The 230,686-nt window shown below is 61.9% G+C and carries 208 protein-coding genes, 1 tRNA gene and 1 pseudogene (2 of these 210 running past the window's edge); 81 read left to right on the plus strand and 129 right to left on the minus strand.

Going from position 1 to position 230,686, the window contains the following annotated elements:
* Both GC425_RS02910 and GC425_RS02915 read right to left on the minus strand, forming a co-directional pair.
* A protein-coding gene (locus GC425_RS02910; protein WP_151843885.1) for a YhgE/Pip domain-containing protein crosses the window boundary here: on the minus strand, positions 1 to 73 show its 5' portion. It extends 1,976 nt beyond the left edge of the window; only the first 73 of its 2,049 coding nucleotides appear in the window; its start codon is at positions 71 to 73; its stop codon lies off the left edge, out of view.
* Complete coding sequence (locus GC425_RS02915; protein ID WP_151843884.1) at positions 70 to 2,619, minus strand: YhgE/Pip domain-containing protein; 2,550 nt, start codon at positions 2,617 to 2,619, stop codon at positions 70 to 72. The genes GC425_RS02910 and GC425_RS02915 overlap by 4 nt, the downstream gene beginning before the upstream one ends.
* Before the next feature lie 355 nt (positions 2,620 to 2,974).
* Here GC425_RS02915 and GC425_RS02920 point away from each other — a divergent pair, with 355 nt between their 5' ends.
* On the plus strand, positions 2,975 to 3,436 hold the full coding sequence (locus tag GC425_RS02920; RefSeq protein WP_151843883.1) for a hypothetical protein: 462 nt from the start codon (positions 2,975 to 2,977) through the stop codon (positions 3,434 to 3,436).
* Here the strand turns inward: GC425_RS02920 and GC425_RS02925 are convergent.
* Complete coding sequence (locus GC425_RS02925) at positions 3,433 to 4,140, minus strand: NADPH-dependent F420 reductase (protein WP_257821874.1); 708 nt, start codon at positions 4,138 to 4,140, stop codon at positions 3,433 to 3,435. The two genes, GC425_RS02920 and GC425_RS02925, sit on opposite strands and share 4 nt — an antisense overlap.
* Positions 4,141 to 4,927: 787 nt before the next feature.
* Between GC425_RS02925 and GC425_RS02930 the strand changes: the two genes are divergently transcribed.
* Genes GC425_RS02930 through GC425_RS09945 form a run of 3 tightly spaced genes read left to right on the plus strand, consistent with a single transcriptional unit; the run spans position 4,928 to position 5,325 of the window.
* Entirely contained in the window at positions 4,928 to 5,062 is a 135-nt protein-coding gene (locus GC425_RS02930; protein WP_257821876.1) for a DUF1648 domain-containing protein, read from the plus strand.
* Entirely contained in the window at positions 5,013 to 5,213 is a 201-nt protein-coding gene (locus GC425_RS02935; protein WP_151843881.1) for a hypothetical protein, read from the plus strand. Before GC425_RS02930 ends, GC425_RS02935 begins: the two co-directional genes overlap by 50 nt.
* Positions 5,206 to 5,325 carry a hypothetical protein gene (locus tag GC425_RS09945; protein ID WP_374707625.1) on the plus strand — a complete coding sequence of 40 codons (120 nt, stop codon included), beginning with the start codon at positions 5,206 to 5,208 and terminating at the stop codon, positions 5,323 to 5,325. Before GC425_RS02935 ends, GC425_RS09945 begins: the two co-directional genes overlap by 8 nt.
* Here GC425_RS09945 and GC425_RS02940 read toward each other — a convergent pair.
* From GC425_RS02940 to GC425_RS02960, 5 genes are all read right to left on the minus strand, one after another.
* Complete coding sequence (locus GC425_RS02940; protein ID WP_151843880.1) at positions 5,308 to 5,928, minus strand: TetR/AcrR family transcriptional regulator; 621 nt, start codon at positions 5,926 to 5,928, stop codon at positions 5,308 to 5,310. The genes GC425_RS09945 and GC425_RS02940 overlap by 18 nt on opposite strands.
* Positions 5,929 to 6,193: 265 nt before the next feature.
* Positions 6,194 to 7,972, minus strand: a complete 1,779-nt coding sequence (locus GC425_RS02945) for an ABC transporter ATP-binding protein (protein ID WP_151843879.1) — start codon at positions 7,970 to 7,972, stop codon at positions 6,194 to 6,196.
* Positions 7,965 to 11,525 (minus strand): energy-coupling factor transporter ATPase, encoded by a 3,561-nt coding sequence (locus GC425_RS02950; protein WP_231699678.1) that lies wholly within the window; start codon positions 11,523 to 11,525, stop codon positions 7,965 to 7,967. The genes GC425_RS02945 and GC425_RS02950 overlap by 8 nt, the downstream gene beginning before the upstream one ends.
* Positions 11,525 to 12,298, minus strand: coding sequence for an energy-coupling factor transporter transmembrane protein EcfT (locus GC425_RS02955; protein ID WP_231699677.1), 774 nt, complete (start codon positions 12,296 to 12,298; stop codon positions 11,525 to 11,527). The genes GC425_RS02950 and GC425_RS02955 overlap by 1 nt, the downstream gene beginning before the upstream one ends.
* Positions 12,295 to 12,897: an MptD family putative ECF transporter S component gene (locus tag GC425_RS02960; RefSeq protein ID WP_225723474.1), complete on the minus strand. Its 603-nt coding sequence runs from the start codon at positions 12,895 to 12,897 to the stop codon at positions 12,295 to 12,297. Before GC425_RS02960 ends, GC425_RS02955 begins: the two co-directional genes overlap by 4 nt.
* A 174-nt stretch (positions 12,898 to 13,071) precedes the next feature.
* Here GC425_RS02960 and GC425_RS02965 point away from each other — a divergent pair, with 174 nt between their 5' ends.
* Positions 13,072 to 13,254: a hypothetical protein gene (locus tag GC425_RS02965; RefSeq protein ID WP_151843876.1), complete on the plus strand. Its 183-nt coding sequence runs from the start codon at positions 13,072 to 13,074 to the stop codon at positions 13,252 to 13,254.
* 49 nt (positions 13,255 to 13,303) lie between these two features.
* Here the strand turns inward: GC425_RS02965 and GC425_RS02970 are convergent, their stop codons facing one another.
* Both GC425_RS02970 and GC425_RS02975 read right to left on the minus strand, forming a co-directional pair.
* Complete coding sequence (locus GC425_RS02970; protein WP_151843875.1) at positions 13,304 to 13,921, minus strand: RloB family protein; 618 nt, start codon at positions 13,919 to 13,921, stop codon at positions 13,304 to 13,306.
* A gap of 3 nt (positions 13,922 to 13,924) precedes the next feature.
* The gene (locus tag GC425_RS02975; protein WP_151843874.1) at positions 13,925 to 15,241 is read right to left on the minus strand and encodes an ATP/GTP-binding protein; all 1,317 of its coding nucleotides are present in this window, start codon (positions 15,239 to 15,241) and stop codon (positions 13,925 to 13,927) included.
* Positions 15,242 to 15,868: 627 nt separating this feature from the next.
* Between GC425_RS02975 and GC425_RS02980 the strand changes: the two are divergent.
* Positions 15,869 to 17,008, plus strand: a pseudogene (locus GC425_RS02980) (IS3 family transposase).
* A 31-nt stretch (positions 17,009 to 17,039) separates the two neighbouring features.
* On the opposite strand, the gene GC425_RS02985 reads toward GC425_RS02980, so the two are convergent.
* From GC425_RS02985 to GC425_RS03005, 5 genes are all read right to left on the minus strand, one after another.
* Positions 17,040 to 17,285: an AAA family ATPase gene (locus tag GC425_RS02985; protein ID WP_192930351.1), complete on the minus strand. Its 246-nt coding sequence runs from the start codon at positions 17,283 to 17,285 to the stop codon at positions 17,040 to 17,042.
* Complete coding sequence (locus GC425_RS02990) at positions 17,224 to 17,742, minus strand: hypothetical protein (RefSeq protein ID WP_192930350.1); 519 nt, start codon at positions 17,740 to 17,742, stop codon at positions 17,224 to 17,226. Before GC425_RS02990 ends, GC425_RS02985 begins: the two co-directional genes overlap by 62 nt.
* Before the next feature lie 20 nt (positions 17,743 to 17,762).
* Positions 17,763 to 17,897: a hypothetical protein gene (locus GC425_RS02995; protein ID WP_255441081.1), complete on the minus strand. Its 135-nt coding sequence runs from the start codon at positions 17,895 to 17,897 to the stop codon at positions 17,763 to 17,765.
* Between the two features lies 1 nt (position 17,898).
* Positions 17,899 to 18,885, minus strand: a complete 987-nt coding sequence (locus GC425_RS03000; protein ID WP_151843872.1) for a macro domain-containing protein — start codon at positions 18,883 to 18,885, stop codon at positions 17,899 to 17,901.
* Between the two features lie 188 nt (positions 18,886 to 19,073).
* Positions 19,074 to 24,035: a DEAD/DEAH box helicase gene (locus tag GC425_RS03005; RefSeq protein ID WP_257821892.1), complete on the minus strand. Its 4,962-nt coding sequence runs from the start codon at positions 24,033 to 24,035 to the stop codon at positions 19,074 to 19,076.
* 281 nt (positions 24,036 to 24,316) lie between these two features.
* Here GC425_RS03005 and pth (GC425_RS03010) point away from each other — a divergent pair, with 281 nt between their 5' ends.
* The 6 genes from pth (GC425_RS03010) to GC425_RS03035 all read left to right on the plus strand — a co-directional run bounded on the left by pth (GC425_RS03010) (position 24,317) and on the right by GC425_RS03035 (position 31,619).
* Positions 24,317 to 24,976, plus strand: a complete 660-nt coding sequence (gene pth, locus GC425_RS03010; protein WP_151843870.1) for an aminoacyl-tRNA hydrolase — start codon at positions 24,317 to 24,319, stop codon at positions 24,974 to 24,976.
* Between the two features lie 11 nt (positions 24,977 to 24,987).
* The gene (gene pth / locus GC425_RS03015) at positions 24,988 to 25,836 is read left to right on the plus strand and encodes an aminoacyl-tRNA hydrolase (RefSeq protein WP_374707626.1); all 849 of its coding nucleotides are present in this window, start codon (positions 24,988 to 24,990) and stop codon (positions 25,834 to 25,836) included.
* Positions 25,837 to 25,970: 134 nt separating this feature from the next.
* Positions 25,971 to 27,623, plus strand: coding sequence for a peptide chain release factor 3 (locus GC425_RS03020; RefSeq protein ID WP_257821903.1), 1,653 nt, complete (start codon positions 25,971 to 25,973; stop codon positions 27,621 to 27,623).
* Between the two features lie 124 nt (positions 27,624 to 27,747).
* Entirely contained in the window at positions 27,748 to 30,141 is a 2,394-nt protein-coding gene (locus tag GC425_RS03025; protein WP_257821905.1) for an MMPL family transporter, read from the plus strand.
* Between the two features lie 9 nt (positions 30,142 to 30,150).
* Entirely contained in the window at positions 30,151 to 30,819 is a 669-nt protein-coding gene (locus tag GC425_RS03030) for a TetR/AcrR family transcriptional regulator (protein WP_257821907.1), read from the plus strand.
* An 83-nt stretch (positions 30,820 to 30,902) separates the two neighbouring features.
* Positions 30,903 to 31,619 (plus strand): nicotinamide riboside transporter PnuC, encoded by a 717-nt coding sequence (locus tag GC425_RS03035; RefSeq protein WP_257821909.1) that lies wholly within the window; start codon positions 30,903 to 30,905, stop codon positions 31,617 to 31,619.
* Here the strand turns inward: GC425_RS03035 and GC425_RS03040 are convergent.
* Positions 31,608 to 32,645 (minus strand): 3-hydroxyisobutyryl-CoA hydrolase, encoded by a 1,038-nt coding sequence (locus GC425_RS03040; protein ID WP_257821911.1) that lies wholly within the window; start codon positions 32,643 to 32,645, stop codon positions 31,608 to 31,610. The two genes, GC425_RS03035 and GC425_RS03040, sit on opposite strands and share 12 nt — an antisense overlap.
* 46 nt (positions 32,646 to 32,691) lie before the next feature.
* On the minus strand, positions 32,692 to 33,570 hold the full coding sequence (gene ppk2 / locus GC425_RS03045) for a polyphosphate kinase 2 (RefSeq protein WP_151841952.1): 879 nt from the start codon (positions 33,568 to 33,570) through the stop codon (positions 32,692 to 32,694).
* A 210-nt stretch (positions 33,571 to 33,780) separates the two neighbouring features.
* On the opposite strand from ppk2, the gene GC425_RS03050 reads away from it, so the two are divergent.
* Positions 33,781 to 34,086, plus strand: a complete 306-nt coding sequence (locus tag GC425_RS03050; protein WP_257821914.1) for a hypothetical protein — start codon at positions 33,781 to 33,783, stop codon at positions 34,084 to 34,086.
* A gap of 38 nt (positions 34,087 to 34,124) precedes the next feature.
* Here the strand turns inward: GC425_RS03050 and GC425_RS03055 are convergent, their stop codons facing one another.
* The 7 genes from GC425_RS03055 to GC425_RS03090 all read right to left on the minus strand — a co-directional run bounded on the left by GC425_RS03055 (position 34,125) and on the right by GC425_RS03090 (position 42,618).
* Entirely contained in the window at positions 34,125 to 34,445 is a 321-nt protein-coding gene (locus tag GC425_RS03055) for a putative quinol monooxygenase (protein ID WP_257821916.1), read from the minus strand.
* Positions 34,446 to 34,519: 74 nt separating this feature from the next.
* The gene (locus tag GC425_RS03060) at positions 34,520 to 36,334 is read right to left on the minus strand and encodes an alpha/beta-hydrolase family protein (RefSeq protein ID WP_151841955.1); all 1,815 of its coding nucleotides are present in this window, start codon (positions 36,332 to 36,334) and stop codon (positions 34,520 to 34,522) included.
* A 2-nt stretch (positions 36,335 to 36,336) separates the two neighbouring features.
* Positions 36,337 to 38,244, minus strand: coding sequence for an ABC-F family ATP-binding cassette domain-containing protein (locus GC425_RS03065; protein WP_257821919.1), 1,908 nt, complete (start codon positions 38,242 to 38,244; stop codon positions 36,337 to 36,339).
* Positions 38,245 to 38,322: 78 nt separating this feature from the next.
* Positions 38,323 to 39,255, minus strand: a complete 933-nt coding sequence (locus GC425_RS03070; RefSeq protein ID WP_257821921.1) for a 4-(cytidine 5'-diphospho)-2-C-methyl-D-erythritol kinase — start codon at positions 39,253 to 39,255, stop codon at positions 38,323 to 38,325.
* Positions 39,252 to 40,238 carry a 16S rRNA (adenine(1518)-N(6)/adenine(1519)-N(6))-dimethyltransferase RsmA gene (gene rsmA, locus GC425_RS03075; RefSeq protein ID WP_257821923.1) on the minus strand — a complete coding sequence of 329 codons (987 nt, stop codon included), beginning with the start codon at positions 40,236 to 40,238 and terminating at the stop codon, positions 39,252 to 39,254. The genes GC425_RS03070 and rsmA overlap by 4 nt, the downstream gene beginning before the upstream one ends.
* Positions 40,239 to 40,275: 37 nt before the next feature.
* Complete coding sequence (locus tag GC425_RS03085; RefSeq protein WP_308240236.1) at positions 40,276 to 41,445, minus strand: transglycosylase family protein; 1,170 nt, start codon at positions 41,443 to 41,445, stop codon at positions 40,276 to 40,278.
* 282 nt (positions 41,446 to 41,727) lie between these two features.
* Positions 41,728 to 42,618: a TatD family hydrolase gene (locus GC425_RS03090; protein WP_257821925.1), complete on the minus strand. Its 891-nt coding sequence runs from the start codon at positions 42,616 to 42,618 to the stop codon at positions 41,728 to 41,730.
* 181 nt (positions 42,619 to 42,799) lie between these two features.
* Here GC425_RS03090 and GC425_RS03095 point away from each other — a divergent pair, with 181 nt between their 5' ends.
* Positions 42,800 to 43,087 (plus strand): FmdB family zinc ribbon protein, encoded by a 288-nt coding sequence (locus tag GC425_RS03095; RefSeq protein ID WP_151841961.1) that lies wholly within the window; start codon positions 42,800 to 42,802, stop codon positions 43,085 to 43,087.
* A 36-nt stretch (positions 43,088 to 43,123) separates the two neighbouring features.
* Positions 43,124 to 44,377 carry a formamidase gene (fmdA, locus tag GC425_RS03100; protein WP_257821928.1) on the plus strand — a complete coding sequence of 418 codons (1,254 nt, stop codon included), beginning with the start codon at positions 43,124 to 43,126 and terminating at the stop codon, positions 44,375 to 44,377.
* Between the two features lie 28 nt (positions 44,378 to 44,405).
* On the opposite strand, the gene metG is transcribed toward fmdA, so the two are convergent.
* From metG to rsmI, 3 genes are all read right to left on the minus strand, one after another.
* On the minus strand, positions 44,406 to 46,253 hold the full coding sequence (gene metG / locus GC425_RS03105; RefSeq protein ID WP_151841963.1) for a methionine--tRNA ligase: 1,848 nt from the start codon (positions 46,251 to 46,253) through the stop codon (positions 44,406 to 44,408).
* 101 nt (positions 46,254 to 46,354) lie between these two features.
* On the minus strand, positions 46,355 to 48,328 hold the full coding sequence (locus GC425_RS03110) for a BCCT family transporter (RefSeq protein WP_308240237.1): 1,974 nt from the start codon (positions 48,326 to 48,328) through the stop codon (positions 46,355 to 46,357).
* A 177-nt stretch (positions 48,329 to 48,505) separates the two neighbouring features.
* Positions 48,506 to 49,393: a 16S rRNA (cytidine(1402)-2'-O)-methyltransferase gene (gene rsmI, locus GC425_RS03115; protein WP_257821931.1), complete on the minus strand. Its 888-nt coding sequence runs from the start codon at positions 49,391 to 49,393 to the stop codon at positions 48,506 to 48,508.
* A gap of 44 nt (positions 49,394 to 49,437) precedes the next feature.
* On the opposite strand from rsmI, the gene GC425_RS03120 reads away from it, so the two are divergent.
* Complete coding sequence (locus GC425_RS03120; protein ID WP_308240238.1) at positions 49,438 to 50,940, plus strand: glycosyltransferase family 39 protein; 1,503 nt, start codon at positions 49,438 to 49,440, stop codon at positions 50,938 to 50,940.
* 7 nt (positions 50,941 to 50,947) lie between these two features.
* Here the strand turns inward: GC425_RS03120 and GC425_RS03125 are convergent, their stop codons facing one another.
* From GC425_RS03125 to GC425_RS03150, 6 genes are all read right to left on the minus strand, one after another.
* Positions 50,948 to 51,667 carry a zf-HC2 domain-containing protein gene (locus tag GC425_RS03125; protein WP_257821934.1) on the minus strand — a complete coding sequence of 240 codons (720 nt, stop codon included), beginning with the start codon at positions 51,665 to 51,667 and terminating at the stop codon, positions 50,948 to 50,950.
* 26 nt (positions 51,668 to 51,693) lie between these two features.
* On the minus strand, positions 51,694 to 52,113 hold the full coding sequence (locus GC425_RS03130) for a DoxX family protein (protein WP_257821936.1): 420 nt from the start codon (positions 52,111 to 52,113) through the stop codon (positions 51,694 to 51,696).
* A 42-nt stretch (positions 52,114 to 52,155) separates the two neighbouring features.
* Entirely contained in the window at positions 52,156 to 53,475 is a 1,320-nt protein-coding gene (gene glpR / locus GC425_RS03135) for a gephyrin-like molybdotransferase receptor GlpR (RefSeq protein ID WP_257821938.1), read from the minus strand.
* 114 nt (positions 53,476 to 53,589) lie between these two features.
* The gene (locus tag GC425_RS03140; RefSeq protein WP_257821941.1) at positions 53,590 to 54,273 is read right to left on the minus strand and encodes a GNAT family N-acetyltransferase; all 684 of its coding nucleotides are present in this window, start codon (positions 54,271 to 54,273) and stop codon (positions 53,590 to 53,592) included.
* A 5-nt stretch (positions 54,274 to 54,278) separates the two neighbouring features.
* Positions 54,279 to 55,562 (minus strand): gephyrin-like molybdotransferase Glp, encoded by a 1,284-nt coding sequence (gene glp, locus GC425_RS03145; protein WP_151841970.1) that lies wholly within the window; start codon positions 55,560 to 55,562, stop codon positions 54,279 to 54,281.
* 6 nt (positions 55,563 to 55,568) lie between these two features.
* Positions 55,569 to 56,468 carry a UTP--glucose-1-phosphate uridylyltransferase gene (locus tag GC425_RS03150; RefSeq protein WP_187767878.1) on the minus strand — a complete coding sequence of 300 codons (900 nt, stop codon included), beginning with the start codon at positions 56,466 to 56,468 and terminating at the stop codon, positions 55,569 to 55,571.
* A 143-nt stretch (positions 56,469 to 56,611) separates the two neighbouring features.
* On the opposite strand from GC425_RS03150, the gene GC425_RS03155 reads away from it, so the two are divergent.
* Positions 56,612 to 57,247 carry a 5-formyltetrahydrofolate cyclo-ligase gene (locus GC425_RS03155; protein WP_257821942.1) on the plus strand — a complete coding sequence of 212 codons (636 nt, stop codon included), beginning with the start codon at positions 56,612 to 56,614 and terminating at the stop codon, positions 57,245 to 57,247.
* A gap of 52 nt (positions 57,248 to 57,299) precedes the next feature.
* A complete protein-coding gene (gene mscL / locus GC425_RS03160) occupies positions 57,300 to 57,776 on the plus strand; it encodes a large conductance mechanosensitive channel protein MscL (RefSeq protein ID WP_257821944.1) in 477 nt (158 codons plus the stop codon).
* A 265-nt stretch (positions 57,777 to 58,041) separates the two neighbouring features.
* Here the strand turns inward: mscL and GC425_RS03165 are convergent, their stop codons facing one another.
* From GC425_RS03165 to GC425_RS03190, 6 genes are all read right to left on the minus strand, one after another.
* Positions 58,042 to 58,626, minus strand: a complete 585-nt coding sequence (locus GC425_RS03165) for a molybdenum cofactor biosynthesis protein B (RefSeq protein ID WP_151841974.1) — start codon at positions 58,624 to 58,626, stop codon at positions 58,042 to 58,044.
* A 180-nt stretch (positions 58,627 to 58,806) separates the two neighbouring features.
* Positions 58,807 to 60,054, minus strand: coding sequence for a S1C family serine protease (locus GC425_RS03170; RefSeq protein ID WP_257821947.1), 1,248 nt, complete (start codon positions 60,052 to 60,054; stop codon positions 58,807 to 58,809).
* Between the two features lie 172 nt (positions 60,055 to 60,226).
* Complete coding sequence (locus GC425_RS03175; RefSeq protein ID WP_257821949.1) at positions 60,227 to 61,828, minus strand: HAMP domain-containing sensor histidine kinase; 1,602 nt, start codon at positions 61,826 to 61,828, stop codon at positions 60,227 to 60,229.
* Positions 61,825 to 62,514, minus strand: a complete 690-nt coding sequence (locus GC425_RS03180; RefSeq protein WP_151841976.1) for a response regulator transcription factor — start codon at positions 62,512 to 62,514, stop codon at positions 61,825 to 61,827. The genes GC425_RS03175 and GC425_RS03180 overlap by 4 nt, the downstream gene beginning before the upstream one ends.
* Before the next feature lie 104 nt (positions 62,515 to 62,618).
* Complete coding sequence (rpmF, locus tag GC425_RS03185) at positions 62,619 to 62,786, minus strand: 50S ribosomal protein L32 (RefSeq protein WP_151841977.1); 168 nt, start codon at positions 62,784 to 62,786, stop codon at positions 62,619 to 62,621.
* 48 nt (positions 62,787 to 62,834) lie between these two features.
* Entirely contained in the window at positions 62,835 to 63,095 is a 261-nt protein-coding gene (locus tag GC425_RS03190; protein WP_151841978.1) for a type B 50S ribosomal protein L31, read from the minus strand.
* A gap of 431 nt (positions 63,096 to 63,526) precedes the next feature.
* Here GC425_RS03190 and rpmB point away from each other — a divergent pair, with 431 nt between their 5' ends.
* The 6 genes from rpmB (at position 63,527) to GC425_RS03220 (ending at position 66,362) form a co-directional block, all read left to right on the plus strand.
* A complete protein-coding gene (gene rpmB / locus GC425_RS03195; RefSeq protein ID WP_151841979.1) occupies positions 63,527 to 63,763 on the plus strand; it encodes a 50S ribosomal protein L28 in 237 nt (78 codons plus the stop codon).
* A gap of 3 nt (positions 63,764 to 63,766) precedes the next feature.
* Positions 63,767 to 63,931 (plus strand): 50S ribosomal protein L33, encoded by a 165-nt coding sequence (gene rpmG, locus GC425_RS03200; protein ID WP_027013145.1) that lies wholly within the window; start codon positions 63,767 to 63,769, stop codon positions 63,929 to 63,931.
* A gap of 3 nt (positions 63,932 to 63,934) precedes the next feature.
* A complete protein-coding gene (rpsN, locus tag GC425_RS03205; protein WP_035113257.1) occupies positions 63,935 to 64,240 on the plus strand; it encodes a 30S ribosomal protein S14 in 306 nt (101 codons plus the stop codon).
* A gap of 15 nt (positions 64,241 to 64,255) precedes the next feature.
* Positions 64,256 to 64,504 (plus strand): 30S ribosomal protein S18, encoded by a 249-nt coding sequence (rpsR, locus tag GC425_RS03210; protein ID WP_151841980.1) that lies wholly within the window; start codon positions 64,256 to 64,258, stop codon positions 64,502 to 64,504.
* Between the two features lie 162 nt (positions 64,505 to 64,666).
* On the plus strand, positions 64,667 to 65,365 hold the full coding sequence (locus GC425_RS03215) for an RDD family protein (RefSeq protein ID WP_151843850.1): 699 nt from the start codon (positions 64,667 to 64,669) through the stop codon (positions 65,363 to 65,365).
* Between the two features lie 37 nt (positions 65,366 to 65,402).
* Positions 65,403 to 66,362, plus strand: coding sequence for an AEC family transporter (locus tag GC425_RS03220; protein WP_151843849.1), 960 nt, complete (start codon positions 65,403 to 65,405; stop codon positions 66,360 to 66,362).
* A 227-nt stretch (positions 66,363 to 66,589) separates the two neighbouring features.
* On the opposite strand, the gene GC425_RS03225 is transcribed toward GC425_RS03220, so the two are convergent.
* From GC425_RS03225 to GC425_RS03235, 3 genes are all read right to left on the minus strand, one after another.
* Positions 66,590 to 67,792, minus strand: coding sequence for an acetyl-CoA C-acetyltransferase (locus GC425_RS03225; RefSeq protein WP_151841984.1), 1,203 nt, complete (start codon positions 67,790 to 67,792; stop codon positions 66,590 to 66,592).
* A 112-nt stretch (positions 67,793 to 67,904) separates the two neighbouring features.
* Positions 67,905 to 68,591: a CoA transferase subunit B gene (locus tag GC425_RS03230; RefSeq protein WP_187767880.1), complete on the minus strand. Its 687-nt coding sequence runs from the start codon at positions 68,589 to 68,591 to the stop codon at positions 67,905 to 67,907.
* Positions 68,588 to 69,337 carry a CoA transferase subunit A gene (locus GC425_RS03235; RefSeq protein ID WP_151843847.1) on the minus strand — a complete coding sequence of 250 codons (750 nt, stop codon included), beginning with the start codon at positions 69,335 to 69,337 and terminating at the stop codon, positions 68,588 to 68,590. The genes GC425_RS03230 and GC425_RS03235 overlap by 4 nt, the downstream gene beginning before the upstream one ends.
* A 656-nt stretch (positions 69,338 to 69,993) precedes the next feature.
* On the opposite strand from GC425_RS03235, the gene GC425_RS03240 reads away from it, so the two are divergent.
* The 5 genes from GC425_RS03240 (at position 69,994) to GC425_RS03260 (ending at position 77,997) form a co-directional block, all read left to right on the plus strand.
* Positions 69,994 to 71,904 carry a hydantoinase/oxoprolinase family protein gene (locus tag GC425_RS03240; RefSeq protein WP_151843846.1) on the plus strand — a complete coding sequence of 637 codons (1,911 nt, stop codon included), beginning with the start codon at positions 69,994 to 69,996 and terminating at the stop codon, positions 71,902 to 71,904.
* An 89-nt stretch (positions 71,905 to 71,993) separates the two neighbouring features.
* Positions 71,994 to 72,419 carry an acetone carboxylase subunit gamma gene (locus GC425_RS03245; RefSeq protein ID WP_151841987.1) on the plus strand — a complete coding sequence of 142 codons (426 nt, stop codon included), beginning with the start codon at positions 71,994 to 71,996 and terminating at the stop codon, positions 72,417 to 72,419.
* A gap of 1 nt (position 72,420) precedes the next feature.
* Positions 72,421 to 74,604, plus strand: a complete 2,184-nt coding sequence (locus tag GC425_RS03250; RefSeq protein WP_151841988.1) for a hydantoinase/oxoprolinase family protein — start codon at positions 72,421 to 72,423, stop codon at positions 74,602 to 74,604.
* A gap of 72 nt (positions 74,605 to 74,676) precedes the next feature.
* Positions 74,677 to 76,974 carry a hydantoinase B/oxoprolinase family protein gene (locus tag GC425_RS03255; RefSeq protein WP_257822421.1) on the plus strand — a complete coding sequence of 766 codons (2,298 nt, stop codon included), beginning with the start codon at positions 74,677 to 74,679 and terminating at the stop codon, positions 76,972 to 76,974.
* Positions 76,975 to 77,214: 240 nt separating this feature from the next.
* A complete protein-coding gene (locus GC425_RS03260) occupies positions 77,215 to 77,997 on the plus strand; it encodes a hypothetical protein (RefSeq protein ID WP_257821962.1) in 783 nt (260 codons plus the stop codon).
* Positions 77,998 to 78,091: 94 nt separating this feature from the next.
* Here GC425_RS03260 and GC425_RS03265 read toward each other — a convergent pair whose 3' ends face one another.
* The 6 genes from GC425_RS03265 to GC425_RS03290 form a co-directional block, all read right to left on the minus strand.
* Positions 78,092 to 79,801 carry an AMP-binding protein gene (locus GC425_RS03265; protein WP_257821964.1) on the minus strand — a complete coding sequence of 570 codons (1,710 nt, stop codon included), beginning with the start codon at positions 79,799 to 79,801 and terminating at the stop codon, positions 78,092 to 78,094.
* A 51-nt stretch (positions 79,802 to 79,852) separates the two neighbouring features.
* Positions 79,853 to 80,740 carry a CoA ester lyase gene (locus GC425_RS03270; RefSeq protein WP_257821966.1) on the minus strand — a complete coding sequence of 296 codons (888 nt, stop codon included), beginning with the start codon at positions 80,738 to 80,740 and terminating at the stop codon, positions 79,853 to 79,855.
* A 39-nt stretch (positions 80,741 to 80,779) separates the two neighbouring features.
* Positions 80,780 to 81,292, minus strand: coding sequence for a MaoC family dehydratase (locus GC425_RS03275; RefSeq protein WP_257821968.1), 513 nt, complete (start codon positions 81,290 to 81,292; stop codon positions 80,780 to 80,782).
* A gap of 114 nt (positions 81,293 to 81,406) precedes the next feature.
* Positions 81,407 to 82,552 carry an acyl-CoA dehydrogenase family protein gene (locus GC425_RS03280; RefSeq protein ID WP_257821970.1) on the minus strand — a complete coding sequence of 382 codons (1,146 nt, stop codon included), beginning with the start codon at positions 82,550 to 82,552 and terminating at the stop codon, positions 81,407 to 81,409.
* Positions 82,553 to 82,636: 84 nt separating this feature from the next.
* Positions 82,637 to 84,748, minus strand: coding sequence for an acetyl/propionyl/methylcrotonyl-CoA carboxylase subunit alpha (locus GC425_RS03285; RefSeq protein ID WP_257821972.1), 2,112 nt, complete (start codon positions 84,746 to 84,748; stop codon positions 82,637 to 82,639).
* Positions 84,749 to 84,797: 49 nt separating this feature from the next.
* Positions 84,798 to 86,369 (minus strand): carboxyl transferase domain-containing protein, encoded by a 1,572-nt coding sequence (locus GC425_RS03290; protein ID WP_308240239.1) that lies wholly within the window; start codon positions 86,367 to 86,369, stop codon positions 84,798 to 84,800.
* Positions 86,370 to 86,639: 270 nt separating this feature from the next.
* Here GC425_RS03290 and GC425_RS03295 point away from each other — a divergent pair, with 270 nt between their 5' ends.
* The gene (locus GC425_RS03295) at positions 86,640 to 87,503 is read left to right on the plus strand and encodes a uroporphyrinogen-III synthase (protein ID WP_257821974.1); all 864 of its coding nucleotides are present in this window, start codon (positions 86,640 to 86,642) and stop codon (positions 87,501 to 87,503) included.
* Between the two features lie 5 nt (positions 87,504 to 87,508).
* Here the strand turns inward: GC425_RS03295 and GC425_RS03300 are convergent, their stop codons facing one another.
* The 7 genes from GC425_RS03300 to GC425_RS03330 all read right to left on the minus strand — a co-directional run bounded on the left by GC425_RS03300 (position 87,509) and on the right by GC425_RS03330 (position 94,491).
* Positions 87,509 to 88,126 carry a TetR/AcrR family transcriptional regulator gene (locus GC425_RS03300; RefSeq protein ID WP_257821975.1) on the minus strand — a complete coding sequence of 206 codons (618 nt, stop codon included), beginning with the start codon at positions 88,124 to 88,126 and terminating at the stop codon, positions 87,509 to 87,511.
* Positions 88,127 to 88,144: 18 nt separating this feature from the next.
* Positions 88,145 to 89,041, minus strand: coding sequence for a hypothetical protein (locus tag GC425_RS03305; RefSeq protein ID WP_151841998.1), 897 nt, complete (start codon positions 89,039 to 89,041; stop codon positions 88,145 to 88,147).
* Positions 89,042 to 89,074: 33 nt separating this feature from the next.
* Complete coding sequence (locus GC425_RS03310) at positions 89,075 to 89,638, minus strand: hypothetical protein (protein WP_257821978.1); 564 nt, start codon at positions 89,636 to 89,638, stop codon at positions 89,075 to 89,077.
* Between the two features lie 24 nt (positions 89,639 to 89,662).
* A complete protein-coding gene (locus tag GC425_RS03315; protein WP_257821980.1) occupies positions 89,663 to 90,601 on the minus strand; it encodes a hypothetical protein in 939 nt (312 codons plus the stop codon).
* Between the two features lie 75 nt (positions 90,602 to 90,676).
* Positions 90,677 to 92,266 (minus strand): bifunctional phosphoribosylaminoimidazolecarboxamide formyltransferase/IMP cyclohydrolase, encoded by a 1,590-nt coding sequence (gene purH / locus GC425_RS03320; RefSeq protein WP_257821981.1) that lies wholly within the window; start codon positions 92,264 to 92,266, stop codon positions 90,677 to 90,679.
* Complete coding sequence (gene purN / locus GC425_RS03325) at positions 92,259 to 92,861, minus strand: phosphoribosylglycinamide formyltransferase (protein ID WP_151842001.1); 603 nt, start codon at positions 92,859 to 92,861, stop codon at positions 92,259 to 92,261. Before purN ends, purH begins: the two co-directional genes overlap by 8 nt.
* Positions 92,806 to 94,491, minus strand: a complete 1,686-nt coding sequence (locus tag GC425_RS03330) for a DUF6350 family protein (protein ID WP_257821982.1) — start codon at positions 94,489 to 94,491, stop codon at positions 92,806 to 92,808. Before GC425_RS03330 ends, purN begins: the two co-directional genes overlap by 56 nt.
* 404 nt (positions 94,492 to 94,895) lie before the next feature.
* On the opposite strand from GC425_RS03330, the gene GC425_RS03335 reads away from it, so the two are divergent.
* The gene (locus GC425_RS03335) at positions 94,896 to 95,696 is read left to right on the plus strand and encodes a M23 family metallopeptidase (protein ID WP_231699672.1); all 801 of its coding nucleotides are present in this window, start codon (positions 94,896 to 94,898) and stop codon (positions 95,694 to 95,696) included.
* A 98-nt stretch (positions 95,697 to 95,794) separates the two neighbouring features.
* On the opposite strand, the gene GC425_RS03340 is transcribed toward GC425_RS03335, so the two are convergent.
* Positions 95,795 to 98,389: an ATP-dependent helicase gene (locus GC425_RS03340; protein WP_151843835.1), complete on the minus strand. Its 2,595-nt coding sequence runs from the start codon at positions 98,387 to 98,389 to the stop codon at positions 95,795 to 95,797.
* A 103-nt stretch (positions 98,390 to 98,492) separates the two neighbouring features.
* Here GC425_RS03340 and GC425_RS03345 point away from each other — a divergent pair, with 103 nt between their 5' ends.
* Positions 98,493 to 98,792: a chorismate mutase gene (locus GC425_RS03345; protein ID WP_187767881.1), complete on the plus strand. Its 300-nt coding sequence runs from the start codon at positions 98,493 to 98,495 to the stop codon at positions 98,790 to 98,792.
* Positions 98,793 to 99,114: 322 nt separating this feature from the next.
* Here GC425_RS03345 and GC425_RS03350 read toward each other — a convergent pair whose 3' ends face one another.
* The 4 genes from GC425_RS03350 to GC425_RS03365 form a co-directional block, all read right to left on the minus strand.
* Entirely contained in the window at positions 99,115 to 99,918 is an 804-nt protein-coding gene (locus GC425_RS03350; protein ID WP_151843834.1) for a hypothetical protein, read from the minus strand.
* Between the two features lie 127 nt (positions 99,919 to 100,045).
* Positions 100,046 to 101,392 (minus strand): phosphatase PAP2 family protein, encoded by a 1,347-nt coding sequence (locus tag GC425_RS03355; RefSeq protein ID WP_151843833.1) that lies wholly within the window; start codon positions 101,390 to 101,392, stop codon positions 100,046 to 100,048.
* Between the two features lie 75 nt (positions 101,393 to 101,467).
* Positions 101,468 to 101,770, minus strand: a complete 303-nt coding sequence (locus GC425_RS03360; RefSeq protein ID WP_151843832.1) for a hypothetical protein — start codon at positions 101,768 to 101,770, stop codon at positions 101,468 to 101,470.
* A 51-nt stretch (positions 101,771 to 101,821) separates the two neighbouring features.
* On the minus strand, positions 101,822 to 103,066 hold the full coding sequence (locus tag GC425_RS03365) for an inorganic phosphate transporter (protein ID WP_151843831.1): 1,245 nt from the start codon (positions 103,064 to 103,066) through the stop codon (positions 101,822 to 101,824).
* A gap of 533 nt (positions 103,067 to 103,599) precedes the next feature.
* Between GC425_RS03365 and GC425_RS03370 the strand changes: the two genes are divergently transcribed.
* The 3 genes from GC425_RS03370 (at position 103,600) to GC425_RS03380 (ending at position 106,724) form a co-directional block, all read left to right on the plus strand.
* Positions 103,600 to 104,583 carry a bile acid:sodium symporter family protein gene (locus GC425_RS03370; protein ID WP_151843830.1) on the plus strand — a complete coding sequence of 328 codons (984 nt, stop codon included), beginning with the start codon at positions 103,600 to 103,602 and terminating at the stop codon, positions 104,581 to 104,583.
* A gap of 409 nt (positions 104,584 to 104,992) precedes the next feature.
* Positions 104,993 to 105,316 carry a ribbon-helix-helix protein, CopG family gene (locus GC425_RS03375; protein ID WP_151842008.1) on the plus strand — a complete coding sequence of 108 codons (324 nt, stop codon included), beginning with the start codon at positions 104,993 to 104,995 and terminating at the stop codon, positions 105,314 to 105,316.
* A 244-nt stretch (positions 105,317 to 105,560) separates the two neighbouring features.
* Positions 105,561 to 106,724, plus strand: coding sequence for an MFS transporter (locus GC425_RS03380; RefSeq protein ID WP_151843829.1), 1,164 nt, complete (start codon positions 105,561 to 105,563; stop codon positions 106,722 to 106,724).
* 97 nt (positions 106,725 to 106,821) lie between these two features.
* Here the strand turns inward: GC425_RS03380 and GC425_RS03385 are convergent.
* A tRNA-Met gene (locus tag GC425_RS03385) sits at positions 106,822 to 106,895 on the minus strand.
* Between the two features lie 116 nt (positions 106,896 to 107,011).
* The gene (locus tag GC425_RS03390) at positions 107,012 to 109,960 is read right to left on the minus strand and encodes a UPF0182 family protein (RefSeq protein WP_231699724.1); all 2,949 of its coding nucleotides are present in this window, start codon (positions 109,958 to 109,960) and stop codon (positions 107,012 to 107,014) included.
* 119 nt (positions 109,961 to 110,079) lie between these two features.
* Here GC425_RS03390 and GC425_RS03395 point away from each other — a divergent pair, with 119 nt between their 5' ends.
* Positions 110,080 to 110,658: a PPA1309 family protein gene (locus tag GC425_RS03395; RefSeq protein ID WP_151843827.1), complete on the plus strand. Its 579-nt coding sequence runs from the start codon at positions 110,080 to 110,082 to the stop codon at positions 110,656 to 110,658.
* Between the two features lie 32 nt (positions 110,659 to 110,690).
* On the opposite strand, the gene GC425_RS03400 is transcribed toward GC425_RS03395, so the two are convergent.
* Positions 110,691 to 111,752, minus strand: coding sequence for a PDZ domain-containing protein (locus GC425_RS03400; protein WP_151843826.1), 1,062 nt, complete (start codon positions 111,750 to 111,752; stop codon positions 110,691 to 110,693).
* A 109-nt stretch (positions 111,753 to 111,861) separates the two neighbouring features.
* Here GC425_RS03400 and GC425_RS03405 point away from each other — a divergent pair, with 109 nt between their 5' ends.
* Entirely contained in the window at positions 111,862 to 113,259 is a 1,398-nt protein-coding gene (locus tag GC425_RS03405) for a zinc-dependent metalloprotease (protein WP_151843825.1), read from the plus strand.
* 80 nt (positions 113,260 to 113,339) lie between these two features.
* Positions 113,340 to 114,224, plus strand: coding sequence for a hypothetical protein (locus GC425_RS03410; RefSeq protein WP_151843824.1), 885 nt, complete (start codon positions 113,340 to 113,342; stop codon positions 114,222 to 114,224).
* A gap of 28 nt (positions 114,225 to 114,252) precedes the next feature.
* On the opposite strand, the gene GC425_RS03415 is transcribed toward GC425_RS03410, so the two are convergent.
* From GC425_RS03415 to GC425_RS03445, 7 genes are all read right to left on the minus strand, one after another.
* The gene (locus GC425_RS03415; RefSeq protein WP_151843823.1) at positions 114,253 to 116,331 is read right to left on the minus strand and encodes an ATP-dependent DNA helicase UvrD2; all 2,079 of its coding nucleotides are present in this window, start codon (positions 116,329 to 116,331) and stop codon (positions 114,253 to 114,255) included.
* Positions 116,331 to 117,407: a TrkA family potassium uptake protein gene (locus tag GC425_RS03420; protein ID WP_151842016.1), complete on the minus strand. Its 1,077-nt coding sequence runs from the start codon at positions 117,405 to 117,407 to the stop codon at positions 116,331 to 116,333. Before GC425_RS03420 ends, GC425_RS03415 begins: the two co-directional genes overlap by 1 nt.
* Before the next feature lie 60 nt (positions 117,408 to 117,467).
* Positions 117,468 to 121,058, minus strand: a complete 3,591-nt coding sequence (locus GC425_RS03425; protein WP_151843822.1) for an ATP-dependent helicase — start codon at positions 121,056 to 121,058, stop codon at positions 117,468 to 117,470.
* On the minus strand, positions 121,059 to 124,292 hold the full coding sequence (locus GC425_RS03430) for an ATP-dependent DNA helicase (RefSeq protein ID WP_151843821.1): 3,234 nt from the start codon (positions 124,290 to 124,292) through the stop codon (positions 121,059 to 121,061).
* 95 nt (positions 124,293 to 124,387) lie between these two features.
* Positions 124,388 to 125,263, minus strand: coding sequence for a TIGR02569 family protein (locus GC425_RS03435; protein ID WP_151843820.1), 876 nt, complete (start codon positions 125,261 to 125,263; stop codon positions 124,388 to 124,390).
* Complete coding sequence (locus tag GC425_RS03440) at positions 125,263 to 126,189, minus strand: DUF3152 domain-containing protein (protein ID WP_151843819.1); 927 nt, start codon at positions 126,187 to 126,189, stop codon at positions 125,263 to 125,265. The genes GC425_RS03435 and GC425_RS03440 overlap by 1 nt, the downstream gene beginning before the upstream one ends.
* A gap of 8 nt (positions 126,190 to 126,197) precedes the next feature.
* A complete protein-coding gene (locus tag GC425_RS03445) occupies positions 126,198 to 126,425 on the minus strand; it encodes a DUF3107 domain-containing protein (RefSeq protein ID WP_151842021.1) in 228 nt (75 codons plus the stop codon).
* A 111-nt stretch (positions 126,426 to 126,536) separates the two neighbouring features.
* On the opposite strand from GC425_RS03445, the gene GC425_RS03450 reads away from it, so the two are divergent.
* Both GC425_RS03450 and GC425_RS03455 read left to right on the plus strand, forming a co-directional pair.
* Positions 126,537 to 127,772: a DEAD/DEAH box helicase gene (locus GC425_RS03450; protein ID WP_374707627.1), complete on the plus strand. Its 1,236-nt coding sequence runs from the start codon at positions 126,537 to 126,539 to the stop codon at positions 127,770 to 127,772.
* Complete coding sequence (locus GC425_RS03455; RefSeq protein WP_151843817.1) at positions 127,772 to 129,013, plus strand: hypothetical protein; 1,242 nt, start codon at positions 127,772 to 127,774, stop codon at positions 129,011 to 129,013. Before GC425_RS03450 ends, GC425_RS03455 begins: the two co-directional genes overlap by 1 nt.
* 19 nt (positions 129,014 to 129,032) lie before the next feature.
* Here GC425_RS03455 and GC425_RS03460 read toward each other — a convergent pair whose 3' ends face one another.
* Positions 129,033 to 129,452, minus strand: coding sequence for a hypothetical protein (locus GC425_RS03460; RefSeq protein WP_231699671.1), 420 nt, complete (start codon positions 129,450 to 129,452; stop codon positions 129,033 to 129,035).
* Between the two features lie 331 nt (positions 129,453 to 129,783).
* Here GC425_RS03460 and GC425_RS03465 point away from each other — a divergent pair, with 331 nt between their 5' ends.
* Complete coding sequence (locus GC425_RS03465) at positions 129,784 to 130,050, plus strand: WhiB family transcriptional regulator (protein WP_151842024.1); 267 nt, start codon at positions 129,784 to 129,786, stop codon at positions 130,048 to 130,050.
* A gap of 74 nt (positions 130,051 to 130,124) precedes the next feature.
* Entirely contained in the window at positions 130,125 to 130,199 is a 75-nt protein-coding gene (locus tag GC425_RS09950) for a 50S ribosomal protein bL37 (protein WP_106015642.1), read from the plus strand.
* Positions 130,200 to 130,261: 62 nt separating this feature from the next.
* On the opposite strand, the gene rsrA is transcribed toward GC425_RS09950, so the two are convergent.
* The 3 genes from rsrA to GC425_RS03480 are packed head-to-tail and all read right to left on the minus strand — an operon-like array spanning position 130,262 to position 131,849.
* Positions 130,262 to 130,513 (minus strand): mycothiol system anti-sigma-R factor, encoded by a 252-nt coding sequence (gene rsrA, locus GC425_RS03470; RefSeq protein WP_151842025.1) that lies wholly within the window; start codon positions 130,511 to 130,513, stop codon positions 130,262 to 130,264.
* Positions 130,506 to 131,180, minus strand: coding sequence for a sigma-70 family RNA polymerase sigma factor (locus GC425_RS03475; protein WP_151843816.1), 675 nt, complete (start codon positions 131,178 to 131,180; stop codon positions 130,506 to 130,508). The genes rsrA and GC425_RS03475 overlap by 8 nt, the downstream gene beginning before the upstream one ends.
* A 27-nt stretch (positions 131,181 to 131,207) precedes the next feature.
* Positions 131,208 to 131,849: an SOS response-associated peptidase gene (locus tag GC425_RS03480; protein WP_151843815.1), complete on the minus strand. Its 642-nt coding sequence runs from the start codon at positions 131,847 to 131,849 to the stop codon at positions 131,208 to 131,210.
* A gap of 39 nt (positions 131,850 to 131,888) precedes the next feature.
* Here GC425_RS03480 and aroA point away from each other — a divergent pair, with 39 nt between their 5' ends.
* Both aroA and rsgA read left to right on the plus strand, forming a co-directional pair.
* The gene (gene aroA / locus GC425_RS03485) at positions 131,889 to 133,184 is read left to right on the plus strand and encodes a 3-phosphoshikimate 1-carboxyvinyltransferase (RefSeq protein WP_151843814.1); all 1,296 of its coding nucleotides are present in this window, start codon (positions 131,889 to 131,891) and stop codon (positions 133,182 to 133,184) included.
* Positions 133,177 to 134,169, plus strand: a complete 993-nt coding sequence (gene rsgA, locus GC425_RS03490; protein ID WP_151843813.1) for a ribosome small subunit-dependent GTPase A — start codon at positions 133,177 to 133,179, stop codon at positions 134,167 to 134,169. The genes aroA and rsgA overlap by 8 nt, the downstream gene beginning before the upstream one ends.
* Positions 134,170 to 134,184: 15 nt before the next feature.
* Here rsgA and GC425_RS03495 read toward each other — a convergent pair whose 3' ends face one another.
* On the minus strand, positions 134,185 to 134,691 hold the full coding sequence (locus tag GC425_RS03495) for a hypothetical protein (RefSeq protein ID WP_151843812.1): 507 nt from the start codon (positions 134,689 to 134,691) through the stop codon (positions 134,185 to 134,187).
* A 3-nt stretch (positions 134,692 to 134,694) separates the two neighbouring features.
* Positions 134,695 to 135,105 (minus strand): HAD family hydrolase, encoded by a 411-nt coding sequence (locus GC425_RS03500; RefSeq protein WP_151842031.1) that lies wholly within the window; start codon positions 135,103 to 135,105, stop codon positions 134,695 to 134,697.
* A 113-nt stretch (positions 135,106 to 135,218) separates the two neighbouring features.
* Between GC425_RS03500 and GC425_RS03505 the strand changes: the two genes are divergently transcribed.
* Entirely contained in the window at positions 135,219 to 135,785 is a 567-nt protein-coding gene (locus GC425_RS03505; protein ID WP_151843811.1) for a hypothetical protein, read from the plus strand.
* A gap of 3 nt (positions 135,786 to 135,788) precedes the next feature.
* On the opposite strand, the gene secA is transcribed toward GC425_RS03505, so the two are convergent.
* The 9 genes from secA to GC425_RS03550 all read right to left on the minus strand — a co-directional run bounded on the left by secA (position 135,789) and on the right by GC425_RS03550 (position 146,790).
* Complete coding sequence (secA, locus tag GC425_RS03510) at positions 135,789 to 138,389, minus strand: preprotein translocase subunit SecA (RefSeq protein WP_151843810.1); 2,601 nt, start codon at positions 138,387 to 138,389, stop codon at positions 135,789 to 135,791.
* Positions 138,390 to 138,592: 203 nt separating this feature from the next.
* A complete protein-coding gene (gene hpf / locus GC425_RS03515; protein ID WP_151842034.1) occupies positions 138,593 to 139,246 on the minus strand; it encodes a ribosome hibernation-promoting factor, HPF/YfiA family in 654 nt (217 codons plus the stop codon).
* Between the two features lie 97 nt (positions 139,247 to 139,343).
* Positions 139,344 to 140,048 (minus strand): ComF family protein, encoded by a 705-nt coding sequence (locus tag GC425_RS03520; RefSeq protein ID WP_151843809.1) that lies wholly within the window; start codon positions 140,046 to 140,048, stop codon positions 139,344 to 139,346.
* 29 nt (positions 140,049 to 140,077) lie between these two features.
* Positions 140,078 to 141,817, minus strand: coding sequence for an LpqB family beta-propeller domain-containing protein (locus tag GC425_RS03525; protein ID WP_151843808.1), 1,740 nt, complete (start codon positions 141,815 to 141,817; stop codon positions 140,078 to 140,080).
* Positions 141,804 to 143,468, minus strand: a complete 1,665-nt coding sequence (gene mtrB, locus GC425_RS03530; protein ID WP_151842037.1) for an MtrAB system histidine kinase MtrB — start codon at positions 143,466 to 143,468, stop codon at positions 141,804 to 141,806. Before mtrB ends, GC425_RS03525 begins: the two co-directional genes overlap by 14 nt.
* A gap of 10 nt (positions 143,469 to 143,478) precedes the next feature.
* Positions 143,479 to 144,153: an MtrAB system response regulator MtrA gene (gene mtrA, locus GC425_RS03535; protein ID WP_151842038.1), complete on the minus strand. Its 675-nt coding sequence runs from the start codon at positions 144,151 to 144,153 to the stop codon at positions 143,479 to 143,481.
* Positions 144,154 to 144,156: 3 nt separating this feature from the next.
* Positions 144,157 to 144,843, minus strand: coding sequence for a dTMP kinase (locus tag GC425_RS03540; protein ID WP_151843807.1), 687 nt, complete (start codon positions 144,841 to 144,843; stop codon positions 144,157 to 144,159).
* A 4-nt stretch (positions 144,844 to 144,847) separates the two neighbouring features.
* Entirely contained in the window at positions 144,848 to 146,320 is a 1,473-nt protein-coding gene (ahcY, locus tag GC425_RS03545) for an adenosylhomocysteinase (RefSeq protein WP_151843806.1), read from the minus strand.
* 98 nt (positions 146,321 to 146,418) lie between these two features.
* Positions 146,419 to 146,790 carry a DUF4259 domain-containing protein gene (locus GC425_RS03550; RefSeq protein WP_151843805.1) on the minus strand — a complete coding sequence of 124 codons (372 nt, stop codon included), beginning with the start codon at positions 146,788 to 146,790 and terminating at the stop codon, positions 146,419 to 146,421.
* 138 nt (positions 146,791 to 146,928) lie between these two features.
* Between GC425_RS03550 and GC425_RS03555 the strand changes: the two genes are divergently transcribed.
* On the plus strand, positions 146,929 to 147,615 hold the full coding sequence (locus GC425_RS03555; RefSeq protein ID WP_151842042.1) for a hypothetical protein: 687 nt from the start codon (positions 146,929 to 146,931) through the stop codon (positions 147,613 to 147,615).
* A gap of 9 nt (positions 147,616 to 147,624) precedes the next feature.
* Here GC425_RS03555 and manA read toward each other — a convergent pair whose 3' ends face one another.
* From manA to GC425_RS03570, 3 genes are read right to left on the minus strand one after another with little or no spacing between them, the layout of a single operon-like run.
* Positions 147,625 to 148,755 carry a mannose-6-phosphate isomerase, class I gene (manA, locus tag GC425_RS03560; RefSeq protein ID WP_151843804.1) on the minus strand — a complete coding sequence of 377 codons (1,131 nt, stop codon included), beginning with the start codon at positions 148,753 to 148,755 and terminating at the stop codon, positions 147,625 to 147,627.
* Between the two features lie 26 nt (positions 148,756 to 148,781).
* On the minus strand, positions 148,782 to 150,158 hold the full coding sequence (locus GC425_RS03565) for a phosphomannomutase/phosphoglucomutase (protein WP_151843803.1): 1,377 nt from the start codon (positions 150,156 to 150,158) through the stop codon (positions 148,782 to 148,784).
* Positions 150,159 to 150,178: 20 nt separating this feature from the next.
* Positions 150,179 to 150,643 (minus strand): DUF3499 domain-containing protein, encoded by a 465-nt coding sequence (locus GC425_RS03570; protein ID WP_151843802.1) that lies wholly within the window; start codon positions 150,641 to 150,643, stop codon positions 150,179 to 150,181.
* A gap of 40 nt (positions 150,644 to 150,683) precedes the next feature.
* Between GC425_RS03570 and GC425_RS03575 the strand changes: the two genes are divergently transcribed.
* Positions 150,684 to 151,151, plus strand: a complete 468-nt coding sequence (locus GC425_RS03575) for a metallopeptidase family protein (protein WP_151843801.1) — start codon at positions 150,684 to 150,686, stop codon at positions 151,149 to 151,151.
* Positions 151,152 to 151,154: 3 nt separating this feature from the next.
* On the opposite strand, the gene GC425_RS03580 is transcribed toward GC425_RS03575, so the two are convergent.
* From GC425_RS03580 to rfbD, 4 genes are all read right to left on the minus strand, one after another.
* Positions 151,155 to 151,493 carry a WhiB family transcriptional regulator gene (locus tag GC425_RS03580; RefSeq protein WP_151842047.1) on the minus strand — a complete coding sequence of 113 codons (339 nt, stop codon included), beginning with the start codon at positions 151,491 to 151,493 and terminating at the stop codon, positions 151,155 to 151,157.
* 297 nt (positions 151,494 to 151,790) lie between these two features.
* Positions 151,791 to 152,879 (minus strand): sugar phosphate nucleotidyltransferase, encoded by a 1,089-nt coding sequence (locus GC425_RS03585; RefSeq protein ID WP_151842048.1) that lies wholly within the window; start codon positions 152,877 to 152,879, stop codon positions 151,791 to 151,793.
* 62 nt (positions 152,880 to 152,941) lie between these two features.
* Positions 152,942 to 153,817: a glycosyltransferase family 2 protein gene (locus tag GC425_RS03590; protein ID WP_151843800.1), complete on the minus strand. Its 876-nt coding sequence runs from the start codon at positions 153,815 to 153,817 to the stop codon at positions 152,942 to 152,944.
* A 10-nt stretch (positions 153,818 to 153,827) separates the two neighbouring features.
* The gene (gene rfbD / locus GC425_RS03595; protein ID WP_231699670.1) at positions 153,828 to 154,697 is read right to left on the minus strand and encodes a dTDP-4-dehydrorhamnose reductase; all 870 of its coding nucleotides are present in this window, start codon (positions 154,695 to 154,697) and stop codon (positions 153,828 to 153,830) included.
* Between the two features lie 47 nt (positions 154,698 to 154,744).
* Here rfbD and GC425_RS03600 point away from each other — a divergent pair, with 47 nt between their 5' ends.
* Both GC425_RS03600 and GC425_RS03605 read left to right on the plus strand, forming a co-directional pair.
* On the plus strand, positions 154,745 to 156,286 hold the full coding sequence (locus GC425_RS03600) for an LCP family protein (RefSeq protein ID WP_151843798.1): 1,542 nt from the start codon (positions 154,745 to 154,747) through the stop codon (positions 156,284 to 156,286).
* A gap of 11 nt (positions 156,287 to 156,297) precedes the next feature.
* Positions 156,298 to 156,939 (plus strand): TIGR03089 family protein, encoded by a 642-nt coding sequence (locus GC425_RS03605; protein ID WP_151843797.1) that lies wholly within the window; start codon positions 156,298 to 156,300, stop codon positions 156,937 to 156,939.
* On the opposite strand, the gene GC425_RS03610 is transcribed toward GC425_RS03605, so the two are convergent.
* Positions 156,936 to 157,688 (minus strand): ABC transporter permease, encoded by a 753-nt coding sequence (locus GC425_RS03610; RefSeq protein ID WP_151843796.1) that lies wholly within the window; start codon positions 157,686 to 157,688, stop codon positions 156,936 to 156,938. The two genes, GC425_RS03605 and GC425_RS03610, sit on opposite strands and share 4 nt — an antisense overlap.
* A complete protein-coding gene (locus tag GC425_RS03615) occupies positions 157,678 to 158,646 on the minus strand; it encodes an ATP-binding cassette domain-containing protein (protein ID WP_192930346.1) in 969 nt (322 codons plus the stop codon). The genes GC425_RS03610 and GC425_RS03615 overlap by 11 nt, the downstream gene beginning before the upstream one ends.
* Before the next feature lie 438 nt (positions 158,647 to 159,084).
* Here GC425_RS03615 and GC425_RS03620 point away from each other — a divergent pair, with 438 nt between their 5' ends.
* Positions 159,085 to 159,966 (plus strand): HNH endonuclease signature motif containing protein, encoded by an 882-nt coding sequence (locus tag GC425_RS03620; protein ID WP_151843795.1) that lies wholly within the window; start codon positions 159,085 to 159,087, stop codon positions 159,964 to 159,966.
* Here GC425_RS03620 and GC425_RS03625 read toward each other — a convergent pair.
* Positions 159,958 to 160,632 (minus strand): response regulator transcription factor, encoded by a 675-nt coding sequence (locus GC425_RS03625; RefSeq protein ID WP_151842055.1) that lies wholly within the window; start codon positions 160,630 to 160,632, stop codon positions 159,958 to 159,960. The genes GC425_RS03620 and GC425_RS03625 overlap by 9 nt on opposite strands.
* Entirely contained in the window at positions 160,633 to 161,859 is a 1,227-nt protein-coding gene (locus GC425_RS03630) for a sensor histidine kinase (protein ID WP_151843794.1), read from the minus strand.
* Positions 161,860 to 161,891: 32 nt separating this feature from the next.
* Here GC425_RS03630 and GC425_RS03635 point away from each other — a divergent pair, with 32 nt between their 5' ends.
* The 8 genes from GC425_RS03635 to GC425_RS03670 all read left to right on the plus strand — a co-directional run bounded on the left by GC425_RS03635 (position 161,892) and on the right by GC425_RS03670 (position 170,352).
* On the plus strand, positions 161,892 to 162,956 hold the full coding sequence (locus tag GC425_RS03635) for an ABC transporter ATP-binding protein (protein WP_151843793.1): 1,065 nt from the start codon (positions 161,892 to 161,894) through the stop codon (positions 162,954 to 162,956).
* Positions 162,957 to 163,024: 68 nt separating this feature from the next.
* Positions 163,025 to 164,266: an ABC transporter substrate-binding protein gene (locus GC425_RS03640; protein ID WP_151842058.1), complete on the plus strand. Its 1,242-nt coding sequence runs from the start codon at positions 163,025 to 163,027 to the stop codon at positions 164,264 to 164,266.
* Positions 164,267 to 164,313: 47 nt separating this feature from the next.
* Positions 164,314 to 165,270 (plus strand): carbohydrate ABC transporter permease, encoded by a 957-nt coding sequence (locus tag GC425_RS03645; RefSeq protein ID WP_151842434.1) that lies wholly within the window; start codon positions 164,314 to 164,316, stop codon positions 165,268 to 165,270.
* Positions 165,271 to 165,273: 3 nt separating this feature from the next.
* Positions 165,274 to 166,092: a carbohydrate ABC transporter permease gene (locus GC425_RS03650; RefSeq protein ID WP_151843792.1), complete on the plus strand. Its 819-nt coding sequence runs from the start codon at positions 165,274 to 165,276 to the stop codon at positions 166,090 to 166,092.
* Positions 166,093 to 166,287 carry a hypothetical protein gene (locus GC425_RS03655; protein ID WP_151843791.1) on the plus strand — a complete coding sequence of 65 codons (195 nt, stop codon included), beginning with the start codon at positions 166,093 to 166,095 and terminating at the stop codon, positions 166,285 to 166,287.
* 241 nt (positions 166,288 to 166,528) lie between these two features.
* Complete coding sequence (locus GC425_RS03660) at positions 166,529 to 168,892, plus strand: nitric-oxide reductase large subunit (protein WP_151844254.1); 2,364 nt, start codon at positions 166,529 to 166,531, stop codon at positions 168,890 to 168,892.
* A 15-nt stretch (positions 168,893 to 168,907) separates the two neighbouring features.
* A complete protein-coding gene (locus GC425_RS03665) occupies positions 168,908 to 169,531 on the plus strand; it encodes a hypothetical protein (protein WP_151842061.1) in 624 nt (207 codons plus the stop codon).
* Between the two features lie 5 nt (positions 169,532 to 169,536).
* Positions 169,537 to 170,352: a slipin family protein gene (locus GC425_RS03670; RefSeq protein ID WP_151842062.1), complete on the plus strand. Its 816-nt coding sequence runs from the start codon at positions 169,537 to 169,539 to the stop codon at positions 170,350 to 170,352.
* 6 nt (positions 170,353 to 170,358) lie between these two features.
* Here GC425_RS03670 and purE read toward each other — a convergent pair whose 3' ends face one another.
* Genes purE through GC425_RS03690 form a run of 4 tightly spaced genes read right to left on the minus strand, consistent with a single transcriptional unit; the run spans position 170,359 to position 173,398 of the window.
* On the minus strand, positions 170,359 to 170,883 hold the full coding sequence (gene purE, locus GC425_RS03675; protein ID WP_151842063.1) for a 5-(carboxyamino)imidazole ribonucleotide mutase: 525 nt from the start codon (positions 170,881 to 170,883) through the stop codon (positions 170,359 to 170,361).
* Complete coding sequence (locus GC425_RS03680; protein WP_257822016.1) at positions 170,880 to 172,070, minus strand: 5-(carboxyamino)imidazole ribonucleotide synthase; 1,191 nt, start codon at positions 172,068 to 172,070, stop codon at positions 170,880 to 170,882. The genes purE and GC425_RS03680 overlap by 4 nt, the downstream gene beginning before the upstream one ends.
* A gap of 6 nt (positions 172,071 to 172,076) precedes the next feature.
* Positions 172,077 to 172,613 (minus strand): hypothetical protein, encoded by a 537-nt coding sequence (locus tag GC425_RS03685; protein WP_151843790.1) that lies wholly within the window; start codon positions 172,611 to 172,613, stop codon positions 172,077 to 172,079.
* On the minus strand, positions 172,610 to 173,398 hold the full coding sequence (locus GC425_RS03690; RefSeq protein WP_151843789.1) for a biotin--[acetyl-CoA-carboxylase] ligase: 789 nt from the start codon (positions 173,396 to 173,398) through the stop codon (positions 172,610 to 172,612). Before GC425_RS03690 ends, GC425_RS03685 begins: the two co-directional genes overlap by 4 nt.
* Before the next feature lie 65 nt (positions 173,399 to 173,463).
* On the opposite strand from GC425_RS03690, the gene GC425_RS03695 reads away from it, so the two are divergent.
* The 3 genes from GC425_RS03695 to GC425_RS03705 are packed head-to-tail and all read left to right on the plus strand — an operon-like array spanning position 173,464 to position 175,717.
* Complete coding sequence (locus tag GC425_RS03695) at positions 173,464 to 174,855, plus strand: acyl-CoA carboxylase subunit beta (protein ID WP_151843788.1); 1,392 nt, start codon at positions 173,464 to 173,466, stop codon at positions 174,853 to 174,855.
* Between the two features lie 12 nt (positions 174,856 to 174,867).
* Positions 174,868 to 175,062: an acyl-CoA carboxylase epsilon subunit gene (locus tag GC425_RS03700; protein ID WP_151842067.1), complete on the plus strand. Its 195-nt coding sequence runs from the start codon at positions 174,868 to 174,870 to the stop codon at positions 175,060 to 175,062.
* Between the two features lie 16 nt (positions 175,063 to 175,078).
* Positions 175,079 to 175,717 carry a nucleoside triphosphate pyrophosphatase gene (locus tag GC425_RS03705; protein WP_151843787.1) on the plus strand — a complete coding sequence of 213 codons (639 nt, stop codon included), beginning with the start codon at positions 175,079 to 175,081 and terminating at the stop codon, positions 175,715 to 175,717.
* On the opposite strand, the gene GC425_RS03710 is transcribed toward GC425_RS03705, so the two are convergent.
* Positions 175,714 to 176,778 carry a Cj0069 family protein gene (locus tag GC425_RS03710; protein WP_151843786.1) on the minus strand — a complete coding sequence of 355 codons (1,065 nt, stop codon included), beginning with the start codon at positions 176,776 to 176,778 and terminating at the stop codon, positions 175,714 to 175,716. The genes GC425_RS03705 and GC425_RS03710 overlap by 4 nt on opposite strands.
* Before the next feature lie 145 nt (positions 176,779 to 176,923).
* On the opposite strand from GC425_RS03710, the gene GC425_RS03715 reads away from it, so the two are divergent.
* The 4 genes from GC425_RS03715 (at position 176,924) to GC425_RS03730 (ending at position 181,933) form a co-directional block, all read left to right on the plus strand.
* Positions 176,924 to 177,808 (plus strand): sulfurtransferase, encoded by an 885-nt coding sequence (locus GC425_RS03715; RefSeq protein WP_151843785.1) that lies wholly within the window; start codon positions 176,924 to 176,926, stop codon positions 177,806 to 177,808.
* A 130-nt stretch (positions 177,809 to 177,938) separates the two neighbouring features.
* The gene (locus GC425_RS03720; protein WP_151843784.1) at positions 177,939 to 179,717 is read left to right on the plus strand and encodes an acetyl/propionyl/methylcrotonyl-CoA carboxylase subunit alpha; all 1,779 of its coding nucleotides are present in this window, start codon (positions 177,939 to 177,941) and stop codon (positions 179,715 to 179,717) included.
* A 12-nt stretch (positions 179,718 to 179,729) separates the two neighbouring features.
* Positions 179,730 to 181,280, plus strand: coding sequence for a glycerol kinase GlpK (gene glpK, locus GC425_RS03725; protein WP_257822022.1), 1,551 nt, complete (start codon positions 179,730 to 179,732; stop codon positions 181,278 to 181,280).
* Positions 181,281 to 181,339: 59 nt separating this feature from the next.
* A complete protein-coding gene (locus GC425_RS03730; protein ID WP_151842073.1) occupies positions 181,340 to 181,933 on the plus strand; it encodes a DUF1707 domain-containing protein in 594 nt (197 codons plus the stop codon).
* Here the strand turns inward: GC425_RS03730 and GC425_RS03735 are convergent.
* Entirely contained in the window at positions 181,920 to 183,134 is a 1,215-nt protein-coding gene (locus GC425_RS03735; RefSeq protein ID WP_151843783.1) for an amidohydrolase, read from the minus strand. The genes GC425_RS03730 and GC425_RS03735 overlap by 14 nt on opposite strands.
* 59 nt (positions 183,135 to 183,193) lie before the next feature.
* On the opposite strand from GC425_RS03735, the gene GC425_RS03740 reads away from it, so the two are divergent.
* The gene (locus GC425_RS03740) at positions 183,194 to 184,003 is read left to right on the plus strand and encodes a purine-nucleoside phosphorylase (protein WP_151843782.1); all 810 of its coding nucleotides are present in this window, start codon (positions 183,194 to 183,196) and stop codon (positions 184,001 to 184,003) included.
* Positions 184,004 to 184,180: 177 nt separating this feature from the next.
* Positions 184,181 to 185,593: a phospho-sugar mutase gene (locus GC425_RS03745; protein ID WP_231699722.1), complete on the plus strand. Its 1,413-nt coding sequence runs from the start codon at positions 184,181 to 184,183 to the stop codon at positions 185,591 to 185,593.
* Here GC425_RS03745 and upp read toward each other — a convergent pair.
* Positions 185,586 to 186,236 carry a uracil phosphoribosyltransferase gene (gene upp / locus GC425_RS03750; protein ID WP_151843781.1) on the minus strand — a complete coding sequence of 217 codons (651 nt, stop codon included), beginning with the start codon at positions 186,234 to 186,236 and terminating at the stop codon, positions 185,586 to 185,588. The two genes, GC425_RS03745 and upp, sit on opposite strands and share 8 nt — an antisense overlap.
* Positions 186,237 to 186,370: 134 nt before the next feature.
* Between upp and GC425_RS03755 the strand changes: the two genes are divergently transcribed.
* From GC425_RS03755 to GC425_RS03770, 4 genes are read left to right on the plus strand one after another with little or no spacing between them, the layout of a single operon-like run.
* Complete coding sequence (locus GC425_RS03755) at positions 186,371 to 186,658, plus strand: hypothetical protein (RefSeq protein WP_151843780.1); 288 nt, start codon at positions 186,371 to 186,373, stop codon at positions 186,656 to 186,658.
* Positions 186,659 to 186,665: 7 nt separating this feature from the next.
* The gene (locus GC425_RS03760; RefSeq protein WP_151843779.1) at positions 186,666 to 187,610 is read left to right on the plus strand and encodes a C40 family peptidase; all 945 of its coding nucleotides are present in this window, start codon (positions 186,666 to 186,668) and stop codon (positions 187,608 to 187,610) included.
* Positions 187,611 to 187,661: 51 nt separating this feature from the next.
* On the plus strand, positions 187,662 to 187,838 hold the full coding sequence (locus GC425_RS03765; RefSeq protein ID WP_187767883.1) for a hypothetical protein: 177 nt from the start codon (positions 187,662 to 187,664) through the stop codon (positions 187,836 to 187,838).
* 24 nt (positions 187,839 to 187,862) lie between these two features.
* Positions 187,863 to 189,122, plus strand: a complete 1,260-nt coding sequence (locus GC425_RS03770; protein ID WP_151843778.1) for a hypothetical protein — start codon at positions 187,863 to 187,865, stop codon at positions 189,120 to 189,122.
* A 155-nt stretch (positions 189,123 to 189,277) separates the two neighbouring features.
* On the opposite strand, the gene GC425_RS03775 is transcribed toward GC425_RS03770, so the two are convergent.
* From GC425_RS03775 to GC425_RS03830, 12 genes are all read right to left on the minus strand, one after another.
* Positions 189,278 to 190,279: a hypothetical protein gene (locus GC425_RS03775; RefSeq protein ID WP_151842079.1), complete on the minus strand. Its 1,002-nt coding sequence runs from the start codon at positions 190,277 to 190,279 to the stop codon at positions 189,278 to 189,280.
* Positions 190,280 to 190,299: 20 nt separating this feature from the next.
* Positions 190,300 to 191,325 (minus strand): hypothetical protein, encoded by a 1,026-nt coding sequence (locus tag GC425_RS03780; RefSeq protein ID WP_187767884.1) that lies wholly within the window; start codon positions 191,323 to 191,325, stop codon positions 190,300 to 190,302.
* A gap of 141 nt (positions 191,326 to 191,466) precedes the next feature.
* Positions 191,467 to 192,408, minus strand: a complete 942-nt coding sequence (locus GC425_RS03785; protein ID WP_151843777.1) for a hypothetical protein — start codon at positions 192,406 to 192,408, stop codon at positions 191,467 to 191,469.
* 242 nt (positions 192,409 to 192,650) lie between these two features.
* A complete protein-coding gene (locus GC425_RS03790) occupies positions 192,651 to 193,466 on the minus strand; it encodes an ATP-binding cassette domain-containing protein (protein ID WP_151843776.1) in 816 nt (271 codons plus the stop codon).
* The gene (locus GC425_RS03795; RefSeq protein WP_231699669.1) at positions 193,463 to 194,467 is read right to left on the minus strand and encodes an ABC transporter permease; all 1,005 of its coding nucleotides are present in this window, start codon (positions 194,465 to 194,467) and stop codon (positions 193,463 to 193,465) included. Before GC425_RS03795 ends, GC425_RS03790 begins: the two co-directional genes overlap by 4 nt.
* A complete protein-coding gene (locus GC425_RS03800; protein ID WP_231699668.1) occupies positions 194,464 to 195,471 on the minus strand; it encodes a substrate-binding domain-containing protein in 1,008 nt (335 codons plus the stop codon). Before GC425_RS03800 ends, GC425_RS03795 begins: the two co-directional genes overlap by 4 nt.
* Positions 195,472 to 195,565: 94 nt before the next feature.
* Complete coding sequence (locus GC425_RS03805) at positions 195,566 to 196,852, minus strand: adenosine deaminase (protein WP_151843774.1); 1,287 nt, start codon at positions 196,850 to 196,852, stop codon at positions 195,566 to 195,568.
* Positions 196,853 to 196,885: 33 nt separating this feature from the next.
* On the minus strand, positions 196,886 to 197,986 hold the full coding sequence (locus GC425_RS03810) for a YhjD/YihY/BrkB family envelope integrity protein (protein WP_151843773.1): 1,101 nt from the start codon (positions 197,984 to 197,986) through the stop codon (positions 196,886 to 196,888).
* Between the two features lie 150 nt (positions 197,987 to 198,136).
* Complete coding sequence (gene trpS, locus GC425_RS03815; protein WP_151842085.1) at positions 198,137 to 199,186, minus strand: tryptophan--tRNA ligase; 1,050 nt, start codon at positions 199,184 to 199,186, stop codon at positions 198,137 to 198,139.
* A gap of 11 nt (positions 199,187 to 199,197) precedes the next feature.
* Positions 199,198 to 199,935 carry a trimeric intracellular cation channel family protein gene (locus GC425_RS03820; protein ID WP_202879019.1) on the minus strand — a complete coding sequence of 246 codons (738 nt, stop codon included), beginning with the start codon at positions 199,933 to 199,935 and terminating at the stop codon, positions 199,198 to 199,200.
* The gene (locus tag GC425_RS03825; protein WP_151843771.1) at positions 199,932 to 200,999 is read right to left on the minus strand and encodes an exodeoxyribonuclease III; all 1,068 of its coding nucleotides are present in this window, start codon (positions 200,997 to 200,999) and stop codon (positions 199,932 to 199,934) included. The genes GC425_RS03820 and GC425_RS03825 overlap by 4 nt, the downstream gene beginning before the upstream one ends.
* 24 nt (positions 201,000 to 201,023) lie before the next feature.
* Positions 201,024 to 202,298, minus strand: a complete 1,275-nt coding sequence (locus GC425_RS03830; RefSeq protein WP_151843770.1) for an MFS transporter — start codon at positions 202,296 to 202,298, stop codon at positions 201,024 to 201,026.
* A 177-nt stretch (positions 202,299 to 202,475) separates the two neighbouring features.
* Here GC425_RS03830 and GC425_RS03835 point away from each other — a divergent pair, with 177 nt between their 5' ends.
* From GC425_RS03835 to GC425_RS03845, 3 genes are all read left to right on the plus strand, one after another.
* Positions 202,476 to 204,692 carry an NADP-dependent isocitrate dehydrogenase gene (locus GC425_RS03835; protein ID WP_151843769.1) on the plus strand — a complete coding sequence of 739 codons (2,217 nt, stop codon included), beginning with the start codon at positions 202,476 to 202,478 and terminating at the stop codon, positions 204,690 to 204,692.
* Positions 204,693 to 204,832: 140 nt separating this feature from the next.
* Positions 204,833 to 206,158 carry an O-acetylhomoserine/O-acetylserine sulfhydrylase gene (locus GC425_RS03840; RefSeq protein ID WP_151843768.1) on the plus strand — a complete coding sequence of 442 codons (1,326 nt, stop codon included), beginning with the start codon at positions 204,833 to 204,835 and terminating at the stop codon, positions 206,156 to 206,158.
* A 21-nt stretch (positions 206,159 to 206,179) separates the two neighbouring features.
* Positions 206,180 to 207,346 carry a homoserine O-acetyltransferase gene (locus tag GC425_RS03845; RefSeq protein ID WP_151843767.1) on the plus strand — a complete coding sequence of 389 codons (1,167 nt, stop codon included), beginning with the start codon at positions 206,180 to 206,182 and terminating at the stop codon, positions 207,344 to 207,346.
* Between the two features lie 32 nt (positions 207,347 to 207,378).
* Here the strand turns inward: GC425_RS03845 and GC425_RS03850 are convergent, their stop codons facing one another.
* From GC425_RS03850 to GC425_RS03860, 3 genes are read right to left on the minus strand one after another with little or no spacing between them, the layout of a single operon-like run.
* Positions 207,379 to 207,744 (minus strand): DUF3017 domain-containing protein, encoded by a 366-nt coding sequence (locus GC425_RS03850; RefSeq protein WP_225723483.1) that lies wholly within the window; start codon positions 207,742 to 207,744, stop codon positions 207,379 to 207,381.
* A gap of 22 nt (positions 207,745 to 207,766) precedes the next feature.
* Positions 207,767 to 208,621 carry a bifunctional methylenetetrahydrofolate dehydrogenase/methenyltetrahydrofolate cyclohydrolase gene (locus GC425_RS03855; protein ID WP_151842092.1) on the minus strand — a complete coding sequence of 285 codons (855 nt, stop codon included), beginning with the start codon at positions 208,619 to 208,621 and terminating at the stop codon, positions 207,767 to 207,769.
* 27 nt (positions 208,622 to 208,648) lie between these two features.
* Positions 208,649 to 209,134, minus strand: coding sequence for a tRNA (cytidine(34)-2'-O)-methyltransferase (locus GC425_RS03860; protein ID WP_151843766.1), 486 nt, complete (start codon positions 209,132 to 209,134; stop codon positions 208,649 to 208,651).
* A gap of 108 nt (positions 209,135 to 209,242) precedes the next feature.
* On the opposite strand from GC425_RS03860, the gene GC425_RS03865 reads away from it, so the two are divergent.
* A complete protein-coding gene (locus GC425_RS03865) occupies positions 209,243 to 210,349 on the plus strand; it encodes a DUF4272 domain-containing protein (RefSeq protein WP_192930345.1) in 1,107 nt (368 codons plus the stop codon).
* A 6-nt stretch (positions 210,350 to 210,355) separates the two neighbouring features.
* Here the strand turns inward: GC425_RS03865 and GC425_RS03870 are convergent, their stop codons facing one another.
* Both GC425_RS03870 and GC425_RS03875 read right to left on the minus strand, forming a co-directional pair.
* Positions 210,356 to 211,564, minus strand: a complete 1,209-nt coding sequence (locus GC425_RS03870) for a PHB depolymerase family esterase (RefSeq protein ID WP_151843764.1) — start codon at positions 211,562 to 211,564, stop codon at positions 210,356 to 210,358.
* A 129-nt stretch (positions 211,565 to 211,693) separates the two neighbouring features.
* Positions 211,694 to 215,014, minus strand: coding sequence for an error-prone DNA polymerase (locus tag GC425_RS03875; RefSeq protein WP_151843763.1), 3,321 nt, complete (start codon positions 215,012 to 215,014; stop codon positions 211,694 to 211,696).
* 205 nt (positions 215,015 to 215,219) lie between these two features.
* On the opposite strand from GC425_RS03875, the gene GC425_RS03880 reads away from it, so the two are divergent.
* The 4 genes from GC425_RS03880 to GC425_RS03895 all read left to right on the plus strand — a co-directional run bounded on the left by GC425_RS03880 (position 215,220) and on the right by GC425_RS03895 (position 219,370).
* The gene (locus GC425_RS03880; protein WP_151843762.1) at positions 215,220 to 216,086 is read left to right on the plus strand and encodes a MetQ/NlpA family ABC transporter substrate-binding protein; all 867 of its coding nucleotides are present in this window, start codon (positions 215,220 to 215,222) and stop codon (positions 216,084 to 216,086) included.
* A gap of 150 nt (positions 216,087 to 216,236) precedes the next feature.
* Positions 216,237 to 217,304: a methionine ABC transporter ATP-binding protein gene (locus GC425_RS03885; protein WP_151843761.1), complete on the plus strand. Its 1,068-nt coding sequence runs from the start codon at positions 216,237 to 216,239 to the stop codon at positions 217,302 to 217,304.
* Positions 217,301 to 217,981: a methionine ABC transporter permease gene (locus GC425_RS03890; protein WP_151842099.1), complete on the plus strand. Its 681-nt coding sequence runs from the start codon at positions 217,301 to 217,303 to the stop codon at positions 217,979 to 217,981. The genes GC425_RS03885 and GC425_RS03890 overlap by 4 nt, the downstream gene beginning before the upstream one ends.
* A gap of 279 nt (positions 217,982 to 218,260) precedes the next feature.
* Positions 218,261 to 219,370, plus strand: a complete 1,110-nt coding sequence (locus GC425_RS03895) for a hypothetical protein (RefSeq protein WP_257822048.1) — start codon at positions 218,261 to 218,263, stop codon at positions 219,368 to 219,370.
* A gap of 60 nt (positions 219,371 to 219,430) precedes the next feature.
* Here GC425_RS03895 and GC425_RS03900 read toward each other — a convergent pair whose 3' ends face one another.
* Genes GC425_RS03900 through GC425_RS03910 form a run of 3 tightly spaced genes read right to left on the minus strand, consistent with a single transcriptional unit; the run spans position 219,431 to position 222,908 of the window.
* Positions 219,431 to 220,504, minus strand: coding sequence for a sucrase ferredoxin (locus tag GC425_RS03900; protein ID WP_151843759.1), 1,074 nt, complete (start codon positions 220,502 to 220,504; stop codon positions 219,431 to 219,433).
* 35 nt (positions 220,505 to 220,539) lie between these two features.
* The gene (locus tag GC425_RS03905) at positions 220,540 to 222,219 is read right to left on the minus strand and encodes a DNA polymerase Y family protein (RefSeq protein WP_151843758.1); all 1,680 of its coding nucleotides are present in this window, start codon (positions 222,217 to 222,219) and stop codon (positions 220,540 to 220,542) included.
* Positions 222,216 to 222,908 carry a hypothetical protein gene (locus GC425_RS03910; protein ID WP_151843757.1) on the minus strand — a complete coding sequence of 231 codons (693 nt, stop codon included), beginning with the start codon at positions 222,906 to 222,908 and terminating at the stop codon, positions 222,216 to 222,218. Before GC425_RS03910 ends, GC425_RS03905 begins: the two co-directional genes overlap by 4 nt.
* Before the next feature lie 267 nt (positions 222,909 to 223,175).
* Between GC425_RS03910 and GC425_RS03915 the strand changes: the two genes are divergently transcribed.
* On the plus strand, positions 223,176 to 223,577 hold the full coding sequence (locus GC425_RS03915) for a hypothetical protein (RefSeq protein WP_151843756.1): 402 nt from the start codon (positions 223,176 to 223,178) through the stop codon (positions 223,575 to 223,577).
* 74 nt (positions 223,578 to 223,651) lie between these two features.
* Here GC425_RS03915 and GC425_RS03920 read toward each other — a convergent pair whose 3' ends face one another.
* The 4 genes from GC425_RS03920 to guaB all read right to left on the minus strand — a co-directional run bounded on the left by GC425_RS03920 (position 223,652) and on the right by guaB (position 228,994).
* Positions 223,652 to 224,398, minus strand: a complete 747-nt coding sequence (locus GC425_RS03920; RefSeq protein WP_151843755.1) for a hypothetical protein — start codon at positions 224,396 to 224,398, stop codon at positions 223,652 to 223,654.
* A gap of 260 nt (positions 224,399 to 224,658) precedes the next feature.
* On the minus strand, positions 224,659 to 226,239 hold the full coding sequence (gene guaA / locus GC425_RS03925; RefSeq protein ID WP_151843754.1) for a glutamine-hydrolyzing GMP synthase: 1,581 nt from the start codon (positions 226,237 to 226,239) through the stop codon (positions 224,659 to 224,661).
* A gap of 46 nt (positions 226,240 to 226,285) precedes the next feature.
* On the minus strand, positions 226,286 to 227,440 hold the full coding sequence (locus tag GC425_RS03930) for a GuaB3 family IMP dehydrogenase-related protein (RefSeq protein ID WP_151842106.1): 1,155 nt from the start codon (positions 227,438 to 227,440) through the stop codon (positions 226,286 to 226,288).
* A gap of 21 nt (positions 227,441 to 227,461) precedes the next feature.
* Positions 227,462 to 228,994: an IMP dehydrogenase gene (guaB, locus tag GC425_RS03935; RefSeq protein WP_151843753.1), complete on the minus strand. Its 1,533-nt coding sequence runs from the start codon at positions 228,992 to 228,994 to the stop codon at positions 227,462 to 227,464.
* A gap of 137 nt (positions 228,995 to 229,131) precedes the next feature.
* On the opposite strand from guaB, the gene GC425_RS03940 reads away from it, so the two are divergent.
* Positions 229,132 to 229,533 carry a DUF5319 domain-containing protein gene (locus GC425_RS03940; protein ID WP_187767887.1) on the plus strand — a complete coding sequence of 134 codons (402 nt, stop codon included), beginning with the start codon at positions 229,132 to 229,134 and terminating at the stop codon, positions 229,531 to 229,533.
* A gap of 85 nt (positions 229,534 to 229,618) precedes the next feature.
* Here the strand turns inward: GC425_RS03940 and GC425_RS03945 are convergent, their stop codons facing one another.
* Positions 229,619 to 230,527: a hypothetical protein gene (locus GC425_RS03945; RefSeq protein WP_151843752.1), complete on the minus strand. Its 909-nt coding sequence runs from the start codon at positions 230,525 to 230,527 to the stop codon at positions 229,619 to 229,621.
* A 48-nt stretch (positions 230,528 to 230,575) separates the two neighbouring features.
* On the minus strand, positions 230,576 to 230,686 hold the final stretch of the coding sequence (shbA, locus tag GC425_RS03950) for an RNA polymerase sigma factor ShbA (protein WP_151843751.1). It continues 477 nt past the right edge of the window; the window shows 111 of its 588 coding nt (coding positions 478–588); its start codon lies off the right edge, out of view; it ends in the stop codon at positions 230,576 to 230,578.

The raw sequence follows: 230,686 nt of genomic DNA on the forward strand, positions 1-230,686 counted from the left end.
GAACGATGGAGGCCATCACGCTGTTGCGCGCGTGACGCAGGTCCGTGCGGAACACCTCTAGTGCGTGCTTCATGCGTTGGGTCCTTCCGTGTGAATACCTTCACCGCGCGCCATCACAGAGTGCTGCAGCGAATCCTGATCCCGATGCACCAGCTCCGTGGACTGCGCCACGGACTGGCGGATGTACTCCAACACCAAAGTCACGGCAATGAGCAGCATCGACCATGCGGTCCAGATGCCCAGCAGCAACGGCTTCTGAGTCGGCACCGCCCACGCCACAAACCCGAGCACCACCATGCCCGCGAGACCCAGCCACGCGATGTACCGGATCCAGCGCCGGTAGTTGTGGTGGCGCCGCTCCAGGTCGGCGGCCAGGGCCTCCGGCCCTTGGAGCGCGCGCAGGACGTCGGCGATGCGGTAGCCATCGCCGACGATTTGCACGCGCTCAGCGTTGATGAACTCGGTGCGCGCCAGATCCCGGTTGAACAGCAGGTTGAAGTGCGACAGTCCGCGCCGGCCCATCACACCCACCGCGAAGGCCGCCACGAACATCAGCGCCAGCACACCCAAGTACTGCATGTAATGGTAGCTGTAGAAGCCGCCGATGGTCTCGCGCATCGCATCAATGCCGTAGGAGAACGGCAGCAGCGGGTACAGCGCGCGGAAGAAGTCCGGCATCATCTCGATGGGATACAGACCTGACGCACCGGGGATCTGCAGGATCACCAGCATGATCGCCAGGCCGCGCCCCAGATGCCCCAGCGCAGACGACAGCGCATAAATAATGCTCAAATACGCCAGCCCCACGAGCACTCCAGTCAGCACAAACATCGGCGCGTTGACCGTATTCACCCCGATCACCAGCGAGCCGACCGTCACCACAACCGCCTGCGCGATCACAATCATCGCCAGCAGCAAAAAGCGCCCCAGGTACGCCTGCCCCACGCTGATGCGGTCGAAGCCCTCGCGGTCCACCTCCACGCGGAAAATCACCATGAGCATGAACGCCCCGATCCACAACGACAAGTTAATAAACAGCGCCGCCATCGCCGATCCGTACGACCCCACGGGGTACACCGCCTCGCTCTTCACCTCCACAGGATCCGCGAAGAAATGCCCGATCTCCTGCGAATTCAACCCCGTGATCGTGCTCAACGCATCCGGAGTGGTGCCCGCAGTCAAGGTCACCAGATCCCTCCGAGTCCCTTCGACGCCCGCGCGCAGCCCCTCAAGGTCCTCACCGAAGCTCGCCAACGTGCGATCCGCCGCATCCATCTGCGCGCCAATACCCTTGAGCAATTGCCTGCCCTCCTCCACCTGGGCCTTCCGGGTGTCCAGCGTGGCGGCGAAGGCGCCAGCCCGCGCACTCACGGCAGACATCGCGCGGTTCAGCTGAGGCACCGCGGAGCTGACCGTGCCCTGCAGTGTCTTCGCGAGGTCGTGAGTGTCCTGACCAGCAGTGGCGACGGCGTCCGCTGCGGAATCCAACTCCTTGGCCGCCTGCTGAGTATCGGCCGCCAGAGTATCCAACTGATTCACAAGACTGCGGCTGCGACCATTCGCCGCCTCCACACCGGCCAAAGCATCGCGCAGCGTGCCGGCAACACCAGGACTCAAACCATCGGAATTGAGCAGCCCGCGCAACTGACGCAGAGACTCCTCCCCGGCATCCACGGCCGCGGACGCGCGGCCGTGGAGCCGCTCGGCCTGGCCACCGGCAGCACCCAGGGCGGCGCTCAGCTCCGCGGCCGTGCCGCGGGCCTGAGCGGTGCCCTGGGCCAACGCCGCAGTGCCATCCACAATAGAACTAGCCGACGCCTCGCTATACTCCCCCGTCAACGCCTGCGCCTCCTCCGCAAGCTGTTGAACCTCGCTCAAGACAGCCTTGGCGTCATCCACAACGGCGGTAGCATCGAGAAGCCCGGCGTCGACACGATCGATAGAACCCCGCGACCCCGCCAACGCAGAACGAGCAGACTCCACCCGCGCACGTGACTCGGCCAGCGCATGAGCCGTATTACCCAGTGAACGCTCACTACGATCACGGGCGTGAGACAAGCGCGCATCAATTTCCTTGCCCTCCCCACGCACAGCAGACGTCGCGGCAGTGGCGACCTGCTCCTTAAACGACGCATCAATCTGCTCAGTCAGCTTATTCGCACCCGTATCCGTAATCTTCGGGCCAATAGCACTGATCTTCTCATTCACCCGGTACACCAGCTGGGGCTGCGAAAACCTACCATCCAGGATGCCCACAAGATCCGAACTAAAATCCTTCGGAATAGTGATACTGGCGAACACATCCCCACGCTCCAAGGCGCGCTCAGCCTGGCGAGAACTCACAAACTGCCAGCCCAGCTGATCATTATCCTGCAGCTGACGAACCACCTGTGCGCCCACATTCACCCGGCCCGTGACATCCGTCTGCGCGCCAGCATCCTCATTCACCACCGCCACGGCAATATTCGACGTAGCGCCGTACGGATCCCAAAAAGCCTTGATATTCACCCAGGAGTACAAAGCGGGTGTAATCAAGACGCCAATGATGATGATCCACGCCTTCGCAGTACGGCCAAGGCGAGCAATATCACGAGTAAATATTCTCCAACTGGTGCGCACCGCAATTACTATACTCCCGGGTGCTCAAGGGCGATAACCAGCGTGTTTCGAGGCGAATATGGTGAGGGTCACAAAGGTGTTTGGGGGTGTGTGAGGTTGTGGGTTTGTGCAGGCTTGGCGGGCTCGAGCTTTGTGCCCGCGCAAGCTTTGTGCGCAAGCTTTGTGCGCCCTCATTCGGAAACTTCACAAAACCGCAGGTCACAAGCTTGAGAGATAGGGGCGCAATATGAGCGCAACTGCTGCGACAGCATGTGCGGTGAAACAGCAGTGATTTCGGCGAAATCACTGCAGTTTGAGCGCACTTCCTGCCTCACGAAATGCGGTGCCCCGTTCAGAGAGGTGGTGGGCCGTCTAAATGGGCAGCGTAGAGCTACGCAGAGGAAGCTGGGAAGAAAGATGCGGCGTGGTGCTGGGCAAGAAGTGGAGTGCAGTACTAGGCAACGCGCTGCTGGGCAAGAAGTGGAGTGCAGTACTAGGCAACGCGCTGCTGGGCAAGAAGCGGAGTGCGGTGCTGGGCAACGCGCTGCTGGGCAAGAAGCGGAGTGCGGTGCTGGGCAACGCGCTGCTGGGCAAGAAGCGGAGTGCGGTGCTGGGCAACGCGCTGCTGGGCAAGAAGCGGAGTGCGGTGCTGGACAGCGTGGTGGTGGGGAGAAAGAGAAGTCCAGTGCTGGGGAGAAAGGGAAGCGCGGTGGCTACAAGCGCACGCGCGACCAGAATTGCCGCGCGGTTAGAACTGACGCGCTGCCGCGGAGAAAGAGAAGTCCAGTGCTGGGAAGAAAGCCATGCGCACGCACAGCTAGAACTGCAGCGCGGCTAGAACTGGCGCGCGGCCACATCGGCGCGCTGGGAAGTATCCAGCACGCCCTGCAACTCGTCCGCGGTAACTACCCGACCCGGATCTTCAAAAAAGTTCTCCGCGAAGCCTTCCTTATCCGCAGCATAAGTCTGGGTATATCCACCAGACTCCGGCTCGGTCTTCCAGGACTCCCCCAGACCTCCGCCGTTGACGGTGTCGAAGCCAAGAGCCTGGACAAGGTGGGAGGTTTTCTGATGCGCGGCGGCGTCGTCGGAAAAAAGGGGCAACGCGGTGCGCGGCGTGGAATGGGCGAGCGCAGGAATATGGTGCGCGAGGATGTTATTGAACGCCTTGACGATCGTCACACCTGGCAGCAACGATTTTTCATACTCGGCGGTGGTCTGCTCCAGGGAGTCGAGCGCGGCGATGCGCCCGTCGCGGTGCGGGTAGTAGTTACCCGTCGACACCACCAGCTTGCCCCGCAGCGCCTCCACCGGCAGGGCCGTGTACGCAGACAGCGGCACGGCGAGAACAACCAGGTCAGAGTAGCCGGCGGCGTCCTCGACGGTGCCGGCGTGCGCATTCTCGCCGAGCTCTTGAACCAGCTCCCGCAGAGACTCCGGGCCGCGCGAGTTGGCGATCGTCACAGACATGCCGGCCTGCACGGCCAGCCGCGCGACTGCCTCGCCGATTGCTCCGCTGCCAATGATTCCGATGTTCTGCATAGGTTCCTTTCCTGTGTGTTGTGTTGTTTCGCGTGCAGGGCTTCATGAATGTCTATCCGACGCCGGCCCGCGTTCAACTGCAGCCTTCTCACGATGGTCCGGCGCTGGGGTCTGGTGCTGGTCAAGCGCTGGTCAGGCGCTGTCCAGGCGTGAGCTATGCATTGACCAAGTACAGTCAAGCGCTAGTCAGGTACTAGTCAAGCGCCCACTCAGAGCAACGCACGTCAGCATGAACTATTCCACGTGTCAGCTTTACGAGCCCTCGCGCAGCACACTTCGACAATGCGAGAGCTTGCGTGCGCCAGCTTTCTGGGCTCTCGTGCAAGGCGCTGCGACAATGCAAAGGCGTGACGTGCCCTAGCTTTGTGCCCGCGCGAGCTTTGTGCACCCTCAATCAAATACTTCACAAAACCGCAGGTCAAAGGCTTGAGAGATGGGTGGTGCAATAGGAGCGCAACTCCTGTGGCAGCATGTGCGGTGAAACTGCAGTGATTTCGACGAAATCACTACAGTTTGAGCGCACTTCCTGCCTCACCAAATGCGGTGCCCCGTTTAGAGAGGTGATGGACCGTTTAGAGAGGTGATGGACCGTTCTATTGGAGTGGCTTGGCACTAGGCAAGAAAGCTAGACAAGAAAGCTAGGCAAAGAAGCTGGACAAGAAGCACCGCACATGTCGCTACCAGCACTGCAACGAAGGCCAGCACTCACCCGAACTTTGAGGGACTTCCCACCCCAAGCTTCCCGTGGATACCGCTGCTCGGCGGTCTGCTGGCGATCGCGGTGTCCGTGCTGATCGTCGCGCGCGATTGGGACACCATCCCGGACACCGTCCCCACGCACTGGGGCACGTCGATGAGGCCGGACTCGTGGGGTGCGAAGTCGGTCGGCCACGAATATCGCGTCGGGCTGGCTGGGCGTTAGGTTGATCGCCGCCGTGGCCGTCCTGCAGGTTGCGACCGTATTACCTGGATTCGACGCCTGGCTTCCCGCAGCCTTCACCTCCCTCATTGCGGTGAGCCTGGTGAGCGTGGTGGCGCTGATCGCCGCCGAACCCCGCGGTCTTTGTGGATAAGCGCTTTGGCGCTGGTGTGGATTTCAACTACGCCAGCAGGCAGGGCACGGTGTTCTTGGGACTGATTGTGCTGGTGGTGGCTGCCTCGATTGCACTACCGCTGCTGATCTAGCCCGGCCTTCAGGCCCGCGATGATGAACTGGAGTTTGCGGTCCAGCCAGCCGCGGTCCAACCAGGAGTCTTCCGGGGTGAAGAACTCGGTGTGCTCGCCGGCGGCAGCCTTCATGCTATCGAAGTTTCTGCGCACAGCCACCAGCTGGTAGTGCGTTGAGATGGTGGTGTCCAGGATGAAGTCCAGCGCGAACTCGATCCGGGAATGGTCGCCGGGGAAACCACCGTCGACCAGGCGTGATGCTTGCTTCTGGAAGAAGTCTTGGAAGTGCAGGGCCGCGCCGGGTGAGTTGATGAGCGTGTGGTCCAGCCCAGGGTACTGCTCCATCAGATCCCAGATGCTGTCCGACGCCTCGAGGAGCTGCCTGTCCCAGGCAGCGACCTCGGGGCTCCACTGCATATGGTCGATGATGTGCCGGAGGCACATCGTCACCAGATCCTCGCGGGAGGAAATCACCCGATACAACGAGGACGTGCCCACGTTCAGACGCCTCGCAACACTCGCCAACGTGAACGTGTCCAGGCCCAGCTCCAGTGCTGCGTGGACGGCGTCGCTTTCACCAAAGCGAGGCTTCGGGCCCGTGCGGTTTCCGGCTGGTGTCATAGGAGCCATGGTAGCGACTGCGCACGCGGGCGGTGCCTGGCAGCGCCCGCCAGCGATGACCGGCGCGCACCGTGAGCGCTATGCGCGCACGCGCGGCGGTGCCTGGCAGCGCCCGCCAGCGATGACCGGCGCGCACCGTGAGCGCTATGCGCGCACGCGCGGCGGTGCCTGGCAGCGCCCGCCCACGATGGCCGGCGCGCACCGTGAACGCTATGCGCGCACGCGCGGCGCGTGCTCGTGAGTGCGGTGCTCACACGAACGCCCGTCACTCACTGGCGCCCAGCGCCCAGCCGCGGGCGGCCTCGCGGCGCTTCCAGAAGTGCTGATACACGCCCGGCACGCCATAGAGCTCATCGTGGGTGCCGGCCTGGGTGACGTGACCTTCGGCGTCGAGGACAATAATTCGATCAGCGGTGCGGATGGTATCCAGCTTGTGCGCGATCACGATAAAGGTGGACTGCGCGCGCAGGGCCTCCATGGAGGCGAGCACGTTCGCTTCGTTTTCGGCGTCCAGTGCGGAGGTGGCTTCGTCGAACAGCACGATCGGCGCTTGCTTGAGCAGCGCGCGGGCGACGGAAACGCGCTGGCGCTCGCCGCCGGACAGCAAGCGGCCGCCTTCGCCGACGGGTGTATCCCACCCAAGCCGCTCGGCAATGGAGGTCACGCCGGCAAGGTCGGCGGCGCGGTAGACGTCTGCGTCCGAAGCGTCGGGTCGGCCAACGCGGATGTTGGCAATCAGGGAGTCGTCGAACAGGTACACATCCTGAAACACCATGGACAGCCGAGACATGAGCTGCTCGGTGCCGAGCTGGCGAATGTCCACCCCATCGACCAGCACCGCGCCCGAATCCACATCCCAGAACCGCGAGATCAGCCGCGCGATGGTGGTCTTACCGGACCCGGACGGCCCCACAATCGCGGTGACGGTGCCGGGGCGGGCGATAAAACTCACGTCGCGCAACACTGGCGTATCAGAGTAGCCAAACGTCACATCACGCAGCTCCACGCTGCCAGAGCCGTCGCCACGCACCGGCTCGGCCGGCTCCGGCAAGGACTCGGCGCCAGTGATCGCCGTGGTTTCCGCGATCACCACGCGCCCCACATCCAAGCCCACATAAGCCGAACCAACCTGCTCCAGCGAGCGAGTAAAGCGCAAGCTAATACCAATGATCGCCAGAGTCTCCAGCGGCGAAAGCGTCCCGTCGATGGCCAGCCCCGCCGCAGCCGTAATCAGCGCCACCACGAACGCCTGCACCACTACCCCATTGAGCAGCAGCGCGAACGTGGACTGCCACAGCTCACGCAGCCGGGCCTTATGGTCGGCGGCCAGCGCCTGCTGCAGCGGCTCGAAGCCCTCGGATCGCCCGGCGGCCCGAAGCGCCGGCTGGTGGCTAGCAAACTCGACAATCCGGTTGGACAGCTCCTTGGAGCTCGGCAACGCACGGTCGGAAGCCTCCTCGCGAATCCACCTCGCCAGGTGCATCACGCCCAGCGCCACGGGGGCAATAACCAGGAACACAAGACCCAGCCGCGGATTCCAGATCCACGCGCCGACCAGCAGCGTCAGCAGCGCAGCGCCATCGCGGAAGATGGTCCCCTGCATGTGGGACACCACCTCAGCCGCAGCCATAAACCGGTCCGAGACCAGCCGGGACAGCCCGCCGGTCTGCGTGGGCCCGAACCATCCCAGCGGCAACGTGGCCAGCTTGTCGCCCACCACGCGATGCGCCGTCCGGATGAAGTCCAGGGCCGTGTGATAGGACGCCATCGTCGCGAAAAACCGCAGCACGAACGCCGCCACGGCGATCCCTGCCAGCGCCCACAGCCACCCGGCGATGGGCTGGTGTTCTACCAACGCGCTGGTCAGCGGCACCAGGGTGAGCACAGCCAGGCCATCCAGCAGGCCGACCAGCAGCGATAGCGCCATGAAGCGCCTGCTCAGGCGATGGCCCGTAGAGCTCTGCAGCGTGGCCAGGCTGCGAATCAGGAAGGGGTCGCGTAGACGTGTTGTATTCGACGCCGAAGCGTGCGTTGCGTTAGACATTGGTGGACTCCTTTGGGGCGCGTGGGTTGGGAGCACTGGAGCTGCTAATGCCGGAGGTGGGGGCACTGGAGCTGTGAGCACCGGCGCTCACAGCGCCGGAGGTCACAGGCTCCAACTCGATGACCTGGTCTGCACCCTTGATGGACTCTGGTTTGTGGGCAATGACCAGCACCGTCTTACCGGCCACCAGTCTGGTCAGCGCGGCCTGGATCTCCGCTTCGCTATCGGGGTCCGTGGCGGCGGTGGCCTCGTCAAGAATCAGGATCGGAGTATCCGCCACAATCGCCCGCGCGATGGAGATGCGCTGCTGCTGTCCACCGGACAGGGACGTGCCCTCGCCCACCACGGTGTCCAGGCCGGCGGGGAGAGCGCGGATGTCGTCCGCGATGCGGGCGGCATCCGCGGCGGCCCAGACCTCGTCATCGGAGACATTCGGCCTGTTCAAGCGGATGTTGTCCCGGATGCTCATGCGCACCAGATGCGGGTCTTGCAGCACAAACGCCACGGTGCGGTACAGGCTGGCAAAAGACAGCTCGCGGATATCCACACCATCGATGGTGATGTGCCCCGAGTCCGGATTTTGGAAGCGCGCCAGCATCGTGGCGGCGGTAGACTTTCCGGAGCCGGACGGCCCAATCAACGCGGTGACGGTGCCGGGCTCCAGGGTCAGGGTGAAGTTGCGCAGGACGGGCGAGTTGGCGTCGTAGGAAAAGGAGACATCGTGGAAGGCAGCGGTGACATCGCGGTTGCGTGGGTCGAGCTCGCGGGTTCCCTCCACGACCGGGGTGAGGTTCATGACTTCGTCGAGGCGCAGGGCCGCGTTGCCGGCGAGTTGGTAGGACCACATCATCATGCCGATGGTCTGGATGGTTCCGGGGATGACCAGGGCAATCAGCGTGGTGGCGATGGCCTCTGCCACCGTGACCGTGCCCGAGGCCACCAGCAGGGAGCCTGCGCCGACGTTGATGAGCAGTAGGACGGGGACGGCGATGACGGACTCGGACAGGGCGCTGACGCGCAACAGTGGCTTGACCCACTCGTAGTAGAAGTCGGCGAAGCGGGCGGCGGCGTCCCGGTAGCGGCCATGGGCCTTGCCCACAGTGCCGAAGGCTTTGACCACGGAGATGCCCTCGGCGAACTCAACCGCCGTGGCCGAAACCTTGCCCAGGTAGTTGTCCATCTCCGCGGTCTTGGTGCCCATGTCCTTCATGGAATAGGCCTGAATGGCCAGGTAGATAGGCACAGTAGCGATGGCGAGCAGCCCCAGGCGCCAATCCAGGATGAAGGCGTAGGTCACCAGGGACAGCGGGGTGACAATCGCGGCGACCTGCTCCACGGGCGCGTGCGCGGTGAGGGTGTGTAGCGTGAGCGTGTCATCTTCCACGGCCTTGCGCACCCTGCCGGAGTTGGTCTGTCCAAACCAGGACAGCGGCGCCTGGGACAGCGCCGCCACAATGCGGCGGCGGTTGATCCCCACCAGCTTCACATCCGCAAGATGCGTGATGAGCAGCGCCAGGAAGTACAGGAACAGCTGGCCCAAGAACGCGGTGATGACCCATTGGGCGATGGTTCGGATGCGTTCGGTGTCCCCGTCGAATAGCGCGCTGCCCAGCGCAACCAGCGCGACGTAGGGTGCGACAGCCAGCACCGAGGACACCAGCGCCAGGAACTGCGCGCAATAGATGATCGGCTGCACGGGAGCGAGCAGCTTTTTCAGGGCGGCTTGTCCGGCTTTGAGCTTCGCGCGGGAGTCCGCGGCGCGTGCGGGTTCTCGCGGGGCTTGTGATTCTTCTAGTTCTTCTGTGCTGTGAGACAAGGTTTTCTCGATTCTCTTATGTCTGTGGGCTGGTTGCTCCGGTGCGGCTTGCTTCGATGCTGGTCCGGCGCTGCCGCCAGCTGGTGCGGCGCCAGCCGGTCCAGCGCCGGGTCCAGCGCCGCCAACTGCCTTATTCACCGCGGCCATGTCGACAATCCGGGTCGCCGCTTCCCTGATGAACTCGTGGTCGTGCGTGATGACGATGACCACCGCCCCGGTCTCCGCCAGCGTGCGCAGCAGCGCGGAGATGGATTGCATGTGCCGCCAGCCCACACCGGAGGTGGGTTCATCGAACACGTACACCTGCGCTTTCTCCGCCTGAGCCGTGGCGATGGCAAGCCGCTGCCGTTGCCCGCCGGACAGCGACTGCGGGTGGCGCGTCGCCACGTGGTCTAGTTCCACCGCGCGCAGGATTGCGGGCACATCGACCTGCTCGCGAGCCTGTGTGTCGAGCCCCAGCGTGACTTCCTCCGTGACCGTTGCTGCGAAGAGTTGGCGTCCGACGTCCTGCATGACCATGCAGGATGTCCGACGCCGCTCCCCCGCCGCCCTACCTCGCCCATCCAGGCGGATCTCACCGCCGCGCTGAGGTGAGGCGAGGCCGCAGATGAGCCGGGCCAGCGTGGTCTTTCCGGAGCCGTTGGGCCCGATGAGTGCGGTGACCTCGCCGCGGGGAAAGTGCGCGTGGTCGATGGTGATGACTTCGTGCGTGCCGTAGGCAAAGCGCACGTTGTGCAGCTCGAGGCCGCGGGCGGTGCTCAAGCTGTGAGGCTTTGCGCCCGGCTGCTCCTGCGCAGGAATCTCGGGGTGCGCGTGAGCTGGAGGGCCGGGAGGCTCGGGGTGAGCGTGAGCTAGAGGGCCGGGAGGCTCGGGGTGAGCGTGAGCTAGAGCCCCAGGAGACGCAGGGTGTGCTGGCGCGGGTAGTGCTGGGACCGGTTCGCGTTGCAGGCTGCGCAGGCCCAGCTGCTGGCGCTGTGGCTCGTCCAGAGCGAAGAACTCGGCTGCTGTGAAGCGGCGCGCAACTTTTCCGTTGTGCAAGTACAGGACATGGTCGGCGATGCCGTGCACAAAGAACAGGCGATGCTCGGCAATCACGATGGTCTTGCCCAATTGTTTCAGGCGCTTGATGACGTTGGCTAGCGTGTCGATGCTGTCTGCGGAGAGGTTGGAGGTGGGTTCGTCGAAGAGGATCAGACCACCGGGTGCTACCAGCGCGCAGGCGCAGGCCACTGTCTGCAACTGGCCGCCGGAGAGGTGTGCCAATCTGCGGCCGCGCAGATGCTCGATGCCGAGCACACGGACGGCTTCCTGGACCCTGCGCTCGATGTGCTCGGGATCCATGCCGAGGTTCTCGAGTCCGAAGGCGAGTTCCGCATCCACGCTCTCGGTGAAGAATTGAGTGCGTGGGTTCTGGAACACGGAGGCGCTGACTTCGATGGCCCGTGAGAGTGGCTGCTGCGACGGCGCGAAGCTCACACTGCCCTGGGTGATGGTGAGTTCCCCGGACAGCTCGCCGGGGTGAAAGTGCGGGATGAGACCGTTCAAGAGCTTCACCAGGGTGGATTTGCCTGAGCCGGAATCCCCCGTGACCAGCAGGCACTGGCCAGATTCCACGCTGAAGGTCAGGTCCTGGACTCCACAGTCGCCGCGGCGCGTGCCGAGTGAATAGGTATAGGTGAGGTCGCGGGCCTCGATGCTGGTCTGGGTCTCGCTGTGTGGGCCGTGCACTTCGGTCATCAGTGCCACACCCCCATGGGCACGCACACCGACAGGAGGATGAGGAGCAGGGCGAGGAGAGAGGCGGCGTCGGATAATTTAAAGGACAAGGGGACGGCAGTGGACGGGTGCGCAGGCCCGCCGAGGCCGCGGATGAGGGCGGAGGAGGCGAGCTCGTCGCCGGCGCGGACCACGGCCGCGAGCAGGGGGATGATGAGCATCGCCGAGGAGTGCGCGGGGCGCGTGACCCAGCGCAGGAGGCCGGGTTGCAGACCGCGCAGGCACATCGCGTCGCGGATGGCGCGGGCTTCGGTGGCGATGATGGGCAGAACGCGCAGGAAGACGACCGGCGGGATGGTTGCCCAGGCGGGCAGGCGCATGCGGCGCAGGGCGGAGTTCAGGGTGGACGGGGTGAGGGTGAGCAGGGCGAAGGCGCCGATGGACATGCTGATGGTGAAGCGGGCGAACCAGAGGAACATCGCGGCGGTGAAGGCGAAGAGTTGTGATGGGGGCAGGTGGAGCAGGGCCCAATAGCCCAGGTAGAAGAAGGAAAATGTGGTGAGGGCGAAAAGGCCGTAGCGGGGTGTGATGGTTGCGAGGGCGAAGGCGGTGAAGGCGATGCAGAGGACAAGGGTGGGTAGGTGGCCGTAGCTGAGAGCGGTGGCGTTGATGAGGAAGACGGCCAGGAGTGTGGTGCGGGGGTCTAGGTGGGTGCGGGCGGATGCGAGGGTTGGGGTGGGCTTGTGTGCAGGTGATTGGGTGCGCTGGTGCGTGCCCGCGTGGGTGGTCGTCACAGCAGGCCAGCGCTTTCGAAGTGCGTGCGGCTGACTTTGACGCCGATGATTCCGCCAATGAATCCGACGACCAGCGCGCCGATCGCGAGGGCGCCGATGGTCCATGGTTGGAAGATGTTCGACATGGCGTCTGCGTACTGCTGCCCCATCTGGTCTGCGATGTCTGTGTAGTAGGAGGTGGTGTCCAGGATCAGCGGGATGAAGGGCATGGCGACCCAGGTGCAGAACACGGCGTATGCGAGTGGGAATGCTTTGTTGATGGCGAGGGTGGTCTTGGTGATGATGAGGTCGGCGATGAGGCCGAGGAGGAGGCAGCCCAGGAACGTCCAAACGTAGTGGCCGGTGAGCATGAAGCCCAGGCCATTGATGCCGCCGACGAGGGCAAGCGCGCCGAACTTTGGTGTGCGTGCGACGTAGAGTGCCAGCACGATGCCGTTGGCGATGGCGCCGATGATCCAGCCCACGAACATGAACTGTGGGCCGGCGAAGCCTACCATGCCCGTGGCGAAGGTGACCACGAAATAGAGGGCGGAGAAGATGCCGGCGTTGATGAGGTCGCGGGTGGTGAGGCGGGAGTTGGCAGCTTGCTGATGAGACACGTGATTCCTCGGTGACATTGACGGTGACTAATGAACATGAGTTCAGCCTAGCCTAACTCCGAATCATGTTCGTTGTTAAGTGTGAGGGGTAAGTGGGGGTAGGTCAGGTAGGGTTAAGGCGTAGGTCATGAAGCGCCTGAGCCATAGGCGCCCGACGCAGAAGAAAGTGCACTAATGAAGGCTTTTTTTGACCCCAATGCCACGCCGGTAGAGAAGGCAGTTCAGTTCATTGAGTTGAAGTATGTTCACGGACTCAAGCGGACTCCCACGGACGAAGACATCGAAGAGGTGTTGACTGGCCTGAAGGCCAATACGAAAGAAAACAAGCAGCGCGTGAAGGAAGAGCTCGGACTTTAGTCCGCGGTACCCCAATCGCAGCTCAGCTGGGCCAAAAAATTAGAATAGCTCAGCGTCCAAGTAGCCCAAAAAGCTCATCTAATAGATGTGGAACAGCACTAGCTGTCGATTTACCAACCTGGTTAAACTCTATGACCTCAATGTTCTTTCGGGCTTTCTCATGTTCGGCAACTGGGAACTTCGGGTCGATATTCTTCCCCTTTGTCCCTCGAAGCACACCGAGCGTCTTGAGTTTTGCCGACACTGAACCCCTCGAGATCGTTCTCCCATGAAGATCCTCAAAGTGCGCGAGAAGCCACGCGTCAAAAGCCTCGTTAGAAACTACGAAGCTGCAAGCAGTTTCCCCAGTCGATGCCTGTCGCGCCTTCTTAAATCCTTGATTAAACTGAGCTTCTGAAGAGTCATCAACATCCACGACATAGAAGACTCGAGCAAACGGAGCGTTCTTATCATTTTGACGCACCCAGTCTGTCGCAGAAACAATCTTTTCCGGTGAAGAATCCGATTCACCGATAATGTGAATTGACCCCATGCGATAGTGACTTTTCAACTGGTTGAAATACTCTTTTTCAGTTACATTTTTGTGCCCCTGGCACACAATAAGGACAGTCGATTTCGTGCGACGAGACCCTTGAGGTCTTCTCCTCCGCGATCTTTTGCTGGCCATCTTCTATCGCCCCTGTGCTATTGATTTCCTGAGCTCGTCGATGGCATTCGCCATGGATATAGTCTGTGCAATTGGCACCGCACCGAATGCTCCTTGCAGATATTGCTTCTCCAAATTGTGGTTTGGCCGGGTGGGAAATTCATCGAGCGCGATCAGTTCGGACTCCGAATCTGTCTTTTCGATGATCCACAATTCACTACGCTCCATTGGCTCCTCCGGATGGCGGCCCAACAACGTCGAATCATGGGTACTAAACAGCAACTGTGCGCCATGAGGATTCAGCTCTGTATCGGCAAACAAACCGATAATTTCGCGGACCAAAAAGGGGTGCAGGGAACTATCAAGCTCATCCACGGATAGAATGCCGCCAATAGCAAGGGCAAACAACGCTGGTGTAGCCAGGTCTATCCACGCACGTGTTCCCGCCGACTCTTCCAATTCAGGAAGCTCGAAACTACCCTTACGGCCCGAATGGTGAAATACAAAGTACTTAAATAGCTCCTCAACGTCATCAGGATCAAGGCGCTCCACTAGTGCCACCTGTTCAGGTTCAACTCCAAAGTCCACAACGAACTTCGCCACAGCATCCGGCGCCTGCTCGTGAATGCTAAGCTGCTGGACACCCACGTCAGCTGCACGAATGGTCTGGCTTAGAGTTTTCAGCAGTGATGGAAATTTTTGCGAAAGCTCAATGGTCCACTGGTGCCTATGGGCCTGATCCATGTCGTTGCTCTCAATGAGTGGAAGAACCTTTGCCCACCACTCCAGCGCACCCGAGAGCTGACCCTTATCTTTGATAGTTGTCCACGCACTGAGAACCAGGGCGGTGGGTCGCATGAAAGCACGGATATTCTCTTTCGACGCACTCGGAATCTTCATGCTCTGACCAAACTCAACGTCGCTACCGTTCCTACGGAAAGCCTTTGACCAGCGAGAGTTGACCACGGCATCAAGTTCCTCTCGGAGAATGCCCGTGGCGTCCAATTCTAAGAACCACAGATAGCGAATGCCATCTTGGACGAACTCAACGTGAAAAGACGCCGGTTCTCCCATGTGTTGCTTGTGCGGATCATAGAGCGTCTTGAGAGTCTCGGGATTACTTAATGAATGCTGGACTGCACGCTTCAAGAGGTGAAGTGGTTTCAAAGCATTGGACTTGCCTGCTGCGTTGGGCCCCAGCAGTGCTGCTCGTCGTAGCGTCTGAGATTGCCATGACTCACCCTTGCTAGGACGAAGCGTCTTGAACTCACGCCTTTGCATGTCCAGGACGAATTCTTCTCCGAATGAGCGGTAGTTCTCCACCGCAAGTGAAAGCAACATAGGCCAATACTAGACAGGTAACGTTCGATTCTGCACATTTTGTGCAGAATTACCCCCGAGAGGCTCAACCTGGAGCGTCGAATGCCCGCAGCTTTGGAGTAGTGCGTGATCCGCAGGACACGGGTACCCAAGCCCAGACTGTCGCGCAGCATCTCCAGGGAATCTAGGCGGCTAAGGCTTTGATAGACGTCGTTACCTAACGAGACGATCACGGGATCATGCGCGCCCAACTGACTGACTTCATCAGCTAGACCGCGAATCTGCATGAGGCGGAACACCCCATCATTGAGCATCTTCTTGATTGGGGCTGACTTAGAGTTCCTCACTGCGGTGAGTTGGTCATCCACGAACTTCACTAGGTCTGTAAGGTATCCGCCCCACAGTGGAGTGCCACAGCAGGCATCGCGCAATCTCTGATCCGAGGTAGAAGATGTCTCCTCATGGAACGCATGAAATGGCACATCCGCTGTTGCTGATTGTGTGTGTTCGTCGCGTTCCGCAAAGTTCAATGCCACCAACACAACATTCGGATTGAGCTTCCACCCCAACGCATCAAGATCCGATTGTGAGGTTACCCTCGAGTAGTGGACACCCGATTAGTACGGATTTTTGTGTCCGTAGGAGAGGATGTTCATTGTGAGTAAGCAGCAGAGGAAGAAGTACACTCCGGAATACCGGAGAGAGGCGGCTCGACTTGTCATCGAGTCTGAAAGGCCGATAGCCCGTGTTGCTGAAGAACTCGGTGTTCCGGCCGGATTGCTTGGTAGGTGGGTCAAAGTCGAGCGAGAACACATAGGCTCGGATTTTTATCGAAAGCCACCACCTTCTTCGCTGCGAAGCAACGCGAGCAGAAAAGTTCGAACTAATGTGGCAGGAGAAGGCGACCTACAGCATCAAGCCAATGGCACGCCTTTTGGGCGTGTCCCGATCTGGGTACTACAAGCGGGCTACAGTGCACGCAGCCAAACGTGCAGGTAAAGATCGGCGTACCAGCTTCCTCACCGACCTTGACCAGCAGATCTATTCCATCTGGAAAGATTCCGATGACGTTTATGGGTCCCCACGAGTCACTGCTGAGCTGCATGATCGTGGTGTGGCGGCTAACCGTAAGACCGTGGCAAAGCGTATGCGTGCGATGGGGATTGAAGAGATTTCACCGAGGGCCTTTGTTCCGGTTACAACCATTGAGTCAGCTCGTAAATCTTCGTTGCCTGACCTGGTAAAACGTGAGTTTGATCCAGGGGAGCTCAATCGGGTGTGGATGTCGGATATCACCTATCTTCGCACCCATGAGGGTTGGTTGTAATTATGTGTTATTCGTGATGGCCATTCCCGCAGGGTCATCGGCTGGGCAATGGATTGTGTTCAAGATACTCATCTGGTCGAACGTGCCCTGCGTATGGCTTATACGCTGCGTGGAGAGGTGCCTGACGGATTGGTGTTCCATGCTGATCGTGGCACTTAAGTTCACCAGTGATCAGCTGTGGAAAGTGTGCCAGGAGTTTGAGATTGCCCAGTCGGTAGGCCGTACTGGGGTGTGTTTCGATAACGCGATGGCAGAGTCATTCTGGTCGACCCTAAAAACTTCAGTTCTATGACCGGAGAAAATGGGCCAGCCACGACGAAGCTTGTAAGGCTGTGGCCCGATGGATCGAGGTGGTCTACAACCGCAATAGACGGCACTCCAAGATCGGGATGATTACCCCCGTAGAATTCGAAAGCCGGATCAGCAACGAAAAGCAGCAGCTTAACCAACAAGCCGCTTAACAACGTGTCCACAATTTGCGGGCAACCCCAGTTAGTCGAAATCAACCTGAAGATTCTTGACAGATTCATCGAAGTGCACGTTGAGGGCGTCGCGACGTTCCTGGGTCAGACTATGGCCGCAGGACAGGCACTCATCTAGTTCTTCGTGAAGACGCATGCCCTCCTGCACCCATCTGGAGCGTTCAGTGCTTCCCATCAGCTGTTCGATCATCCGGTTAGTTACGACGCTTTCCGCGAGCAGCCGCCGTGCTTCGGGGAGAATATTCTCGACCAGCATCGATGGGCTGCATTGCCTCGCTGAGGGCACGCTTACGGTCCAAAACAGGTTCCTCTGAAGCGTCTTGCAGAACTGTCGAATCCGTTTCATGCTTCTCCAGGCGAGGCAATACGTTAGTTCGGTTATAGCCACGTAAAGGCATACCTGGAGCACCCTGGAGTTGCTTGAGTATGTCTGTCGCGAGATCCCTACCAAGACGATTGATATTTTCCTTCGCTACATCACGAGCCACTTCAGCCTTACTGAGCTTTTCTCGTACTCCACCGAGTTGAGACTCCAGTTCCGCAATCTTCTCCTCAGCATCGGCTAGCTTCTTGCCGACAGTCAGGAGCGCTTCGGACTTCAGACCATCAGCTTCCTCAAATCGGAGGCTCTGGCGGATTAAGTCCTTGTTGAAAACCTTGACGCGTGCCCAGAAGTCAGCATCTTCCAAACTGATCGACGAGCTTCCGGACATGGTTGTACCGGAGGTATCACTTACCTCGAGTTGCAGGCTTGGCCCAAGTCGCCATCGACTTCCTCGCAGACCCAACCCTTCGCGAGCAGGCCCATGCTGAGTTTGCGCGCGATGGACGGGTTACGGTGGAGGAGCTGCTTGAGCGGGCGGCTCACTTCAGTTCCTGAGGTGAGGGGGAATTGGCGGGGCGGGAAACAAGATGTCGCCCCCGATCTTGACTTTTCCATCTTCCTCGAAATATTCGGCGTGTGCGATCGGCACACGTTTTAACCCGGTGACTACAGCCAACAGCCCTTCAAACCAGACCACATATTCTCGGTCATCGAACTTTTTGGCGAGTAGTGGCAACTCTTGAAGGATGATATCTGCAGCTTCATCAGGAGTTGTTGCCGTGGTCACGTATCCATTCCCTACTCGAGCGCCAGCAACAGTGTTGTATCTCAGCGCAGGGGCTTCCCAGTCGGGAACAAATTCGTTTTCGCTGGAGTACCTAGGTTTAAAGTGCTCTCGAGGTTTAAAATACTCTTGAGACGTAATCAACAATTGCCAATTAAGACCAGTAGGTCTCATCCCCGGGTAAATGCGTACTCCTTCAAATCCCCGTTGATGGAGAACAGCGACACCTTGTAGTAAACGAAGCCATGTTAACCGACCAAGCTGGCGTTCCAGTTTCGAGTGGTTAAACTGATCCTGCGTGACGATCCTTATTTCTTTGACGTTGCTAGCGTTGGTGGACAGCACTTCTACTGCCACATTAAGCGCATCTTCCACCGGCCAGCCGTAAAGTCCGGGGCCAATCAAAGGAAAAGCGATGGACTCGACCCCGAGCTTATCTGCAAGAGCTAAACAACCCCGATAAACAGATTCAAGCAAAGTGCGGTCTGTTTGCCCAGCCTGATAGCTTGGCACTGAAGTATGTATCACGAAGCGGGCTGGAAGATTGTAACCTGAAGTCCAGCCAGCATTTCCAGAATCTTTCCCGTCAGGAAAGTGAATTTTGCACTCTTCGAGCGAACCAGGGCCTGCAACTTGATAAGTGGCCCCCACTCCGCCGTCATCGTGCATCCGATGATCCGATGCATTCACGATTGCATCTACATCTTGGGTGGTGATGTCCCCTAGAATCGCCTTCAGAACTGTCATGTAGCAATTATCCCACATTGTGACGACTCAGAAGTGCTGGTCGTCTTGACAGTACTACACCATCCATGGCGCGCCGCAGGAGTCGGAGGAGGTCCGGCAGTAAACAGCGGCGAGCTCTGCGGATGTTCAAGGCCGCAGGGCTCCATCCCGCCTAAGAATATGAACTGCCTTCGAGCCCATAGGCACTGCTACTCCACGCCGCTCTCCAACCCATCCACAATCGCCACGGTCTCCATAGCCACTCGCACGACCTTGCCCACCAGGTCCACGATGTAGCGCGGGTTGCCCACCTCATCGGCCCAATCGTTGGGGTCGTTGACAATCCCGGAGGCCTTATCGGTCTTGACCTGGTAGCGGTCAATCAGCCACGCCACCGCAGAGCGCGCACCCAGCATGTACCGGTCCGCCTCCTCCGGAATATCACTGATGGTCACCCGCTTGTTGTACTTCAACGTAGTCACATCATTGACAGATTTGCCGGTCTTAGGGTCTTTCTTCTTCGCCCAGGCCATCTTGGTCACGCGCCAGGTCTCCCGGTCGTCCTCATCACCGCGCACATCCACTGTCAACGGCCATGGCTCAGCATCTTCATATCCCACATGCAGGGCCAGGAGCTTGGCACCGGCAGCCGCGAACTTGTCGAACTCCTCACGCGTAGCCGGGGTCTCAATGTGCGGCAGCATCTTCTTCAAATCCGCCGCATACGCCTCACGATAAGCCGGGTCATGCAGCTTGCCGTAGACGAAATGAAAGATGTCATCGCCAGTAATATCGACGCCGAGCGCTTCCCAGTACAGCCCCTTAATCTCCTGAGTGATGTTGTCCACGCGCACGTAGCCGTCCACCACCTCACCAATCTCACCATAGGCACTGGCCTCACCTGCACCTAGCTTGCCGATGCCCTGCCCAAACAACGCACCATCATCCCCACCCTCGGCAGGGGCCCAGGTAAACCGCGGGAAGAACTGTGAGGTAGCCAAGGTGTGCAAGTCCGGGAGGAGCGTTGTGGCGAGCGTTGCTGTACCGGTACTCTCTCCGGGGCTCACTACGACAAACCCGATGTTGGCGTGCTGCGGGGTCGGGAACATCGACGGCAACTGATAAGTCATCGCGTTCAGATCTTTATGGAAATAAACCCACATCTTCCTAAAAGGACGGTAAAGTCCAGTTGTAATACCTTTTTCATCAATGCTAATCGTGTTCCGCTTTGCCAAACTTTGCTTCAAATTTCTATTCCACGAAATGTGTGTTAAATTCGCAAATTGAGGGAAATGTTTAAGAAATTCGTTGACTGTAGACTCGGTTGCCTTAGACTCTTGATGCCAATCTTCAAATTCCGACTTCGCAAGACTATACGTGGAGACAAGTTTTAGAATCTTCTCCTGTAACCTGCTCTTAGTCTCTGCGGTGACCCAAACGTCACGTCCAGTAGCAAGCCCAAGAGAATAGTTAACAAAGAATTTGGTTGAATTAGCTTTCTTCTCCCCGAGAACAGGCCAGGTGGAGAAATCGGCGGTGCGTTGGTTCAGCCAATCACCCTGCTCATTCGGGGTAATGGTCTGCCAGTCGATTGACTCAATGGTGGAGGTCTCCACGATGTTGAGCTTTTCCTCGGCGCTTAAGTAGTCGCCGATGTCGCGGTAGTGCAGCTCAAACCCGGTCTTCGCCGGGTCCTTAATACCGATGGTTACCGTGACGTTGGTACGAGTTCCAGCTCCGAAAACATTGCCAGCTTCCTTCTGGCGCTGCGTACCTGCGGTTCGTGCGTTTCCGCGGAGATTGAACACGTAGACATCAGTGAAGTCTTCTGCCATGGACAGGCGCACACCATCGCCGGTGTTGCCGCCAATCCATCCGCCGTTGGATACGAAGGCGACGATGCCTTGGTCTTGAATGCGGTCGGTGGCCCACCGGAACGCACGCAAATAGGAATCATACAAGGTGCGCTGCGAAGTCGCCGTGGACTTCGCGGCATACGTCTGCGCAATCCGCCCATCCAGGGTGGGGTACTTCATGTTCGCGTTGAGATCATTGGCGTTCTTCTGGCCAGCGGAGTATGGCGGGTTGCCGATGATGACGTTAATCGGCGCAGCCTTCTGCCGCTCGATACGCTCATTATTGTTCTTAAACACCGTCAGGTCCAGGATGTCACCGTCTTCATGAATCTGGAACGTATCCGCCAACGCAATGCCACCAAACGGTACATATTCTGGTTCGGGTTCACCGTTGCGCTGTGCTTCCTCCACCCGCAGAGCGTTATACGTCGTCTCAATGTTGACGGCTGAGACGTAGTAGGCCAGCAGCATAATCTCGGTGGCGAACAACTCCCCGGCATATTTGCGCGCAATATCCTCCGGCCGAATCAACCCCGACTGCAACAGGCGCACCATAAATGTGGAGGTCCCGGCAAAGGGGTCGAGGATACACACGCCTTCGTCCGTCAACCCCTTACCAAAGTGCTTGACCGACAAGTCGTTGGCCGCACGCAGGATGAAGTCCACGATTTCTACTGGGGTGTAGACAATGCCGAGGGCATCGGCCTGCTTTTTGAAAGCCTTTTGGAAGAACCGCTCGTACAGGTCCTTAATCACCTGCTGCTTACCCGCAGCACTGGTCACCGCCTGCGCACGCTTACGCACCGTGGCGTAAAACGCTTCTAGCGGTTCCGTTTCGGATTCCAGGTTGGCATCAGCTAGGGCATCGGCCATGCGTTGCATCACCTGAGCCACCGGGTTATGCGTGGCAAAGTCATTGTCACTAAACAGTGCGTTGAACACCGGGGCGGTAATCAGGTGCTGGGAGAGCATGCTGATGGCTTCATCATCAGTAATCGAGTCATTCAAATTTCCTCGAAGGCCCTTGACAAACGCATCAAACTCACGACGAAGCTTAGGGTTTGCGTTCTCCACCAAAGCTGTAATACGGGTGATTTGGGCCTGGGCGATAGAGGCTACATCATCAGCCCAATCCTCCCAGTACGTACGCGTTCCGACCTTGTCCACCAGCTTGGTGTAGATAGCCTCTTGCCACTTCTCCAAGGAGAATAGGGCGATCTGCTCGGCCATCTCCCGACGTTCGTCTGAATCGTTATCTGGTGTGTGGTCTAGCTTATCCAGGGCCTTGCGGTGGTCGGGGACATGCTCCACATCAATAGGCAAGCTCTCCCGGTTATTGTCGTTTAACGCCAGAGCGTTCACGGTGGCGTTGAAACGATCATCATGGGCGCGCAGGGCGTTGAGGATCTGCCAGACCACTTTAAACCGTGCATTATCTTGCAGTGCTTCTGATGGGGACACGTTCGGTGGCACAGCTACCGGCAGGATGATGTAGCCGTAGTCTTTGCCCTCAGACTTACGCATCACACGCCCGACAGACTGCACCACATCGACCATGGAATTACGCGGATTGAAGAAGATTACTGCATCTAGTGCTGGGACGTCTACGCCTTCAGAGAGGCAACGGGCGTTGGTGAGGATGCGGGTCTGTTCCGTGGTGATGTCCGATTCCAGCCAGGAGATTCTTCCATTGCGCTCCATGGCATTCATCCCACCATCCACATGCTGGCAGGCAGCCGCTAAGTTCGCATTGAGTAGGCTCACGTCCGACAGGGTTGCTGCTTTATGCAGGGAGTGCTGGTAGGCGCTAATGAGCTTCGGGTAGTTCTCCGCGATCTCCTTGGAGGTCTTGATGTCCTTGGCAAAGGCCACACTGCGCCGCATCGGCACCGCATCGACCTCAAAGCCGGACTTGGTGCCTTGTTCTTTACCGGAGCGTTTAGCCAGGCCATTCCACGCCCCAATCATGGCGGAGGCCAGTGAGAGGTTGAGGCTGTGGTCTTTCATGTCTGCCATGGCCCCGGCGGTGACGTCCTCATCCACCGTCATCACCAACACCTTGTAATCAGTCAGCAGGCCAGCCTCCACAGCCTCACCAAAACCGAGGCGGTGGAACTCCGGGCCATAGATGGCTTCATCATCCATCGACGCAATCTCTGCCGAATGCTGCTCCGCCTTCGACTTCACTGTCTCGTCGTACAACCGTGGCGTCGCAGTCATATACAGCCGGCGTGCTGCTCGGATGTAGTCAGCGTCGTGGATGCGCACGAAGTTGGAGGCATCCTCCCCGGCTAGGGTCACCCCGGTGGTGCGGTGGGCCTCATCGCAAATGACCAGGTCAAACTCATCCAGACCAGCAGCCTGGGCATCATGGACAGCTGGGAGAGACTGGTAGGTGGAAAACACCACATGCAGACCCTTAAAGCGCTTACCGCCTTGGTTCATCCGCCCGGCAATATCAGCACCCGTGGTCGACACCGGCACCTCCAGGTCGTAGGAGGCAATATCCTCAGCCTTCTTGCCCACCTTCGTATCCGAACACACCGCATACGCACGAAGGTCCACCTGAGCCTGGGCAGTCCACTCCTTGAGTGTTTGGGATAGCAGTGCGATAGACGGCACGAGGAACAGCACACGAGCACGGCCCTGATTCGACTGCGCGATCTTCTCCGCAAGACGCAGCGCAGTAAAGGTCTTGCCCGTACCGCAGGCCATAATCAGCTTGCCGCGATCATGAGTCTCAAAACCTTTCATCGCGGCATCAATCGCGGCCTGCTGATGCGGGCGAGGACTAAACGTCTCCCGCTTCGACAAATTGATCTGAATCTCCGAGCCGGGGAAGGCCACATCCCAGTCAATTGGGGACTCCGCAATCGAGGCCAAGCCAATACGGTTGGTCGGGATAATCTGATCGGCCAGCGCAGCCTCAGCGTTCGCCGACCAACGATCCGTCGTGGAAATCACCAGACGGTGTGCGAAGTGTTGCGTTCCTTCTTCGGTATCGAAGGAGTGGCCGGAGGCTTCAAAGAAGGAATCCAGGTGGGACTTCTGGATAGAAGTAGTCGGTTGGTAGAACTTGCACTGGATCGCCGTCCAGGACTGGTCCTCAGCCCGGCGGGCCACAAGGTCAATGCCGGTATCAGCACGGCCGCCGTTATACGGCCAATCCGTCCACCGGAACACCTGGTCATACTCGGACGCCAGTGTGGGGTCCGTTCTGAAGTAATTGACCATCAACTTTTCAAAGGCAATGCCGTACTTGCCTTGGGGCTGGTTGTCACGGAGCTGGTCAAGGACCTCAGAGAACTTAGACATAAGAAGTATTCTGCACTATCCGTATGCCGCTGGGAACGATTTGGGAACCACAATGCACACATACGTTGTCGGCCGGGACCGAAGTATCCCCTTTGAGGGGTGATGGTGTTCTAGATAGGGACAGGGGCTTCCCGGATCGAGGGCAAACTGCTGTGATTTGGCGGAAATCACTACACTTTGCCCTCGATCCGGGAAAGGGTTTGCGCGGATTGTGCTGAGAAGAGTTGTGAGCTGTGGGGCTGTGCAGGAGTTGCACCTCTCCCCCAGTAGGATCGTGTGACATGAGCCCTGCAGCACAGCAGAAAAAGAATCCCCGCCAAGGGAAGGCTGGGAGCACAGCGAACCACGGGAAGTCGGCCGGCCAAGCGAGCCCGGGAAGCACTTCCAGCTCCTCGGGCCCATGGCTGGTGATTGGCCTCGGGAACCCCGGCGACAAGTATGCGGGCACGCGCCACAACATTGGCCGGATGGCTCTGGACGAGATCGCAGATCGCCAGATCCCAGCGGCGAACTTCTCCACCAACAAGCGCGCTAACGCAGATGTCGCGCAGATCACCCAGCCTCCCCTGCCCACCCTGATCCTGGCGCGGCCCCGCACCTTCATGAACCTAAGCGGCGGCCCCACGAAAGCTCTGGCCAACTTCTACAAGGTTCCTGCCGAGCGCATCATCGTGGTTCACGACGAGCTGGAACTGGACTCCGGCCACGTCACCCTGCGCCAGGGCGGTGGCGATAAGGGACACAATGGCCTGAAGGACATCTCCAAGGCCTTGGGTACCAAGGACTATTGGCGCGTGAGCTGCGGCATCGGACGTCCTCCGGGCCGCATGGACCCCGCGGCCTACGTGCTCAAACCGTTCCCTCGTGGCGAGGCTGCGGATGTGGCCATCATGTGCGCGGACGCCGCCGATCATATTGAACGCCTGATTCGTGGCCTCTAAGGTTGAGTCTCGTGAGTTTTTTCTCTTCTCTTTTCCGCCGCCTTCGCCCATCGGGTGACTCTTCTGCTGAGTCATTGAGCAGTGGTGCGACCAGTGGTGCAGCCGGCACTGACCGCGCTGCCGCCTCGAAGCGTCCCAGCCAGCTGACGCTGGAGCAACTGAAGGACCTCAAGCCTGAGTGGGTCATCATCGGCCTGGGCAACCCCGGCTCCAAGTACGCCGGCACCCGCCACAATATCGGCTACTGGCCGGTCGACGAGCTGCTGCAGGAGCACGGCGCGCAGTGGATTCCGCTGCACGGCGTGCCCGCCCAGGTGGCTCCAGTGACGATGGCCTCTGGAAAAGCCAGCTCGAGGTTCAGCGAGACGCTCGGCGCGAAATCTGGCAACGCAGACGAGAAGAGCACTGAAAGAGCTGGTGAGAAGCCCGGCACCTCTGTGTTGCTGGTCCGCTCCACCACCTACATGAACGATTCCGGCAAGGCCGTGGGCCCCATCGCCAAGGCTCTGGAGCTACCTTCGGAGCGGGTGATCGTCCTGCACGATGAGCTGGACATCGCCGCTGGTCAAGTGCGCATCAAGGCAAAGGGCGGCGAGGGCGGACACAATGGTCTGCGCTCCATGACGGAGCACCTGGGCACTCAGCTCTACGTCCGCGTGCGCATCGGCATTGGCCGCCCGCCGAAGGGCACACCGGTCATTGACTATGTGCTGACCGCATTCGAGCCGCAGGACACCGACCCAGAGGATGGTTGGATGGACACCGCGCTGACAGATGCGGCGGATGCTGCGCGCTTGATCGTGGCTCATGGCCCCGACATCGCGCGCAACGATATTCACACGCGACACAAGAACACGTAGCCAGGATCACGGCACAAGCACGCGTGCGGCTTCGCGCCGAGGGCCGCTACACGGACGCGAAGCACACGCGCGCCGCAAGAACGCCTAAAGCGCCGCACGTGAAACCCCTCATGGCCTGTTAAGATAGCGGGGTTATGAATTCCCCCGCTGTTGCATCCGAGGCCAATCGCCGCCGCACTTTCGCTGTCATCGCCCACCCAGACGCCGGTAAGTCCACCCTCACCGAGGCGTTAGCTCTCCACGCGCACGTCATCAACGAGGCCGGCGCCGTGCACGGCAAGGGAAACCGCAAGTCCACGGTGTCCGACTGGATGGAGATGGAAAAGGACCGCGGTATTTCCATTGCGTCCTCGGCCCTGCAGTTCGAGTACGCCCCGGAGGGGCACACGGGCGAGCCGTACATGATCAACCTGGTGGATACCCCTGGTCACGCGGACTTTTCCGAGGACACGTACCGTGTGCTCTCCGCGGTGGATGCCGCCGTGATGCTCATCGACGGCGCGAAGGGCCTGGAGCCGCAGACTCTGAAGCTCTTCCGCGTGTGCAAGGCCCGCGGCCTCCCCATCGTGACCGTGGTGAACAAATGGGACCGCGTGGGCCGCACCCCACTGGAGCTGGTGGATGAGATCGTCAACGAGATCCAGCTGCAGCCCACTCCCCTGTTCTGGCCCGTCGGCGAGGCCGGGGACTTCCGCGGCCTCGCCCGCATCAACGACGATGGCGAGGCCGAAGAATACATCCACTTCCTGCGCACCGCGGGTGGCTCCACCATCGCACCCGAGGAGCACTACACCCCAGAGCAGGCAGAAGAGAAGGAAGAAGAGGCCTGGACCACCGCCGCCGAAGAGGTGGAGCTGCTGGCAATGGACGGGGCGCTGCACGACCAGGAGCTGTTCCTGAACTGCACCACCTCCCCCATGATCTTCGCCTCGGCGATGCTGAACTTCGGCGTGCACCAGATCCTGGACACCCTGTGCGCGCTGGCTCCGAAGCCCTCCGGCCGCGACTCAGACCCGGCCGTCGTAGAGGCCGCAGCCGGTGGCAACACCGCGGCCGTGGATGAGCACCGCGAGCCGGGCGACGAGTTCTCCGGCGTGGTGTTCAAGGTGCAGGCCGGCATGGACCGCAACCACCGCGACTCTCTGGCATTCATGCGCGTGGTCTCCGGCACCTTTGAGCGCGGCATGCAGGTCACGCACGCGCAGTCCGGCCGTTCCTTCTCCACGAAGTACGCCCTGACCGTGTTCGGCCGCACGCGCTCCACCGTGGACGCGGCCTACCCGGGCGACATCGTGGGACTGGTGAACGCGGGCTCCCTGGCTCCGGGTGACACCATCTACGCGGGCAAGAAAGTCCAGTTCCCACCGATGCCTCAGTTCGCCCCCGAGCACTTCCGCACCCTGCGCGCCAAGTCCCTGGGCAAGTACAAGCAGTTCCGCAAGGCCCTGGACCAATTGGCCAGCGAGGGCGTGGTCCAGATCCTGCGCAATGACGCCCGTGGCGACGCCGCCCCCGTCATGGCAGCCGTGGGCCCCATGCAGTTCGAGGTGATGATGGCTCGCATGGATGTGGAATACAACGTGGAGACCGTGGCTGAGCCCGTGCCGTACTCGGTGGCTCGCCGCACCACCCCGGAGACCGCCCCGGAGCTGGCCAAGCAACGCGGTGTGGAGATCTTCACACGCACCGATGGCGAACTGATCGCGCTGTTCGGCGATAAGTGGAAGCTAGCGTTCATCGAAAAGGAGCACCCCGAGTTCGAGCTGTTCACACTGGTCGCTGATTAGCGCGCGGCGGAGGAATGCGCGCTGGGCGTCGAAATAAAAAATATTGCAGAGGTTGCGCAAAATTGCATCGCGTCGGTAAACTTGCGCGGGTCAAGCATAAACATACGATCCCACAAGGACACTCATGGCTCAGTTCCTCTACCGCCTCGGCAGAAGCGCCTACGCACATAAATGGCGCTTCCTGGCCGCGTGGCTGATCCTCATCATTGGAGTCGGCACCGCAGCGGCCACACTCCAGAAACCCACCGACGACAACTTCACCATCCCCGGCCTAGAATCCGTGGATACCATGGAACGCCTGCAAGAGGAGTTCCCGAACGCCCAAGGGCAATCCCTAGACGCGCCCACCGGCACGCTGGTGGTCCGCGCCCCCGACGGGAAAACCCTGGCCGATGAGTCCGTGGCCACAACCGTGGACCACCTGCTGGAGCAGCTGAAAACCAAGGACTACCTGGCCAACACAGACGAGCTAGTCTCCCCCGTCATGGCCGCCCAAGGCATGACGCAGCAGCTGACCGAAGCCAAGAAGGCCCAAGGGATGCCGGAGGAGCAGATCGCGCAGGACATCGCAGCGCTATCCCCGCTGTCCGAGGACCAGCGCATCGGCACCATCTCCGTAACGTTCACCGCCGACAGCAGCGCAGACGTGCCACTGGCGGACAAGGAAGACTTCGCCGCCACCGTGGAGGCGAACCAGGGTAACCTCACCGCGGGCTGGTCCGGCAACGCCTTCCAGAACGCAGAGATGGACATGACCTCCGAGCTGATCGGCCTGGCTGTGGCGGCCATCGTGTTGATCGCCACGTTCGGCGCGTTCGTGGCCGCGGGGCTGCCGCTCGTCACTGCGGTGATCGGCGTGGCGATGGGCACGGGGCTGGTGTTCGCCTCCACCGCGTTCATCGACAGCGTGTCCTCCATGACCCCCACCCTGGCCTCCATGATCGGCCTGGCCGTGGGCATCGACTACGCCCTGTTCATCCTGGCACGCTTCCGCAACGAGCTGGTCGCGCACGTGGGCGGGCAGGACTTGAGCCCGAAGGAGCTGGCCGCCAAGCTGAAAACTATCCCGGCCGCCACCCGCGCACACCTGGCCGGCCTGGCCGTGGGCAAGGCAGGCTCCGCGGTGGTGTTCGCCGGACTAACCGTGCTGATTGCGCTGTCCGCGCTGTCCATCATCGGTATTCCGTTCCTGACCACCATGGCGCTGTCCGCCGCGGTGACCGTGGCGCTGGCCGTGATCATCTCCGTGTCCCTGCTGCCAGCCATCATGAGCCTGCTAGGCACGAAACTGTTCGCGGGACGCGCGCCGATCGTGAAGGCACCGGACCCGGAGAACGAAGCGCCCACCATGGGCCTGAAGTGGGTGCGCATGATCCGCGCGCGCCCCTGGATCTTCGCCATCGCCTCCGTGGCTCTGCTGGCCGTGCTGGCCATTCCCGCCACGAACCTGCGCCTGGCCATGCCCACCGACGGCACCATGGCCAAGGGCTCCCCGAACCGCGTGGCCTACGAGATGACCGAAGAGGGCTTCGGCGCCGGACGCAACGCGCCGATGATCGCGCTGGTGGAGTACGGGGACGCCAAGCAGGCCCAAGCCAAGCAAGCCGTCCTCACCAAGGCCCTGGAGACCTTCCAGTCCACCGACGGCATCGCCAACGCCCAACTGGCCGCCACTAACGGCGACCCCAAGAATCCCCAAGACCTGGGCACCGCCGCGCAGATCATGATCACCCCGAAGTACGGCGCCACCGACGAGCGCGCCGCCGACGTCCTGGACAACCTCCGCGCCCACGAGGCCTCCTTCGAAGCAGAAACCGGCGGCACCTTCGCCATCACCGGCATCACCCCGATGTTCGAGGACATCTCCCAGCAGCTGCAGGACGCCCTGATCCCGTACATCTCCATCGTGCTGGTCCTGGCCTTCCTGCTGCTCATGGTTGTGTTCCGCTCCATCTGGGTCCCACTCCTGGCCGCCCTGGGCTTCGGCCTGTCCGTCGCCGCCACCTTCGGTGTGACCGTGGGCCTGTGGCAGGAGGGCATGCTGGGGCTGATCGACGATCCTCAGCCGCTGGTCTCCTTCCTGCCCATCATGCTGATCGGCATTGTCTTCGGCCTGGCGATGGACTACCAGGTGTTCCTGGTGACCCGCATGCGCGAGGGCTGGGCGCACGGCAAGACCGCCCAAAACGCCACCGCCAACGGCTTCAAGCACGGAGCCCGCGTGGTCACCGCCGCGGCCCTCATCATGATCAGCGTGTTCGCCGCGTTCACCACCCTGGACCAGCCGTTCATCAAGGTGATGGGATTTGCCCTGGCCGTGGCCGTGTTCTTCGACGCCTTCATCGTCCGCATGGTCCTCATCCCCGCCACCATGTTCCTGCTGGGTGAACGCGCCTGGGCGATCCCCCGCTGGCTGGACAAAATCATTCCTTCCGTGGACGTGGAAGGTGAGTCCCTGCAGGGATTATCTGAGTCCGACGCCCAGCGTGCTGCCCACACAGCCCACCCTGAAAGCTAAGGTGTTGTGATGGATTCGCCCTCTCAGCCCCAGCCCACCGTGGGCCTTCGGGAACGCAAAAAGGCAGAGACGAAGGATCGGATCGCGCGCGCGGCCGTGGAGAAGTTCGTCACCCTCGGCGCCGAGGGTGCCACCATCGGAGCCATCGCGGAGGCGGCCACTGTCTCCCCGCGCACGTTCCACAACTATTTCCACCACCGCGAGGATGCCCTGATTCACTTCTGCGTGAACTACGTGGCCCAGGTGGCGGACGCGATCCGTGCCATGCCCGCGGACCACGATCCGATCACGGCCCTGGAGTCCTATATCGAGGAGTTCATGGCCCGGCCCGCCGATGACCTGCGCGGCTGGTCCACGCTCTCCCGGGTGGGAAACCATCTGGCCTCCTACTATCAGGGGTTGATGGAATCCCCCGCAGGGGCGTCGGGCTCCATGACGGAATCGGAGCACCCGCAGGGACTCGCCATGCTACGTCCCCTCGTGGCGGCGCTGCAGGAACGCAGCAACGGTACGCTGCCCGAGTTCCAGGGGTTCCTGCTGCTGACCTTCGCCATGAGCATCACGGACACCGTGCAGGGCATGCGCTACCTGGACCCCAGCCTTGACGCTGCCGCCACCGCGCGTTTCATTCACGACGGATTCAATAGCCTCCGCAAGGGCTTTCACTTTAGGAAATAGCCTCTCACGCCTGTGATGCACCTGTCCCCCGGGAGTTGCCCGATTTCCACAATCGGCAGCACCCGGGGGACAATGTGTGAGTTATGGAGACAGACTCACTCTTCCTCACGCTGCTCAACGCCACCGCCTACGTGGGCGACGTGCCCATCCTGTGGCGCGAGATCATCGGCAACGCCTTCGGCCTAGCCTCCGCGATCGGCGGCATGCGGCGCGTGGTGTGGGCCTGGCCCGTGGGCATCGTGGGCAACATCCTGCTGTTCACGGTCTTCATGGGTGGGCTGTTCCACACGCCCCAGGACCTTGACCTTTACGGGCAGGCCGGGCGGCAGGTGATGTTCCTGATCGTCTCCGCGTACGGATGGTGGCGCTGGTCCAGCGCGAAACGGCGCGGCATGCGGGAATCGCACACCACGGACCCCAGCCGCTCGATTGTCTCCGAACCCGCGGAATCCACCGCCGCCGTGCAGCCCCGGTGGGCCAGCACATCCCAGCGCATCGGCATGCTGATCTTCGCGGTGGTGTGCACATGCGTGTGCGCGGTGGTGTTTCAGGCGCTGGGCAGCTGGGGGCCGTGGGCCGACGCCTGGATTTTCACCGGCTCCATCCTCGCCACCTACGGCATGGCGCGCGGCTGGACGGAATTCTGGTTGGTGTGGATCGCGGTGGACATCGTGGGAGTGCCGCTGCTCTTGACAGCCGGCTACTACCCGTCCGCGGCGCTGTATGTGGTCTACGGGGCCTTCGTGGTGTGGGGGTTTGTGGTGTGGTTGCGGGTGCAGAAGCGCGGCTCAGTCCAGTAGCTCCCGCCACGCCGCCGCGTCCACCGCCGAGGACTCCGCCGGATCAAACGTCGCAGTCCGGTCCTTGTCCACTAGCACAGCCCGCACGCCCTCGGCGAAGTTCGGCTGATGCCGCAGCGCGGTCCCCACGGTCAGCTCGTTGCGCAGCGCCGTATCCACATCCACGGCCGCCGCGCGCTCAAACATCTCAAAGCCCGCCACCTGGCTGGTAGGGTTCGCCGAGTCCAGCTGGTCCTTCAGCGCGCTGCGGAACTCTTCATTCAGCTCGTCGTTGTTCACGCCGTCGCGCAGCGCGGCTTCCACCTCCGCCCACGAGTCATGCGACAACGCTTCCCGGATGAAGTCCGCGTGGCGCGCCAACTGGCTCTCGCCCGCGTCCTCCACCGGCAGGGTTCGGCGTTGCAGCACCTGCTCAATGTCGTCCTCGCGAAGCTCCTCCACAATCGACGCCGGGTTCTCCACCAAATGAGTTCCCAACCCCGTCCACAGCATGTCCGCTGGACTCAAACGCCATCCGGTCAGCCCGATGAACTCCCCGATTTCCTTGCCCACGGGCAGGTGCGTCAGCACGTGCGACATCCCGACGTCGGGCACGAATCCAATCGCTGCCTCCGGCATCGCACCCAGCGTGGTGCTGGTGACCAGGCGGTGGGATCCGTGCGCGGAGATGCCGAAGCCGCCGCCCATCACTACCCCATTGAGCAGGGCAACCAGGGGCTTCGGGAAGGACGCCATGCGGGAGTTCAGGCGGTACTCTTCCTCAAAGAAGGTATTGCCTGCCTCGAAGTCTCCATCCAGGTCCCGCTCCCGGACCCAACGGACGTCCCCTCCCGCGCAGAAGGCGCGCTCCGTGCTGGAGGCGATGACGATCACGTCGACGGAGCTGTCCTGTTCGAAATGATCCAACGCCTGATCGATACCACGGATCATGTCTACCGTCAGACTGTTGAGGGCCTTGCTCCTGGTGAGTTCAATAACGCCACACCGGCCCTGTGTGAATGCCCTGAAGTCATCGTGAGTAATCATGCCTTCCATGGTGGCACACTCACGATGTTCGGATGGCAAAAATAGACTATTTCTGCTCGGACTTCTTGGCCTTCTTGGACTTCTTAGAGCTCTTAGTCTTCTTAGACTTCTTCGGCTTCTTCTCTAGCGCCGCGGCGGCGTCCGGAACATAACGGAAGCTGGTACGTGCTGGACGCTCATACTTGTCGTCCTTGTTCTCCGGGCGCTCAGGGATCGACGGAACATTCTTCTCCACGTACTCCCACGGGATGGTGTTCAACAGGTGGTTGATCACGTTGATGCGAGAGCGCTTCTTGTCCTCGGACTCCACCGTGTACCACGGAGCGGACGGGATGTCCGTGTGCACGAACATCTCATCCTTCGCACGCGAGTAGTCCTCCCACCGGGTGATGGACTGCAGGTCCATGGGAGACAGCTTCCACTGGCGCAGCGGATCGGATTGGCGGGACTTGAAGCGCTTGATCTGCTCCTCGTCGGACACGGAGAACCAGTACTTCCGAAGGATGATGCCATCTTCCACCAGCAAACGCTCGAAAATGGGAGCCTGGTGAAGGAACCGGCGGTATTCCTGGGTGGTGCAGAAGCCCATCACGCGCTCCACACCAGCGCGGTTGTACCAAGAGCGATCGAAGATCACAATCTCACCCGCGGTCGGAAGCTTCTCAATGTAGCGCTGGAAGTACCACTGCCCCTGCTCCCGAGAGTTCGGGGCGGGCAGTGCTTCCACGCGGCAGGTTCGTGGGTTGAGGTATTGGGTGATGCGCTTGATGGCGGATCCCTTACCCGCAGCGTCGCGGCCCTCCATCACGATCACCACACGCGCTCCGGTCTTTACGACCCACTGCTGGAGTTCTACAAGCTCGGCTTGAAGGCGTTCAAGCTCTTTTTCATACTTGGCTTTGTCTAGTTTCGCAGGCTTGCTCATACTTCTCACTGTATTCCACCCGGGGATTCTCTCCAATCCGGTCCGCCTCGCGTATTCTCAATCCGGCTCACCTCGCGTATTCTTTTTAGCGATGAACCTTTCCCTCCTTGGTGCGGTAGCCCCCTTCGCACTCATCGATTCCCTCAACCTTCTGCTGTTTGCCTTCATATTCCTACTGAGGGTGACTCATGGGGACCAACGGAATAGCTTTTGGGATCCTTTTCACGCAATGTTGTCGCGCTTCTTGGCCTCGGGTTTCTTACCGGACTGATCCAATCCTTGACGTCCCTGCCCTTCTGGGGCGGCATCATGTATGCGCTGGGCAACGAGGAGGAGTTGCAGGCCCACTACTTCTCGCTGGCATATTCAAGCCTGGCGATCTCAACCCCACTCGTCCTATTTATTGCGGTGGCAGCGATGAAGCCGCTGCCTGAACGTGTGCTCCAGCGCCACGAGCGCACGTGCAATTGGGCCATCGCCATTCTTCTCACGCTCCTGGGCGTGATGCACCTGTAAGTCAGCGTTCGCCGGCTTACAGGTAAGGCAGACAGTGCTTAGACCTGGAACTCCGCCATGCGGTCCCACTCGGTCTTTCCTTCGATGGTGGTGTTGATGATCTCCGGGGTCTCCAGGAGCAGCTTCGGCAGATCCTCGCACGCCTTCTTGAAGTGATCCGATTCCACGTGGGCTACGTCGTGGCCGTCCTTGAAAGCCTCAGACAGCAGGTACTCGTTGGGGTTTTCCTCCGAGCGGTACCAGTTGAACCACAGGCAACCCTCTTCGGCGCGAGTTGCCTCGGTGAACTCGGTGACCTGCTGGCGGAAAGTGTCCACGAACTCGGGCTTGGGCAGGAACTTCACGTTAATCAAAATCATGCGTCCCAGCCTAACGATCCTCCAGCCCGGCTGCCAGCATGCGCGAGGCAACTCTGGTCACGGCTGCATGCTGGCTAAGGCTGCTTCACGCCCACTTCCTTTTCCGGACCCTGGTGAGCCATCGCAGCATTGAGCTCCGCCTCCAGGCGATCCCGGCGCGCTTCGGTGAATCCCTCTCCACCCACCAGAGCCATGAGCCCCGACAGCACCGAGTTTCCATAATTGTGCCCGTGCCCGTTCGGCACATTGGCCGCCACAGGCAAGTCCAGCGTGACCTGCCAGAAGGTCACGAACGGCATCCAATGCATGGACGCGGAACGGTCAAACCCAGGGGGCTCCTTCAGCCAATCCGGCTCCTCAAACAGTAGTCGCGGCGACCACCACACCACCGGATCCGAGGGGTGCTGGATAAACAGCACGCGCGGGAAGCGCCACCCATGGGGGCTCTCCAAGGCTGGGTCTTCCTTCGGCCACTGCCAGATCTCGTCCTCATTCTGGGCAAAGCGCACGCTCAAACCGCCGGCATATTCCGGGCTCACCTCCGGCGAGCCCGGATCCCTGCGGTCCACGAAATCCCGCCACAACGTATTGGAGTTTGGCGGACCCAGCCACAGCACTCCGTCCACGGAGGAGACGATGTCCCGCAAGCCCGAAAACGCGCCGGCCCCCGCCGAGGTTCCCAGAGACTCTCCATAGACATACAACTTCGGGCGGTCATTCTCTGGGAGCGTTTGCCACCAGTCCACCACGGCCGTGACCAGGGCAGCGCCGGCTTCCTCCACGCGCTCCCTGTCGGCGAGCAGCTGCACCACGCTGGGAAGGTAGGAGTACTGGGCAGAAGCGATGGCGGAGTCACCATCAAAGAGGAGCTCAAAGGCCTGTGCTGCTGTGGGGTTCACCCAGCCCGTTCCCGTGGCAGGGGCAACCATCAAGGCCTTGCGGTGTGCCGCCCCCGTGCGTTCCAGCTCCCGGACCACGGACTGGGCTCGTTCCTCATCGTCCTTCCCGGCCTTCAGGCCCGCGTACACCCGGATGGGTTCTTTCGAGGGCCGCCCGGTGAGCTCCTCCAGCTCATCCTTATACAGGCCCAGGGATGTAAACCGGGTGCCATAGCCGCCCAGGTCCTCCCACGCATTTTCCGACGCTGTGCTGCCCGAACGCTCCGGAACCGTCGGCCTCTCCAGATCCTCCCGGATCTGCTGGTCCTTGAGGGAAAACACGCGCTCGGCACCGCCCACAATCGCACCGGGCAGCACGGAATCCACCAGGACCAACACCAGCACGAACGCCACGATCCAGGCGTAGATCTGGCTTCCCTTCTCCCCCAGCTTGGAACCCACGCGGCTGCGCTGCAGGCGATCCACCAGTTTCAAGAATCCCTTGCCCACCAGCACCAGCAGAGCCCACAGGCCTAGTCCTACCGGCAGTATCAACAAAAACTGCCCGGCGCTATAGGCCTCGGCATCCGTCAGTGCCGCGACCTCCTGCTGCCAGTGCACGGCAAACAGCGACCACAAAATCAGGGCTACAACTACCAGTAGTACTAAAACCGCCTCGGCAATGGTCTTCAGTTTTGTGACAGCCTCGTCTGACGGGCGCTTCGGCGTCGAATATCGGGACAACCACGCAGCACCCGCATCAAATCCCCGCTCGGCCACACCCTTGAACTCCTCCAGGCGGGGTTCCATACGACGCTCCAGCCAGGAATTCCACACCCAGTGCACAAACACACCCACGGCATAGCCCGTCCCCGCGGACAAGCCCGCGCAGACCCCCTGGAACAACCAATCGCGCGGCAGAATAGACGGGGTCAGCGACAGGGCAAACATCAACGCGCCGACCAGCAGGCCCACAGAATCGACGTGCGCCTCCCACTTATCACGCGCCATCGCTAGCCCTCGAGCTTCTCGCCGAACTCAAGCCACTGCATCTCCAACTCCTCACGTTCGGCGGTGGCGGCCTGCAATTGCGCATCGAGGAAGCTCAGCAGCTCAGTATCGACGGCGCCGCCGGTGGACACGTCGGCGGCCTCGGCCATCTGGGCATGGATGTCCTCGATCTTCTGCTCCGTCTTGGCGAGCTTGCGCTCCAGCGCCTTCATGTCCTTATGCAGCTGGCGTTCCTCTTGGCTGCTCAGGCCGTTGTTGGACTGGCTGGTGGCGGAGGTCGAAGAGCTGGAGGAGCTGGTGGCGGACGTCGACGAGGTAGCCGCGGTCGCGGAGCCCTGGCGCTCCGCGCCGATGTCCAGCACGTTATCGTTGCGCCCCGCCGCAGTCTGCAACTCGGCACGGCGCTGCAGATACTGCTCAATACCGCCGGGGAGATTGGTGAGCGCTCCATCACCAAACAGAGCCCACGTGCTATCGCACACGCGTTCAATCAGGTAACGGTCGTGGGAAATCACCACCATGGTTCCGGGCCAACCATCCAGGAGGGACTCCAGCTCCTGGAGGGTATCGATGTCCAGGTCATTGGTGGGCTCGTCCAGCAGCAACACGTTCGGCTCGGCCATGAGCACGCGCGTGAGCTGCAGGCGGCGGCGCTCACCACCGGACAGGTCCCCCACCGGGGTGCGCTGGCGCTTCGCGGAGAAGCCCAGCCGCTCCGCCAGCTGGGAGGCGGACAGTTCCTTATCGCCGAACATCACATAGCTCGCCACGTCCTGCACCGCGTCCAGCAGGCGCCGGGTGGGATCCAGATCATCCAACTCCTGCCGCAGCCAGCCCAGGCGCACGGTCCGACCCTCGATGCGCTTACCGGAGTCCAAAGCTGCTTCCCCGGCCAGGGCGCGCAGTAGCGTGGTCTTGCCGGAGCCGTTCACACCCACCAGGCCGATGCGCTCGCCGGGTCCTAGGCGCCACGTGACGTCCTGGATCAGCACGCGGCCGTCCGGCGTGGACAGCGTGGCGTCCTCCAGCTCGATAACCTTCTTGCCCTGGCGGCGCGCCGAAAAAGCCATGAGCTCCACCGAGTCACGCACCGGCGGCACGTCCGAGATCAAGGCCTCGGCAGCCTCGATGCGGTAGCGCGGCTTGGAGGTGCGCGCCGGCGCCCCGCGGCGCAGCCACGCCAGCTCCTTGCGCGCCAAGTTCTGCCGGCGTTGCTCCGCCGCATCGGCCTGCCGGGCGCGCTCGGCACGGGCGAACGTCCAATCGTTATACCCGCCCTCGTAAATGTCCACCGTGCCGTCGTGCACTTCCCACGTGGTGGTGGCGACGGTATCCAGGAACCAACGATCGTGCGTGACCACCACCAGCGCGGTGTTCCGCCCCAACAGATGATCAGCGAGCCACTGCACACCCTCCACGTCCAGGTGGTTGGTGGGCTCGTCCAGGATCAGCAGGTCCAGGTCCTGCACTAGCGCGGCCGCCAGGCCCGTCCTGCGCCGCTCGCCACCAGACAGATCCCGCACTCGCGTGTCCAGCCCCAGCTCCGGAATGCCCAGCCCATTCAACACGGCGCGCACTTTCGAGTTCCCCGCCCACTCGTAGACCTCCAGCCCCAGCGGCGCCAGAATCGCGTCCGCCACAGTCATGTGCGCGTGCGCCTCATCCACCACGGCCTCGCGCAGCACGTCTTGGGTGACCATCGCCATGCGCAGGTCGTTGTTGTGGGACACGCGGCCGGAATCCGGGGTGTCCGTCTGCGCCAGGATCTTTAGCAGCGTGGACTTTCCACCGCCGTTGAGACCCACCACGCCCACACGATCGCCCGTGTTCACACCCAGGCTGACCTGCGACAGCAGGGTTTTGAGCCCGTAGGACTTATCGACGTTTTCGAGGTTGATGAGGTTTGCCACCGTGGCATGTCTCCTAACGCTGGGGTTGTGGGGAAGAGTGTTGGGAAGGGTACAAACTGTGCCGAACGTGCACGCGCCTTAGATCAGATGCGCGCCCACACCCGGCGAACTGGTCACGGCCGTGGCGCTAGCGGTGCCGGACACGGCCACCGCCGTGGCGACGTCCACCGCGTGTTCCTCGGACTCGCACAGCATGGCGATGGTGGGGCCGGATCCGCTGACGATCGCCGCGATCGCACCTGCCTCGGCCGCCTGCGCTAGCGTCTCCCTCAAGCTGGGCATGAGGCTGATCGCAGGAGCCTGCAGATCGTTGGCCAGCAGCGCCCCGAGCCGATGCGGATCCCCGCTGAGCAGCGCCTGCATCACGCCATCAGGCGCCCCGGCCCGCGGCATGTCCTTCGCCGCGCGCTGCTCGTCGAGCTTCGCAAACACCGTCGGTGTGGACAGCCCCCGCTTATCCGTCGCGATGGCCCAGTGGTACTGCCCGCGTGTAGGCACATTCACCAGCTTCTCCCCCCTTCCAGTACCAAGGGCAGTACCACCCAGCAGGCAGAATGGAACGTCCGCCCCGAGGGTTGCGGCTAATCCCATTAACTCGCGCTGGTCAATATCCATCCCAAAATATTCGACGCCGGCCCGCAACGCCGCCGCCGCATCCGCCGAACCACCGGCCATCCCGCCGGCGACGGGAACTTCCTTCGTGATGTGAATGTGTGGGAATGCGGGAGCATCGTCGGCGTGGTACTGCCCGCGGTACTGCTCTCTGCGCTGCGCTAGCAGCTCCACCGCGCGCCACGCGAGGTTGGAACTGTCCGTGGGCACGAGGTGCGCGCTGTGCCCCTCCACGGTCAGCTGCGGTTCCTCGCCCGGCTCTGGAGTGGACAGCCGCACCTGCTCGCGCAGGTTCAGCGATTGAAAGATAGTGGTCAGCTCGTGATAGCCATCGGGCCGTACGTCCCCCACGCCCAGATGGAGGTTCACCTTGCCATGTGCCACGGCAGTAACGCTCATCGGGTTCGCTCCTTCCCACCAGAACCAGCAGCTGAACGGTCGCCAGAGCCGTCTATGGAACCGGCAGCGGACTCCTTCGCGATCACGGCCTGCGCCAGCCGCACAAAGTCCGCGGTGGAGAGCTTCTCTCCCCGCTCCTTTGGGTCGATGTCTGCGGCCACCAGCATGTCCTCCGCTACCTGGGCGCCACCGAAGTAGCTAGACAACGCCGCCCTCAAGGTCTTGCGGCGCTGCAGGAACGCAGCATCCGCCAGGGCAAACACGGTCTTCTTCAGGTGCTGATCGTCCACATCCCACGGAGCGTCCTGGGGATCGAAACGGTCCATGCGGACCAGGCCCGAGTCAATCTTCGGGGCGGGCCAGAACACATTCTTGCCGATGGTGGCAGCCCGGGTCACCGACCCATAGAACCCAGCCTTCACACTCGGCACACCATAGATCTTGCTTCCCGGCGAGGCTGCCAGCCGGTCGGCAACCTCCAACTGCACCATCACCAGCACCCGGTGGATCGTGGGAAACTCGTCCAACAGGTGCAGCAGCACCGGCACAGAGACGTTGTAAGGAAGGTTCGCCACCAGCGCGGTCGGCATCGGTTGGTCTGCCGCCTCAAAGTCCGCCTTCGCGACGGCCAACGCGTCCTGGTGCAGCACACTTAGGGTATCCGCCACGGCGGGGGCCCTGTCCGCGCAGGTGAGAGGCAGTTGGTGAGCAAGCCGGGCGTCGATCTCCACGGCGGTCACGCCCTGCACCACGTCCATCAAGGCCAGGGTGAGGGAGCCCAGCCCCGGCCCGACTTCAACCACATGATCGGCCGGGCCCACTTCTGCAGCGGCGACGATTTTGCGCACCGTGTTGGGGTCGTGCACAAAGTTCTGACCTAGCTTTTTGGTCGGCGAGACATCCAGCTGCTCGGCGAGTTCCCGCACCTGCGGGGGGCCAAGTAGCTGGACGCGCGAGGAGGATGATTCTTCTGCAGAAGGCATAACCCTCATTATGCTTCACACGGCATGAAAAGCGCTATTAGCGCAGACCCAGCTTCGAGGTGCAGGACGGCCATGCGCCCCAGCCCTGGGACGCACGCACACGCTCAGCCACAGCGATCTGCTGCTCGCGCGTGGCCATGTGAGCGGCCGGAGCGTACTCCGTACCACCGAAGCCAGCCCAGGTGGATGGGGAGAACTGCAGGCCACCCTGGTAGCCGTTGCCGGTATTGATGGCCCAGTTTCCACCGGACTCACACTGAGCGATGGCATCCCACACGGAGCCGTTCGCCACCGATGGTGCGGCGGCGCCGGTGTTCGAAGCGGCCACCGTGGCAACCTTCTTGGTGCCGCGCTTAACCACGGACTCCTTTGGCTCCGTCAGGGTTTCCTTGTTCAGGACATCGCGCTTCGTTTCCTGATCGTTTTCACGACGGACGTTGAAGGTGACCTTCTCGCGGCCTGGGGTGCCTGGGTCGAGGACCTTCTCTTCGCCCTCGTTCATCTCCGGATCGTCTTCGTAACGCACGGGTGCTGGGATGTCCTGCTCCACGGTCTCCTCGCCCTCGGTGACGCGGAAGACATCGATGTGCATGCCCTCGGTCAGCGGGGTGTCCGCCGGTGGCTCCACCACGTCCTCAGGTCCCAGAGGCTTGCCGTGCATCGCCAGGGCCTCGCCCACGGTGCGGGCTGGCAGGCTCAAGGTGCCTGGCTTTCCGCCGTTGTTCAGCGTGAACTTCTTGGACGTGGTGATATCCAGGTTCATGCCATCCACTGGGATCTTGCTGGAGGCGCCGGAGGAGAGGAGACTTTCGGCGTCGTTGTGTCCCATCTGCTTCAGCAGATCACGGATGTTGTCCGCGGTGGTGTTCACGGTCTGCGTCTGACCGTCGATCACCAGGGAAACCTGGCGGGAGGAACGAACCTTGATGTGGGAGTTATCAGAGATGGACTCGGACAGTGCCGGGGTGACCAGGTCCTGATCGTCGATCTCCACGCCAGCGGCCTGGAGGGCGCCCTTCACGTCACCGGACATAGTGGAGGCGTTGATGATCTTGCCGTCCACGTCCAGGACAACATTCTTGTGGGCCGCGACGGCCACGCCACCACCAACAACCAGGGTGGCCAACATGCCGCCGGTAGCCACGCGCATGGGGGTGTTGCTGGTCTTATTGATGCGGTGCAGGCGTGACTTCTTCTTTGGTGACACGATGTGTTGGACCTTCCGGTGATTCGCTTACTGTGGTGTTTCTCCAGGCTGGGTGCGTGAGGGTGCAGCCAGGAACAAGTGAACTAAGGTAACAATACGGTAACAAAACCTGAACGCCAAACCTTAAAACATAATTATGGGTCAATTCACATCAGGGTGCGTCACGCGCGAAAACTGCAGTCACAGGAATGTTCACGGATCCCGTTTGCCCCAGGATCCGCTCCCCCAGGAAGGTGTGAGGATATAAGTATCGGGCTGAGCCACACTCAGGCTAGGCCGAACTCACGCCAGGCCGAACACCCGGCGCGCCGTCTCCGACGACTGCTGCGCCACCTCCTCCGGCGCGCACCCGCGCGCCTCGGCCACCACGCGCGCCGTGTAGCCCACATACGCCGACTCGTTGCGCGCACCCCGGAACGGCTCCGGGGTCATGAACGGCGCATCCGTCTCCACCAGGAAATGCCCTTCCGGCGCCTCGGCTGCCGCCTGGCGCAACTCCTCGTTGCGCTTGAACGTGGTGTTGCCACAGAAGGACAGCACATAGCCGCGCTCCAGGAACTCCCGCGCCACATCCAGCGGTGAACTAAAGCAGTGCATGATGACCGTCTCGGGCTTTGGAGCATAGTCCAGCACGCGCAGGAGATTCTGGTCTGCCTCCCTGTTGTGGATCATCAGCGCCTTGCCCGTGCGCACGGCCAGGTCGATGTGCCAGCGGAAGATCTCCTCCTGTACCTCCAGCGGGGCGGTGCCCTCATCTTTTCCGATCCAGTACTCGTCCAGGCCCGTCTCCCCGATCGCCACGCAGCGCGGGTGGGCCGCCAAGCCCTCCAGCTGAGTTTTTACGTGATCCGTGACGGTGTGGGCCAGCGTCGGATGAACGGCAACGGCAGCATAGACACGCGGATCCATCTCCGCGGCGCGCACGGCAGCGACAGTTTCCTCCAGGCCATCGCCCACCGTGCACGCGTGTGTCACGCCCACGGCCTGCGCGCGATCCATGATCTCCTGCACGCCGTCGGCGTATTCCTCATCCGTGAGCGTCCGGCCCTTGATCTCCACGCCGCGGCTGGCGACGATCTTACGCACGGTGGAATACAGGTGCGTGTGCGCGTCGAACAGCGGGTGCAGCGGCTCGGGAGGAACGGGCGTGGGGCGGGACTTCTTCTTGGCCATGCGTCCCAGCGTAACAACACCTATTTTTTACACGCATGTTTCGCCGGGACATCGGCGCTATTACGTGGGGCGCGCTTCTGTGAATTGCTGATAAAACACGGCCGTTTTTACCCCGACGGGGCCTTACCCGGGGAAGAATGTATATCAACAGAACAATCTTGCCTGACAGTGAGGAGACCTTATGCCCTGGTACGAATTCAGCTGCTCCGAAGGACACGTGACAGAACGGCCGTTTTCCATCGCGGAGAACAAGCGAAGCATCGAGTGCCCGACGTGCACGCTTCCCGCCTCGCGAATCATCAGCGCGCCGTCCACGCCACGGTCCAACCCGGTGCACTCCGCGCTCATCACGGCCACCAAGGAGACCGCCCACACGCCTGACGTGGTCAGTTCCGTGCCAGCATCCGGGAATCGGCGCCCCACCCCCGTCAGCACCAATCCCCTCCACCGCACGCTTCCCCGCGCATAAGGACCCCAAGGACATAAGGACATAGAAGGACATCACATGCCACAGAACATCTTCCCCCTCGACAGCACCAAGCCCTTTACCGACCAAGAAAAGCTGGGCCACAACCGGTGGCACCCAGACATCCCGCCCGTAGCGTGCGTGAACCCCGGCGATAGCTTCCGCGTGGACTGCCGCGAATGGTTCGACGGCGCCATCAACAACGATGACTGCGCCGACGACATCCGCGACGCTCCCCTCTCCACCGTCCACGCCCTGTCCGGTCCCTTCCACGTGACCGGGGCGAAACCCGGCGATCTGCTGATCGTGGACATCCTCGACGTAGGCCCCATCCCCCAAGAGGAAGGGCCACTCGCGGGCCAAGGGTGGGGATATACCGGAATCTTCGCCAAGAAAAACGGCGGCAGCTTCCTCACCGACCAGTTCCCGGATGCATACAAAGCCGTATGGGACTTCAGCGGGCAGAAGGCCACGTCACGCCACATTCCCGGCGTGGAGTTCTCCGGCATCATCCACCCCGGCCTCATGGGAACAGCCCCCAGCCACGATCTGCTGCAGCGGTGGAATCAGCGCGAAGCCGCGCTGATTGCCACCGACCCGGAACGCGAGCCACCCCTGGCACTCCCGCCCGAGCCCAACAACGCCATCCTGGGAGGCCTCACCGGCGAGCGCTACACCAGCGCCGCACGAGAAGCAGCACGCACCGCTCCCCCACGAGAAAACGGCGGGAACCAGGACATCAAAAACCTCTCCAAGGGAACCCGCGTGTTCTACCCGGTCTATGTGGATGGGGCAAACTTCTCCGTGGGTGACCTGCACTTTTCCCAGGGAGACGGCGAGATCACCTTCTGCGGCGGCATCGAAATGAGTGGCTACATCGATCTGCACGTGGACATCATCAAGGACGGAATGGCTAAATACAACGTCACGGAAAACGCCATTTTCATGCCGGGAAATCTGGAGCCACAGCATTCGCAATGGCTCGCTTTCTCGGGAACGTCCGTCACGCTCCATGGCGAGCAGCGCTATCTGGATTCTCACTTGGCGTATCAGCGCGCCTGCCTGCACGCCATCGAATACCTCACCACATTTGGCTGGACTCCCGAGCAAGCCTATCTCCTGCTGGGCGCCGCCCCCATCGAGGGCCGCTTCTCCGGCGTGGTGGATATTCCCAATGCCTGCGCCACCGTGTATCTTCCGGTGGACATTTTCAGCATTGATATTCGGCCGGGAGCGGGACCGCAACCCACCATCGATCCGGGTATCGGCGCCCCGCGCTCCTCGTTTGAATAATGCGGCCCAGCCGTTTGACTTATGCAGCCTAGCCGTCCACCCGGGCCCACTCCGGCCCGGTCTGGGCCAGCTCCGGATCCAGCTTCGCGAACAGCGGCTTCGGCTTGGACAGCGGCACACCCGGCTTCAGGTCGATGCGCTTCCACACCGCCTGCTGCTGGGTGTAGTCACCCATAATCACGGGGTAGCTGCGGCCTTCCTCCGGCACGCCTGCACCCACGGGCTTCAGTGGGGAATCATCCACGACCTCTACTACGTCCGGCTGCGCCGCCCACTGGCCCTCGCCTCCCAGGGTCTCGAAGACCTTCTGCGCGGAAAATGGCAGGTACGGGGTCATCAGCGTATTGATGTCGGCGACCACCTGCAACGCCGTGTACAGCACGGTCGCAAGGCGCTGCTCGGCTGCGGCGTCGCCCTCCTTGGCTAGCTTGGCCAGCTTCCAGGGCTCGGTGGCCGCGATGTACTGGTTGGCCTTGCCGGCGATGCGCATTGCCTCGGTGATGCCGGCCTTGAACTTGGAGCGGGACAGCGCCGCGGCCACGGTATCGTACGCGGCCTGCGCCTCGTCCAGCAGCGCCTGATCCTCCTGTTGGAACTCACCCGGCTGCGGGATCTCCCCGAAGTTCTTGTGCGCCATGGACACCGTGCGGCTGATCAGGTTGCCCCACTCGTTGGCCAATTCGGAGTTGATGCGGCGCACGAACTCGTCCCACGTGAAGTCCGTGTCCATGGTTTCCGGGCCGGCCACGGCAATGAAGTAGCGCAGCGCATCCGGGCCGAACTCCTTCAGGAAGTCGCGGACGTAAATCACCACGCCCTTGGAGGAGGAGAACTTGGAACCGGACATGGTAAGGAATTCAGAGGAGACCACCTCCGTGGGCAGGTTCAGCTCCTTCAGCTCACCAACCGTGCCCCCCTTGCTGCCCTTACCGGCGTATCCCAGCAGCTCAGCCGGCCAAATCTGGGAGTGGAACGTGATGTTGTCCTTGCCCATGAAGTAGTAGGACACGGCCTCTGGGTCATTCCACCATGTGCGCCATGCTTCCGGATTGCCCGTGCGATGTGCCCATTCAATCGACGCCGACAGGTAGCCCACGACAGCGTCGAACCAGACATACAGCTTCTTGGCGTTGTTGTCTTGCCAGCCCTCGATCGGGATCGGCACGCCCCAGTCGATGTCGCGGCTCATCGCGCGGGGGCGGATGTCCTCCAGGAGGTTCAGGGAGAACTTCAGCACGTTCGGGCGCCAGTCCTTTCGCTCCTTCAGCCACGCGGTGAGCTCCTCGGCGACCGCGGGAAGGTCCAGCATGAAGTGCTCGGTATCCACGAACTCAGGGGTTTCCCCGTTGATCTTGGAGCGTGGGTCGATCAGGTCCTCGGGGTCCAGTTGGTTTCCGCAGTTATCGCACTGGTCACCGCGGGCATCGGTGGCCCCACAGATGGGGCAGGTTCCCTCGATGTAGCGGTCAGGCAGGGTGCGGCCGGTGGTGGGGCTGATGGCACCCCGGGTGGTTTGGGTGACCATGTAGCCGTTTTCGTAGAGGCCCCGGAACAGCTCTTGCACCACGGCGTAGTGGTTGCGGGTGGTAGTGCGGGTGAACAGGTCGTAAGACAGACCCAGGCCGGCCAGATCCTCGACGATGATGCGGTTGTAGCGGTCGGCGAGCTCCTGGACGGTCACGCCTTCCTTCTCCGCCTGGACGAGCAGTGGGGTTCCGTGCTCGTCGGTTCCGGAGACCATCAGAACCTCGTTGCCGCACATTCGCTGGAAGCGAGCGAAAACATCGGAGGGAACACCAAATCCGGCGACGTGTCCGATGTGGCGGGGGCCGTTTGCATACGGCCATGCAACAGAGATCAAATAGCTTTGGGACATGCTGTCTAGGATATTAGATCTGCTCAAGCAATGTACAAACAGCCCCCACCGGCGGTAACGCTGATCGCGTTGTCCGGTGGGGGCTGTGTTTACTGTTTCCGCTACTTCTTCTCAGAGTCAGAAGAGGGGTTCGGGTCGATGTCGTGAGTCTCGGCGTACTCGATGTACGCATCGGAGGCCTCCTGAGCATCGCGGGCAGCCTGCTGGGCTGCCTCCACAATGTGCTCAATGTCGGAAACCTTCACCACCTCGACCACCTCGTTGCCGTCGAAGACCTCGTGCTTGTTGGACGCGGCCTCGGCGGTGGCAGCGGCAACGGCTGCAGAGCCGTTGCCTTCGCCCGGCGCGACCGATGGGCCGTGCTGCTTGCCCAGGCGCTTGCGGGTGTTCTGGCGGCGCTGCTCGTTGACGCGGCGTTCCTTGGCCACGCGCAGGGCGAACTGGCGCTGTGCCTTCTGGTCCAGGTACAGCGGGTCGTCGGACAGGGCCTTCGGGATCGCGAACATCAGCGCGATGATGATCAGGGTGAACGGCGAGGCCGCCACGATCGTGATGGTCTGCAGGTTGCTCAGGGAGTCATCGCCACCGGTGGTGAGCAGCACCACGGCAATGAGGGCGGTCAGCGCTCCCCACAGCACGGACACCACTGGGGATGCTACCTCGCGGCCGTGCTGGGACATGGTACCCATCACGGTGGAGGCGGAGTCCGCCGAAGTGATGAAGAACGTTGCCAGCAGGATCATCGCAATGACGGAGCTGATCTGCCCCAGAGGCATGGTGTCCAGCAGGGAGAACAGCTGCTTGGTTGGGTCACCATCGCCCCAGATAGACTGGCCAATCTCCTCCAAGTGCATCGCGGATCCACCGAAGATGGAGAACCACACGATGGTCACCAAGGTGGGAACCGTCAGCACCACGATCACAAACTCACGGATGGTGCGTCCGCGGGAGATGCGGGCCAGGAACATGCCCACGAAGGGGGACCAGGAGGTCCACCATGCCCAGTAGAAGATCGTCCAGGAGGACAACCAGGAGGACGCATCGTGGGAAGAGTTCGCGGTGCGGGAGGCGTTCACGAAGAAGTTCTGCAGGTAGGAGCCCAGGGTGGTGGGAACCAGGTTCAGGATCACCACGGTGGGGCCCACGATCAACACGAACAGTGCCAGAATGGCGGCGGTGACCATGTTGAAGTTGGAGACGTACTGAATACCCTTACCCACACCAGAGGCGGCGGACGCCAGGAAGAAGATGGACAGTACCACGATGATGCCCACCAGGGTCCAGGTGCCGGGGTTGTGCAGGATTCCCACGGAGTCCATGCCGGACGCGATCTGGGTAGCGCCCACACCAAGCGATGCGGCGGTACCGAACACCGTGGCGAAGATAGCCAGCACGTCGATGGCCTTACCGATGGCGCCGGTGGCGCGCTTCTCACCGATCAGGGGCGCGAAGGCGGCACTGAGCAGCTGCTTACGGCCCAGGCGGTAGGTGGTGTAGGCGATGGCCAGACCCACGATGGCGTACAGGGACCATGGGTGCAGACCCCAGTGGAACAAGGTGGTGGACAGTGCGGTGGACACATCCTCGGTCTCGGATCCGGGCACTCCGTCGCGGTAGAAGGTCAGCGGCTCGGTCACACCGTAGAACATCAGACCAATGCCCATACCGGCGGCGAACATCATAGCCACCCAGGACGGAGTGGAGAACTCAGGCGACTCGTTGTCCTTACCCAGGCGGATGTGGCCGAAGCGGCTAAAGGCAATGAACAGAATGAAGGCCACGAACAGGGAGCCCACCAGCACGAAGAGCCAACCCCAGTCAGAGACCAGGTAGTCCAGTGCCGCACTGGAGAAGCTGGAGAAGCTGTCCTTGGAGAACAATGCCCACAGCAGAACGGCCAGGATGAGGCCTGCGGCGGGGATGGTCACGGACATGTTGATGCTGGCGTTTTCGTCCAGCTGTACCGTGTCATCCGTATCGACGTCCTGCCCCTGCGGATTCACATCCGGGGTGCCGGACTCCGTGTGATCGAGTTTTTTCGGGCTCGACGAACCCTTCTCTTGAGAAACAGTCATTCCTCCAGGGTGCTGATTTTTCTGCAGCTTTTCAACGAAAGAGCACGTGAAAGCCCCTGACAACACGGTTGTGCGGTACCTGCCCAACACCCAAGTCCCAGCGTTTTCACAGGTTGGGTGGTTGTTCGCCTCCCTATCACCCCCGAAACTGAGAAGTTACTGAGAATTTTGCTCGGGCTATTGCTTTAGGGCCACCACTGCGTCATACAGCGCCTTTTTACTCACCCCGTGGGCCGACGCAACCTCCCCCGCCGCAGCCTTGAGCCGCTCCCCCGCAGCCACCCGACGCTGCACCTCGCCCACCAGGTCCTCCACGGCAACATCGCCCGACGCATCGGCGGCGGCGTCGATCACCACACAGATCTCACCCTTAACCCCGCCGGCGGCCCACTCGGCCAGCTCGCCCAGCGTGCCACGGCGCACCTCCTCGAAGGTCTTCGTCAGTTCACGGCACACCGCGGCCCGGCGCTGCTCCCCCAGCACCTGCGCGCCCACCGCCAACGTATCGGCGATGCGATGCGGCGATTCGAAGAAGCACACCGCCCGCGGCTCCTGTGCGAAGCTTTCAAAGAACGTCCTGCGCTGCCCGTTCTTCCGGGGCGCGAAACCCAAAAACGTGAAGTGCCCCACGCCCAGGCCGGACAGCACCAACGCGGTCGGCACCGCAGACGGGCCCGGCAGGCACGTCACAGCCACGCCGGCTTCATGCGCGGCGACCACTACGGGAAAGCCGGGGTCGGACACGGCCGGCATCCCGGCATCCGTCACCACCAGCACGCGCTTGCCCAGCTGAGCCTGCTCCACCAGCCACCCGGCGCGCTCGGACTCGTTGTGGTCGAAGTTGGACACCACCTGGCCCGTGATCTCCACGCCCAGGGCGTCCGCCAAACTCCGGGTCCGGCGGGTATCCTCCGCGGCGATGATGTCCGCGCTGCGCAGGGCGTCCATCAGCCGGATCGACGCATCCAGCGGATCCCCCAGCGGCGTGGCAGCGATCATAATCCCGCCAGATTCCACGGGCCGCTTGGCACGGGCTCGATCCAACAGACCTTCGATTTCTCCCATGGGTACAGCTTGCCACACAATAGCCACCGGATATATTGAAGGGCGTGCCCATCACGAAGATCGCCTCGCTCGCCACGCGCCAGCCTCACAACCCCCGAACCTGGCGCCTCACGCTGCTGACCCTGGCAATCTTCGGGTTCCTCACCCGGCTCATCGGCCTAAACCACCCCACCGATAGCCACACCCCCATCTTCGACGAGAAGCACTACGTCCCCCAGGCCTGGCAGATCGCCCGCAGCTGGACCAACCCCTTCCTGCCCGGCATGGAGGATAACCCCGGGTTCGGCCTGGTGGTGCACCCGCCGCTGGCCAAGCAGATCATGGCCGTGTTCATGGACGTCTTCGGCTATAACCCCTGGGGTTGGCGTGTGGCCAGCGCGCTGGCTGGTGTGGCGGTGATTCTACTCATCGCGGGTATTGCCCGGCGCCTGTCCGGCAGTCACCTGGTGGGTCTGCTGGCGGGTGTGTTTGCCCTGTGCGATGGCATTTTGTTCGTCACCGCACGCAGCGGCATGCTGGATCACCTGCAGACTCTCGCCGTGATGGCGGCCACCTACTTCGCCGTCCGCGACGCCCACCAGACCACCACCCGCTTCCGCCACGTGTACGCCGAGGGCCGCATCAACGACCATCCCTTCGGCCCCCGGATGGGGTTTCGCTGGTGGCGTTTTGGCGTGGCCGTGGCACTGGGGTGCGCCCTGTCTATCAAGTGGTCTGGGCTGTACTACATGGCCTTTTTCGGCGTGACCGTGGTGATCGTCGATTATCTCCGACGCCGCCGGTTCGGCGTATCCAAACCCCTGGTGGGCACCGCGGTGCTCGATGTGCCCCCTCACTTCTGTGCGGCCGTCATCTACCCCGTGGTGATCTATGTGCTGTCCTGGCGCTCCTGGTTCGCCTCCGAATCCGGGGTGTTCCGCCACGCGGTGGAGTCCGGCCGCTACGAGAGGACGGATGGGTGGGCGTGGAGTTTCCTGCCGGACACGGTGCAGAACTTCATCTACTACCACGTCTCTGTCCTGAAGTTTCACAGTGAGCTGACCAACTCCAACGGCCACCACCACTCCTGGGAGTCCAAGCCGTGGTCCTGGCTGGCCACCACACGGTCGCTCATGTACTACAACCCGGATAGTTCCCAGGGCAAGCACACCGTGGTGCTGTTGGTTGGCACGCCCGCGATCTGGTGGGTGTGTGTGCCGGCGATCCTGTGGGCCCTGTGGTGCCTGGTTATTCGCAGGCAGCCGATGTGGCTTGTTCCCGTTGTCGGTTTTGCGGCCGGTTTTCTTCCGTGGCTGCCGCAAATGGATCGGCAGATGTACCTGTTTTATGCCACGAATCTGACGCCATTTTTAGTGATGACCTTGGCGATGATCATGGGTCAGGTGTGGCATTCTCCGCGCTTAAGTCTGCGCTGGCGCCAGATTATTGTGATTGGATATTCCACCGTGGTGGTGTGGAACTTCCTGTTCTTCCTCCCCATCTACGCGGCCCTGCCGCTCAGTGACCTGGAATACGAGCTTCGGCTGTGGCTCCCCAGCTGGAGTTAGAGCAGAATTAGCGCCCCGTAATGTCGCTATTGGAAAACTTCAGCGGCTGAGCTGTGGCTGTTTTCCAGGATTGGCTGAGCGGCGTGAACAGGTGATGCCGGCCCAGCCAGCACACCACCAGAGCCACCACCGCGGCGAGGTTTAAGGCAAGTCCCCACAGTGGGTTGGCGCCACTATCCTCCGGTGCTAATCCGAACACCAAGTTCCTGGTAGCAAAGCCGGCACCAAAGGCCCACAGGGCAAGATAGATCGGGAGCATCGAGCTGGCCATCGCAGGCCGCACACCCGCGCACAGCAGCCCCACGGCAAGAGCGAAGCGGTACGTGGCGGCGTCGAACACATAACGGGCAAACTCCGGATTTTCCGCAACAGGCCCGGCTACCTGACCAAACAGCAACGTCCCGGCCCAGCCGATGTTCACCACGGCCAGCAGCACCAGAACGATGCGGGCGATGAGCAAGGGGTACTGCCGGCTGCGGAAGGATCCGGTGGGAACGGCGTGGGTAGCCAAGAGCTGATCGGCCAACGCCTCGCCCGACTGCTGGGGCTCGTCCTGCTGGCCCGCCACGCCGATGTGAAGGTCACGGCCCAGCGCCGTCACCGTGGCGTACCAGGACTGGCATTCGCGGCAGGCGTCCAGGTGCGCGTCCACCACATCATCCGGCGCTGAAGTCGGCTCGCCATCCAGACGTGCCGAAAGAGCCGCACGGACATCCTGACAATCCATTATTCACCGCCGAAAAATATAGAGCTTTAAGAAAAGCGCGAGAGCGCCTTATCCAGGCTCGCACGGCCCGGACCGAACACCCCCAGAATAAGGCAGGTGACAATAATCAACAGCACAAACTCAAAACCACCATGGTCCACAAATAGACCGTGGCTGATGTGCACAATGTACATCACCGCCGCGAAATAAAAGACAGCCACCAGCGCCACTGCGGTGGTGAGCAGCCCCACCACCAGCATGGCGCCGGCCAGCATTTCAAAAATGGAGCCACCCCACGCGCTGAGGCGGGGCTGCACCACACCCATCTGTTGGAATTGAGCGATGGTGCCGTTGGGGCCCTCCATGCCCTGGAGGAAAATCTTCTGCCAACCGTGGCCAATCAGAATGAGGCCAAGGACCAGGCGCAGCACGAGCAGTGCAGCGTCGCGAACTGCTGGGTGATTCATGAGGGTATCTTAACGGGATTCACACGCGGGCCGCACGTGGGGTTACATCGCACGGACGGAGTGATCGTAGTAGGTGTTGTCGCGATCGTCGTTGTCGTAGAAGTAGCCGCCGTCGATGTAGCTCAGGTGCTGGAACTCTGGGTCCATATCGTCGGCCTCCACAATGATCGCACCCGGGCGGCGCAGGCGATCCGGGATACCCAGCTCCTCGTCCTCGGAGTTGCGCACGCCCAGGCGCGCGCGACGCATGCGGGTCAGGCGGCGCTGGCGCAGGCGAGCCTCCTCCACGGCAGTGCGGCGCAGGGCCACCAGGTAGAACACCGTGAAGCCCAGCACAGCCGCGAACAGCAGCCAGGTGGCGTGCCCCACCGTGACGCCCAGGATGCCCGTGAGGACCGTCAGCACGGCCAAGCCCATGAGCACCTGAGCGCGGCGCTTCTGGCGCTGCTTCACCAGGCGCTGGGATGCCACGGGATCGTACACCCCGCGTCCCTTGCGGGAGTTTGCATAAGCGATGTCCTCGTCCGTGATCTCATCGGAGTCATCCACCACGATCGCCTGGGCCTGGGTCAGGTAGTCCGCGTGCTCATCGGCCACGCGTGGCTCCTCCAAGTCATCGGCGGTGTCCACGGCCGTGTTCACATCGCCGCCGCGGAGGTAGGCCTCGGGCAGGGTGATGCGGCCCTCGGCGTCGTCGGCCTCGTCAGCCTCGTCGCGTGCCTCTGCGCTGTCGTCTGCATCGCCATCTCCCTCTTCTGAGGCGCTGTCGTCTACGAGAACCTCGGCGTCGGTCTCATCCTCGGTATCGGCAGCATCCGCAGCATCAGCCTCAGGATCGTCATCAGAGTCGGCGTTGTGCTCAGTGTCCAGCTCAGCATCCACAACGCCCGGCTCGGCGGACTCGGCCTGCTCCGTGTCCACGATCTCTCCGTCGACGATCTCAGGCTCCACAACCTCCGCGTCCAGAACCTCGGACTCCGCTGGCTCGGACTCCGCCTTCCTCTCAGCGCGGGACGCACCCCAACGCGCAGCGATCTGCGCAAAGCGGCCCGCCGGACGTGCCGAGGTGTCCTCGTCATCGAAGACGATGTACTCCGGCTCCGCGTCCACCAGCTCCAGATCCTCATCATCGGAGGCCTTGTACAGGCTCTCAGACGGCTTCAGCTTCCGCAGCGTGGGCATCCGGCGGCCCGACTGCGCAGACTCACCCTCCTGCTCATCCTTCTGGGCACCCCCCGAAAGAATCACGCGCGTTTCATTCAGCGCCTGTGCCGTACGGCGCACAGGACGCTGGTTACGCAGCAGCAACGGGGCCAGCAGCACCAGCCAGACAACAGCAATAAGCAGAAGAGAGCCAGACATGATTTCTACGGTATCGAGTCCATCTTTCTCACGCTGCCTGCCACGCCGAACCCCGGCCAATTGCGCTGTGCGATTACGTCATGGCGCTGTGCTATTGCGCCATGGAGGCAACCTTTAGCCCATACCCGGCCGCAATCTCCCCGTATTAATCAATCGATGAACCACACCACCCGGCGTGCATTCCTCCACCGTCTGCGCCACCAACAGGTGATCCTGCCAGCGGCCATCAATGTGGAGATTGCGCTGCAGGCGGCCTTCCACCCGAAAACCCGTTTTGCGCAACACAGCAATGCTGGCGGAATTATTCTCCAGGACGGTGGCTTCCACCCGGTGCAGTTTCAGCATCTTCATCGCGAAATCCGTGCCCAATGCCGTGGCCGCCGTGGCAATTCCTCGGCCGGAATATTCCTTCGCCACCCAATAGCCAATCCAACAATTGGACAGACTTCCGCGCTGAATTGTGCCGAGCGTTAATTGCCCCACAAACTGCCCGTCGGCCTCAATCACCAACGGAAAAACACTGCCGTGACGCCGCGCATCCTGAAGATACAAATAGGTATCCCGCCACCGCCCCGGCGTATGCGCCTCCTGCCAGGTCCCCTCCACGGTGGGCTCCACGGGCCGCAGCTGCTTTTCGTTACTCAGCCGCAGCTCACGCCAGCGCTGCCCATCGCCGCGCCGCAGGTCACGCAGGCGCACCAGCGCCGGGTCCTGGCCCGTCGTGCGCACATACGGGGTGGACACCCGTTGCCGCCTGCCGCTCAGCTCGGCGACAATGTCACCCAACCAGTGGACCATCGCTTCTAGCTCTGATTACTCAAAAACATCACATCGACGACGTGCCCTGGGGGAATCGGGCCGGCGTCGGACGGCACAACGATCAGGCAATTTGCCTGGCCATGACTGCCCAGCAGGTGCGTCGGCTCGCCCGGATGTACCGCGCCCAGCGGGTCCACCAGGAACTCCATCGTGTCCCGATCGCGCATCAACTGGCCCCGAATAAATCCCCGACGCCCAGGCGCCGATTCAATCGGAGCAATCGTCCGAGCCTGAACCACCCGTCGGGTCGCTTGCCGCTGGCCGCGAATCAACTGGATCAACGGCCGGACCAGTACCTCGAACACCACGAGCGCCGCCGAGGGGTTGGACGGCAGCAGGAACGTGGGCACCGCGTCCGGGCCCAGCCGGCCAAAGCCCAACACGGACCCAGGGTGCATCGCGATGCGGGAGACGTCCATCTCACCCAGCTCGCCCACGACCTCCCGCAGGCGGTCGCTCGCGGCGCCACCTACGCCACCGGCGATGACCACAACCTCCGAGCGCATGAGCTGTCCCTCGATCAGGTCCTTCAGCTTCCGCGGCTCGCCGTTGATCACGCCAATGCGGTTGACCTCGGCGCCCGCCTCACGGCCCGCCGCCGCCAGAGAATAGGAGTTGATGTCATAGACATGACCCAGGCCTGCGTCCCGGTCGATGTCCACCAGCTCCTGACCGAAGGACATCACAGACATGCGCGGCTTGGGGTACACCAGCACCTTGGAGCGGCCGGCAGCGGCCAACAGACCCACCTGAGCAGCACCGATGACGGTTCCCTGCTCCACCACCACATCGCCGGGCTGCACATCGGAGCCCTCGCGGTGGACGAACTCGCCACTATTCACCGGGTGTAGCGGGCGGATCCACCGCCGATTGGACTCGGCCCAATCCAGCGGCAGCACCGCATCAGCCAAGTTCGGGAGTGGGGCACCCGTTTCCACTCGCACAGCCTGACGCGGCTGCAGGCGCACCGGCCGCTGAGAGCCCGCGGAGATATCTCCCACCACAGGGAACTCCTCCACCGCGCGGGGCGGCTGGCCCTCCTCCTCAGCCTGAATCCCCTGCTGAAGCCCCTGGAGGAAGTTGCGCACATCCACCGCACGCACGGCAAAACCGTCGATGGCAGCCTGGTTGAAGCTGGGCAGGCTCTGCGTGCCCTCCACGCGCTCCGCACACCGCAGACCCAGCGCATCAGAAATGGCAATGCGCACCGGCTCCGGGGTGCTTGCCGCAGCAGTGATAATTGCTAACTGCTCTTCAACAGTCCGCATAGAGCTCTACTTCCTAGAATCCAACAAGTTGCGCAACCACTTATCCAGGGATGGCCCGTAGGTAGGATCATCCAGCGCGAAATCAACACACGCGCGAATATAACCGCCCGGGTTACCCAGATCATGGCGCTTTCCATGGTGAACCAGAATATGCACCGGATGGCCTTCGGTAATCATCAACTCAATCGCATCCGTAATCTGGATTTCGCCCCCCTTGCCTGGTTTGGTACGACGCAGGGCGTCGAATACCTGACGATCCAACAAGTAACGACCCGTCGCAACAAAATTGGACGGCGCATCCTCCACGGCCGGCTTTTCCACCATGCCACGAACGCATTTCACGTCCTCGCGGCCGCCGTCGACCTCGTCAATGTCAAACACGCCGTAATTGGAGACATCCTCCTGCGGCACCTCGAAAGCGCACAGCACGGAGCCGCCGAACTCCTCGCGGATGGCCAGCATCTTGTCCATCACACCGAACGGCAGAACCAAGTCATCTGGGAGCATGACGGCAAAGCAGTCCTCGTCCTCGTCCAGAGCCTCTTCGGCCAGGCTGATCGCGTGGCCCAGACCCAGCGGCTTGTCCTGAACCACGGCTTGTGGGTGAATCAGACCGTTGACGGCCTGCACCTTCTCCAGCAGGTCCAGCTTCCCGCGGGCCTCCAGGGTCTCCTCCAGCTGCTGGTCTTGGTCGAAGTGCCCCATCACGCCGGCCTTCTTCGGGGCGGTGATCACCGCCAGACGCTGTGCACCAGCCTCCGCAGCCTCCCGGGCAATCAGCTCAATTCCCGGGGTTCCTACCACTGGCAGGAGCTCCTTCGGCACCGTCTTCGTGGCAGGCAGGAAACGGGTTCCCAAGCCGGCCGCAGGAACAACAACGGTTTTTAAGCGCACAGAATCACTCATGTTTATCGATAATACCTTTGAAGAAGGGTTCAGTGGCCGCGCACACGCTGGCTCGCTGGGGTTTTTCAGACAGTGTGCTACTGCGGGGTCAGGCATAGGGCTTAGGCACCCGGCGCATACAGCCGGCACCTACAATGGCCGTCATGGACAGCCCCACGGACATCTCACAGGCCAAGCGCGAACTGCGCGCCTCCACCCGAGCCCGCCGCGGGAGCGTCAGCCCCGAGCAGCGCGCGGCGCGCGACCAGATGATCCAGGCCCACCTGATCGACTACCTGCGCCGTTATCAGACGGAGACACAGCGGGAGACGCAGACGGACAGCGCCGACGCTGGACGTTCAGACATTCCCCTGACGGTCACCGCCTTCGTCCCCATGGACTCCGAGCCCGGCGGTCGCTGGCTGCCTGACGTCCTCCGCGCGGCCGGATTCCGCGTGATTTTGCCCCGTGTAGCGGAGAAAAATCTGGAATGGGTGCCCTACACCGGGGATTTGGAACGCAGTTCCTGGGGATTATTGGAGCCCACTGATGAAAAAATTTTTCAACCCCTCCCTGAGGTAGTTGACGTGGCCATCATCCCAGCTATTGGGCTAGATTCCGCAGGGCACAGGCTTGGCCAGGGTGGAGGTTTCTACGATCGTCAACTTGCACAAGGCAACCTGAATGTAACAAGATTAGGAATTGTTGATCAGTGGGAATTCCATACGCATGTCCCTCATGCCTCGCACGACCTCACTGTGAATACCGTCATCACCGAACACGGCGTGTTCGAAATGTGAAAAGCACCACATTTTTCTTTTTATTTACTCTCCTGAAAGGGACTATTTTTCCATGCTTAAGGGATTCAAGGACTTCATCCTGCGCGGCAACGTGATCGAGCTCGGCGTTGCCGTGGTCATGGCATCCGCATTCGGTGCCGTTGTCACCTCCTTCACCGAAGGCATCATCGACCCACTGCTGGCCGCCGTGGGTGGCCCAGAATCCATCGGTCTGGGCTTCCACCTGCGCCCAGGTAATGACGCCACCTTCATCAACTTGGGCTCCATCATCACCGCCACGATCACCTTCCTGATCACCGCCGCTGTGATCTACTTCGTGCTGATCCTGCCGATGAACAAGGCCACCGAGCTGGCAGCTCGCCGCAAGGGCATCGACGCTGAAGAGGTTTCCGAGGCCAGCGAAGTTGAGTTGCTGGTGGAGATCCGCGACCTGCTGCGTTCCCAGCAAGGCCTGGAGACAGACGGTTTCCGCCCACTGAACGACGACCAGCCTAAGGCCGGCGAGCAGGGCGGCAAGCACTCCATCTAAGTGCGAGTGGATCCTCCCCAGTGGGGAGGCCGCTGCTCCTCCCAAAACTCAGCATCAAAGCCCCCGCCCTCGGTGCGGGGGCTTTCCGCATATCCGGTGGGCTCGGAAGCATGCTGCTTGCCCAGGACCCCGAAGCGCCGGCGCTTGGTCCTCGGCCGGTCCCCCTGCGCTGCGTTACCCCGGCTCCGGTCCCCCTGCGCTGCGTCACCCCGGCTCCGGTCCCCCTTCGCCCTGTCGCCCGCAGCGCCGCGTGAGCCTCCCGTCATCAGGAGGACCGATTCATGTCAGCCACCACGTGACGCACCAATGGCCCCAAGGCCGCCATGCCGTCACGAATCGCGGAACGGGTACTGGCGATGTTCACCACCACCGTGGAGCCTGCCACCCCGGACACTCCGCGGGACAGCCCTGCCTCCAGGGAGTTCGCCGCCAGGCCGGAGGAACGCAGCGCTTCACTGATTCCCGGGATCTTCCGATCCAGCTCCGCACGGGTGGCCTCCGGGGTTTTATCGCGAGGTCCATGACCGGTTCCGCCGACCGTCACCACCAGATCCGTTCCGCCGACCACGGCCGTTTGGATCGCCTGGCGGATCGCCGGTTTGCGGGAGGGAACCGTCACGACGGCGTCGACACGAAAATCATCTTCAGCCAGCAACTCCGCAACCAGTTCCCCCGCACCGGTTTCGTCAGTTTGTTTGTCGGTGACGATCACGACCATCGCATGCAGCAACATCCGCTGATTGTCGGAGCGGGTGCGCTGCTGGGCGTCGAGCGTATGAAACAGGCTATCGTCCGGCTCCGGGATGTCGTCGACGTGGCTCTCCTGCAGGTTCGCCCGCAGGTTCTCCATGTCTTCCAGGCTTTGGAGTTCTGACCTGCCCTTATTTCTATGTGGCACTGTGCTTCAAATCTCTTTCTTCACAGAAGGTGGACGGTGTGTTGGTATCTCTACCTATGATCACACCGTAACGTGTCCCGCGCATAGTTTATAGCCAAAAAAGTGGGATTCCCGGTGGGATCCCGCGTGGGGTCACTCCGCGGCCAAGGTTACCTCCACGGTCCGCTCGTCCCCGCCGCCCTTCGGACGCAGCGTGAGCGTCACCGTGTCACCCACGTTGTAGGAGCGGATCGCGGCAATCAGGCCCACACCACTTTCCACAATCCGGTCGTTGACCTTGGTGACCACGTCGCCGTCTTTCACGCCGGCCTTCTCGGCCGGGCTGCCGCTCATCACCTGGGCGATCTCCGCGCCCGCCATGTCGCTCACAGTATTGACCTGGGCACCGATGACCGGCTTCGTGACTTTGCCCTCGTCGATGAGCTGCCGGGAGATCTTCTGCGCCTGGTTCGACGGAATCGCAAAACCCAGACCGATCGAGCCCGCCGTATCGCTGGATCCGGAGCCAAGGCTGGCGATGACCGACGGGATACCCACCAGCTCACCATTCATGTTGACCAGCGCGCCACCGGAGTTACCGGGGTTGATGGCGGCATCCGTCTGAATGGCATCGATCAGGGAACCCTCGCCGCCGCGCTCACCTGCGGCCTGCACAGGGCGGTTCTTCGCGGAGACGATGCCGCTGGTCACCGTGGCACTTAAGCCCAGGGGCGAACCCACAGCCACGACCGCTTGACCCACCTGCACATCATCGGAGTTGCCGATGGCGATGGGCTGCAGATCGTTGGCGCCGTCTGCCTTAATCACCGCAATATCCGACGCTGGGTCCGTCGCCACCACCGTCGCCGGCAGGGTGCGGCCGTCGTTGGTGAGCACCTCAATCTTGGAGCGACCCCGCTCCGCCCCGTCCACCACGTGGTTGTTGGTCATGATGAGGCCGTCGTTGCTGATGATCGAGCCGGAGCCCTCCCCCTCCGACCGCGGCGTGGCCACGCGAATGGACACCACCGACGGCAGCACCTTCTGCGCCACGGCCTCCACCGTGCCGTCTGCCACCTCACGCGGGGTGGTGTGGCTTGCGTTTTCCGTGCGGTTCAAGCTGGTGTTGCTGCTGGAGAAACTGCTGGTGTTCCCCGTTTCCTTCAGCACGACCGCCGTTGTTCCCGACGCCAACACCGCACCTGCCAGCAGCATCGCCGCCAAGGCCCCGGTGGACCAGCGCTTAGGTTCCTTCGTGGCCGCCTGTGAAGGCTGGCCGTGCGGGGCGGCCGGCTGGCCGTGCTGGCCGGCAGCTTGGGCTTGCTGGCCTTGAGGATAGCCAGGCTCGGCACCCAGGTTCATGCTCTGGGTCTGTGCGTTGGCTCGCTGAGTGCTGCCCATGGAAAAATCGGGTGCCCCTTTCATCGGACCCCCGGAGGATTCTTGTCCTGATTCTGGATTGAAAGACGGTTGATTATCCATAATTCACAGCCTTCGTGTGTGTACTAATCTTTTGAACGTTCACTAGAATGCGCCCCGAACCTGGGAGGAGCCCACATTCGGTGCTGGCAGGTCATTCTTTACTTCTTTGAAATTTCCTGTGAGCTTTCTCAATCCTCATAACGGTAGATTGACAGCTTGGACCATTTACCCCCCCCGGAGCATCCGGGTCCTCGCGGGAGTCACAGGGGTGCGCTGGCAACAATACGCGCATCAGGGCGCCGCCGTCATCCGACTCGTCAGCGATAATCATTCCCCCGTGCTTATCGATGACTTGCTTCACGATGGCCAGGCCCAGGCCGGAACCGGGTTGGGAGCGTGCTTCGATGGAGCGGTAGAAGCGGTCAAAGACGTGGATGCGATCTGCCTCGGCAATGCCAGGACCCGAGTCCGCGATGCGGATTTCCAGTGTTCGGGCGCAGTCTTGATCCTTAGCGGTAGCCTCGAGTGGTTGCGGCACTTCTTCCATCCACACCCGCACCACGCCATCGTGTGGGCTCCATTTTGCGGCGTTATCCATCAAATTGGTGAACGCGCGGCTTAAGGAAAAGTGATCTCCCGTCATGCACCACGGCAACAAATGCATATGGAATTCCACGTCCGGACGGCGGCGTTGAATGCGTTCCAACACGGAGAAGAAAATCTCGTCGAGTTCGACTTCCTCCATTGAGGAATGCTCGGCGCTTCCACTATCTTCGCGGGCCAGGTCCACCAGATCGCCAATGAGGGAGCTCATTTCATCAATCTGGCCGATCACATCTTTTTCCAGAGAGCGAACTTCTTCTTCGTCCAGCTTTGGAGCGCCCGGTTTCGACAATTGCATGAGCAATTCCATGTTGGTCCGCAAGGAAGTCAGCGGTGTTTTGAGCTCATGCGAGGCATCGGCAACAAGGTTTTTCTGCTTGCTTTCCGCAGATTGCAACGCATTCATCATGCGGTTATAGGACACGGTCAGCGCGCCCAGCTCGTCGTGGGTGTGCACGGGAATCTCCCGCAGCTCACCGGTCTCCGTCACGCGGTCCACGGCTCGCCGCAAACGGTTGATCGGCTGTACGCCCGCGGAGGCCACCACCACGCCGGTGATGATAGCTCCCACGGCACCTGTGATCGCCAAGAGCACCAGAACAAGAGCCAGGGAATCCAGTGGGTCCTTCACCATCGAGGTGGGCTGGGACACCACGATCACCGTGCCGGTCCCCTGACGCAGGGCGTACATGCGCTCGCCCTCGAAGTCCTCGAAAGAAAACGGTTTGTCCCCCTGGAGCACGGAGATGGCCCCAGGGCCCACAAGATCGTGAAATGTGGACGGCTCAATGCCTGAAGCGGTGACGGTGCCCGGAACCACCATCACCTTGAAGTTATTGACTTCCTCGTCAAAGCTGGGGGTGAAGACGCCCGCGGTGTCCTCCGCGCGGCGAACCAGACTACCGGGCGAATCGTCCTCCGCCAGCGCGTGCGCCTGCGTTTGCAGACTGCGATCCTGGCTCTGGTACATTACGGTACTCACGCTGGTGTAGGCAGCCACCGTGATGATTGCGATGGACGCGATCACCACGATTGCGGTCAACGCCGTCAATCGTCCGCGCAAGGACATGCCTTGGAACAGCGAGGGGCGGTCATCCTCGCTGAAAACGCCCCTATCATCCGGGGAGTCGGACAACCTACGCAGAATCACGGCGTTTCCCGCAGGACATAACCCACGCCACGGACAGTGTGGATCAGGCGTGGCTCGCCATCCCGTTCCGTCTTACGACGCAGGTAACCGATGTACACCTCCAGCGCGTTGCCGGAGGTGGGGAAATCATAGCCCCATACCTCTTCCAGAATGGTTGTGCGGGACATCACCTTGTTGGGATGCAGCAACAGCAGCTCCAACAAAGCGAACTCCGTGCGAGTGAGGCTAATCGAGCGGCCGCCACGACGAACATCGCGGGTCTCCGGGTTCAACACCAAATCGGCGAACTCCAAAGGCCCTCGAGTTTTGACCGCTTCATGGACACGAGAAGAGCGTCGGATTAATGAACGGGTACGCGCAAGCAGTTCCTCTAACGCAAACGGTTTAGGAAGATAATCGTCAGCTCCGGCGTCCAGGCCGGCCACGCGTTCGGACACGGCGTCGCGGGCAGTCAACAATAAAATAGGAAGATCATCGCCATCGCTGCGCAGCTCGCGGCAGACCTGAAGCCCATCCAGCTTCGGCATCATCACATCCAAGATGGCGAGGTCAGGATGCTCTTCCTCAATCATGGCCAGAGCCTCTTCACCATCCGTGGCAAGCACCACGTCATAACCATTAAAGCTGAGCGACCGGCGAAGAGAGTCGCGTACCGCCTGATCGTCATCAACAACAAGTATTTTCATAAGGGCTATTGTGCCTGCCTTTCGGACAATAAAAAAGGGAGACACCCTCACAGGGGCATCTCCCTCGTACGCTGTGTCGCAATTTGACTGCGACGGACAGGAAATTAATCCAGCTCAACAAGGCCGAGCTGCGCGGCCTTCACCAGACGACGTGGGATCTGAACGTCCTGGCCGTTGATCTTTACGTTCTGCAGAGCAACGTTGTCGGACTTCCACTGGGAACGACGGGAGTGGGTGTTCGCACGGGACATGCGACGCTTTGGAACTGCCATGGCTTCTTGCCTCCTCTAAGAGTGCGGTGTTGGGGTTTAAAGAGTTGATTAGCGCTTACGACGCGCCAGGTTTCCGTAACGACGCTGGAACTTCTCCACGCGACCTGCGGTGTCCATCACACGCTGAGCGCCGGTCCAGAATGGGTGGGACTCGCTGGTGACGTCCACCACGATCAGTGGGTACTCCTTGCCGTCTTCCCACTCAACAGTGCGGTCAGAGGTAGCGGTGGAACGGGTCAGGAACTGGTGACCAGTGCTGGCGTCCTTGAAGACGACGTAGTGGTAATCCGGGTGGATATCCTTCTTCATTGTTATTCCCTAAAGGTTTGTCAACGGGTCGGTCCTTGGAACGTGTGTCAGAGGTACTGCACTGTATACCAGGTGCTGTACGCCAGGTACTGTGCGAGAGCCCCGCCGCAGTCCAAGGTCGTGCCCGAGTTGGGGTGAAAACATGTACAAGCGGGATATTCTAGCGGATCTGGGGGCGTTTAGGAAATCCTTCCAGGAGTGGCTCTCAACGGTTCTGGCGGAGTTCCACGAACGAACGACGCGAAAAATGCGCCGCAATTAGGACTTTGGTGGGCTCCTAAGGTAGTGTTGTCCTCTGCTGTTGTCTAGTAAACGTCATTGCCAGGCACACACGCAGGTTGAGCATGTTTTCTAGCGGACTGTCTACCCGTCTACGAAACACTCGCTTGCGTGAGTATGTACTACGCGTGCAGGGCAGAAGGAGAAAACCCATGTCGGCATATTGCCAGGTCACGGGACGCAAGCCAGGTTTTGGCAAGACTGTGTCTCACTCGCACCGCCGCACGAGCCGTCGCTGGAACCCTAATATCCAGCGTCGTTCGTTCTACCTGCCTTCCGAGGGACGCACGATCACCTTGAACGTGTCCACGAAGGGCCTGAAGACCATCGACCGTGATGGCATCGAATCCGTCGTTGCCAAGATCCGAGCCCGTGGGGAGAAGATCTAAAAAATGGCACGTAACGATATTCGCCCAATTATCAAGCTGAAGTCTACGGCTGGCACCGGTTACACCTACGTCACCCGTAAGAACAAGCGCAACAACCCGGACCGTATGACCCTGAAGAAGTACGATCCGATTGCCCGCAAGCACGTCGAATTCCGCGAGGAGCGATAATTTATGGCTAAGAAGTCCATGATCGCTAAGAACGAGCAGCGCAAGGAAATTGTCGCCCGTTACGCGGAGCGTCGCGCTGAGCTCAAGAAGATCATCAAGAACCCGAACACCTCCGACGAGGACCGCATGGAAGCACAGTGGGAGCTGAACCGTCAGCCTCGCAACGCTTCCCCAGTCCGCGTTCGTAACCGTGACGCAGCCGATGGCCGCCCACGCGGTTACCTGCGTAAGTTCGGTCTATCCCGCGTTCGCGTCCGTCAGATGGCTCACCGTGGTGAGCTGCCGGGCGTCCGCAAGTCCAGCTGGTAAAGGGAGGCTCACACAATGAAGCGCACCAACATCAAGAAGGCGCGGATCGAGCAGTCCCGTCGCCCCAAGAAGAACCCTCTCAAGGCCGAAGGCATTGAGACGGTTGACTACAAGAACTACGCTCTGCTGCGTAAGTTCATCTCCGACCGCGGCAAGATCCGTTCCCGCCGCGTCACCGGTCTCACCCCAAAGCAGCAGCGTGAGGTTGCTACCGCAATCAAGAACGCACGTGAGATGGCTCTGCTGCCATTCCACAGCCGCTGATAGGCTCGAGGCCTTCATACCGGGCATCTCCCCGGTAGACGTTTAACAGACACGGAAAACCCACCTTCTTTTGTCCAAGAAGGTGGGTTTTTTGTATGCAAAATAGTGTGAGAGATGATACAAATAAGTAAAGGCTCACCTCAGCATAGAAAGATATAACCTATGACCACCCCGAATGGCTCCACGCCATCCAATCCCTACGGAGATTTCTCCGAGTCCTCCCCGCAGTACCCGAATGGGGCACAAAACCAAGACGGAGCACAGTCCCCTGATGGTGGGCAGTACTCCTCCTACGGTTCCTTCGGTGCCTTCCCCCAAGGCAATGAAGATCCAGCCATGGCCCCTCAATACGCCGGCCTAGGCATCCGTTTCCTCAGCCAACTTGTTGATGGCCTGATCAGCATGGTCATCATGACTATCTGCTTTGCAGCCATCGGCCTTAAGCCATTCATGGACTGGATGGACAAGTTGGCGCTTGCTCAAGAGATCGAAGATCGCACGGGCATCCAGCAGCAAATCCCGGAGCTGTCTCTCACCCCCTTTTACATCGCCGGCATTCTGTCCACCCTCATCTGGTTCTCCTACCGTGTGTTCATGGAGCACCAGTGGGGCGGTTCGCTGGGCCGCATGGCGACAAGCACTCGTGTTCAGGACCAGGCCTCTGGAGCCAACCCATCCCTGCGGTCCTCTGCCATCCGTAACTCCTGGATCCTGGGAGCTATGGTGATTGGCTGGATCCCTCTCGTGGGAACCTGGCTGGTCTTTGCCGTCTATATCGCCATCGCGGTGACCATCAGCAAGTCCACGGCCGGCCAGTCCTTCACTGATCAGTGGGCTCGCACCCAGGTGGTGCGCAAGTAGTCTTCGCACAACCCCCACGCGCTATACTTAGCGCATTATGCCCAATGTGATCTCAGGATTTGCCGTTGTTATCGTGATCATCGCATTGGGCTATTGTGTTGGGCGCAAACAATTACTGGGTCCGAACGCGGTGTACACCCTGAACATGTTCGTGTACTGGATCGCCCTTCCGCCCATGCTCATCATGTTCATGATGGATGCGGACCTGGAACTGCTCTTCGGCTCCGGGCTTCTGATCGCCATCCTCTCCGGCTGCGGGGCAGGACTACTGGGCTTCCTGGGATCCCGATTCCTCGCGAAGCGCGGCACCAGCGACTCCCTCATCGCCATGCTGGCGAGCTCCTACAACAACAGCACCCACCTGGGCATCCCCCTGGCCGCGCATATCCTGGGCAACCCCACCGCAACGCTTCCCATCATCCTGTTCCAGGTAGGCCTTTACGCCCCCGTGGCCACGCTCGCCCTGGACATCGCCACACAACCATCCGGCAGCGCCCGCATCCGTGGGGCCGAACGTCTCCGTAACGTCCTTGGCGCGATCGTGCGCAACCCCATGATTATCGGCGCAGTCATCGGCGTGACCCTTAGCCTGCTGCACTCCCGCTACGATATTCAGCTTCCCTTCCTCATCACCGAGCCCCTCGACACACTGGCCCGGGCAACCGTGGGCGTGGCCCTCATCGGGTTCGGCATGTCTCTGGCCGGCACGGGCGTGCTGGAAAAGGGTGTGAGCCCCCGCCGCAGCGTCCTGGCCGCCACAGCCATCAAAACCATCATCCACCCGGCGCTGGCCGTGGCCCTGGGGCACTTCCTCTTCGGCATGGACCAGCACACGCTCCTGATCCTCGCGGTCATCGCTGGACTTCCCACCGGCCAGAACGTCTTTACCTACGCCCAGCGCTACCAGGTAGGAACGATCCTGGCCAGGGACACCGCCGTGGTCTCCACCATCGTGTCCGTCCCCACCCTGTGTGCAATCTTCTTCCTGCTGGGGTAGATGTCGCGGACTAAATCCGCAGGGCTAGATGCGGGCAACATGCCCACCACTCCCCTATTCAGCGGGGCGCCATGCTTGTCCGTGTCCAAGCCCTCACCGGCAGGTTCAACGCCGATGAGACGCACCTGCCGCGGCCGTGGCCCCTCACGCACAAAGGGGGACGCACCATGGCGTCCCCCATAAGGGCTGGTTTTCAGAGCTGTGTTCTGATCAGCACTGGCTTCCGCTTAGCGGAACAGCAGCAGAGCGTCGCCCTGTCCACCGCCACCACACAGCGACACGGCAGCCTTGCCCTCGCCGCGGGATGCTAGCTCGTGCACCGCGTGCACCACCAGACGCGCACCGGAGCAACCAATCGGGTGGCCCAGCGCAATCGCGCCGCCGTGGATGTTGGTCTTCTCCAGCGGGTAATCCAGATCCTTCAGGGACTGCGCCACGACCGCGCCGAATGCCTCGTTGATCTCCACGAAATCCAAATCCGACGCCGACCAGCCAGCCTTGTCCAGCGCCGCGGAGATAGCTTGCGATGGCTGGGACAACAGCGAGGTGGTTGGTCCTGCGGTCTGGCCGTACTCGCCCAGCGTGGCGAGTACGGTCCAGCCTTGCGCCTCAGCGTTTTCACGGGTGGTGAGGATCAGTGCGGACGCACCATCGGAGATGGGGGACGAGGATGCGGCGGTGATGGTGCCGTCCTTGATGAAGGCTGGGCGCAGCTTCGCCAAAGACTCTGCGGTGGTTCCCGGGCGGATGCCCTCGTCCGTGTCCACCACGGTGCTTCCCTTGCGGCCCTGGATCTCGATCGGCAGGATCTCCGCAGCGAACTTGCCCTCAGCCACGGCAGCTTCAGCACGCTGGTGGGACAGTGCGGCGATGTTGTCCTGTTCCTCGCGGGTCAGGCCGGCCTCCTGCGCGTGCTCGTCGGTTTCCTTACCCATGGAGGTGCCCTCGTTCGGGTCGGACAATCCGTCGCGCTCCAGGGCGTCCAGCAGCTCCATCGCACCGTACTTGTGCCCGGCGCGAACACCTGGCGCCACAAACGGTGCGTTGGACATGGACTCCTGGCCGCCAGCGATGACTACCTGGGCATCGCCGAGGCGAATGAGCCGGGAGGCGGACACGACGGCGTCGAGTCCCGACAGGCAGACCTTGTTGATCGTCACAGCAGGAACATTGATGGACACGCCGGCCTTCACAGCAGCCTGCTTGGCGGGGTTCTGGCCGGAGCCCGCCTGAACAACCTGGCCCATCAGCACGTAATCAATGCTGTCTGCGGAGATGCCGGAGCGGTCCAGCACGCCCTTGATGGCCTCCGAACCAAGGTCCACGGCAGACAGGGAGGACAAGCCACCCAGCATGCGGCCTTGGGCGGTACGTGCCGCGCCAACGACAACAACGTCCTGTGGTCCTTGAGCCTTCGATACTTCACTCATATGTAACTAAAACCTTTCTGCACATGGATTTATAAGGGGTGTGCTCTCTTTAGTGTCTATCACAGTTTTTCATGACTGTGGATCTGCACGGATTGTGGTTGCCCACGGGGCCTTAGAGGGCGACGCGGTACGGGGCTTGAGTTTTGGAGCGAACAAGCTCCTCCGTCACGCCCGGCGCCAGCTCGACCAGTGCCAGGCCATCGTCCTCCACATCAAAGACGCACAGATCGGTGATGATTCGGTTGACCACGCCGGTGCCCGTTAGTGGCAGCTGAATCTCGGAGAGAATCTTCGACTCCCCGTGCTTATTGCAGTGTTCCATCAGCACCACCACGCGACGCGCGCCCACCACAAGGTCCATCGCGCCACCCATTCCCTTCACCATCTTTCCGGGAATCATCCAGTTGGCGATGTCTCCCTGGGCGTTGACCTCCATCGCGCCCAGAATCGCCACGTCAATCTTGCCGGCGCGGATCATCCCGAAGCTCAAGGCGGAGTCAAAGAAGCTGGAGCCGGGAAGGGTGGTGACGGTCTCCTTGCCTGCGTTAATCAGGTCCGGGTCCGCGTGGCCTCTCTCCGGGTACGGTCCGATGCCCAGCAATCCGTTTTCGGATTGGAGGGTGACGTTCACTCCCTCCGGGACGTAGTTGGGAACCAGGGTGGGCAGGCCGATGCCGAGGTTCACGTACTGGCCGTCCCGAAGTTCCAGCGCTGCACGGGCCGCCATGGCCTGGCGGTCCCATCCCACGGTATTGGTGGCTGTGCTGTTGTGTGCGGCGGTGCTGTTGTTCTGCGTCATCGTACGGTCTCCTTCTCGATCTTCTTGTCTGCGGCCTGCTCCGGTGTGAGTTCGACGAGGCGGTGCACGTACACACTCGGCAGATGAATATCGTCTGGGGCAAGCTCCCCCACGGACACGACCTTTTCAGCTTCGACGATGCACACCCGGCCACTCATCGCCGCCAGTGGGTTGAAGTTCCGGGCGGTCTCGTGGAAGCGCAGATTGCCGGCTTCATCGGCGACTGCCGCCCTGACCAGAGCGAAGTCGGCCTCGATCGCATGCTCCAGCACATAGGTCTCGCCGCGGATCTCTCGAGTCTCCTTCGGAGGAGAGCTGATCTCCACGGCCCCGTCCTTCGTGTACTTCCACGGCATGCCGCCATCTGCCACCACGGTGCCCACGCCCGTGCGGGTGAAGAATGCGCCGATGCCCGAGCCCCCGGCGCGCAAGCGTTCGGCGAGAGTTCCCTGGGGGGTCAGCTCTACTTCCAGCTCCCCTTCCAGGTATTGGCGGGCGAACTCCTTATTTTCCCCGACGTAGCTGGCGATGATGCGCCGGAGCTGACCATTGCCGAGAAGCAATCCCAGCCCGCGATCATCCAGACCGGCGTTGTTGGACACTGCTTCGAGTTCCGACGTCCCAGCGGCCGCCAGTTCTGTGAGCAGGACATTCGGAATACCGCAGATTCCGAATCCGCCCACTGCCAGCGTGGCACCGTGAGGTATGTCGGCGATGGCATCCTTCGCGCTCATTAGTGTGCTCATGGTGGGGATAAGCTCCTCCCGTTGAAGGTGATGTGGTTCGCGAGTGTTGACGCTGCGGCACACAGGGCCAGCCGCACAGCGTTGCGCGAGGCAGTGTGCACGGCAATGCGTATGGCACTGTGCATGGCACTGCGTATGCGCAGTCAACGACAGCCATATGTATTTTGGCTACAGAAATCATAGCGCCCCACTCATACATCGGAAGCAGTTCGCGAGAATCCGCACCTCAGCAACAAGGAAAGCCCTTTAATCACCCCCGGCAGCCCACCCCACACAGCTCGACTTATCGAGATAAATATATACAAAAGAGCCCACAAGTAGAGGGTTTACCTTTAAATAATTACACTTTCTTATATTAATCTCTACATAGGTACTCGAAACTACCCCCACGTAAACCACCCGACACAACCCAAAGTTGCAGGTAGTGCAACAATTCACTAATGCAAACAATAACCATTAAGGTTAGTTAGCACATGTTGTGTAGTAATTTCGTTTACAAAATGACCATCATGCATTAGATTCACTTCCCGTGATGTGATTGAGATCACCAATAGTGCTTCACATTTTACATCGCCTCAGTAATTGACCTCCCTAGTTAGGAGATTCGACCATGATAATAGCAATTATGCAGCCACTGCGGGGGAAGGAGAATGCAGATGGACAATCTCATTAACATCGACAATGGCGGTACTCTGACCGACATCTGCGTGGTCACGAAAGACGGCATCGCCTTCACGAAAACCCTCACCACCCCAACCGATCTCTCGGAATGCTTCTTCAAGGGCATCACCAAGGCATCCGGTGAGGTCTTCGACGAACCCGACCTGCCGGCTCTTCTGAACTCCACTCGCATCATTCGATACTCCTCCACTCAGGGAACCAACGCACTCGTCGAACGAAAGGGCCCAGGACTGGGCCTGATCGTCGAAGACGAGGCACTCATCGAACAGCTGAGCTACGACGAGCAATCCACCGGCCTCTTCAAGGACCTGGTGGGCGAACGCACCGTGGTACTCACCAAGGACTCCGGCCAGGACGAACTAGAACTGCTCAACGCAGTCAACACGCTCACCACCGCCGGCGCCGAACGCCTCATCATCGCCGCGAATGACCCGGCCACCGAGCGCTCCTACATGAAAATCCTGCTAAAGCGCTTCCCACGCCACCTGCTGGGATCCGTGCCCGTGCTGTTCTCCTGGGAGTTTGCCGACGACCGCAACCACGTGCGCCGCATCTGGTCCGCCGTCCTCAACAGCTTCTTGCACCCCACCGTGGAGCGCTTCCTGTACTCTTCCGAGCACCGCCTGCGCGCACACAAAGTCAAGAACCCACTGCTGATCTACCGCAACGACGGCGCCTCCTCCCGTGTGGCAAAGTCCGTGGCGCTGCGCACCTACTCCTCCGGACCTCGCGGAGGCCTGGAAGGCACTCGCGCGCTGGCCGAGCAATACGGACTCCAGCACGTGCTCATGATCGACGTCGGTGGCACAACCACCGACGTCGGATCCATCGAAGATCTCCAGATCAAGACGGACCGGTACGGGCGCGTGGAAGGCATCGAGTCCTCCTACTCCCTGTCCGACGTCCGCTCCGCCGGCGTGGGCGGAAGCTCGATCATCGAGGTCAAGGACGGAAAGATCACGGTAGGCCCGGAGTCCGTTGGCGCTGCCCCTGGACCAGCCTGCTTCGGATTCGGTGGCGAAAAAGCCACCATCACGGACGTGAACCTGCTGCTCGGCATCCTGGACCCCAGCACCTACCTCAACGGTGAACTGAACCTGGACCCCGAGCGCTCCAAGGCCGTCATCACCGCCACCGTGGCAGAGCCCCTGGGCATCAGCCTGGACGAAGCCCTGCTGGAGATGGAAAAGGCCTACGCCCAGGCCGTGGCGGGCGCCTTTACCCCTCACATCAAGGACAAGGACTCCACCGCACTCGCCGCATTCGGCGGCGGTGGTCCCATGAGCGCATGCCTGGCCGCACGCATCGCCGGTGTGAAGAAGGTCCTGATCCCGCGCCTGGCCGCGATCTTCTCCGCCTACGGCATCAGCTTCTCCGACGTGTCCCAGACCGTCCGCGTGGACGTCACGGGACAGTCCCAGGACTCCCTGGACTCCGCCCGGGAAGAACTGTTGGAGCTAGCGGCGCGAGCAATGTTCCAAGAGGGATACTCCCTGGACGACTGCGAGTTGGACTGGCGCACCATCACCGACAATGCAGACGGCACCACCACGGAAAACCAGGGAGCTGACCTCTCCGGCACCGAGGGTGCCTCCCGTGTGCTCCTGGAGCTCACCGCCACCTATGTGCTGGAACACCCAGTGCTTGAGGGCGATTTCAGGTCCGACGGGCCGGACGCCCAGGCGTCGTCCCATCGGTCCATCCTCAGCGCACCGGAACAGCGCGATGACGTCCCCGTGTACGACCTCGATGCCCAACAAGCCCAAGCCCACGCGCACGGGCCAGCCATCATCGAAGGGCCATTCTTCACCGCACGCGTCCCCGAAGGATGGACATTCACAGTTTCTGATGCCGGTGACCTGCTACTCGAAGATGTGACGACCTAACGACCAGCAGATCACACACGCATCGTGGGTTTTGCCGAACCCATGAAACATCTCAACCCCTTACGACTTCAGACACGAAGGAGATCATCATGAGAGTTCCAATGACAGAATACCTGTTAATTGATCTCGACACCGAGCGCTGGATGTGCCGCGTCTGCGGCCACGACATTGCCGACGCCCGAGGAAACTACAAAGAGGGCACCCTGGTTTACGACCGCAACCCAGAGGAGATCCACCCCTCCATCCTGGACAAGGAACGCTACGAATACACGTTCTCCCCCGACCCGAAATTCTGCCGCATCCTCGAATACTACTGCCCAGGGTGCGCCACCCAGATCGAGGCAGAGTACCTGCCACCGGGGCACCCACCAGCCATTGACATGGTCTTCGACCTGGACTGGCTGCGGGAACACTGGGGCAACTCCGGAAAGGATCCCGAGAAGGTTCTGAACTACGGCCCTGGCGAAAACGCGGAAGCTGACTTGAGCGCCCGCTTTGAGCAGGAAGGGAAATAAGATGCGCAGAATCTCCGTTGACATCGGCGGTACCTTCACCGACTGCTTCTTCGTGTGGGATGACACCTACATCGAATCCAAGGCACTCACCACGCACCACAACCTGGCCTTGGGCTTCAACGCGGCACTGGACAACGCCTGCACCCGCGCCGGCCTGTCCCGCGAGGAAGTGCTCAAGGGCGTGGACTCCGTTCGCTACGCCACCACCCTGGGCACCAACGCCCTGATCGAAGGCAAGGGCCCCAAGGTGGGCGTGCTGGTCACCCACGGATTTGAGGACACCATCCACATCTCCCGCTCCAAGGGCTACGGTGCTGGCCTGGACCCTCTCAAGCAGGGTGATATGGCCGACGCCGAGCGCCCCGAACCCCTGGTGCCGCGCAACCTGGTGCGCTCCATCAAGGAACGCGTGGACTCCGTGGGCGAAATCCTGGTTCCGATGATGGACGACGACGTGCGCCAGCAAGTGCGCGAGCTGGTGGACGAGGGCGCCGAAGCGCTGGTCATTGCCCTGACCAACGCCACGGAAAACTCCACGCACGAAGAGCGGATCCTGGAGATCATCCTGGAGGACTTCCCGTCCCACGAGCTGGGCTCCATTCCTGTGCTGCTGTCCAGCCAGGTTTCGGGGCGTAAGGGTGAGTACGTGCGTGCGTCCTCCACCATCATTGATGGTTTCCTGCACGAGACCATGTTCCACGCGCTGAACCAGCTGTCCCAGAACCTGCGAGCCTCCGGATATGAAAAGCCGATGCTCGTGGTGCACAACTCCGGTGGTATGGCGCAGCCGAACTCCACCGATGCGCTGCAAACCATCCACTCCGGCCCGATCGCTGGTGTGGGTGGCGCGCAGCACCTGTCGGAAGTCACCGGCCTGGGCGACGTGGTGTCCATGGACATGGGTGGTACTTCCTTCGACATCGGCCTGGTGCCCGAAGGCGGAATTCAGCACTACGACTTCCAGCCGACCATCGGCCGCTGGCTGGTGTCCGTGCCCATGATCCACCTGAACACCTTGGGATCCGGTGGTGGCTCCATCGCCTCCTACGACCGCGTTCACCACGCGGTGAAGGTGGGACCAGAGTCTGCAGGATCGGACCCGGGACCTGCGGCTTACGACCGTGGTGGCCTTCGCCCCACCGTCACCGATGCGGACCTGCTGCTGGGATACCTGGATCCGGACAACTACGCCAACGGCTTCATCAAGTTGAACCCGAAGCGATCCCTGTTCGCGATGGAAGAGCACATTGGCGACTACCTGGACCTGGACCCCATCGAGTCCGCGAAGGTGGTCAAGCGCACCGTGGACGAGCAGATGGCCATCGGCATCGAGATGGAGCTACGCTCCCACGGTGGTGTGGTGGATGACTACACCATGCTGGCCTACGGCGGCAACGGACCGCTGCACGCCTGTGGCATCGCCGAGAAGGCAGGCATTAAGCGCATCCTGTTCCCACCGTTCTCCTCAGTGTTCTCCGCCCTGGGCGCAGGCAACATGAAGCCGCTGCACATCCACGAGCGCTCCTCCTACATCGTGCTCTACGACCCCATCACGCGGGACCTCTTCGATGACTACGAGCGCTTCAACGGATATGTGGAGGAGCTCGAGCAGCGCGGCCGCGAGGACCTCATCCGCCAAGGCTACGACGTCTCCAAGGTGGAGCACCGCCTGGAAATGGACATGCGCTACGGCAACCAGCTGGTCACCACCGCCGTGTCCTTCGACATCAACCGCCTGAACAACGTGGGCGACGTGCTGAAGGTCATCCGCACGTTCTCCGACATCTACGGCGACCGCTACGGCGAAGGTACCCAGGCCCCTGAGGCGGGCGTGCGCGTCCAGACCGTGCGCGTAGCCTCCTACATCAACGGCGATGTGGTGAACTTCGAATCCCTGTTCTTCGACGCCGAACGCTCCACGCCTGAGAAGGTCAGCAGCCGCAAGGTTCACTTCGTGGGCCACGACGAGCCGCTGGAGACCCCGGTCTACGACCAGACCGCCCTCAACGAAAAGTACGTGGTGGAAGGGCCGGCGATCATCACGACCGAAAGCACCACCTACCTCATCGAGCCAGGGTGGCGCACAGAACCTACTCCTCAAGGAGCGGTGTGGCTGCTCAAGGGGGACACCCGTCCCCGAGGAAAGCACAACGCCCAACCATCTGACGCAAGCGCAGATGCCTAAACCACCGTCGCGTGAAAGGAACACACCATGACCACACCGGAAAAAGCAAAGGGACATGCGGGCCACTCCCACATGAGCCACGAAGAGATGGCACGTCAGCTCACCCCTGAGGAGCAGCAGTGGGTTGACGATTTCATGAATGACACCACGCTGTTCCTGGGCCCCGACCCAGAAATCATGCGTAACCACTCCATCAGCGAGCGCAGTGACCTTGAAGAGAGGATCCTTGCCCAGGAACATGACCCCCTGTTGGCGGATCGTATTCGCCGCCGCCTGTCGGGTTCCCTGGATGAGGCCTTCGAAATGTGCGAATCCATGGGTGCCGCACCCGGCGCGAAGTGGGCGGACCTCTCCGTGGCGGTCTACACCGCCGCCGGCGACGTGTGCTACATGTCCAACCGCGGCGTGATCGCCTTCTCCGCCGTGCTGCACCACCCCATCCGCTACATCATGAAGTACTGGAAGGACGAACCCACCGTGGGCATCAACCCCGGCGATGGTTTCTTCCATAACGACGCCCGCTTCGGCATGGTGCACAACACCGACCAATCCATGCTGGTCCCCGTCATGCGCGAGGGAGAGATCATCGCGTGGGTGGGCGCGACCATCCACGAGGGTGAGAACGGCGCCTGCGAGCCGGGCGGCATGCCCTCCGGTTCCGAAACGCCGTTCGACGACGGCCTGCGCGGCTCCCCCATGAAGATCGTGGAGCGCGGCCACCTGCGCCGTGACCTGCTGACCTTCCTGCAGCACTCCACGCGCGACCCGAAGCTGATGCTGGCCGACATCAAGGTGAAGATGGGCGCTGTCCGCCGCGTGATGGACATCGTGGACCGCACTATCGAAGAGTTTGGTGTGGAGCCGTTCGTGGCGGCCATTCGCATGACGGTGGAGGATGTGGAGCAGGAAGTTCGGCGCCGTATTGCAGAAATGCCCGACGGCACGGTCCGCATTAATCAGTTTGTGGATTCCACGCTGAAAGAAAACATTCTGATTAAATTCGCCTGCACCATCACAGTAAAGGGCGAGCGATTAATTGTTGACCTTCGAGGAACCGGTCCGGAAATCCTCAATAGGGCCATTAATTCGCCATATTCTTCGACGAAGGCCTTCATGGCTCAGGCTATTTTGTCCTATTGGTGGCCTGATCTTCCCCGGTCCACGGGCGCCCTATCCCCCATCGAGATCATCTCCGACGAGGGCTCCTGGGCGGACTGCTCCTACGACGCCCCGACGGGCCAGAACCTGCAGGCCTCCTTCCGCGGATTCACGTGCTTGCAGGCGGCCTACGCCAAGCTGCAGTTCTCTGTGGAGGAGAAGTACGCGAACGTCATCGCCCCGTGGTTCAACCAGATCAACGACTTCCTGTGGGGTGGAGAAACCCAGCACGGCGAGCAGGTCGGAAACCTGTGTGCGGACCTCAACGGTATGGGCGGCGGCGCGAAGGCCTTCCAGGATGGCGAGGATGCCGTGGCTCCCCTGTTCTGTGCAATGGCGGATACCGGTGAGCAGGAAGTGATGGAGGAGGAAGTTCCTTTCCTCCAGCTGGTCTCCAAGCGTGTGGTGCAGGACAACCAGGCTTTCGGAAAGTACCGCGGTGGCATGGGCTACGAGATGATTGTGGCCGCCCGCAACACCCCAAGCTGGGGATTCATGACGGTGACGTCCGGCGCGAAGTTCTCCTCCGTGCCCGGCCTGTTCGGCGGCTACGGCTGCCCCACCTACCCGCTGGCGATGGTGAAGGGCATCAATATCTTCGACATCGTCAAGAAGGATCCGTCACAGTTCGACCTGTCCATGAAGCGGGTCATGAACGAGCAGCCATTCGAGGATGGCAAATACACCACCTACCACATGGGTCTTCAGTTCGATCACTCCCAGGAGGGTGAGCTGTACATGATCGCCCAGGGTGCCGGCGGCGGATACGGAGACGTGCTAGAGCGCGACCCTGAGTTGGTGATGCAGGACATCAAGTTCGGCCGCATTTCCGACTGGGTGGCCAAGAACATCTACCAGGTGGAGTGGAACCGGGACACCCTGGTGGTGGACAAGGACGGCACCGAGGAGCTGCGGAAGAAGGAGCGCGAGGCGCGCCTGAAGCGCGGCACTCCGTACAACGAATTCGTGAAGCAGTTCGTCACGGAGGAGCCGGCGGAGGATCTTCTATACTTCGGCAGCTGGGGCGACGACACGGAGGACGTCACCGCCACCGTGTGGGATGCCCAGGGACCGAAGCGCGTGAAGGGCAAGCTGGGCGAGATTCCGTTGATCTTCGTTCCGAACCGCCACGTTCTCAAGATCGAGAAGCTGGAAAACCGGATCAAGGAATTGGAGGAGAAGTACGGGGAGGTCACGCACACCAAGGCCTAGGAATCCGGGGAATCCGGCCTAGGCTGCAGGTCTCTGTAGCTGGCCTCAGTAACGGATAGCGCGAGGGCTCGTCGGCAATGAGCCCTTGACCACGCGTCCGGTGACTCCGCGTCCGCCACGGGCGTCCCCCACTTCCCTTCCCTCTTTTCTTCCCCCATCGCGCTTCGCTACACCGCGCCGGCGTCGGCGTCGGTAAACATCGGTATTGAAGCGCACGAGACACGACAAGGATAGACAATTATGAGTTCGGACATCTCCCAGATTTTGCACGGTCAGGGTTCATCCCAGCCCGGTGTGATCATTGATTCGTGGGCATATGCCCAGAAGGTGCTCCTTCAGGGCAAGCCGATCCCCTATGACGATCCCACGGCGCTGGCCAACCACGCTCAACAGGCACAACGGCTGCTGAACTCCGCTGTGACTATCCTTCCGCTCAATGCCGTGCGCACGTGGTCGATGAACAACGTAGATGAGCTGAAAGAGGCCATGGGCGAGAAATCCCGGCCCGGCTACGCCGCGCGTGTGGCAGCCACGAACGAGGAGCTCCGCTCGCGGCTCGACGCGATCGTCTCCGCGTTCACCACGATCGTGGGCGGCGCAATTCTGTTGCAGGTGTCCTGCCCGAAGGCGCTGGCCTACGAGGCGGATGCGATCGTCGGTGGCGGCAACGAGTTCGACGACGATGACGCCGAGCGCGTGTCCATGTACCTGTCCGACAACCTGCGCTCCTTTGCTGCGACGGGCATCTCCGGGATCATCATGGACGAGCGCAAGCACAGCACCACCGAGGAGGCCTACCAGCCGGTCATTAATGTGGCCGCCCACTACGACTGGGTAATGGGCTACCGGCGTGAAGACTCCCTGGACTTCCCTGGGATCGACGTCCACCTGCCGGTCATCGAGTCGGAGGTGTGGGTGACGGATCAGCCGCTTCCCCAGGACGCTCCTCTGGCGCTCACCACCATCCCGGCTGAGGCAGTGCCCGAAACGGTGCTGAGCAAGCTGAAGGAGTTCCGGGCTTAAGCGGAACACGCCGCTAAGAGCGGACGGAACCGTTGAAGTACATACAGCCCACAACGAGCGCTCCTTGCCTAGGAGCGCTCGTTGTTCGTGTGTGCTAGTTCTTGTCGTTCTTGTCGTACATACCCAGAATGTCAATGGCCATTTCGCGCATTTCCACCTTGCGTACCTTTCCTGACAAGGTCATGGGGTAGGAATCCACCACATGCACATAGCGAGGGATCTTGTGGCGGGCCAGGTTTCCGTCAGCGAACTTCTTCAGATCCTCCGCGGTGAGAGGCTCTGCCCCGTCGTTCATGATGATCCACGCCATCAATTCCTCGCCGTACTTTTCATCGGGCACGCCGATAATCTGCACGTCGGAAATGTCCGGGTGCGAGTAATAAAACTCTTCAATCTCGCGCGGATACAGGTTCTCTCCACCACGGATCACCATGTCCTTAATGCGGCCGGTGATCTGCACGTATCCCTCGTCGTCCATGAGGCCCAGGTCGCCCGAATGCATCCACCCGTCGTCATCAATGGCTTCCTCGGTTTTCACGGGCATGTCCCAATAGCCCTTCATCACCGAATATCCACGGACCAGGATTTCGCCCTGCTGGCCGCGGGGAAGGATATCGCCGTTGGCGTCGACGATTTTCACCTCGATATGAGGACCCGGCCGACCCACGGTTTCCACGCGCTTTTCCACGGCGTCGTCCGGGGTGGTTTGGTGGTTCACGGGGCTGGTTTCGGTCATGCCGTAGCAAATGGACACTTCCGTCATGCCCATAATGTCCATCACTTCGCGCATGGTCTTTGTGGGGCAGGACGTTCCAGCCATGATTCCGGTGCGCAGGTTGGATAAATCATATTTTCCCGACGCCAAGCTCAATTCATGCAACTCCGCGATAAACATGGTCGGCACACCATAGAGGGAGGTCGCCTGCCCCAAATGTGCAGCTTCCAGCGCCGACTGCGGCGTGAACACGGGCCCCGGGATGATGGTGGTCGCGCCGTGAGACAACGCGGCGATGTTTCCCATCACCATTCCGAAGCAGTGGAAAAACGGCACGGGAATGACCACGCGGTCCTTATCCGTGTAGTTGATGACCTCACCCACGAAATAGCCATTGTTCAGGATATTGCGGTGGGACAGGGTGGCCCCCTTGGCCATTCCCGTGGTGCCGGAGGTGTACTGAATATTGATCGGGTCATGCGGGCTTAATTGCTCGCGGATGGGATTCAGATCCAAAATGGCGTGGTTGGACAGTTCATTCCAACGCTCGGATCCGAAGAAGATGGTCTCCTTGTAATTGCGGTCAAACTGGTGTTCCGCGGTGTGGATCATGGCCCGGTAGTTCGAGTCCTTGAAGCGGCCCGCGGAAAACAGCGCCTTAATGCCCGCCTGATTCATCACATAGTTGAGTTCTTTGATGCGGTAGGTGGGGTTAATGCACACCAAAATGCAGCCGATTTCTGCGGTGGCGTACTGCACGATCGTCCATTCCCAGCGGTTGGGCGCCCAGATGCCGATGCGGTCGCCGGGGCGGTAGCCCTCGGCGTACAGGCCGGAGGCTAGGCGCTGCACCTTGCGGTAGAACTCCGTGTACGTCATGTGGATGTCGCCGTACAGGTCCACGATCGCTTCATTGTCTGGGTACAGGGACACCATGCGGGCGAGGTTCGCGCCGAGGGTTTCCTCCAGGAGGGGAACGTCCGTGTTGCCTTTGCCGTAGCTGAGCTTCTCGATGCCCTCGATGGTGGAGGGGTCGCTCAGTTCGCGAGATGCGGGCGGTTCAAACAGTGGTTGTACATGTGGTGTCATTGTTCTTCCTTTTGAGAGAGGGGTGTGTTGCCTAGTGAAGATGTGTGTTGCCTAGTGAGAGGGGTGTGTTGCTTGTGCGCGGGCCAGGATGACCTGGGCTTGACGCCGGAGAGGAAGGTCGATCATCTTCCCATCCACGGCGAAGGCGCCGCTGTTGCTGCGGGCGCCCTCCTCCACGCGCCGTGCCCAGTCCACCTGCTCCTCCGTGGGGCTGTATGCCTTCCGGATCGCGGGGACCAATCCTGGGTGGATGGAGACGGTGGCGGCGAAGCCACTGGCTGCGGCGTCCACGGCCTCCGCATACGCCCCAGTACTATCCGTAGTGTCAGCGTGGATGGAGTCCAGAGCCACGACGCCCGCCGCCGCGGCATGAAGCAGCACCAGGGAGCGCGTGAGGCGAGGAACCTCCCGGTAGCCACCGGGGTGCCCCGAGACTCCTCCTCCCGGGGTGGGCACCTCGTCCCGCCCATAGCGGGAGGACGTTCCTCCCAACGCGGCGGTTAAGTCCTCCGCGCCCCAGAACAGCGCCACCACCTGGGGATGTGCCGCAATCTCCGCGGCGTTTAGCACGCCCCGCGGGGTTTCAATCAGCGCGATGACCTCCCATTGTTCGGGAAGGTCCATCGCGGACAGGTCCTCCGCCTTGGGGATCATCACCTGCGTGAAGGGACTGCGCATCACAGCCTCCACATCCTCGGCGAACTCGTCACTTTCCGGCGGGTTGATGCGCACGATGGTGGTGGCCGGGTTGAGTGAAGACTCTGCAATGATGCGCCGGGCGTCGGTTCGATTTTCGGCGCGGCACCCGTCCTCCAGGTCCACGATCACCATGTCCGAGCGTTGCTCTGCCTTGGCGAATCTCTCCGGCCGGTCCGCAGGAGCGAACAACAGCGCGGGACCTGCAGGAATCCAGGTGCGCGGAGCGTGTGGTGTATCCATGTCTGCCTCTTTAGGGGGTCTCTTACGGTCTCTGAGGGTCTAGTTCTGCGGTCGGCACTGCATCATCGTGGAGCGGGTTGCCTCACACACGATGTCGCCGTGCTGGTTCCGCCCAATGTGGTGCAGCTCCACGATCCCCTGGCCCGGCCGCGAGGAACTGAGGCGCTTGCCCACGCACACGGTCTCCGCGTACAGCGTGTCCCCGTGGAACAGCGGATGCGGGAAGGACACGTCCTTGAAGCCAAGGTTCGCCACGATCGTGCCCAGGGACAGCTGGCTGACGGACAACCCCACCACCGTGGAGAGGGTGAACAGGGAGTTGACCAGCCGCTCGCCGTTGAATCCTGATTGCGTGGCCGCCCAGGCCGCATCCAGGTGCAGGGGCTGCGTGTTCATCGTTTGGGTGGTGAACAGGGTGTTGTCCGCTTCGGTGACGGTCCTGCCGGGGCGGTGCAGGTAGGTCACGCCTTCTTCAAATTCCTCGAACCATAGTCCGCGCTGCTCGACGGTTCTGCCTTCCTGAGGCCGTTCGGTTGCTGGGTTGTCTGCCATGGACGTTCTCCTTCGGTGGTCACTGTGTGCTGCGATGTTATTCCGTTATTGTTCGCCGGGCTGCTGGCGGTGGGCCGGGTCTGTGGGATGGAATGACCCGACGCCACCCGGCCGTCACAGTCCTAACGATCGTGCGATGAGCATCTGCTGGACTTCGGTGGTGCCCTCGCCAATCTCGAGGATCTTGGAGTCCCGGTAGTGGCGGGCCACGCGGTACTCGTTCATGAATCCGTAGCCGCCGTGGATTTGGGTGGCGTCCCGTGCGTTGTCCATGGCCGCTTCGGAGCTGACCATCTTGGCGATGGAGGCTTCCTTGGTGAAGTCTTGCCCGGAGAGCATCTTCGCCGCCGCCGAGTGCCATGCCTGGCGGGCGGACCAGGCGCGGGCTTCCATGCGGGCGATCTTGAAGGAGATGGCCTGGTATTCGGAGATGGCCCGTCCCATGGAGGTGCGCTCCTTGGCGTACGCGATGGACTCATCCACGCAGCCTTGGGCCGCGCCGGTGGCCAGTGCGGCGATCGCTATGCGGCCCTCGTTCAGAATGGAGAGGAACTGGGCGAAGCCTCGGCCACGCTCGCCCAACAGGTTCTCCTCGGGAACGCGGACGTCGCTGAAGGTCAAGGGGTGGGTATCGGAGGCGTTCCACCCCACCTTGTTGTACTGGGCTTCCGCGGTGAATCCCGGGGTGCCGGTGGGGATGATGATGGCGGAGATTTCCTTGGAGCCGTTGTCCCGCGTGCCGGTGACGGCGGTGGCGGTGACCAGGGAGGTGATGTCCGTGCCTGAGTTGGTGATGAACTGCTTCGAGCCGTTCACAACCCACTGGCCGCCGTCTAGCTTGGCGGTGGTTTTGGTTCCGCCGGCGTCCGAGCCACAGTCCGGCTCGGTCAGTCCGAAGCCGGCGAGCGCGCGGCCGGCAACCAGGTCCGGCAGGTAGGTGTTCTTCTGCTCCTCGGTGCCGAACTTGTAGATGGGCATGATGCCCAGGGACACGGCTGCCTCCAGGGTGATGGCCACGGATTGGTCCACGCGCCCGAGCTCTTCCAGCGCGATGCCGAGGGCGAAGTAGTCGCCACCCATGCCTCCGTATTCTTCGCTGATGGGCAGGCCGAACAGCCCCATCTCGCCCATGGCGCGGACCACGTCGTAGGGGAAGGTGTGCTCCCGGTCGTGTTGCGCGGCAACGGGGTCCACCACGTTGTTCGCAAAATCTTCAACGGAGCGGCGGAGTTCTTCGTGTTCTGGGGTGAGCATAGCCATAATCGTGATTCCTGTTCTGTGAGTTGTGAGTTCTGTGTGGTCGAGCTGGTTGGTGCGGGTGTGCTGTGCGCGGGCCGGGAGTCCTTAGGCATCCTCCCCGTCCGCGTGCACCTCGGCCAGGACCTGCCCGGTGGTGACCTTGTCGCCTACCGCCACGGCAATGCTGACCTCGCCCGCCACCTGTGCCGCGATGGTGTGCTCCATCTTCATCGCCTCAATGACCAGCACCGTCTGTCCTTCATTGACCGACGCCCCACTCTCCACCTCCACGGCAATCACCGTGCCCGGCATGGGGCTGGTGAGGGCACCCGTGCTGTCCTGAGCGGAGCTATCCGCCGCCGTGCCGGTCAGGTGCGTGACGCACACGGTGCCCTGCGGGCCCGTGACGTAGTACCGCCCGCAGGTGGAGGTGGCTCCGACAATCCAGTGCTCGGTGGGACCGCCATCAAGGGCGAGGTGATACTGGGTGGCGGCCTGCCCAGCGGCGTCTGAAGCGCTCGAACGGTTGCCCGCCGGACGCTCCAGCAGCTGCAGCTCGCACTGCTCCACCACGGCAGCCTCGGAATCATCCACCAGCGCTTCCGACGTGAGCGTCCACGTCCTCGGAGAGCCAGCACCGTTGTCCTTTTCAGTGAGGCTGATGGTGCGCGCGCTGTGGGCGTCGTCGGGATTGTCGGTCAGCAGCAACCGGATCGGCGCGGCATCTCGCCCACCCCGCCACGCATCCGCCGACGTCCAGGCGCCACTCAACGTCCGGGACGCCTGACGGCCCGCATTACGCGCGTGATGCAGCGCGACCAGGCCAAACGTTGCCAGCGGCGTGGACGGGTTGGCGAAATCGCCGCACAGCTCGTCCACCAGACCGGTGTGCAGATCCCCCGCCAACACGTCCGGATGGGTGATGAGGAAGCGGTTGAAGTTCACGTTGGTGACCACGCCGTCGATCACGGTGGCGGCCAGGGCGTCATCCAGACCCTTCAGCGCGCGGGCGCGATCAGAACCCCACGTGATGACCTTGGCCAGCATCGGGTCGTAATCCGAGCCAATGGTCTGGCCCTCGGCCACACCGGAATCCACGCGCACCCCGGGGCCCACCGGCCAGGACAAAGCACTGATCGTGCCACCCGTGGGCAGGAACCCTGCCGCCGCATCCTCGGCATACACGCGCGCCTCCACCGCATGGCCGGTGAGCTCCACCTGATCTTGACGCAGAGGCAGCTGCTCCCCGCGCGCCACGCGGATCTGCCACTCCACCAGATCCACGCCCGTGACCAGCTCCGTGACCGGGTGCTCCACCTGCAGGCGGGTGTTCATCTCCATGAAGAAGAAACGATCCGGCTGGGAGGCCGAGACAATGAACTCCACCGTGCCCGCGCCGCGATAGCCACACGCCCGGGCAGCATCGCACGCTGCCTGGCCAATGTCCTCGCGGGTCGCGGCGTCCAGCAGCGCCGAGGGAGCCTCCTCAATCACCTTCTGGTGGCGGCGCTGCAAGGAACACTCCCGCTCCCCCAGGTGGATCACGTTGCCGTGAGAATCCGCCACGATCTGCACCTCAATGTGCCGCGGGGTGTCCACGAAATGCTCCAGGAACAGGGTGCTATCGCCAAAGGAGCTCGCGGCCTCGCGCCGGGCGGTGACCAGAGCCTGCGGCAGGTCCTCGATGTTCTCCACCCGGTGCATGCCCTTGCCGCCACCGCCGGCGGAGGGCTTGATGAGCACGGGGAATCCGATGTCCGGGGCGGCATCGATGATCTCTTGGTCGCTCAAGCCCGGGCGGGAAATGCCGGGGACCGTGGGCACGCCGCGGGATTCCACCGTGGCGCGGGCCGTGATCTTGTCGCCCATCGTGTCGATGGCCTCGGCCGGCGGGCCGATGAATACGATGCCTTCCTCCTCGCAGCGGCGCGCGAAGGCGGCGTTTTCCGAGAGGAACCCATAGCCGGGGTGGATGGCGTCCGCGCCCGAGGCGCGCGCTGCCTCGATGACCTTGTCGATGTCTAAATAAGAGTGCGCGGCAGCAGCCGGACCCACATGGACGGCCTTATCAGCTAAGTGGACGTGTGGGGCCGAGCGGTCGGCGTCGGAATAAATCGCTACGGCCTTCAGCCCCATGGAATGGACGGTGTTTATGACGCGGCAGGCGATCTCACCGCGATTGGCGATAAGAACGGTATCGATTGTTGTGCGTGTCACGGGTTGCACTCCTTGTGTGAAAAATAATCAGCAATATGGTTCAGTGCGTTTACATGCGGAATACGCCAAAGCCCTGAGGTGCGCGCTCGGATTGAGCGCAAATATCAAGAGCCATGGCCAGCGTGCGCCGTGTATCCGCGGGATCAATGACCCCGTCATCCCATAAGCGCGCGGTGGAATACCAGCAGCTGGACTTCTCCTCGAACATCTCCCGGATCGGGGCTTCAAATGCTTCTTGTTCCTCCGCGGACCACTCGCCGCCGGAACGTTCGATCTGAGCACGTCGGACCGTGGACAGGGTCATCGCCGCCTGCGGTCCGCCCATCACGGAAATGCGGGCATTCGGCCACATCCACAAAAAGCGCGGGCTGTAGGCGCGGCCACACATCGAGTAATTACCCGCACCAAAGGCGCCGCCAATAACCACCGTGAGTTTCGGCACCGAGGCCGTGGCCACGGCGTTGACCATTTTGGCGCCGTGCTTGGCAATGCCACCTTCTTCGTACTGGCGGCCCACCATAAATCCCGTGGTGTTCTGCAGGAAAATCAGTGGGATATTGCGCTGCTCGCACAACTCAATGAAATGCGCGCCCTTCACGGCCGCTTCGGCGAAAATCACACCGTTATTCGCGATGATTCCCACGCTGTGCCCTTCCAGGCGGGCAAAGCAGGTCACGATGGACGTGCCGTATTCGGCCTTGAACTCGGAGATGGAGCCCGCGTCGGCGAGAACTTCGATCACATCGTGGACGTCGTAGGGGATCTTCGCGTCCGTCGGGACGATGTCATACAGGTCTGTTTGCGGTCGTGGGGCCTGCTTCGGCTCCTGCCTCAGCCACGGGGTGGGCTTGTTGTCCGGCAACGTGGCGACGATGTCGCGCATGCGCCGCAAAGCATCCTTATCGTCGCTGGCCAGATGGTCGGACACGCCAGAGATGCGCGAGTGCATCGCTCCACCGCCCAGCTCCTCCGGGGTGACGTCCTCTCCCGTGGCAGCTTTCACCAGGGGCGGGCCGGCCAGGAAGATGGTGCCTTGATTTTCCACGATGATGGTCTCATCGGACATGGCCGGGACGTAGGCGCCGCCGGCAGTGCAGGAGCCCATCACGGCGGAGAGCTGCGGAATGCCCTTGGCGGACATGTTCGCCTGATTGAAGAAGATGCGGCCGAAGTGGTTGCGGTCGGGGAACACCTCATCCTGCTGGAGCAGCATCGCCCCGCCGGAGTCCACCAGGTAGATGCACGGCAGGCGGTTTTCCTCCGCGATCTCCTGGGCGCGCAGGTGCTTCTTCACAGTCATGGGGTAATACGTTCCGCCGGAGACGGTGGCATCGTTGGCTGCGATCATGCACAGCCGCCCCTCGACCAGGCCCACCCCGGCGATGAGTCCCGCGGCCGGTGCTTTGCCGTCGTACATCTCCTCGGCGGCCAGGGGCGCGATCTCTAAAAACGGACTTCCCGGGTCCAGCAGGGTGAGAATGCGGTCGCGCGGGAGCAGCTTGCCCCGGGATTCGTGCCGCGCGCGTGCGGCGTCACCTCCACCCTGCGCGGCCCGCTCGAGCCGCTCGCGCAGCTCCTGCACGAGGTCCTGATGGCTGGCCTGGTGATCGCTTGTACTCAACGCACCCACTCCATTTCAGTTAATGAGAATTAACAGTATCTGTGACTCAGCACACTATCTTGTATGCAAAGCAAAATGTTCATTCTGTGCAGAATGGTTACCGGATCACCCCCGGACGTTCCAAAACCCCAGCTCTATAGATCCGCTCATATGCCACCCCCTCCCCCATCGCATCCCCTTCCCCTCTCGACCGCCACTCATTTTGCTATAGAAACAGCACCACTTGTGAACTAGCTCCTCGCCGTCTGCCCGCGCTAGGCTAAAGAACCAATGAACGCACCAGACACTCCCTCATTGCAAAGTTCTTCGCCGCTGAGCACCACGCTCCAAGGCCGCCACTTCCTGCTCCCCGTCGAACGTCGCGCCGAAGAATTCGCCGAATCCCTCGCCCGCCATGGCGCCCGCACCACCATCGCCGCGCCGCTCACCGTTATCCCCACCACCAACGACGCCGAGCTTCTCCACACCACCGGCACACTCGCAAACGGCGGCGTCGATTACGTCATTGTGACCACCGCCATCGGATTCACCAGCTGGCTTGAGGCCCTGGACGCCTACCCCGAGCTGCAGGCAGCACTCCACCGAACCCTCGGGTCCGCCACGATCCTGGCACGCGGCGCCAAACCCACCGGCGCGATCGTCAACGCCGGCTACCGCCCCGACTTCATCGCCGAGTCCGAAACCACCGCCGACATCCTGGAGCACCTCCTGGCCCGCGACCTCACCGGCGCGCGCATCGCCATCCAGCATCACGGCGCCGGCGACGAGAACCTGGAACACCAGCTAAAGGCCGCCGGCGCCACCATCCACTCCATCGTCACCTACCGCTGGGATGAGCCCCGAGATCCCGAGGCGCTAGAATGTTCCCTCCGGCAGACCGCCGATGCAGAGTTCGACGGCGTGCTGTTCACCTCAGCCCCGGCGGTGCGCCACTGGATCGCTACCGCGCAACGCCTCCAGGTGTGGGATAGCATCCGGCAGCTCGCAGTGGAACGCTCGGTACTATTCGCCGCGGTGGGGCCCGTCACCGCAGAACCACTGCAGGAACAGGGGATCACTCCCTTAAGCCCGGAACGGTTCCGGCTTGGAGCACTGGTCAAAGCGGTGCTGGCGCACTACTCCCCCGAGCCATAGCGGCCCTAAGTGTGCAGGCCAGCCACAGCGCGCGCAGACTCGGACATCTGGCGGCGCACCACCGACCGGGGCACGTTCAGGCGAAGATACTCCACCGAGTTAATCAGACCAATGATCAGCTGCGCCTTCACCTTCGCCCCATCGTCATCCAACGCCGGATCCAACAGCTGCAAGCACTGCGCCCACAGCTGCAGGTACTGGCCCTGCGCATGACGCACCTGGGCATGGCCATCCATGCCCAGGCGAAAAAGCTCCCTGTTGTGCAGACGAATCAGCTCCGGCTGATGGAGGGCAAAGGAGATGTGGAAATCGATCAGGGTACTCACACGCTCCTGAGGCGTGGCCGCACCGTCAATGACCTCGCGCGCCTGGCTATTCAAATGCGTGGAAATACCCAGCAACAACTCCCGAAGAATCTGCTCCTTGCTGGAAAAATGCCGATACACCGCCGGGCCTGAAATCCCCACGGCCTCCCCCAGGTCCTCCAAACGCATCGCGTGAAAACCCGTGTCCGCCATGATCTTGGCGCTCGCGCGCAACAAGTCCACACGCCGGCGCGCCTTCGCCGCCGCCCGAGGGGCCAGCCCCTCAATATCGGGCTCCGCCAAGAATGTGGATCTCACAGCTCTACAGCCTACCGCTTAACGATCCCCCGGAGGCACACACGCCGACGGTGCCAGGCGGTCCTTGAGGACGTTCAGCCTATCCGCCATCTCATTGAGGATCTCCTGGGCCGAGCCTTCCGTGCCGTCCTCAGCCGTGGCAGATAGCGCCACGGGCGCCCAGCCCCCGGGCACGGGAATCACGCCAAACTGGCGGGCAGTGTACACGCCCGTCTCATCATCGGGCCCCCAGCCGCCCTTGAAGCGGGCACCGTCGATCCTGCCGAGGCCCCAGCGGTGCTCCTCGGCGATGTTGCCCATGGACTCTAGCACCGGCTCGGCCTCCGGGACGCACCACATCTGGTTGGCGAAGCTCACCTGCTCCGACAGGGACCAGTTCACCGCACCAAAAGCCTGCGCGTCAGTGAAGTGAGCGGGGATCTTGTCCAGGTCGGCCGCCGATTCCGTGGTGTGCAGCAGCTCCTCCACGGCTTCCCCGGCCTGCGTTTGATTGCCCATGGAGAACCACAGGGCCTCCGCGTCCTCATTGCTGGACCACTCGATCGTGGGCTGAACGCGATCAATTGTGGCGGGATCATGCTGCAAGGCAGCGATGGCGATGGGCACCTTGATGGTGGACCAGGCAGGCCCATCGTCCTGGCCATACACCAGGGTGCGATCGTGGCTCACCAAGGCGATCGATCCCCCATCAACCGCCACGTCAGCGAGCTTCACATCAGGCTGATCCGCACCGTGGTTGCCGGAGTGGTTCTTGCCCACGGGCTTGGCGGCCTGGGAATGAGTTGGCTGGCTGGACGAGTCCGTGGCGGAGCTATACAGCACCGTGCCAGAGACCACAGCCACTGCGCATCCCAGCGCCAGAAGCACACGGGATGTGCCCGATGTTCGTCCGTGGGAGTGTTGAGAGCCAGTCATCGTGGACTACTATAGTCCAACCCGCGCGACGAACTAGTAGATGGACACCAAAGCGTTCTTACCACCGGTGCAGCGCACGGCGCTGCCGCTGGGGTAGCAGCTCATGCGATAGGTATAGCCGGTGTACGGCGAATAGACAGAGAGTGTAGCGTACTTGTTGCCCGTGGCGCTGTAGTTGTTCTTCCAGGCCCAGTACACATTGTTCGCAAAGCCAGACGAGGTCACACCGTTGTAATCGTAGTGATTGTAGCCCGAGGAAATGACTGGAGCCTCCGCCTGCGGAGCAGGTGCCGGCTGCGCCTCCTGAGCTGGTGCACTATTGGAAGACTGAGACGACGTCGACGGCGCGGGAGCCGAGGAGGTCTGCACCGCCATCTGCCCCTGGTTCGTGGTGTTGTTGATGTTCTTGTTGGACAAGGCGTTGTAGCCCACCACTCCACCAATCACCAGCAAGGCGGTCACAGCGATGGCTGCCACGACCCACGCGATGGTCGTACCATTGCCCTGGTTCCCCTGAGGCTGGCCATAGTAGCCACCGGGAGGACCATACACCGGCTGCTGAGGACTCCATTGGCCTTGGTTTGGATCGTACGTCATAACTTACTCTCCCACTTGTAGGAATTAGCAGGCGCTGGCCTGCAGTGAACCCAGGTGACGCTGGACGATGGACGCCATCTGGTTGAGGATTTCTTGTCCCGACTCATAGCTACCGTCAGGTGCGGCCGCGGCGATCGCCACGCCAATGTAGCCGTCGCCTGCCGGCACCAGTCCGAACTGACGGACCTTGTACATGCCTGACTCATCGGGGCCCCATCCGCCTTTAAACAGCGCGCCGGGAATCCGGCCCAGGCCATAGGACTGGTCGGCGGACACGCGCCCCATGTTGGCCACCACCTGCTCGGAGCCGTTGATGCAGCGCAGCTTGGTGGCGAATTGGGCTTGCTGATCCAACGGCCACTGGGTCTGCCCGAAGGAACTAAAACCGGGCCGAACCACGGAGGTTTGAACGGTGGCGGAGCTCCCGCCTTCGGCAAGGACCGCACCGGTCAGCTGACCTGCGGTGGCTGGGTCTCCCATGGAGGACCACAAAGCTTCGGCGTCGGCATTACTCGACTGCTGAATAGCAGGAGCAACGAACGAGGCAACGGATGGGTCGTGACGCAGAGCAGCAATCGCGACCGGGACTTTCATGGTGGACCACGCGGGCATGTCCACGGAACCTGCCGTGGCTACTTCTCCCGCCGCTGCGATGGCGATGGCACCGCCCGCAGCCGCGGCGGCCTCCGCCACTGCGGTGACATCGCCCGGCGCGACATCGCTGTCGGGCGCGTTCTCGGGCTTGTTCTCCTGCGTGGCTTCGCTGTCCGTCGAGGGGGACGACGTTGCCACGGTCGAGCCCGGATCGTCAAACGTGGGCTGTGCGTTCTCCAGCTCCTCTTGGCGCTGTTTAGCCAGGTCGCCACCGTTGATGGTGCAGGCGCTCAAGGCCGCGCAGCTCACCAAGGCAACCAGGCCGCGGCAGAGTTTCGCGTTCAGGTTTCGGGACGGGTGTGTGGTCACGGCTTTATTATATACCTAGCACTAGTGCCACCAACGCATCTGCAGCCATCGTGGCGCGGCACTCGGGTCGCACTCTTAGTGAGCGAAGTGACGCTCACCGGTCAGGTACATCGTCACACCGGCCTTCGTGGCCGCCTCGATAACCTCGGCATCACGCACGGAGCCACCCGGTTGAACAACCGCGCGCACGCCGGCGTTCGCCAGCACCTCGAAGCCGTCCGCGAAGGGGAAGAACGCATCGGAGGCAGCCACGGAGCCCTGGGCACGCTCGTCATCCCCAGCCAGGGAGTTAGCGCGCTCCACAGCCAGCTTTGCCGCATCCACGCGGTTCACCTGACCCATACCCACGCCCACGGTGGCACCGTCCTTGGCCAGCAGGATCGCGTTGGACTTCACCGCACGCACCGAGCGCCACGCGAACTCCAGCTCCTTCAGCGTCTCCTCATCGGCAGGCTCACCGGCAGCCAGGGTCCAGCTATCCGTGGAGTCACCCTGCGCGTTGATCTTGTCGCGCTGCTGAACAAGCAAACCGCCGGAAATCTCCCGGTGCTCCAGCTCCGGTGCTGCGGCGTCGTCAGAACGCGTTGGCTCCTGAACCTGCAGAATGCGGATGTTCTTCTTCTGCGACAGGATCTCCACGGCACCCTCCTCGTAGGATGGCGCCACAATAACCTCGGTGAACACCTCGGCAACCTGCTTCGCCATCTCCACGCTCACTTCACGGTTGGTGGCAATCACGCCACCGAAGGCGGATACCGGGTCGCAGGCCAGGGCCAGCTTGTGCGCTTCCGCAATGGAGGCATCCGAGACCGCAATGCCACACGGGTTGGCGTGCTTGATGATCGCTACCGCCGGACGCTCGTGATCCCACGCGGCACGCCACGCTGCATCCGAGTCCGTGTAGTTGTTGTAGGACATCTCCTTGCCGTGGAACTGCTTCGCCCCCGCCAGGCCGCCCTCACCCTGGGTGACGTACAGCGCCGCAGCCTGGTGAGGATTCTCGCCATAACGCAGCACGCTGGCACGCTCATAGGTAGCACCAGTCCACTCGGGGAATACCTCCCCTTCCTCTGCGATCTGCTCGGACAGCCAGGTAGATACCGCAACATCATAGGAGGCCGTGTGGCGGAAAGCCTCGGTAGCCAGCTTGGTGCGTTGCTCCAGGGTGAAACCGCCCTCCTTCGCGGCGTGAACCACGGCGTCGTAATGATCAGGGTTCGTCACCACCGCAACGGACGGATGGTTTTTCGCCGCCGCACGCACCATCGACGGTCCCCCGATGTCGATCTGCTCCACGCACTCATCGAAGGATGCGCCCGACGCCACAGTCTGCGTGAACGGGTACAGGTTCACCACCACCAGCTCGAAGGCCTCCACATCCAGGTCCTCCAGCTGCTTCAGGTGATCCTCCTTGCGGGTATCCGCCAGGATTCCCGCGTGAACGCGAGGATGCAGGGTCTTCACACGGCCCTCCAGTACCTCCGGGAAGCCCGTGAGCTGCTCGACCTCCGTCACCGGCACGCCAGCCGCCGCGATCTTCGACGCCGTGGACCCGGTGGACACCAAAGCCACTCCCGCGTCATGAAGCCCCTTGGCCAGCTCCTCCAATCCAGTCTTGTCGTACACACTGATCAACGCGCGCTTGATTGGCTTCTGGTTAGTCATTGCTGGTCGTCCTAGCCTTTCGTCCATTAATGCTGAGACCGTTATCGCTGATGGCATGGAGCACATCGATAAGAAGTTGGCGTTCTGCTACTTTGATTCTCTCATGCAACGTAGCCTCCGTGTCACTCGGCTCCACTACCACAGCCTGTTGAGCGATAATCGGGCCGGTGTCCACACCCGAATCCACCACGTGAACCGTGGTGCCTGTCACCTTCACACCGTAGTCAAGGGCATCCCGCACACCATGGGCGCCCGGAAATGCGGGCAGCAGCGCAGGGTGCGTGTTGATGATCTGTCCGGCAAACGCATCCACCACAGTCTTGCCGAGGATGCGCATGAAACCCGCGCTGACCACGATGTCTGGTTCGTACGACGCAATCTGCTCGGCCAACGCGACATTCCACTGCTCGCGGTCCGTCTCGCCCGGGGTGTACTCCACGGTGAACGTAGGGATGTCCGCCCGCTGCGCGCGGGACAGAGCCTCACAATCGCGATCGCTGCCGACCGCCAGGATGTGTACCTTTGAGCGATCGACGTGATCAATCACGCTCTGGAGAAGCGTCCCTGTCCCGGACGCTAGAAGAACTATCTTCATCCTGTGCCTCGTGTTCCTGTGTAGATTTGTCCCCCTCGGGGGCTTCTGCCTCGGCCTCGGAGTCTTCAGCCTCCGCCTCGCGATCCTCAGCTTCGAGATCCTCAGCCTCGCGGTCTTCGGGTTGCTCGTCTTCAGATTCTACGTCCTGGCCCGCCGAGTCTTCATCATCGGCAGCATCCTCAGACCCTGCAACGTCGGCGTCGGCACTATCTACAGTATCCTCCACCACGCTCTGCCCCGCGCGCTGCGCCCACAGCATCAGGATCAGGGTGGGGACCAGCACCCAGCCCGCAGCCTCCACGGCGAAGAGCCACTCCAGCGGGCCCGTGTGGCCATACACGCCCAGCTCGCCGCCGCCCAGCCAGCTCAGGCAAAAGCCCACAAACGCAGCCACCACCCCGGCACCCACGGCCGTGGCCAGCGGCGCCTCGATGTAGTCGCGCTGCGCCACGTGGCGGTATGCCAGCCAGATCGCCAGGGCCACCGGAACGATCAGCAACACGGCCGCGTGCGGGATCGTGCCGTGAGGAATCGTGGCAGAAATCGGCGTGGGTGGCACGTTCACATTCGTGACGCTAAACAGGCTCACCATCCCATGGCCGATGTGGAACTCGCCACCCATCAGCACACCGGCTGCACCCACGGCGATGTTCGGCAGGTACAGCAGGGACAGCAACACCAGGCCCAGTCCGCCCGTGGTGTCCTGCGTAATCTCGAAGGACTCCCTGACCGCCTGAAAGTTATACAGCGCGTACAGCGCCGCCGCCGCGCCGCCGGCGAGCACGATGTATTTCAGGAAGCGCCCGGCCACGATGAACGCATCGACCGGCCACGTGCCAATCCCCTTGCGCAGCAGCAGCGCGCGCCACACGCGGGGGCGCATGCCGATCACCACAGACGCACCGTTGACCAGCAGGGCGGACAGCAGCGCCACACCTAGGTTCGGCGGAGCGAGATCGAACACCCGGGAGGCGTCCCAGAGCATCAGCCACGCCACGATCGTCATGATCCACGCGATGCCAATGTTCATGGCCGCGTACAGCCGCAGGCCTCGCACGGACACGGAATTGCCGAGGGCCTTGGTGGTGCGTCGCGCGTGCCACCACACGATTCCCAACGCGGGGAGCAGCGGCGCGAACCCAAGCGTCACGCCGCCCATGTGCAGCGGGGCGAGGTTCACGTGCATCCACAGGGAGCCAATCACCGCGGGCACGTAGGCGAAGCCGGGACCCACGCCCACCACCACAGCGATGGAGATGATCACGGCAAGGGTCACCGCGTGATTAATAAGGAGTGATGGCCCGAACCGCTTCACGTGGGGCCGCCACAGCTGCCAGAGCTGCTGCATCCGCCCGTCGGGCCGTGTCCGCGCCGTGGTTGTTGCCGAGGAGGAAGGCGACGCCGACGTTGCAGCCGCTCGCGCTGAGCGTGCCTGGGTGGGCGTATCCACGAATCCCTCGGAGCGCCCACGGCCGTGTTCGGGGTGCGCGCCCTTGGCTGCGGAGGAACGGGACGTTGGCTGGTGGGGTTGCTGGGTCCGTGGACGGCTTCTGCGTGCCGCCGATGACCCGCGTCGGGTTCGCCCGCTGGGTCTGCGGTCTGGTCGGCTGTCTTCGGATCGCTTATTCACCTATCCCATTGTGCCCAATGATGTGACTGTGGTGGGGTACTGACTCGCTTGTGCTTGACGCGCCGGTAGCCCCACCAGCCACTTGTGTCACAAAGCCTCAAGGTTACGTCGAGACATCCCCTCTATGGGGTAACACTTTTTACCCGCTTGTTGAAGTGTCAACCATATCTCTACCCCCTTGTGCGTGCAGCGCCGTGACCTGCAGGATCTTTAATCTGCGCATTTACAGCTCACGAGCCGACCAGATCACAGACCGTGATCTTCGTGACACTTTCGTTACTTTTTTAGCAAAACCGGTTGATAACTGTTTGATAAAGCAATAATGTTACAACTCGTTGATAACGAAGTGGTTAAGAAATAGCCACGATACACCGACGTTGCCTCAAGACTTTAAGGATCCTATCGTGCAGAAGAACACAGCCCGCACCGGAGGTGCTCACCGCAAGCAGGACACCACCGCCAAGCGTCGCGTCACCATGGTTGCCGTTGCGGCTACCGCCGTCACCTCCGCGGGCGCTGCTGGCGCTGCCGCCGGCTCCACCACCAAGGCCGACAAGGACATCGTCCTGGCCGCCGACTCCCAGACCCTGGCGCAGGGCAACGGCACCGGCGCCGGCGAGGCCGCAGCCCAGACCCCGCAGATCCTCGAAGTCCCACAGGCCAAGGAAGTCTCCGACCTCTCCTCCCAGCTGGATTCCGCACTCCACTTCGCTCAGGAGCGCACCAACGCCGACCTGGCCAACCGCCTCTCCTCCGCTGACCTGTCCGCCGCAATCCAAAACGGCGACCCAAATGCCGCCGGCCTCGCGAAGCTGATCGGTGGATTCGCCAAGCCAGCCGAGGGCATCTTCACCTCCCCCTTCGGCCCACGCTGGGGCACCTTCCACAAGGGCATTGACATCGCCAACGCCGTGGGCACCCCCATCCTGGCCGTCATGGATGGCACCGTCATTGACTCCGGCCCAGCCTCCGGCTTCGGTCAGTGGATCCGCATCAAGCACGACGACGGCACCATCACCGTCTACGGCCACATGGCCACCCTGGACGTGACCGTGGGACAGCGCGTCTCCGCAGGCCAGAAGATCGCCGGCATGGGATCCCTGGGCTTCTCCACCGGCTCCCACCTGCACTTCGAGGTTCACCCTAACGGTGGCGAGGCCATCGACCCAGCTGCCTGGCTGGCAGCCCGCGGCATCAACGTCTAACACTTTTCGGCTTCCCTATAAAGTCCACGCAACCCCCTCGAGCAGACCAGCTCGAGGGGGTTGTCTGATGCCTGTGGAGGCGCTGGCGCTGTGGAGGCTTACATCTTCTCCATCGGCAGTCCCGGCGTGAGCATCATGCGCACCGTGCCCTGGCGCCCAAAATCGATCATCGCGGTGGCGTGCGCACCGATTCGATCGACCGCCTTGACCGTACCCAATCCATATTTGTCGTGATTGACCACGTCCCCGACCTCCAGTGCCAACGCGGGCTTCCCCGCAGCAGAGGACTTCCGCGGGGTGGACGCTGACGACGTATATGTGGTCGACGCCGGCGCGCTCACCCCCGCGGACCTCTTCCCAAAACCGCTCGAATAGCCGCCCGAATAACCGCTCGTGTAGCTCGTCCCCCACTGGGGTTCCTCACGAATCCAGTGCAGGCATTCCTCCGGAACCTCCTTCAAGAACCGCGACGGCGGATTGTTCACCGGCGTTCCAAAACCAGAGCGCGTCACAGCCCGCGTCAAGAACAGCCTCTTTTTGGCGCGGGTTATTCCGACGTAGGCCAGGCGTCGTTCTTCAGATAATTGCGTGGGATCCCCGAGCGAACGCATGTGCGGGAACTGCCCGTCCTCCCACCCGGTCAGGAACACCACGGGAAACTCCAAGCCCTTCGCGGTGTGCAGGGTCATCAACGTAACCATGTCCTGCTCCTCGGCGGGGATCTGATCGGCATCGGCCACCAGGCTCACCCGCTCCAGAAATGCCTGCAGGGAGCCCGCCGGCGCCTCACCCTCGCTCAGCAGGTCATCCTGCTCCGCCTGATACGACGCCAGGTTTGCCGCCTCCGCAGAATACTCATGCCCCACGGCTACGAGCTCGTTGAGGTTATCCAGGCGCGTCCCGTCCTGCGGATCGTTGGACTTCTCCAGCTCCGCCTTGTAGCCAGTGGCATCGAGCACGCGGGACACAACCTCGCCGAGATCCGGAAAGTCCTGGGCTTCGGTATTGTCTGGCTCTGCTTCGGAGACCACTTCGGCGCGCAGGTTATCCATCAGGTCGATAAACCCGGCGATGGCGTTCTTTCCTCGGGAGCTGAGCATCGCCACATGACCGGCCGCGGCATCCTCCAGGGCCTGGCGGAAACCCAGGCCGTGCGTCTGCGCGTGGACGCTGACCTGCGCGAGGGCGCGATCGCCTATTCCGCGGCGTGGGGTGTTAATAATGCGCCGCAACGCGGTTTCATCGTGGGGGTTATCTAGTGCTTTTAGGTAGGCCACAATATCGCGCACTTCGCGGCGCTCATAAAAGCGAGTGCCGCCCACGACCTTATAGGGAAGCCCTGCGCGCAACAGCACTTCTTCCACGGCTCGGGAGGCGTTATTCGTGCGATACATGACGGCAATATCGGAATAGGAAAACTCGCCATTATCCACCAGGTCGTCGATCTGCTGGACGATGAAGTTGGCCTCGTCATGCTCGTTATCGGCCACATAGGCGCCGATGCGCTCGCCGTCGCCGAGGTCTGTCCAGAGATTCTTGGCACGGCGGCCTTCGTTTTGAGCGATCACAGAATTCGCAGCGCTCAGAATTGTTTGTGTGGAGCGGTAATTTTGCTCCAGCAGAATAGTCCGCGCATTCGGGAAATCGCGTTCAAACTCTTCGATATTGCGGATCGTCGCGCCACGGAAGGCGTAAATGGACTGGTCGGCGTCACCCACCACACACAATTCCGCCGAGTCACCCACAAGGGTCTTCACCAACACGTATTGGGCATGGTTGGTGTCCTGATACTCGTCCACCAGCACGTGGCGGAAACGCGAACGGTAGTGATCCAGCACCTCCGGATGGTGCTGAAGAACGGCGACCACTTCCCCGATCAAGTCGTCGAAATCCACAGCATTGGCGGCCCGCAGGCGCTTCTGATAAGTCCCGTAGCACTCGGCCACGGCACTCTTCCAGGGGTTCGTGTCCTGCTCCGCCTCTGTGAGAGCCTCAGCGGGGCCCATCAGTTCGTTCTTCCACTTAGAGATGGTGGACAGCACGCCCCGGGGCGCGAACTCCTTGAGGTCCATACCGCGATCCTTCAGGATCATGGTGATCAGGCGCTTCGAATCATCCGAGTCATAGATAGTGAAGTTCGTATTCAGACCCGGGACGAGGGCGGCATTCGCGCGCAAAATGCGCACACACGTGGAGTGAAAGGTAGAGACCCACATGCGTTCGGCCGTGGGGCCAATGAGATCCATGACGCGTTCGCGCATCTCCGCGGCGGCCTTGTTGGTGAAGGTGATGGCGAGGACCTGCCAGGGAGCCACTCCGTTGTCCAAAAGGTAGGCAATGCGCCGGGTGAGCACCGAGGTTTTACCCGAACCAGCGCCCGCCACGATCAACAGCGGCACGCCGCGGTGTTCCACAGCCTGGCGCTGCTGGGGGTTTAGGCCTTCCAGCAATGCAGCGGGGTTGGCTGGTGTGGAGCTGGCTGGAGTGCGGTTGGCAGGGATGGGACTGGTTGGCGCAGGGTTGGTCGGCGCGGGGTTGTTCGGCGGAGAGGCAGCCGGCGCGCTCAAGACGTCTTCATAGCCCTCCGGGGGAAGCTCGTCCTCTGGCGGTGGTGCGTCGAACACAGGCTCGTCGGGAAGAGGAACGTCCGTGAGCGGTATATCAAGATATTCCTGGCGGGGGTCGTTACTCATCTCTTCCTTCTTCACCTGCGTTGGTTGTTACCTGCGTTGGTTATTGCCGCGTCATGCGCCGACATGTACACCATTGACGGCGCTTGCCAGTATGATAACGAACATGACTGACACTCCATTCCGTGTGCGCATGCCGTCGGGCACCGACGATCCTTTATCGGACGCAGAAATCCAATCCTACCGCGAGGAAATTAATCGGATGGATGAGCTGATCATCGACGCCATTCGTCGTCGCACGGAAGTGTCTCGCGCGATCGGCAAGACCCGCTTGGGTTCTGGCGGAACCAAGTTGGTTCACACCCGTGAGGTCGCCATTATCAACCAGTTCCACGATGAGTTCGGCCGTGAAGGCGTGGACATCGCCAAGGCTCTCCTGCAACTCGGCCGAGGCCGCCTGGGCTAGGCCGCAGCCCTGGGCATGCTGCCAGAAATGCTGCTAGCATCGGTACTTACACGAGGTTCACTATGTGAGTACCGAAAGGATATGGTTCGCGTAATTCGTGCGCCAGTGAAACGCAGGTGAAAGTCATGAATGAATCCAGCAATAGACACAATTGGCTGATTCCGTTGGCAATTGCGGCGGCGATGGTGATTCTTGCAGCCTTAGATGTAATCAACTGGAATCAGGCCCGCTGGTCCAGTGGAACTCTGCTTTTTGCCTCAGCACTCACACTAGCCCTGAGCCACCGCCGGCGAATGCACTCACCGCAACACAACAGCCAGAGCTAGTTCGCCGGGCGGAAGCCTGCTCCCACTCCCCCGCGATTGAGATCTGCGGAGATCTTAGCCCAGGGGGTGCCCACCGTCGGGGCATGCACTGGCCCTTGAAGCGGAGTGGTGCATGCAGGCAATCCAGCCAATCCACCATTGAGAACCGCCAGCAGACGATTACCCGCGTAGATCGGCGCTCCGGAGTCGCCAAACGAGCCACACAGGTGCGCCAGCAGCCGGTCATTCGTGGCGTTGATCGTCACACCACACGACGTTCCCGTCGCCACACCCGTCTTACAGACCTCCTGGAGCACCGCTGGAGATGGGCCGCCAACCTGATGAATGGCAACGTTGTTGTAGTGCGCAGCCACGCGTGCGTGGTCGTTCAGTTCAATGACTGCCACATCCCCGGCAACCACTCGCGCTACCTTTCCAATCACGCCGGCGGCAGGTGCATCCATGGCACGAACGTCAGCCCCGACGCCACCACAGTGCCCCGCCGTCAAGGCAACCGCACGGCCTGCCTCATCCGTTCCCGCCACAGCGATGGTGCACACGTGGTCGCCCATAGTGATGGGAGTGGATGGCCCCACGATCGCCACGCCAGGTTGAGCCTTCTGCTCAGCAGGAGCCGTAGGGGACGTGAAGTAGTTCCCCTCCACGCGATGCGGTCCCGGCTGGCCCGCAGCAAGCACGTTGTCCAGGCTTCCGCTCACGCTGGATTGCGCGGAGGCAACAGGAGCCGCGAGGCATCCGGTGGCAATGATCGCTGCTGCGGCGATGCGCTGTACGTGCCGGGTGAAAGTATGTGGTCGCATGAGGGTCCTCGAAAGTGAGATAAATGTTGGCCAGGAACGTAGTCCCCCTTCAGGATAGCGCGCCTGAACCCGATTCTCTAAACAACACAGAAAACATGCACACCATTCGTCACATTATCCTGGATTTTTATGGGTTAATTGCGAGGTTACCGTCCTCATTCACCGTCACGTCAGCCGCCATCGCTGCAGCCAGATTAATCCGCTGCCAAGAGCCTGCAGGGCCCTGATCGTCCAAGGGGTAACCCGAGGTCAATGCTGTGCGCCGGAGGATCTCCGCCCGCTGCTCATAGCTCAGATCCGGAAACGTAGGAAGCAGGAGATCCGGCGCCGCCTGAGGCACAATCATCGGTGCATTAGTAGCCCCCACCGGCGCGAACCCGTGGGTCATATATGTTGTGTAGGTATCGACGGCGGCGTCGGTCGGCCGATAAGGCCTCTGCTGCGCCGCAACATCGGCAACGTCCTTGCCGGTGCGCCACGCCAGCTCCGCGCGGATTTCGTCCCGCACCTGTCCCAAGGCCTCGCGCATGCGCGGATCATTCCAGCGATCAGCCGCTGCCGCAGTTCCCGTCATGCGACCACCAATCACATCCAGTGGGTAATGCACGCCCATCACCAAGCGGTGATACCCAGCCTCAGCACCGCGCAGCAGCAACTGCGGGCCCACCTCCGGCAAGGCCATCGCCAGCAGCGTGGTCACCCATGTCGCCTGGTTCGTATGACCCGACGGGAAGGACTTGGAAGTCTTATAGAAATCCCGCTCGGGGCTCTCATAACGATGAATCCGATCCGGTGCGACCACAAAAGGGCGATCAAACCCAAACAATTCCTTTTCAATGAGCGTGGAGCTCGCCACACCACCGGCACGGGCCAGGTACCCATTGCCCAGAAGATACTGAGTCTTCGGGAGGCGATTATCCTTCAGCGCATCCCGGAACGCCTGCCCAAGCTCATCCCCCAACGCATCAGAAAACGCCATCAGCAGGCCGCCTTGATCCACAGCCGCATCACGCTGCGCCCGCTCAATAGCCGCAGGGTCATTCGCCGCAGCATTATTAGCCTGGACCGTGAGATCCAGGTTCTTCCGCATCAGCTCCTTATTCCCCCGAAGATCCTGAAAGCTCTTCACCACATCGGCATAAATGCCGCCACAATAGGAGCTCACGTCCGAAATATAACCACCCAGATACTCCGGCGGGAAAGGCCGCGGGGTGGGAGCGCCGTCGTAATACACCGGCACTGGATAACCAGGCAGGGTCTCTAGCCCGGCCAGGGGCGGCATCCGCAGGCTGTCGATCGAGCCTTCCGCCTGAGCTGGGGCTGGGGCGGCGAGCCCCAAGGAAAGGCCGAGCGCGGCAATGACGGCGGAGGCTGCTCGGACGGGCTTATGTGCCGGGCTGTGTGCACGCAGGCGTGCGGGCTTGCGCTGTGGGTGATTGATCTGTGGGTGATTGAACGGGCGAGGAGTCAACATAGCTACAACGTACAACCCCGCGCACGAACTCGCAGCGCAACTCTAAGTACGTGCTGGCGCCAGCGCCTGCTGGTGCTAGTGCTTACTGGACAACCCCGGGAACAGGTTCCAGCCCAGGTAGTGATTCAATGTATCCTTGGAAATCCACGTGATCGCCACCACCACCAGAACTACCAGCAGGGCGTACACCAGCCACCCCAGCATCTTCATTCCAGGCGCGGCTTCACGATGATCGACCACAACACCCTGGGCATCCCGAATGGCATCCCCAGTCATGCAGCGCATACCCAAAGCGAAAAGCAGCGGCACTCCAGCGCCAAAAGCTAACGCCAACCCGGCAACTCGAAAAATCGAAGAGAACGTTTCTGCAAAATCCATGCGATTATTCCTGCTGTTCCTATAGTGCTTCTTGTACTAGCGCTGTCCGCATTAATGCTTCTGGGCCACAGGACCAGCAACGGCGGGTTCGGCGCGGCGGATGGAGGAATCGACGCTTTCGGCGTCGGCATCCCATTGCTCGTTGACGTTGCTGGCGTCGATGGGGTTCACGCGGGAACGGAAGAAGATCAGGGCGGCCATGGCAATCAACAAAATGAAGTCCACGATCACGCCCACGGTGATAGAGGACACGCTCGTCACGCCCGTGGCCAGCCACCAGGACAGGAAGCCCACGATCGCCGCGCACGGAATGGTAATCAGCCACGCTGCGGCCATGCGCATCGCCACGCCCCAACGAACCTCGGCGCCGCGCTTGCCCAGACCCGTACCCAGAATCGAACCCGTGGATACGTGCGTGGTGGACAGGGCCATGCCACCCGCCGCAGAGGTCAAGATGATTGCCGCCGACGACGCCTCGGCTGCCATTCCCTGAGGCGATTCGATCTCCACCAAACCCTTGCCCAGGGTACGGATCACGCGCCAACCACCGGACAAGGTTCCCAACGCAATCGCCACGGCACAGGCCACGATGACCCAGGTGGGGATACGTTCGGCGGCGTTTGCCTCACCGGCAGCCACCAGGGCGAGGAAGATCACACCCATGGTCTTCTGGGCGTCGCCGGCACCGTGGGCCAGGGAGACCAGAGACGCGGTGGCAATCTGCCCGTGACGGAAGTGCTCGTTCTTGACCTTGCTGGGGATCGTGTTGCTGATCCAGTACACCACGAAGGTGCCCGTGGCCGAGACGAGCGCCGCGATGATCGGGGACGCCACGGCGGGAATCAAGATCTTGCCAACGATCGACGACCACGCCACACCCGCAGTGCCCATGGCAGCCAGCGCGGCACCGATGAGGCCACCGAACAGCGCATGGGACGAGGAGGACGGCATGCCCAGAAGCCAGGTAAAGAGGTTCCAGATAATGCCACCAATCAGGCCCGTGAACACCACCAACAGCAGTGCCTGGCCGTCCAGGGGAACGCCGTTGGCGCCGGAAGATAAGTCATAAGAATCCAAGTTCACAATGCCCTTGGCCACCGTCGCGGCAACATGCACGGACAAAAAGGCACCGATCAGGTTCAACACTGCGGACAGTGCCACTGCAGTGAAAGGCTTCAGGGCGCCCGTGGCGATGGAGGTCGCCATGGCGTTGGCCGTATCGTGAAAACCATTCGTGAAGTCGAACGCCAAGGCGGTAACCACGACAATGGCCAAGATGAGTAAAGTCGCTGTCACGACCGAACACCTTTCTAGGGAGTGAAGCCCTGGGATGAATCAAGAAATGCAGTCTAACGGTGTGTGAACTTGCAGGCGCAAGATTCCCTCGCAATACTCACGTTATAACCAACAACGCTATCACACAACATCCCCAAAAAGATATGCTGAACTGCACAAACAGAGGGGGTCTTTACCCCCTTGCCAGCATAGTCCCTACTCAGTCACCGCTCGTAATGCTAATGGTTAGCAGTTAGTCACCAAGAGTTCACTTTCTGTTCACCAAATCTCGATGCCGGGGGCCATGCTCTATTGTTTTACTCACCTCAATAGGGGTAAAGAACCTTCGAGAGGGTCAAGGATTACTTGAGGGCTGCGACTGCGGGCTAGAATCTCGCCAGCAGTTCGCGAGTGCGCGTGGACGTCGCATGTGCCGATGCACGCGCGCGTGTGTCGTACATGCCGAGGCGCGTGCGTGCGCGAGCATGTCGTGCGCGTACGAACCCGCGAGCTCGTGAAGACCACAGATCCGTCCCGTGATGCAGGAGCGTCCCATGTCCCCAGAATCACACACCGCTGAACAGTCAAAGTTCACAGCGATGTTTGAGGTATTAGCCTTCCCCGCCTTCATCCTGATCGGCTCCGCCCTGGCGTTCCTCTTCCCTACCCCATTCCTTCCGCTCACAGACCTCATCACGTACTTCCTGATGATCATCATGTTCGGAATGGGATTGACACTCACGATCCCCGATTTCCAGCAGGTCGCAAAGCGCCCGCTAGCGATCCTCTTAGGCGTGCTGGCACAGTTCACGATCATGCCGCTGCTGGCGATCCTCGTAGCCAACGCACTGAACCTTAACCCCGCCCTCGCTGTTGGCCTGCTGATGCTGGGATCCGTGCCGGGAGGCACGTCCTCCAATGTGATTGCCTACCTTGCCCGTGGCGACGTTGCCTTCTCTGTGGCAATGACCAGTGTGTCCACCCTGGTGTCCCCCATCGTCACGCCCCTACTGATGCTGTTCCTGGCGGACACGCACACGGAAATCAACGCCTGGGGAATGACCTGGACCCTGTGCCAGACCGTTCTGCTTCCAGTGGTGGGTGGTCTTGTTATCCGCGTGGTGGCAGATTCCTTCATCAATAAGATTCTGCCGATCCTGCCCTGGGTATCCATTGTCGGCATTGGCGGCGTGGTCTTCGGCGCGGTGGCCAAGAACGCGCACAGCCTAGCAATCGTGGGAGGCATTGCTATCGCCGCCGTGGTGATTCACAACATCCTGGGCTACGTGCTGGGATACTTCGTTGGAAAGCTCGTCAGCATGCCCGTGGCCAGCAAGCGAACCCTGGCCATCGAGGTGGGAACTCAATCGGCCGGCCTGTCCTCCGGTATGTCTGCCAAGTTCTTCAGCCCCGAAGCCGCCCTGCCGGGAGCTATTGCCGCAGTGGTCCACAACATCACCGGCGCGATCTACGTTGCGATCTGCCGGAGACTCGATGCGCGGAAGGTGCCTGTAGAGAACCCGGCTGAGCAAAGCTAAGGCCCCCTCCACTCACAAATTGTTCGCCCATATCGCCAGATTTCGGCCAAAATCTGGCGATATGGGCGAACATTTTTCTTTGAGGCCGGCTGTGCCGCAACGTCACCGGTCCGGCTAGCACGCCCAGCTAAGTCACGGGGTGATACGGCTAGAGGATCTCTCTCAAACACTCATCGAGCAGCACTGCACGCCGAAGAAACCCAGCCCATACAGCCAACTCCTTGGCCTCCTTGTCAGACTTCTTCGATCTGGTCCAGATTTTCTATCTACTCATCCGGAACGAAACCTGGGACACTTCACAGAAATTGAAGTAATGTTCACTGTCCAGCCGAACCATGAAATCGTGATTTTTCATTGCATGAAAGCTCGCGACAAGATCAAAGCCCTATGCAACAAGGAGAACTAAACAATGACCGACCGCACCGACTTTGACGATCTATCAGCTTGGGCTGAGTCAGATGCAGCAGTAGCCGCGGTGGAGGATGCCGTGCAGACACGAGGGCTCGAATATCGCACAGAAGAATCCGACACTATCGAACAAGAATTCGCCAGAGCTGGCCGCCCTTCACTCAATGCCAACCCCATGGGCAACGGAGCATCGCCACGCAGGCAGGTAAGACTACCCCATGATCTCAATGACGCACTCGATAGATACGCAGCAGAGACTGGCACATCAGCAAGTCATATTATGCGTCTGGCTTTAGAGCGATTCCTGAGTAACCCTGCTGCCTAGACATTGATCCAAGCTCTGGAGCAGGGCTGCTCCGAGCGTTGGATTGCAGTTACAGACAGACTGACACCGTCTGAGTCTGTTGACGATGCCCGAATCCCGGTTTGTTCCCAAATCTCAATCAGCCTACTCGCCACCCGTAAAGTCCTACCCACACGTTAAAAAGTTGCGAGGCGAGGATTGGAAAGAACCTTATGATGTAACCGCCTCCCATCTACGCAAGCGGAACACAACCTAGGACACTCCAATGCGTCTATCGACATCTAATGCCCCCTTCGTGGCGTGGTTTCTGTCGACCATCCTCACGCGTCTAACCGTGACCTCGCTGCCGATGGTCAGCATCGTAGGCATTTCAGCAGCCGGTGGTTCTTATATCCTCGGTGGGGTTGCCTCCGGCGCCTACGCAATCGGGGAATCCGTAGGAGCCATTTTCCTTACTCCCTTGCTGTCACAGCACAAGGTGAAGATGCGATTGGCGCAAAGTTGTGCACTGTGTGCGTCCTTGCTGTTCCTGTGCAGTTTCTTGGCACTTGGTGGAACGTCCTACCTGGCGGCAATCCCATTTTTGGTGTTCCTCACCGGTGCTCTCTCGGCTCCGATTCCTGGAGTTCTTCGCTCTTCGATTAGCCAGTTCTCCAGGAACCCAGATCGCGCCATGAGCCTGGATAACGTGATCAATCAAAGCAGCTGGGTCATTGGCCCAGTTCTAGGCGTGGCCATGGTGCATAGTTGTGGAACCACCGCGGGATTCTGCTTACTGGGAGCTTTCTTGACCATGTCCATGATCACCACCCCGAAAGCAATTGCAGACGGTTACGAACAATCAAGCGGCGCAACCGCTAAACCTCAGTTCACTCTTGTCATTATCCCGGTTGTTGCCTCGGCAATAATTATGGCCGTCACGGCCTCCTTCGATACGTTGGTTCCCATTCTGCTCACCGAATGGGAAAGAACGGACTCACGCGCCGGATGGGTGCTGGCCGTCCTGGCTGGTGCCAGCGTCGTGGCGTCGGCACTACTTGGGATAAAGTCACGCTGGAAGCGCAAAGAACACAAGGCGTCCGCGTGTACATTACTGGTGGTTGTGGTTCTGGGTATTACGGGACTTACCTACTCCTACTCCAGCCTCCTAGTCATTGCTGCCATTCTGGGAATTGCACAGGCCCCTGCCATGATCTTCAGGCAGCAGATCATCGCGGACAAAGTGCCGAAAAGCCAACAGGCCACCGCCTTTTCCTACCTCTATGCAGCAGGAGGAATCGGCTATTCACTCACCGCTGGCCTCACCCCCGCTGTGTCGAAAGCTTCCTCCCCGGCTGTCGCCTCGCTCACCGTCGCCGCCCTGTGCCTCCTAGTGCTTGTGGGCAGTTACCTATGCACCAGGAGGCTAGACCGATGTAGAGCGGGTTAGGCGGGCTAGAGTCCCACCGTGAGTCCCAACCGCGATGTGCAGTGGAAAAATGAAGAACCCCTGACCAGTATTTCTACTGGTCAGGGGTTTTCCTTTGTAGCGGGGGCAGGATTCGAACCTACGACCTCTGGGTTATGAGCCCAGCGAGCTACCGAGCTGCTCCACCCCGCGTCGGGTGCGTGACTCAAACTATTGTCTGTGTCAGCGACTCCACTACTCTAACGCATCTCACCCGAGAAGTGAAATCGCCTGCGCACAGGCGGTTTCACGCACCGGTAATTACGATCTTATTGGCCAGACTGGAGCTCACTCACTGCCTTATCCAACTCATCCAAGGCCTTACCGAACTCCTCAAAGCTTCCGCTCTCGCGCGTACGGTTCACCTTGTCCATCGCGTCACGGACCTTCTTAGACGCCTGAGAGGCTGAACCAGATCCCTGCGAGTTGTTCTTCTGAGCCTCACTCTGCTGACCGGATTCGTTCTTCTTCTCCTCCGACTTCTCGGAGTCACTCTGGGACGAACCACCCACCACGGAGCCGTCAACTTCCTTGAGGTCCTGCACCGCAGAAGCATCCAGTCCCACCTGTTCCAAGGCCTCAGCAATGGTTGGCGCGTAGCCCACCTGGTTGTTGTAGCTCACCAGCACACGCAGCAGCTTCGGGAATGCAGAGTCCTGGCCGGCACGCTTGGAATACACCGGCTCCACGTACAGGATCTTGCCGTCACCGATAGGCAGGGTCAGCAGATTACCGTTGATCAGCTCATTGGAGCCCTTCAACAGCGTGCGCTCTCGAGCGATCTCGTCAGAGGACATCATGGTGTCTTGAGCCTGTGCAGGGCCCTGCGTCTGGGTACTCGTTGGCAGCGCTCGAATGTGAATCTGCCCGTAGGTTTCCGGATCGGAAGACACAGACATGTGCGCAGCCAGGAACTGACGGGACAGACCACGGAACGGGGTGATCAGCTGGAAGCTAGACTTCTTCGTCTCCGGATCGGCAGCAACCACGTAGTACGGAGGCTGCGGCAGGTTCTGGCGCCGCTCCTCGGCCGTCGGGTCGGTCGGCACCGACCAGAAGGAGTCGTTCTGGAAGAAGATACCCGGATCGGACACGTGGTACTTCGCAATCAGCTCACGCTGCACCTTGAAAATGTCCGACGGGTAGCGAAGATGATTATTCAGATCCTCGCTGATCTCCGCCTTCGGCTTCACCACATCCGGGAAAGCGCCCATCCAGGCCTTCAGGACAGGATCCTTCTCATCAAACTGGTACAGGTCCACGGAACCGTCGTAGGAATCCACCACGGCCTTCACCGAATTGCGGATGTAGGACACATCGTTGGTCACAATCTGATTCTGATTCACGCCCTCTGGGTTCAAGGCATCCGCCGTGGTGTCCGTCAGGGACGTGCGCTCGGAGTATGGGAGATTGTCCAACGTGGTGTAGCCATCCACGACCCACTTAATGCGCCCGTCAAGGACCACGGGGTAGGTGGTGGAATCCGTGGTCAGCCACGGAGCAACCTTGTGGACTCGCTCGCGAGGATCACGCTCGTGCAGGATGCGCGATCCCTCACCAATGCGGTCCGTCAGCAGCATATTCATGGACTGGAAATGCGCAGAGAACATCAACCGGTTGAAGTAATTGGACACATCCACACCACCGTTTCCGGTGTAGGTGTAGTTATTGGCATCCGTGTCGTACTCCTGAGGAGTAGAGGCAGACTGATTACCCACAATCGCGTAATCCGCGTTAGGCGCATCATTGGACGCAATGAGCGGACCGAAGTAAATGCGCGGCTGCTTCAGATCCAGCTTCAGCTCGCCGCCCTGATTCTTCGACTCCAAAGACTGCAAATCCGCCACGGTGTACACCGGGTATCCACCACGGGCACTACCCACATCGCGAGCCACCTCATCAACCTTGTTCGCCGGAGCCGCAATCAAACCATTTCCGTGGGTATAGACCGTGTGGCGGTTAATCCAATCCTGCTGGTTGCCATCCAGGGCATTGGGGTCAAGCTCGCGGGCAGCGACCACGAAATCGCGCATCTCCCCATCGACGTCATAGCGGTCAATAGCCAGCTTGTCAGGGAAGCCGTAGAAATTCTTCAGCTGTTGCTGCTGCGTGAACGTTGGGCTTAGGACCTGCGGATCCAGCAGGCGAATATTGTTCAAGGTGTTATTGTCCACCTTGTCATCGTGAGGTTTGGCGTCGGCCCCCCAATTACGTTCGTACGTCACATGGTCGTCGCCCAGGTTATAGGCGAAACGGGTGGCTTCGATATTCCGCGCAATGTAATCCCGCTCCTTTTCCGCACGGTTCGGGTTCACGGAGAATTGCTCCAGCACCGCCGGCCAACCCACAGACAGAGTCACCACGGATCCCACCATCAAGGCCACTGCCAGGGCAGGAATACGCAGGTCCTTCAGAACAATCGTGCAGAAGAACATCGCCGCCACGAAAATGGAAATTACCAACAGGGCGATCTTTGCCGGAAGCACAGCATTAATATCCGTGTAACCAGCACCCGTAAACGTGGCGTTGGAGCTATTCAGCAATTCGTAACGCGCGAACCAGTAATCCAGTGCCTTCACCAGCATCCACGCACCCGCAATCACAGCGAGCTGGCGCAATGCCACAGTGGAGACATGAGCCTTCTCCCCCACCCGGGCATTACCGGTGGTGATCGAACCCAAGAAATAGTGCGTGATCAGATTCAGAAGAAAAGCCACCACCAGGATGAAAGACAGGGAAGTGACAATCAGGGTCAGCATCGGAAGGTTGAAGGCGTAGAAACCCAAATCCTTGTTGAATTGGGCGTCCGTCTGACCAAACTCGCTACCATTTAAAAACAGCAGCACCGTGCGCCAATTGCTCTGGGCAATTATTCCGGCTACGGCACCCACAGCGAAGGGAATGCCCACAAGGAATGGCCGTAAATTCTTCTTAATAAGCGGGCGCAATTCCTGAAGCGGCGAGCTGCTGCCCATCTGCTGGAATTCATCCGGACGGGCTCGATACGCCACAAAGATGGCCAGCCATGTCAGCACAGCGGCAACCACACCAAAGACAACAAACATGGCCAGGCGGACCAGCAGGACATTCACAAACACGCCCTGGTAGTCCACGCTTCTAAACCACGCGAAATCCGTGTACATACCCACAAAAATGGGGACGATGAAAAAGAAGACAACGGCCACACCGGCACCAATTCCGATGAGGCGGCCTGTCAGGGATGCCCCCTTGCCGGGGGACTTCGAGCGGGAACTAGAACCAAAATTCGGGATACTCAACGCTTCTCGGGCTCCTCTACACAATGCTATTGAGGCCAGCTTACGTACAATATGAGCTCATGGCACCTTCCACATCTGATTCCCCCCACTCCTCCGATCACACCTCCGATCACTCCGCTGATCTGGACCTCCACGACGACCGCATTCTCAACGCCGCCTTAAGGGAAGCGGTGGACTTTGTGCACGCCGAGGGGTGGGACCGCCCCGCCACCCTGTTTGCCCTGGTCCCGCACGCATTCATCGCCGATGTTGTGGATGCGGACGCCCAGGAAAACCCGCTGGCCCTGGTTGTTCAGGAGGACCTCCCGGAGCACATCCGGCCGGGCTCGGAGGAACTCGGCGAGTTCATCGCCACGATCCGCTGGCCTGAGCAGGTGGTGGGTGCGATCCTCGCTCAAGAAATCACCTTTGTGAATACTGCCGAGGGGACCGACGCCGAGCCTCGCGCCGCCCGACTGTATTCCGGAATCTTGTCCGGCCCGCAGCAGGACGGCGCTGAGCGCACCCTCATCCAGCTACGCCCCACCGAGGAGGAGCTGGACGCGGATCCTTTCGCGCAAGATAAGCCGCAACTTCTGGGTGGCGAGGACATTGCCCCGGGCGTGATCGCGACGCTTCGCGCGACCTTCGAGGACTAGGAAGCCCAGCCCCTAAACCAGGAGCACACCCCCTATCCGCAGGTCTGCACATCCTTGCCAGCCGCGTAGTCCTTCAGCTGCTTCACCGCAGTATCCAGGCTATCCACCTTCAGTAGCGTGGGCTTATTCTTCGCGGTCATGGCCTCGGTGCAATTGCCCTCAGGCACCAGGAACACTTCCGCGCCAGCCTCCTTGGCCGCGGCAATCTTGTGGGTAATGCCACCGATCGGCCCCACCGAACCATCGGCGCTGATGGTTCCCGTGCCGGCCACGAACTTCCCGCCCGTGAGCTCCCCCGGGGACAGCTTATCCACCACGGCCAGCGAGAACATCAGTCCCGCGGAGGGGCCTCCCACATCGCTGAGGTTATAGTTCACCGTGATGTCCCCGGCAGGTTGAGCCAGCGTCGTCACACCCAAAAACGTCACCGCATCACCGTCGACCTTCCGCTCGCCCAGGGTCACGGGGATACGTTCGTCCTTAGCCTGGCGGGTGACAGTCAGGGTGACGGTATCGCCCGGATTCTTGTGCTGGATGATGTCGGCCAAGTCGGACGGGGTGGCAACCTTCTCGTCATCCACGGCCGTCACGATGTCATTGACTTTCAGGGCCTTATCCGCGGGTGAGTCTGGGGTGACGTCCACCACCACGGATTCGATGGGCTTGTTCAGATAGTTCATGGCGCTGATGGTGGCGTTGGAGGCCGAGGACGTAAACGCCACAGCGTTGCGCTCCTCCACTTCCTCCTGGGACACCCCCGTGGGGAAGATGTTTTCCAGCGGCACCATCGTGTCGTCCGTGGTCGCCCAACGCGTCAGGGCTTGGGCCAGGGTCATGTGGGTGCGCACCGCCACGGTGGTCATGTTCAGGTTGCCGGAGGTCTTGTCCACCTCGGCTCCCTTAATTTCCACCACTTCTTTGCCGTCTACCTCGCCCAAGGTGTTAAAGGTAGGCCCTTTCCCTTCGGCTGCGTAGGGCACAGTCAGGTCGATATCCGTTCCGGGCACTGTGGGCAGGCCAAGGAGGGACAACAGAACCACGACTGGTAGCGCGCCTACGATGACGGTGCGGTTTCGTCGATTCCACAAGTTCACCTCAAAAACCCTACCAGCCCACCCGAGCTATGCCACTGTTCGCTGTGGGCACACAAAATATCTTCGGGGCACAGCCACCTGGCCTGTTTTCATCTGTACGGTGGAGGACATGTACAACTTTGGCTTTGGTTTCTGGGGTCCAGACGATGACAACTCCGATGATGGGCGCCGCAAGAACAACCCCGGCGGGGGCAATCTTGGCGACTTCCTGAATCAGTTCGGGGCCATGCTGTCTGGCTTCGGCACCGATATGAATTCCCCCGACGCCCAAGGCCCCGTCAATTACAGCCTTGCGGAAAGGATCGCGCGTCAGCACATCGGCCGCGCGAAGCGCCCCACCCAGCAAGACTCGCAGGCGGTGGCGGAATCCATTCGTCTGGTGGAGTTGTGGCTGGATGAGGCCACGGTTCTTCCCGCCGGAGCGACTAGCTCCGTGGCATTCGGCCCAGAGCAGTGGCTGGAGGAGACCTTCGCCACGTGGAAGCGGATTATCACTCCCCTGGCGGACAAGCTGGGCGATGCTGCGATGGGTGGGGTTCCCGAGGAGATGCGCGAGCAGATGGGCCCCATGTCCGGCATGATGAAGCAGATCAATGGCATGAACTTCGGCATGCAGCTGGGCGGCACGTTGGGTGAGATGGCCAAGACTGTGGTCACGTCCACCCAGTGGGGCGTCCCACTGGCCGAGGGCAACACCGCCGCGATTGCCACCTACCACTTGGAGGACATGGCGAAGAAGCTGGGCTGCGAGCGCCAGGAAGCGCTGGTGTACCTCGCGGCCCGTGAGGCGGCGCATCACCGCCTGTTTAAGCACGTCCCGTGGCTGCGGGAGCGCCTGATCCTGGATGTTGAGGAGTTCGCGGCGGGACTGACCCTCGATTATTCGGGCATTGAGGAAGCCACTCGCAACTTCAATCCGGAGATGCTCAACGATCCTTCCAAGATCCAGGAGATGATGAACTCCCTGCAGGGTGAGGACATGTCTCCGAAGGTTGTGTCCTCCAACGATCACGCGCGCGAGCGCCTGGAGACCAGCCTGTCCCTGGTTGAGGGTTGGGTGGACTTCGTGGTTGGCAACGCCTTGGCCGAGCGCTTCCCCCAGGCTGCTCTGATTGGTGCCGCGTGGTCGTCCTTCCGTCAGAATGAGAATCCGATGATGGATGCGATGACCAGCGCAATGGGCATTAGCTTCAATGCGCCACGCGCCGATGAGGCCGCCGAACTGTGGCGTAAGCTCCACCAGGCAGTGGGAGCGGAGAAACGCGACGCGGTGTGGGATCACCCGGACTTCCTGCCTGTCACCTCGGATCTGGATAATCCTTCTGCGTTCATTGGCCACGTCACGCTGGACTCCGATGATCTGAAGGACTTCAACCCCATCTCCGAGATCGAGAAGCTGGAGGAGGAGCTCCGCAAGCAACAGGAGGACTCAGGCGGCGGCCAGAGCGGCGGCGAAGACAACGGCGAGGCTGGCAACAACGACTCGGAGAATCCGAAGGACTCCTAGCTCCACGGCTCAGCACTTGCTACAGTCGGTACGAAAAGACACTGCACCAATTTCGGGGGATCTTCGTGCCGACTATTTTCATGCCTGCTTCTGTCACCATGCTCCTGCGTCCCCGCACGGGCATCCAATTCGGGGTGCTGCCACAGCATGCCGTCATCCTTCCTCTCCCCCAGGACGTCACTTTGGGGCAGGTGGCCCAGGTGTTTGGCCTAGCCCGGCAACCCATCAGCGCCGAGGACCTGGTCAAAGGGCTTGGGCACTGCGGGCTCCAGCAGGGCTTTGCGGAAGAGGTCATTAAAGAGCTCCTGCAGGCCCGCGTCCTGTTGGCACACTCGCGCCGATACACGCCCACCTATGTGTTGGAAAATGGTGCATCCTCCAAGCACACCGTCCAGGCACTGGATCGCATGGGGATTCCCCACCGCCTCATTGAGGATCCGTCCATCGCGGGCAACAGCCTGGTGCTGACCGGGGGTGAGATCTTCGTTCCCAATGACATCCACTACGCGCTCATGACCCACCGCATCGCCCACTTCCCTCATGGCCTGGTGGACGGGAAGCTGGTTATGGGGCCGCTTATCATTCCGGGGGTCACGCCATGCCTGACCTGCTTCGATAGCCTCTACACCGCCGGGGATGCCCAGTGGAATGCGATGCGGGTTCAGGCCAGCGCTAAGCCCGCGCACCGTGATCGCTACGACCTTGACTTCGCAGCCCTGGCCATCGCCACCCTGGTCCGCGATGAGCTAGCTCCCTGGGCCATGCAGCATCGTGCCGCCTGGAACAACGGAACGCCGGAAGACGCCCCCGCCGTTCCGCGCTCCGTAACCCACCGCCGGGTCATCACCATCGGCAGCTTCGACGTTCACGAGGAAACCACGGTGGACACCTACCAACCCGCTTGCCCCGTGTGCAGCATCGCCCGCATGGATGGTGCCGTTCGACGCGTGCGTCACGCCAGCTGAAGCCCTCGATGACGACCTAGCTGACGACCTAGCTGAAGTTATCAACGATAGCGAGCACGTCGTCGCCGAACTCCTCCACCTTCACCGGGCCAATCCCCGGTACGCCCACCAGTTCCTCCCGGGTGCTGGGCAGGGCCTGGGCGATGGCCTTCAGCGTGGCATCCGTGAACACCACATACGCGGGCACCCCACGGTCTGAGGCCACACTGGTACGCCAGCGGCGCAGTTCCGTCACCAGCACATGATCCAGCTCGTTGACGTGCTCCCCGCACCGCCCCAGAATCTTAAACTCGGGGGTGGCCAGACGAGTGCCGCACATCGTGCACGCGTTCTTCGGGGCTCCCTTCGTGCCGTGTGCAGATCTACCGCGGGCCGAGAGCTCCTCAGACTCACCCTGCTCACCCGGGACAAGACCATCCAGGAAACGGGTACGCCGACGATTAGCCTTCCCGCCGGCAGCTCGCGCCGAGGCCCACGAGAGGTACAGGTGCTCACGAGCTCGAGTAACGCCCACATAGAACAGACGCCGCTCCTCTTCGATCGCCTCTTCGCTCTTCTTCCCCTTCAGGGCATAGCGAATCGGCAGCATGCCCTCCACAATCCCGATCAAGAACACGGCATCCCATTCCAAGCCCTTCGCCGTGTGAATGCTGGACAGGGTCACTCCCTGGACCTTCGGCGGATTCTTGGACTCAGCGCGCTCCCTCAGCATGGAGACCACCGTCGCAAAGGATAGCTCCGTCGTCGATTCCTGAATGATGTCACGAACCAACAGGTACAGCGCATTCAGCGAGTTCCACCGACGCCGCTCCTGCGCCCCGGACGGTTCCTGCGTGCCCAGGCCCAGCGGCTGCAACGCATGCTGCACCGCGGGAAGGATGTCATGGTACTCGGGCTGGAAACGCTGCGCCGCGCGCGTGAGAGCACGCATCGCCTCCTTAATCTCCGTACGCTGAAAGAAGCCCTCCCCGCCTTTGACCTCGTAACCAATCCCCGCCTGGTCCAGCGCGTATTCCAGCGCAGCGGATTGGTCGTTGACGCGATACAGCACTGCGATGGAGCCTGGATCCACGCCCTTGCTGATCAGCGCCTGGATACGCTGCGCCACGCCTTCGGCCTCGGCGGCGTCGTCCGTGTACTCCATGAACTCCGGATCTGGACCTGGCGGGCGCTGCCCCTCCAACTCCAGGCGGGTGCCCGCAGCCCTGCCGGACGCCTTCTCGATCACCCTATTGGCCAAGCCGACCACATTCGGTGTGGAGCGATAGTCGCGGTGCAGGCGCACCACCGTGGCCTCCGGGTACTTCCGGGAAAAGTCCAACAAGAACTCAGGGCTCGCACCATTGAAGCTATAGATGGTCTGGTTGGCGTCCCCCACCACCGTCAGGTCGTCCCTGTCCCCTAGCCACGCATCCAGCAGGCGCTGCTGAAGGGGCGTGACGTCCTGATACTCGTCCACCACAAACGTGCGATAGCGTTCCCGAAACTCCTGGGCGATCCCCGGATGGGACTCAATAGCCCCGGTCATATGGAGCAGCAGATCATTGAAATCACAGATGATGCCTTGGTCCGTGACTTTGAGCTGCTCATACGCGCGAAACACCTTCACGAAGCGCTCCGGTTCCACCGGGCAATCCCTGCGCTGAGGCACCACGTGGCGAGGGTAGTCCTCCGGCACAATCAGGCTGGATTTCGCCCAGGAGATCTCCTCATTGAGGTCCTTCACCGTTTCCGTGGACGGCTCCACGCCCACCTTCCTCGCCGCCGCGTGGACGAGCCGATACGTGGAGTTCTCTAAACGCCACTGCACATCCCCCGCGTAAGCCGGCCAGAAATACTGCAGCTGCCGCATGGTCGCCGAGTGGAACGTCTTCGCCTGCACCTTCGGCACATTCATCAACGTCAGGCGCTCACGAAGCTCGGACGCAGCACGCTTGGTAAACGTCACCGCCAGCACGTGATCCGGGTTCACAAAGCCGCCCTCCACAAGGTGGGCAATGCGATGGGTGATCGTGCGAGTTTTACCGGTACCCGCACCTGCGATAATGCACACCGGCCCGCGAGGGGCGGTCACTGCCTGAAGCTGTTCGGGATCCAGTTGTAGCACTAGGACAAAATCTCCTCTGGTCCCGTGTTGGAACGGACATACAGGATGCGGTCACCCGGCTCGATGGCCTCCGCTTCCGCCGCATCAATGCGGTACAGCTCACCGGAGCGCACCACGCCGAGCACCACGTCCTCCAGCACACGCGGGTTGGCTCCCACTTCTTCTTCCACAACCAGGCGCTCCGCGATCGAGAAGCCCTCGTCGGGACTCAGCAGGTCCTCCATCATTTCCGTCACGGACGGGGTGACCGTCGCCAAGCCCATCAGGCGGCCTGCGGTCTCCGAGGACACCACCACAGAGTCCGCACCCGACTGGCGCAGCAGGTGGGAGTTATCGGATTCGCGCACGCTGGCGACGATGGTGGCCGACGGGGCAATCTCTCGAACGGACAATGTAATCAGCACGGCGGCGTCGTCCTGATTCGGGGCAACAACCACGGCGCGGGCACGGGTCACGCCAGCTAGTTTCAGGACATCGGAACGGGTGGCGGACCCCTGGACCGTCACCAGGCCCTGGGCGCTGGCGTGATCCAGCATGTCGCGGTCCACGTCGATCACAACGATCTGCGACGGGGAGACGCCGTCTGCAAGCAGCGCGGCAATGGCGGAACGGCCCTTCGTGCCGTAGCCAACAACAATGGTGTGATTACGCAAGTGCTTCCTCCAGCGGCGTAGTTGCAGCGTTTTCCGAGATTCTTCCGTCAGCACACTCAGCGTGGTTCCGACCAGAAGGATCAGGAACACAATGCGCATCGGTGTGATGACCAAGATGTTGATGAGGCGCGCGTGTTGAGAGATCGGCGCAATATCACCATAACCCGTAGTAGATAGCGATACTGCTGCATAGTACGTGGCGTCCACAAACGTGTACAGCCCCGAGTAGCCCGCACGATCCCAATACGCGATACCGGCCGTCGCAAACAGAAGAATCAGGGCGTAGAAGAATCGGCGTGCGATCAACCACCACGGGCTCTGGGCCACGGTGTCCGGAATCCGGACGATACTCAGCAGCGCATGCGGCGGCAGCGAGTCCATCTCAGGATCCACTCGGAAGCGGTTCCTTAAGCTATCCCTCATCAGATCTCCGAGTCCTCGTGACAGGTAGTGGCGGTTGCAGGTATGGGTGCGTGGCTCATGTTACTTCTCCCGCAGGACAGAGGTGAAGTTCAGGTGCTCGTGCAGCTCGTCGGCGGTGGGCAGGTACTCCGGCTCGAAGGTCTCGTTGGTGCGCACATAGTGGAACGCCGCGCGGACATTCTCCGGGTCCACCGTCACACCCAGCTGGGCGCTCAGCACTTTCGCCCACGCCAGCCGATAGACCGCCAGCTGTGTGACCGCCGCCGCCATGTTCTCTGCCGTGGGTTTGCGACCCGTCTTCCAGTCCACGACCATCCAACCGGTGGTGGGGTCCTCCCCATCCTTGAAGATGGCGTCGATCCGCCCTTCGTACACGTGGCCTGCCAGCGTGACCGAGTAGGCGCCCTCCACGGCATGCGGCGTGCGGTCCTTCCATTCCGAGCGCAGGAAAGCCTCTTTGAGTTTCTCCAGCTCCGGATCATTGAGCGTGGCATCGGCCGCCCCGGGCAGCTGGTCCTCATCGAGCAGACTGGTGGTGCCGTAGTAGTTCTCCAACCACGTGTGGAAGGCCGTTCCCCGCTTGGCGTAAGGCTGCGGCTCCATCGGAACCGGCCGGCGGCGCCTGCGGGCGAACTCCTCCGGGTCGCGCTTGAGCGCCACCGCTTCTGTGGCGGTCAAGCGAATGTCTAGTGGGATAGACACCGTGGTGCGCGCGGACTGTTGGAACTCCTCGATGAGCAGGTCTGTCTCGCTGTTCCATGCACGGATCTGATCCGTGTCCGCGCCTGTATCTGTGCCCTGTGATTCCTGAGGGCTGCGGGTGGCCTGCTCGTAGAAGGCCGCGGCGTTGATTCTTTTCTCCGACGCCGGGCGCGGCCACCTCAGCTCTTCCACAGACGCCTCGGGCTCCGGACCCACCAGTCCTTCTTTCCTCCTCTCCTGATAGTCTTTGCGGGATTCGTTGAGCGCATCAGAGGGCCACATGAGCTCGGTTTCTCGGGAGTGCACCTGCTCCTTCTCGTAAGCCTTGATCGCCGAAGCACTCACCACTCCGCCCAGCGATGACCAGTGGTCAATCTCCGGCACCTGCTCGAAGCTTTCCAGCCCCTCTTCCCCGGTGGGGAGACCGTGCTTCGTCGCGAGGTGGTTACGCAGCAAGGTCATGGCGACAGAGGGGTCAGAGCCGGAGTCGTTGGAACCATAGGCGGCACCCGAGACATACAGCACCCGTTCCGTACGCGTGATGCCCACGTAAAACAGGCGGTCCCGCTCTTTAGCCTCGAAGCAGCCCACGGCTTGTTTGAACTGCACAACATCCTTGTTGTGATGTGCCCGGGTACGCCGCCCGTTTTTCCCTTCGTTTTCTTCCAACAGCACCGGCATGGTCTCCATACGGGGATCAGGGGTGGCATCCCCACGGAGGCTGGAGGGGATGCGGGAGGCCTGAGACACCCAGGTACTGACCGAGGGGCGCTTCTCCGCGTCACCGAAGTTGGCGCGCTCGGCGTGGGGTACTGCAACGATGTCCCACTCCAAGCCCTTGGCCTTGTGGATGGTGAGAATCTGTACGGTATCGCTTTTCTTCTGCACTTCCCCGGGTTCCAGCCCGCCCTCTTCGTCGCGGGCGGCCAGCAGGTAGCTCACCAGATCGGACGCGTTCCCAGAGGTCACCTCAGAGAAACTGCGGACGATGTCCGCAAAGTGGTCCAGGTGGCTTGTTCCGATGGAGGTCTCCCGGTCGGAATGCCACCTGGTCAGCACCTCGGTGCGCACACCCAGAGACTGCTCCACATCTGTCACGAGGTCCACGAGTGACTTGGGCAGGGAGTACTGCCGAAGCTCCCTCAATTCAGCGGCCAGCTCCGTCAGGCGCGTCGCGCCTTCCTGCGACATACCAAACTCCGTGGCCTGCCCAAGATCAGCCAAAGCGTCCGCCAGGCACACTCCTGATTCCGTGGGGTCGGGTACGTGACGAATGACCTCCTGCACCAGGGATTCAGGCAGATGACGTAGTTCGTCAGGGATCTCTTCGTCGTCCGTGCCGCTGTCCACGTGCTGTCCCAGCCCTTGCGCGTTAGCGTGCCTGTGGAGCTGCTTAGCCCGGCGCTGCAACGCACGGATATCGGCTGCTCCGATGTTCCACCGTGGGCTGGTGAGAATCCTCAACATGGCCACGTCGTCTTCCGGGTCCACCAGAACACGCAGCGTGGCAAAGACATCCGCAACCTCGGGGATATACAGCAGCCCCACTCCAGCAGTCATTTCGGCGGGCACGCCACGTTCCACCAGCTTGGTGTAGATCGGCACGGCGTCCCGATTCTTCGTCACCAGTACCGCGGCACTGAAGGGGTGCTCTGCCGGACCGTGTCCGGCCGCCGCCCTGTCCTTCCACTGGCGCTCGAGGTTATCCGCCAGCCACTCCAACTCCTGTTCTCGTTCGTCGAAAAATGCAAGGTGAATATCGCCCTCGTCCGCACCGTCCCGAGGCTGAAGCGCAGACACCAGACGCGTGCGTCCCCCGTCTTCCATCGACCAGCTCGACGTCACGTTGGCCAGGTCCAGCACGCCCTTGGGATTACGCCAGCTGGTGGTGAGCTCCAGCTTCTGTGCCGGACGCCCTTGTGCATCGGGGAAGTCCTCACGGAACTTCTCCAGGTTGGATGCGGTCGCGCCACGGAACATGTAGATCGATTGCATGGGGTCACCCACAGCGGTCACGGACAACTGTTCATCGAGCCCATTGCCAAACAGGTTGCGCAGCAGGATTCTCTGCGCGTGCCCCGTATCTTGATATTCGTCCAGCATGATGACGCGAAAGCGCCGGCGTTGTTCCTCCCCCACGATGGCGTTGTTCTCCACCACCCGCGCCGCCAAGGACATCTGCTGACCGAAGGTCATCACGTTGAGCTCCGTGAGTCTGCGCCGGCAGGCCTCCACAAGGGGAAGAATCGCCAAGCGTTTCTCCTGGGCCTTAAGGAACTTCTGATTGTCACCGCTGAAGTACTCCGGCTTGTCCTTCTTCGATGAGTCCAGGTTCACCAGATTGTCAATGGCCGCACGGGTTTCCTCTGCAGCCTCGTGAATATCAACGAGGTGGTTATCTAGTTCATCGCTGAGTTGGTGGATGTCCTTAATCATGGTTCCCATGTTGCGACCGGGTAGTGGCTCCCTCCACTCATTCAGGACATCGCGGGTAATCATCCACCGTTCGGCATCCGTGATCACGCGGGCACTGGGTTCCACGGGAGCCAGAAGGCCGTACTCTCGGACGATGTCGCCCGCATAGGCGTCATAGGTGGATACCGCGGGCGAGATGTTCTTCAGGATCTCATGCCGTGGGTCATCGGCTGGCAGGTCCTGCATGAAGCTGCTGCGCGCCAGTGTTTGCAGGCGGCTTCGAATGCGCTTTCCCAACTCAGCGGCGGCCTTGCGCGTGAAGGTGAGGCCCAGCACCTGCTCAGGCCGGACGTATCCATTGGCCACGAGCCATACCACGCGTGCCGCCATGGTTTCGGTCTTTCCGGCTCCGGCTCCAGCAACCACCAGCATCGCTCCCGTGCCCGGCGCGCCAATGACGGCTGCCTGGTGTTCGGTGGGCGGGAACTGTTGGTTGAGCTTCTGTGAGAGTTCGAGGGGTGAAATGTCACGCATTTAGATCACCATCTTCCCTTCGGATTGTGCAGGGCACAGGGTTGCAAAGTCGCAGTTGCTGCAGGCTGGCCCTACCTGTGCTGAGTAGCTGGGTCCGGCGGAGTGTTCGGCAAGGTTCAGCAGGTCATTGGAAAACTCCTGCAATTGTTCCGGTGTTTTCTCCGCCTGATTGCGCACCGTCATGCTTTTACTACTGTCGTCAAAGGGGAACACCAGCGCGGCTCCTGCAGGGGAGAGCGCAGAGCTAGAGGACAGGATGAACTGATACGCCATGAGCTGTTTGCTCACTTCAGCGTCCTTGACCGAGGGGATGTTGCTGGCGGTTTTGTAGTCGTAGACCTTCACCGTGGAGTCCGACATGTGCGTCACCAGGTCTGCACGTCCCGCCAGGTGTACGCTGATGCCGCTACTGGTGTGACCGACATGTGTCCGCAGGCTCAGTTCCGTTTCCACGCGCTCAGCTTCCGTGCACACCGAGTTGATCCACTTATGAAGGCGTTCGATTCCTTCCATCCATTCCTCGACATAACGGTCCTTCATCCACTGTGGTCCGTCGATGACCTGCGGCAGCATGGTGCGCATGGTCAGCTGTGCGTCCTCCAGGCTCAGGCCACCCGCGATGTGTTCGGCGATGGCATGGATGATGTTTCCGATGCGCATGTGCATGGTGGTGGGTGCCACCGCCCCGTGTGCGCTCAGGAATGCGGACAGCTCGCACCCGTCAATCTTCTCCAACCGTGACGGGCTCAAAGTGATCTCTGGACCGTCTGGCCCCTGGTCTACGATCCGTTCCGTGCTGGACGGCGGACGCACTCCCCACCACTGCGCCGCGTCTGCGCCGGCCACGCCGGCATCCGCCAAGCGCTGAAGGTTGCGTGCGGCGGCGCGGCGCTCGGCCGGGTCTCTAGACTCGTCCTCTACCGCGTCCCGCAGCTCTGCCATCAGCGGATCCAACGCCAGAATCCGCGGCACGTCCGTGCTGACGGTCTCTCCCACCTGCAGGGGCTCGTCCCCATCCACGTCATCGTGGTTGAGCACACCGATCTCCACGAGGAATCGCGACGGAACCTGTGGAGCATCGTGGGCAGACTTGATGGTGGTGATGGTGGTTCGCGAGCGCGCTCGACTCAAGGCCAACAGGAACAAACGGCGTTCCTCCTGGACGGCCTCCGCAATGCGGGAATGGGGCTGACGTGGGTCCACCCCATGATCCTTCAGATCCACCAGTTCCTGCTGGTAGAACAGCCCTCCCACGGTGGGGCCTGCCGGCCAGTGGTCTTCCTGCACTCCGGCGATCACGACCTCTTCCCACTCGCGGCCCGCCGCGGCGTGGGCTGGCAGGATCTCCAGCGCGTTGCCCTCGGCCCCTCGGCGGTCGCGGCCAGCCGTCGGAAGTTCTTGGGCGCGCACTTCCTCCACGAACGTCGCCACGGAGGCCTGCGGGTTACGCTCCACGAAGTCACCGGCCATGTCGAACAGGTTCATGACGGCGTCCAGATCCTCGTCGGCCTGGGCTCCTCCCGTTCCCCCGCGTAGAGCACGCCACTGCAGTCGCGTGGATAGTTCGGTGGCTTGCCAGATCTTCCACAACGTCATTTCCACGCTGTCTCCAGCCCGGCGCGACTCAGCCCCTGCCATCATCACCGCGGAGATGCGCTCAATGATGTCATGCTCACGCGGCCCGATGAACTCCATCATCCACGCGTTGCGTTCCGCCCGCGGGTCCTGCAGCAATTCACTGAGGTGGAGCCACGCGTTATCCGCGGTTCTCCCGTGCGCGCGCATAGCTGCATGAATGTTGCGCTGGACGCGACGAACCATCACGGGATCCGCGCCGCCCACCGCGGACTCCACCAGGGTCTGCGTTTCCCCCGGGGTGAGGGTTCTGACGGTCGATTCCATCGCCAGCAGCAGCATGGTCACGAGCGGCTGCTGGGCGAGCACCATGGAGGTGGAGTCAATCTTCACCGGCACGCCATAGCTCATGAGCGTCCGGCGCAACGGCGCGATATCGCTGGTAGCGCGCACAATGACGGCAATGTCCTTCCAGTCCACACCGCGTTCTGTGTGCGCCCGGCGCACGGTATTCGTCACGTGCAGCCGGTGGGCAGTCTCCGTGGAGCTGGCCAGCACCTGCACTCCCGAATCGGTCGTGTCCCGTCCCCGCAGCTCAACGCGCGCGCGCTGCGTGGGCAGATGATTGCGCAACGCGTTCACAGCCTCCGCCACGTCGGACGTGATGCGGAAGGAACGGCTGAGCTCCACAACAGTGGTGCTGCGCGCCACCTGCTGATTCAGAAAGGCCTCATCGGCGCCTCGGAAGTGGAAGACGCACTGATCGGGGTCCCCGGCGATGATCGTTCTCATGCCCGGCGCTGCGAAGGATTCGATGAATTGTGCCGACGCCGGGTCCAGGTTGTGCGCATCATCCACCAACACCAGGCGCACGTGGTGACGGAGATCCTCATGGATCCGCCGACCTGTGGGAGTGTCCATCGCGGCCAGTACCTGGTGGAGCAGCTCCGAGGCGTTGAGGTTGTCATTGCCCGCCAGGCGCTGCACGGCCTCGTATTGTTCGAGAAACGCGCCCGCGCCCGACCACATCGGCACACCGTGCTGCTCCCCCAGTTCTTTCAGCTCTGCGCTGCCCACGCCGCGTTCCGCCGCGCGCAGCAGAAGGTCGCGCAGGTTCCGGGCAAAGCCCACCATGCTCAAGGCAGGCCGGACATACTCGGGCCACTGGCTGACGGTGCCGTCCTCCACGGAGCCTCGCAGCAGAGTTCTGACGTGAATGTCATGCTCGGCGCCCGTGATCAAACGCGGCGCGGCCTTCCCTTCGGCAATGCGAATGGCGCGCAGCACAGCGAATGCCCAGGAGTGCACGGAGCGTACCAACGAACCCGTGGTGGCATAAGACTCCTGATCTACGACCCGATGGAAGATCGCCTCACGCAACGCCGACGCGGCTTCCTTCGACGGGGCGACAAACATGATCTCTTCAGCCTTCCCCCCATCACGGATATGCTGCACCGCGATATCCACCAGCAGCGAGGACTTGCCCGTGCCGGGTCCTCCCAGGACCACCGCGGGAGTCTCCCACTGCAGTGAAGGGTCATTCGTCACTAAGGCCAGAGGCAGCCCCGCGTACTCATGCTCCACGGCCTCCCGCGTGGGCTCTTCCAGCTGCAGCTGAGGCGGTCCGTCCGTGCGGTTGCGCTGTTGTCCGTCAGTCATGTCCACTATTGTGGCACCTTCGTCCTACATCGTCCCCCACAACGGACGTTAAAAATCGAACACACAGGTAGCGAGGCCCGCGCAGACCTCCACACCTAACCGCTGTGCCGCTGCCGGCGGATCCTGCCAGCCACCACATCCGCGCAGCGTTGCAGCCCCGGCCACGCCTCAGGACGCGCATCCGGGTGCATGATGTGCACACACAACCGGTACACCACAGCGCGCACCAGCAGCTGATCGAAATCCTCTAGGTGTGCCCACCTATCCAGCAGCGCATCCGGGGCCGAGGCCCAGGCGATGGAATCCACGGCCAGCAGCGCCACCGACCACGCATAAGGCCTAAACGTAGGCACGATGTCTGTGAAAATGGGATCCGAGGCGTCGTCGAACATGACACATCCCACCACATCGGCATGAACGACCTGGTCGGCGGCGTGAATCTCCTCCCGCAAGTCCAGCACATGCGCGGCCTTCATCAGAGCCTGCGCGACATCCTCACGCGGGATGGACTCCGCATCCAGCACCGGCGCGATCCACTGCGTGGCGTTGTCCGCGAACGCCGCCTCCTCCGCCGCTGCGAAAATATCAGCCGACCGCCACGGCGTGCCCACCTCCGGCGGTCGCAGGAAACTCGGGCGAGCCTCCCCCGCCAACGCATCATTAATCTTCAGCGCTGCCGCGGCCATCTCATCAAAACGAGGCGACGGCGCCCCACTCAAAAACGTGCGCGCCCGCCACCCGGACACGCTAAAGCGCCCGTCGGACGAGGAAATCGGGCGAGACACGGACACCCCCACGGGGCGGATCTTCGTCATCGTTTTGGAGATCCACGCCGCACGCGCAGGATCATCCGCCCGTGAAATGACGGCATGATCGCAGCGCCAACCACCCGCCCAGGCGCCCTCCACGCGCGTGGGGCGTGCGGTCGGGACCTGGAAACTCGTCAGGATATGTGCGGGTGGCTGAGTCATTACTGCTTCACATCCGTTACTTTCCCTGAGGGGTACGGCCACGGATTAGGGCGGCACGTATCCCCATTATTTTTGTAGCTTTCTTCCGGATTTATTTTATACAGCTCACTATTGCGCATGGACAACGTCTGCTGCATCATGATCGGAGCCAACGCGCCGTCCTTATCGCAGGGGGTGTGCGCAGCATAGCCGATGCCGTGGCCCAGCTCGTGATTAATGACGTATTGGCGATAGGACCCCAGGTCTCCGTGAAACGGAGCGGCGCCGCGCACCCACCGCGCCTGGTTAATCACCACGCGGTTGCCAATCCGGTAGAAGCAGCTGGTTTCCAGCTTGTAGCTGTTGCCGCACAGCTCATGGGTTGTGTCCGTGGAGGACAGCTGGAAGCGATAATCGGGATTCTTCACCTTCTTCGCATCCACGTGCTGGAAGGAAAAGGCCTTATCGGCGATCCAGGACTTGGGGTTAGCGAGGGTGGCGTCGATGATCGCGGCGAAGGCGTCGTCCCCGCCGTAAGTGGCCGCGTCGATCGTATCCTCCACCTCCACCACGTAGGTGTACTTATGCTTCGTGCCGGTGCCTGCGCGCTCGCCGGGCGTGCCGACCGTCCGGTACTTCTGGGAGCCCTTGGTGCTGAAAGGCCCACCGGGTGGGAGCTCGCCCACGCGCAGGTCATCGAAGATGCTCTGCGGGATGGGACCAGACCCGCCGGACTCCCCCTCCGCCGAGCCGCTCATCGCCGTGTCCCCCACCACAGCACCATCCTGAACACCATCCTGGCCCCCTTCGCGCAACACGGTAACCAGGATCAAGGCAGTGACCACCACAAAAGCGCCCAGCAGCACGGCCTTCACGCCGCGCCCTGGTTCTTTCGGGGCGGGGTGGCTGTGCGGTTGGGGCAGATCGTAGCGCTGGTGAGAAGCCATTTAGGCGATCACAGGAAGCCCACGGAGTTTTTGGTCTCCGTTCCGACCTCTACGTAGGCGATCTTGTCGCGCACCAGAACAACCTTCGCACCCTTCGAGCTGCTCAGGCTGAGGGTGGCGTTGTCTTGCGTGCTTGCCAAGAAGGTTTCTACGCGTTCTACCACCGCATCCTGTGATTCCTCGGATTCCAGTACGAGTTCGCGTGCGTTGTGCACGAAGCCAATCTTGATCTGCATGGGTTTTCCCACGTCCTTTTCATGATCTCGAGGTGTCACTGCACCAGGCGGTGCAGTAGTGTGACCATCATAGCCGTCTATAAGCATAGAGTGCCCGAAAGGTGGGTGCACGTGGCGACAGGATCCACTGCCTTGACTTTTGCCGATCTCGGCGTTGCGATGGAGATTATCGAGGCGCTTGAGGACCGCGGCATCCGCACGCCTTTTTCCATCCAGGAGCTGGCCCTTCCCGTGGCGCTGCGGGGTAGGGACATCATCGGCCAGGCGCGGACGGGCACCGGAAAGACGCTGGGATTTGGGATTCCACTGCTGGATCGTGTGTTTGACGACGCCGAAGTCTCCGCCCCCGACGGCACACCCCGAGCCCTGGTGGTTGTCCCTACCCGGGAATTGTGCGCGCAGGTGGCGGAGGATCTGGTGTCCGCGGGTGAGCATCTTCCCTTAAAGATCAAGGCTGTCTACGGCGGCGTGGCTTTTGAGCCACAGATCGCCGCGCTGAAGTCCGGCGTGGATGTCCTTGTGGGTACGCCCGGCCGGGTGCTGGATTTGTCGCGTCGCGGGCACCTGACACTGTCCACGGTAGAGATTCTGGTGCTGGATGAGGCCGATGAGATGCTGGATCAGGGCTTTATTGAGGACATGCGGACGATCCTCTTGCTGGCCAAGCCGCCTCAGGGCCACCGCCAGACAATGCTGTTTTCCGCCACCCTGCCGGCGCCGGTCATGGAGTTGACGCGTGAGTTTATGCGCAAGCCGGTGAGGATCCAGGCGGATTCTGGCTCCTCGAAGGCCACGCACGAGTCCACCCGCCAGGTGGTGTTTCAGTCTCATCAGTTGGATCGCGAGGAAGCATTGGCAAAGATCCTTGGTGCAGCGGAGGTGGAGCGCACGATTGTGTTTGTGCGCACGCAGCGGCAGGCCGGGATGCTGGGCGAGAAGTTGTATAAGCGGGGCTTTCCGGCCTGCAGCATTCACGGGGGCTTGCGGCAGGTGGAGCGCGAGCGTTCCCTGAAGGCGTTTCGCACAGGCCAGGTGTCTGTGATTGTGGCGACCGATGTTGCGGCGCGCGGCATTGACGTGGAGGGTGTGTCTCATGTGATCAACGTCCAGTGCCCCACTGACGAGCGCTCCTATGTCCACCGCATTGGCCGCACGGGCCGCGCGGGCCAGGAGGGAATGGCGATTACGCTGGTGGGCTGGGATGAGGTCCACCGCTGGAATGCCATCGCGGAGAGCCTGGGCCTGCAGCAGTTCGTCGATCCGCCCCAGTGGTTTAGCGAGTCGCCGGACTTCCTGGAATCCGTTGGGCTCACCCCCGGACGTCGATCAAGGAGGCGCCGCCGCTGATGCGTGTCCCACTGCCCCGTCCTGAGTCCCGTTCCACGCGGGATGTCGTCGCCGTGTGCGCGATTGTCCTTGTTGTTGCGTTGGTGGCCGTCTCTGCCTATTTTTCCTCCGACGCCCGGCGCGTTCAGCACAACCCCTCTCACTCACGTATAGCGGCGTCGGAATTGTCGAAGCTTCCGGAGGGGTTCGTACCGGACACGCTGCATGAGGTGTGGAGATCTCCGAACGTGGCGTCGCGACTATCCGTGGATGAGGGCGGCGTGTTGATCCAGCATGATGACCGCTCGGTGACGGTGAAGCACGTGGCCACGGGCGAGGATGCGTGGAGCTACACGGCGCCGCACGATGTGTGTGGTTCGGCGATGGCGTGGAATGTGACGGTGTTGCTGATGCGGTCAGCGAAGGGGTGCGGGGACGCGGTGAGCTTCAAGACTGCCACGGGCCAATACCATTCCACGCGCAGCGCTCTGGCCAGCGAGGATGTTCGCGTGCAGCAGAGCAACGACAATGTGGGCACGGTCTCCGATCGCCGGGTGGAGCTGTGGCGCAAGGACCTGGTGCGCACGGTGGAGGTGGGTCAGGTGGAGGCGCCAACCCAGCCGCACAAGCAGGCTCATGAAGAGTGCGGGATGGCCGGCGCGTTGTGGCGCAAGGAGTTCCTGGCCGTGCTACAGTCCTGCGCCGAGGAGAACCGCTCCGTGTTGCGGGCCATGACCACTACTCCGGAGGAGTCCTCGGAGCCGGAGGAGGACGAGAGTTGGGACCTGCCGCTGGGCAGCCAGTTGGTGGCGGTGGCTCAGGATCGTGTGGCGGCCTACATGCATGTGGATGACGGCCGGCCGGTGGTGAAGGTGTACCGCGCAGATACGGACACCGTGGATACGTTTCCGGTTCAGCCTTCCGGCCTGGCGGAGGCAGCTGGCGATGGGTTTAGCCCGGTGACGGCTGATCTTCCGCACCACATGACGTGGTGGGATGGTGAGCGGCTGGTGGGCTTTGATCCGTCCACGCTGCGGCCCGTGTGGCATGTGGAGGGCGCCTTAGGTACGGGTGGCGCCATGGGTGGCCGTGTGCTAGTTCCGGTGCCGGCGGGGATTGCTGTGGTGAATTGGCACTCAGGCGAGGTCGAGCGGACTATTCCGGTGGACCGGCAAGGATACTCCGGACCGGTGACACTGAAGGTAGCCGGGAAGTTTGTGGTGGAGCAGCGCGGCCAGGAGACGGTGGTTCTGTCTGCTTAGTCGCGCTGCGCATGAGTCTTTAGTCGCGCTGCTCGTAGCGCTGCATCATCCAGTTCACACTGTTCTTGTGGAAGATCAGCGCCAGGCCCACCAGGGCGATGAGGGCGGTGGGAACACCGAGCTCTGGGCGGGAGGACGTGAACATGTAGTACGCCACGCCCAGCAGGCACAGTTGGAAGAAGACGATGGGACCGCGTCCCCAGGCGTGGGCTGTCAGCAGTGCGATGCCAGCGGCGAGGATCACCCCGAAGATCAGCAGGAACCACAGTGCGGTTCCGGCTCCGCTGATGACTGCTCCGGGGGATTCGTAGCCCATGAGGTCTCGAACCAGCAGGACTGCGGCGATGACCAGGCCGGCGAGGCCCTCCACGACGCCAAAGAAGCCGGCGAGTTTGATGGTTGTGGGGATCTCTGAGGAGATAAAGGAGGACGCTTTCATAGGTGTTGAGTGTAGCCCGTGGGGTAGGTTAGGCTCTACTCTGGGTTCTGAATAACACAAAATCAAAACAGTGTGATCTTCATCACATTTTCGCATCTACCTCTAGCGCAGCAGCTTTTCACATGTCAGTATGTACCAAGTAACAAAGAAGAGTCACTCGGTTTAACAGCCAGTTAAACCCAGGGGGATTCTCTGATTACGGCGAGAAGCCGCCACGGGACCACATAAGCACTCGGCAACGCCACTTCGCCGCAGTCCCCACCACGAAAACACCCCACACAGTGGGAGGCACGTTCGCGTACCCCCACGCAGTCATGAAAGGACCTACCACATGGATTGGCGCCACAAAGCAGTCTGCCGCGACGAGGACCCAGAACTGTTCTTCCCAGTAGGTAACTCCGGCCCAGCTCTCACCCAGATCGCACAGGCCAAGCTGGTCTGCAACCGCTGCAGCGTCACAACGCAGTGCCTGAACTGGGCCATCGAGTCCGGCCAGGACGCCGGCGTGTGGGGCGGCATGAGCGAGGACGAGCGCCGCGCCCTGAAGCGCCGCAACAACCGCGGCCGCGCCCGCAACCGCACCCGCATTTCCCTGTAAATATTTCCCTAACGCGAACCTCACGCGTTAGACTAGTGCGGTTACTACATCAAACCCCATAAAGGAGCTTCCACATGAGCAAGCGTGGCCGTAAGCGCAAGGACCGCCGCAAGGGCAAGGCAAACCACGGTAAGCGTCCAAACGCTTAACACACCCCGTAGAGCATAAAAAGCGAGAACTGACTTCACGTCAGTTCTCGCTTTTTCACGTGTTAAGCCCGGTACTCTACGCGCGTGATACGCAGGCTGCGGGTGATTCTCGCCCGCAGCTCCGTCGGGGCCTGCTCGCAGCAACTGGAGCGGAGAATCTCCCGCACCTGCTGCTCAATCCCCAGCGCTTCTAGACAGCTTGGGCACTCCTCCGCGTGCTTCTTCAGTTGCGCTCGAGCCTGCGCATCTCCAGCACCATCAACATATTCATAGAGTGCTCGGACCAGGTCGTCGCATTGGGATTTCTTAGACATAGCCGTGCTCCTTCGTTGTCTTAGTGCTGGCATTCTTCGCGCTGGCTTTTTGTGCGCTGGCCTTCGCAGCGCCTTTGTCTACGGCAATGCCGTGCTCCGCAGCCACGTCCTTCAAGGCCGTGCGCAGCTGCTTACGCCCACGCGACAGCCGGCTCATCACCGTGCCGATGGGAGTGTCCATGATCTCCGCGATCTCCTTGTAAGCAAGCCCCTCCACGTCGGCGTAGTAGACCACCATGCGGTAGTCCTCGCCCAGATCCATCAGGGCTGTGCGGATGCGCTGGTCGGGAATCCTTTTCAGCGCTTCCACTTCCGCGGACTCCAAGCCCACCGAATCGTGGGAGGCGGATTCCGCCACCTGCCAATCCGTCATCTCGTCAGCCGAGGACTCCTGCGGCCGGCGCTGCGCCTTGCGGTAATTGTTGATGTACGTATTCGTCAAAATGCGGTACATCCACGCCTTCAAGTTCGTTCCCGGTTTAAAGGAACCGAACGCCTGATAGGCCTTCATGTAGGCGTCCTGGACCAAATCCTGAGCGTCCGCGGGATTGCGCGTCATGCGCAACGCGGCGCCATACAATTGATCCAGCAGGGGCAGCGCATCCGATTCAAAACGAGCCAGCAATTCGGCGTCGGTTTCTTCAGTGCGTTGAGGCAATTGTGTCACCTTCCAATCAACGTTGTCCCTAGTAGTTTATTCCCACCCGATCAGCGCCGGTGAATTATTGCGCACGCTGCCGACCTGCCGCGAGGCTTTCCTCGATGTGAGACCGGCGTGGGCGACCGCCTCGGCGTCGATGGTGGCAAGGACAGACCAGTCCTCCCCCTGCAACCAGGCGTCCAGCTCCCCCTCCCCCAGCAGCAGGCGAGGCATGCGATGATGAAGCCACTCCAGTTCGGGAACGGCAGCACAGGTGACGATCGTGGCATACAGCACCCCCTCGCGCACCGTGCACAGTCCCGCCACGATCAGCGGCTGCTCATCTGCGCAATGGGTGAACCACGGCTGCTTCTCCCCGCGCTCGCCTGTCCACTCGTACCACCCGTCCATCACGAACGCACACGGGAGGCTCCCCGTAAACAGGGGCTTATCCTTCAGGGTCTCACCGCGGGCATTAAACACGGTGCGCGGCGGATAGCCCCACTGCGCGGGCCCCACCGTCGGCACGCCCTGAAACAGGCGAATAATCGGCACCACATGCGTGGGCGCCACATTAAAATTCGGCTGCAATTCCTGCGTCTGTACTGTCTGAGGACTCGGCCCCTGCGACAGATGCTGCGCCACAGTGGACGCAATCTGCTCCATCGAACTAAACAACACATAACGGCCACACATATGTCCCATTATGACGGGAAATTTGGAACAATAGAGGGCATGACGACTGACGATTTGTGGCCAGCACCCCTCGCAGAGAAACCCATCGACGCAACCGTAGCCATCCCCGGCTCGAAATCCATCACCAACCGTGCGCTGATCCTCTCCGCGCTGGCCGACGGGCCGTCCACCATCAATGGCGCCCTCATCAGTCGCGACACGCTCCTCATGGCGGACGCCCTGCGCCAGCTCGGCACCTCCATCACCGTCGACGGCACCACCATCCACGTGGTCCCCACGGACACCCTGCACGGCGGGACCATTGACTGCGGCCTGGCCGGCACCGTCATGCGCTTCGTCCCGCCCGTGGCCGTGTTGGCCCAGGGCACGGTGGAGTTCGACGGTGACGAGCAAGCCCGGCGTCGGCCCATGGCCACCACCATCAACAGTCTCACCGCCCTGGGCGCGGCAGTCCAGTCCACCTCCAGCACGCCTACGCAGTCCCTCCCGTTCCTCCTGCAGGGCACCGGCGCGATCGACGGCGGCCAGGTGGTCATCGACGCCTCCTCGTCCTCCCAGTTCGTCTCCGGCCTCCTGCTCGCCGGCGCCCGCTACACCGAGGGCCTCACCGTCATCCACGACGGGGACTCCCTGCCCTCCCAGCCGCACGTGGAGATGACCGTGGAGATGCTCCGCGCCGCCGGCGTGACCGTGGAGGTGGCGCACAACCGGTGGACGGTCCAGCCCGGCCCCATCGCCGCCCGCACCTGGAATGTGGAGCCGGATCTGTCCAACGCCACCCCGTTCATGGCCGCCGCGGCCGCCACGGGTGGCACGGTGCGCATCGCCCAGTGGCCGCAGAGCACCACGCAGCCGGGCGACCAATTCCGCACCATCCTGGAGGACATGGGCACCGATGTGGATTTCGACGCCCACAACCAGGAGCTCATCGTCCGCGGCACGGGGGAACTCCAGGGCATCACGTGGGACATGCACGACATCGGCGAGCTCACCCCCACGGTGGTGGCGCTGGCTGCCCTGGCGCACAGCCCCTCCCACCTGTACGGCATCGCGCACCTGCGCGGCCACGAGACCGACCGGCTGAAGGCGTTGGCGGACAACATCAACGCCTTGGGCGGCCAGGTGAAGGAAACCGCGGACGGCCTGGTCATTGAGCCGAAGCCGCTGCAGGGAGGCACGTGGCTGTCCTACGCGGATCACCGCATGGCCACCGCTGGTGCGATCCTGGGCCTCACAGTCGAGGGCATCCACGTGGAGAACATCGACACCACCGCAAAGACCCTTCCGGGCTTCCGCGAGCGATGGGCCCAGCTGCTGGGGCGCGCCCGTGGCTAGGCGGGACTGGGACGAATCGGACATCAGGATCCGTCCCTCCAAACGCTCCCGCCCCCGCACGAAGGACCGCCCCGAGCACAAGGACGCCAAGCGGGGAATGGTGATCTCCAAGGACCGCGGCCGCTGGGGCGTGGTCCTGGAGGACACGGGCGTGGAAGTGACGTGCATGCGTGCCCGGGAGATGGGCCGCACCGCGGTGGTGGTGGGCGACCGCGTGGGCGTGGTGGGTGACACCTCCGGGAAGAAGGACACCCTGGCCCGGATCGTGAAGCTGGAGGAGCGCACCAGTGTGCTGCGCCGCACCGCGGATGACACCGACCGCTACGAGCGCATCGTGGTCGCCAACGCCGATAACCTGCTGATCGTCACCGCCGTGGCCGATCCCCCTCCCCGCGCAGGCTTCGTGGAGCGGGCGCTCATCGCCGCGTTCGTGGGCGGGCTGCGGCCGATCCTGTGCCTGACGAAATCCGACCTGGCCGATCCGCGCGAGTTCGCCGCCGAGTTTGTGGACCTGGGCCTGGAGATCCTGCTGACGGGCGTGGACGATGACCTCTCCCCCCTCGTCGCCCGCTTGAACAACGCCGTGTCCGCCACCGTGGGCCATTCGGGTGTGGGCAAATCAACCCTGGTCAATCGTCTTGTCCCCGACGCCGAGCGCGCCACCGGAGAAGTCAGCGGAGTGGGCAAGGGGCGCCATACCTCCACGCAATCCGTGGCCTTGAAACTGCCCGGCGGTGGGTGGGTCATCGACACCCCGGGAATCCGAAGCTTCGGCCTGGCTCACGTGGACCCAGAGACCATCATCGGGGTCTTCGACGATCTCCGCGAGATCGCCGAGACGTGCCCGCGAGGGTGCACGCACATCGGCCCTCCCGCCGATCCTGAATGCATGCTGGACACCTTAGAGGGGGCGTCCGCCCGCCGAGTGAGCGCGGTGCGCCGTCTGCTCGAAGCGCTGCGATCCAACAACCACTGGGAGCTGTAGAGCAGCTGCCTTTGTCTAGAGCAGGTCCACCAGGAACGCGAGTTCCTTGGCGTCGTACCAGCTCATCAGGTTATCCTCGGCGTCACCTAGGGCCAGCTCGGCATCCTCATCACCAAGATCGGCCTCGTCGATACAGGTGATGGCTTTCGCGGTGGCGGCTTCGGCGTCGGCATCATCCACGTGAATCGCCGCCAGCTGCGCAATCGAGAGCACGGCGGGTGACACACGCACCACGGACTCCCCATCCGCCGGAGACATCTGCAGGGACGCATCGGCGATGTCCGCGCTGATTACCACGCGGCGGTGCGGGAAACGCTGCTCATCCCCCGAGGCCAGCAGGCGCAGCGAAGCGCGGGCCGCATCCAGAAAGGCGGTGTACGCCAGCTCCTCCTCATCGCCACCCGTGTAAAACTCGCGCACCGCAGGGGTCAGCGCGAACGCCACGCCCGAGCGGATCGGGTGCTCCCCGTCCGCCTTCAGCGCGCTCAGCATGTCGAAGGTCGCTGGAATATACACACGCATGGGCTAAAACTCCCCCTCCAGGCCAAACAGGCCCTGGATCTCCACCACTGCGCGGTCAAATTGCTGGTAGTACACGCCCACAAGGCCCGCCTCCACAGCGCCGCGGATGTTCACGATGTTATCGTCCACCAACACCAGATCCTTGCGGTTAAGCTCCAGGCGGTCGGCGGTGATGGTGAAGATCTCCTCCGACGGCTTCTCAGCACCCACCTCGCCGGACAGGATCACGTGGTCCACATACCCTGCCTCCTGCCACTGACGGATCGGGGCGGCGGCGTCCCCGCCGGGATCATTCGACAAAATGGCCGTGCCCAGGCCCTCGGTGCGCGCGGCAGTCAGCAACTTGCGCCACCGACGACGATCCTCTTCCGCACCATCCAATACACCGCAATAGTCAACAATTAATGCACGCATGGTGTCCATTCTGCCATGAAATAGACGCGTGGAAAGAACATGCGCTAGGCTGCCTGGTACGCGCGTGTATGCGCGTCGTCTTACGACAGTCACCACAGATATCGGGGGAATCGATGACTGCCACAGTACCGACCGAGCACACTGAACCTACTGAGCACACCGAGCACACTGCCACCTGCGTGCTGCCGGGCTACGCCATCCTGCGCCGCCCGTCACCGCCGGACCCGGTCACCGTCGCCACCAGCAACGCGCTACCCACAGCTGACAACGGCGAGGATCACGGCCCCTCCGTCACCCCGCCCCGGGTCGAGCACGTCGCGGGCATGCTCACCCTCTGGCTGGAGATCCTGCAGCGCCTCAGGCCGGTGCACATCCTGGCCAAGGGTCCCTTCCACCCACGCATCACGCCCTACACGTACGAGGTCCAGCGCAGGATTCCGCCGGGCACCAGCCTCACGCTCAAGAGCCTGCACCTGCAGCCGCCCGTGTCCAGCCTGCGCGGCTACCGGCACGAGGTGCGCTTCTGCGCCACCATCGTGGTGGGCAGGCGCATCCGCGCGGTCGCGGGGACCCTGTGCCTGCGGCGCTCCAAGTTCAAGGTGCCGTTGGATCGGCTCACCCCCACAACAAAAACTCGAGGCACCAATCGATGGCGCCTCGAGTCCCTCCACGTAATCTAGCTGCTAGCCACCCGTCACGGAGTTAGATTCCTGGGTCTCCACATGCTGCGCGGGATCGTGCAGCGGCATCGAGCCGGACGCGTTGTTCTGCGCCATCTGCTTGCGCACCAGGAAGAGCTGGCGGATCGTCTCCTCCTTGATGCCCTCCTTCATGCGGTTGAACATGTCGCCACCTTCACGCTGGTACTCCACCAGAGGATCGCGCTGCGCCATCGCGCGCAGGCCGATGCCCTCCTTCAGGTAGTCCATCTCGTAGAGGTGCTCGCGCCACTTCTCATCCACCACGTTCAGCAGAGCGGCGCGCTCCATGCCACGCATCTGCTCCTCGCCGCCGATGGCAGCCACCGTTTCCTCCAGCTCGTCGTACTGGCCATTGGCATCCTCGAGCAGAGCCTCCAGCAGCTGACCGGAGGACAGCTCGCCGGCCTTGCCATAGTCGGTGCCCTCCACCAGCTCCTCGTGGGTGAAGGACGGCCCGTAGAGCGCCTCCAGGGCGTTCCACAGCGTATCCAGGTCCCAGTCCTCCACATAGCCCTCGGCCGTCGCGCCGTCCACGTACGCGGCAATGGTGTCCCTCAACATGCCGCGGATCTGCACCGCCACGTCTTCGCCTTCGAGGATCTGACGACGCTCACGGTAGATCACCTTGCGCTGCTCGTTCATGACCTCGTCGTACTTCAACACGTTCTTGCGCATCTCAAAGTTCGCGGCCTCCACCTGGCCCTGGGCGCTCTTGATGGAGTTGGTGACCATCTTGGAGTCAATGGCCTCATTGTCCGGGATGTTCAGGCGAGTCATCATCGCCTCCATGGTCTGTCCCACGAAGCGCACGATCAGGTCGTCACGCATGGACAGGTAGAAGCGGGTCTCACCCGGGTCACCCTGACGGGCGGAACGGCCTCGGAGCTGGTTGTCGATACGGCGGGACTCGTGACGCTCCGTGCCCAACACGTACAAGCCACCGGCCTCGCGCACGATCTCCGCTTCCTTCTTGGAGGCCTCGCGCACCTTCGCGATCTCCTCATCCCAGGCCGTCTCGTAGGCCTCCGGGTCCTCCACGGGATCCAGGCCACGCTCGCGCAGGTTAATGTCCGCCAAGATGTCTGGGTTACCGCCCAGCACGATGTCCGTACCACGGCCGGCCATGTTCGTTGCCACGGTCACGGCACCAGAACGGCCCGCCTGGGCCACGATCTCGGCTTCCTGCTCGTGGTACTTCGCGTTCAGCACGGAGTGCCGGATGCCGCGGCGCTGCAGCAGCTTGGACAGGTACTCGGAACGCTCCACGGAGGTGGTACCCACCAGAACCGGCTGGCCCTTCTCCACGCGCTCGGCGATGTCATCGGCCACGGCCTCGAACTTGGCCTCTTGGGTCTTGTAGATCAGATCCACCTGGTCCACGCGCTGGTTCTCCCGGTTCGTCGGGATCGGGGCAACATCCAAGCCGTAGGTGGACTTCAGCTCAGCAGCCTCGGTCTCCGCGGTACCGGTCATTCCGGACAGCTTGTCGTACATGCGGAAGTAGTTCTGGAGGGTCACGGTCGCCAGCGTCTGGTTCTCGTTCTTAATCTCCACCCCTTCCTTCGCCTCGATGGACTGGTGGATGCCCTCGTTGTAACGGCGACCCTCCAACACACGGCCCGTGAACTCGTCCACGATCATGACCTCGCCATTACGGACAATGTAGTCCTTATCCCGAGTGAAGAGTTCCTTGGCCTTGATGGAGTTGTTGAGGTAGCTCACCAGCTGAGAGTGCTCAGGGGCATACAGGTTTTCAATGCCCAGCTGGTCCTCAACAAACTCCACGCCCTCTTCCTTGATACCGACGGTCTTCTTCCGCTCGTCGATTTCATAGTGGATGTCGCGCGTCATCTTCGGAGCGATCCGGGCAAACGCCACGAACCACTCGCTGGATCCACCCACGGGACCCGAAATAATCAGAGGGGTACGGGCCTCATCGATCAGGATGGAGTCCACCTCATCGATGATCGCGAAGTTGTGGCCACGCTGCACCAAGTCATCCAGGGAGTGCGCCATGTTGTCGCGCAGGTAATCGAAACCAAACTCGTTGTTGGTTCCGTACGTGATGTCTGCGGCGTACGCCTGGCGTCGTTCAGCAGGTCGCTTGTTGGACAGAATCACATCGGTGGTCAGTCCCAGGAAACGGTGAACACGGCCCATCCATTCCGCGTCACGCTTCGCCAGGTAATCATTCACGGTGACCACGTGCACACCCTTGCCGGACAGAGCGTTCAGGTAGGCGGGGAGCACACAGGTCAGGGTCTTACCCTCACCGGTCTTCATCTCGGAGACAAAGCCGTAGTGCAGGCCCGCGCCACCCATGATCTGCACCTTGTAGTGCTTCTGCCCCAGCACGCGCCAGGATGCCTCGCGGGCGGTCGCGAATGCCTCCAGCAGAACATCGTCCAGAGACTCACCCTTGTCCTGGATGCGCGTTTGAAACTCCGCAGTTTTCTCGCGAAGTTCATCATCGCTGAGCTGTGCATACTGCTCATCGAGATCCATCACCTGTTCAGCGATCTTCTCAAGGCGCTTGACGTTGCGTCCTTCGCCGATACGGAGAATCTTGGAGAGTCCAAACACTGGTCAGTTGGTCCTTTTCGTTTGAGGGTCGAGCAGAGCCTTAAAAAGCATCCCTGCTACTTGCACAATGCTAAGCATCCTACTCCGGTTTGCATCCCGGAGCGAACCTTAAGCGCACACAATTCATAAAAACACCCTATATTGAGCCCTTCGACGGAAGGGTCAACATAGGGTGCCGGGGCGTGCCATCGGTTCTCTAAGGATTACTCCTTAATGGCAATCAATCCGTAGTCGTAAGCGTGGCGGCGGTACACCACGGACGGCTGGTTGTTCTCCTCGTTGATGAACAGGTAGAAGTCGTGGCCCACCAGCTCCATCTCGGACAGCGCGTCATCCACGCTCATCGGAACAGCCTTGTGGGTCTTGCGGCGCACAACCTGGCCAGGCTTGAACTGATCCTCGTACGGATCAACATCGTACTTGCCGGGTGCTTCTTCCTGTGGCTTTGCTTCCTCCACCAGCTGAGCTGCCACTTCACCGGTGGACAGCGGTGCACGGTGGCCGGAGCGGGAGATGCGGCGGCGAGCCTTCACCTTGCGCAGGGAGCGCTCCATGCGGCCGATGGCCACTTCCAGGGCAGCGTAGAAGCTGTCTTCCTTGGCCTCTGCGCGGGCGATGTGGCCCTTGCCGGATGCGGTGATCTGAATGCGGTCGGACTCATCAGCACGGCGCGGGTTCGGCTCGTGCTGCAGCTCCACGTGGAAAGAGGTCAGCGTTGGGTCCAAACGTTCAATCTTCGCCAGGCGGGCATTGACTCGATCTGCGAAATGCTCCGGAACTTCAACGTTCCTGCCGGTGATTTCAACGTGTGCTTGTGGAGCTTCTTGGTTGACTGGTGCGGAGTTGTCCTTGGACATCGCGCAACCTCCTTCAATCCTCGTGGTCACCACGCGTCACTGGGTGGGATTACTCAGCGCCCGCTGTGATGCTCTTTCCACCTCTAGGATAGCAAAACTACACGGCCGCGAGGACGAGGATCGCGTCCACCACAATCCCCACGCTGGCCAGCGATAATGCAAAGTGCGCACTGGTCGCGCCGGTGGTGAGGACGTCATCCACAATCACCACGCGGGCACCCCGGCTGAGGTACTCGCGTGCGCTGCTCACCCGTTCTGGATGCATGTCAATCGACGCCGCGATGTTACTTCGTCGCTGTTGCCGGCCAAGTCCCACCGAATCCCGTGCTCGCTCGTTGACGTGCGCCAGCTGAAACACGCCGATGTTCGCGCTCGCCTGCGGGTGCCGCGCGCTGTGCAGGGCTCGGGTGATGAGCGCCGCGCGGGTGACGACGTCCCCGCCGCGGTTCTTTTCCGCCGAACGCCGGGTCGGTGCGGGCAGCAGCGCCACAGGCCCTAGGCGCGGATCCGGCACCACCCCGCGGGAGGCGATGCCCTGCAATCCCGTGTAGTACATCCGCCCCATCAGGTCGATCGCCGCGGCACGCAGCCGGTCCTTCGCCGCGATCACCAGGCTCCGGCGGGGCCCACCATAGGCCCCCGCCGCGTAGACGGGTGCCACAGCCACGGGTGGATCCCACCGCTGCCAGGGCGCTGAGAGATCCGCCAGGCACTCCGGGCACGCCGGATGCCCCGAGCCCACCAGGCGTCCGCAGCACACGCAGTCCGCCCGGAGCACAAGATCAGCGATGTCCCCCCACATGGCCTTGTCCCCCGTTTCTATTTTCTCCGTTAGTACGGCAGCACCGGCACCGAGCGCAAGCCCTGCACCGACGGCACCTCGCGCCAGAAGCGTTGGTCCTCGTAGACGGAATTGTATTGCATCAACGCGCGCGAATCCGTGGCGTAGAGCGTATTGCCCTCCGCCGCCACGGCCACCACCGGGGCGTTCAGGTTGCGGCTCGGCAACTGCACGTACTCCGAGCCGTCCACGCTGAGCTGCCACAGTGGCGCGTCGTTGGCGCGGGTGCCCACGATGATGCTGCCGTCGGCTCGCCAGTCCGCGCTTACGGCGGTATCGCCCAGCTGATAGCCAATCTCCAGCGGCTTGCCCAGCACAGTATTGCGGTTGCTGTCCCCCGTTTCCAGCACAGAGACAAACACACGTCCGTTAATCACCATCAACGCCCGCGCGCCCGAGCGGGACACCCGGAACACGCTGATCTTGGGATCCTCCATGTGCAGATCCTCCAAGCTCGACGCATCAATCTTGTGATGCTGCATCGCACCCGACGCCGAATCCTGAGTGAAGTGGTGGATCGTGTCCCCGTCGGACACGGCGTACAAGTCCCCCGTCAGCGGGGTCCACGACGGACGCGTGATGGAATCGGCCTTCAGCAGCGTCTGCGGAACCCCATTGGCCTCGCCGAGCATGAGGGAACGCTGGGCGTCGCCCTCCCCGGTCACGGCAGCGAACATCGACCGCTGCCCGCTCACCGCCAGGGAGTCCACCCAGTGGTCGGACAGCCAGCCGCCCTCCGCTGTGGAGGCACCATTTTCCTGGCGGTACACGGCACCATGAGCCACCATGCGCAGTGGCTCTGCCACCTCAATGTTCGGATCAAACTGGGACACATGCTGAACTTGCCAGCCATCCTCGCGCTGGCTCACGGGGTTGGTCCCCTCGGCCAGGATCTTGTACGGACCGCGCAGATCCGAGCTAGCCAGGGTCCACACCACCTGTGCCGCCAGCATCTCCCAGCTCTCGGCATTCAGGTCACTCATGCCCAGAAGATCCACGGAGTACCCGCGATGCTCCTCCTCCGTCACGCGCGCGGTCACGCCGCTCGGAATGAGCGAGCGCACCCCACGGGACAACTCACTCGACGGCCCCAACGTCAACAGGAACATCAGCGTATTGGGCACGGAGGCCACGCCGTTGTACACCCAGCGCGGATCGGACACGAGAGCGTTACCCGCCTGCTCCATGAAGTACAGCTTCCGCTGGGTGTAGTGCGTCACGAAATCACTGCGCTCCATCACCACCACATCGGGCAGGTCCGAAATCCGCCACTGTCCATCCACCTTCGTCATCCGGTATTCGGCCTCGAAATCGGACAGCTCCGGCCGAAACGCACCATTAACGCCTAGTTGCCCCACCATGTTGCCTCGCACCCGGTACGTGATCGAGCCACCATCCGAGGCACCCACGGACGTGATATCGGTGCGTTCCAAGATCATGATGGGGATCGCGTCACGCCAGGCGTCGGCAGCAGAAGGGGTCAGGAACGCCCTGGCGGCCTTGTGGTGCCCCGTGGGGTGGGCGCTGGCGCTCATGAAGTCGCGCAACAGCAGGTCAGACGGGCGATCGTCGACGGGCACGGGCACGTTCTCCACATCGGGCGTGGGCGCGTAGGAGCTGATGGCCTCCGGCTTCGTGGACTCCGGAATGGATGTGCAGCCCACCGCCATCCACAGGCTGGACGCCGCCACGGCGGCAGTGACGCACCGCACGGTTTTACTGCTCGTCATCGCTACCTCCGTTGTCTAGAGTCCGATCCACAGCCAACGGCAACGGCGAGGACACCACAACATCCCCACTGTTGCGCGGCAAGGTCAGGCGGAAACACGCGCCCACTCCAGGCTCGCCGATCGCTTCCAGGCGACCACCATGCAGCTCGGCATCCTCCTTCGCAATCGCCAGCCCCAGGCCGGTACCGCCGGTCCGCCGCTCGCGGGACGGATCCGACCGCCAGAAACGATTGAACACCAAGTTCTCCTCGCCAGGCTTCAGCCCCACACCGTGATCCACCACGGTCAGCGCCATGGAGGACTCCCCCACGGCCAGGGTGACATCCACGGGCCGGGACTCGGAATGGTCCACGGCATTGGCCATCAGGTTACGCACGATGCGCTCAACGCGTCGGGAATCCACCTCCATCATCACGGCCGAGTCGGGTAGGTTCAGGCGCACCTCCGCGCCCGTCTCCTCTGCGATGGCGTGCACTTGCTGATGCGCCGAGCGGATGATGCCGCGCACATCCACCAGCTCGTTGGATAGGTTCGCCACGCCGGCGTCGTGCCTCGAAATCTCCAGCAGGTCCCCCAGCAGGGATTCAAAGCGGTCGAGCTCCTTGCTCATCAACGCGGACGCCCGGGCGGTCATCGGGTCCAGGTTGTCCGCATTGTCCTGAATCAGATCCGCGGCCATGCGCACCGTCGTCAGCGGGGTGCGCAGCTCATGGGAGACGTCCGACGTAAACCGCTGCTGCACCGAGCCGAACTCCCTCAGCTCCCTAATCTGTGTGGAGAGCTTCTCCGCCATTTGGTTAAAGCTGGAGCCCAGGCGGGCCACCTCGTCCTGGCCGTTGACCACCATGCGCTCCCGCAGGTTCCCGTCTGCGAAACGCTCGGCCACAAGCGCGGCCCGGCGGATGGGCACCGTGACCTGTTGGGAGAACATCCACACGATGACCACCAGCAGCACGATGAGCACGATCCCGCCGGACATCAGCAGGCCGCGCATGAGGCTCAACGTGGACTCCTCCGCATCCAGGGGGAAGATCAGGTACAGCTCCACATTGGCGATATCCGACGCCACCGGTGACCCGATAATCAGAGCCTTCGCCCGAGGATTACCTCCCACAGGCATGGTCACATGTTGCGTGGCCACCTGGCCCTGACGTACGAAGTCCCGCAGCTCCTCCGGGATCGTCGCCGTATCGGGAACCACGGTCTCTTCGTTGTTCACGTCCGAGGAGATCAACACCGGCTCGAACACCGCCGTGGTGCGCTTTTCCGCGGCGGGGTTGCGATCCACCAACACCGCCCGGGCGCTGGTCAGCCTGATGGCCACCGGGTTCGTGGGGTTCGTTGCCGCGATCTGCTCCTGCACCTTAACGCGGGCGCGATCCATTTCCTCAACCGCGGAGTCGTGCTCGGCGTTCAGCAGCTGTTGGCCCAAAAAGCTCGTCAGCACGATGCCCAGGATGGAGATCACCACAAAGGACGCGATGAACACGCTCCACACCACGCGCACCTGGACAGAGGTTCGCCACCGATAGCGCAAGGTTTTCCACCCCGAGCGCGTTGCTCCGGGTGGATTACTGAAGAAAAACTTGGTGTGGTCCCACCACGAGCCCTCCTGCGATGGGGCCGGTGTCACGTCATTGGGGCTGGACATGACTGAGGAACTACTCCCCGGTCTTATATCCGATACCGCGAACGGTTTGGATGATGCACGGATCGTCGGGGTCCACCTCAATCTTGGAACGCAGGCGCTGGATGTGCACGTTCACCAGACGGGTATCGCTGGCCTTGCGGTAGCCCCACACCAGTTCCAGCAGCTGCTCGCGGGAGAACACCTGCCGTGGCTTGGAGGCCAGGGTCACCAGCAGCTCGAACTCGATGGGGGTCAGGGAGATTTCTTCGCCGTCTCGGAGCACCTGGTGCCCCGGAACGTCGATGGATAGGTCGGCGATCTCCAGGGACTCGGGGCGCTCCTCGGGGGTGCGGCGCAGGCGGGCGCGCACGCGGGCGACCAGCTCCTTGGGCTTGAAGGGCTTGTGGATGTAGTCGTCTGCACCGGACTCCAGGCCCAGCACCACGTCCACCGTGTCCGTGCGGGCGGTGAGCATCACGATGGGGACGGTGGAGTCTTCACGGATTGCCTTGCACGCGTCGATGCCGTTCATGCCGGGCAGCATGACGTCCAGCAGCACTAGGTCGGGTTGGTGGTTGCGCGCCGCCTCCACGGCGTCGTTGCCGTCCCCCACGACGATCGTGTTGAAGCCCTCGCCTTGCAAAACGATGGTCAGCATTTCGGCGATTGCTGGGTCATCGTCCACTACTAGGATTGTTGCTGCCATGGCTTAGTTGTCCTCTTGCACAAGTGTTTGGATGGAGTCTGCGATGTCTTCAGCACAGCTTGTCACGTCGGCCCCGGAAAAGTCCACTACCGTCCATGGGCTGCGCCAGTGGGCTGCGGCGAGGTCTCGGTAGGCCTGCACGGTGCGCTCTTGGAGGTCGCGATCGGCCTCGTAGGCGTCCTGCACGCGGTCTTCGTCGTCAGCTTCCCGAGATGCCACCCGGCTGTGCGCCAACTGCGCGCTGACGTCCACCAGAATCTGCAGATCGGGCACGGGCACGCCCAGGGTGGCGAACTCGAGGTTGTCCACCCACTCCACGATGCTGTGCGAGGCCATGTCGCCGGGCCGTGTCCCCTCCCGCTGGGTGATTCTCGCCGCCGAATATGCTGCATTCGACGCCGCATACCGGTCCAACAGAATCACATACCCATCCGCATCCAAATCGCTGAGCTCGTCTGCGACCTCGTGGCGATCCAGCGCGAAGAGGGTGGCCATGCCGTAGATGGAGTCCGTGAGGTCACCCATCTTCTGGTACAGCCCCTGCTGCGCCAGGTGGGCGTGGACGGAGTGTTCGTAGCGGGGAAACGCCAGGCGCGCCACGGGCAGCTCGCGGCGGATCAGCTCCGCTTCTACTGCCGTGACGAGCGTGTTTTTGCCTGCGCCATCTACGCCTTCAAAGGAAATAATCATAGGACTAGTAGCGGTAGTGCTCCGGCTTGAAGGGGCCCTCCACGTCCACACCGATGTATTCGGCCTGTTCCTTGCTGAGCTTCGTGAGGGTGCCTCCCAGGGCCTCCACGTGGATGCGGGCGACCTTCTCGTCCAGGATCTTCGGCAGGCGGTAGACCTCGTTGTTGTAGTTCTCGGACTTGGTGAACAACTCGATCTGCGCGATCGTCTGATCGGCGAAGGAGTTGGACATCACGAAGGAGGGGTGGCCGGTGGCGTTGCCCAGGTTCAGCAGGCGGCCTTCGGACAGGACCACGATGGACAGTGGTTCGCCGTCAGCGCCGGGGAAGGTGAACTCATCCACCTGCGGCTTGATGTTGACCCGGGACACGTCCTCGCGGTGCAGCAGGCTGGCCATGTCGATTTCGTTGTCGAAGTGGCCGATGTTGCCCAGCACGGCGTGGTTCTTCATCTGCTGCATGTGCTCGAAGGTGATGATGCCCAGGTTTCCGGTTGCGGTGATGACGATGTCCGCGGAGCTGATGGCATCCTCCACGGTCACAACCTCAAAGCCGTCCATGAGGGCCTGCAGGGCATTGATGGGATCCACTTCGGTGACCTTGATGATCGCGCCCTGACCTGCCAGCGCTTCGGCACAGCCCTTGCCCACATCGCCGTATCCGCACAGCAGGACGGTCTTGCCGCCGATGAGCATGTCGGTGGCGCGGTTGATGCCGTCGACCAGGGAGTGGCGAGTTCCGTAGCGGTTGTCGAACTTGGACTTCGTCACGGCGTCGTTCACGTTGATGGCAGGAAATGGGAGCACGCCCTGGTCGGCGAAGTGGTACAGGCGGTGCACGCCGGTGGTGGTCTCTTCGGTCACGCCCTTCACGGAGGTGCTGGCGCGGGTCCAGAGGTCCTTGTCCTCCTGGTAGGCCGTGGAGAGCATGCCGAGGAAGGCGGTGTATTCGTCGGAGTCCTCAGCGGTCGGCTCTGGCACAAGACCGGCGGCCTCGAACTCGGATCCCTTGATGACGGCCATGGTGGCGTCGCCGCCGTCGTCCAGGATCATGTTGGCATCGTGGCCGTCCTCCCAGGTGAAGATCTGGCGCAGGCACCACCAGTATTCGTCCAGGCTCTCACCCTTCCACGCGAAGACGGGTACGCCCGCGGGGGCTTCAGGGGTGCCCTGGCCCACCACGATCGCGGCAGCAGCCTCGTCCTGGGTGGAGAAGATGTTGCAGGACGCCCAGCGCACCTCTGCGCCCAGCGCGGTCAGGGTTTCAATGAGCACAGCGGTCTGCACCGTCATGTGGATGGAGCCGGCGATGCGCGCCCCCTTCAGCGGCTGCTCGTCTGCGTATTCCCGACGCAGCTCCATCAACCCCGGCATCTCGTATTCTGCGAGGCGAATCTGGTGGCGCCCAGATTCCGCAAGAGAGAGGTCGCGAACTTTGAATTCCAGATCGCCGATGCGGTCGGAGGTGAGGTGTGCCATGGGGGACGGAAGCTCCTGATGTCGAAGGGATATGTAAGGGATACTAAAACCGACTGCCAGTGTAACAGTGAGCCCACACACTCACTGTGTTGAGCGTATTAGCTCAGTGCTTCGACGTAGGTCTCCAGCCCTTCCGGGACGTCCTCACCCAGGCGCTCCAGTTCACCATCGAGCAGCTCCAGGGCGGCGTCCACGAGTTCCTGGGAGGCGTGGCCGATGTGGCCACGCACGAAGGGGAAGCGGTCGGCGATGTCCGCCACGGCGTAGGGCGCCCCGCTCCAGATCGCCACCAGGGAAGAAGCCCCCAGCCCCACGGTGTAATCCTGTTGGCCTGGTTCGGCGTTCTTCGTGGCGTCCACGATGGCGTCCTTGAGGGCCATGCTGAGGTCTGTGTAATCCAGCTCGTCCAAGTCCTCAAAGAACTCCTGCACGGCTTCGTCTTCGAAAATGATGTGGTCCCATGTGCTCATAGTGTCAACAGTAGTAACCGTTTCGTGACCATGCTATATTTGACTGCAACTGTGACCTAGGAGTCACCCTTCGCCAACGGCCTAGCCCCGAGCACTGTCGACGAACATCTTTGACGTTACGTCTGGAGTTTTTCACGCATGGACACTGACACTTCTCAGAGCCGCAACGATCGCCACACCTACGTCGGCGGTCGCTTCATCGCGGGCTTCGCCATCGTGGGCATTGCCCTGGCTGTGATCGTGTCCATGTGGACCATCCGCTCCGCCGATTCCGTGGAGAACCGCTCGAATCAGACTGTCACCACACAGACTCACAGCACTGCACAGGAGAGCAGCACCCGATCCAGCACTCCGTCCAGCACCTCGCACTCCCCCACCACCGAAGCGGACAGCACTCCCGAGCAGGCACAGCACGTCGTCCCTCCGCAGGCAACTGCGACCAATGACCCGTACATGCCGCCGCATGCGCTGACGTCCTCCAACAATGACACGAACTACTACGGCCTCACGAATGTCCAGCCCACCTCCCGCTGGCTAGCTGAGGCTGGCAAGGAGCCGGAGCAGCAGACCATGGAGCCGTCCCAGACGTCCCAGCAGGCGCAAGAGCCTGCAGAGAAGGAGACTCCTGCTGGAGGCAAGGTCCCCGACTGGCTGGGAGACTACCTCAACGGCATCCCGAAGCAGCAAAAGGATGGCATGCACCATCTCAAGGATGATTTCCAGTTCCCGTCAGACCTCCCCCTTTTCCAGCCTGCACCGCGTGACCCTTCAGGCAACCAGAGCTCTCAGCGCAGCACCGCGGAGGATGACTCCGCGGAGGAGTAGCCTCCAGCCTTAAGGCACCTGGGCCACGAACGCCCCCGGCCCGCACTCAGCCGCGCTGCGCGCGGGAACCCACAGTGCCTGGCCGCTCGCGAGCTCCTCGCCATCCACACACACAGACTCCGCCGCCGCAAGGACAATCGCCGGCCCTGAAACCTGCACCGGCTCGCCGTTCACATGGCGCAGTTGAAACTCGTCAGCAGGGGTGGGGTAGAGCCCGCTGGGCGTCGGAAGGATTCGGGGATCATCCACCGGATCGCAACGGACAATCCGCAGCAGCTCCTCCACGTCAATATGTTTGCTGGTCAGCCCGCCTCGCAGCACGTTATCGGAGTTCGCCATGATCTCCACGCCCGTGCCCTGCACGTACGCATGTAGCTGCCCGGCGTCCAGGAACAGCGCCTCGCCGGGCTGCAGCACCACGTAATTCAGTAGGAGGGCGCACAGCAGGCCGCGGTCGCCGGGGTATTGCTCGGCGAGGACACGCAGCACGCCCACAACCTCCGCGATCCAGGGCGTGGTCGTCGCGCGATCGACGCGCTCCAGCGCCGCCACGAGCCCGTCCAGCAGCGGGTCAAGCTGGTCTGTGGGCATGGTCATCCAGGTGGTGAGCACCGCCCGAATATTCGACGCCGGCTCGCCCTCCCCCAGCATCTCAAGACAAGAATCCAGCTCTGGGTACTCCAGCGCCTGGATCAGCTCCCGAGTGCGGTCCACGGGCCGGAAGCCGGCGAGCGCCTCGAAGGGGGTGAGCGCGACGAGGAGTTCCGGCTTGTGGTTATCGTCCTTATAGTTGCGCTCGTAGGCGTCCAGGGGGATACCCTGCTGGTTCTCGCGCGCGAAGCCTTCCTGGGCTTGCGCTTTGGTGGGGTGCACCTGGATCGACAGGGCACGCTCGGCGGCAAGCAGTTTCAGCAGGAACGGCAGCTGCTCGCGGCCCGGCCCTAGCTGTCCCTGGGGGTCGGCGGCGATGAGCTGCTGGAGGTCGGTGTCCCCCACGCGCGACGGCGCCGCGGGGTGGGCGCCCAGCCACAGTTCCGCCTCGGGCTGCTCCGTGGGTGCAGGGCGGCCCATCAGTTCCGCCAGGGCCGTGTGCGAGCCCCAGGCGTACGTGCGGATGACTCCTTCAAGTGGACAGTTCATTTGTTCCAAACTACGCGGGTCCGGGCCTAGGCGCGAATAATTGCCAGCGCTTCGTCCACCAGGGCGTCCACTTCGGCCTGGGTGGGGGCTTCGATGTTCAGGCGCAACAGCGGCTCCGTGTTGGAGGCGCGGACGTTCATCCAGGAGCCGTCCTTGAGCTCAATGGTCACGCCGTCCAGGCGGTCCACGGACTCAGTGCGGTCGGCGAAGGCCTCCACCACGGCCTCGGTGCGGCCTACCTGGTCGCTGACCTCGGAGTTGATTTCGCCGGAGGCCTGGTAGAGCTCGTAGGCCTTCTTCAGCTCGCTCAGCGGCTTGTCCTGGCCGCCGAGGGTGGCCAGCAGGTGCAGGGCTGCGATCATGCCGGAGTCCGCGTTGAAGAAGTCGGAGAAGTAATAGTGGGCGGAGTGCTCACCGCCGAAGATGGCATTGGTCTCAGCCATGGTGGCCTTGATGAAGGAGTGGCCCACGCGGGTGCGGACGGGCTGTCCACCCATCTTCGTGACCAGCTCCGGCACGGACTTCGAGGTGATGAGGTTGTGGATGATCGTGGCGCCGGGGTTGTTCTTCAGGTAGCGTTCGGCGATGATGGCGCAAACGGTGGATGGGGAGACTGCCTCGCCCTTCTCGTCCACGATGAAGCAGCGGTCGGCGTCGCCGTCGAAGGCGATGCCCAGGTCCGCGCCGACCTCCACGGTGAACTTCTGCAGGTCCACCAGGTTCTTCGGATCCAGCGGGTTGGCCTCGTGGTTGGGGAAGTTTCCATCCAGCTCGAAGTAGAGGCTATGCAGGTCCAGGGGCTGTCCCTCAAACACAGCGGGAACCGTCAGACCACCCATGCCGTTGCCCGCATCTACGGCAACCTTCAGCGGGCGGATGTCCAGCGGCACCAGGTCCGTGAGGTAGTCCGCGTAGCCCTGCAAGACGTCTTCCTCGGAGTTGCGTCCAGACTCACCCTGGTAGTCCTCGATGCCATCCTGAAGGTCGGCCTTGATGGTGTTCAGGCCGGAATCCTGACCGACGGGCCGGGCGCCGGCGCGGCACAGCTTGATGCCGTTGTACTTCGCGGGGTTGTGAGAGGCGGTGAACATCGCGCCCGGGCAGTTCTTCACGCCGGAGGCGTAGTACAGCTCGTCGGTCGAGGTGAGTCCCAGCGTGATGGTGTCCACCCCCTGGGAGTTCACACCTTCAGCGAACGCGGCGGACAGCCCTGGGGAGCTGTCGCGCATGTCGTGGCCGATGACTACCGTGTCCGCTCCTTCTTCGCGCATGAGGCGGCCGAAGGACGCGCCGACGGCTCGGGTGAACTCCGTGCCGATCTGGCCGGGGCCTTCGCCCACCACGCCGCGCACATCGTAGGCCTTAATCATGGCGTCCAGGTCTTGCTGCTTGTAGGTAGTCATTGCGATTGCCTTCCTGCTGACTAGTCGTTACGCACTGCGCGCAGATGGCGACGTGGGGTTGGTCGCGGCAGATTTCGTCGTGCCGGGTGGAGTCCCGTGGGCACGGGATGGTCGTCCCGACGTTGAACACGGGACGCTCGGTGTTCTTCTTCCAGCTCTTTAAGCCTAATACTATCGGCGGCTTCGTGTTCGTGGGCGTGACGGACAGCCTCGGCCATGGCGCTCAGTTCATCGTCGTCGATGTCGGGGGCTTCGGTGCCAGTCTCGCCGAGGAGGTAGGGGTTGGTGATACTGAGCTGCCACCCATGCGGCGCCGTGGTGCGGCGCGCGTGCTCCTCGCAGAGGTCCCAGCGGTGTGGGTTAGGCACGGCGATCAGTGGGCCGATGATCGCCATCTGGGAGGCGTAGTTGAACTCCAGGGTTGCAATAGCCGGTGTGCAGCAGCCGGGCCTGGAGCATTGTCGTATCAAAGTCACGGGTGTCATTGTAGCGCCTTGGGGTCACAGCGGGCTTATCATCCTAGGCATGGCACAACACATCTCGCGTTCCCGCAATGATCCCCGCGGACGGGGGCTCCGTGGCGTGCTGTTACCGGATCTTCCTCGGTATAAAACGCGTTCGCAGCGTTTCGATAATGCCGTGATCGACGCCTACGAGCCTTACCTCGAGCACTTCCGCTCCGAGCTGGGGGCGCTGGATATTGCGGTGGATATTGTGCCGCGGATGCGCTTGAGCCATGGGGCGTCCACGTGGCCTGAGGATGTTGTGGCCGATGGGGCTGTGCCACTGGGCCGTTTGGTGCCTGCGGGGGTTGACCGCCAGGGCCGTCCCACGCGTCCTCGTATTATTGTTTTCCGACGCCCAGTGGAACTTCGGACCAGCTCTCCTCAGGAGCTGGAGCAGATGTTGCGCCACATCATTGTGCGCCTGGTGGCGGTGTATTTAAACACGGTGCCGGAGGCGATTGATCCCCGGTTCACGTGGGATGTCTAAGTATTAGGCCATCTTCTTCTTGAGGCGGCGGCGTTCGCGCTCGGAGAGTCCGCCCCAAATTCCAAAGCGCTCGTCGTTGGCGAGTGCGTATTCCAGGCATTCGTCACGCACGCCGCAGGCCTGGCAGATGCGCTTAGCTTCGCGTGTGGAGCCACCCTTTTCCGGGAAGAATGCCTCTGGGTCCGTCTGGGCGCACAGGGCTTGTTCTTGCCAGTCCTGTTCTACAGCATCAAAGAGGAGATCGAAGTTCTCCGTCATCTCGAACAGGTTCCGTGGGCGCTCGATCGCCGCCGAACCCTCGGAAATAGGGCCACTAAAGGTGGTCTCCAGGGACTTGTCCACAGTGCGCTCCTATCTTTGTACTCGCGGTGGGCGGTGAGGTGTAAGCACAAGATTACACAAAGGTAATTACATCCCGTCAAGCGACAGCCAAATCACTTTAGCCACACCTGTCACATCAGTAACATCAACACCGCGAGCCACAGGAGCCGTTGACGGTGGCTTCCACAGCAGACACCACATAAGGGGAAAGTTTTCAGGGCAACCACTACATATAGTAGATCCGCCTCACAATTGAGGCGGATCCCACAAGATGTAGGAAAATTCTAAAAAATTTTTAAATACCCCTATTTTGGTCCCCTACATATCTGGGCTGAAGCGCAAACCGCCATCCGGCAGCACCACGCCAGGCCACACGCGCGCACCGTCGACCAGCTCACAGCGCGCACCAATCACGGCCCCTTCACCGATCACGCAGTCCACCACGTGGGCCCGCGCGCCAATCCGCGCGCCGGCACCAATCACGCAGCGCTCCACCGTGGCACCCGCCTCGATCTCCACGCCGTCCATCACCACAGACGTATCAATACGCGTGCCGGCACCAATCTCCGCGCCACGGCCCACCACCGAGCCACCCAGGATCAGCGCGCCGCCATACACGGCCGCCGAATCGTCGATCAGCGCCTCGCCGTGGCGCCCGTCCAGCAGAGGAGACGGCGCAATGCCACGCACCAGATCCGAGGAACCGCGCACGAAGTCCGCAGGCGTTCCCATGTCACGCCAGTAGGACTGGTCCACGTGGCCATACACCCGCGCGCCCCGATCCAACAGATCCGGGAACACGTCGCGCTCCACAGATACCGGCCGGCCCGCCGGGATGGACTCAATCACCGACTTCTGGAACACATAGGAACCGGCGTTGATCTGATCCGTCGGTGGATCCTCCGTCTTCTCCAGGAACGCGGACACCCGCCCCTCAGCATCCGTTGGAACACAGCCGAAGGCCCGGGGGTCGCGCACGCGCAGCAAGTGCAGCGTCACATCAGCCTGCTGCTCCACGTGCGTCTGCAGCACCGAGTTCAGATCCGTGCCACCCAGAACATCTCCGTTGAACACCATCGCCCGGTCGAAACGCAGGTGATCCAGCACGTTGCGGATTCCGCCGCCGGTGCCCAGCGGCTCTTCCTCCACCACGTACTCGATCTCCAGGCCCAGCTGGGAACCATCGCCAAAGTATTCCTCGAACACCTCGGCCTTGAAGGACGTGCCCAGCACCACGTGAGTCATCCCAGCCTGCTTGATGCGGGCCAGCAAATGCTCCAAAAACGGCGCGCCCGCCACCGGCAACATCGGCTTCGGAGTGGAGTTCGTCAGCGGGCGCAAGCGGGTCCCCTTGCCTCCCACCAAAATCACAGCATCAGTCTCAGCGGCCAGATTCGCGGCGTTCATTCCAGTCTTCACCCTTTCTTGTTACGCCTTTGCAGCCTAGAGCTTTCCCCAGCCGTAGTGTGCTACCCCACGCCGTGGGCGGCCTTAATCGCTATAAATTCCCTCACCTTTAAACCGGCCTTCAGCGCTACCCGAAGCGGCGCGTTCTTCCATCCCGGAAGCCGATCCGCCTGGAAACGATAGGCGCTGTCGTGGTGCGCCTTCAGCGTAATCTCGGGGTGCTTACTGGCCGCATGCCCCTGCGCATGCCTAATCTGCGCCGACGGCGTGAAGATGTTCAGCCAGCCCGCGCGTCCCAGACGGTCCCCCAAATCCACGTCCTCCATGTACATGAAATAGCGTTCGTCAAAACCACCGATGGCGTCGAACGCCTCCCAGCGCATCAGCAGGCAGGAACCAGACAGCCACCCGGCAGGTCGCTCCTGATCCATCCTCTCGTCGTCCAGGTAGCGCTTCGTCCACGGATTGGCGGGCCAGATCTTCCCCAGCACCGCATGCCCCACGCCGCTGGCCAGCCCCGGGACCGCACGCGCCGACGGGTACGCGCTCCCATCCGCCTCCCGAATCAGCGGACCCACCGCGGCCGCGCGCGGATGGCGCCGCGCCGCCGCGATCAGCTCATCAATCGCGCCCGCGTCAAACACCACATCCGGGTTAGAGATCACAAAAAATTCATCATCGACGCCGCCAGCGTCCCGCAACTCCCTCAAGTGCCGCGCCCCCAGATTCATCCCCGCACCGTAGCCAATGTTGCCGCCGGAGTGCACCAGCTCCGCCCCGCGCTCCGCCGCCACCGCCTCCGGCGCGCCATCCGTGGAACCGTTATCCACCATCACCACATGGGCACCCTGCTGAGCGGCCTGTGATACGGAATCAATGAAGTCCCACAGGTGCTGCCCCGGGGAATAGGTCACGGTAACGATTGCGATAGGTGCCATGGCGCTGACCCTACCGCAGCGCCTCCCGGAGAGACTCGCGCCACGCAGGCATCGGCGTGAGCTTCACAGATTCGCACAGCTTTTCGTACGCGGACGTGTCGAGCGCCGCATTCAACGGGCGCTGGGCTGCGGTGGGGTACTCCCGCGTGGGCACCGGAGAAACCCGTGCGGGATCGAACCCGGCCTCCTCGAACACCGCCCGGGCGAACGTGAACCAGGTGATCGGCTCGCCTGAGCCCGCGATATGCAGCAGCTGGTTATCGCCCACCCCAGCCTCCGCCAGGTCCACCAACGCCCGCGCCAGATCTAGCGCGCGCGTTGGCCTGCCCCACTGGTCATCCACCACCCGAAGATCCACGCCACGGCTGGCCAAGTCCACCATGGTCTTCACAAAATCCCCGCCGGTGTTCTCCGGCCCGGTGTACACCCACGACGTCCTCACCACCGTCGCACCCGCCGCCAGCGCCGCCCGCTCCCCCGCCAGCTTGCTGCGCCCGTACTCATTGACCGGACCCACAGGATCCGCCTCCCCATTGAGCTGCCCCTCCGGACGGTCGCCCGAAAACACATAATCGGTGGACACGTGAATCATCCGCATGCCGGTCTCCGCGCACGCCAGCGCCAACTCCCCCGGCGCGCGCCCATTGACAGCCCACACCTCCTCGGCACGCGCAGCGTCCTCCGCAGCATCCACCGCGGTAAAGGCGGAGAGGTTCAGGAGGGTGGCGCCTGGCGTCGAATATAAACGACACGCGGAGCGCACGTCTCCGGTGAGGTCCAGCTCCCGGCGGGTCAGAGCGACGGCGTCAGGGACCAGCTGGCACACCGCGCGACCCACCTGCCCCGCGGCACCAACAACAATGAGTTTCTGCGAACACACACGAACAAGTAGACCACACAAAAGACAAAGGGCTAAAGTATGTGGCCATGAGTGAGGACAACATCAGCCGCCATTCTCGGCGCATCAACCCCGCAGTCACCGCCGGGGCACGCCAGATCGGTTCCAAACCAGCGAAGGCGATCCTTGCGGGTCTGTCCGCAGTCCTCCTAGGCGTCACCGGCGCGGGATACTCCGTGCTGGGCGGCCTCGACAACAAACTCGCCTCCGCCGGCGGCCTGGACCTCGGCGGACAAACCGACGGCGCCATGGACATCCTGCTCACCGGCGTGGACTCCCGCACGGACGCCCAGGGCAACCCGCTGTCCCAGGAAGAAATCGACATGCTCCGCGCCGGCGAGGAGGAAGTCACCAACACGGACACCATGGTCCTAATCCGCATCCCCAACGACGGATCCGGCGCCACGGCCGTCTCCCTGCCCCGCGACACCTACGTCAAGACCGACAATTTCGGCAACACGAAGCTCAACGGCGTGTATGGCATCGCGAAGCAAGACCACGCCGACAAGATGGTCCAGGCCGGCGTGACCGACGAGAAAACGATCCAGCAGGAATCCTCCGAAGCCGGGCGTAAGGAGCTCATCAACTCCATCGCGGACCTCACCGGCATCAAGGTGGACCACTACGCCGAGGTGGGACTGCTGGGATTCGTGCTGCTCACCAACGCCGTGGGTGGCGTGGACGTGTGCCTAAACAACGACGTCTCCGAGCCGCTGTCCGGCGCGAACTTCAAGAAGGGCACCCAGACCCTGGATGGCGCCGACGCCCTGAGCTTCGTCCGCCAACGCCACGACCTCCCCCGCGGCGACCTGGACCGCATCACCCGCCAGCAGGTGTACATGGCCAGCCTGGTATCCAAGATCCTGTCCACGGGCACGCTCACCAACCCGTCGAAGCTCAACGAGCTCAGTGGGGCCGTGCAGCGCTCCGTGGTTCTGGACTCCGGCTGGGACGTGATGGGGCTGGCCACGCAGATGCAGAACCTGTCCGGCGGCAACGTGTCCTTCCAGACCATCCCCGTGACCTCCATCGACGGAACCGGCGACTATGGCGAGTCCATCGTCACCGTGGACAAGAAGCAGGTCCACGCGTTCTTCAAGGATCTGCTGGGTGAGGAAGACGGCGGTGAGAAGGCCGATGCCCCGAACTACCCCGCGCGCGAGTACACGGTGGCCATCAAAAACGGCTCCGACACCCAAGGCCTGGCCAGCCGCGTATCCGAGATCACCGCGTCCTTTGGCTTCACCCCCGGCGAGGTGGGCAACGCGGAGGAATCCGGCGATTTCGAATCCTTCGTCAGCGCCCGCAACGCCGAAGATCCGGCCGCTGTGGACCTGGCCAAGAAGCTTGGCGGCTTGAAGATTGTGGAGGATCCAGGCCTGGGAGACAAGGAACTGTCCGTTTCCCTGTCCAGCACGTACAACGGCCCAGGACTCACTGACGAGGAGGCCCCTGAGGACCAGCCCGAGGAGAACTCCGACGTAGTGGGCGAAGAGGGCTCCATCGACGATACCGGCGGCCCTGACGGCCCGATCCACGCCGGCGGGGACACGCCGATGTGTGTGAACTAGGACAGGACCTCATGGACATCATCGCCCCCTTACTCGCCGACCCCGCCGCCCCGCGCCTAACCACCTACACCCCCGCCGGCCGCATGGAACTGTCCGGCCAGACCCTGGCGAACTGGCAGTCCAAGGTGGCCCACCTGCTCCGCGCCTACGGGGTACAGCCGGGTGACCGCATCGGCCTGATCGCGGACACCGGGTGGCAGCCCGCCGTGATCGCCATCGGGGCGTGGCACGTGGGTGCCGTCCTGACCGATAATCCCGACGCCCAGCTCCTCTTCACCGACGATCCCGCCCGCGCCGAGGCCTCCGATGCCGAGGAGATTTTCCTCTTGTCCTCAGACCCCTTCGGCCGAGGCGTGGAAGAAAGCGGTGGCGAGGTGCCCTTCGGCATCACGGACTTTTCCCCCGAGGTACGGATTCACCCCGACCAGTATCATGCCCCCACCGTGGACGGCCCGGAGCTTGCCGAGGGTGTGAGCGCCCCCGGCGCCGGCTCTGCCCGCCGAGTCCTCACCGGCCCATGGCAGAACGTGGCCGAGTTAACGAGGGCTCTGGTGCCCTTGATGCACGCAGGCTCCGTGGTGGTGTCGGTGGACACCGCCACGGAGCGGATACAGGAGCTCGCCGCTAAAGAAGGGGCTGAGCTGGAGCTTTAGCGAGTATCTCGCCTGTTGTTGGCCAGGATCGCAACTCCGAAGAGGAGCGCACCCCATGCCAGGATCACGATCGCGCTCTGCGCTGGTGTGGTCATCAACCCCACCGCGTCGAGGACATCGTCGCCCTGAGCTTCCAGCGCGTGCCACTGCGTGAGGTCAGAAAGTCGAGTGCCGGGCATTGCGTAGTAAATGTACTTCACCCACTCCAGGTGCTGAGCGGCTGCCGCGAGCAACGGCTCAATCACCAGGAACAGCACCATCGGGATACCCGAACCCATGATCTTGCTGCGGGTCAGGCCGGCCAGCCCGACAGCCATCAGGGCATAGACCGGGAGAAAGAGGGCATAGATCCATAGGTCATACATATCGCCTCCGGTCCACTTCCCCTCGAGAGAGAAGTGCAGGACCACGGCGCTGATCGCGATGCCGATCCAGTAGCTCACTTCCGCAACAATGACGATCAGCGCGGCCTTGGCCAACAACCACTGCGAACGACGGCGCTGCGTCAGGAAGCTATGAGCAACCATGCGGTCATTGATATCACCGGCAGTACTACTTGCGGCGAAGATCAGCAAGACCAGCAGGAAGATCATGCCACCCAGTGTGGTATCACCCCAGCCGAAGGTTGCCTCAGGGTCAGAGTTCAGGAAGCTCATCAGCACCGCGGGTCCATAGAGCGAACCCGTGAGCAGGACAACATACACCCACGTACTACGCAGACTTGTTAGTTTCTTCAGTTCAGCGCGCATGGCTGTTCTCCTTGTCATTCGTGGTGTACTCCTGGGCACCGGCGGTGGCAGCCAAGAAGCGTTTCTCCAAGTTGTCCTGTTCCGTGCGCAGACCAGTAATCAAGAGGTTGTTACTCAAGGCAGTCTGAGCAACGGCTCGGCGAATCTCCTGCTCTCCGTGCTCTCCCACAGCCACGGCCAGGTTCCCCTCCTGAGCCTCAGACACCTCAAAGCCCTGGTTACTCAGCAGAGCCGCCAAAGCAATGGGATCAGCGGCCTCCACCATCACGCGGGTGCCGTCGGCCAGGAACTCGTCCATCGAGTATTCGCCAATCAGCTTTCCCTTACCGATCACCACCAAGCGATCAGCAGTCAATTGCATTTCAGACAGGAGGTGGGAGCTCACAAGGACGGCCTTGCCGTCGGAGGCCTGGCGTCGAATTACTTGGCGGATCCAGGTCACGCCCTCCGGATCCAGCCCGTTGACCGGCTCGTCGAGGATCAGGTGCTGCGGGTCACCCAGGAGCGCCCCAGCTAGCCCGAGACGCTGCTTCATGCCCAGCGAATAGCCGCCCACCTTCTTATTCGCGGCGGGACCGTTCAGGCCGACCATCTCCAGGCACTGCTCCACGCGCGACTGAGGAAGCCCCGCGCTGAGCGCCAGCACTGTGAGGTGGTTGCGCCCGCTGCGGCCGGGGGTGAACCAGGACGAATCCAGAACAGCGCCCGCGACGTGGGTTTTATGGTCGAGAGAAGAGAAGGCCGACGCGTAGGCCCTGCCATCAGGCAGCGTTCCAGAAAACGTGGCGGACCCGCCGGTAGGCTTGTCCAGGCCCAGGATGCAGCGCATGGTTGTGGACTTGCCGGCGCCGTTGGGGCCGAGGAAGCCCGTGACGGAGCCGTCGGGGACGCTGAAGCTGAGCGCGTCCACCACTTTTTTGGAGCCGTAGCTCTTGGTAAGTGAATCTATTGTGATCATGTCTTCTATGGTGCTCGGGTGGGCGGGTGAATACATCGGCCTGAAGGCCTATCTTGAGTGTCATACCTGGGTATCACACAGCTATATTTTTAAAATCGAACACTTGAGCTATTTTATGTATGCCTGTAGGCGCGTATGTATGGTGAGCGATCTAGACTAAAACCCAGACACGAAAGAATAGAACACTTCATCTACGCCTTGGGGGAGGCTGATATGACTACCCGAATCCGAAGAATCCACCCGGATGCCTGCTGGATCCTCGCGAACGAGCATGACGAGCTGGCCGCCGTGGGGCGGGACGCCAACCGCATCCACGTCTAGAGAATCCAAGCGGCCACACCCGTCGCTGACGCCTTCATCGCCGATCATTCCACGCGCATCGCAGCCCGCCTAGGGCTCAGCAACTACCACGCAGAGAAGATCAGCTTCGAAGCGCTCGTGCTCGCACAATTCCCGACCCTGATGGAGCTGCTCCTCACAGGGATGTACCTGCCCAGCTCGGTCAGCCGCCTCGCCGAATTGCTAGCGTGCATCCCCGAGGATCTCGCCGCCGCGGTGGACCTGGACGTCACCGACTGCCTGGGCCCCACGGTTCCCAACCAGTACCCACTCACCCCTGCCCAAATCAGCGCGCGCATCCTTCCTATCGTCAACGATTACTGCCCGGAGAATCGCCTGTCCGAGCCACCGGAAACACACCTGCAGATCAAGCGCTCAGAAACCAGCATCACCTTCTGCCTCAGCGTTCCGCTACTCGAGGGGCAAGCCATCGAAAAGCTCATCGCCACCACCGCGCGCACCCGCAATGTCTCCGCGGCCGAGGCACTCGTCCTGCTCATCATGGGCAACGCGGACGTCTCCGTCACCCTGAACCTGTTCCGTCATGCTGATAATCCCGACGCCCCTCTCGTCGCCGCCGGCACGATCCTCGACGAACGGTCCACGAAGAAATGGCTGGATAAGGTGACACATACCCGAACACTCGCGCCGTCCGGCACGTCCTCCTACTCTCCCACCGCGGCGCAGCGTGCCTACATCGAAGCGCGCGATGTCCACTGCCGTTTCCCGGGCTGCACCGTCCCGGCGCACCGGTGCGACATCGACCATATTCACCGCTACGACGGAGGAGGCCCCACCCACACCGACAACCTGCACCTGTTGTGCCGGCACCACCACAAGCTCAAAACCGCAGGAATATGGGACGTCACCCGCTACCCGGACTCCAGCGAAACGTGGAGCTCCATCAACGACGGCCACACCGTCACCACCATCGCCAACGGCCCCCTGGCCCGCCCCACCTTCGCCCAGCGCCTACGCTAGCAACTCACCGTTAGAGACCAGACCATGCTTAAACGCAAACAACACCGCATGCACCCTATCCCGGGAATCAGTCTTCTGAAGCACACGGCTCACGTGCGTCTTCACCGTGGGCAACGAAATAAACAACTCCTGCGCAATCTCAGGATTCGACCTGCCCAACGCCATCAACCGCAGAATCTCCTCCTCGCGGGGCGTCAACGGATCTGGCAATTCCATCGGTGGATACTGCAGCTGCTCACCGTGATTCATGTCGCGTACCTGGCGCATCAGGCGCGCGGTGGCCTTCGGGCTAATCACGCCCGCGGACTCCCCCACCGTCCGCACGGCACTGATCAACTCCTGCGGATCCGCGTCCTTCAACAGAAAACCGCTAGCCCCGGCCTCCACAGAGCCCATCACATAATCATCGTTATCGAACGTGGTCAGCACAATAATCCGAACATCCACCCCCGCGTCCACAATGGTGCGCGTGGCCGCAATCCCATCCATGCCCGGCATCTGCACATCCATCAGGATCACATCCACCGGAGAACTCTGCGCCAACGCGCACGCCTGCTGGCCATCGCTGGCCTGCCACACAACCTCGATATCATCCTGGGAATCCAACACCAACGAAAACCCGGCGCGCACCAACTGCTGATCATCCGCCAGCCCCACACGCAACATCTATTTCGCCTCCACAGGAATCATCACGCTCACGTTCCAACCACCACCGTAGACCTCGGAGTCACCCCAAGACGCACGGCCGCCATAGATCCGCACTCGCTCGCGAATGCCGGTCAAACCACGCCCGCTGCCCTCACCACTGTCGGAGCCCGGGGCGTTATCCACCGTGATTTTCACATAATCCGGCTCCCAGCGCACCACCACCTGCGCCTCCACGGGGCCGGCATGCTTCAAAATGTTCGTCAAACACTCTTGCACCACACGGTAGATGGTGAGGCTTTGCGCCTCATCAACGTCCAGCGGGATGCCTTCAGTGTTAAGGGAGACTTTAATGCCGTTGCGCTGGGCGTCGGATATCAATCCAGGGAGCGCGGCCGCACCAGGAACAGCACCACGGTCGCGAGGGGTATCGTCGTGCAGCACGCTCAGCAAGCTGCGCATCTGCCGCAAGGACTCGCGGCTGGATGCGGCGATGGTGTCCAGGGCGTCGATGGCTACCTGCGGATCCTTCTTGCCCGCATATCTCCCGCCATCGGCCTGGGCGATGATGCCCGTCAGGGAATGCGCCACGATGTCATGCATCTCGCGTGCGATGCGGTTGCGCTCGCTGACCGTGGCCAGCTCGGCTCGCGCGGACAGGATTTCGACCTCCTGGTTGCGGCGAAACACCGTTTTCCCCCAGAGCCACGCCGAGCCGATGGACGCCACCACCAGGAAAGACACGATGACCGTAAACACCCAAAACGTGACATCCCCGAACAGGCCCCACAAGGCGGACAGGCCAGTGGGAGACTCCGGCACGGGGAACGTCGGGCGGAAGACAACGTTATAGATGATGTACCACACAAGAGTGGCAAAACTGCCCACGACCAGCGCAGCCAACCAGGCTCGGCGATGCGAGCGGATGCGGGAGGAAATAAAATAGGCCTCGTAACACACCACGGCGTACCCCAAGCTGAAGGCAAACATACCGCTGAGTCCGATCAAGGCCATGGACACTGCGGTGATCCACAACCCTGTCACGGGCTTGAAACGCTGAGTCAGAAGGCCGACGTACCCGCCAACGATGCCCATCCACAACAATGCCTCATTCCACCATCCATACCAGTAGTCAGTATCATCGATGGACACCGAGATGGAGGCCAAAAGAAAATAAGCCGCCACGGACGCCACAGCCCGGACCCAGAACATAGGTTCTTTCACAGAAGCGGAGAGGCTTGAGGTCATGAAGTCAGTGTACTCAAGTAAGATCTGATCCCATGGCTACTGTTGAGTTCCAGAATGTCGAGATCCGCTACCCCGGCGCGGACACCGCAACCGTCGAAGACATGAACCTGACCATCGGCGATGGCGAATTCCTGGTGTTAGTGGGACCTTCAGGCTGCGGAAAATCCACCACCCTGCGGGCCTTGGCGGGCCTCGAGCAGGTGTCCGGCGGCAGCATCCGCATCGGGGGCGAGGACGTCACCGCCAAGGAGCCGGGCGACCGTGACATCGCGATGGTCTTCCAAGATTACGCACTGTACCCGCACATGTCCGTGGCGGAAAACATGGGCTTTGCGTTGAAGGTGGCGAAGAGGCCGAAGAAGGAGATTGCGCAGCGGGTGCGGGAGGCGGCGTCGATTCTGGGGCTGGAGGAGTTCTTGGACCGTAAGCCCAAGGACCTGTCCGGCGGTCAACGTCAGCGAGTAGCGATGGGTCGTGCGATCGTGCGCCAGCCGCAGGTCTTTCTGATGGATGAACCTTTATCAAATCTCGACGCCAAGCTGCGCGTCCAAACACGTGCCCAAATCGTGAAGCTGCAGAAAGACCTGGCTGTGACCACCGTGTATGTCACGCACGATCAGGTGGAAGCCATGACGATGGGAGATCGCGTGGCCGTGTTGAATAAGGGCGATCTGCAGCAGGTGGACGCCCCGAAGAAGCTGTACGAGGAGCCTGCCAACGCATTCGTGGCTGGGTTCATTGGCTCCCCGGCGATGAATCTGCTGCGGGTCAACGGCAGCGTGGACGGGTGGGACCTTCCTATGCCAGATGGTGTGGGGAGCTCGGAGGTTATCGTGGGCCTGCGCCCGGAAGGGCTGCGTGTGTCCACGGAATCGGGTGCCGGTCTGCAGGGCACGGTGACGATGGTGGAGGAACTCGGCGCGGACTCTTATATATATGCAGATACCCAGTTTGGGCAGATTGTGGCACGCGGCGGGGATACGCGTGAGGCGCCGACAGTGAACTCTTCGGTCACTATTCACCCTCAACAGGGGGCGCTTGTGCACTACTTTGATGCCAAGACGGAAGAACGCATCGCCTCCCTTGCCGTTTCTTAACTAGGCAATACACCCAGGTGTGGTTAGACTCTCCCCTAAGCCTCGGTTTCAAGAGAGAAAGGGTCCCTATGACTCCACACACTAAGAAGCTTATCGGTCTTCTGGCAGCCTCCGGTCTGGTTCTGGTTGCCTGCGGCGACGGCGGTTCCTCCGAAGCCTCCGCCGATGGCCGCGGCAACATCACCTTTGCCATGGGCAAGAACGATATCGACAAGATCAAGCCCATCGTCGAAAAGTGGAACGCTGACCACCCCGAGGAGAAGGTCACGGTCCAGGAGCTGGCGGGTGAATCGGATGAGCAGCGCAACAAGCTGGTTCAGACGCTGCAGGCTGGTTCCTCCGATATCGACGTCATGGCGCTCGATGTGGTGTGGACCGCGCAGTTTGCGGCAAATGGTTGGCTAGCTCCGCTGGAGGGCGACCTGAAGGTTGATACCTCCGACCTGCTGCAGCCGACGGTGGAGTCCGCCACCTACCGCGACAAGCTCTATGCTCTTCCTCAGAACACCAACGGCCAGCTGCTGTACCGCAACACCGAGCTGGTTCCCGATGCCCCGAAGAACTGGGATGAGCTGAAGGAAGCCTGCAAGAAGGTGAAGGACCAGGACTGCCTGACCACCCAGCTGAAGCAGTACGAGGGCCTAACCGTGAACACCGCTGGCTTCATGTCCGGCTGGGGTGGCGGAATTACCGACGACGCCGGCAACATCACCGTCACCGACGATGCGTCCAAGGATGGCCTGCAGGCTCTGGTGGATGCGTACAAGGACAAGACGATCTCCTCGTCCTCCACCTCCACCACGGAGGAAGAGACCAACCTGGCCTTCACCGAGGGTAAGACTGCTATGGCCATCAACTGGCCCTACATGTACACCAACTCTGAGGAGGACAGCTCCAAGGTCAAGGGCAAGTTCGATGTCTCCCCGCTGGTCGCCAAGGACGGCGTGGGTGTGTCCACCCTGGGTGGATACAACAACGGCATCAACGTGAACTCTCAGAAGAAGGCCACCGCGCTGGACTTCATGAAGTTCATCATCTCCGAGGAGAACCAGAAGTCCTTCGCGAAGGCTTCCTTCCCACCAGTGCTGGCGTCCATCTACGATGACCCTGCGCTGCAGGAGGAGTTCCCATACCTGCCTGCTCTGAAGACCTCGTTGGAGAACGCGAAGCCTCGTCCCGCCTCTCCACGGTACGATGAGCTATCGAAGGCTATTCAGGATAACGCTTACGCGGCTCTCACGTCCGGCAAGTCCGTCGATGCGGCGGTGAAGGACATGGGTGACGCGATTAAGAACACCAGCGGAAATTAAACCGGAAAACTTGTAACGTGACTACATCTTCCTCCTCCAAGAAGAAGATGGATCTGCGACCACTGTGGCTAGTTGGGCCGTCTATGGCCCTACTAGCCATTGTCATTGGATACCCTGTGATCCGCGCGATCTATCTTTCCTTCCAGTCCGATAGGCACCTCGACCCGGACACCGGCATGTTCGTGGACGGCGGCTTTGCGGGTTTCCAGCATTACTTGTACTGGATCACGCAGCGCTGCATGAGCCCCAGCGGTGAGGTAATCACGTGTGCCCCAGGTCAGTTGTCCACGGACTTCTGGCCTGCCGTGAAGATCACGCTGTTCTTCGTGGTGGTCACGGTCGCGCTTGAAACTGTGCTGGGGTTGTGGATGGCTCTGGTGATGAACCGCAGCTTCATCGGCCGCGGGCTGCTGCGTGCGGCCGTGTTGGTGCCGTGGGCCATCCCCACGGCGGTCACGGCGAAGCTGTGGCAGTTCATCTTCGCCAACGACGGCATCGTGAACGCGGTGCTGGGGACGCAGATCCACTGGACCACCGACCCCTGGGCGGCTCGTTCCGCGGTCATCATCGCCGATGTGTGGAAGACGGCCCCCTTCATGGCGCTGCTGATTCTCGCGGGGCTTCAGATGGTTCCGCAGGGAGTGTATGAGGCCGCGCGTGTGGATGGCGCATCGAAGTGGCAGCAGTTCACGCAGATCACGTTGCCATTGATCCGGCCGGCCCTGATGGTGGCGGTACTGTTCCGCACACTGGATGCCCTGCGCATGTATGACCTGCCGGTTATTATGATTTCCAGTTCCTCAAACTCCCCCACCGCGGTGATTTCACAGCTGGTGATTACGGATGTGAAGCAGGGTAATTACAACTCGGCGTCGGCAATGTCTACGTTGATTTTCTTGCTGATCTTCGCGGTAGCATTCGTGATGGTGAAGTTCCTGGGAGCGGATATTTCCGGCGCGGGAGATACTCCAAAGAAAAAGAAACGAACCAAGGTGGAGGCCTAAGCGATGAAGACTGTTCGCAATTATGTCGCCGTGGTCCTCATTTTGCTGTGGGGCCTTGCGCCGTTCTATTGGATGCTCGTCACCGCATTCCGGGATAAGAACCACACGTTTAGCGCGAATCCTCTGCCCAGCCATGTCACACTGGAAAACTTCCAGGATGCTTTGGCCACTGACGGCGGGAATAACTTCCTGCGGGCGATCGGCAATTCGTTGATCGTCGGCGCTGCCACCACCTTTATCGCGCTGATCGTGGGAGTGTTCACGGCGTATGCGTTAGCCCGGGTCGATTTCCGGGGCAAGGGTCTGGTGACGGGTGTGATCCTGGCGGCGTCGATGTTCCCAGGCATTGCCCTGGTCACGCCGCTATTCCAGCTCTTTTCCAACATGGGATGGATCGGCACCTACCAGGCGCTGATTATTCCGAATATTTCTTTCGTGCTGCCGCTGACGGTGTACACGCTCACGAGTTTCTTCCGTGAGCTGCCATGGAAATTGGAGGAAGCGGCGCGCGTGGATGGGGCCTCCCGTGGGCTGGCTTTCCGCACGGTCATTCTGCCGCTAGCCGCCCCGGCGCTGTTTACCACCGCCATTTTGGCGTTTATTGCCACATGGAATGAATTCATGCTGGCGAATCAGCTGTCCAATGGGCAGACAGAACCCGTGACCGTGGCGATTGCGCGCTTCTCTGGAGCTTCCGCGTTCGAATTTCCCTATGCTGCCACAATGGCCGCCGGCGCGATCGTGACCGTTCCCCTGGTGATTATGGTGCTGCTGTTCCAGCGCCGTATCGTGTCCGGGCTGACTCAGGGCGGCATTAAGTAGATGGATCAAGACTCGCGGCGTAAGAAACTGGTGTGGGAATCCCTGCTGGGGTTCCTGGGTTTCTTCACCGTGGTCGCGTTGATTCAGGCCATCTGGAATATCTTCCAGGATGACCCGTCGATCGTGCCCAGCCTGCTGTTGCTGGTGCTGCTGGTCGCCACGGCTGCTGTGTGGCGCCGGTACCGCAGACTCTAAAAGGTGCCCCCGATTTGCACCTTTTTTCTGAAAGTTCTCCTGACGTGTTGTGTTCCCCCATGTCATCCCTCATACTTTAAAGAGGCATTTTGGATGCATGTTATATGTGTCGCTGTGCCACCGACGATTTCAAGACAACCGAACAGGGACATGAACCATGGACGCAACTGCACGTCGATCTTCAGACCCCCGTGACTACAAGGAGAACCCCACCGGCTACGAAGCACGCAAGCACCCGACGATGCTTGTGGGCCGCGGATGGGTACAGGGCGTGGCGTTGGTCATGCTCTTTGGATTCTTTGTCATGGGGCTGCTCACCTATCGCACCTACTCAGACTCCATGCCACTACCGGACACCGTGGCAACCGAATCTGGCGAAACGCTCTTCACTCACGAGGACATCACCCGCGGACAAGAAATCTACTTGGCACGCGGCCTCCAGCAATACGGCTCCATCGTGGGACACGGCGCCTACCTCGGCCCGGACTACACGGCCGAGTCCCTGCGCCTCATGACGGAGAACGTCACCTCCCAGCTGGAAAAGGAACGCACTGAGGCCATCACCAAGGCCGAAAAGTCAGGCGACACTCAAGCCATCGTGGACGCGCGAACCACCGACGTCTCCAAGGCCGTCGCCGATATGTTCCGCACCAACCGCTACAACGAGGAGACGAAGACACTCGTCCTCACCGATGAGCAGGTCAAGGCCGTCGCAGCAGTGCGCAAGCACTACGCCGACTACTTCGGAGAACCCACCACCAAGTACGGTCTCCCACCGAACTTCATCACCGACAGCAAAGACATCGAGGACCTCACACACTTCTTCACCTGGACCGCGTGGGCCTCAGCCGCTGAACGCCCCGGAACCAACTACTCCTACACCAACAACTGGCCCTCCGAGCCCCGTGTAGAAAACTCACCGACCGCAGACATCGTGGTGTGGTCCGTCCTGTCCCTGATCGCATTGATCGGCGGTACCGGCCTGATCTTCGCCATCTACGGCCGCTGGTCCCGCAAGATCGGCTGGCACTCCGAAGAGTCCCCCAACCTGCGCTTCAAGCAATCTGGCGACGTAGGTTTGACCGGCTCCCAACGCGCCGTGGCGTGGTTCGTGGTGGTCATCGCCGTCCTGTTCCTGGGCCAGTCCCTCCTTGGTGGTGCCATCCAGCATTACCGCTCGGACCTCACCAGCTTCTTCGGCATCGACCTCGCCCAGATCCTGCCGTACAACCTGGCGCGCACCTGGCACCTTCAGCTATCGCTGTTCTGGACTGCAGCTGGCTTCCTGGCCGCAGGCCTGTTCCTCACCCCATTCATTGCAGGAAAGGAACCGAAAGGCACCACCACGCTGACCTACCTCTTGCTCGGCGCCGTGGCCATCGTGGTCTTTGGATCCCTGGCGTTCGAGGCCCTGTCCACCTTCGGCATTGTGGGCGAGGGAACGTGGCTATCCCAGCAATGGGAATACCTGGACTTGCCGCGCCTGTTCCAGTTCTTGCTCATCGTGGGCATGTTCTTCTGGATCATCATCATCTTCCGCAGCCTGCGCAGCCGCTTGAAGGGCGAGCACAAGTCCAACATGCCGTGGCTATTCTTCTACACCGGCCTGGCCATCCCTGTGTTCTACGCCGTGGGCATGATGGCCCGTGGCGACAGCCACCTCACCGTTGCTGACTTCTGGCGCTTCTGGGTTGTGCACCTGTGGGTGGAGGACTTCCTGGAGCTGTTCAGCACCGTCATGGTGGCGTACATCTTCGTGCTGCTGGGTGTGATTCGGGAACGCATCGCACTGGGCATCATCTTCTTGGACATCATCCTGTACTCCACGGGTGGCGTGCTGGGAACCATGCACCACCTCTACTTCTCCGGCACTCCGGTGGAGCACATGGCCCTGGGCGCGTTCTTCTCCGCTCTAGAGGTTGTGCCACTGACGCTGCTGACCGTGGAAGCATGGACCTTCCTGCAGCTCGGCTCCCGCCAGCGCGCCACGGGTGATAATCCTTTCCCACACCGCTGGGCCGTGATGTTCCTGGTCGCTGTTGGTTTCTGGAACTTTCTGGGAGCTGGCATCTTCGGATTCCTGGTGAACCTTCCGATCGTGTCCTACTACCAAATCGGCACTGCCCTGACGGCAAACCATGCGCACGCCGCGATGATGGGTGTGTACGGCTTCCTTGCCGTGGCCATGTCCGTGTTCGCACTGCGCTATATCCTGCCGCCGAAATACTGGTCAGATAAGGCTATGAAGTGGGCCTTCTGGCTCCAGAACATCGGTCTACTGTGGATGTGCTTCATCACCCTGTTGCCGCTGGGCATCGCCCAGCTGCACCACTCCGTCTCTGAAGGGTACGTGGAGGCCCGCTCCCTGGGTTACTTGACCCAACCGGGCAACTCGGTCCTCGAGTGGCTGCGCCTTCCTGGTGACCTGATCTTCATCGCCGGCATCGTTCCGTTTGTGTGGATGGCGGTCAAGGGCCTTATCCACTTCCGCTCCTCGAAACTGGTGGATGAAATGCCAGAGCACCCGCTGTATGAAGAACTGGCGCCCGAGGAAGCCACCGAGGGCGATGTTCTGATTACGAACAATCGCACAACTGACCAGTAGAAAGCTTGACGCATCATGCAGAACTTTCCTTCGGTGATTGCGTTGGGAATTGCCGCGTACACGGTGCTGCTCCTTGCCGTGGCGTGGGGTTTCGACCACATGGCCAAACGCACCGCCGCGCGGTCGGCGGGGTGGCGTACCAACAATTTCACCTACCACGAGTCGCACGACGCCTGGCTGTGTCCCAAGGACCACTGGCTGTGGCCCACCAGCTTCGACCCCGAAAACCGCGTCATGCGCTACCGTGCAAATCCCACCGTGTGCAATGCCTGCCCTGTAAAGGAGACATGCACGGTCACGAACCACGGCCGCGAGGTGACGCGTGAGATTGACCCCTGGCCGCACAGCGAATCGGGCCGATTCCACCGTGGAGTCGCGCTGACGATTGCCTGCTTCGGTGCTGTGCTTCCAGCGGCCATGCTGTTGTCAGAAAACCACACGATGGATGTGGTGGTCCTGTCCGCGGCTGCGCTGTTAGCGATCGGCGGAGGCATCATCCCGCTGGCTCGGCACCTGTGGAACACCCCTTCTGGCTTTCCCGAGGCTGTCCCCCATCACACGGATGAGCAGGCGCTTCGTGCGGTTCGCCATGATCGCTACGCTGCCACGTACCGCAGCTCCACTGCTAAGAAAGGTTAATCCCCATGAGTTCACTCGCTTTCTGGCCCATCATGGGTCTGCTCGTCATCGGCCTGTTGGTGACCGTGGCTAGTTTCAGTGTCCGGATCGTGAAGGAATACGAGCGCGGCATCAACTTCCGCTTCGGACACATCCGCACGCCATTGGAGCCTGGTTTCCATCTGTTGATCCCCGGCGTGGACCGTATGGACAAAGTGGATCTGCGCGTGGTGACGCTCACGATCCCTCCCCAGGAGATCATCACGAAGGACAATGTCTCCGCTCGCGTCAATGCGGTGGTGATGTTCGAGGTGGTGGATCCTCTCAAGGCTGTGCTTGAGGTGGAAAACTATGCGGTGGCGACGTCTCAGATCGCCCAGACCACGCTGCGGTCCCTGCTGGGCCGCGAGGATCTGGACAATCTTCTGGCGCATCGCGAAAGCCTCAACGACGAGTTGCAGGAATTAATCGACAAGCACACCAGCCGTTGGGGCGTACGTGTGCGTGTGGTGGAGATCAAGGATGTGGAGATCCCGGAGATCATGCAGCGTGCCATGGCGCGCGAGGCGGAAGCCGAGCGTGAGCGTCGAGCAAAGATCATCTCCGCGAAGGGCGAGCTCCAGGCTGCGGAGGAGCTCAAGGAGGCCTCCGATATCCTCAGCCAGTCCCCCGCCTCATTGCAGCTTCGGTATCTCCAGACGTTGCTGGAGCTGGGTGCGGATCAATCGTCCACGGTGGTGTTCCCCCTGCCGGTGGACGCCATTGGCCCGCTGATGAAGGGCGCGAGCACGCTTTTTAACGACGCCGACCGCTCCGACCGTTCCGCCACCAACGGGAACTAGCTCGCCCTACTCCCCCATCAGCCGTTCTTTGAGCGCGCGGTCCTTCTCCAGGACCGCGTCGCGCATGCTGTCTTGGTACTGAGCCATGGCGTCCGTGAGGGAGCTATCGGCCACGCCCAGCATCCGCACCGCCAGCAGTCCTGCGTTCTTCGCCCCGTCGATGGAGACGGTGGCGGTGGGCACGCCGCCGGGCATCTGCACGATCGACAGCAGGGAGTCCAGCCCGTCCAGGTTGCCGAGCGCGCGCGGGATGCCGATGACCGGCAACGGCGTGGCCGCGGCGACCATTCCCGGCAGGTGGGCGGCGCCGCCTGCGCAAGCGATGATCACCTTCACGCCGCGGGTGTGCGCCGCGCGGGCGTAGTCCAGCATGCGCTCAGGGGTGCGGTGCGCGGAGACCACTCCGATTTCGAAGGGGATGCCGAACTCGGCGAGTACTTCGGCGGCGGGTTCCACCGTCGGCCAATCGGAGTCCGACCCCATGATCAGGCCGACCAAGGGGCCCTGTTGTTCGCTCTGCTGTTCGCTCATCTGTGCGCCTTTCTGTATTCGCTCCAGCCGTCTGCCCACTGCTCGGTCACGATGTAGTGCGAGCATAGGCGGGCGATGCGTCGTATATCTTCCACCGATTCTCCGGTGACGTTGACGTGGCCCATCTTTCGGCGTGGGCGCCAGCCTTTGCCGTACATGTGGATTTTCGCCTGAGGGAACCGACGCCACACCGCGTCCATCCGGGCGTCGATCGGAGTGTCCGGCTCGAAGTCCGCACCCAGCACGTTGGACATGACCGTGTGCGGGGCCAGCATTGCGGTGGAGCCCAGCGGGCGATCCAGCACGGCTCGGATGTGTTGCTCGAACTGGCTGGTCACACAGCCATCTTGCGTCCAGTGGCCGGTGTTGTGGGGGCGCATCGCCAGTTCGTTGACGATGATCTCCGGCTGCCCGGCCTCGTCACGGGTTTCGAACAGCTCGACGGCCAGCGCGCCCGTCACTCCCAGTTCCTCGGCGATGCTCACGGCCAGTTCTGCGGCGCGGGAGGGGTTATCTGCCGGGGCGATCGCCTCCACGCAGATGCCGTCTTCCTGCACGGATTCCACGACGGGCCAGGCCACGGTCTCGCCGGAGGGGCGGCGGGCAACCATGGCGGACAGTTCGCGCACCAGCTGCACCTTCTTCTCCGCCATCAGCGGCGTGCCCTTGTCCAGCAGTTCTGCTACCAGCTCTGCGGTGTCCTCTTCATTGTCCGGGAACCACACGCCCTTGCCGTCGTAGCCGCCGCGGCGCGCCTTCAGGCACACGTTGCCCTGGGTGGCGCGGTGGAACTCGCGGGCGTCCTCCACCGAGGTGATCTCCATGAAGGGCGGCACGGGCATCCCCAGTTCCCTGAGGCGCTTGCGCATGACCAGCTTGTCCTGCGCGTTGATCAGGGCGGTGGGCTGCGGCTGGACGTTCAGGCCTTGCTCGATCAGCCCATCTAGGAACTCATTGGGGACGTGTTCGTGGTCAAAGGTGACGGCGTCGGCACCCTGGGAGACGGCGTTCACGTCCTCCCACTGCGTGTAGTCGCCGATCTCTACTTGGCCAGTCACTTGGGCGGCGGAGGAGTCCGGAGCACCGGCGAGCACGCGGGAGGTCACTCCCAGTTCGATAGCTGCTTGGTGCATCATGCGGGCCAGCTGGCCGTCGCCGATAATCGTCACGAGAGGTGGAGTAGTCACAGCACATCAGTATAGACGAGTGCGTTGGTGAATCATCGTGGTGATCCGCTTGGCGTGGGGAACGTCCACCAGATGGTAGGGCATCCGCGCGCCGACAATGTAGATGTCGAGCTTGCTGCCACGCGCGCGGGCGTCGACAATTTGGTGCATGGGGATGGTATCGATGCGGCTGCGCAGGTGCCCGGACGCGACGATCACGCGTCGATCCGTGACGATGATGCGGGCACGGTGGCGGTAGATCATGTCCTTAATGCATCGACGCCACGCTAGCCATACCCACAGCACCAGCAATCCCCGGCGCGTCCACAGCAACGGCACCAACTCCGGGTTGTCGAGAAAGTTCACGACCGCGCTGGGTGGGGACATGTGGTAGCCGAAGGCGAGGGTGGAGACCTTGATGAAGTGGTCGTCGATCAGGCCGATGCACAGCCAGATCAGGCCGGTGATGAGCAGCATCTCCAGCACGGGAAACAGGAGAGATCGGCGGCTGGGTGAGAGTTCGGCGAGGACGCGCTCGTCGGGGTCGAAGCTGATTTTGGTCATGAGCGCAGGTGCTCCACATCTCCTGCGGATACGGTGGCGTGGCCGGAGGGGGTGGTGATGGTGAGGGAGCCATCGTCGGCGATGTCCACGGCCGTGCCTTCCAGCACGTCTCCGCCGGGCAGCAGGGCGCGCACCTGGGTGCCCAGGGTGGCGGAGAGCTGCCGGTAGCGCGGCAGGACGGTGGCGGGGGCGCCACCCATGGTCATGAAGCGCTGGACGGCTTCGAGGAGTTGCGTGAGCAGGGCGACGATCAGGTCCTCTCGGGAGCGGTTCCCGCCCTCGAGGGTGTAGGACGTGGCGTGCTCGACCGGCAGTTCCGGGCGCTCTAGGTCGTAGTTCAGGCCGAAGCCGATGGCGAGCTTCGGGGTGGGGGTGATCTGGATGGCTTCGACCAGGATGCCCGCGAGTTTCCGGCCATGTACCAGGAGGTCGTTCGGCCATTTCACGGCGGTGGCCACGTCCTCGTTCACCGCGGTGGCCAGGGCGTTGGCCGTGAGCAGGGGAACCAGACCTAAGGAGGCGGGCTTCACCCCGGCGAGCTCCACCACCACGGTGCAGATGACTTGGCTGTACGCGGGCGAGACCCACTGGCGGCCGAGGCGCCCTTTGCCGGCGGTTTGCTCCTCGGCCAGCACAACGCTGAGGTGGGGCGGGTTGGCGCGGACCATGTCCGAATTCGTGGAGCCGGTGGACTGGACCACGTCAACGTGCGCGTAGCCCGCGGCGGCCAGTCTGCGGGAGAGACTGTCGGCGTTCAAGGGCGTGCGGTTCATGGGCGTGCTCATGGTTCCTTAGTGTAATAATTCCTCGGTGTAATAATCAGTCCTGTCATGACGTATTGTAGAGTGTTATGACTGCTACACCGGATATGTCCACCACCGCGGGCAAAATCGCCGACCTTCGCAACCGTTTGGATGGCACGGGTCGTCCTGCCGCACGGGAGCGCGTTGAGAGTCTGTTGGATGACGGCAGCTTCGTGGAGATCGACGCCCTCGCTCGCCACCGCGCCACCGCCTTTGGCGCCGATAAGAAGCGGCCACTCACCGATGGCATTGTGAGTGGGTATGGCTCTATTGATGGCCGCCCGGTGTGCGTGTTTGCCCAGGACCAAAGCATTTTCGAGGGGCAGCTGGGCGAGACCGCCGGTGAGAAGATCCTGAAGGTCACCGAGCTCGCCGCGAAGTCCGGCACCCCACTGGTAGCGCTCTACGACGGCACCGGCGCGCGCATGAAGGAAAACCTTGCGGCCATGGAGTTCTTCACGCGCATCTACCGCCAGCAGGCGGTGATCTCCGGCGTGGTTCCTCAGATCGCGGTAGTCACGGGGAAGACCAGCGGCGCTCAGGCACACGCGGTGGCCCTGTCCGATGTGGTGGTGAGCGTGGCCGAGCAGGGCACGGTCCAGCTGGGCGAGCAGGCCACAGAGTTCAACTTGAGCCATGTGACCGTGGAGGATGACTCTGCCGCGTTGGAGGCGGTGGCGAATATCTTAAGCTACCTGCCGTCCAACAATCGCTCCGTTCCGCTGGAGGCGGAGTACGAGGACATCGACGTGAGCGCCTTGGACGGCTTCATGCCCGATGAGAGCCACGTGGCCTACGACGTGACGGAGCTGCTCTCCCTGGTGGTGGACGACGGATCCCTGCTGCAGCTGCAGCCTCAGTTTGCCCCACACCTGGTGACGGCTTTTGGCCGGGTGGAGGGACGCTCCGTGGCCATCGTGGCGAACCAGCCCCAGGTGGCTGCTGGCGCCCTGGATGTGGAGGCCGCGGATAAAGCTGCGCGTTTCATGCGCATGGCCGATGCGTTCAACATCCCGATCGTCACGGTGGTGGACACCCCAGGCTTCGTGGAGGAGGCCGACGTGGTACGCCGCACGGCGAAGCTGATTAGCGCCTCGGCCAACGCCTCCGTGGGCAAGATTTCTCTGGTCACCCGCAAGTCCTTCGGCCCGGCTTATGTCGCGTTCGGCGCGAAGCGCCTGGGCTTCGACGTGGTGCTGGCGTGGCCAACCGCGGAGATTTCCGTGGCGGATGCGCAGACCATCGCGGAAGCCGTGGGCAAGGATGAACAGGTCATCACCGATGAGCTGATCAATCCTTATATCGCTGCCGAGCGTGGCCTGGTGGATGCGGTCATCCCACCGTCGGCGACCCGTCAGAGGATCGGCGAGGCGCTGCGTCTGCTGGAGCGCAAGGTGGAGGACACGCTGCCCCGCAAGCACGACAACATGCCACTGTAGGAGGGCCGGGACATGGGCAAGTACACGATCGTGAAGGGTGAACTGGACCCCACGGAGCACCACGCTCTGGAGACGGTGCTGGATGCTATGGCTCAGGAAGCTGAGGCCGCGCGCACGGCGAAGCCGGATACCCGGGGCCTGTGGGGTGCCACAGGCCTGACCGATAACCCTCTGGGGTTCCGCAACCCGCCGCTCCCCCGCCGCTAAAGGGGAAAGGCTCATTATGGCAGGAACATCTCCCCGTCTGGTGCTGGCGAGCACGTCCGCGTCACGGCTGTCTATTCTGCGCAGCGCCGGGGTGGAGCCGGAGGTGGCTCCCAGTGGCGTCGACGAAGATGCGGTGGTCGCGGCCCTGCACAACCCCTCCCCCGACGACGTGGTCCGTGCCCTGGCCACGGCGAAGGCGCGGTCGGTGGCGCAGGACTATCTGCCCGACAACACCTCAGAACAACTCCCCGAAGGTCTGGTGGTCGTCGGCGCTGATTCGATGCTGCTCATCGACGGGGAGTTGCAGGGCAAGCCGCACACGGAGGAAGAAACCATCCGACGCTGGCGCAACCAGCGAGGGCGGACCGCAGAGCTGATCACGGGTCACGCGATGATGGCTGATTCCCTGGTGTTCACCGAGGTATCCCGTACCCGAATCCAGTTCGCGCAGGCGACCGACGAGGACATCGCGGCCTACGCCGCCACCGGCGAACCCTTCGGCTGCGCCGGGGCGTTCACCCTGGAGGCTCTCGGCGGCTGGTTCATCGACCGGATCGAGGGGGACCCGTCCAGTGTGATCGGGCTGTCCCTGCCGGTGCTACGCCGGGGCCTGACGGTGTTCGGCTTTCACGTCAGCCAGTTCTGGAACCGCTAGGCTCCCTTCGCCTGCTCGCAGCGCTTGATGGCTTCCTCGGCGACCAGTTCCTGGATGCCCATGTCCAGCTCAGAGGTGAAGCCCACGCAGGAGCAGTTGATTTCGCCCAGAACGTAGGTGTCCGAGCCATCCTCTGCGGTGTCCAGCATGAAGTCCGCCGTCCAGATCAGCGGGATATTGTCGCCGCCCAGCTTCTCGGCGATGACGGGGCGCACGTCGGCGAACATGTCCACCAGCTCCTGCCAGGCTTCCGGCTTGTCATAGGTGTACTTCGCACCGGAGAACAGGGTGGCAGAGAAGTTGTCGCCACCCTCGGCTGGCTTCTTGTGCACCACGAACACAGGGTGTGGGCCCACCATGAGGATGCGGATCTCGCCCTCCACGATGCGTGGCATGAAGCGCATGTCCACCAGCATGCCGTTATCACCCACGATGTACTGCTCGCAGAAGGTCATGAAGTCGCCCAGCTCGCGGATTTCCGTGTGGTTGTCCACGGCCTCGGTGCACTTGAGCTTGGTGTCCAGTGGAAGCTCCGTGCCCGGCTCGATGCTCTTCGCCAGTTCCTTATCCTCCAGTTGCACGCGCCAGATGCCGGAGCCAGTGGATCCGCGGTTCTGCTTCAGCACACGCTCGCCGTAGGACAGGGAGGTGGGGAACGTCTTGTGGAGTTCGTCCACCTTGTAGTACGCCACCGTGTCCGACGGCACCAGGTCCGTGGAGTTCAGCTTCACCAGAGCGTCCTTGGCGCCGTAGGCCATCATTTCCTCTGGGGTGGACATGCCCACCAGGCCGGCCTCCTCGGAGAGCTTAGTGAGCATCTCGAAGTACACCTTCTCGCCGCCGGGGATGTGGCCGGGGTTCACGCGGGAAATGTAGCCGTCGTAGGTCTCAGCGACGTCGGCGTAGATTTCATCAGCCTTGTCCGGATCGAAGTAGACAACCTCGGCGCCCCACCCTTTGTCGCGGATTGCGTTGACGATGGGCATGGTGTCCCTGCGGTGACCGTCTTCCCCTTTGTCGTTTCCACCCTGAACTTCAAAAACAACAATATTCTTGTGCACTGCATATGCCTTTCTGGTGAGCAGGATCGGTGGTACCCGTTCCTCTACTATCCAATTGTAATCCGGTTTAACCTCTACTATTTCCGCACAAACTGTGTCACGCACTACACTATGAGGCATCCACTGCACAGGAAGGCGGTTCATCATGGGAATCGAAGCCGACCCCAGCCCACACCTCGCACAGTATGCAAACGCAAACAAGCTGGTCACGAACGCGTGGCTGGGCGCGAAGCTGGGCACGCCGGGCTTAAAAGTCATCGAGAGTAACGAGGATTCGATGCTCTATGACATTGGCCACATCCCCACGGCTATCCGCCTGAATTGGAAGCAGGAACTGTCCGATCAGATTCACCGTGATGTGATCGGCATAACTGATTTCACGGCCATGATGGAGGAAAAAGGAATCTCCCGTTCGGACACCGTGGTTATTTATGGCAATCACGCGAATCTGTGGGCCATTTACACCCTGTGGATCTTCGAGCTATTCGGCCACCCGGACGTGCGCCTACTCGACGGCGGCCGTGACGCGTGGATGCAGGAGGAACGGGAAATCTCCTACTCCGTGCCCACGCTGCCGGCGTCGACCTATTCAGTCAATCAGAGGGACGACGCCGCAGATCGCATCTTCGTCGACGAATTGCGCGAACGTCTGGAAGACATTCAAATCATCGACCTGCGCGAGCCGGAGGACTTCGCGGGGCAGGAGCAGGGCCGCGGGGCGATCGGCACCGGGGGCATCCCGACCGCCCGCACGGGCCACATTCCCGGCGCGATCAACCTGGACACGAATGCGTGCCTGCTGCCGAACTCCCGCTTCGCCACCACGGAGCATCTGAAGAGGATTCATGAGCACCTGGATCCGAACAAGACCACGGTGGTGTATTGCGTGGATGGCGGGCGGGCCGCGCAGCATTGGTTCATTCTGAAGCATCTGCTGGGGTGGAAGGACGTGCGCGTGTACGACGGGTCGTGGATTGAGTGGGGCAATATGATGCGCGTGCCGATTGAGCGTGGCGCTGGCCAGGAATGACACAGCGATGTAGCAATTCATCCACCCTTTTCGATAAAGAACGTGTAACGTCAGAAAGTTGAATTGGACACTAGACGCTGACACTAAAAGCTGCGGTTAGAGGCTGGCACAACAGGCTGGAGGAGAGCACGTGACGGAGCAGGCACGGAAGATCACCAAGGTACTCATCGCCAACAGGGGCGAGATTGCTGTACGAGTGATTCGCGCTGCACGCGACGAGAACATCACCAGCGTTGCAGTGTATGCAGAGCCGGACGCGGACGCGCCGTTCGTACGCATGGCCGACGAGGCCTTCGCGCTGGGTGGCCAGACGTCCGCCGAGTCCTACCTGGACATGGACAAGATCATCCACGCGGCCACGTCCACGGGTGCCGACGCCGTACACCCCGGCTACGGATTCCTGTCCGAGAATGCGGAGTTCGCGCAGGCTGTGACCGACGCCGGCCTGATCTGGATTGGGCCATCACCGGAGGCCATCCGGCTGCTGGGTGACAAGGTCACCGCGCGCAATATTGCGAAGAAGGTCAATGCGCCGATGGCTCCGGGTACGGAGGATCCCGTGTCCTCCGCGGAGGACGTGGTGGCGTTCGCGGAGGAGCACGGGCTGCCGGTGGCGATTAAGGCGTCCTTCGGTGGCGGTGGCCGCGGCATGAAGGTGGCCTACACGATGGAGGAAATTCCGGACCTGTTTGAATCCGCTACCCGTGAGGCCATCACCGCGTTCGGCCGTGGCGAGTGTTTTGTGGAGCGCTACCTGGATAAGGCGCGCCACGTGGAGGCGCAGATTCTGGCGGATAAGCACGGCAATATTGTGGTGGGGTCCACGCGTGATTGCTCGCTGCAGCGCCGTTTCCAGAAGCTGGTGGAAGAGGCTCCGGCGCCGTTTTTGAGCGAGGAGCAAAATGCGCGCATCTACGAGTCCGCGAAGGCCATCTGCCGTGAGGCTGGCTACTACGGGGCGGGCACTGTGGAGTACCTGGTGGCCTCCGATGGGTTGATCTCCTTCCTGGAGGTCAACACGCGCCTGCAGGTGGAACACCCCGTGACCGAGCAGGTCACGGGCCTGGACTTGGTGCGCGAGCAGTTCCGCATCGCCGAGGGCGAGGCCCTGCGGCTCACCGACGACCCGGAGATCCGGGGCCACGCCATCGAGTTCCGCATCAACGGCGAGGATGCGGCGAACAACTTCATGCCGGCACCGGGACGCATCACCACCTACCGCGAGCCTGCGGGCCCTGGCGTGCGCGTGGACTCCGGTATCGAGGAAGGTGCCCTGATCGGCGGCCAGTTTGATTCCATGCTAGCCAAGCTGATTGTCACGGGCGCGACCCGCGAGGAAGCCATCCGCCGCTCCCTGCGCGCGCTCAGCGAGTTCGACGTGGAGGGCCTTCCGACGGTCATCCCGTTCCACCAGGCGATCCTGCAAAACCCGGCCTTCGCTGCCGAGGACGGCACCTACAAGGTCTACACCCGCTGGATCGAAGAGGAGTGGGACAACCAGCTGGATGCAGCGGGCGAGACCGTCGAGGAGGACAGCGCCGACGCCTCCGCGTTGCCACCCGAGCTGATCGTTGTGGAAGTCAACGGCAAGCGCGTTGAGGTGAAAGTGCCCGGCGAGCTGGTCGCGGGCCAGGGTGGCGTGCAGCGCGCCGTGCGCCGACGCTCCGCCAGCGGATCCATCGCCATCACCGGCGATACCGTGGCAGCACCGATGCAGGGCACGGTCATCAAGGTGGATGTCGAGGAAGGCCAAACCGTTGCCGAGGGTGACATCCTGCTGGTGCTGGAGGCCATGAAGATGGAAAACGCCGTGAAGGCACACAAGTCCGGTGTGGTCACCAACCTCAGCGTGACCGCAGGGACCGGCGTGACGAAGAACTTCGCCATGCTTGAGATCCTGTCGGACTAGGCTCAGGACCCCATGGACAACCTGGCTAACCAGCTCAGCGAGCAATTCGCACGATGGACCACCGGCCGCCGTGGATACGTCATGGCGATCGACCAAGGCACCACCTCCACCCGATCGATCGTGTTCAACGCCCACGGCGAGATCGTCACCAGCTCCCAGCTGGAACACCGGCAGATCCTCCCCCACCCCGGGTGGCTGGAACACGACCCCGAGGAGATCCGCAAGAATGTACGGCGCGTGCTGGCGGACTCCGCGGCCCAAGCGGACATCACCACCCACGACATCGCCGCGCTGGGCATCACCAACCAACGCGAAACCACCATCGTGTGGGAGCGGGAGACCGGCCGGCCCATCTACAACGCCATCGTGTGGCAGGACACCCGCACGGATCCGATCATCAACCGTCTGACCGAGGAGCAGAAGAAGACGTTTCGCCGGAAGACGGGACTGCCGGCGTCGACATATTTCGCAGGTCCGAAGATCCGCTGGATTTTGGACCACGTCGAGGGAGCTCAGGAACGGGCAGAACGTGGCGAGCTGGTGTTCGGCACCATCGACACGTGGCTGGTGTGGGATTTGGCGCGCAAGAATAAACGGTACGTCCACATCACGGATGTGACGAACGCGTCCCGCACCATGCTGATGAACCTGGAGACGCTGGACTGGGACCAGGAACTGCTGGACATTCTGGACATTCCCCGCGCGATGCTTCCCGAGATCGTGAGCTCCTCTGAGGTGGTGGCCCGTGTCCAGCGCAAGGGGCCGCTGCACGGCGTGCCCATCGCGGGCATCCTGGGGGATCAGCAAGCCGCCAGCTTCGGGCAGGCCTGCCACCGGCCCGGCGAGGCGAAAAACACCTACGGCACCGGCAACTTCCTGCTGCTCAACACAGGCACCACCCCGCAGTTCTCCGAGCACGGGCTGCTGACCACGGTGGCCTACCGGATCGGCCAGCAGCCGGCCGTGTATGCGCTAGAAGGGTCCATCGCGGTGACCGGGTCCCTGGTTCAGTGGCTGCGGGACAACCTGGGGTTCTTCAACCAGGCGCGCGACATCGAGCCGCTCGCCCGCTCCGTGGAGGATAACGGCGGCTGCTACATCGTGCCGGCGTTCACCGGGTTGCTGTCCCCGCACTGGCGGCCCGAGGCCCGCGGCGTGATCACGGGGCTCACGCGCTACGTCACGAAGGCGCACCTGGCGCGAGCGGCGCTGGAATCCACCGCGTTTCAAACCCGCGAGGTTGTGGAGGCGATGAACAAGGACTCCGGCGTGCCACTCAAAGCTCTGAAGGTGGATGGCGGCATGGTGGAAAACACTTTGCTCATGCAGATCCAGGCCAACCAGCTGGGCGTGCCCGTGACTGTGCCGAAGGTCTCCGAAACCACCGCGCTGGGCGCGGCCTTCGCAGCCGGGTTGGCCGTGGGCTTCTTCCCCAGCCTGGACGCCATCTGGGATCTGTGGCAGGAGAAGTGCACGTATTCTCCGGACATCAGCCCCGAAGTGCGCGATGCGGAGTTTGCGCAATGGACCAAGGCGGTGCAGCGGACGTTTGACTGGGCTTAGGTTGGCTTGAGTAAGTTTGAGGGGTAGCCCTCAAAAAGCTCTGGATATATAGTGGATTCATGATCAATCCCGGCGACAGCGCTTCTCACCCCACGGCACATGGAGCCCATTCCCACGTTCGCATTTCCGACGCGGAGCGGACCACCGCCATCGAAGCCCTGGGATCTCACTTCGCCGAAGGTAGGCTTGACCTGCAGGAATACGACGAGCGTATCAGCTCTGCCACCGAGGCTCGCACCCAGCAGGAACTGGACCACCTCTTCACTGATCTTCCCGCGCTCACCAAAGACTCAGCACTGATGCCGATGTACTCCGCGGCCGATCTGGAGCGAGCCAGCAACTCGGGGCACAAAACTAAAGCGGGATTGCTGGCGCTCACCACCGTGGGGTCGCTGGTCTTGACGAGTGTTGCGGGGAGCTTCTTGTGGCTGTTTCTGATCCCCACGGCATTTATCTTGCTCTACATGCTGAACGTTGGCCCCGCCTCATGGCATGCCCCGAGCCCCCGCCAGCTGGAACGCCAACGCCTCCAGGCCTTCAAGGCGGAGCAGAAACTCAACCAGATAAAGCGGCGGGCGATCCGTAAGGAGATCGGCAGCGACCTCACCGAATCCGCGATGCGCTTTGCGCACGAGCGTATTAGGCGTCGCTGATACTCAGCCCCGACACGCACTGATCCAGCGTAGAGGCGAACAGGCGCACGCCGATGGCCAGCGCGCGCTCATCGAAGACAATGTCCGGCTGGTGCAGATCCGGCCGGTGCTCCCCCGTGCCGTCCCAGCAACCCAAGCGCGCCATGGAGCCAGATACTTCCTCCAGATACCAGCTGAAGTCCTCACCGCCACTGGACTGGGATGCTTCCTTCAAGGCCAGAGGATCAATCTGGTTCACCGCCTGCGCCAGCAGGGCGGTGGCCACATCACTGTTGTTCACCGGTGGCACGCCCTTGGTGTAGATGACCTCCACATCCGCGCCGGTGGGGGCCACAATCTGCTCCACCAGTGAGCGGATCATGTCCTCGGATTTCCGCCACACAGAGGTCTGCATCGTCCGCACTGTACCCAGCAGGCGGATCTCCCGCGGAATGGCGTTGAACGTCTTTCCACCATTGATGGAGCCGAACGCCACCACGGTTCCACTGCGAGGATCCACCGTGCGTCCCACCATGCCCGGAAGCTGCGTGAGCAGCAAACCCGCGGCATAGCCCAGGTCTGCGGTCATGTGCGGACGGGAGGTGTGCCCACCATGGCCGCGCAGCACAATCTCCACCACATCGGAGGCGGAGGTAATAGCGCCGGTACGCACGCCGATCTCTCCCGTGCGCAGCTTCGGCTCACAGTGCACCGCGAAGATCTGGGTCACGCCCTCCAGCACGCCCGAGGCGATGGCGTCCACCGCGCCACCGTCCATGACCTCCTCGGCAGGCTGGAAAATACAGCGCACGCGGACACCCAGGGCATCCGCCCCGTAGCGCTGGGTAAGCTGCGCCAACGCCACCGCCAACGCCAACACAATCGCGGTATGCATATCGTGACCACACGCATGCATCACACCGGGTTTCTGCGAGGCGAACTCCAGTCCGGTTTCTTCGAAGACGGGGAGGGCGTCGATATCCCCGCGGAAAGCAATGATCGGCCCCGTGGCAGGGCCCACGTCCACCCGCACCCCCTTGTGCGGCAGGACCACGGGATCGAGCCCCGCAGCGGACAACGTATCCACGATGAACTGGGTGGTCTGCGTCTCGTGGTGGGATAGTTCAGGGTTGCGGTGGAGATGCCGACGCCACTCGATGACCTCCGGCTCGTGATTAGCTAACCATTCAGTGACAAAGGCTGAAACTGATAGGGCGCTCACTGCACTTCCTTCCCAAGACGTAGACCCCTATCGTAGCGCCCTGCGGTAGCGTGGGAAACATGAGTACGACCTTTGACCCTTATGAGCAGGCTTCTCAGGCGGCCGCGCAGATTCTGGACAAGTCCGGTTATGAGGCCGTTGACCTGGCCATTGTGCTGGGATCCGGCTGGAAGCCCGCCGCCGATACCCTGCTGCGCGGCGCCGATGTCCAGGAGTTCCCCATGGCGGAGTTCCCCGGTTTCCTGCCGCCCACCGCCGAGGGGCACGGGGGAACGCTGCGCCTGGCGACGATTGGGTCCCAGCGCGTGCTGGTTCTGCTGGGCCGTACCCACCCCTATGAAGGACATGAGCTGTGGCGCTCCGTCCACGCTGTGCGCACGGCCGCGGCCGCGGGGGCGAAGCGCGTGGTGCTCACCAACGCCGCCGGCGGTCTGATCGACGGCATGTGCGTGGGTGAAGCGGTGCTGATTTCTGACCACATTAACTTCACCGCCAAAACGCCCTTGGTGGGCGCGCGCTTCGTGAACCTGGTGGACGCGTATTCACCCGAGCTTCGGGGGACCATGACCCAGCTGCGCCCCGGCATGCGCCAGGCCGTGTACGCCATGATGCCCGGCCCGCAGTACGAAACCCCGGCGGAGATCCACATGCTGCGCACCCTGGGTGCGGGGCTGGTGGGCATGTCCACGGTCTATGAGACCATCGCCAGCCGCGAGGCCGGCATGGACGTCCTGGGCATTTCCCTGGTCACGAACCTTGCCGCAGGCATGACCGGCGAGGCGCTGAACCACGAAGAGGTGCTCCAGGCCGGCAAGGATGCCGCCGAGGACATGGGCGGCCTGCTGGCGCAGCTGGTGGCCAGCCTGTAGAAGCCGGTCAGTCGCGCTCTCTCTGTCCAACTCTGTCGAACTCTCACACACTTGTTTTAAGGCGATGATTTTTTCGTGAACTCTTCCCACCCCACGTCCACTACTTCTACGGACTCCCCAACTCTGCGCTTCGGCACCGCAGGCCTGCGCGCGTCCGTAGGCCCCGGCCCGGATCAGATGAACGTGTCCACGGTCACGCGCGCCACGGCTGGTGTGGCCAGCTGGCTGGGTGACAACAAGCGAGTCGCCGTGGGGTACGACGCCCGCTATGGCTCCAGCTCCATGGCCCTGGCCACCGCGCAGGTCTTCGCCGGCGCGGGCTACGAGGTCACCCTGATCGGCGAGCCGGCCCCTACCCCGGTGCTGGCGTGGCTGGTGCGCGACCGTGGGTTGGATGCGGGTGTGCAGATCACGGCCTCCCACAACCCCGCGGGCGATAACGGCTACAAGCTGTACCTGGCCGGCGGTTCTCAGCTGACTTCTCCGGCGGATCGGGAGATCGAGGAGCACATTGCCCGCCAGCCCGCCGCTCCGGAGATTCCGCGGGTGGATGTCATTTCCGTGGATAAATCCGTGGTCACGGGCTATGTCAATGCGTTGTGCAGCAAGGTGGCGAACGGCAATTTGGATAAGGCGCAGCTGCGCCGGGACCTGCGTATCGCCTACACGCCGATGCATGGCGTGGGTGGTTCCACGCTGGAGGCCGCGCTGCGCCAGGCTGGTTTTTCGGATATTCACGCGGTGACGCAGCAGCGCTGGCCCGATCCTGAGTTCCCCACCGTGGATTTCCCCAATCCGGAGGAGCCGGGGGCGACCGATCTGCTGCTAGAGCTGGGTAAGCAGTGTGACGCGGATCTGTTGATTGCCTTAGATCCCGACGCCGACCGCTGCGCGGTCGGTATCCCACGGCGCATGTTCCGTGGCGACCAGACGGGCCCGTTGCTCGCTGCGCATGTTCTGGAGGAGTATGTGCATGCTGACGCCGAAGCTGCCCCGGTGGTGGCGACCACTGTGGTGAGTTCTCAACTGCTGTCTGTTATGGCTGAGGATCGCGGCTGGGATTACCAGGAGACGCTGACCGGTTTTAAGTACCTGTCCAAGGCGGCCGAGGAGCGCCCGGGTGAGTTGGCGTTCGCGTACGAAGAGGCGCTGGGCACGTGTCCTTTCCCAGATTTGGTGGCGGATAAGGACGGGATCGCCACGGCCTTGGTGACAGCGGTGTGGGCTGCGGAGTTGAAGGGCCAGGGGCGGAGCCTCACGGATGAGCTGTCCGACCTAGAGGCGACCTATGGTGCGTTCCGCACCACACAGGTCTCGGTGCGCTACGACTCGGCGGAGCAGGCCGCCGCCACCGCGGAGGAGTTCCGCACGCAGCCGCCGGCGTCCCTGGCGGGAGTGGAGTTAGAGGCGGAGCAGACTGACTACGGTGTGAAGCTCACCGGCAGGGCCGGTGACCTGCACGCGCGCGTGATCTGCCGGGCCTCCGGCACGGAGCCGAAGGTGAAGTTCTACCTGGAGGTACACGGCCCGGCTGACAAGGCGCAGGACGTGGAAGCCCTGCTGGAGAAGCTGGCCGCTGCGCTTAGGTGAGGCTGTCCAGGTCGATGTTGCGTGGGCCGTAGAGACGATCGCCGGCGTCGCCCAAACCGGGGACGATGTAGGCGGCGTCGTTCAGCGACGGGTCAATGGTGGCGGTGACCAATTTTTTGACGGGCAAGCCGGAGTTCGTCAGCGCGTCCACGCCCGGCTGCGCCGAGACCATGCAGATGCAGGTGATATCGTCGGCGCCACGTTGAACCAGCAGACGGATCGCATGCAGCAGGGAGCCTCCCGTGGCCAGCATCGGGTCCACCAGGAAGACCGGCTGGCCGCTTAAGTCCTCCGGCAACGCCTCGAGGTACGGGACGGGCTCGTGGGTGTGTTCGTCGCGGGCGAGGCCGATGAAGCCCACCTGGGCGTCGGGGATCATGGAGAGGGCGGGGTCGACCATGCCCAGCCCGGCGCGGATGACGGGCACGATGATCGGCGGTGTGTTCAGGCGGGTGCCGCTGGCGGTGGCGACGGGCGTGTCGACGGGGAATGTGTCCACGGCCAGGTCCGCGGCCGCCTCGTAGATCAGCATCGCGCCCAGGTCTTTGAGCGCGGCGCGGAAGGCGGCGTTATCGCTGCGCTTGTCGCGCATGAGCGTGAGGCGGGAGGCCACCAGAGGGTGTGTGATGACGTGAATGTCCATGGTTCCTCATCCTACCCACACGGCCTCACCCTGCTGTGTCCGAAGAAGGTGCGAGACGTTGTCTCACAAAAGTTTCTGGAAAAAGTTTCGCCTTTCCGTGAACCTTTTCGGCGCCGCGAGAGTCTAACAAAGGCATGAGTGAGTTTTCTATCGATCAGTCTGTGGTGGATTCGGCGGCGTCCCGCGCGGAGCAGGTGGCCGAGGCATTGAGAAGTTCCACACGTCCGCATGCTGAGGTGGTTGCGATACCTCAGGCGTCGAGGTTTGTGACGGCGCTAACCAGGGCGTACGAGCGTCACCATGCCGCATTGAGGGATCTGGGCGAGCATTATTCGGCCACCGAGCAGGGTTTGCGGTCGCTGTCCGCGTCCACGTCTGCACACGACGTCGCCCATGCCGCCGCACTGGCTGCCCTAGGATGATCCGCCCATGATGACGCACCTGATGGAACCTCTGGTTGCGGCGATTCCGCGACCTTTATCGACGCCGCTACGCGCCGTCATTCCCGGCGATGCTGATGTGCGGCAGCTGGCGCATGACGTGCATCGGATGGCCTCCGATGGGCTGACGGGTATGGCCGCTGAGGCGGTGGCGCGGGCCACGCAGCGCGATGCACAGCAGTTGATGCAGGCGTGCGCTGCCGGGGAGCTTTTGGACGCGCTGGGTGAACAGGCTCGTGGCGCCGTGCAGGCAGCGATCGCGGACATCACGCGGCTGGCGCAGGAGTGTGGGGCGCGGCTGATGCAGGCCGCGGCGGCGTGCGTGGCGACCTCCCCGGCGGGAGCACACCCCGCAGCGCTGATGGCGGTGCTCGTGCCGATTGCTCAGGAGCACTATGCCCGGGCAGAGGTGCGACTACAGCAACTGCATGCTGAGCTAGACCACTTGGCCAACAGAGTGGCGGCTGTGGACATCCCCACGGTGGGCGAGGCGGCAGCGCGGAGCAGAGATCCGGCGGCACCTGCGTCGATGGATGCGGCGGCCGCGCACGGTGGGGTGGCTGAAGCGGCACACGGTGGGGCGTCGTTGAAAGCACAGGCGGCGGTGGCTGCAGCCAAGAGTGCGCTAGGCACACCGTATCAGTGGGGCGGGAACACGCCCGGGGTGGGCATGGACTGCAGCGGGCTCACGCACTGGGCCTATGCGCAGGCGGGAGTGGACATCCCGCGCACCGCAGATGCCCAAGCCGTCGGGCCGGCGATCCCCCGCGGACAGGTCCAGCCTGGGGACCTGGCAGTGTGGGATGGGCACGTTGCGATGGTGGTGGACAGCGGGCATTTCATTGAGGCCGGCGATCCCATCCAGATCAGCCCCATCCGGGAAACAAACATGGGCATGAATTTCAAGGGGTTTTATCGGCCTGCTGCACAGTAATTCACGGCACAGTAATTCACGGCTCACAGAAGCTTTAAGGAAAGGAAACACATGAACAACAACCACAGGTCACACGGGCGGCACCAGGGAGGACTCGCCCGAATTGTCAGCACACCGGAGAAACGGGAGTACCTGGTGGCCCAATTCTTAGGCGAGCAACCCGCCACCGTTCCCCCGGTATTGACGGACGCATTGCGCAGAAAGGACGGCCTGCAGCAAGATACGTAGCCGAACCAGGTAAACTTTGAACTTATGGCAGTAGACAAAAATAAGAGGTCATTCGGCAACAGAATCGTTGCACTCGAAATGGAGCTGACCAGCGGAACCTGGTACACACTGTGGGCTCCTCAATGGATCGTCCGGGGAGAAAGCTGGCAAGCCTTCCTGGGTGATGATGACCACATTTACGCCTTCGAATCCCCGGCGCAGCTGTTGGGCTACCTCAATGCGGGCGGCCGCAATGATCTTGCCGAGCACGCGAAGTGGAAAGACTTCTCCCGGAAGCTGGTGGAAAACCTGTCTCCGGAGAAGTTCACCACGGTGTCCCTTGTGGAGCTGCCTCGCGAATTAGCGAAGCGCCCGGGCTACGACTCCACCCTGAAGGTCACCCAAGGCTTCGACCTGCTGGCCTCCTTCGGCAACGTGTTGGGCATCAGCAGCATTAACAACTGGTTCCACTCCTTCTCTATCCTGCACAACACCCGCCGTGGTGCGGAGCACTACGCCTCCAGCAACGGGCTCGAGGAATGGACGGGCGTGGGCCGCACCGTACTGGACCGCTGGAAGAGCATGACCGCCGAGGTTGTGCCGTTCCTCACCACGCCGGAGGTCTCTGAGGAAGCTGTGCAGGAGGCGCAGGCGCAACTGGATCAGGTTCAGGCTGATCGGGAGGCGAAGGCAGCCGCCGCTGCGGAGAAGGCGAACAAGGACAAGGAGAAGCAGGCGGAAGCCACGGATCCTTATGATTCCACGCTCTGGGCCCTGTCCGGCATCGACCCGATCCGCGTGAGCCTCAATGGCCAATACGTCTACACCCTGCGCACCTACGTGGGCAACAGGCCTGTGTTCCTGGGCCACAACGGGGAGATCTTCACGTTCCCGAACTCCCGCTCCCTTGTCCGTTGGATCATCGACGCCCCGCAGCACGACCTTGAGGAACTCGCCACATGGGGGGACCTGGTTACCGCGGCTAATGCGGGCGAGCTGGAGATCAAGGTCCACGATACGAACCAGTACGCGTTCACCGGGCTGCGCCAGGACATTGGCAAAAACGTGGATGAGGTAGACACCGATCAGTTGTCCCGGGCGTATGAGCTGCTCGCGGATGCGGCCGACTGGGCGCAGGACGATGGCGTGAACAAGGTGCTGCTGGCCTACCCGCGGTTGCAGAACTACCTGGCCTACATGCTGGGTTCCCCGTCCTCCACTACTCCTTCGGCTCCTTTCGATGAGGAGGCCAAGGGCTGGCAGGCTTTGGAAGAGGGTTTGATCCGCCGCTTCTCGAAGTTCTAGGGCTGGTGGCGGCTGTTCTGGTCGCTGCGCGTTGAGCGGCCAATGCTGCCAGCACAGAAAGCACAAACAACACGAAGGAGGGCCTCCCCGGATAGTTCGGGGAGGCCCTTCTTCTGTGTAGCTTGTGTATTCCTAGAAGTTGTGTCCTCTAGTGGCTATGCCCACGGGTTCTTGTTGTTGTCTTCCTCGGAGTCGTCCTCCAGGGAAGCCCATGGATTGGCATCGTCGTCGCTGGAATCTGCAGCAGTGTTGCCCTGTACGGCTTCCGATGTCTCTGCCAGTGCCTCTGCCTCGACACCAGACTCAGATGCCGCAGGGTTCTGTGCGGCCTGGTTCTGAGATGGCCAGGAGCTGTTCACTTCCGTCTCTGCGGCGGCAGGAGCCGCGTTCATCTGAGGCTGCTGAGGCTGTGGAGCTGGCGCCCAGCCGGGGTATTGATTCTGCTGAGGAGCTTGTGTCCATGCGGCAGACTGTCCCTGCGACGCTCCGCTCAGTCCGGGACGGAGAAAGTAGAAATAACCTCCGATAATCAACGCCAGGAAGATCCATGTAAATATCAATCCAACACCTGGAACAATCTTGGGAATATCAGGATCCGATAACGCCCGCCATGTCAGAATATACAGGAACGAACTCACCACCAGATACGCAATGATAGCGACCGCCCCCAAGCGGACGGCGCGCTTAAAATGCACATCGAAAAAGCATAAGATGACGGAAAGAATCATCACCAGCAAGAGAGCTGTGGTGTAAATACCGAGAGGCTTAACGGGAATATTGGCAGATTTTCCGCCAGCCACTGAACTAACATATTGTAAGGCACCATTTCCCTTAAACAGCATTCCCGATTGAGTCTCATCGACAACCTTGACCCATGTGAGGAATCTCAGCCCCCAGAGTACAAGCACGACGAACGCCATAGACACAGCATAGAGCTGCTTATTGGACATTGCGGAGATCTTTTCCCTTGCACCCGCCGATGACATCTGACCATTAGGCGCATTAAAGGGGGCTTGCCCGTAGGGAGTTTGGCCGAAGCCAGGTTGCGTATACTGAGGCTGCGCAAACCCAGACTGCCCATATAGCGCTTGCCCGTTGGGCGCCTGCCCCTGAGAGAACTGACCATTGGGCTGGAATGGTTGTTGTGGAGTCGACATGTTTCCTGTTTCCTCTCTTCCTAATTCTGACCGGGAGCAGAGGAATCTGGTTGAGATCCCCATTGCTGAACGGATTGTGCACTATCAGGCTGAGTCCACGACGTCATGGGCTGCGCAGGCGCTTGACTACTCGACGAATGATCTTCCTTCGTGACCCGGACAAAAAGAAACACACTCAGGGCGAAGAGAGCTACAGCAATAACAACAGCAAACCAGTAGACTCCAGTAACACTCACAACTTTGTCAGCTGAAATCGAACCAAGATCATCACCAGTTATTACACTTATAACATCTACAAATTCTTCAAGATTACCAAAGGAAGCCTTAAGAGCCAACGCCCCTAAAGTAGTCCAGTACAAGCCAAGCATAGAACCAACGAGAGCAAGGAACCCTGCGAGTTTTTGCTTTTCTACGGACGTAAACAAAAAACTAGCACACAGCAAAATAATCACTGCAGAAAGCGGAACAAGGATTGCTATGAGACTTGTTATCCACTGAGTCTCCAATAGGTTCTTTTGAAGAAACGACGCTGCACCCAAGCCGTTGAAAGACACGCGAGATTTTTCGTGATCTTCAGTTACGATCACTTCAATCCATGTAAAAAAGTGCAGAATCGAAAAAATAATGGTTCCGACCAGCAATGGAAGGAAACCCCAGGTCTGCAGGGGTACCGAACTCAGGCCGGCGCTTAGTTTTGCCGCTTGCTGAGAGGCCTGGTCAAAGGCATTGGGGCCCTGTTGCTGGAAACCTTGCTGAGGTTGCTGACCATACGGCTGCTGCTGGAAGCCCTGTGGAGCTTGACCATACTGCTGCTGCGGTTGCTGGAAACCCTGTTGTTGGAAGCTCTGCTGCGGCTGCTGACCATACTGTTGCTGGAAGCCTTGCTGCGGAGCCTGACCGTACGGCTGCTGGTAGCCCTGCGGTGGCTGACCATACTGCTGGTAACCCTGCTGCTCAGGCGGCTGTGGCGACTGCTGCTGACCCGGAGTCTGCTGTGGATCAGCAGCCCCCGAGCCCTGCACATTGTCATCAGAAGGAGTAGTCATGTGTGGCTTGTCCTTATCTCTTTCATTCCTCGTGGCGTGAATGTTTATACATGGTGCGCTTAGCGAAGATACTGCGATAAGCGCACGTGCTGTGGTTAACGTAGATGATGTGTGAAGCGTGATACCTATTTACGCAGATGCTTACTTACACAAAGGCAGCTGCAGTCGCAGCGTCTCTGCGTCGTTTCCGGTGATCAACAGCGCCAGATCATTCTGGTCCGTCGGCCACACGGCATATGTGGGCTTGGAGTTTCCCTGCACTTCCGCGGACTTCGCTGTGCACTTGCCGTTGTCCAGGGTCTCAACATCCTCGGTCGGCAGGTACTTCTCCCGGTCTTGCGCGGAATCGAACTGGACCACGCTCAAGACCGTGTCCTTATCTCCGCACAGGATCTTGCCGGTCTGATCCCTGTCAGGATCCGCACCTTGGCACTTCAGCCCATGCCAGCCCTTCGCATTCTGGCGATCACTCACCAGCTTGGGGAACGCTTCCTTCAGTTCCTGCTGCGTGCCCTTCCACTCCGGGGAGAGCACGAAGAAGTACACTGCCGTACCCGCGCCACCGAGCGCCAGCAACGTCACCAAAAGAATGGCGGCGATTAGCCCGCCCTTTTTCTTCTTCGGCTGCTCTTGAGGCTGCTGATACTGCGCCTGGTACCCCTGCTGCGCACCATAGCCGTAGCCCTGCTGCGGGTCCGGCTGCTGCAGCGTAGGCGGAGCCTGCCGATATTGCGGTGGTTCCGGCTGCGGCTTCTGATTCCGCGGCGTCACGACGGGAATCTCGCCAGTGTCCGTGCTGGAGCTTGCCTCTGCACTGGAGCCGCTACCCGGCGTGGGCATCTCAGCCAGCTTCTTTAAGTCCCTCACGGTCACGTCGGAGGCCTGGGGGTCGGAGAGTTTGGCGTCGTACATTGCTCGTTTACGGTCGTTACCCAGCACCTCGCGGGCGATGTCCAGCTCGGCCTTGCCGCCCTTATTCGGGTACGTCCCGGACGCCAACATCGCATCAATCGCAGCCCGCAGAGAGTCACTGGATTCGGTGGAGCTTAACCCTAAACTCCGATACAGGTCATAATGTGCCACTACATCACCTCGCTTGAACATCACACACAACATCCTGAGAAAACGCTCAGAATGTTGCAATTCTTTCACAGCATAGCCCGCCGGCGGCCCCCGCACCGACCCTTTGGGGATCCCTCCCCTCAATAAGGTGTGGCTAACACGGCGAGGAGTAATCAACCTCGTTGTTAAGGATCCGAGTATTACCCCCAGTCACCGCCGCAGCAGACACAATCCGGCGAGGTCGTCACCGATATCCACTACGGCTAGCGTTCCAGTTCGTGGGACAAAGTATCCAATTCCCCGCCGCCGGCCATCTCCAGGGTGAGTTGCTCCAGGGTCACGTCGGTGTAGCTGGCATCCAAGGTCTGGCGGCCCATGTTCAGCAGCACGAAGTGGTGCCCCACCAGATGGGCGTGGTGCGGGTTGTGGGTGATGAGGATGACGGCCACGCCGCGATCCGCCGCGGCCTTCACAAACCGCAGCACCATGCCGGATTGCTTCACGCCGAGCGCCGCGGTGGGCTCGTCCAGGATCAGCACGCGCGCGCCGAAGTACAAGGCGCGGGCGATCGCCACCACCTGGCGCTGCCCGCCGGACAGGTTCGCAATCTCCATGTCCACGTTGGGAAGGTCGATGCCCATCTTCTTCAGCTCGTCGGCGGCAATGCTGCGCATCTGATCGGCCTTGAGGGTTCCGAATCGGCCGGTGAGTTCCTGACCGAGGAAGAAATTGCGCCACACGGACATCTGTCCCACCACCGCCAGGTCCTGGTAGACCGTGGCGATTCCGCGGTCCAGGGAGTCCTTCGGGCTTTTAAAGTGGACTTCTTCGCCATCCACTAAGAGCTGGCCCGCGCTGTGCGGGTGGCGGCCGGCCAGGATTTTAATCAGCGTGGATTTACCCGCGCCGTTATCCCCCAGCACGCACGTCACCTGGCCGGGAATAATAGTGAGATTAATGTCCTTCAGGATTGAGATATCCCCATAAGCTTTATCCACGCCCACTAGTTGGACAATGGGCTCTGGGTTCGCGGATGCTGCCTCTGGGTTGGCGGGCGCTGCCGTGTTGTGGTCACTCATTTGCGCTCCTTGGTGAACTTAGAAACGGAGTTATTGGTCAGCACGGCAAAGAGCAGCATCGCACCTAAGAAGAACTTGAACCAATCGGGGTTCCAGCCGGCGTACACAATGCCCTGGCTGGTCATGCCGAAAATGAGGGCGCCCACGGCTGTGCCAATGGCGGTTCCTCGGCCACCGGTCATGGAGCAGCCACCGATCACGGCCGCGATGATGTAGATGAACTCATTGCCCACGCCCTGGCCGGCCTGAATGGAATCGAAGGCGAAGAGGTTGTGCATACCCACAAACCAGGTGGCGAAGCCGACCAGCATGAACAGGATAATCTTCACCCTGCGTACGGGAACGCCCACGGCACGGGCGGCTTCCGCGTCGCCACCGACGGCGAAGATCCAGTTGCCGAAGCGCGTCTTAAACAGCACAAAGGATGCGATAGCCACGAACAGCAGCCACCACAGTACCGTGATCTTGACCTCTACCCCACCGATCGTCAGGGAGGAGGCAAAGACCGCCCGGGCTGAGTTGAAGCCTTCCATGTCCGCAATGGACGGAGTGGCCACCTGGCCGGTCACCAGCTTGGTGACCGCCAGGTTGATGCCCTGCAGGCCTAAGAACACGGACAACGTAATCAGGAAGCTGGCAATGCCCGTGCGCGTGACCATGTAGCCGTTGAACGCACCAATGGCCAGCGCGATCAGCAGGGACAGGAACACGCCCACCCAGGATTTCAGGCCAAAGTTGTAGTTCAGCATCGTCGCCGCCAGCGCGGAGGTGGTCACTGCCACGCCGGAGGAGAGGTCAAACTCATCGCCGATCATCAGCAGCCCCACCGCCACGGCGATGATACCGATGGTGGAGGCCGAATACAGCACGGTCGCTACGGCCGAGAGCTGGCGGAAAGGCTCAGCCACGATCATGAACAGAATGAAAATCGCCACCGCACCCAGAACGCTGGTGAACTCCGGACGTTTTAACACGCTGACCGTCATGTTTTTGAGAGTCATCGCAACCCCGCCTGTGCTGCGTCGGCGATGGTGTCCACGTTGGACTGATCAATGAAGCTGGGGCCGGTATAGACGGGCTGTCCGCCGCCCGGCATGGAGCCGTTGCGCTTCGCCAGCCATAGGGCGTCGATGGCCATGTATCCCTGCAGGTAGGGCTGCTGGTCGATCGCGAAGGCAATCTTTCCCTGCTGAATGGCGTTCACCAGCGCGGAGTCCGTATCGAACGTGGCGACTTTCGCCTGTGAGCCAGCGGCATCCGCTGCCTTCTGCGCGGTCATCGCCACGGGCGCCTGCAGGCCCATGATCCAGTCCACGCTCTTGTCCTGGGCAAGCTTGGCCTCCACGGTGGATTCCACACTGGTCAGATCCATCCCGTTGACATAGAGGATTTCCATGGAGCCGGCGCTACCCAGCCCCTTCTTCACGCCCGCGCACCGGGACTCCTGAGAGGAGTTACCCTGCTCGTGGATGACACACAGCACCTTGCGGGCCTTTTCTTTCGCCAGGCGCTTCCCTGCCGCTTCCCCAGAGACGGTTTCGTCCTGTCCGAAGAAAGCAGAGATGCCGTACTTGCTGTAGTCGCTCATGCCGGCGTTCAGCCCCACCGTGGTGATGTTGTCCTGTGCGGCCTTGCGCGCGACGGGGCCGAGCGCGTCGGCGTTGGGCAGAGTCAGAGCGATGCCATCCACGTGGGAGTCGATCGCATTTTGCACAAGGTTCGCCTGCTCGGGCGCCTGGGGGTTGCTGGAGTAGCGCAGCTCCAGGTTGTTTTTCTTCGCGGCGTCCTCCGCGCCGGCGCGCACCAGGTCCCAGAAGGTGTCCCCCGGTGCGCCGTGGCTAATCATGGCCACGGTGTAGCGGGGAGTGTCCACTCCTCCGCCGGTGATGCCTGCGGCTTCTTTTGCTTGCTTCCCGCCGGTGGCGGAGCATCCCGCGGCCAAGGTCAGGACGCCGGCGAGGATCACCGCGCCCACGGCCTTTATTCTCTTTGTTGCACAGTCCACGGAATGTAGTTTTTCGCAGCTCATAGCTGCTAGTCAAACTACATCAAGGCTATCTAAAACGATTCAGATGCCCTCAGCGGGCTTTTTGTGCGCGTTACTTGTCCTCGTCGGACTCAGCGTCATCGTCCAGGCTCAATCCCAGCGTTTCCAACTCCGCCTTCAGCGTCTCCATGGACAGCTCCACGTCCTCCTCGCCCAATGCAGGCGCGCCGTGCAATCCCTTCAGACCATGGGACACGTGGGAGTGGGTGTGAGCGTGCTGGTCGTCCGCATCCTCATCCTCAGCAGACTCACCCAATCCGAGCTCCGCGAACGCTGGATATATCACCTCACGCAGCAGGTGCTGCTTCAGATCCTGATCCGCCCAGGCCGCATCCAAAGCATTCGTGGTGAATTCCAGGAATTGCCAATATTCGAAATCGAAATCCTCGGCCAAACGCACATATTCCTGGGTCATGGTGGTTCCAGAAACCAGGCGATTATCCGTATTAATGGACAAATTAAAGCCCATATCGTAGAGCAAATTAAATGGGTGATCGGCGATGGTATCGCACACTCCCGTTTGCGTATTCGACGTAGGACATACCTCTAGAAGAATCTGCTGATCGCGCATGAATCGCGCAACGGGACCCAATTCGATGCCGCTCATCGTCGCCTCGAAATCCTCGTAGACCCGTACGCCGTGACCGATGCGTCGTGCTCCCTGCCCCAGTGCGTCCTTCAGTGATTCGACGCCGTCCGCTTCACCTCCATGAATAGTGAACGGAACCAGGTTCTCCCGCAGGATCTGGAAGGCTTCGGCATGCTTGGACGGTGGGAATCCGAACTCTGCTCCGGCGATGTCGAATCCCACCACGTAGCCTTCGCCTGGGGAATGTGGGCCGTAGTTGTCCGCGGTCAGCTGGGCGATCTCCGCGGAGCGATCCGCGTGGCGCATAGCGCACAGGATCAAGCGGACGTGGATCTGGCCGCCGCGCTCTGCAACCAGGCGCTCGCCTTCCTTCACGCCCTGAACGGTGGCGTCCACCACCTGCTGCAGGGACAGCCCCTCGGATAGGTGCTGCTCTGGGGCGTAGCGCAGCTCTGCATAGACCACGTTGTCCGCAGCCAGGTCTTCCACGGCCTCCCGCGTCACGCGCACCAGCGACTCCTCGGTCTGCATCACCGCGGTGGTGTGGTCGAAGGTGGTGAGGTAGGTGGGCAGATCCCCCGAGTTCGCCGCGTCGTAGAACCACTGTTCCAACTTGTCGGGATCGGTGGTGGGCAGCTGGTAGCCGATCTTCTCGGCCAGCTCCACGATAGTTGCCGGACGGAGCCCGCCGTCCAGGTGGTCGTGGAGTTCTACCTTGGGAAGCTGTGCAATCACGTTGGGATCAATCATGACTGACCATTCTACAAGAGCTAGTTCTCTGGGCTACTTCTTACGTCCGCCCAGCAGCATGCCCAGGGCTCCGCCCATCAGCACGCCAATGGCAGCGCCCGATCCCACAAGCCCGGCGCGCACGGAGTCGTTAGAACCGGTACGCACTTCCTGGCGCACGCGGATGACCGCGGCGGACGGCACGGCGGGTGGCAGAAGCGCCAGAGATTCTGGGGTGGTGGCTGCCCATGCGGAGCAGTACAGGGTGATGCGCCAGATGAAGTACATCAGCACCATCAGACCGATGATCGGTCCGAAGGCCGCACCGGCGGGATTGCTCAGCGCGTTGGAGAAGAACATCGTGGCGAACTGCTTGAAGACCTCGAAGGCCACGGCGCCGATCACCGCTGCCTTGAAGACGGACTTGCGGTGAGTCTTCACGCGCGGCAGGGATCCCAGCATCCATGTGAACACCACGAAGTTGGCCAGCAAACCAACTACCAGGGCCACCCCGAAGGTGATGTAACGGATACCGGGGATGTCCTGCAGACCCACCAGGTCCAGCAGGCGGAGCGTCAAACCGGAGTTACCAATGGTGGTGACGGCAAACGCAACGATCAGGGCGATCAGCAGGCCAATGAGCACAATCAGGTCGGACAGCTTGCCCTTGATGAAGTTATCGGCGGTTCCGGAGACCTTCCACATGGAGGATGCGCCCATGCGCAGGTTTCCAATCCAGCTCAGGCCCGTCCAGAGGGCCAAGAGCAGACCGATGGAGAAGATGGATCCGGCCTGCTCGGTGGCCTGTTCCACGATGGAGTTCACCGTGTCCCCCATGCCGCCTTCGCCCATGGAGGAGATCTTCTCCGTCACGCTATCCATCATCTCTTGGTTTCCGGCCAGGACCATCAGGGTGATGGCCAGCACCAGCATGAGCAGTGGGAACATGGATAGTACAGAGAAGTAGGTAATGCCGGCGGCGAACTGGTTGCCGCCCTGATCGGTGTAGCGTTCCTGCATCCGCATGACGTGGTCGAACCACGGCCACTTCTCGCGGTACTTCTCTAGGGCCGGGGGCTCATCTTGACGTGTGCGCTCCACTCCGTAGTCATCCAAAGATTCCTTCGCCGGGCCGGTTGTGGTGTGCGTGGGCATAGGGAAAACGGGTCCTCTCAAAAACGCTAGAAATTCACAATTGCGCTAAAAAGCTACATCTCTAACGAAAATACCCTAAAGCGGGGCGACGGATCGGCGAAGAAGACTGGGGAAGGCTAGGGACGCCCGAGCGGGCTCACTCACACAGGCCTACTGGCCGGCGAGGAACCCTACCCGTTCGTAGACCTGCTCCACCGTCTTGGAGGCGATCTCACGTGCGCGTTCCGCTCCCCGCGCCAGCACGCGCTCCAGCTCCGCACGGTCGTTCATGTACTCGTCGAAGGACGCGCGCAGCGGTCCGCAGAACTCCTCTAGGACCTCGGCCGTGTCCTTTTTCAGGTCGCCGTATCCGGCACCGGAGTTCTGGTAGCCGGCCACGATCTCCTCAATGGTCTTGCCAGACATCGCCGACTGAATCACCAGAAGGTTAGACACGCCCGGCTTCTGTTCCTTGTCGTAGCGAATCTCACCATCGTTGTCCGTCACGGCCGAACGGATGCGCTTGGCGGAGACCTTCGGGTCATCCAAGAGGTTGATGAGTCCCTTGGGGTTGTCCGTGGACTTGGACATCTTGGCGGTGGGGTTTTGCAGGTCGTAGATCTTGGAGGCTCCCTCGGGGATGAACCCTTCCGGCACCACGAAGGTCTTCTTGTAGCGGGAGTTGAAACGCTCGGCCAGGTTGCGGGTCAGCTCCAGATGCTGGCGCTGATCCTCACCCACCGGCACCAGGTGTGGGCGGTACAGCAGGATGTCTGCCGCCATCAGCATGGGGTAAGCGTACAGGCCCGAGGTGGTGTTGTCATTGCCCTGCTTAGCGGACTTGTCCTTGAACTGCGTCATGCGGCGGGCTTCCCCGTCCCCGGTGATACACATGAGCACCCAGGCCAGCTGCGCGTGCTCAGGTACGTGGGACTGCACGAACAGCGTGGAACGCTCCGGGTCAATGCCCAAAGCCAGCAGTTGGGCCGCACCCGCCAGCGTGCGGGTGCGCAGATCCTTGGGGTTGTAGCCCGGAACGGTGATGGCGTGCTGGTCAGGGATGAAGTAGAACGCCTCGTAGTCATCCTGCAGTTGGATGAACTGTTTCACCGCTCCCAGGTAGTTACCCAGGTGGTAGGAATCGCTGGTGGGTTGCAAGCCGGAGACGACTCGCTGCTTCTTCACTGGTGCTGTACCTTCGGCTGCGTCGGGGTTGCTCATGCTGAACTACTTTACTCCCCTCGGTCACGCCGATTCTCACGCCTATTGGTGATCGTCCGCTTCTTGCGCACCCGCCGGCGAACACCGGCTTTGTTCAGCACCCACAGCGTCAGGCGCCCGGCGGGATCCCTCTGGTACTCCTTGTCCTGGTACTCGAAGACCGGCAGGGAGATGTTGTAGTAAATCGCCAGCAGGCGCAGCACAATCGCCACCACCAGCGTCACCATCACCGCTAGCTGCGTGCTGCCGGTGAAGGTCACCAGCCCGAAGTACAGGCACGCCGCCACGATCGCCACGCTGGCATACAGTTCCTCAGAGAACACCAACGGCACGCGGTCGCAGAAAATATCGCGCAGGATTCCGCCGAACACACCCGTGACCACCGCGGCCACGATCGCGATCAGCAGGCCGTGTCCTAAGGACATGGCCACCTGCGTACCCAGCACGGAAAACGCCGACAGGCCGATGGCGTCCAGCACCAGGAAGATGGTTCGGAAGTAGTCCATCAGGAAGCTGGCAAGCACCGTCAGCAACGCCGCCGCCAACACGATCATCAGGTAGATCGGCTCGGCGACCCACCGCATCGGGTAGTGATCCAGCAGCACATCCCTGACCACTCCCCCGCCGAAGGCGGTGACGGCAGCGATCATCATCACACCGAAGATGTCCATGCGCTGCCGGCCCGCCGCCAAAGCAGCGGTCATCGCCTCGGCGGTAATTCCAATGACGTAGAGGACGCTCAGCATCAGCTCGCCGCGTATTCGATGAGAACTGGGGAGTGATCGGACCACCGCTCCTCCACCGTGGCGGCCTTGTCCACGGCAGCGTTGGCGGCCGAGATGCCGCGCTGCGCAAGCTCGGACGTGGCGATCTGCAGGTCGATACGCCAGCCGGCGTCGTTGTTAAAGGCCTGGCCGCGCCACGTCCACCACGAGTACGGCCCGGATTCCTCGGGGCAGATCCGGCGGTGCACGTCGAACCACTTCGGGTACTGCGCCGCGCCGTCGTGCAGGCGCTTCGTGGCGGCCTCGCTGGGCTGGTAGTCCACGGCCCCGAAGAAGTGGCCGGGCACGCCGCCGGGGTTGCCCTTGGCGCCGAAGTCCAGCTCGTCGCCGATCTGGGTAGCGGAGTGCGGGTAGGTGCCCACCAGGTTGTCCAGGAAGGCTCGCTCGTCGGGGAGGAATCCGGATTTCGCACGATTGGCGCGCCAGTTCTTCAGGTCGGCGCGGCTGTGGCAGATGTTCCAGTCGCCGCCGACCACCATCTCCAGCTCCGTACCGGATTCGGCCTCCGTGGCGTAGTCATGCAGGTACTCGGAGAAGCTATCCAGGAAACGGTACTTCTCGTCCTGCTTTTCGCTGCCCACGCTGCCGCTGGGCAGGTACAGGCTCGCCACACGAACCGGGCCGAAGCTGGTGTCCACGGCGGCGCTGAGGAAACGACCGGCATCGTCGAACTCCTCGGCGCCCGCGTGGCCCTTCTCGCTAAAGCCCACGCGCACGTCGCTCAGCTCGCGGCGGGAGAGGATGCCCACCCCGGCGCGGCCCTTCGCGGCTGCCGGCGCGAGCTCCAGGTGCCAGCCCGCGTCCAGCGCAGGGCCAAGTGCCTTGTGGGCCTGATCCTGGTCTGCCCGGACTTCCTGCAGCAGTACCACGTCCGCGGGCGTGTCCTCCAGCCAGGGCAGAATGCCGTGGTTGTTCTCGTTGCGGACCTTGGCCGCCGCGCGGATGCCATTGACGTTGACCGTCGCGACCGTCAATGAATCCGACGCCGGCGTGCGTAACGAACCATAAGTAGCAGCTTGTTCAGACATATGCCCCAGCATAACGCGGTGGCCCTACACAGCAAGTGTCTTGGCTTTGTCGCCGTGCTTGCGGCGCAACAGGAAGGCGGGGATCCAGATCAGCGCGCCACAGAACGCCATCACGGCACCGGCCAGAGCCGGGGTGGAGTAACCCAGGCCCGCGGCGATCACCGCGCCACCGACCGCGGCGCCGGTGGCGTTCGCCGCGTTCAGCGCGGAGTGGTTCAGGGCCGCGGCCAGCGTCTGGGCGTCTCCGGCCACGTCCATCAGGCGCGTTTGGAGGCTGGGCACCAGCGCCGATCCGCCGAAGGCGATCACACCGAAGTTCACGATGCCCGCGACCGCATTGTGGGACGTGAAGTAGAACGCACTGAGCACCACGATCAAGAACAGCAGCGTGCTTAAGATCGTGTACTCCAGGTTGCGGTCGGCCAGCAGGCCGCCCACGTAGGTGCCGAGCATCATGCCGATGCCGTAGGTCATCAGCGCGATCCAGATCTTGTCGGCGGAAAAGCCGGCGTTTTCCGTCAGGGTCCAGGTGATGTAGGTGTACACGGCGAACATGCCGCCGAAGCCGACTGTGCCGATGGCCAGGGTGAACAGCACCTGGCTGTTGACCAGCGCGCCCAGTTCAGTGAGGGGCTTGGTCTTGGGCATGAGGGTCATGTGCGGAACCGTGAACCACAGGGCTGTGAAGGTCACCAGTCCGATGATGGCCACCATGAGGAATGCGGTGTTCCAGCCAAAGCGCACGCCGAGCCATTGCGCGATGGGCACGCCGATGACGGTAGCCACGGACAGGCCCATGGACACCAGGGCGATGGACTTTCCGCGCTTGCCCTCCGGCGCCATGGAGGCGGCGATGAGGGCGGTGACGGAGAAGTAGGCGCCGTGCGGGAAACCTGCGATGAAGCGGGACAGCAGCAGGACTTCATAGGAGTGCGCAAAGACCGTCATGGCGTTGCCGATGGTGAAGGCGGCCATGAGGATGAGAGCTAGGCGTCGACGGGGAATGGATCCAGTGAGCGTTGTAATCAGCGGGGCTCCCACGACCACGCCGAGCGCGTAGGCGGAAATGGCATGCCCAGCCTGGTCTTCGGTGATGCCGAAGTCCGTGGCCACCAGGTTGAGCAGGCCCATCGCCACGAATTCCGTGGTACCGATGCCGAACCCGCCCAACGCCATGGCGATCATTGTGATGATCCGACGCCGACGGCCCATCTCCGTCTGGCGCGGGATGGGCCGCCGCCGCAAACGTGGTGTGTGGGAGGTCGTGGGGGTGTTGGTGGTGGAAGAATTGCTATCCATGTATCTCGATGTATCTCCCGTGATAGTTCGGAAATGCTCTTAAAAAATAGTTATAAAAACTTTCGGAATATTACTGACAAGTCACCAACCCTACCCGTAAGATACACAGTTTGGTCTTTTGACGTATTGTTGTGAGGTAAACGTGAAAAATCGCAATAGCTAGGGAGACACAAGCCGATGGCTAAGATCATTTACACTCGCACCGACGAAGCCCCACTGTTAGCAACCTACTCCTTGTTGCCCATCGTTGAGGCCTTCGCTTCCACCACTGGCGTTGAGGTCGAGACGCGAGATATCTCTTTGGCTGCTCGCATCTTGGCAGCGTTTAATGACACGCTTCCCGAGGACCAACAGGTCAACGATGCGCTCGCCGAACTCGGCGAACTCGCCAAGGCCCCTGATGCCAACATCATCAAGCTTCCCAACATTTCCGCCTCCATTCCGCAGCTCAAGGCCGCTATCGCCGAGCTGCAGGCCGCTGGATACGACCTCCCGGATTACCCCTCCGAGGCCACCACGGAGGAAGAGAAGGACGCCCAGGCCCGCTATGACTCCGTCAAGGGCTCTGCCGTGAACCCGGTGTTGCGCGAAGGTAACTCCGACCGCCGCGCGCCGCGGGCGGTGAAGAACTTCGCCCGCAAGCACCCTCACTCCATGGGCGAGTGGTCCGCGGACTCGAAGACGAACGTGGCCACCATGGAGGCCAACGACTTCCGCCACAATGAGAAGTCCGTCATTATTCCCGCCGAGGACACCCTGACAATTCAGCTGGTGAAACCGAATGGTGAGACCGACGTATTAAAGGAATCCCTTCCCGTTCTGGAGCAGGAGATTATCGACGCTACCGTGCTGAACGCCGAGGCCTTGGATTCCTTCCTCCGCGCCCAGGTGTCCCGCGCGAAGGCGGAGGACGTGCTGTTGTCCGTGCACCTCAAGGCCACGATGATGAAGGTCTCCGATCCGATCATCTTCGGCCACGCAGTGCGCGCCTACTTCTCCGATGTCTACGCCGAGTACGGCGAGGAGCTGATGAAGGCCGGTCTGAACGGTGAGAATGGCCTGGCCGCGATCCTGGACGGCCTGGCTGACCTGGACAACGGCGAGGAGATCCGCGAGGCCTTCGACAAGGCCCTGGCCGATGGCCCTCGCCTGGCTATGGTGAACTCCGACAAGGGCATCACCAACCTCCACGTCCCATCCGACGTGATTGTGGACGCCTCCATGCCAGCCATGATCCGCACCAGCGGCCAGATGTGGAACAAGAACAACGAGACCGAGGACACCCTGGCTATCCTTCCGGACTCCTCCTACGCAGGCCTGTACCAGGTGGTCATCGACGATTGCCGCAAGAACGGCGCCTTCGACCCCACCACCATGGGCTCCGTGCCGAACGTGGGTCTGATGGCACAGAAGGCCGAGGAGTACGGCTCCCACGACAAGACCTTCCGCATCAGCGACGCCGGCCGCGTCCAGGTCCTGAACTCCGCCGGTGACGTACTGCTGGAGCACGAGGTAGAGGCCGGAGACATCTGGCGCGCATGCCAGACCAAGGACATCCCACTGCAGGACTGGGTGAAGCTGGCCGTAACCCGCGCTGCTGCCACCGGAGCTCCCGCGGTGTTCTGGCTGGATCCGCAGCGCGCTCACGACCGCAACGTGGCCGACCAGGTAAAGAAGTACCTGAAGGATCACGACACGGACGGCCTGGACATCCGCATCATGTCCCCGGAGGAGGCGTGCCAGTTCTCCCTGGATCGCATCCGCAAGGGCGAGGACACGATCTCCGTGACCGGTAACGTGCTGCGCGACTACCTGACGGACCTGTTCCCCATCATGGAGCTGGGCACCTCCGCCAAGATGCTGTCCGTGGTTCCGCTGATCGCCGGTGGTGGACTGTTCGAAACCGGTGCCGGCGGCTCCGCCCCGAAGCACGTGCAGCAGCTCCAGGAGGAAAACCACCTGCGCTGGGATTCCCTGGGAGAGTTCCTGGCCCTGGCCGAGTCTCTGCGCAAGCTGCAGGAGACGGACAACAACCCACGCACCCCGATCCTGGGCGACGCCCTGGACGCGGCGACCGAGTCCGTGCTGAACGAGGACAAGTCCCCCTCCCGTTCGGTGGGCGAGATCGACAACCGCGGTTCCCACTTCTACCTGGCGAAGTTCTGGGCTCGCGAGTTGGCTGAGCAGACCAAGGACAAGGAACTGGCGGAGATCTTCACCCCCGTGGCCGAGGCTCTGGAGGCCGAGGAGAAGACCATCGTGGCTGAGCTGGAGGAGAAGCAGGGCTCCCCTGCCGACCTCGGCGGCTACTACCGCCCATCCGACGAGAAGGCCAGTGCCGTGATGCGTCCTTCGGCAACCTTCAACAAGATCATCGACGACCTCAAGCGCTAGCCGCGCGCAGCGCACCCCCAAAGTAGACCAAGCTGTTCAGTTTGGTTGAGGGGGTGCACGCTGGGGAAACTTGGCGTCGAAAATAAAAAAATAGACAGAGCGGTTTACTTTAGGTGGTTCGGTGACGTAATCTTAGTCACATGCCTAAGTACAACAATGATGACCTGTCCAACTGGGGCTTTGCCACCCGCCAAATCCACGCCGGCCAGAGCGTAGACGAGACGGGGGCGCGCAACCTACCCATACACTTCACCTCCAGCTACGTTTTTAACGACGCCCAGCATGCGCAACAACGCTTCGCGCTGGAAGACCCCGGCCCGATATACACTCGGCTAACCAACCCCACCGTGGAGGTAGTCGAGCAGCGTATCGCCAACCTCGAAGGTGGCGTGTACGCCGTAGCCTTCGCCTCCGGAATGGCTGCCGAAACCGCGGCCATTCTAAACCTGGCCCGCTCCGGCGACCACATCGTGGCCAGCCCCCGCCTGTACGGCGGCACCGAGACGCTGCTGCTGGTGACCCTGCCGAAGCTCGGCATCACCACCACGTTCGTGGACAACCCTGACGACCCCGAGTCCTGGGCCGCCGCAGTACAGCCCAACACCAAAGCCTTCTTCGGAGAGACCTTCGCCAACCCGCAGGCCGACGTGCTGGACATCCCAGCCGTCGCAGAGGTTGCCCACCGCCACAACGTGCCGCTGATCGTGGACAACACCATCGCCACGGCCGTGCTAGCCCGCCCGCTGGAACTGGGCGCGGACATTGTGGTGGCGTCCCTGACCAAGTTCTACACCGGCAACGGCTCCGGCATCGGCGGCATCCTGGTGGACGGCGGCACCTTCGACTGGACCGTCGAGGTAGACGGCGAGCCGGTGTTCCCCGACTTCGTGAACCCGGATCCCGCCTACCACGGCCTGAAGTACGCCGACTTGGGCCCCACCGCCTACGGTCTCAAGGCCCGCGCGGGCCTGCTGCGCGATACCGGCGCCCCACTGTCCCCTTTCAACGCCTGGGTGGTGGCGCAAGGCCTGGACACCCTGAGCCTGCGCGTGCGTCAGCACAACGCCAATGCACTGAAGGTGGCGGAATACCTCCAGGGCAAGGAGCAGGTGGCCACGGTCAACTACGCTGGTCTGGAAAGCTCCCCCTGGTACAGCGTGAAGGAGAAGCTGGGCCTGGAGTACACCGGGTCCGTCCTGTCCTTCGACCTCAACACCGGCGACAAGGACCCGAAGGCCACCGCCTGGGCGTTCATCGACGCCCTGCAGCTGCACTCCAACCTGGCGAACATCGGTGATGTGCGCTCGCTGGTGGTGCACCCGGCCTCCACCACGCACTCTCAGTCCACGGAGGAGAACCTGGCTAACGCGGGTATCTCCCAGGCAACCGTTCGCCTGTCCGTGGGTATTGAGGACATTGAGGACATCCTCGCTGACCTAGACAAGGGCTTCGCCGCCATCTCATAAGGCCTCTTCTAAGGATCCCCCATGCACTACGATCTTCTCCCCGCCACGGGTGGCTACACGGACATCGCCATCGGAGACCTCGTCACCGAGGCCGGTGTGACCATCCCCGAGGTTAGCCTGCGACTGCACGCGTTCTACACCGCGACCGAGGGCGATGCGGACTACGCCGAGTTTTCGGCAGGGCCGCTGCCCGGAACCGATCTGCGCCAGCGGCCCATCATCCTGGTGGAACACGCCCTGACCGGCAACGGCAACGTGGTGGACTGGTGGGAAGACATGGTGGGAGAAGGCAAGCCCATCGACACGAACCGCTACCTGGTGCTCTGCGCCAACGTCCTGGGCGGCTGCGACGGCTCCACGGGGCCCAGCAGCCCGCACCCCGACGGCAAGGCGTGGGGTTCCCGCTTCCCCGGCCTGTCCATCCGCGACATGGTCACCGCGGAGAAGAAGATGCTAGAGGTTCTGGGCATCACCCAGGTCCATGCCATCATTGGCGCCTCCATGGGCGGGGCGCGCACCCTGGAGTGGACGCTGATGTACCCGGACACGGTGCTGGCGGCGCTGCCGATCGCGGTCTCCGCCCGCGCCTCGGCATGGCAGATCGGAATCCAATCCACCCAGATCCGCTTCATCGAGGCGGACCCGCACTGGCAGGGTGGAGACTACTACGGCACCGGGCTCACCCCCTCCGAGGGCATGGGTCAGGCCCGTCGCATCGCGCACCTCACCTACCGCGGTGAGCTGGAAATCGACGAGCGCTTCGGTACCGACCCACAGGTGGGCGAAAATCCCCTGGGCCCCTACCGCAGCCCCGACCAGCGCTTTGCCGTGGAGAGCTACCTGGACCTGCACGCCGAGCGTTTGAAGAAGCGCTTCGACCCCGGCACCTATGCAGTACTGACGGATGCACTGAACCGCCACGACGTGGGGCGCGGACGCAACGGCATGAACGCCGCGTTGGGATCCAGCCAGGTGCCGACCATGGTGGTGGGCGTGGACACGGACATCCTGTACCCGCTGCACCAGCAGGAACACCTCTCCCGTAATCTGGGCGACTTCATTGGGCTGTCCAAGATCACCTCCCCCACCGGCCACGATGGCTTCCTGATCGAAAGCCGCCAGATGGGGCAGATTCTGGTGAAGTTCCTGGGGAAAGTGGAGCAGCTGAGCGCCAAGCCTGTGGAGTAGCGCTGGGCTGGTGAGGCTGGGCCGGTGCTGCGTTAAATCAGCGGGTCCACACTCAAGGCCAGGAAGCCGATCATCACCCCCAGGCTGAGCGTGAAGCAGCAATCAAACTTCCGCGAGCGCACAGCCAACACCCCCATAATGCGGGAATCCACCACCCAGCGGATCAGCCCGAGGTACACCAACGCCAGGCTCAACAACATCGAGCCGCGTCGCCAGTGATCCAGCAGCAACAACACCGCCACCCCCACCAGGGCCGCCACAAAGAGAAACACCAACGCCCGCTGGAGGCCGCTGCCCAACTTAGATGCGGGAACCGCCCGATCATGGGGGTTCTCCAACAGTTGGGCACGGGCACTACCAATATGCGGATGCTCCGGCTGCTCCTTGTGCGATGACACCTCGAACTCTTTTCCTCGCGCGTTACTGCGTAGCGCGCTCGGCACGCTCCACCACGTTAGACACCAAGAACGCGCGGGTCAGCGGGCCCACTCCGCCGGGGTTCGGGGAAATAAACCCGGCCACATCCCAGCACTCCGGGGCCACGTCGCCGGCAAGCTTGCCGTCCTCGCCGCGGGACACTCCCACGTCCAAGATGGCCGCCCCTGGCTTAATCATGTCCGCCGTCAGCATGTGTGGTACGCCAGCGGCCGCGACGATCACGTCGGCGTTGCGGGTCTCCGCCGCCAGATCCTGGGTGCCCGTGTGACACAGCGTGGTGGTGGCGTTCTCGCTGCGGCGAGTAAGCATCAGCCCGATGGGGCGTCCCACAGTCACGCCGCGGCCGATGACGACCACCTTGGCGCCGTCCAGTGGGATGTCATAGCGACGCAGCAGGCTGATCGCACCGTTGGGCGTGCACGGCAGGGGTGCCGGCTCGTTCAACACCAGCTTGCCCAGGTTCACGGGGTGCAGGCCATCGGCATCCTTGGCGGGGTCGATGCGCTCCAGCACGGCGTTCTCATCCAGGTGCTTCGGCAGGGGAAGCTGCACAATGTAGCCCGTGACCTCGGGGTCCGCGTTCAGCTCGTCGATCACCGCGTGCAGATCCTCCTGGGAGATGTCCGCCGGCAGATCCTTGCGGATGGACTTCACGCCGATCTGCTCGCAGTCCTTGTGCTTCATGCGCACGTAGGAGTGGCTGGCGGGGTCATCGCCGACCAGCACCGTGGCCAAGCCAGGGGTAATGCCTTTGTCCTTGAGCGCAGCGACGCGCTGTTCGAGATCCGCGAAAATCTCATCGCGGAACATCTTTCCATCAAGTTTGGTTGCAGCCATGACCACAATTATTCCACGAGCCGGGCGTTAACTCCCGCCGGGGTACCCCAGCTGACGCCACGCCTCATAAGCCGCGATGGACGCACAATTGGCCAGATTCATACTGCGCCGTGCAGGAAGCATGGGAATCCTCACCTGCTGAGTGATCCGCGGATCCGCCAAGGCCTCCTGGGACAGCCCATCCGATTCGCAGCCAAACAGCAACACATCCCCCTCCTGAAACTCCACATCCGTAAACGGCGTAGTGGCATGCGAACTAAAGGCAAACACCCGGGCCCCGCCCTGGTCAGCCAGCTGAGTCAGCACCTCATCCAGACTGTCGTGCTCCTCAACAACAGCCAGGTCGTGGTAATCCAGCCCGGCGCGTTTCAAGTTCTTATCCTGAAAGTCAAACAGGTATGGGCGCGCCAGATGCAGCACCGCGCCGGTACACGCGGCCAATCGGATGGCGTTGCCGGTGTTCTGGGGGATCTGCGGCTGGTCAAAAACAATGTGAAATGGCGGTGTGGTCACGCACCCACTCTAACCCCTTGCCCCTACACCCCGCGCTCTACACCTTTCTTCAGAGCCGTTCACCAAACCCCTTATGCCCCGGCGGCGCATCCACTAGCATCAACAACCATGAGCACTTTTCTGAACGCCTACTCCACCGTCACCCGCACCGTGGGCGGGTTCCCGCTGGAGCCCAGCAGCTTCCGCGTCGTCACTGCCTCGGCAACGGACCCAGATACTCGCGAGGAAGTCGAACACCTCTACCAGTTCGAGAACTTCATCCTGCGCCAAGGCTTTGAACGAGCAGGAACGATGACCGCCACGCTGCTGGCCACCCGCAATCACATTCGAAACACTCATTGCCACTACGTCTTTGAGGTGCCCGACACGTTCACCGTGGAAGATTTGGAAGTCTTTCGGGAGTGGGCTGAGGCGTCGAACTCCGTGTTCGTCATGCCCGATTTCTCCGTGCGCGACCCCCGCGGCGTTGACCTGCTGGACCCCCAGGTGGCGTACGGGTCGAACGCAGTGACCGCGCCCCGCCCAGGCAGCGCGATGGTGAGGATGCGCACCATCCGTGGAGACCTGTGGAACATAGGCATCAAGATTCCGCAGAACCTGCCGGCCGTGTGGAGCGAAGATGAGCTGCTGCTGCGCGACGCCGAAAGCGTGTTTAACCGCGCCGTCACCCTATCCGTGCTGGGCTCCATCGCCAAGCACGTCTCCGAGGGCAAGAGCGTACCCTTCGAGACCATCGAGGCTGGCTCGAAGCGGACGTTCACGCATCTCACGGACCATGAACGCAGTTTCGTCGACGCCGTCCGCCGTGCCCAACCCGCCGATGCAGGCGAAGTCGAGCAGCCCGTGACGTATGGATCCAAACTGATCGACGCCGCCCAGCCATGCCAGGACTTCGCCTTTGCAGCGGCGGAAACGCTGGGCTGGGTTGTGGGATTGACGCTGCAAGCCCCCCGCGAGATCAACACGCCGAACATCCCCGCCATGCGCAAGGCACTGCGCAGCGTGGATCGAGAGGGCAAGGATGCCTCTCAGCTGCCGATGCAACAGCTGGACCTGGTGGCCGACAACCTGGAGTACTCCACGTGCATGCGCTGGTGGGATGTGGAGCACCCACAAACCCCATCCCTGTCCAGCTTTATCAGCGCGCGCCTGCACGCGTTGACGTGGCTGAGCAGCCCCCACACCCCGTGGGATGACATTGAACTGGACGTGTAGGCTGTCTTAGCCCTGCGCCTTCTGCAGACCATGGCGAGTGAAAAACGCGATGATCTCGCTGGTGGCGGTCACCGCCGTGGTGTCCTGCGGGGCATCCCCCAGGGCCGAGGCGCCGCTCAATTGTTGGATTTCCCCAGGCCAGACGTGGCCGGCGTCGGTAATAGCAAGATGAACGATCTCGTTGCCCTCGGCGCAGTTCGTCCACTGCGTGCGCAACACACGGGGCGTTGCCGCGGTGGTGGTGGGCGCGGCCTCGCAACCTGAGCGCTGTGCATACAACGCCGTGGCCTTCGGCGCGGCCAGGTAGTCCGTGCGGTAGCGGTGCCCACCCTCGTATTTAATGCGGTCGTCCTGGCGGCCGTGAATCTCCAGGAACGGGATGGACGTGTTCCGGGGGAACTGAGTGTCCTGGGGGTTCGCACCGCCAGAGCTGCCATCCTGCTGCCCGGCGCAGCCAGACCACGTGTCCGTGTAGTAGGCGCCCGCCACGGACGCTACCGCGGCAAACATGTCCGGCATGTCGCACGCCATCTCGTACACGAAGCCGCCACCGTTGGACATGCCGGCGGCGAAGATTCGGTTATTGTCCACCTGATACGTGGACGCGATCTGGTCGATGATGTCCCGGGTGAACCACTGGTCCTGCTCCTTCGTGCTCTTCGCATAGGGAGCCCCCGCCCAGGACTTCTTGACGCCCAGCGGGTAGACCACGATCCCACCGGCTCGCTCCATCCCAGAGTAGCGGGAAATGTCCTGCGGGGATTCGTTGTAGCCGTGGTAAGTGAGGATCAGGGGCAGCGGATCGGCTATGTCCGCGCCGGTGCGCTGCGCGTTCTCGGGAACGTAAACGAGGTAACGCCGGTCCAGTCCCGCGGAGTTGATCCGCACCTCAGAAATGCGCCCCGGTTCCGGCAGGTTCTCCAGCGGCCGGGGATTATCCACCAGGCGCAGCTGCACGGGAATGTCCTGCGCGGACGGTCCGCTTTCCTTCACTCCCACGGCCTGCTGCAGCGGCGGGAGCATGCCGGGCTCCTGGATGCTGATGTGATGATCCCAGTCCGCCTGGTTCCAGCCCGTATATTTTTGGACGGCGGCACCCACCCCTGCCGATAGCGCGACTGCCGCAACGGCGCCGATCACACCGGCGATGGTACGGCGACGCCGACGGTTCACGTCGTCACGGGGAACGTCGCCACGGGATGGGGGAAAATGCACCCCTCTGATTGTTCTGGGAGCCGTTCCGATAGTCAACCCTCCTTCGTCGTTCTGTATCGGTATTGTGACGATATTGTGACCAGCCGGTCTGGTGCAGCCTGGTGAGTGTGACCAGCCGGTCTGGCGCCGTTAGCGGAAGTTCCGGGCATCCCCCACCGCCTGATACATCTGCTGCTGCAACGGCACCGGTTCAATGAGGTCCGCGGTCACGGACGCCACACCGTTGGCATTGTGCACAATGCCGCGGATCACCACGATCTTTGCACTGAGTGCCAGAGTACGCTGCCGCGCCCACAGCCCCGGGCTGATCATCACGTTCGCTAGCCCCGTCTCATCCTCCAAGCCGAAAAACACCACTCCACCTGCGGTCATGGGACGCTGCCTGTGCGTGACCACCCCCGCCACCCGAATGCGGCTGCCGTCCGGCGCATCCAGCAGCTGATTGGCGGGCAGCACCCGCACGCCCCCGCGCCGCTCGGCCCACTGATCCAGCAGCTCCCGAAGCAGCTCCACAGGATGACCCTGCGGGGTAACGCCGGTGGTCGCGAGGTCAGCCGCGGTCAGCTCGAAGGCGCTCATCCCCGGCAGCGATGGGCTATTAATGTGCGAGGTCCCCGCCAGCATCCCCGGCCGTTCCGTCGCCGCCACCCCGGCCGCCCACATCGCCTGCCGCCGCGTGAGTCCCAGGGACTCCAGCGCTCCCGCGCGCGCCAGCTGCTCCACGTGATCCACCCGCAGATCCGCCTCCCGCGACAGATCCGAAACCGCCCGGAACGTGCCCACCCTGGATCGCGCCTGAACGATGCGCTCGGCAACGTCCACGCCGATCCCTTTCACCGACGCCAGCCCCAAACGTATGGCACCTATCCCTGAACGATCAGCCTCTGCCACGACGGTATCTGCCTCGACCCCTGAAAAGTTCACGTCCACGGGCAAGACCTGCACGCCGTGACGCCGGGCGTCGGCTAGTAAGGATTGCGGCGAATAAAAGCCCATGGGTTGAGCGCGCAGCAACGCCACGCAAAACTCGGCGGGATAGTGGTATTTAAACCACGCCGAGTAGTAGACCAGCACCGCAAAGGACTGGGCGTGGGACTCCGGGAAGCCATAGCTGGCGAAGGCCACGATCTTGTCCCACAGGCGATCGGCGACCTCGCCCACGATGCCGTTTTCTTCCTTTAATCCCTGGTAGAAGCGTTCTTTCAGGCGCGCCATCTTCTGCGGGGAGCGCTTCGACCCCATCGCCCGGCGCAGCGTGTCAGCCTCCGCGGCGCTGAAGCCGGCGGCATCCACCACCACCTGCATCAACTGTTCCTGGAACAGGGGAATCCCCAGCGTTTTCGTCAGCGCCGGCTCCAGACACGGGTGGTCGAACGTCACCGGTTCCTGCCCGTTGCGCCGGCGAATGAACGGGTGTACCGAGCCGCCCTGAATGGGGCCGGGGCGGATCAGTGCCACCTGCACCACCAGGTCGTAGAACCTCCGGGGACGCAGACGCGGCAGGGTATTGAGCTGCGCGCGGGACTCCACCTGGAACACGCCCACGGCGTCCCCCTGGGACAGCATCTCGTAGACCTCCGGCTCGGTGGGCTCTAGGCGCCACAACTCCACCGTGCGTCCACGGTGTTCCTGCACTTGGTCGATCGCGTGATGCAATGCCTCCAGCATGCCGAGGCCCAACAGGTCAAACTTCACAAGCCCCACCGTGGCGCAGTCATCCTTATCCCACTGGACCACGCTGCGGTTGTCCATCCGGGCCCATTCCATGGGAACCACATCGGCAATGGGGCGATCGCAGATCACCATGCCTCCTGAGTGGATACCCATGTGGCGCGGCTGGCCTTTCAGCTGATCCGCGATGTGGCGCACCACGGCCGGGGGTTCCTCCACTCCCCGGCTCCACGCATCCACCTGGCCGGGCGCATAGCCCAACGCCCGGGCTGCGTCCCTTAACGCGCCCTTGGAGCGATAGGTGATCACATTGGCTACCTGTGCGGCATTATCCCGCCCATAGCGGGAGTACACGTACTGGATCACCTCCTCCCGGCGACCCGATTCAATATCCACATCGATATCAGGTGGGCCGTCACGCTCCGGGGACAAGAAGCGCTCAAACAACAAGCCCCCGGCCACCGCATCCACCGTGGTGATACCCAGCGCGAAGCACACCGCCGAGTTCGCCGCCGACCCGCGCCCCTGGCACAGAATATTGCTGCGGTGGCAGAAGTCCACGATGTCATGAACGATCAGGAAATAGCCGGGGAAGCCGAGCTGTTCAATCACCGCCAGCTCCTTATCTATCACGGCCCATGCCTTGGTCTGTGCGGCCGTGGCCCTGGTACTCGCCCCGCTGTGAGGCCTGGGGCCGTAGCGCACGGCACCCGTGGTCTCCACCAGATGCCGCAGCCACGTCATCTCCGTATAGCCCTCCGGCACTGGGAAGTGGGGAAGGTTCGGCGCGATGAGGTTCAAAGTAAACGCACATTCCCGCGCGACCTGGGCACTGGTCTCCACGGCCTCCGCCAACCACGTGCAGTCCCCTGCCAGCTGGAGCATCTCCTGGCCGCTGCGCAGCCAGCGACCGCCGGTCGGGGCGGTCACCGGCAATGCTGTTGCCACGTCCATCGTGCGGTGGAGGGCGGCTTTTGCTCCCGCAAGCCGGGCGTCGGAGGGATCGGCGCACGTGGCACACGCACTGACGATTTCCCGCAACCCCCAGCGCGTGGCCACCCCGTGTAGAGCCTCATTGCGGTCCCAGTCCGCGGGATTCATGGTGTGCTGCAGTTCCACCAGGCAGTTCTCCGCCCCGAAATCCTCCACCAGCTCCGCGGCATAGGGCAGCCAGCGCCAATCGATCAGGACATACCACTGCCCGGCCGCAGCAGCCGCTATGTCCTTGCGTGGCGGGTAGCGGTGCACATCTTTATCACGATCGGCCATCGCCGCATCCGTGATCACGTGACTCAAGCGCCGGTATCCCTCCTGGCCCTTGCACAGCACGGTCACGGTGCCCTCATCTGTGGTGGAGCCGGCTGTATCTGGGCAGTCCTGCCACTGCACGCTGAGCTCCGCTCCGAAGACGGTATCCACGCCTGCCTCCGCGGCGGCCAGCGCACAGCGGGACGCACCATAGAGGCCATCCCTATCCAGGCAGGCTATGGCCGTCAGTCCCAGCTTCTGGGCTGTGGCGACCATCTGCTCGGGGTCGCTGGCGCCGCGCAGGAAGTTATACGAACTACATGCGTGCAATTCAGCAAAATCGACTATATGTTCATGACGTTGCTGCGGGGAAGCATCCTGCCCCTGCGTGCCAGCAGGAAAATGGGAAACACGCTGCCCCTCCCCCATTCCGACTGCTGTCAAAGAACCTGCATGTCGGCCAGAAAGAACCTGCTCAAGGCGCGACCAGGACAGCGGCCGAGCATTGGAGAAAGACGGATTCTTTGACATGACGACAGGCTAGCACAGTTAGCTCACATGTTCTATAATTGAAAATCGAACATGGCGGGGACGATCATGGCAGCACTGCCAGCATCCGATCAACGCCCGATCAGTGCTTCATCACAGCTAGATACAGATAGACCAAGTTGTTCATCTTTAGTTTTGTTGCTAATTTGACTAGCAACAACGTTTTCATTAAGTAGGAGGACACATCATGTCTCTACGTCGCAAGGTATCCGCAGCTGCCGTGGCAGTTGCTACCGCATTTGCCCTGACCGCCTGCGGTGGTTCCGATGACACCCTGAAGATCGGCTCTACCGACATCCAACAAGAACACTGGAAGGTCTTCGAACAAGAACTAGAAAAGGCCGGCATCAAGGCCCAGCTGGTTCCTTTCTCCGACTACAACATCCCCAACCAGGCACTGGTTGACGGAGAAATCGACGTCAACAACTTCCAGCACATGATGTTCCTGGGAACCTACAACAACAAGAACAACCAGGACCTCAAGCCGGTCGGCGCCACCGAAATCATCCCACTGGGCCTGTACTACAAGGACGGAAAGTCCCTGGATGACGTTGCCAAGGCAGGCAAGGTCGTGATCCCGAATGACCCATCCAACCAGGGACGCGCCATCAACCTGCTGGCCGCCAACAAGCTGGTGACCCTGAAGAAGGAGGGTCTGCTCACCCCAACCCCAGCCGACGTGGACGATTCCAAGTCCAAGGTCAAGCTGGTACCTGTGGACGCAGCCCAGACCGCCACCTCCTACCACGACGGCACCCCCGCCGTGGTGAACAACTCCTTCCTGGAGGCCGGCAACATCGACCCCACCAACGCGATCGTTAAGGATGATCCGAAGGACCCATCCGCGCAGCCGTACATCAACGGCTTCGTGACCACCAAGGAGCACCAGAATGACGAAGAGCTGAAGAAGCTCGTCGAGATCTGGCACTCCAAGCCAGTTCAGGACGCCCTGGAGCGTTCCTCCAAGGGAACCTCCGTGGAAGTAAAGATGGATGGCGAGGAGCTCAACAAGGTCCTGGAAGACACCCAGGCCAAGCTGAAGGACCAGGGCTAGTTACCGGCGCAGCACGAGCAACTTAAGGGTTAGCCTGCACGACACACCGTGCGGCTAACCTTTTTGATTCTTGTCACCCGTAGCGAGCGCCCGCGGGACTACACAGCCCGCGCAACAAAAATGAACACGAAAGCACCAAAAGAGGCACCCATGGCGGACACCATGAATGACACCACACAGGACACAACGAAGGGCACCACCATCGAGTTCCGTGATGTCAACAAAATCTTCACGCAGGGCAAGAAGAAAGTTCACGCCCTCAAAGACGTCAATATCACCATCCCCGGCGGCTCCATCGTCGGCATTATCGGCTACTCCGGGGCAGGTAAATCCACCCTGGTGCGCCAGATCAACGGCCTAGACCGCCCCACCAGCGGCCAGATCCTCCTGGATGGGCAGGACATCGTCTCCCTGCCTGAATCCAAGATGCGTGCTCTGCGCAGCGACATCGGCATGATCTTCCAGCAGTTCAACCTGTTCAGCTCCCGCAATGTCGCCAAGAACATCGCCTACCCCCTGAAGCTGCAGGGCATGGACAAGGCCGAGCGTAACGCTCGCGTGGAGGAGCTCCTGCACTTCGTGGGCCTGGAGGACAAGGGCAAGTCCTACCCCGAGCAGCTCTCCGGCGGACAGAAGCAGCGCGTGGGTATCGCGCGCGCCCTGGCCACGAACCCCAGCCTGCTTCTTGCGGACGAGGCAACCTCCGCCCTGGACCCGTCCACCACGAAGGACGTCCTGGAGCTGCTGCGCCGCGTGAACCAGGAATTGGGCATCACCATCGTGGTCATTACCCACGAGATGGAGGTGGTCCGCTCTATCGCCGACTACGTTGTGGTGATGGAAAACGGTGAGGTGGTGGAGCAAGGTTCCGTCTACGACGTGTTCTCCAACCCCACCACCCCGGTGGCCGCCAGCTTCGTGGCCACGTCCCTGCGCAACACCCCGGACCAGGTGGAAGCCAAGGAACTCAACTCCGGCACGGGCCGCCTGTTCACCATCACGATGGCCGAGGGCATCGGCTTTTTCGATTCGGTGGCCGAGCTCTCCTCTGCCGGCGTGGACGTCAACATCGTCCACGGCGGCGTGACCACGCTGCAGAACCACTCCTTTGGCCGCCTCACCCTGCGCCTGACTGCCCACACCCAGGAGGGCGAGCAGGCCATTGAGACTTTCTATTCCACGATGAACACCAACACCGAGATTGAGGAGATCCGATGACCACCACGTACTCCGCACAAATGGATTGGGATCGCCTCGGTGACACGTTCCTGACGGCGTTCCAGCAGACCATGCTGATGGTCTGCGTGGGCTTGCTTGCCGCGGGCTTTGTGGGACTGATCCTGGGCATTATTCTGTACACCACGCGCGAGGGCGGGATTCTTGCGAATAAGCCTGTGTACTGGATCATTAACGTGATCGTGAACTTTGTGCGCCCGATCCCTACGATCATTTTGATGACCGCGATCGGCCCGCTGACGGAGCTGATTGTGGACACGCGTATCGGCACCAAGGCCGCGATTGTGGGCATTGTGATTGCCGCAACGTTCGGCGCTGCCCGCATTGTGGAGCAGAACCTGGTGACGATTGATCCTGGCGTGATCGAGGCAGCCAAGGCGATGGGTGCCTCCCCGTTCCGCATCATTTGGTCCGTGATTATCCCGGAGGCTCTGGGCCCGCTGATCCTGGGATTCACGTTCATGTTCATTGCGATTGTGGATATGTCTGCGATGGCCGGTTACATCGGCGGTGGCGGTCTGGGTGACTTCGCCATCGTCTACGGTTACCGCGCCTTTAATGACCAGGTCACGTGGTTTGCCGTTGCGGTGATCATCGTGATCGTCCAGGTGGCTCAGTTGTTCGGTAACTGGCTGGCGAAGAAGGTCATGCGCCGCTAGTCGCTGCTGATCGCCACCGATCGCCGTTGTGGATCCGCGTTGTTCTTGTGAGGGCACGCGGATCTTTATTTTTATTAACGACGCCCACGGTTCCCCTCCTTCCCGGCGCGATCTGGAGACAGCCGGTTCGTTACGAAGGCAAAGTGCCTAGTAGACTGTGGCGTATTCATGAAAACCTTGTGCCGAGGCGTGCACATAAGGCTGCATAGGGCTTGTGCATAAGGTTCGTGCCCGTGACCATGGGCCGACAGCGTGAAGGAAAAGCAACAAAGGATACTAATGCTGGGTTTTGGTAAAGACAGCAAGAATCAGGCGCGTGATGAACAGGACCGTGCCGGTCAAGCTGAAGAGGCTCCTACGCAACAGAAGGTCGCGGAGCTGTTATTAACCGCGGCCATTACCACTGGACTGCGGATCACCCCGGTGTCCAGCTGTGCCTTTGAGATTTCTGGTTTTGAGTGTCCTGACGTGATGCTCCATGCCGCTGTGGAGACCAATCCTTTGCGTGTGCGTGCGACCACTCACTGGTTGGGCACCATTTCCGGCGAGGAGGATCTTGAGGTCAACCTTGCGGTCAATGAGTGGAATGCGAATTTCTCGTGGCCGCGTTTGCAGGTGGCGAAGGATGCTCGGGGCAACCACCGCGTGAGCGCGGATACTCTACTGTTGGGTTCTGCCGGCTGGACGGTTGCACAACTCAGTGATTGGATTTTGCACGCTGCGGGCGGTGCCGTGGGTGTTGCTCGCTATGCAGAGTCTGTGTGGCCTGGTGCCGAGGTGGATCGTACCGCTGAGATTGTGGCCGAGGTTCGCGCGGAGCTTCCGGGCAATCCGAACGAGTTCATTGATGGCACGGCGCTGGTGGACCCGGCGGCGGTGCGCTCGTTGGAGTCCGTCAGTGCGCAACTGGAGCCGCTGGCGACGCAGGGCAATGCCTTCCATCTTCTGCCCCAGTCTGATGATCTTGAGCCGGTGAATCCTGAGCGTTTAGCGCAAACATTCGTCGGTGGTGATGACTGGCGTGAGGCATTGGTGGATTCCGGCGAGGGTGTGCGGCATGCGTCCTTCGACTGGAAGGGTGACCGCGTGGATATGACCGTTCACAATACGGTGCTGACGGTAGAGACCGGCGTGGTGTTGGGTGAAACCCCCGAGGACTTGTTGGAGGCCATGCTGGCTCGCATTACGGAGTTGAACTTCTCGGAGGACGGCACCACTGTGTCCCTGGTGAACATTGGGGATCAGGAGCCGCAGTGGCTGCTTCGCTCGCTGTTCCATGTGGCTGCGAAGACCGGTATGACGCTGGGCCAGTTGGAGCGTTACGGACTGGGCGGCGCGGTGCTGACGCGCCGGAGTGTGGCCGCGTTCCACGAGGAGTTTTCGCTCTAGGACCAGTGCGGCTCTAGTCCTCTCGGCGCAGCCGGGTCCAATCGGCGCAGCCAGGTCCAATCAGGGCAGCGGAGTCACGCTGACGGGAACCCATACGGTGGAGTTTTTGGAGGGGTCGCCACAGGAGCTGATGACGGGGCCCACGACCTGCTGCTCGAGGTGCACCGTCCACCGCGTCGGCGTAGCACTGTCCGCACGCAGCTCCACTGTGTCCGCACGCAGCTCCGCTGTGTCGGCATCCAGCTCCACTGTGCGGGTGGTGCGTTCCTTTTCTTTGGGTCCTTTTCCTGCCAGGTGTGCTGGGGTGGTGTCCCCTGGGCGGTAGACGTTCAGGAGGTCGGCATCCACCGTGTGGTTGTCGGCCAGCTCGGTGAGGACTGCGAGTTCGGCTACTTGGCTGGCGGGATCCAGGGTTCCCTTCCCGCGGTTGCCGGTGAGGGCGATGCGGTTGGTGGCTGCGGCGTCCAGGACGGCGGCGGCTTGGTCTGTGGTGAGGTGCCCGTAGGAGTAGTTGCTGGGCAGCAGGATCATGGACGGGGCGAAGCGGTGGCCTTTTGTGTGGGAGGATTCCCACACGTTGGAGTAGCGTTGCGCGAGCTCCAGGGCGACGGGCCGCCCGAAGACGGCGCAGCAGCGGTCTCGTTTTCCATGGGTGCATACCAGCAGCAGGGAGCCATCTTCGCGTTCGGCTCCTGGTGTGTTCCCAGGCTGGCTGAGGTCAACGCTGAGAAGGTCGGCAGGCTCATTGATCTCGAGGCGCTCCAGCACTGGGGTACTGTCCGTAGTGCCGGTGCACCATGCGATGTAGAGGCTTCGGGTGCTTCTTTCTTGGCGCTCTTGACCAGCCTTGCCCGGTTTGCGAATGAACTGTAGTTGGGCCCCATGCTCGGCGAGGTAGGCCTTCACCTGGGCTGTGAGCTCTTCGCCGAGCGCTTCCCCGTCGAGGATGTCCCGTCCCCATCCCCCGAAGTGTTCCAGTGCGAGGACAACACGGCCGGGTTTGGCTGTGCCTGGGAGAGGCTCATTCGATCCTGACGAGCACAGTGTGGCTGCGTCAAGATTCTCGCTCACGTCTGTGCGCGCACCGGGTGGGGTGACGCACTGTCCTGCGCGGGGGTTTCTCTGTGTGGGCATGTGTTTAGGCTATCACTGCGGTGGTGGCCCGCTTTTCAGTATGTTGCTTCTATCCTCCACTGTGTTCCTTTGCTGACAAGTAGGTATGCGCTGGTGGTACCGTCGGCTTCTTCGGCGCTGACTTGCAGGCGCGCGTAGCGTTTTCCTTCGGCCCACCACTGTTCATCGACGGGCCACGGCCCTGCCCACCCTGTGATGGTGTAGCGGCGAGCACCCCACTGGATGCTGGACGGGCGGGCGCTCAGCATGCCCCGTCCCGTCACGTACAGCGCGGTGCCGTCACGGTCTACAACCTGCACACGCGCAGCGGGATGCACGGCAGGAGCGTTGCTGTCCGCGGGCGCCGCCGCAGGCGTTCCGATCAGCGCCGGCAGGGGCGAGATCAGCTGTCCTTCCCACGCACGGGTGGGCAGGGCTATGATTGCCTCGGGGTCCTCCTCCCCGTAGGGCACCGTCACGATGCGACCGGCCACAGCCCGTCCGCCCTGGTGAATGGGGCGCTGCACGGCGTTCATCCCGATCAGCGCTTGGGCTCGGCCTGCGGCGGCGCGGGCTGCTCGGATACCTTCGTCGGGGCCGCCCCACAGGGGCATATCGATGGTTCCGGCGGGGACAGTGTCCAACGGGACCAGTTCGAGACATTGGATACCCGCCGGCACGTGTTCGTACTCCTGATCGTGCAGCACTGAGCCGAGGCGGGTGATCCATCCATCGAGTTGCCAGCGCACGCGCTGAGCTGTGTCCTGCTCTGTCAGGGGTTCCCGGCATCGCCAGATGCGTTCGATGACCGTTGGCCCCTCGTATCCTGCGGGCGCGGTGAGATAGGCGCGCACCGCGAGCCTGAGGCATGCGTCACCGGCAGCGCTGAGTTCGGCATGAAGCTGCGATGCCACGTGGCGTGCCACGAAGGCTGCGGTCTCTGTGCTGGCGATGGGATGCTCTGCCTCATGGCGCACCTCCACGTGCTCTTCGCGGGCTCGTGGCGCGATGGTGCGGCTGTCCTCGTTGCAGGCGATGCGGTGCCATGGCACCGCATCGCTGCCAAAGCGTGCTGCTACATCCGCCCGGTCCAACGCGGCAAAGTCCCGCATGGTCTTCATGCCCAGTTGCTGCAGGGTATGCACCAACGCATAGGGGGCGTCCAGCGCCGGTTCCACGCTCATCATCGCCAAGGGAAGGTGCTCGATGAAGTGGCCGACTTCTCCTGGCGGTATGTTCTTCCCCGAGCGTGCCGCCCACACTGCGGACACCACATCGTCCGAGGTTCCGGCGAGACAATCAGCGTTAATCCTCACTGCGGCGTCCAGTAGCTTTTCCACCGCCACGTCTTCCGATCCATAGAAGTTCGCCAAGGACCCCATGGGGAAGGCCAACAGGCCAGGCCGGATGGTCTCCACGCACGCGGACACACTGTCCAGGGCGGCCACAACATCTTCATGGGTGGCTGCCTGCAGCATCGGATCATCGGGGGCGATGTTCAGCGTGGGGCAGGCAGCCAGCGCATGGCGCTGCTTCATGCCCATGCGCACACCACACCTCCGCGCTGCCGCATTGCACGCCATCACCTTGTGTTCCGCGATCACAGCTGCCGGCTCCAGAACATTCCAACCCAGAGCTTGCCCCACGGCGTACACCGGCCAGTCCGGAAACCACAGCACCGTCACTCGCCCGTGCACGTGGGCAGGGGCGGCGTTGCTCGCAGGTAGCGCGCTCATCGGGCTATCCTCTCCTGCTGTCCTGCCCCCATATCTCCAGGAGCTGCGAGCTCATACCCTGCCGGGTCATTCCACCGTGCACCCACGTGAGCGTGAAAGCGCCGCGGCGGCTGCGCCTTACCCCAGGCACGCCCGTCCACCTCAACGGCGCGCACTCGTCCGCTCCCACGGCCCAGGCCCACGATTCCGCTCACGTGCATGTCTATGTGCACGCGCGCGCCTGGCCACTGTCCCCCGCAGACCACCAAGGCACATTCGCTCTTGTTCAGTCGCGCCTCGACCGGGCGGGCAAACGTGGGGCTCACTCCCGCCTCCCCCAACGGGGGTTTGTACATGACCATGTCCATCCCCTCGACCAGCGTGGACAGCACTGCCGCAGCATGCGGATCCGCATCGGGAACCAACACCAAGCGCTCGATGTCACCACCTGCCGCTTCCACGGCAGCCACCGCCAGGTTGGGATGATTCACCACGGCCGCACATCCCCCGTGGGCGGTGAGCGCCGCAAGCATGCTCACCAACGCTGCCGGGCAATTGGACACCTGCGTCACGGCACCACGCGGCAGCCCGCCGAGATCCAGAGCCTCTTCCATCCACGGCGGTACCGGCGCAGGCGACGATACCTGCAGGTCCACAGCCCGCGGCCCCTGCCCTGCTGACTCGATGCCTCGGATTTTCTTGCGAAGCATATCCAACGTGTGTTCGTTATTATGATTGAGTGCGACCCCCATTGCTTATCCTCCTTCACTCAACGAAAATCATCCGCAATGATCAGTACTGATCCTGTTGTACAGGCCACGTCCTACACTGACCTCCCCGCATCATCACGAAAGCCCTTGTGGTAGAACTTTTTTAGAACACCCGTTCTATAAAACATAGAATAAACTAGCCCCTGCGCCCCGTCAAGCGGCAAATCAGCCCCGACACACCACCTCCGTCCACTACACTGGTCACCCATGACCCCACCAACACCAACCACTCCACAACCCGTCCGCGTGGGCAGCGCAGCACTTCTCGGCCTCGCCGTCGCCGCCACGGCAGCCCCCGTCGGTGTTGGCTTCAAAATGATCGCACTCACCCTCACCGCCGCTGCGGCACTCCTACTGATCTTCAACCACCCCTACCGCCGCGACGTCCGCGCCGCCGTGGAAGCCCGCGGCGCCACCTATCGCACGTCAGCAAACCAGGTCATGCCGCTACTCCCCCTCTGGCTCGCGCTCATGGCCCTGCCCACCGTGCACTTCAATTCCACGACCGCCGCGTGGGTGACGGCCGGCGTCGTATATCTTCTTGCGGCAGGATACAGCTACCTCGTCATCCCCCACATTGATGGCACGGCGCACCTGCGTCGTCAATAAAAAGAGGACGCCGATCCCCTTATTGCATAGAGATCGACGCCCAGCGCACCCCTCACCGGGTCGCGACAGGAATACTAGCTGCTGCCGAAGGCGGACTTCAGGGAGCCCAACCCGCCAGCACCACCCGTGTTACCCGAACCCGAGGAGTTGCTGGAGCCACTCGAACCGCTGCCCAGCGCCGACTTCGCAACCACCACAGGCTGACCATTGTCGAAGACCTTGTAGTTGTTGAAGGCAGCTCCCACGCGAGCGCCAGCACCGTTCTTGTAGGTGCCCTCCTTTTCTGGAGCCTTCCAGGTGAAGTCCACGATCAGCGGCTTCGATGGGGACACCTTGACGGACTGCTTGATCAGCAGCCCCTCCTTCAGGGACACGCGTGCCACCTGGCGATCCTTCTCCGTCACGGAGGAGTACTCGCCCTGCTTCAGGACCGCTGGAGCGCTTCCCAGCAGGCCATTTTTGAAGGTCTCCACCTTCGTCAGCGTGAAGCCCGCCGGCATCCAATCCACCACCTCGTGGACGGCGGTCTCATTGTTGGTCACGCCAACAATTTCCACGCGCACCTTCACTTCCGCGCCAGGAGCGACCGTGGAGGCGCCGTGGATCTGACTGTACACGTCCGCATTCCATGCCGGTCCGCCCACGTTACCCAAGCGCACCTTCTGGCCGGTTGGCACCGCCAGGTCGCCACCGCCCAAGGAGCCGATCGCGCCGCCCAGATTACCGAGAGATCCCTGCGCAGAAGCAACACCTGCGGTGCCGAACGACAAGGCTGCGGCGGTCGCTACAATCGCGGCCCCACGAAACAACTTACGAGCCATGAGTAAGGTCCTTTCTTAAAGGAAAACAACGTCATGAGAGAGCATAACCGTTTCCTTTCCTTAAAGAAATATAAACGCGCGAAAAGGATCACGTTTCCCTACCCCCTACCCCTTTGCTGCCTAGATGCAAGCTCCACCCCCTGCTGCCCTGCGCACAACGCACGCGGAAAGCCCCCGCGGGACATCCGCGCCTAGCGCGGCGCGGATCCCACGGGGGCTTCTCCTTAAAAGGCAGGAGCCCTCACACAACGCGCGTGAGCTTACTCCCACTCGATCGTTCCCGGTGGCTTGGACGTCACATCCAGCACCACGCGGTTGACCCCGTCCACCTCGTTGGTGATGCGGGTGGAGATCTTCTCCAGAACCTCGTACGGCACGCGCGTCCAGTCGGCCGTCATCGCGTCCTCGGAGGACACAGGGCGCAGCACAATCGGGTGACCGTAGGTACGGCCGTCACCCTGCACGCCCACAGAGCGGACATCCGCCAGCAGCACCACTGGGCACTGCCAGATGGTGTTGTCCAGGCCAGCGGCGGTCAGCTCGGCACGTGCGATGGCGTCCGCCACGCGCAGGATCTCCAGGCGCTCCTCCGTCACCTCACCGATGATGCGGATTCCCAAGCCAGGGCCGGGGAATGGCTGGCGTGCCACGATCTCCTCCGGCAGGCCCAGCTCCCGGCCAACCGCGCGCACTTCGTCCTTAAAGAGCAGGCGCAGCGGCTCCACCAGCTCGAACTCCACATCATCAGGGAGGCCGCCCACATTGTGGTGGCTCTTGATGTTCGCGGTACCCGATCCCCCGCCGGACTCCACCACATCCGGGTACAGGGTGCCCTGCACCAGGTAGTCCACCGTGGATCCTTCCGGAGCGGACTCCAGCACGCCGGCCACGGCGCGCTCAAAGGAGCGGATAAACTCCGCGCCGATCGCCTTGCGCTTGGCCTCTGGGTCCGTCACACCGGCGAGCTTGTTCAAAAACGCCTCGCGCTCGTCCACCGTCACCAGCTTCGCGCCGGTGGCTGCCACGAAGTCCTTTTCCACCTGTTCGCGCTCGCCCTGGCGGAGCAGACCATGGTCCACGAACACACAGGTCAGGCGATCTCCGATGGCGCGCTGCACCAGAGCTGCCGCCACGGCGGAATCCACGCCGCCGGACAGGCCACAGATCGCGCGACCTTCCGGCCCCACCTGCTCGCGCACCTGCTCAATCAGCTGCTCGGCAATGTTTCCTGCCGTCCACGTGGGCTCCAGGCCCGCGAAGTCCAGGAGGAAGCGGCGCAGTACCTCTTGGCCGTGAGGGGAATGCAGCACCTCGGGGTGGTATTGCACACCGGCCATGCGCCGAGTCTCGCACTCGAAGGCGGCGACTGGCGCGCCCTCGGTGGTGGCGGTGACATCAAAGCCCTCGGGCGCCTCAGAGACAGAATCGCCGTGGCTCATCCACACCTGGTGCTTATCCTCAAAGCCAGTGTGGAGGCTACCGCCGCTGACCTGCATGTCGGTACGGCCGTACTCCCGCAGGCCGGTCTTCGCCACCGTGCCACCCAGGGCGTTGGTCATGGCCTGGAACCCGTAGCAGATACCAAACACGGGAACGCCCAGGTCCAGCAGACCATCCTGCAAGGCTGGGGCTCCATCCTCGTACACCGACGACGGTCCGCCGGACAGAATCAGCGCCGCCGGGTTCTTCGCCGCAACCTCCTCGGCGCTGACGGTGTGCGGAATCACCTCAGAATACAAGTTGCACTCACGCACGCGGCGCGCGATGAGCTGTGCATATTGCGCGCCGAAGTCCACAACAAGGACTGGGCGCGGGGCATTAGTGGAGTGTTCATTCGTCACGATACTTCAGCTTACCTTTTCGCCTAATAGTTCCCCTGGACAGTCCCTAGCGGACGACCAAACCCACTTTCTGGAAGCTCTTCACATCGGTGTATCCGCACTTGGCCATGGATCGACGCACCGCGCCCACCAAGTCCTCATCACCGAACGGGCTGGAGGTCGGTCCGAACAGCAACCGCTCCAGAGACACGGGTTCCTGCACACCCACGGATTCGATCACGCCGCGCGGCGCGCTGGGGTGCGCCGCGGTGGACGGCCAGAACACATTGGGAGTGCCGGCGCAGTCCGCTGCGGCCAGAGGCGCTCCCAGGGACACAGCGTCCGCACCGCAGGCCAATGCCTTGGCAATATCGCCCGAGGTGCTCAGGGCGGAATCAGCGATGACGTGGACGTACCGTCCACCGGTCTCGTCCAGGTAATCCCGGCGCGCATAGGCCGCATCCGCAATAGCCGTGGCCATCGGCACATCAATGCCCAACACGTCGTTGTTGGTGGTCGGTCCCGAACCAACAATCACACCCGCCGCACCGGTGCGCATCAAGTGCAACGCCGTAGTGTAATCCACCACACCACCGGCGATGACAGGAACATCCAAGGAGCCAATAAACTCCTTCAAGTTCAGCGGCTCACCGTCGCGGTGCACGTGCTCAGCGGACACCAGGGTGCCCTGAATCACCAGAAGATCCACACCGGAAGCAATCACGAACGGAGCCAGCTCACGCGCGTTCTGAGGAGATACACGCACACCAAAACGCACGCCCGAATCCCGCACGGTCTGCAGGCGCTCGGCCAGCAGCTCCCTGTTCAACGGCATCGCGTGGTACTTCTGCAGTACCCGGTTGCTGAGGTTCGCGTCATTGACGTACTCATCCTGCAGCGAGGCTTCCGCGATCTCCTGCAGCGAGGCTTCCACGATCTCCTGCAGGGCAGCCTCTAAGTTCTCAGCGCGCCCCCACAGACCCTCGGCATTGATGACCGGCAAACCGCCCATCTTCCCGAACTCGATAGCAAATTGTGGGGAGACCACAGCGTCCGAAGGGTGCGCCATCACGGGGATGTCGAACTGGTAGGCGTCGATTTTCCACGACATATCCACGTCGTGGGAACTACGCGTACGGCGGGAGGGAACGATATCGACCTGGTTGAGGCCGTACACGCGGCGCGCCGTCCGGCCACGTCCGATGTCTACAAAATCCTGCATGTCACGTCCTAAGGTTTCCGACTAGCGGTTCGGGTTGTAGTTAGGGGCTTCCATAATGCCCTGAACATCATGAGGGTGAGACTCGCGCAGGCCAGCGCCGGTGATCTGTACGAAGCGGGCCTTGTGCATATCGGAAATGGTGGACGCGCCCGTGTAGCCCATGGCGGCGCGCAAACCACCGACGTGCTGGTGCAGCAGCGCATCCACGGTGCCGCGGAAAGGAACACGGCCCTCGATTCCCTCGGGAACCAGCTTCTCCTCGCTCTTCACGTCGGCCTGGAAGTAGCGGTCCTTGGAGTAGGAACGCTTCTCGCCGGTCAGGCCACGGCCCTGCATCGCGCCCATGGAGCCCATGCCGCGGTAGCGCTTGTACTGCTTGCCGTTCACGGTCACGGTCTCGCCCGGGGTTTCCTCGGAACCGGCCAGCATGGATCCCAGCATCACGGTGGACGCGCCGGCGGCCAGCGCCTTGGCGATGTCGCCGGAGTACTGCATGCCGCCGTCGGCGATGATCGGCACTCCAGCCTTGTGCGCTGGCACAGCAGCTTCCATGATCGCCGTGATTTGTGGAGCGCCCACACCGGCAACCACGCGGGTGGTGCAGATTGAGCCTGGTCCGATGCCCACCTTGATGGCATCCGCGCCGGCGTCGATCATCGCCTGCGCAGCAGAGCGAGTGGCCAGGTTTCCACCAATCACATCAACCTTGTCCCCAAACTCCTTCTTCACACGGGCAACCATGTTCAGCACGCCGGAGTTGTGTGCGTGAGCCGTGTCCACCACCAGCGCGTCCACGCCGGCATCCACCAGCGACCCGGCGCGCGTCCAGGCATCCTCGCCCGTACCGATACCCGCAGCCACCAGCAGGCGACCGGACGCATCCTTCGCCGCATCCGGGTACTTCTCCCGCTTCGCAAAGTCCTTCACGGTAATCAGGCCGGTCAGCGTGCCCTTCGCATCCACGATCGGCAGCTTCTCCACCTTGTTCTCACTCAGCAGACGCAACGCCGCCTCCGCAGACACGCCCTCCTGCGCCACGATCAGCGGCGTGGTGGTCATGACCTCCTCCACCTTGCGGTTGAAGTCCGCCTCGAACCGCATGTCGCGGTTCGTGATGATACCTACCAACGTGCCGGCCTCGTCGGTCACGGGCAGGCCGGAAATGCGGTACCGGGCGCACAGCTCGTCCACTTCCTGGATGGTCATGTCCGGAGACGCGGTCACGGGGTTGGTCACCATGCCCGCCTCGGAACGCTTCACGATCTCCACCTGTTGAGCCTGCGCATCGATGGACAGGTTGCGGTGCAGCACACCAATTCCACCCTGACGTGCCATCGCGATCGCCATGCGGGCTTCCGTCACGGTATCCATCGCGGCGGACAGGATGGGGATATTCAGCTCGATGTTGCGAGACAGCTTCGTCTTGGTGTTGACCTCGGACGGGATGGTGTCCGACGCATCGGGAAGAAGAAGGACATCGTCAAAGGTAAGACCTACAAGGGCTACCTTGTGTGGGTCGTCGCCGCCGGTGGACACTGGGGTTGCGTTAGTCATGTAGGGTGACCTTCCTATGCGCGCAATGGCGAAAGTGTGAAAACGGGTGCTCTTCCTAATCACAATAGTCGGTCGGTCAAGTTCGCGATATTCGCCTGTGGTTTTCTGCTGAACCGCTTGCACGGTACGGTTAAGGTGTGAATTTCAACGACCGTATGCCGCCGGATCCTTTCGCCGACGACCCCAACGATCCCGCCTCTTTCCTGGAGCCTGACGAGGACAATATTCCCGTCACGGAGGAAGAAAAGGTGGGGCTTCGCCAGGACCTGAAATTCGTCCGCGAGTTCCGCAAACTTCTGGAGCCGCGCCACGTCCGCGGGATCACGATGTTCTGTGAGGAATGCGATGAGCCGCACTTCTACGACTGGAACATCATCGAGTCCAACATCACGCTCATGTTGGAGGATCAGCCGATGCCCGTGCACGAGCCGCTGGTGCAGCCGAATCCTCATGATTACGTGACCTGGGATTACTGCCTGGGATATACCGACGCCGCCGAGTACTACACTCGCGGTACCCACCTGAAATTCCCCTGGTAGGGGCTTGGGGGAATATGAGAAGGCCGAGCCGGGAGGCTCGGCCTTTGTGCTCTGTGCACACCGGGGGTTTGATACCGAGAGGCTTTTACACCGAGGTGCGAGCCGTCGCTCCCATCGCGGTGGCTGGTTCGTGCGGAGCGGGAGCCGGCGCGATGCGCCCGCCCAGAGTATCCGTGAGGGTGGACAGGTCCGAAGGCTGCGTGCCGCGCGTTGGGGCACCGGGGGTAGCTCCCGCGGACGGCGCCTGTGGGGACGGCTCCGCTGCCGGTACTGGCGCCGTGGACTCTCCCGGAGCACCTGTGACGGTGCCCGTGACAGCGCCGGTAGCAGTGCCCGTGGAGGAATCCTTCGTGGCGTCCACCGTGGAGGTCTCCGCGGCACTCGTCGCCGGGTCCTTCGTGGAGTCATCAGCATCAGCCGCTGGATCCCTCGATGGGTCCTCGGCGGGATCCTTCGGCGCGTCCTCGCGCGAGTCCCTCGCCGCGTCCTCCTCCGGAGACTTCTCCCCCGCCCCGGGCTCCGCGGTCTTCTTCGCCTTCAGGGCGTCAGTTGCGTCGCCGTCCTGGTCCACGCCGGGCTCATTCGGCGCAACCTCCGGGCTGTCCACGGGCTTTTCCAGCCGAGGCTGGATGAAGTTGTAAGTTGCGATACCGCCCACCGCGATGGTGGCCGCGGCAACGCCTGCCACCAGAATGCTCGCAACACCCACGCCACCGGCCGTGGCCGCGAACACGCTACCCCGACGCAGATGGCGCCGACCAAACAGACGCCGCCCGCCCCCGCCAGGCGCTGGGTCATCCACACCCTCCGAGACCAGCGGCGGTTCCGGCATATCAGCATCAGCCTCAGCACGCGCTGCAACAAGCAGGTTCAACAGTGGATCCTGTCCACCGTCAACAGACGCACCCCGACCGAGTTCATCCAACACTCGATCCACGTCAAGAATCTCGGAGAGCTGCTCTCCAACTCCTTGAGGGAGGTCCTTGTGGCCCATGGGCTTTCCTTAAAAAAGTAAACGAACTGTCCGACGTACTACCGATCCCTAGCCCACATCCGCGTCTATGCTCCGAGCTTCAACATGGTCACGAAGCTTCGCCAGAGCACGGAACTGAGCAACCCTCACCGCACCGGCAGACATTCCCAGAATGTCGGC

Origin of the sequence: Corynebacterium sp. zg254 (assembly GCF_024701495.1) — a bacterium.
Taxonomy (GTDB): Bacteria; Actinomycetota; Actinomycetes; order Mycobacteriales; family Mycobacteriaceae; genus Corynebacterium; species Corynebacterium zhongnanshanii.

Bases quoted from the DNA above. Each gene is read 5' to 3' on its own strand.
- GC425_RS02965 (WP_151843876.1), top strand. From the start codon at position 13,072: ATGAAGGCTTTTTTTGACCCCAATGCCACGCCGGTAGAGAAGGCAGTT.
- GC425_RS03575 (WP_151843801.1), top strand. From the start codon at position 150,684: ATGGCACAACACATCTCGCGTTCCCGCAATGATCCCCGCGGACGGGGG.
- GC425_RS03110 (WP_308240237.1), bottom strand. From the start codon at position 48,328: ATGACTGTTTCTCAAGAGAAGGGTTCGTCGAGCCCGAAAAAACTCGAT.
- rpsR (WP_151841980.1), top strand. From the start codon at position 64,256: ATGAAGCGCACCAACATCAAGAAGGCGCGGATCGAGCAGTCCCGTCGC.
- GC425_RS03130 (WP_257821936.1), bottom strand. From the start codon at position 52,113: ATGAATCACCCAGCAGTTCGCGACGCTGCACTGCTCGTGCTGCGCCTG.
- GC425_RS03235 (WP_151843847.1), bottom strand. From the start codon at position 69,337: ATGAGCACACTAATGAGCGCGAAGGATGCCATCGCCGACATACCTCAC.
- GC425_RS03360 (WP_151843832.1), bottom strand. From the start codon at position 101,770: ATGGATTTTGCAGAAACGTTCTCTTCGATTTTTCGAGTTGCCGGGTTG.
- GC425_RS03425 (WP_151843822.1), bottom strand. From the start codon at position 121,058: ATGCGTGACATTTCACCCCTCGAACTCTCACAGAAGCTCAACCAACAG.
- metG (WP_151841963.1), bottom strand. From the start codon at position 46,253: ATGTCCCAAAGCTATTTGATCTCTGTTGCATGGCCGTATGCAAACGGC.
- GC425_RS03760 (WP_151843779.1), top strand. From the start codon at position 186,666: ATGATGACGCACCTGATGGAACCTCTGGTTGCGGCGATTCCGCGACCT.
- GC425_RS03835 (WP_151843769.1), top strand. From the start codon at position 202,476: ATGGCTAAGATCATTTACACTCGCACCGACGAAGCCCCACTGTTAGCA.
- glpR (WP_257821938.1), bottom strand. From the start codon at position 53,475: ATGTCTGGCTCTCTTCTGCTTATTGCTGTTGTCTGGCTGGTGCTGCTG.
- GC425_RS02985 (WP_192930351.1), bottom strand. From the start codon at position 17,285: ATGCTGGTCGAGAATATTCTCCCCGAAGCACGGCGGCTGCTCGCGGAA.
- GC425_RS03420 (WP_151842016.1), bottom strand. From the start codon at position 117,407: ATGAGGGATAGCTTAAGGAACCGCTTCCGAGTGGATCCTGAGATGGAC.
- rsmI (WP_257821931.1), bottom strand. From the start codon at position 49,393: ATGGGAGAAATCGAAGGTCTGTTGGATCGAGCCCGTGCCAAGCGGCCC.
- GC425_RS03220 (WP_151843849.1), top strand. From the start codon at position 65,403: ATGCCCAATGTGATCTCAGGATTTGCCGTTGTTATCGTGATCATCGCA.
- GC425_RS03775 (WP_151842079.1), bottom strand. From the start codon at position 190,279: ATGTCGACTCCACAACAACCATTCCAGCCCAATGGTCAGTTCTCTCAG.
- GC425_RS03525 (WP_151843808.1), bottom strand. From the start codon at position 141,817: ATGACGAGCAGTAAAACCGTGCGGTGCGTCACTGCCGCCGTGGCGGCG.
- rsrA (WP_151842025.1), bottom strand. From the start codon at position 130,513: ATGTCTAAGAAATCCCAATGCGACGACCTGGTCCGAGCACTCTATGAA.
- pth (WP_151843870.1), top strand. From the start codon at position 24,317: ATGAGCCCTGCAGCACAGCAGAAAAAGAATCCCCGCCAAGGGAAGGCT.
- glp (WP_151841970.1), bottom strand. From the start codon at position 55,562: ATGCGGACTGTTGAAGAGCAGTTAGCAATTATCACTGCTGCGGCAAGC.
- GC425_RS03805 (WP_151843774.1), bottom strand. From the start codon at position 196,852: ATGATTGATCCCAACGTGATTGCACAGCTTCCCAAGGTAGAACTCCAC.
- GC425_RS03140 (WP_257821941.1), bottom strand. From the start codon at position 54,273: ATGGTCCACTGGTTGGGTGACATTGTCGCCGAGCTGAGCGGCAGGCGG.
- GC425_RS03505 (WP_151843811.1), top strand. From the start codon at position 135,219: ATGACTGCCACAGTACCGACCGAGCACACTGAACCTACTGAGCACACC.
- GC425_RS03825 (WP_151843771.1), bottom strand. From the start codon at position 200,999: ATGTCTGAACAAGCTGCTACTTATGGTTCGTTACGCACGCCGGCGTCG.
- GC425_RS03910 (WP_151843757.1), bottom strand. From the start codon at position 222,908: ATGCTTCGCAAGAAAATCCGAGGCATCGAGTCAGCAGGGCAGGGGCCG.
- mtrA (WP_151842038.1), bottom strand. From the start codon at position 144,153: ATGGCAGCAACAATCCTAGTAGTGGACGATGACCCAGCAATCGCCGAA.
- rpmG (WP_027013145.1), top strand. From the start codon at position 63,767: ATGGCACGTAACGATATTCGCCCAATTATCAAGCTGAAGTCTACGGCT.
- GC425_RS03625 (WP_151842055.1), bottom strand. From the start codon at position 160,632: ATGTTGCGTGTGGGGCTGGCGGATGATCAGCAGTTGGTGCGCGCCGGG.
- GC425_RS03020 (WP_257821903.1), top strand. From the start codon at position 25,971: ATGAATTCCCCCGCTGTTGCATCCGAGGCCAATCGCCGCCGCACTTTC.
- GC425_RS03240 (WP_151843846.1), top strand. From the start codon at position 69,994: ATGGACAATCTCATTAACATCGACAATGGCGGTACTCTGACCGACATC.
- GC425_RS03460 (WP_231699671.1), bottom strand. From the start codon at position 129,452: ATGAAAGCGTCCTCCTTTATCTCCTCAGAGATCCCCACAACCATCAAA.
- GC425_RS03380 (WP_151843829.1), top strand. From the start codon at position 105,561: ATGCGTCTATCGACATCTAATGCCCCCTTCGTGGCGTGGTTTCTGTCG.
- GC425_RS03150 (WP_187767878.1), bottom strand. From the start codon at position 56,468: ATGAGTGATTCTGTGCGCTTAAAAACCGTTGTTGTTCCTGCGGCCGGC.
- purE (WP_151842063.1), bottom strand. From the start codon at position 170,883: ATGAGCGAACAGCAGAGCGAACAACAGGGCCCCTTGGTCGGCCTGATC.
- GC425_RS03165 (WP_151841974.1), bottom strand. From the start codon at position 58,626: ATGGAGAACCTGCGGGCGAACCTGCAGGAGAGCCACGTCGACGACATC.
- GC425_RS03555 (WP_151842042.1), top strand. From the start codon at position 146,929: ATGGACACTGACACTTCTCAGAGCCGCAACGATCGCCACACCTACGTC.
- GC425_RS03375 (WP_151842008.1), top strand. From the start codon at position 104,993: ATGACCGACCGCACCGACTTTGACGATCTATCAGCTTGGGCTGAGTCA.
- GC425_RS02950 (WP_231699678.1), bottom strand. From the start codon at position 11,525: ATGACCGAAGTGCACGGCCCACACAGCGAGACCCAGACCAGCATCGAG.
- GC425_RS03855 (WP_151842092.1), bottom strand. From the start codon at position 208,621: ATGGCTGCAACCAAACTTGATGGAAAGATGTTCCGCGATGAGATTTTC.
- GC425_RS03730 (WP_151842073.1), top strand. From the start codon at position 181,340: ATGATCAATCCCGGCGACAGCGCTTCTCACCCCACGGCACATGGAGCC.
- GC425_RS03740 (WP_151843782.1), top strand. From the start codon at position 183,194: ATGAGTACGACCTTTGACCCTTATGAGCAGGCTTCTCAGGCGGCCGCG.
- GC425_RS03255 (WP_257822421.1), top strand. From the start codon at position 74,677: ATGAGCCACGAAGAGATGGCACGTCAGCTCACCCCTGAGGAGCAGCAG.
- GC425_RS03180 (WP_151841976.1), bottom strand. From the start codon at position 62,514: ATGAAAATACTTGTTGTTGATGACGATCAGGCGGTACGCGACTCTCTT.
- GC425_RS03865 (WP_192930345.1), top strand. From the start codon at position 209,243: ATGAGCACTTTTCTGAACGCCTACTCCACCGTCACCCGCACCGTGGGC.
- GC425_RS03310 (WP_257821978.1), bottom strand. From the start codon at position 89,638: ATGACGTACGATCCAAACCAAGGCCAATGGAGTCCTCAGCAGCCGGTG.
- GC425_RS03945 (WP_151843752.1), bottom strand. From the start codon at position 230,527: ATGGGCCACAAGGACCTCCCTCAAGGAGTTGGAGAGCAGCTCTCCGAG.
- hpf (WP_151842034.1), bottom strand. From the start codon at position 139,246: ATGTCCAAGGACAACTCCGCACCAGTCAACCAAGAAGCTCCACAAGCA.
- GC425_RS03915 (WP_151843756.1), top strand. From the start codon at position 223,176: ATGACCCCACCAACACCAACCACTCCACAACCCGTCCGCGTGGGCAGC.
- rpmF (WP_151841977.1), bottom strand. From the start codon at position 62,786: ATGGCAGTTCCAAAGCGTCGCATGTCCCGTGCGAACACCCACTCCCGT.
- GC425_RS03355 (WP_151843833.1), bottom strand. From the start codon at position 101,392: ATGTTGACTCCTCGCCCGTTCAATCACCCACAGATCAATCACCCACAG.
- GC425_RS02940 (WP_151843880.1), bottom strand. From the start codon at position 5,928: ATGACACCAGCCGGAAACCGCACGGGCCCGAAGCCTCGCTTTGGTGAA.
- GC425_RS03520 (WP_151843809.1), bottom strand. From the start codon at position 140,048: ATGTGGGGGGACATCGCTGATCTTGTGCTCCGGGCGGACTGCGTGTGC.
- GC425_RS03090 (WP_257821925.1), bottom strand. From the start codon at position 42,618: ATGGCCAAGAAGAAGTCCCGCCCCACGCCCGTTCCTCCCGAGCCGCTG.
- GC425_RS03900 (WP_151843759.1), bottom strand. From the start codon at position 220,504: ATGCCCACACAGAGAAACCCCCGCGCAGGACAGTGCGTCACCCCACCC.
- GC425_RS03780 (WP_187767884.1), bottom strand. From the start codon at position 191,325: ATGACTACTCCTTCTGATGACAATGTGCAGGGCTCGGGGGCTGCTGAT.
- GC425_RS03590 (WP_151843800.1), bottom strand. From the start codon at position 153,817: ATGGCACCTATCGCAATCGTTACCGTGACCTATTCCCCGGGGCAGCAC.
- GC425_RS02990 (WP_192930350.1), bottom strand. From the start codon at position 17,742: ATGTCCGGAAGCTCGTCGATCAGTTTGGAAGATGCTGACTTCTGGGCA.
- GC425_RS03215 (WP_151843850.1), top strand. From the start codon at position 64,667: ATGACCACCCCGAATGGCTCCACGCCATCCAATCCCTACGGAGATTTC.
- GC425_RS03125 (WP_257821934.1), bottom strand. From the start codon at position 51,667: ATGGATTGTCAGGATGTCCGTGCGGCTCTTTCGGCACGTCTGGATGGC.
- GC425_RS03840 (WP_151843768.1), top strand. From the start codon at position 204,833: ATGCCTAAGTACAACAATGATGACCTGTCCAACTGGGGCTTTGCCACC.
- aroA (WP_151843814.1), top strand. From the start codon at position 131,889: ATGACGACTGACGATTTGTGGCCAGCACCCCTCGCAGAGAAACCCATC.
- GC425_RS03905 (WP_151843758.1), bottom strand. From the start codon at position 222,219: ATGAGCGCGCTACCTGCGAGCAACGCCGCCCCTGCCCACGTGCACGGG.
- GC425_RS03395 (WP_151843827.1), top strand. From the start codon at position 110,080: ATGGCACCTTCCACATCTGATTCCCCCCACTCCTCCGATCACACCTCC.
- GC425_RS03480 (WP_151843815.1), bottom strand. From the start codon at position 131,849: ATGTGTGGCCGTTATGTGTTGTTTAGTTCGATGGAGCAGATTGCGTCC.
- GC425_RS03445 (WP_151842021.1), bottom strand. From the start codon at position 126,425: ATGCAGATCAAGATTGGCTTCGTGCACAACGCACGCGAACTCGTACTG.
- GC425_RS03830 (WP_151843770.1), bottom strand. From the start codon at position 202,298: ATGGATAGCAATTCTTCCACCACCAACACCCCCACGACCTCCCACACA.
- GC425_RS03655 (WP_151843791.1), top strand. From the start codon at position 166,093: ATGGATCAAGACTCGCGGCGTAAGAAACTGGTGTGGGAATCCCTGCTG.
- GC425_RS03690 (WP_151843789.1), bottom strand. From the start codon at position 173,398: ATGAGCACGCCCATGAACCGCACGCCCTTGAACGCCGACAGTCTCTCC.
- rsmA (WP_257821923.1), bottom strand. From the start codon at position 40,238: ATGCCTTCTGCAGAAGAATCATCCTCCTCGCGCGTCCAGCTACTTGGC.
- GC425_RS03650 (WP_151843792.1), top strand. From the start codon at position 165,274: ATGAAGACTGTTCGCAATTATGTCGCCGTGGTCCTCATTTTGCTGTGG.
- GC425_RS03465 (WP_151842024.1), top strand. From the start codon at position 129,784: ATGGATTGGCGCCACAAAGCAGTCTGCCGCGACGAGGACCCAGAACTG.
- GC425_RS03435 (WP_151843820.1), bottom strand. From the start codon at position 125,263: ATGACTCAGCCACCCGCACATATCCTGACGAGTTTCCAGGTCCCGACC.
- GC425_RS03880 (WP_151843762.1), top strand. From the start codon at position 215,220: ATGTCTCTACGTCGCAAGGTATCCGCAGCTGCCGTGGCAGTTGCTACC.
- GC425_RS03585 (WP_151842048.1), bottom strand. From the start codon at position 152,879: ATGAACGCCGCGAATCTGGCCGCTGAGACTGATGCTGTGATTTTGGTG.
- GC425_RS03260 (WP_257821962.1), top strand. From the start codon at position 77,215: ATGAGTTCGGACATCTCCCAGATTTTGCACGGTCAGGGTTCATCCCAG.
- GC425_RS03695 (WP_151843788.1), top strand. From the start codon at position 173,464: ATGACTGCTACACCGGATATGTCCACCACCGCGGGCAAAATCGCCGAC.
- mscL (WP_257821944.1), top strand. From the start codon at position 57,300: ATGCTTAAGGGATTCAAGGACTTCATCCTGCGCGGCAACGTGATCGAG.
- GC425_RS02975 (WP_151843874.1), bottom strand. From the start codon at position 15,241: ATGTTGCTTTCACTTGCGGTGGAGAACTACCGCTCATTCGGAGAAGAA.
- GC425_RS03810 (WP_151843773.1), bottom strand. From the start codon at position 197,986: ATGCCCACGCACACCACAACCGGCCCGGCGAAGGAATCTTTGGATGAC.
- GC425_RS03270 (WP_257821966.1), bottom strand. From the start codon at position 80,740: ATGGATACACCACACGCTCCGCGCACCTGGATTCCTGCAGGTCCCGCG.
- GC425_RS02945 (WP_151843879.1), bottom strand. From the start codon at position 7,972: ATGTCTAACGCAACGCACGCTTCGGCGTCGAATACAACACGTCTACGC.
- trpS (WP_151842085.1), bottom strand. From the start codon at position 199,186: ATGAGCAACCCCGACGCAGCCGAAGGTACAGCACCAGTGAAGAAGCAG.
- GC425_RS03440 (WP_151843819.1), bottom strand. From the start codon at position 126,189: ATGGCTTCTCACCAGCGCTACGATCTGCCCCAACCGCACAGCCACCCC.
- GC425_RS03410 (WP_151843824.1), top strand. From the start codon at position 113,340: ATGCCTGCTTCTGTCACCATGCTCCTGCGTCCCCGCACGGGCATCCAA.
- GC425_RS03705 (WP_151843787.1), top strand. From the start codon at position 175,079: ATGGCAGGAACATCTCCCCGTCTGGTGCTGGCGAGCACGTCCGCGTCA.
- GC425_RS02920 (WP_151843883.1), top strand. From the start codon at position 2,975: ATGGGCAGCGTAGAGCTACGCAGAGGAAGCTGGGAAGAAAGATGCGGC.
- GC425_RS02925 (WP_257821874.1), bottom strand. From the start codon at position 4,140: ATGCAGAACATCGGAATCATTGGCAGCGGAGCAATCGGCGAGGCAGTC.
- GC425_RS02970 (WP_151843875.1), bottom strand. From the start codon at position 13,921: ATGGCCAGCAAAAGATCGCGGAGGAGAAGACCTCAAGGGTCTCGTCGC.
- GC425_RS03630 (WP_151843794.1), bottom strand. From the start codon at position 161,859: ATGACCTCAAGCCTCTCCGCTTCTGTGAAAGAACCTATGTTCTGGGTC.
- GC425_RS03845 (WP_151843767.1), top strand. From the start codon at position 206,180: ATGCACTACGATCTTCTCCCCGCCACGGGTGGCTACACGGACATCGCC.
- GC425_RS03660 (WP_151844254.1), top strand. From the start codon at position 166,529: ATGCTTGTGGGCCGCGGATGGGTACAGGGCGTGGCGTTGGTCATGCTC.
- GC425_RS03030 (WP_257821907.1), top strand. From the start codon at position 30,151: ATGGATTCGCCCTCTCAGCCCCAGCCCACCGTGGGCCTTCGGGAACGC.
- GC425_RS03405 (WP_151843825.1), top strand. From the start codon at position 111,862: ATGTACAACTTTGGCTTTGGTTTCTGGGGTCCAGACGATGACAACTCC.
- GC425_RS03795 (WP_231699669.1), bottom strand. From the start codon at position 194,467: ATGACTCTCAAAAACATGACGGTCAGCGTGTTAAAACGTCCGGAGTTC.
- GC425_RS03370 (WP_151843830.1), top strand. From the start codon at position 103,600: ATGTCCCCAGAATCACACACCGCTGAACAGTCAAAGTTCACAGCGATG.
- GC425_RS03095 (WP_151841961.1), top strand. From the start codon at position 42,800: ATGCCCTGGTACGAATTCAGCTGCTCCGAAGGACACGTGACAGAACGG.
- GC425_RS03295 (WP_257821974.1), top strand. From the start codon at position 86,640: ATGAACGCACCAGACACTCCCTCATTGCAAAGTTCTTCGCCGCTGAGC.
- GC425_RS03920 (WP_151843755.1), bottom strand. From the start codon at position 224,398: ATGGCTCGTAAGTTGTTTCGTGGGGCCGCGATTGTAGCGACCGCCGCA.
- GC425_RS03275 (WP_257821968.1), bottom strand. From the start codon at position 81,292: ATGGCAGACAACCCAGCAACCGAACGGCCTCAGGAAGGCAGAACCGTC.
- GC425_RS03265 (WP_257821964.1), bottom strand. From the start codon at position 79,801: ATGACACCACATGTACAACCACTGTTTGAACCGCCCGCATCTCGCGAA.
- GC425_RS03055 (WP_257821916.1), bottom strand. From the start codon at position 34,445: ATGATTTTGATTAACGTGAAGTTCCTGCCCAAGCCCGAGTTCGTGGAC.
- GC425_RS03615 (WP_192930346.1), bottom strand. From the start codon at position 158,646: ATGATCACAATAGATTCACTTACCAAGAGCTACGGCTCCAAAAAAGTG.
- rpmB (WP_151841979.1), top strand. From the start codon at position 63,527: ATGTCGGCATATTGCCAGGTCACGGGACGCAAGCCAGGTTTTGGCAAG.
- GC425_RS03230 (WP_187767880.1), bottom strand. From the start codon at position 68,591: ATGACGCAGAACAACAGCACCGCCGCACACAACAGCACAGCCACCAAT.
- GC425_RS03790 (WP_151843776.1), bottom strand. From the start codon at position 193,466: ATGAGTGACCACAACACGGCAGCGCCCGCCAACCCAGAGGCAGCATCC.
- GC425_RS03070 (WP_257821921.1), bottom strand. From the start codon at position 39,255: ATGAGCGTTACTGCCGTGGCACATGGCAAGGTGAACCTCCATCTGGGC.
- GC425_RS03930 (WP_151842106.1), bottom strand. From the start codon at position 227,440: ATGCAGGATTTTGTAGACATCGGACGTGGCCGGACGGCGCGCCGCGTG.
- GC425_RS03305 (WP_151841998.1), bottom strand. From the start codon at position 89,041: ATGACTGGCTCTCAACACTCCCACGGACGAACATCGGGCACATCCCGT.
- GC425_RS03665 (WP_151842061.1), top strand. From the start codon at position 168,908: ATGCAGAACTTTCCTTCGGTGATTGCGTTGGGAATTGCCGCGTACACG.
- GC425_RS03715 (WP_151843785.1), top strand. From the start codon at position 176,924: ATGGGAATCGAAGCCGACCCCAGCCCACACCTCGCACAGTATGCAAAC.
- GC425_RS03570 (WP_151843802.1), bottom strand. From the start codon at position 150,643: ATGACACCCGTGACTTTGATACGACAATGCTCCAGGCCCGGCTGCTGC.
- mtrB (WP_151842037.1), bottom strand. From the start codon at position 143,468: ATGTCCAGCCCCAATGACGTGACACCGGCCCCATCGCAGGAGGGCTCG.
- GC425_RS03430 (WP_151843821.1), bottom strand. From the start codon at position 124,292: ATGACTGACGGACAACAGCGCAACCGCACGGACGGACCGCCTCAGCTG.
- GC425_RS03040 (WP_257821911.1), bottom strand. From the start codon at position 32,645: ATGATTACTCACGATGACTTCAGGGCATTCACACAGGGCCGGTGTGGC.
- GC425_RS03340 (WP_151843835.1), bottom strand. From the start codon at position 98,389: ATGAGTAACGACCCCCGCCAGGAATATCTTGATATACCGCTCACGGAC.
- purN (WP_151842001.1), bottom strand. From the start codon at position 92,861: ATGAAGATAGTTCTTCTAGCGTCCGGGACAGGGACGCTTCTCCAGAGC.
- GC425_RS03495 (WP_151843812.1), bottom strand. From the start codon at position 134,691: ATGCGTGTGTATATTCCAGCGACCTTCGACATGCTGAGCGCGCTGAAG.
- GC425_RS03155 (WP_257821942.1), top strand. From the start codon at position 56,612: ATGGACAGCCCCACGGACATCTCACAGGCCAAGCGCGAACTGCGCGCC.
- GC425_RS03170 (WP_257821947.1), bottom strand. From the start codon at position 60,054: ATGGGCAGCACTCAGCGAGCCAACGCACAGACCCAGAGCATGAACCTG.
- GC425_RS03540 (WP_151843807.1), bottom strand. From the start codon at position 144,843: ATGATTATTTCCTTTGAAGGCGTAGATGGCGCAGGCAAAAACACGCTC.
- GC425_RS03035 (WP_257821909.1), top strand. From the start codon at position 30,903: ATGGAGACAGACTCACTCTTCCTCACGCTGCTCAACGCCACCGCCTAC.
- GC425_RS03060 (WP_151841955.1), bottom strand. From the start codon at position 36,334: ATGGCGCGTGATAAGTGGGAGGCGCACGTCGATTCTGTGGGCCTGCTG.
- manA (WP_151843804.1), bottom strand. From the start codon at position 148,755: ATGAACTGTCCACTTGAAGGAGTCATCCGCACGTACGCCTGGGGCTCG.
- GC425_RS03640 (WP_151842058.1), top strand. From the start codon at position 163,025: ATGACTCCACACACTAAGAAGCTTATCGGTCTTCTGGCAGCCTCCGGT.
- GC425_RS03190 (WP_151841978.1), bottom strand. From the start codon at position 63,095: ATGAAGAAGGATATCCACCCGGATTACCACTACGTCGTCTTCAAGGAC.
- GC425_RS03700 (WP_151842067.1), top strand. From the start codon at position 174,868: ATGGGCAAGTACACGATCGTGAAGGGTGAACTGGACCCCACGGAGCAC.
- GC425_RS03755 (WP_151843780.1), top strand. From the start codon at position 186,371: ATGAGTGAGTTTTCTATCGATCAGTCTGTGGTGGATTCGGCGGCGTCC.
- GC425_RS03770 (WP_151843778.1), top strand. From the start codon at position 187,863: ATGGCAGTAGACAAAAATAAGAGGTCATTCGGCAACAGAATCGTTGCA.
- upp (WP_151843781.1), bottom strand. From the start codon at position 186,236: ATGGACATTCACGTCATCACACACCCTCTGGTGGCCTCCCGCCTCACG.
- GC425_RS03605 (WP_151843797.1), top strand. From the start codon at position 156,298: ATGGACATCATCGCCCCCTTACTCGCCGACCCCGCCGCCCCGCGCCTA.
- GC425_RS03565 (WP_151843803.1), bottom strand. From the start codon at position 150,158: ATGACTACCTACAAGCAGCAAGACCTGGACGCCATGATTAAGGCCTAC.
- GC425_RS03685 (WP_151843790.1), bottom strand. From the start codon at position 172,613: ATGACCAAAATCAGCTTCGACCCCGACGAGCGCGTCCTCGCCGAACTC.
- GC425_RS03645 (WP_151842434.1), top strand. From the start codon at position 164,314: ATGGATCTGCGACCACTGTGGCTAGTTGGGCCGTCTATGGCCCTACTA.
- rpsN (WP_035113257.1), top strand. From the start codon at position 63,935: ATGGCTAAGAAGTCCATGATCGCTAAGAACGAGCAGCGCAAGGAAATT.
- GC425_RS03245 (WP_151841987.1), top strand. From the start codon at position 71,994: ATGAGAGTTCCAATGACAGAATACCTGTTAATTGATCTCGACACCGAG.
- GC425_RS03225 (WP_151841984.1), bottom strand. From the start codon at position 67,792: ATGAGTGAAGTATCGAAGGCTCAAGGACCACAGGACGTTGTTGTCGTT.
- purH (WP_257821981.1), bottom strand. From the start codon at position 92,266: ATGACTAACCAGAAGCCAATCAAGCGCGCGTTGATCAGTGTGTACGAC.
- glpK (WP_257822022.1), top strand. From the start codon at position 179,730: ATGGACAACCTGGCTAACCAGCTCAGCGAGCAATTCGCACGATGGACC.
- GC425_RS03345 (WP_187767881.1), top strand. From the start codon at position 98,493: ATGACTGACACTCCATTCCGTGTGCGCATGCCGTCGGGCACCGACGAT.
- GC425_RS03500 (WP_151842031.1), bottom strand. From the start codon at position 135,105: ATGCGTGCATTAATTGTTGACTATTGCGGTGTATTGGATGGTGCGGAA.
- GC425_RS03890 (WP_151842099.1), top strand. From the start codon at position 217,301: ATGACCACCACGTACTCCGCACAAATGGATTGGGATCGCCTCGGTGAC.
- GC425_RS03610 (WP_151843796.1), bottom strand. From the start codon at position 157,688: ATGCGCGCTGAACTGAAGAAACTAACAAGTCTGCGTAGTACGTGGGTG.
- GC425_RS03885 (WP_151843761.1), top strand. From the start codon at position 216,237: ATGGCGGACACCATGAATGACACCACACAGGACACAACGAAGGGCACC.
- GC425_RS03455 (WP_151843817.1), top strand. From the start codon at position 127,772: ATGCGTGTCCCACTGCCCCGTCCTGAGTCCCGTTCCACGCGGGATGTC.
- ahcY (WP_151843806.1), bottom strand. From the start codon at position 146,320: ATGGCACACCTCACCTCCGACCGCATCGGCGATCTGGAATTCAAAGTT.
- GC425_RS03635 (WP_151843793.1), top strand. From the start codon at position 161,892: ATGGCTACTGTTGAGTTCCAGAATGTCGAGATCCGCTACCCCGGCGCG.
- GC425_RS03895 (WP_257822048.1), top strand. From the start codon at position 218,261: ATGCTGGGTTTTGGTAAAGACAGCAAGAATCAGGCGCGTGATGAACAG.
- GC425_RS03000 (WP_151843872.1), bottom strand. From the start codon at position 18,885: ATGACAGTTCTGAAGGCGATTCTAGGGGACATCACCACCCAAGATGTA.
- fmdA (WP_257821928.1), top strand. From the start codon at position 43,124: ATGCCACAGAACATCTTCCCCCTCGACAGCACCAAGCCCTTTACCGAC.
- ppk2 (WP_151841952.1), bottom strand. From the start codon at position 33,570: ATGAGCAAGCCTGCGAAACTAGACAAAGCCAAGTATGAAAAAGAGCTT.
- GC425_RS03875 (WP_151843763.1), bottom strand. From the start codon at position 215,014: ATGTCAAAGAATCCGTCTTTCTCCAATGCTCGGCCGCTGTCCTGGTCG.
- GC425_RS03600 (WP_151843798.1), top strand. From the start codon at position 154,745: ATGAGTGAGGACAACATCAGCCGCCATTCTCGGCGCATCAACCCCGCA.
- GC425_RS03350 (WP_151843834.1), bottom strand. From the start codon at position 99,918: ATGCGACCACATACTTTCACCCGGCACGTACAGCGCATCGCCGCAGCA.
- guaB (WP_151843753.1), bottom strand. From the start codon at position 228,994: ATGACTAACGCAACCCCAGTGTCCACCGGCGGCGACGACCCACACAAG.
- GC425_RS03280 (WP_257821970.1), bottom strand. From the start codon at position 82,552: ATGGCTATGCTCACCCCAGAACACGAAGAACTCCGCCGCTCCGTTGAA.
- GC425_RS03005 (WP_257821892.1), bottom strand. From the start codon at position 24,035: ATGTCTAAGTTCTCTGAGGTCCTTGACCAGCTCCGTGACAACCAGCCC.
- GC425_RS03250 (WP_151841988.1), top strand. From the start codon at position 72,421: ATGCGCAGAATCTCCGTTGACATCGGCGGTACCTTCACCGACTGCTTC.
- GC425_RS03550 (WP_151843805.1), bottom strand. From the start codon at position 146,790: ATGAGCACATGGGACCACATCATTTTCGAAGACGAAGCCGTGCAGGAG.
- GC425_RS03670 (WP_151842062.1), top strand. From the start codon at position 169,537: ATGAGTTCACTCGCTTTCTGGCCCATCATGGGTCTGCTCGTCATCGGC.
- GC425_RS03765 (WP_187767883.1), top strand. From the start codon at position 187,662: ATGAACAACAACCACAGGTCACACGGGCGGCACCAGGGAGGACTCGCC.
- GC425_RS03745 (WP_231699722.1), top strand. From the start codon at position 184,181: ATGAACGTGTCCACGGTCACGCGCGCCACGGCTGGTGTGGCCAGCTGG.
- GC425_RS03025 (WP_257821905.1), top strand. From the start codon at position 27,748: ATGGCTCAGTTCCTCTACCGCCTCGGCAGAAGCGCCTACGCACATAAA.